The organism is Actinomadura sp. NPDC048955, from assembly GCF_040649435.1.
Lineage (GTDB): Bacteria > Actinomycetota > Actinomycetes > Streptosporangiales > Streptosporangiaceae > Spirillospora > Spirillospora luteofluorescens.
Window position 1 is genome coordinate 165,496 of the sequence record NZ_JBEZJI010000002.1, and the last position, 203,896, is coordinate 369,391.

The following is a 203,896-nucleotide window of genomic DNA, read 5'->3' on the forward strand; positions in this document are numbered from 1 at the left end:
CGGTGGCGCTGGCACTGCTGGCCGGCGGGCTGACGGCCTGCGGCGATGACGGCGGGACGCCGAAGCTCACCTGGTACGTCAACCCCGACAACGGCGGCCAGGCGGCTCTCGCGAAGTCCTGCACGCAGGCCGCGGGCGGCCGGTACCGGATCGAGACGTCGCTGCTTCCGAGCGACGCGACGCAGCAGCGCGAGCAGCTGATCAGGCGGCTGGCCGCCAAGGACTCCGGGCTCGACCTCATGAGCCTGGACCCGGTGTTCGTCGCCGAGGCCGCCAACGCCGGTTTCCTGCGCCCGTTCACCAAGGGCGAGGCCGCACCGCTGACCGACGGCGTCTTCGCCCCCGCGGTGCAGAGCTCGATGTGGGAGGGCAGGCTCTACGCGGCGCCCTTCTGGGCCAACACGCAGCTGCTGTGGTACCGCAAGTCGGTGGCCGAGAAGGCGGGCATCGACCCGAACGCCGCCGACTTCACCTGGGACAAGCTCCTCGACGCGGCCGTCCGGACGAACACCACGATCGGCGTCCAGGGCAACCGGTACGAGGGCTACATGGTGTGGATCAACGCGCTGATCGCCTCGGCCGGGGGCCGCATCATCAGCGACGCCGAGAAGGGCGACGACGCGCGCATCGACATCGACTCGCCGGCCGCGAAACAGGCCGCGTCGATCATCCGGAGGCTCGCCCGGTCCTCGGCCGCGAGCCCGACGCTGTCCACCGACATCGAGGAGCAGTCCCGGGCGACGATCAACGGCGCGCGCGGCGGCTTCCTGCTCAACTGGGGCTACGTCTGGCGGGCCGAGAAGGGCGACGCCGACGCGGGCGCCATCGGCAAGAACATCGTCGGCGACCTCGGCTGGGCCCGCTACCCGCGGGTCGACCCGCGGCAGCCGAGCAAGCCGCCCTTCGGGGGCATCGAGATCGGGATCGGCGCGTACAGCAAGCACGAGACCCTCGCCGTCGAGGCGACCCGGTGCATCACCTCGCCGGCCAACATGAAGCGGTACATGCTCGACGAGGGCAACGTCGCCGCCCGGCCGGCGATCTTCGATGATCCCGACATTCTCGAGGAGTTCCCGATGGCCCCGCTGATGCGGGACTCCATCGCCGCGGCCGCGCCCCGCCCGGCCACCCCCTACTACGCCGACCTGTCCGGCGCCGTCCAGCACCGCTGGCATCCGCCCGCGTCGGTGAACCCCGCGACGACGCCGCGCCGGTCCGCGGAGTTCGTCCGGGCGGTCCTGAGCGACCAGGCGCTGCTCTGAGGGAAGGCTCGGAAAGGAAGGTGTCCGGATGACGTCCGCAGAAACGGCGCCGAAGCTCGGCCGGTCCGGCAGCGCCCCCGCCCCCGCCCGCGCGGAGATCTCCGACCGCGGCCGCGCCGAGCGCAGGCTCGGGCTGCTGCTCTCGCTGCCCGCCGTGGTGGTGATGCTCCTGGTCACCGCGTACCCGCTGGTCAACGCCGTCTACCAGTCCCTGTTCAGCTACCGGATCACCGCACCGGAGGACCGGCACTTCGTCGGGCTCGGCAACTACGCGACCGCGCTGTCGGACGCCCTGTTCTGGCAGACGGTGCTCACCACCCTGATCATCACCGTGGCGACGGTGGGGGTGGAGCTGGTCATCGGGTTCGCGCTCGCGATGGTGATGCACCGGGCCGTCTTCGGGCGGCGGACGGTGCGGACCGCGATCCTGCTGCCCTACGGGATCGTCACGGTCATCTCCGCGTTCGCCTGGAAGTACGCCTTCGACGTCCAGTCGGGGTTCGTCAACTCCTGGTTCGGGCTCGGCGACTTCGCCTGGTTCTCCGACCGCTGGGCGGCGCTGTTCGTGATCGTCCTGTCGGAGATCTGGAAGACGACGCCGTTCGTGTCGCTGCTGCTGCTCGCCGGGCTGGCGCAGGTGCCGGCCGACCTCGGCGAGGCCGCGACGGTGGACGGCGCGACGGCGTGGCAGCGCCTGAAACGGGTCACGATCCCGAACATGAAGGCCGCGATCCTCGTCGCGGTGCTGTTCCGGACGCTGGACGCGTGGCGGATCTTCGACAACGTGTTCATCATGACGTCCGGCCAGGAGAAGACCCAGGTGCTGTCGTTCCTGACCTACCAGCAGATCATCACGCGGACCGAGCTCGGCCTCGGCAACGCGGTCGGGGTGCTGCTGTTCCTGTCGGTGGTGCTGATCGCCGCCGTGTTCATCAAGGGGTTCCGCGTGGACCTGTCCCAGGTGCGAGGTGATCGCTGATGGAGTCGGCGCGCTCGAAGTGGCTGTGGATCGCCGCCTCGCTGCTGATCCTGGTGTGGACGGCGTTCCCGGTCGTGTGGATCGTGATGCTGTCGTTCAAGCAGCCCAGCGAGATCGGCAACGTCCAGGGCTTCTTCCCGAAGACCTGGACGTGGGAGAACTACGAGACGGTCTTCAGAACCGACCTGTTCACCTCGGCACTGATCAACTCGATCGGCATCTCGCTGATCGCCACGTTCGTCGGGGTGGTGTTCGCGACGCTGGTGGCGTACGCCATCGCGCGGCTGGAGTTCCCCGGCAAGCGGCTGATCCTGTCGTTCGCGCTCGCCATCGCGATGTTCCCGGTGGTGTCGCTGGTCGGGCCGCTGTTCGACCTGTGGCGCACCATCGGCCTGTACGACACCTGGCCGGGCCTGATCATCCCCTACATCTCGTTCGCGCTGCCGCTCGCGATCTGGACCCTGTCGGCGTTCTTCCGCGAGATCCCGTGGGAGATGGAGCAGGCCGCGCAGGTGGACGGGGCGACCACCTGGCAGGCGTTCCGCAAGGTGATCGTCCCGCTGGCGGCGCCCGGCGTGTTCACCGCCGCGATCCTGACCTTCTTCTTCTGCTGGAACGACTTCGTCTTCGGGATCTCGCTGACCTCCACCGACCGGGCCCGTCCCGTCCCGGCGGCGCTGGCGTTCTTCACCGGCGAGTCCTACTTCGAGCAGCCCACCACCGCCATCTGCGCCGCCGCCGTCGTCGTCACGGTCCCCGTCGTGATCATCGTCCTGGCGTTCCAGCGCCGCATCGTGGCCGGGCTGACGTCCGGTGCCGTCAAAGGCTGAGAGGCAGACATGGCCGCCATCACCATGAAGAACATCGTCAAGCGGTACGGCGACGGTTTCCCGGCCGTGAACGACGTCTCCCTGGACGTGCGGGACGGCGAGTTCATGATCCTGGTCGGCCCGTCCGGCTGCGGCAAGTCCACGCTGCTGCGGATGATCGTCGGGCTGGAGGACATCACGTCCGGCGAGATGCTCATCGGCGACCGGGTCGTCAACAAGGTCGCGCCGCGGCAGCGGAACCTGTCGATGGTGTTCCAGAACTACGCGCTCTACCCGCACCTCAGCGTGTTCGAGAACATCGCGTTCCCGCTCCGCCTCGCGAAGACCGCCGACGACGAGGTGCGGCGGCGCGTCAACGAGACCGCCGAGCTGCTGGAGCTGACCGAGCACCTGGACCGCAAGCCCGCGAACCTGTCCGGCGGGCAGCGGCAGCGGGTCGCGATGGGCCGCGCGATCGTCCGCCAGGCCGACGCGTTCCTGTTCGACGAGCCGCTGTCGAACCTCGACGCCAAGCTGCGCGGGCAGATGCGCACCGAGATCTCCCGGCTCCAGCGGCGCCTCGGCGTCACCACCGTGTACGTCACGCACGACCAGACGGAGGCGATGACGCTCGGCGACCGCGTCGCGGTGCTGCGCAAGGGCGTCCTGCAGCAGGTCGGGAGCCCGCGCGAGCTGTACGAGGAGCCGGTCAACCTGTTCGTCGCCGGGTTCATCGGGTCGCCGTCGATGAACTTCCTGCCCGCCTCCGTCACGACGGACCGTTCCGGCGACGGCGTGTTCCTGGAGACGCCGCTCGGGCGGTTCGAGCTGCGCGACGCGCGCAAGGCCGCCGCGATCGGCGACCGGTCGGTCGTGCTCGTCGGGATCCGCCCGGACCACTTCGAGGACGCCTCGCTCGTCGGCGAGGACAAGCAGGCCCGCGGCAGCCTCGTGCGGGTCCGGGTGGACGTGACCGAATGGCTGGGCAACGAGCTGTACGCCTACGTCCCGTACGAGGCGCCCGAGGACCTCGCGTCCCGGCTGCGTGATCTGTCACGGGAGCTCGACAGCGACCAGCTGCGGACCCAGGCCGTCGTGGCGCTGGACGCCTCCAGCACGATCGCGCCGGGGCGCGAGGCGGAGCTGTGGATCGACACGACGCGGGTGCACCTGTTCGACCCGTCCACCGGCGACAACCTGACCCGCGACGAGGAGCACGTCGCGCAACTCGACAGGCTCGCCGAGGAGTCGCGCGCCGCCCACCGGGAGGCGCTGCGGGAGGCCCGGCACGAACCGTCCGACGACGCCGCGGACGAGACGTCCGTGACGAGAACCTGAGCCGGGTGCACTCGTCCCAAGGGACAGGAGAAGCAGTGCCGCATGATCGAGCGCCCGCAGTGGCCGCACCCGCGCGTCCGCACCCGCGTGGCTGCACCCCGCGTGGCCGGACCCGGCCAACATCGCCCATCCTCATGGCCCGCACCGGTCCGGATGCCAAGGAGATCCAGGCCCGCCGCCTCCTCGACGACATCGCCGCCTACCGCTGTCACCTGAACGCGCCAGCGTCGGCCCGGTCTCCAAGGATCTGACAGAGACCGGCCGTCCTCCTGACACAGCTGGTTGATCTTTCTGGCACGATCGGAGGCATGTACGAGCGCTTCGCCCACGAGTACGCCTCCCATGCCGAGGACAGCTCCTACAACGCCTTCTACGACCGTCCCGCCGTGCTCGGCCTCGCGGGGGACGTGGCCGGCCTCACCGTCTTCGACGCCGCGTGCGGTCCCGGCCTCTACGCGCGAGAACTGCTGGACCGCGGCGCGGGCGTCGTCGGCTGCGACGTGAGCCCCACGTTCGTCGACATGGCCTTGGAACGCACCGGGGGCCGCGCCGACCTGCGCGTCCACGACCTGTCAACGCCCGTGGCCTGGATGCCGGACGCCTCCGTCGATCTGGTGGTGCTGGCGCTGGCCCTGCACTACTTCGACGACCGCGTCGCGCTGCTGAAGGAGTTCCGCCGCATCCTGTCCCCGGGCGGAGCGGTCGTCCTTTCGACGGAGCATCCGATGGCGGGATGGCTGCGCCTGGGCGGCTCCTACTTCCTCGAAGAGCCGGTGGAGGAATCGCTGAGCCCCGAACGGGACTGGCCGATCCGGGCGTGGCGACGCCCCCTGACGGCGATCTGCGCCGAGTTCCGCGCGGCCGGATTCCTCATCGAAGAGCTCCTGGAGCCGCGTCCCGACCCCGAGATGGCCGACCGCTACCCCGAAGACCACGCCAAGCTGGAGCAGTCTCCCGCCTTCGTGGCCTTCCGCCTGGTCCCGGCCCGCTCCTGACCCCGTCGCCCGGACGCTCGCTCAACCGACCGGGTCGTCCTGCACGTTGTAGGGGCGGCAGCCGTGGTGGTCGGCGCCGGATGCGAGGCCGTCGCTGCGGACCAGGTGGTCGGTGCCGTAGCCGCGGCGCTGCTGGTAGGCCCAGTAGCCGCGGCGGGCGGGCCCCGTCCACCGGTCGAAGACCAGAACCTCGCGCACGTCGGCGCCGCCGCTCGCCTTGATGACGAGGTCGCCGGGAAGCAGCGACGCCATCGGGATCCGCCGGCAGTAGGACGCTTCGAGGAGCGCCGAGTTGGGGCCGGGCTTCGGCAGCCCGAGCGCCATGGACGCATACCCGGAGCCGTCGGTCCGGTAGCCGCGGTAACCGGCGTTCTGGTCGTACGGCACCCGCCGGGCGCTGTGCGGATGCCACGACCTCGTCCGGGCCAGGACCTCACGGCGGCTGATCACCTTGACGGGCCGCCGTGCCGGCTCGGACGGCCGCGCACCCGCGTCCCCGGCCACCGGCGGCGTCTTCAACGCCGCGCCCAGGGCCACCCCGGCGCTCCCGGCGACGAGCGCGCACCCGGCAACGGCCCCAAGAAAAAGCAACCGCCGCGACCGCACCCGCCCCGCCAGCCCCCCGAGCCGCACGGAGTCAGTACCCCCCAAACCACCAACAGCCGCAGCCCCACCAACAGGCACAGCTTCAACGACGGGCCCAGCCTCACCGACGGGCGCTGAACCAAGGGCGGGCGAGGCATCACCGGCGGGCGCAGCTTCACCGGCGGGCACGGCACCACCGGCTGGCGCAGTATCAGGGACGGGCGCCGCACCAGGGAGGGGTGCTGGGTTGTTCGGTCCAGTTGGGGGCGGTGCGGCGGCAAGGGGGTCGGCAGCAGACGCCAGCTCCGCCGCGGACGGGGCCGAGCGCCGAGCCTCGTCCGCGAGCTCCCACAGGACCGCGAGGCGGCGCGCGTCCGCGCCGCAAAGGTCCGCGAGCGAGGTGACGGCGTCGACCGGGATCCACGTCTCGCCGCTGAGCCAGCGGCTCCAGGACGAGCGGCTGGCATGCGTCCTGCGTTCCAGGGCGCGCAGATCGAGCCCGGAATCCTCTTTCAAAGCGCGCAGTTCGGTGAGCAGGATGCGTGCCGCCTCAGGCAGGCCGTCGGGCAGCGGAGTCGGCGGTCGTCTTCGGCTCATTGCTCGTCTCCCTCGGGCAGGGCTGGCCATTATGCCCAGTTCCCTCTGCGCCGGTAAGAGGACCAAAGCTTGATCACCCAGGGTTCGTGAATAAGTACCCCATGTGACTGCCTCGTGCATTCCGTGTTGTCTCGTTGTCTCGCGCGAGCCCTTGCTGGGACGGCGTTCTCGCAGTTCGGAAGCGTCCCGCGCGTCCCGGTGTCCCAACCTTTCCAGCGGCCCTGCCGAATGGCACGAGGTGATCCCTATCGTGTGCCGGGTCGATCGACACCCCCGAACTCGGCGCCCGACGGGGCGCAATTCCCGCACATTTCACGGAGGATTGCCAATGCCTTCCCCTCGGACCGTTCTCCTCGGCGTCAGCTCGCTGGCGCTGGCCGGCGGAACCGCCTTCGGCCTGTACGGCGTGTCCACCCCTGCCGCGCACTCGGCGCCGGCGCAGGGCGTCCAGCTCCAGGCGGCGGACGCCAGGGTCGCGGTGGCGGCCGTCCCGAAGGTCACCCGGGACCAGGTGATCGCCCGGGCCAAGACCTGGCACCCGCACACCAGCAGCCGCGTCCCCTACAGCCAGTCGAAGACCCACGGCGGCTACCGCACCGACTGCTCCGGCTACGCGTCCATGACGCTGCGGCTGCCCAAGCCAGGCCCCAACACCGTCGGCCTGGCCTCGTCCACCTACAGCAAGCGGATCTCGATGTCGCAGCTGAAGAAGGGCGACCTCATCATCGACGCGATCGGGAGCAACACCACCCGGCACGTCGTCATCTTCGAGAAGTGGACCAGCAGCAAGCACACCGCCTACTGGGCGTACGAGCAGCGCGGCGGCTACGGCACCGACCACCGCACCCGCACGTACGGGCTGTCCAGCGGCAGCCAGTACAAGGCCTACCGCCCGAAGAACCTCACCTGACCCGACCCCGCAAAGCTCCCCCGCGAAACGCCCGGCCGGCTCCCCTCTCCCGGCCGGGCGTTCCGCCACGCAAACACGGGCCGCGCCCCTACTCGCCCGTGGCCCGCTTCGCTACGCGCCTGCTTGGCCGTGCGCCTGCTTGGCTATGCGTGCGTGTCACCGTGTTCCCTTGGCTGCGCGCCCGGTTCGCGGCGTCCCAGCTTCGCCACGTTGAGCTTCGCTGCGCGCCTGCTTGGCTGTGCGCTTGGGTTGCCGCGCTCTTGCTCCGTCGCGCGGCGGTGTTGGCGCGACCGTTTCGGGGGGCTAGGCGGGTGTTTCGGTGATCTTCCAGCGTCCTACCTCGGCGTAGTTCGAGTCGTAGATGGCGGATCCGTCTCCGGGCTTCAAACCGTAGTGCCGGACATTGCCGCCCCAGTAGCGCAGGATCCGTCCCAGCTCGGCGACGGCGTCTTCGGCGACGGCGCCCTCACTCAGGTCCACTTCGAGAACGAACTTCATGCGCCTGCCTCCCTGTGATCGACACCTTCAAGGGTGTCATTGAAACTCCCAGTGAAGGTTCAGCAGCCAAAGCGCTGACTAGCAACCGTAAACCCTCAACTTGGCTGCGGAGGAAATCCGGAGCCCCCGCCACTTTCGTGTTAGCCTTGATTATCGTGAAAAGGACCTACACCATGCGGGCCCGCGCGCAGTCGGCGGATGAGACGCGGCGGCGGGTGCTGGAGGCGGCCGTGCGGCTGCTCGGCTCGCGGCTGCGTTCCGACATCCGGCTGGAGGACGTCGCCGCCGAGGCGGGCGTGAGCGTCCCGACGGTGCTGCGGGCGTACGGCAGCCGCGCGCGACTCATTGAGCTGGCCCTGGAGAAGGTCCTGGAAGGCATCGGCGCCGAGCTGCGCCAGCCCGAGCCGGGGGACGTTCCGGGCTCGGTCTCGGCGTGGTTCGACCACTATGAGAAGTACGGGGACGCGGTGGTGCGGAACCTGGCGGACGAGGCCGACCCGGCGGTGGCGCCCATCGTCCAGATCGGCAGGACCCGGCACCGGCGGCACGTCGAGAGGCAGCTCGGTCCACGGCTGGACGCGGTGCCCGAGGAGCGGCGGGCGATGGTCGTCGACGCGCTCGTCTGCGCCTGCGACGTCTACACCTGGAAGCTGCTCCGCCGGGACATGGGGCGGTCGCGGACCGGGGCCGAGGCGACGATGGCCTTGATGATCGAGTCCCTGCTGGGAGGGGTGTGACGATGGCGCGCTGGCTGCTGCTCACCTGGGACGGGGCCGGGAACCAGGGACCGATGACCGGTCTCGCGCGTCACCTGAGGGCACGGGGCCATGAGGTCACTGTCGCGGGCTATCGCTGGCAGCGGCACCGGTTCCGCAAAGCCGGGCTCGCGTTCCGGCCCCTTCCACGCGCCGACGCCGGCTATCCCGCCGCGCCCCCGCCGGAAGGGTGGCTGCCCGCGCTGGTCGACGCCGTGTGGGCCTGCTCCGCGCATGTGGAGGACGTTTCCGAACTGCTGGCGGACGGCGCCTACGACGGCGTGGTCGCCGACTGCCTGATGTTCGGTGCGCTGGCGGCGCTGGAGGCTTCCGGACCCCGGCGGCGGTCCTGGTGCACAGCGCGCCGGGTGCGCTCTGCCCGCCGGGCGGCCCGATGGACCGGATGCTCCTGCCCGCGGTGAACGCCGTGCGCGGCCAAGTCGGGCAGCCGCCGATCGGCAGGTTGTGGGACGCCTGGGCGCCGTTCCTCCCGCTGTGCACCACCATCCGCGACCTGGACCCCTCCGCCGACGAGGCGCCGCCGTCGTTCGACTTCATCGGACCGGTCCCTGACGAGCAGCCGCCGTCCGACCTGCGCCTTCCCTGGCCCGCGGACGACGCCCGGCCGCTGGTGGTGGCCGGTTTCTCGACCGGCCCGGCGTGGGACCAGACCTCGCGCATCCAGCGCACCCTCGACGCACTCGCCGACGGGCGCCATCGCGTCCTCGTCACCAGCGCCATGACGGACGTCGCCGGGCTGCGGGTGCCGGGTGACGCCGTCGTCCTGCCGTGGGTGCCGCACACCGAGGTGCTGCCGCACGCGGCCGCGGTCGTGACGCACGCCGGCCACGGGACCGTCACCGCCGCGCTCGCCCACGGCGTGCCGATCGTCGCACTTCCGAATCCGGCCGCCGACCAGCCCGCCCTGGCAGGGCGCACGGCCGAGCTGGGCGCCGGGATCGCGCTGGACGGGGAGAGCGCCCGGCCGGAAGAGATCGCGGCGGCCGTCCACGCGCTGATCGAGGACCCGTCGTACCGGGCGGCCGCGACCGCACTGGCCGGACGCCTCCGCGCCGCGCCGGGCCCGGCGTACGCCGCGGAACGGCTCGAACGGCACGTGCGGGCCTCCGGCCGCGGTGGCGCGGGGTCGCGCGCGTAGGCGTCAGCGGAGCTTCTTCACCAGCAGCTCGAACTCCAGGTCGCCTCGCCTGGGCAGGCCGAAGCGCTCGTCGCCGTACGGGAACGGGCTCGTCTTGCCGGTCCGGGCGTAGCCGCGCCGGACGTACCAGGCGATCAGGTCCTCGCGCAGGCTGATCACCGTCATGTGCATCTCGGCCGCGCCCCACTGCTCGCGCGCCCTCCGCTCGGCCTCGGAGAGGACCCGGCGGCCGAGCCCGCCGCCCTGCACGGACGGGCTGACGGCGAACATGCCGAAGTAGGCGTGCCCGCCGCGGTCCTCCAACTGGCAGCAGGCCATGAGCGCGCCGTCCACCTCGGCCACCAGCATCACTGCCTGCGGGTCGTGCACCACGGCCGCGACGGCGTCCGGGTCCGTGCGCTGCCCGTCGAGAAGCTCGGCCTCGGTCGTCCATCCGGCGCGGCTGGAGTCCCCGCGGTAGGCGCTCTCCACGAGCGCGACGAGCGCCGGGACGTCGTCCGCCGCGGCCGTCCGGAAGATCGGTTCCATGCTCCCCACCAAGTCCGTGCCACCCACCAGCCCGTGGTCACCCACCAGCCTGTGCTCACTCGCGGGCGCCCACCGGCACACGCCGCTCACCTGCCCGTGCTGCTGCCTGTCAGGTGCGACTCTAGCCGGGCCGTGCACCTGCCGGCGGGGCCGTGCACCCGCCGGTCGGGCTGTGCGGCTGTCGGCCGGGCGTGGTCTTCAGTCGGTTGCCTGGTCGACGCGGCAGTCCGGGCCGAGTGGGCGGGTGATCGTCCAGTGCCGGTGGAAGTGGCATTTGGCCATCTTCCAGCGGCCGTCCTCGACCACGTATTCGTCCTCGTATTCGCCGGTGCTCACCGACTCGGTGCCGTCCTCCAGGTTCACCTGGCGGAACTTGAGCGTCCAGCGGCCCGACGCGCGCGTCTCGTCGTGCACGACGATGTCGGGGTGCGTCGCGTGGTGCATGTCGAGGATGACGTTCCTGCCGTCGACCTTCCGGAGCGCGATCGACTCGAAGACCCTGACCATGCCCTCCGCGTCGTCGAACGCGCCCAGCCGCCCGTAGTCGATCGAGGCGCCCGAGGTGATGAAGCAGGCGCGGAACCCGTCGGGGTCCTTGGCGTCGCAGGCCCGCAGGTAGCGGTGCTTGAGCGCCTTGATCTCCTCGATGGCCTCCAGCCGGGCGACGCGCGCGGCGAGGTCGGGACTCGGGGGCTGCGACATGGTGGCCCGACCTTCGCCGACGGAACGGCCGCTCGTCCAACCGCTGTCCCGGTGAACGGGAGGTCGGCGGACCGTCCACGCGCGAGGCTTCAGGATCGTCTCCTACGGGAGGCGGGTCCGATACAGGATCGTCCTGCCGGAGGGAGGCCACGGCATGAGTTTTCGCGAACGCCACCACATGCTGGACGCGGGCGAAGCCGCCCTCCATGTGGTCGAACAGGGCGACGGCGTGCCGGTGGTGATGTGTCACGGCTTCCCGGGCCTCTGGTACAGCTGGCGGCGGCAGCTTCCGGCACTGGCCGCTGCGGGGTACCGCGCCATCGCCCTCGACATGCGGGGATACGGGCGTAGCAGCCGCCCGTCTTCACCGCAGGCTTACGACCGGGGGCACACCGTCGCCGACCTCGTCGGCGTCCTGGACGCCCTGGACATAGACGAGGCCGTCTTCGCGGGCCACGACTTCGGCGCCGCCCTGGTCTGGGACCTGCCGCAATGGGCCCCGGGCCGGGTCAAGGCACTGATGCAGCTGAGCGTGCCGCGCATGCCCGTCTCGAAGCGTCCGCCTACCGAGCTGTACGCGCGGATGGCCGAACAGCACTTCGTCCATGTGCATTACTTCCAGAAGGAGGGACCTGCGGACGAGGAGCTGGGGGCCGCGCCGGACCGCTTCCTGGCGAATGTCTTCTGGGCGCTCAGCGGCGGCTACCGGTACCTCGACATCTGGCAGCACCCGAGTGAAGGCAACGGATACCTTGATGTGCTCCCCGAAGCCCCGCCCCTGCCGTGGCCGTGGTTGTCGGAGGACGAGTTCGCCTACTACGTCCAGGAGTTCCGCCGGACGGGCTTCACCGGTGGCCTCAACTGGTATCGGGCCTACGACCACGTCTGGAACGAGAAGCAGAACCGTCCGGATGAGCCTGTAACCGTCCCCACGATGTTCCTCGTGGGGGAGCGTGACCCCGTCCTCCAGATGATGGGGTCCGGCGCGCTGAAGCAGATGGAGGCTCAGGTGCCGGGCCTGCGCAATGTCCACGTCATCGAGGGCGCCGGGCACTTCGTCCAGATGGAAGCGGCCGATCAGGTCAACGCCGCCATGCTCGCCTTCCTCGCCGGCCTGTGACCGGAACGCCCTGTCAGCAGGGACCGTCGTCCACGGATGTGGTGACCGAGTGGCTCCAGGGCTCGCCGCCGCCGAGGTCCAGTTCGTTGTCGACCGTGACCGTGAGGCACACGGGGTTCTTGCCCTTGCGGTTCGTCAGTGCGTACTTGTCGCCGCCCGCCGAGCGGATGTGCACGTTGCCCCCGCCCTCGTCGTTCACTGCGTCGTAGATGTCGGACATGGTGCCGAACGACGAGCCGATCCCCGACGACGGTCCCTCGTCCAGCCGTGACGCCGCGGCATGGGCGACGGAACTGACCTGCGCGGTCGAGTAGGTCCGCGCGTTCTCGACGCCCAGCAGGACGCCCGCGGTGACGAGCAGCGCGACGGCGCCCGCGAACGCTCCGGCGCGGCCCGTCGCGAGCGCGGCGTCGGACGGCTCGTTGGCCTCCGGGTTCCGGTACTGCCAGGCGCGGGTCTTCCAGTAGACGGTCCGCTGGTCCATGCATCCGAGGACGAACATCGCGACCGCGACGAGGAGGACGAAGACGATGAGACCGGTCATGCGCGTCCTTCCCGTAAGCGGACCCGCTGATCGGACGCACGGGGACACGCCCCAGTTCATGCCCGCCCCCGCCGCCCGCCCGCACGGGGCGAACGGCGATCAAGCCGGCCGACGACTCAGCGGGCGGGGAGGATTCGGCCGGTGACTTCTCCGAAGCCGACGCGGGTGCCGGAGGGGCCGGGGGCGGAGGCGGTGATCGAGACCTCGTCGCCGTCCTCCAGGAAGGCGCGCGGCTCGCCGCCGACCGTCACGGGCTCCTTGCCGCCCCACGTCAGCTCGATGAAGGCGCCGCGCTGGTCCTTGGCCGGGCCCGAGACCGTCCCGGAGGCGAACAGGTCGCCGGTGCGGGACGAGGCGCCGTTCACCGTCATGTGCGCGAGCATCTGCGCGGGCGACCAGTACATCTCCCGGTAGGGCGGACGGGAGACGACCTGCCCGTTCCAGGAGACGGCGAGGTCGAGATCCAGGCCCCACGGGTTCTTCTCCCGCAGGTAGGGCAGCGGCTCGGGGTCCTGCGGCGGCGTGGCGACGCGGGCGGCCTCCAGGGCGAGGAGCGGGACGACCCAGTGGGAAACCGACGTCGCGAAGCTCTTCCCCAGGAACGGGCCGAGGGGGACGTACTCCCATGCCTGGATGTCGCGGGCCGACCAGTCGTTGACCAGGACGACGCCGAAGACGCGCTCGTCGAAGTCGTCCGCGCTCACCGGGTCGCCCAGCGCCGAGCCGGTGCCGACGACGAAGCCGACCTCGGCCTCGATGTCCAGGCGGCGGCTCTCCCCGAAGGTCGGAGCGGTCTCGCCCTTGCGCTGCCCGCTCGGGCGCACGATCGGCGTCCCGGACGGGACGACCGTCCCAGCGCGGCCGTGGTACCCGACCGGCAGGTGCTTCCAGTTCGGCATGAGCGGCTCGGAGTCCGGGCGGAACAGCCGGCCGAGGTTGGACGCGTGGTGCTCGGAGGCGTAGAAGTCCACGTAGTCGGCGACCTCGAACGGCATGTGCGGGGTCACCGCGTCGAGGGGGTGGACGGCCTCGTCCGGGACGTCCTCGGAGACCAGGTCGAGGACCTGCTCGCGGACCTCGACCCAGCGCGCGTGGCCCTGCGCCATGAACGGGTTGAGGGACGGCGCGGCGAAGACGTCGTCGCCGAGGCCGGAGGCGAGGTCCACGACGGAGTCGGCCACGCGGACGCCCACGCGGGGCGCCGTGCCCGGTGTCGAGAACACGCCGTAGGGGAGGTTGGCGAGCCCGAAGAGGGAGCCTTCGGGGATCGCGATGCGGGTCATCGGGAGGTCTCCAGAAGTGCGGACCCGAGCAGCCCGAGGTCCGCGAGTTCGGTCAGGGGGTCGGTGATGCTGCACGTCCCGAACGACAGGAAGCGGGCGCGGGCCGCGGCCGTGCGCGCCTCGCCGAGCCCCGCCACGCGGGCGGCGACCGACGGCGCGTCGCGGTCGGCCAGGACGGCGGCGAGCTCCGCGCCCGGGCGGCCGCGCAGGGCGGCGTCGGTCGCGAGCAGCAGGTTCAGGAAGCCGTGCTGGTGGAACCCGGTCTCGGGGTCGGTGTTCCGGACGGGATGGTGCAGCCCCGCCGTCGCCTTGAACGGCACGCCCGCCGCCACGACCGACGTGACGGCGGCGGCGAGCTCGTCAGGGCCCGGGTACAGGTGGGCCTTCACCCCGCCGGTGCGGAACTTCGCACGGTCGCCGCGCGCGGCGACGGCCTCGATGAAGGCGGGGCGCCGCTCGTCGCGCGGGATCTCGACGTACACGGGCACGCCGGGGCGGCCGAGCACGCGGAAGAACTCCTCCGGGTCCATGCCCGGCGGGACGGCGACCTCCAGCCCGCGCACCTCGACGGGCAGGTCGGCGGCCACGCCCACGGCCTTCGCGGCCTCGCAGGGGCCGTTCGGCGCGGTGATCGACAGGTCGAGCGGGTCGCCGCCGAGCAGCGGATACAGCGCGTCGAGCGCGGTGGCGGGCAGCACGAGCGGGCCGACGAGGGCGGCGTAGGGGGCGGCGCGGTGGTCGCGGTGCGCCGGGACGGCGTCGGCCAGCGGCGCGAGCCCCGGCGGGAAGACGGCGGCGTCGTCGCACAGGCCCGCCGCGAACGGGGGGATCGCGAACGGGGGGATCATCGCCGCCCCGCCCACGTCCAGGCGTACGCCTCGTCCTCGCAGGCCAGGCCGCCCTCGCCCAGTTCGAGCGGGCGGAAGGTGTCGACCATGACCGCCAGCTCGTCGAAGAACTCGACGCCGATGCTGCGCTCGTACGCGCCGGGCTGCGGGCCGTGCGCGAGGCCGCCCGGGTGCACCGAGACCGAGCCCTGCCCGATGCCGGAGCCCTTGCGCGCCTCGTAGTCGCCGCCGCAGTAGAACATGATCTCGTCGGAGTCCACGTTCGAGTGGTAGTAGGGCACCGGGATGGACAGCGGGTGGTAGTCCACCTTGCGCGGCACGAAGTTGCACACCACGAAGTTGTGGCCCTCGAACACCTGGTGGACGGGCGGCGGCTGGTGGACGCGTCCGGTGATCGGCTCGAAGTCGTGGACGCTGAACGTGAACGGGTACAGGCAGCCGTCCCAGCCGACGACGTCGAACGGGTGGCGCGCGTAGGTCAGGCGGGTGCCGGTGATTCCGCGCGACGTCCGGTGCTTGACGAGGACCTCGACGTCCGTGCCGTCGGCTAGGAGGGGCTCGCCGGGGCCGTGCAGGTCGCGCTCGCAGTACGGGGCGTGCTCCAGGAACTGGCCGTAGCGCGACAGGTAGCGCTTCGGCGGTGCGACGTGGCCGGTGGCCTCGATCGCGTACGCGCGCAGCGGCTGGTCGCCGGTCGGGAGCCACCGGTGGGTGGTCGAGGTCGGGATGACGACGTAGTCGCCCTGCTTCGCCTCCACCGTCCCGAAGATCGTCTCGACCGTGGCGGTGCCGGACTCGATGTAGACGATCTCGTCGCCGGTCGCGTTGCGGTACAGCGGCGAGTCGGCGGCGGACACGACGTAGGAGAGCCGGACGTCGGCGTTGCCGAGGACGACCCGGCGGCCGGTGACGACGTCGGTCTCGGACCACGTCTCCTTGGGGAACAGCTCGTGCAGCTTGAGGTGGCGCGGCCGCAGCGGATGGTTCGGCGTCGTGCCCTGGTCGGGGACGTCCCAGACCCGCGAGTCGACGATCGCGGACGGGATCTCCCGGTGGTACAGCAGTGAAGAGTCGGAGGAGAAGCCCTCCTCGCCCATCAGTTCCTCGAAGTGGAGCCGCTCCTCGCCGTCCCCGTGGCCGATGTGACGGTGCTGGGTGTGGCGTTTCGGCGGCACGTGGCCGACCCGGCGGTAGTGGGCCATGCTCTCTCGCCTCCGATGATTAACGCATTAACTACTTTCTGCCGACCCTAAGGCTGTTCTCCCTCCGAAGGGAAGGCCCCAATCAGCGGGGCCCCAATCAGCAAGGCCCCATCAGAAGGCCCTGATCGGCCATGCCCTGATCGGCCATGCCCTGATCGGCCATGCCCTGATCGGCCATGCCCCGATCGGCCATGCCCCGATCGGCAGGGCTCTGATCAGCTCCGCTCGCGGACGTCGAACGAGCCGCGCCCCGCGATGAGCTTGTCGAGCAGCATGATGAGCATCCGCTGCTCGGTCTCGGTGAGCACGTCCGCCCACTGCCGCTCGCGCTCGTTCTGCCCGGCGAAGATCTCCAGCATGGCGTCCTGCCCCCGCTCGGTCAGCGCGAGGATCACCGACCGGCCGTCGCGCTCGCCGGGGGTGCGCACCAGCATCCCGTCCGCGACGAGCGTCTTGACCAGGTTGGACACGGCGGCCCTGCTCATCCCGGCCAGCGTGGCGGCCCGCCCGGGCTCCAGCGGCCCGGCCAGCCAGGTCACGAACAGCAGCCGGAACGCCGACCAGGAGTGGCCGCGCGGCCGGTGCACCGTCGACTCCAGGTCGTAGGTCACGATCGCCGACGCCCGGTTCAGGGTCAGCAGCAGCCGCGTCGCCAGCCGGTGCCCGAACCCGAACTCCTCCGAGAGCCGCCGGCCCGCGAGATCGACGAACGACCAGAAGTCCAGCTCCGCCCCGCCCTCGGTGCCCATGCCCGCGCCCGCGCTCATCCGCTCGCCGCCCGCCCGATCTAGTTCATGGATTGACTATTTAACCCCCGTGGGGCGCGAGTGTCAGCCAGTCCAACCCGCAGCCGGTCTCAACCGCAGAGTCTCAACCGCCTCCAGTCTCAGCCACCTCCGGTCTCAGCCGCGGTCGGTGTGGGGGCGGGTCGGTGTCAGGGGTGAGGCATCGGGCATTGGCGGAGCGGAGGCAAGTACCGGGAACTCAGCGGGGGAGAGGCCGATGGCGACCGTCGCCGACCAGTTCATCGAGGTGCTGCGGCAGGCCGGCGTCCGGCGGATCTACGGGGTGGTGGGCGACAGCCTCAACCCGGTCGTGGACGCCGTGCGGCGGACGCGGGGCATCGACTGGGTGCACGTCCGCAACGAGGAGGCGGGCGCGTTCGCGGCGGCGGCCGAGGCGCAGACCACGGGACGGCTCGCCGTGTGCGCGGGCAGTTGCGGCCCCGGGAACACCCACCTCATCCAGGGCCTTTACGACGCGCACCGGTCGGGTGCGCCGGTGCTGGCGCTGGCGTCGCAGATCCCGAGCGTGCAGATCGGCAGCGGCTACTTCCAGGAGACGCACCCCGAGCGGCTGTTCGTCGACTGCAGCCACTTCTGCGAGCCGATCGTCACTCCGGAGCAGATGCCGCGCATCCTGCGGACCGCGATCCAGCACGCGATCGGGCTCGGCGGCGTCTCCGTGCTGACGCTGCCCGGCGACGTCGCGGGACGTGAAACGGCCGGCCCCACCGGCGAGCACGACTTCCTCGTCCAGAAGGGGATCGTCCGGCCGCCGTCCGACCAGGTCGAGCAGCTCGCCGGGGCCCTGAACCGGGCGCGGAAGGTGATGCTGTTCTGCGGCTACGGCGTCCGGGACGCCCACGCCGAGGTGATCGAGCTGGCGCACCGGCTGCTCTCCCCGGTCGGCCATGCGCTGCGCGGCAAGGAGTGGATCCAGTACGAGAACCCGTTCGACGTGGGCATGAGCGGCCTCCTCGGCTACGGCGCCTGTTATGAGGCGATGCAGGACGCCGATCTCGTCCTCCTGCTCGGCACCGACTTCCCCTACGACCCGTTCCTGCCGGGGAAGAACACCATCCAGGTGGACGACGACCCGTCGAAGCCGGGGCGCCGCACCCCGCTCGACCTCGCTGTTCACGGGGACGTGGGGGAGACGATCCGGCTCGTCCTGGACAAGGTCGAGCAGAAGCGCGACCGCTCCTACCTCGACGAGATGCTGCACCGCCACGCGCGGGCACTGGAGAACGTGGTCTCCGCCTACACCCGCGACATCGACCGGCACATCCCGATCCACCCCGAATACGTCGCCGGCGTCCTGGACGACCTCGCCGACGACGACGCGATCTTCACCGTGGACACCGGTATGTGCAACGTCTGGGCGGCCCGCTACCTCACCCCCAACGGGCGCCGCCGCGTGATGGGCTCGTTCGTCCACGGCTCCATGGCCAACGCGCTCCCGCACGCCATCGGCGCGCAGTTCGGCGCGCCCGGACGCCAGGTCGTGTCGATCTCCGGCGACGGCGGTCTCGGCATGCTGCTCGGCGAGCTGCTCACGGTGCGGCTGCACCGCGTCCCCGTGAAGATCATCCTGTTCGACAACGCGTCGCTCGGCATGGTGAAGCTGGAGATGATGGTGGACGGCCTGCCGTCCTACGAGACCGACCACGAGCCCGTCGACTACGCCGCGATCGCCGAGGCGGCCGGCATCGAGTCGGCGCGCGTGGAGCGCCCGTCCGACGTCCGCACCGTGATGGAGCGCGCGCTCGCCGCGTCCGGCCCCTACCTGGTGGACGTCGTGACCGACCCGAACGCCCTGTCCATCCCGCCGCGCATCACGCCGCAGCAGGTGAAGGGCTTCGCGCTGTCGGCGGGCAAGACCGTCCTCACCGGCGGCGTCGGCAAGATGCTCGACCTGGCCCGCAGCAACCTCCGCAACATCCCCCGCCCCTGACGGGCCGGGAAGCGCTGGAACCCGGCGGTCTGGCCGTGGCCTCTCCACGAGTTCGTCCCTCGGCGTCCAGGGCTTATATCGCTCATCCGGGACTTCAAGGTCTTCGAGCGGCCGGTCGCCGTGGCCGGGCTCAGTGGCCGGGCTCAGTGGAACTCGCGGGCCATCTCGGTGAGGGTCTCGGCCGCGACCTCGGCGAGGGGGCGGACGGGCTGCTCCTCGATCCAGGTCAGGGACGCGATGCGCAGCGCGGTCATGAAGGCGCCGGCCATGACGCGGGCGCGCAGGCGGGGGAGGCCGTCCCGGGAGGCGATCAGGTCGGCGAGGGCGCGCTCGAACTCGGCGTAGGTGGCGAGCTGCCGCCCGAGGACGGACGGGTGCTTGCGGGCGAGGCGCGTCTGCGCGGCCCACTGGGGGTCCAGCTCGCCGGCCTCCGCGTGCAGGGCGTCCAGTGAGGCGCGCAGCGCACTCCAGGACGATTCGCCGGACGGGCGGGACGCGAAGGTCTCCAGCACGGCGTTCATCCGCTGCTCGTCGCCGTAGAGGAGGGCGTCCTCCTTGCCGGCGAAGTAGTTGGAGAAGGTGCGGCGGGACACGCCCGCCGCGTCGGCGATGGCCTCGACGGTGACCTCGTCCAGGCCGTGCTCGACGGCGAGGCGCACCGCGGCCTCGTGCAGGGCGCGGCGCGTCGCCTCCTTCTTGCGTTCGCGCAGCCCGCCGGTGCTCTCCATGGTCGCACCAGCCTAGCGGGCAAAAAACTGCCCAGCGCGAAATTTTGCGCAGTGGGAATAAAGTGTCCGGACCGGGGGTTGATCCCCTCGTTCCCACCTCACCGAGAGGCCCACTCCACCCGGAGGGGCTCATCCCCCTCGGAGGCCCACTCCACCCCGGCCCACTTCACCCGGAGGCGTTCCTTGACCGAGCAGGTCCCCGCGAGATCGGCCCCGATGTCGCACCGCCAGATCCTCGAAGCGCTCAGCGGCCTGCTGCTGGTGCTGTTCGTGGCGATGCTGAGCAGCACCGTCGTGTCCACCGCGCTGCCGCAGATCATCGGCGCGCTCAAGGGCAGCCAGTCGCAGTACACCTGGGTCGTCACCGCGACGCTGCTCGTGTCGACCGCCAGCACCCCGATCTGGGGCAAGCTGGCCGACCTCTACGACAAGAAGATGCTGCTCCAGGCGGGCGTCGGCATCTTCGTCCTGGCGTCGGTGGCGTCCGGCTTCGCGCAGAGCACCGCGCAGCTCATCGCGTTCCGGGCCGTGCAGGGCCTCGGCGTCGGCGCGCTGCAGATCCTCGTCCAGATCATCATGGCCGCGATGATCAGCCCGCGGGACCGCGGCCGCTACTACGGCTACCTCGGCGGCGTGATGGCCGTCGCCACGGTCGGCGGGCCGCTGCTCGGCGGCCTCATCGTGGACTCCGCGCTCGGCTGGCGCTGGTGCTTCTTCATCGGCGTGCCGTTCGCGGTGGTGGCCTTCGCGCTGCTGCAGAAGACCCTGCGGCTCCCGCACGTCCGGCGGCCGAACGTGAAGATCGACTACCTGGGCGCGACGCTCATCGCCGCCGGCGTCAGCGTCCTGCTGATCTGGGTCACCTTCGTCGGCGAGAACTTCGCCTGGCTCTCGTGGCAGACCGCCGCGATGGCCGGCTCCGGCGTGGTGCTGCTCGCCGCGGCCGTGTGGGTCGAGTCCCGCGCGGCGGAGCCGATCGTCCCGCTGGACATCGTGGCGCGCCGCAACACCGCGCTCGCGATCACGGCCAGCCTCGCCGTCGGCATGGCGATGTTCGGCGGCGCCGTCTTCCTCGGCCAGTACTTCCAGATCGGGCGCGGCTACAGCCCGACCAAGGCGGGCCTGCTCACGTTCCCGATGATGCTCGGCGTGTTCGGCGCGTCCACCGTGGCCGGGCGCTTCGCCAGCAAGACCGGCAAGGTCAAGCCGTACATCCTCGCCGGGACGGTCGTGCTGACCGCCGGGTTCGGCCTGCTGGCCACCATCGACCACCAGACCTCGCTCGTCTTCATCGGCGCCGCGATGTTCCTGGTCGGCGCCGGGGTCGGCATGACGATGCAGAACCTCGTCCTCGTCGTGCAGAACTCGGTGCGCCTGGACGAGATCGGCGCCGCGAGCGGGACGGTCACGTTCTTCCGTTCTCTCGGCGGGACGGTCGGCGTCTCCGTGCTCGGCGCCGTCCTGGCGAACCAGGTCGCGGACCGGATCGCCGACGGGCTGCGCAAGCTCGGGGTGAAGCCGGGCGCGGGCGGCGGCGACGCGGGAACCCTCGACATCGGCGCGTTCCCCGCGCCCGTCCAGGAAGTCGTGCGGGCCGCCTACGGCGACGCGACCGGCCACATCTTCCTGATCTCCGCGGCGATCGCGATCGTCGGCATCGTCGCGGCGGCCTTCCTCAAGCCGGTGACCCTGCGCGACAGCCTCGACCTCGGGGACGCGCCGGAGCCCGCGGAGCGGGACGTCCCCGCGCCCGCCGCGGAGGGCCGCGCGTTGTCAGGCTCCTGACAAAAGCCCGGCCGAAGAGCTGGGTCGAGTCAGAAGAGGACGAAAGCCTCCGTCCGTACGGTCGGTAACCCCAACCCCGTACCCCGGAGGCGGTAGATGAGCGGACGATCGGAGTTCGGGCGCCGCGCGGTGTCTGCCGGAAGAGCGGTGTCGGCTGGGAGAGCGGTGTCGGCTGGGAGAGCGGTGTCTGCCGGGAGAGCGGTGCCGGCCGGTCGGGTGGTGTCGGTCGCGCGGGCGGGCGGGATGTTCGCCCGCAGCGGCCTGTGGCGTCCCGGCCCGCCGCTGCGGGTCGCCCGCCAGCTCGGCGCCCTGCGCCGCTGGGGCACCCTGCTCGGCGGGACGCTCGCGTCCGCCGCCGCCCGCGACCCCGGCGCCGTCGCGATCGTCGACGACGCCGGGGAACTCACGTACGCGGAGGTCGACGCCCGCACCGACCGGCTCGCCGCCGCCCTCACCGCCCCCGGCTCCGCCTCCGAACAGGGGGCCGCGCCGCGCGTCGCCGTCCTGTGCCGCAACCACCGCGGCATGGTCGAGGCGCTCGTCGCGTGCAGCAAGCGCGGCTCGGACCTCGTCCTGCTGAACACCGGGATGAGCACCGAGCAGCTCGTGACCGTCCTGCGGCGGCAGGAGATCGAAGTGGTGATCGCCGACGCGGAGTTCGCCGGCTTCATCGCGGCCGTGCCGAAGACCGTGCGGGTGGTCACCGCGGGCGGGAGGGGCTCGGAGCTGGAGAACCTCATCGTCACGGCGCCCGCCGCGCCGATCGGCCCCCCGGCCAGGGCGGGCCGGACGATCGTCCTCAGCTCCGGCACGACCGGCCGCCCCAAGGGCGCCGACCGGCACTCGCGCCCCGGGCTGTCGCCGCTCACGTCGATCCTGTCCCGCATCCCCTACCGGGTGCACGAGCGGATGTTCATCGAGGCACCGCTGTTCCACACCTGGGGCTACGCGATGCTCCAGATCGCGGTCTCGCTCCGCGCCACGATCGTCCTGCGGGCCCGGTTCGACCCCGAGCAGACGCTCCGCACGATCGACCAGACCCGCGCGACCGCGCTGGTCGCCGTTCCGGTCATGCTGCAGCGCGTCCTGGACGTGCCGGAGGCCGCGCGCCGCAAGCACGACACGTCCTCGCTGCGGATCGCGGCCGTCAGCGGCTCGGCACTGCCCGCGACGCTCGCCACCGCCTTCATGGACGAGTTCGGCGACGTCCTCTACAACCTGTATGGATCGACGGAGGCGTCCTGGGTGACCATCGCGACGCCCGCCGACCTGCGCGCCCGCCCCGACACCGCGGGCACGCCGCCGCCGGGGACGCGGGTCGCGGTCCTGGACGACGACGGCGCCCCCGTCCCGCCCGGCACCACGGGCCGGATCTTCGCCGCGAACGAGCTGCTGTTCGCCGGCTACACCAGCGGCGACACCAAGGAGATGCGCGACGGCCTGATGAGCCTCGGCGACGTCGGCCACCTCGACGAGCAGGGCCGCCTGTTCGTGCACGGCCGCGACGACGACATGATCGTCTCGGGCGGGGAGAACGTCTTCCCCAGCGCGATCGAGGAGGTGCTGGAGAGGCTGCCGCAGGTGCGGGAGGTCGCGGTGGTCGGCGTCCCGGACGAGGAGTTCGGCCGCCGCGCCGCCGCGTTCGTCGTCCTACGCGAGGGCGAGACCCTCGACGAGGACGCCGTCCGCGCCCAAGTCCGCGACCACCTGGCCCGCTACGCCGTCCCACGCGACGTCCACTTCCTGGACGCCCTCCCCCGCAACCCCACCGGCAAGGTCCTGCGCCGAGCCCTCCCCACCTGAACCCCACTCAGGCCGCCCCGGACGACACCCAGTCAAACGCCCACCGGCGAGGCCCGTGGGGACGAGCGGCAGGCGGGGATGTGCGGCTGGCGGGTCACACTGCGGCGGGTGGGCGGTGGCCGTCGATGATGAACCAGAGGCGGGTGCGGTGGGGGGTCTGGTCCAGGCCCCATTCGCCGGCGAGGGCGTCGATGACGGTGAGGCCGCGGCCGTGGTCGAGGCGGGGCGGGCCGTCGGGGTCGGCCTGGGCGGGGCCGTCGTCGGACACCTCGACGTGGAGCCGCCTGCCGTCGGTGGCGATCGTGACGCTGATGAGTCCGGAGCCGTGCAGGATGGCGTTGGCGACGCCCTCGGCGGTCATCAGTTCGACGTCGTCGAGGAGAGTCTCGTCGGCGAAGACCTTCGCGGCGCGCTCGCGGACGGCGCGGCGGGCGCGGCGGCCGCCGTCGCCCTCCCCGGTGAAGCCGATCGGTTCGCCGAGCCGTTCCATCCTCTCGGTCACTGCATCACCACACTCGGTTCAGGTAGCGTTCCGCAATCATTCACCTGCACTGAGTGACCGGGCAACGCGACGTACGCTTTGATCTTGGCCTTTCCGGGACAGGTCGGCCTTAGGTGGCGGAGCTTACGGCAGGAGTCGCCGCTCCAACCGCACATCATGAAAAACATCTCCGTCGCGTGGGGCACTACTCACCCGGGCGCACAAAACCGGGATTATCTCCGTCTTCCAGCGAGAATCACCGCACACCTTCCTCATGTCACGCTGGGGCCCCACCCCTGGGAGGAACGCCATGTACGCGGTCGTCCTCGCCTGCGCTGCGCAGGTCGTCTACATCGTCGCCTACGTCCTGTTCAAGACGGCCGCGGGGCGGATGGACCCGCTCTCGGGTCGCCACGCGCTGCACGCCGCCGGGCTTCTCGTGCGGAGCCCGCGCTGGCTCGCCGGTCTCGCGGTGCTGATGGCGGGCTTCGGACTCTCCGCGACCGCGCTGGTCGCCCTGCCCGTCGCGGCGACGCTGCCCGCCTACGGGCTCGGCCTCGTCCTGCTGCTGGTCGTCGGCATGAGCGGCTTCGGCGAGCGGCCCACGTCGCGCGAGTGGCTCGCCGTCCTCATCACGGTCGCCGCGATGGTCACGGCGGCGCTGTCGGTGCTGCCGGTGCCGCCGGGTCACGGCGGGGCCGTGCCGGACCGCCTCGGCGCCGCGGCGGCCGCGCTGCCGCTGTGGAAGGCCGCGCTGGTGTGCGTGCCCTCGCTGGCGGTCCCGCTGTGGATGTTCTGCGTGCGCGACCGCGCGGTCGGCGGCCGGCACGCGCGCCCGCTGACGGGCATCGCCTACGGGATCGGCGCGGGTGTTCTGCTCGGCGCGACCGAGGTCTTCGGGGAGGGCATGGCGATGATGTTCGCGGCGGGCAGGGCGGCGGACGTGCCGTCCTCGCCGCACCCCTACCTGTTCCTGCTCGCGGGCGTGCTCGGCGTCGGGCTGCTGTCGATCGGCCTCCAGCGCTGCCGCCTCACCGTCATCGTCACCGTCGTCACAGTCACCGCGAAGACGCATCTGCTGCTGTCGGCCACGCTGCTGTACGCGGAGCCGTGGCCGCGCGAGCCCGTGCCGTTCTGGCTCCGGGCCGCGGGCGTCGGGCTGGCCGTGCTGGCGCTGCTGGCGTTCCCCCGTCACGAGCGCCGGGCCCCGCTCGCAGCCCGCGGCCGGACGTCCCCGGGATCGGACGAGCCGCGCGAGCTGCCCACCGTCCTGCCATCTCGGTCGCACACGCTGCCCGCGGTGCCGCCGTCCCGTCCGGGCGGGGCGCCGCCGGTGCCGCCGTCCCAGATCAGCGCGCCTCCCGGGGGATGGCCGGTGGCGAACCGGCAGACCCATCCGGGCAACACCAATCTAGGCAGTGTCAAGATAGAGTGGAGGTGATCCCGATGGAAAGGACCGCGTGATGGCAGAGGACCCCGGCTTCGCACGGCAGATGTGGCACCAGCTCGAACCCGTCCACGCCTTGTTCTGGTACTCCCCGGAGGTCTTCGCGGAGGCGCGCGGCCTTGGCTATGACGTGGAGACGCGCTGGCCGAGCTACTTCGCCTGGCGCGCCGCACCGCTCGGCGCCGCGGGCAGCCGGGCCGTGTCGGCCGCCTTCTACAGCTTCAGCCCGCGCATGGTGGCCGAGCACATCCCCGCCGCCTGGACGATCGCGCCGCCCGACCGCGTCCTGGAGGCTCGCATGCGCGCAGTCGACAGCATGTACCGGGCGCTTCTCGGCGACGGGATCGGGGCGCCGGACCTGGCCGAGGCCGCTGAGCTGGCCCGGGCCGCCGCCGAGGCCGCGAGCACCGCCGGACGCCCCCTCGCCGCCGCCAACGCCGACCTGCCCTGGCCGGACGAGCCGCACCTCGTCCTGTGGCACGCCATCGGCATCCTGCGCGAGCAGCGCGGGGACGGGCACGTGGCCGCGCTCCTCGCGCGCGGGCTCGACCCGGTCGAGGCGCTGGTGTCGTTCGCCGCCGTCGGGGCCGCTTCGGTGGAGACGTTCGCGAGCCGCGGCTGGACGGGCGAGGAGTGGGCCGCCGCCCGCGACCGCCTCGCGTCCCGCGGCCTGGTCGACGCCGACGGCGCCGCGACCGATCGGGGACGCGAACTGCGCGACGACATCGAGCGGACGACCGACGACCTCGCCTACGAGCCGTGGCGGACGCTCGGCGCCGCCAAGGCCGACCGGCTGGCGCAGCTCACGATGCCGATCCTGGTGAAGGTGCTGGAGACCGGCCTGATGCCCGCGCAGAACACGCTCGGCATCGGCAAGGTCCAGGCGCCGCCCCGCTGAGTCAGCGGGACGGGAGCCGCCAGGCGGTCCCCTCCAGGCGCCCCGTGTTGCCGAGGTCGATCGGCCCGTTGGCCGGGACGACCACGACGGGCCGTCCCGGCGCCGGACGGACCTCCAGGTACTTTCCGGCCACCGCCACCGTGTTCGCGTCGGTGACCGTGTTGCGCCAGACGATCACGAACTCGGCCTCGCGGCCCGGACGGATCGTCAGCGACTTCGGCCCCGCGTCCTCGACCTGCCTGGTGCCGGGCACGGTCGTCACGTCGAAGGGCTGCTGCTTCTCGTCGAGGACGCGCAGCGCCGGGTAGCCGTTCAGCCGGTACGGGCGGCTCCCGCAGTTGCGCAGGACGATCCGGGCGGCGCGCACGCCCATCGCGGCGTCCGGCTCGTTCATCGAGACGGCGATGCCCTCCGGCGTGCAGGGAGCCGGCGGCGGCGAAGGGCGCTGCTGCAACGCGGGCATGGTGGGAGGCGCCGGGGTCGCGGCGGCGGGCCCCGTGGCGGACCCCGCGCCGCGCCCCCCGGCGTGTCCCGCGCCGGGCACGGCGGCGGAGCCGCACGCGCCGAGGCCGAGCATGCCGAGGGCGGCGCCCGCCGCGCCGATCAGGCGGATACGGGTCCGCTTCGTGACGTTCACTCGCAGATCATCGCAAATGTCGGAGACTGCGGGGGCGGGCGGGCCCGCGAGGCCGCATCACCGGGCGGTTCGGGGCGGAAGCGGGACGGCGCGACCGGAGGTGGGCGGCGCGGAGCGCGATCTCGATGCCGAACCGGGCCTCCGGGTCGGCCAGCGCGTCCCCGAGGATCTGCTCGATCTTGCGCATCCGGTACCGGACGGTCTGCGGGTGGATGTGCAGCCGCTCGGCGATCTCGGCGGCCGTGCCGCGGGTGACGAGCCAGGTCCGCAGCGTTTCGGTGAGTCGGTCCTGCTGGCCCGGGGTCATGCCGTCCAGGACGCCGAGGCGCCGCCGGGTCAGCTGCTCGACCAGCGCGGGGTCCGACAGCAGCCACAGCGTCACGAGGTTCCCCTCGCACAGCGTCACCGGCCCGTCGAGGACACCGTCCAGCGCGAGGCCGAGCGCCCGGCGCGCCCAGCGCAGCGAGTCGGTGGCCTGCCCGGCCGGCATCGCGAGACCGACCGCGATCCGACGGCCCGGAAGCGCCTCCTCCAGCATCGCGCGGCGCTCGGGCGTGAACGGGCCGGGCAGGAGCAGGTGCGGCTCCGGGCACTCCAGTTCGGCGAGGACGTCCTCGTCCAACGCCGTCCAGACGCAGTGGGCGGCCGGCTCGACGGCGACCAGCGTGACCCTGTCCGGCAGGGGCCACCCGGCTCCGTCCGCCGCCGACTCCAGTTCGACCGCGGCAGTGGGATCGGCGCCGTCCGGGCCGGCGGCCGCGAGGAGGACGCGCAGCAGCCGCCGGCGCCGCTCGTCCAACGCGAGGATGGGACGCGCCTTGGCGTGCAGGTAGCCCTCCAGCGACTGCGCGGCCAGCTCGTCCATGTAGGTCAGCAGCGCGTCGGCCAGCCGCGACAGCACGGCCGAGGAGATGTCGTGGCGCGGCGCGACCTTCATGACGCGGCGCCACGCGACCTGCCCGCCGATCCGGTACGCGGCCTGGAGGCTGTCCATGCTGCGGCCCTCGTGCGCCTCGTACTGGCCGAGCATCCGCGCCGTCCCGGCGGAGTCGTCGCCGGACGGCGGCCCGCCCGGCGCGGCGATCCGCTCGGCGAACACGGCCAGGCTGCGCTCGACGCCGAGCCGCAGCACGTGGCCGTAGGGCCCGTCGAGCGGCCGGGCGTACTCGGGGATGGCGCGGCGGATCTCGGCGACGATCTCCTCGGCGAGACTCGGCAGCTCCGGCCGGATCAGCTCGGCGAGCCGCGGCGGTAGATGCGCGGCGGGAACGCCGGACGTGACGGCTCGGTTCATCGGCACACCTCGGTACTTTCCATCGGCACACCTCCGTCTGCCCAGCTGTGCAGCGGGACGCCCCGACCGTACGCACCGCACGCACCCTTCTTCTGTAGGGCGAAGGAACAAAACCCCGCGACCACTGCTCACCTGCTTACAACCGAACACGCCGTCCGACCGGGGTCACGCGCAGAAGGCGGTGTCGGCCGCCTTGGTGAGGTCGGTCCGGAAGGTCTTGTCGTACTCCAGCTTGGACTCGTTGTAGGTGATGACGGCCTGGCTGCGTCCGTCGGCGCTGGTGTAGGTCCATGTGCGGTAGCCGGGGAAGCCGCCGTCGTGGCCCCACGCGTATCCGCAGGAGAACTTGATCCGGGCGACGCCGAGGCCGTAGTCCTCCACGATCCCGTCGTCGTCGACCGGCCGGACGTTCCGCAGCTCGCGCATCTGCTTCGCCGGCAGCAGCCGTCCGGTGAACAGGGCGCGGTGGAACCGGGCCACGTCGTCGACCGTGCTGACGATGCCGCCGGACGTCCGCGCGCTGGACGGGCTGATCTGCGTGCTCACGTCCCCGTAGTCGTAGTAGTACCCGTGCACGTACCGGCCGGGGAACGAGGGGTCGGTCGTCGGGTAGGACGTGTGCCGCAGCCGGAGCGGCGTGAAGACGCGCCGCTGGAACTCGGTGCCGACCGAGCGCCCGGTCGCCTTCTCGATGATCATCCCGGCCAGGATGTAGTTGGTGTTGGAGTAGTTCCAGTCCGTGCCGGGCGCGTACAGCGGCGGCTTTGCCATCGCGATCGCGACGAGCTCCTCCGGGGTCCAGGCCCGCGCGGGGGCGGACATCACCCGCGGGTCGGGCGTGTAGTCGTTCAGCCCGCTGGTCTGCGCGAGCAACTGCCGGATGGTGATCTTCGAGCCGTCGTTGCCGTGGCCCGCGACGGCGCCCGGCAGCCACCTGTCGACGGTGTCGTCCAGCGACAGCCGGCGCTCGGCGGCGAGCTGCAGCACGACCGTCGAGGTGAACGACTTGGTCACGCTCGCGATCCGGAACAGCAGCCGGTGGTCCATCGGGGCGCCGGTGGCCTTGTCGGACACGCCCGCGGTCACGTGCGAGACGCGCCCGCCGCGGCGGGTCATCACGATCACGCCGGGCGCGCCGTCGGCGACGAGCCGGTCGGCGGCGGCCCGCACCTTCCGGTCGAGCCCGTGCGGGCCCCGTGCCGGGCCGCCAGCCGCGGCCGGGGTGGCGCCCGCGGCCGGGGCGGCGACGAGGGCCGCCCCGGCGAGAAGGGCCGTACCGGCCATGAGGGCGGTGGCCGAGGCGGTGACGGAGATGCGCGACATGAGGTCCTCCTGGAAGGTCGTCCGCTGAACGTGATCAAGCCTTCCGGGCGGCGCGCGCGGCGGCACGGGGCCCAGAACCCGAGCGGGGGGTGTAGCTGACGACACCTGCCGGAGTGGACCTCCGGCTGTATATTCGACATCGACTCCAATAGCAGGAGGTGCGCCATGCCGGTCGCCGTGCCCGACGCCGAGGTCGCGATCATCGGGGCCGGGGTGAGCGGGATCGGGATGGGGATCGCGCTCCAGCGCGCCGGCATCGACGACTTCGTCATCCTGGAGCGCGCCGGTGACATCGGCGGGACGTGGCGCGACAACGTCTACCCCGGCATCGGCGTGGACGTGCCCGCGCAGGCGTACCAGTTCAGCTACGCCCTCAACCCGCGCTGGAGCCGGGTGTTCGCCCCCGGCTCCGAGGTCAAGGAGTACCTGGACCGGCTCGCCGACCGGTACGGCATGCGCCGCCACGTCCGCCTGCGCACCGAGGTCACCGAGCGGGTCTGGGACGAGGGCGCCGGGCTCTGGCGCCTGCGGACGCCCGCCGGGGAGGTGACGGCCCGTTTCGTGGTCAGCGCGATCGGCGCGTTCGTCGACCCCAAGCCGGCCGGCATCGCGGGCCTCGACGACTTCGAAGGGACGGTGCTGCGCTCGTCAGGCTGGGACCACGGCTACGACCTGACCGGCAAGCGGGTCGCGGTCATCGGGACGGGTGCCAGCGCCGTCCAGATCATCCCGGAGATCGCGCCCCGGACCGCGCGCCTCGACGTCTACCAGCGCACCCCGATCTGGGTGGGCCCGAAGCTGGACGCGCCCGTCCCGCCCCCCGTGCGGTGGCTGTTCCGGCGTGCCCCGCGCGTCCAGGACGCCGTGCGCCGGGCGGCCACGCGCGGCGTCGAGAAGGTCCTGGTCGACCTGGTCGTCGGGCACGGCAAGGCGCCGTACGTCGCGCAGGGCGGCGCGCGGCTGGCCCGAACACTTTGGTACCGGACGCAGGTCAAGGATCCCGACACGCGCCGGCGGCTGACCCCCGGTTACGGCCTCGGCTGCAAACGCCCGTCCGTCTCCAACACCTACCTCAGGACCTTCAACCGGCCGAACGTCGCCCTGGTCACCGACGCCATAGACCGGGTCACCTCCACGGGCGTCCTCACTGTGGACGGCCGCGAACGCGACGTGGACGCCATCATCCTCGCGACGGGGTTCCGCCTCGCCAGCGATCCGGAGGTCTACCGCCGGACCCCGGTGCGCGGCCGCGACGGTTTCGACCTCGCGACCTTCTACACCGAGAACCGGCTCGCGTCCTACGAGGGCATCAGCATCCCCGGGCTGCCCAACCACTTCATGATGTTCGGGCCGTACGGCTGGGTCGGCGGCACCTGGCACCAGCTCGTCGAGACGACGTCGGCCCATGTCGTCCGCGTGATCCAGGAGGCCCGCCGCCGGGGGGCGACCTCGGTGGAGGTGCGTCCCGAACCGACCGAGCGCTGGACGCACCGCATGCGCGAGCGCCTCGCCGGCTCGCTGTGGGCGACCAACGGCTGCGCCACCGCGAACAGCTACTACTTCGACCACCACGGCGACACCCCCTATCTGCGGCCGACGAGTGCGGCGCAGGCCGCGCACGCCGCCCGCACGTTCCCGCTGGACGACTACGCCTACTCGGCCCCCGACACGTCCCCCGCGTCCGAGGAGAGGTCCGCATGACCCAGCACGCCATCCAGACCCGCCGGGTCGCCTTCGACCACCCGAAAGGGTCCCTGCGCCGCCACTACGTGGACGGCGACCTGGTCATGAGCCACCTCGTGGCCCTGCTGTCGGCGACGTTCCCCCCGGGCGAGGACTTCTTCGTCCGGTCGGTGCGGCACTACCGCGACCGCATCACCGACCCGGACCTCGCCGCCCAGGTGCGCGGCTTCATCGGGCAGGAGGTCGTCCATGGCCGCGAACACGACCACCTCAACACGACCCTGCGCGCGATGGGCTACCCGACCCACCGCATCTCCGCCGTCGTCAAGCGCGACCTCCGCCTAGCCGACCGCTTCCTGCCGCCGATCGTCCGCCTCGGCTTCACCGCCGGGCTGGAGCACTACACCGCGACCGCGGCCGAGTGCCTGCTCGCCGACCCGCGCGCGCAGAAGCTGCTCGGAGACACCAGCGTCCGGTCGATCCTGCTGTGGCACGCGCTGGAGGAGTCCGAGCACAAGGCCGTCGCGTTCGACGTCTTCCGGCATGTCGGCGGCACCGAGCGCACCCGCGTCCGGACCATGCGGGTCATCAGCGCCGGATTCCTGTTCCTCATGGTCACCGGCACGTTCATCTCGCTGCTGGGCGACCCCGCGACCTACCGCCCCGGACGGCTGCGCCGCAGCCTCGTCGCGCTGCGCCACTCGCCGTTCCTCAAGCGCGACGTGATCCGGCGGCTGCGCGCCTACAACGAGCCCGGCTTCCACCCGGACGACTTCGACAGTACCGACCTGCTGGAACGCTGGCGCGAGGAGCTCTTCGGCGCAGAGGGGACCCTCACCGCCAACCTCAGATGACCGCCTCCCGTCCGGTTCTGGTCACCGAGGGGTGATGACGGTGCGGTCGCCGTCCGGCTCGTAGGCCACGACCTGGACGACCGGCAGGCGTCCCGCGTCGCCGTCGCGCGGGCCCGGCACCACGAGCAGGGGAGCCTCGCCCCGCCCGTCCGCCGTGTCCTCGTGGGAGCCCAGCTCGCCGATCGACCTCAGCCGCGCGACGCCCGGTCCGGCCGCGGCCACCAGCCGCCAGCGCCGAGGCGACCGCCACCACACGGCGGCGGCCGAGGTCGCGCCGGACGAGACGCGGTCGCTGTTCGTCCCGCCCCGCTCGGACAGCGCCCGCCCGTCCTCGGAGATCAGGACCGAGGTGCCCGGCGCGCCCGACGAGACCGCGTCCACCGTCAGCAGGGTCGCCCGGCCGCCGCCGTCGGGCAGCTCGCCGCTCCAGAGCCGGCCCAGCCGCAGGTCGCCCGACTCGCTCAGCGTCGCCGCCCCCGCGCAGGCGACCGCGTTCAACGCCGCCCACGCGGACCGCGCCTCCTGCTCCAGCCTCTTCTGCTCCGGCGTCCCCCGCTTCGGAGGCACCCGCCTCTGCGGCTCCTGCTTCGGCGGCTCCTGGTCCGGCGCGTCCCGGAACCACACGCGCGGCGCCGCCGACCGCGGATCGTTCGAGGCGAGCTGCGTGATCGTCTGCATCCCGGACGTCATCTGGAACACCAGGTAGTTCTGGCAGCGCGGCGTGAACCAGTTCCACGGCAGCGGCGCGCTCAGCCCGTCCCGGACGGCCACCGGCTGCCACTCCGGAGACCGCCCCGACGGCACCGCCACCCGCACGTCCAGCAGCCATGGCGGAACGAGGTAGCGCCACGTCATGCCCACCATGACGAGCTGCCCGGCGTCCGTCCCGAGCTTGCGGACCGACTCCACGCCCCGCGACCGCCGCCGCTCGAAGTACTGCGCCACGCTGGGCATGTCCCGCGGTCCGGGGGAGTCGCGCAGGATGACGAGGGACGCCCCGTCCACCGTCCCGGCGTACATGACGGCGACGCGGCCGACCGGCGGATCGCGGCGATCGCCCCGCCACGCGTCCGCGGCCCGTCGCAGCAGCGCCGCGTCATGGAGCAGCCCGCCCTGGGACGGCCACTCCTCGACGGTCGGCGCGCTGGACGCCAGCCACGCGCGCGCGCCGATCAAAGCGGGCGCGCCGTGGCCCTCGTCCGTCCGGGAGAAGACCGTCGCGGAGACCGCCAGCACCACCGCCGCGACCACGACCGCCGTGGTGACGCCCACCGCGGAGGCACGCCTCGCGGGCGGGACGGTGACCGGCGGGCGCAGCCGGACGAGGTCGGGCTCGAACGCCTCGATCTCGGCCCGCTGCCCGGCCTCGTCCAGTCCCGTCCGGGCGTCCACGGCGTCGACCACGCGGTCCACGTCTTCGAAGCCGATCGCGAGATGGCCGCTTAACTCCGCGACGACCTCGGGAGCGGTGAGGCCGTCCCGATACAGCAGATAGGCGAGACGCTCGTCCGGCGGAAACTCCAGCAGAGCCGCCCGGACGGGTCCCGGCTCGATCCGCGCGGGCTCGAAGAGGAGACCGTGCAGCCGGTGCCGTCCGGTCGGCGGATCCGTGAGCAGGATCGTGACGAGCCGCGCCCGCTTGGCCGGATAACCACCGCGCCGTGCCCGCATGGCCCCGGCGGCGGCCCGGCGAGCGCGCGAGAGCGGGTGGTCGCCATCGTCCAGCGTCAGGTAAGCGAGCCGCAGAAGGCGGCCGTAATGCTCGCGTTCCACCCTTGGCACCGCCCCTCTTCTCTTTGCATTGTGCGCCATGGCCGACGACCACCGGGCGCGGCCGGGACGCGGTCCCCAGGGAGCGGGAACCACGCCCCGGCCGGGAGCCTGCTCATGAAGGGAGCGGGAGCGGGGGAGCGGTCAGAAGCGGGCGCCGGTCAGAAATGCAGGATGTGGCCGCCGGTCTGGACGTTGGCGCAGACGGCGTTGGTGTAGCGGGCGCTGGCCGAGACGGGCGTGCCCCGCCACAGCCCCTGGACGGTGGCGACGACCGGGCTGTAGTACGTCGGGCAGCCCGCCGGCAGAGGCGGGATCTTCCGGAAGTCACCGCCGGCCTTGATCAGGTCGTCGCAGGCCGCCGCGGCGTCGGGATGGGTGCCGCCGGCCGGCTCGCACTCCAGCGTGACGGACTTGGGAGCCGGGCCGGTGCTGATCTCGGGTGCGACGCTCACGGTGAGCCGGGTGGCCGCAGCGGCGTTCGCTGGCACGGCGTTCGCTGGCAGGGCCGAGCCCGCCACCGCGCCGAAGGCCAGGACGGCCCCGCCTAATGCGGCGCGCATTCTGTACTCCACTTTGAGAATCTCCTCACCTTGAGACGGACAAACGCACAGCGATTAGAGCACGATGATTGGCACGTTCCCGCGTCCTGAACCGGTCATGACCACAAGAGGTTCCCCTCTCCCCGCCCCAAAATGATGATCTTGTATAACCGCAAAGGGCCCATTCCGGCCGCCGATGGACGGCGCCTCAACCGCACGCTATGCCGCAACCGGCCGAGGAGACGATCCGGGACCGGACCGAACGATCACCGTGACGAACGCGTGGACGCCTTAGCCGGGGGCTCAGGGGCCGCAGGTCGCTCGCCGCGGTCGAGCCGGTGGTCCGTGCCGATGCGAGCATCGAACGTGAATGGCGTTGACATTGAAATCGCATCGCCGTCGAATAATTGACGATTGTTCACGTTCTGTTTGATCATCCTCTCATTCGCTCTTCGTGAATCCGGCCTCTTCGCAGGCCGGGCCCCCGCACGAAACGGAGTTCCGAATGAGAAAGCCCCTGCTCGCCGTCCTGGCCGCGGCTCCTCTCGCGGCCGTCCTGGCCACACCCGCGCAGGCGGTGACCCCCAACGCTCCCCTCACCCTCGCCGCACCCGGTCAGGGCGTCAGCGGCCAGTACATCGTGACGCTGAAGTCCGGCGTCTCGATCGGCAAGACCGCTTCCAAGCACGGCATCCGCACCGGCCACCGGTTCGGGAAGGTGCTGAACGGCTTCTCCGCGAAGCTCAGCTCCGACCAGCTCGCCCAGCTTCGCCGGACGCCCGGTGTCGCGTCCGTCGAACAGGACGCGGTCGTGCACCTCGCCACCACGCAGCAGAACCCGCCGTCCTGGGGAATCGACCGCATCGACCAGGACAGCCTCCCGCTCTCCAAGAGCTACACCTACAACGCCGCCGGGTCCGGAGTGACCGCCTACATCATCGACACCGGCATCTACCCGTCCCACCCGGACTTCGGGGGCAGGGCCAGCAACGTCTACGACGCCACGGGCGGCAACGGCGTCGACTGCAACGGCCACGGGACGCACGTCGCGGGGACGGTCGGCGGCACCACGTACGGCGTCGCCAAGAAGGTGAACCTGCGCGGCGTTCGCGTTCTGAACTGCCAGGGCAGCGGCACCAACTCCGGCGTCATCGCCGGCATGAACTGGGTCGCCCAGAACCACAGTGGCCCGTCCGTGGCGAACATGTCGCTCGGCGGCGGTTACTCGTCCTCGGTGAACTCGGCCGCGAACAGCCTCGCGAGCTCTGGCGTCTTCCTGGCCGTCGCCGCGGGCAACGACAACGGCAACGCCTGCAACTACTCGCCGGCCAGCGCGAGCAACGCCACCACCGTCGCGGCGAGCACCAGCACCGACGCCAAGGCGTCCTACAGCAACTACGGCAACTGCGTGGAGCTGTACGCGCCTGGGACGAGCATCACCTCCACCTGGCTGAACGGCGGGACCAACACCATCAGCGGGACGTCGATGGCGACCCCGCACGTCACCGGTGTCGCCGCGCTCTACAAGTCCGCGAACGGGGACGCGTCCTACAGCACGATCCGCAGCTGGCTCGTCAACAACGCCGTCAGCGGAAAGATCACCGGAAACCCCTCCGGAACCCCCAACCTCCTTCTGAGCAAGCGCTCCCTCTGAGCGGAGGCGTCGATGGGCCGTCGGGACCGACGGCCCATCGACGCCTGCGAAGGCTCAGCGCAGCAGGGCTCCGCGCACCGTGATGCCGTGCCGCGTGCGCAGCCGCCGCAACTCCCACATCGCCACGGCGGTGACGGACAGCGGGGCTCCCAGGATGAACACCAGCCGTACCCCGAGCGGGGCTCCGCCGTAGGCGCCCTGGAACACGTCGAAGATGGCGACCTCCCAGACGAGCAGCGTCGCGAGGAGCGGCGGGACCGTGTCATGCAGGTCGGCGGTCCGGAAGACGTGCACGAGTGACTGCACGATGCCGTAGAGACCGAACGGGATGTACCACAACGAGAAGGCGCCGATCGCGAACAGCAGCACCCCCCGCCATGGCGATGCCGTCCAGTCCGTGTCCTCGGTCACGTAGCCCATCCCCGTGGCCAGCCTCGGCGCCGCGAGTGTGACGATCAGCGTGATCAGCGCCACGGCCGGCTTGACCGCGCGGCGCAGGAACAGGCGCCGGTTGGGCGGACGGGCCGCCGCGATGAAGACGACGACCGCGATCGGGAACGTCACCGCCAGCGTGATGAGGGTGGTACGGATCTGGGCGAATCGGTCGTCCAGCACGGCATTGGCGTCCGAGGCCAGCCCGTAGGAGAACAGCATCCACGTGACGGCGACCAGACCGACGACCGTCCGCCAGATCTGCGCCTTCTTCACCGCCGGATCGTGCACACGGTCCTGCCGGGACGGCGTGAAAACCGCGTTCCCCACGGCGATCGGATTGAAGAGACGCCCAAAGGTCATCCGCCGCCGCTGCCTCGGCTGCCATGGCCCCTGCTGTTGCTGCCACGGCCCTTGGGGCGGCGGCCCCTGGTGCCAGGGACCTTGGGGCGGTGGTCCCTGCTGCCAGGGACCTTGGGGCGGCGGCCCCTGCTGCCACCCCGGCCCCGGCGCCTGTCCTCCTCCATAGGGATTCACCGCGCCCCGCCTCCGCTTCCGCCCATCCCCGCGTCCTTCCCGTCGCCGAGCCCAGAGGTCACGAGGAGAATACGCAAGATCTCAGCGAGTGAAAGCGCATTTTTCCACCCACAACCGCCCACCGACCTCCCCCGCCCAACCACCACAACCGCACCAACCCCGAACCCCCCACCGCCCTCACACCCAGACCACGCCGCCCCCCGGCCCGACCGCACGCCTTTGCACCCACCCCGCATCGCCCCCCGGCCCGACCGCACGCCTTTGCGCCCACCCCGCACCGCCACACGCACTCCCCGACCGCACCGACCTCGCGCCACGGTTTGGTGGACCGCACATCGAGCCCGCGCTCCGGTCGCCCTCTGCGCCCTTTCGTTGCGAGCCCGCGCCGAGCCCGCGTCACGGCCGCCCCCTTGCGCGCTTTCGCGGGGAGCCCGTGCTCCGACCCCGCTGCCCATAGGCCGCAACTACGCCGACGCCGAGCCCGCGCCACGGCTGCCCCCTTGCGCCCTTTCGTGGCGAGGCCGTGCTTCGACCGCGCTGCCCCCTGGGCCGCAACTACGCCGACGCCGAGCCCGCGTCGCGCTCGCGCCCGGGTGCGTCGAGCGCGCGGTCGGCGCGGTCGTTCCTTCCTCGCGCGACGAACCGAGCCCGGGTGGTCGCAGCCGCTGCAGCCCGCTGGTTGCCGATCTGTTTTCGCAGGTAAGGCGCAATCTTCGGATTTTGGGCGCAGTTTCTGTTATCCGTACGCGGCGGTCGGGTCTCCCAGGTGTCCGACAAATCCCTGGAAACTCGGAAGGCAGGCTGACGTGAGCGAGAGGAACAACGCGGGGTCGAGGCGGAGTCCCCGGACGCGTCGCGGGAGCTACGGGCGGGCGCCGCGTCCGAGCGGGCGTTGGTGGGCCGCCGTCGGCGCGAGTGCGAGCGTGCTCGCCCTGACGGCCGGGGTCGCCTATGGCGTCTCGGGCTCTTCCGACGCGCCGGCCGATTCCACTCCGGTCGCCGACCGCGCGGCACCCGCGCCCGCCCCGTCGTCCCCCGCCTTGGCGACCCCCTCTAAGACGAGCGTGCCGAACGGCAAGCCCAAGGCGTCCAAGAACACCGAGCGCTCGACCGTCGCGAAGAAGCCCGTGAAGCGCACAACGAAGCGTCCGCCGAAGAAGAGGCGGACGACCACACCGGTGCCCCGTTCCACGACGCCCGGCGGTGGCACGCTCGCCCAGCAGGTCGTCTCCCTGACCAACGCCGAGCGCGCCAAGAACGGCTGCGGGGCCCTGACGGTCGACTCCCAACTCCAGGCCGCCGCGCAAGGCCACTCCGACGACATGGTCGCCCGCAACTTCTTCGACCACACCAACCCCAGCGGCAAGAACCCCGGCGACCGGATCACCGCCGCCGGCTACCGCTGGTCCACCTACGGCGAGAACATCGCCTACGGGCAGCGGACGCCCGCCGCCGTCATGTCCGCGTGGATGAACAGCTCCGGGCACCGGGCCAACATCCTGAACTGCCGGTTCAAGAACATCGGCGTGGGCGTCACGCTCAAGTCCGGGACGCCGTACTGGACGCAGAACTTCGGCACCCGCTGAGGTGCGCGGGCGTGCGCGCCGGGGCCGTCACAGGCGGCCCCGGCGCGCACTCCTCACTGCGGCGAGGCGAAGTCCTGCGTCCACCAGGGGCCACCGGCGCCGGACACGATGCCCACGCCGATCTCGGTGTAATCGCAGTTCAGGATGTTGGCGCGGTGGTAGGTGCTCGTCATCCAGCTCGACACCGCCGAGGACGGCGTGGCGGCGCCCCGCTGGATGTTCTCCGCCCAGGCCCGCCACCGGTATCCGGCGGCGGTGATGCGGGCGCCCGGGTCCTGCCCGCTCGCGCCGTCGTGGGAGAGCACGCGGCGGGCGGCCATGTCGGCGGAGTGCTTCTGGGCCGCCCTCGTCAGCATCGGATTCTCGCGTAGGGGGCGGCAGCCGTGCCGCGCTCGCTGGATGTTGGCGAGCCGGATGACCTGCCGTCCCGGGCTGAGCGGCGGCTTGGACGTCTTGCGCGGCTTGGGCGAACGGCGGGTCCTGGACGGTGTGGGCGACGGATCGGGGGAGACCGGTGCCGCGCTCGGGGTGGCGACGGGCGTCCTCGGGGGAGCGGCGGACGGACGCTGCTCGTCACCGGGCATGGCGAAGAACCAGACGGCCACGGCGACCGCCGCGACCGTGGCCGTCCCGGCGATCACCGCATTGCGGGCGCCGTGCGACGCGTGCAGGGCGACGTCCGCGCCCGACAGCTTGAACCCCGCCAGTTCGGCCGCCGAAAGATGGGCCGGGGGCGGGACGAGGACCATGCCCGCGAGCAGCACCTCGGCCGGGGCGAGCCTGTGCCGGTGCGCGCGGCAGACGTCGCAACCGCGCGCGTGCCGCGCGATCCGCTTGCGCCACACCGGCGTGGGCCGTCCATTCCACGAGGACGTGAGCTCGGCGAGTCCCGGGCACGGCGGCGTCGCCGCGAGCGCGCGGACCACCAGCCGGCCCGTCTCCAGCTGCTCCTTCATCCGGTTCACACGCACGGCCGCGTGCCGCCGCTTCACGTCCAGGGCGGCGGCGAGCTCGGCGCGGGTCAGCTCGCCCGAAACCTCTAACCACCACAGCGAGAGCAGGTCACGGTCGGCCGGGTCCAGCCACCGGGTGGCCTCGGCGATCTCCTTGCGCTGTCCGGACAGCCCGAGCCGGACGATGGTGATCTCGACGAAGTCGCCGCCCGGATCGGGGAGCTCGTGCGCCGCGTCCAGGCCGACGGCGGGACGTCTCCGGTTCGCCGACCAGCGCCGCCGCACCTGGTTCATCGCGATCGCCACGAGCCAGGACCGGAACCGCGACGGGTCGCGCAGGCCGCCGAGGCCGTTCAGCATCCGCAGCATGGTGTCCTGGACGACGTCGTCCACGTCCGCGTGGCCGTCCAGCGCCCGGCCGACGACGTTGTACACCAGGGGCAGGCAGCCCGACACCAGCCGTTCCCTCGCCGCCGCGTCCCCCGCCTGCGCCGCCGCGACCAGCCGCTCCTCGCCGCCGTCCATCCGCATCCCTTCGCGCCACCGGACCGAACCGCTCGGCCACGTCAGAAGAGACCCCGCCGCCCTCCCGTCGATTACAGGAAAAAGCGATTACAGGAAAAAGTAGGACATGCTCAAGCGGGCGGGTGGTCACCACGGGCCGACGGCGCGCCGGTCGTCTGGAGGCGGCCGAGTTGGTGCCGGACGAGCGCGTCGGCCTCCTCGGCGGTGATGTGTCCCAACAGGAGCTGGGTGGCGAGCCCCTGGACGAGCGCGACGAGGAGCCGGGCTTCGCGCTCGGCATCGTCGCCGGACAGCGACGCCCCCCGGATCGTGTCCGCCACGGCGGACACGATCAGCTCGTGGCCTTGGCGGTGGCGGGCGGACGACTCCGTGTGGCGCAGGGTGTGGTGGAAGAAGGCGGCACCGACCAGTGCGGTCGCGCGGCGCTCCTCGTCCACCGGAAGGAGGGCCATGAGCAGCGCGTGGAGCGTGGCCGTCGCGTTCGTGGGATCGGGAACGCGTCCGACTGCGTCCTGGACGTGCCGGTCGATCCGATCGCGAAGTGCTGCGGCGGCCGCGGCGAGGAGATCGTCCTTGCCCGGGAAGTAGTGCTGGATCCGGCCGACGGACGTCCCGGCCTCGGCGGCGACCGCGCTCATCGTCACGGCCGCCGGCCCTGCTTCCGCCGCGATCCGCCACACGGCCTCGGCGAACTCCGCCCGCCGCCGGTCGTGGTCAACCCGCCTTGGCATGCGCGCCTCCTTTTTGCAATACGATCATATTGCCAACGAGGGGGTGCGCCATGCCAGACCGGATCGGCCGGTTCAAGTCTCCGGACGCGGAGCGACGCTTTCGAACCACCTACGCGGAGGGCATGCGGCTCCTACCGTCCCCGGTCGAGACCCACGACGTGCGCACGGCGTTCGGTGAGGTCCGCGCGTACCGGTTCGGTTCCGCCCCCGGCTTGCCGCTCGTGCTCCTGCACGGCGCCAACGGGACGACGGTCTCCTGGGAGCCCAACATCGAGCCGCTCGCGCGGCGGCGCACCGTCCTCTCCATCGACCTTCTGGGCGAACCGGGCGCCAGCACCCAGACGGCCCCCATCCGCAGCGCAGACGACCAGGCCGCATGGCTGGACCAGACACTGGAGGGCCTCGGCCTGGCCCGCGCTCACCTGGCCGGTGTGTCGATGGGTGGCTGGACGGCCTGCAACCTGGCCGTTCGCCGTCCTGAGAGGGTGGCCTCGGCGACCTTGCTCGACCCCATCAACACGCTTGCCCGCATGCCGCTCGGCCTGATCCTGCGCACGATCCCCACCCTGATCCCGGGCTTGTCACGGCGGGCGACGCCCCACTTCCTGCGCTACATCGACGGCCAGGGCGCAGACCCGCTCGCGGACCCGGTCGGCCGCGTCATCGACGCCGCGATGCGCGGATACCGCAAGGCGACGCCGCAACCGACGCTGTTCGAGGACGCCCAACTTCGCTCACTGAGCATGCCGATCCTCGCCATCGTCGCCGGCCGCAGCGTCATCCACGAACCCACCACCGCCCGCGACCGAGCCCAACGGCTGATTCCTCACGTCCGGGCAGAGCTGTGGCCGGACGCAACGCACGCCATCTCGGGCCAATGCGCCGACCGCGTGAACGAGCGCGTCCTGCAATTCACCGAAGAGGCCGACTCACACCAATGAGGCGTCGCGTGGCCTAGGACCTGCTGCGATGCGCGTGATGGACTCATTGACCATCTCCAGCGCCGCTGCTCGTTCCTGGTCGGCCATGTGGGCCGGTCCATACGTGATGACGGGGTCGAGCACCTGGTAGCCGACGAATTCCAGCATTCCGCGATGGATGTGGAAGAGGAAGTCGTCCATGGAGCCGAAGATGCCAGGCTGGAACATCTCGCTAGGGCCGCCGGTCGTGAACAACAGCATCGCTCGTTTTCCTGCGAGCGCCGCTTCGCCGAAGAGGCCGTAGTCCCCTCCGAAGACCGCGCCCATGGCGAAGACCCGGTCCACCCATCCCTTGAGGATGGCGGGCAGCGAGAACCACCAGAGCGGGAACGACAGCACCAGCAGGTCGGCGTCCAGCAGCCGGTCAAGGTGGGCCTGGACGGTCGCGTCGAGCGTCCCGTCCTTGACCGCGCGCATCTGCTCGGCCTGCGGCTTGAAGTAGCCCTCCGCCGATGCGAAGTCGTCGCGGGCGAGGGTCGGCGCCCAGGCGTCGGAGTAGAGGTCGAGGACGTCGACGCGGTAACCGGCGTCGCGCAGGGCCTGGGCCGCGGTGGTCATCTGGGCGGTGTTGAACGAGTGGGGCTCGGGGTGAGCGTGGACGATCAGGGCGACGGGAGCAGCGTCCGAGGTCGACATGGGAAAATCATATCGACATATCGCGATTCGTCAATCAGATGGTGACGGCGAACGCCTCCGCCAGTCGCGCCAGCCGCTCCTCGTCCCGCCGGTAGTGGGTCCACTTGCCCACCCGGGTGGGGTGCACGAGCCCTGCCCGTTCGAGCGTGCTCATGTAGCTGGAGACGGTCGACTGGGCGAGCCCCGCTTTGGCCTGGATGTGCGTGACGCACACGCCGACCTCCCGGCGATCCGCGATCGGCTCCCACTCGCCGAAGTGCCGCTCGGGGTCCTTCAGCCACTGCATGATCTGCAGACGGGCGGGGTTGCCGAGGGCCTTGAACACCTCGATCAGTTCCTCCGACCCCAACTCCGCCGCAGCGCCCATCAGCCGATCCCCTTCGTCCCGTCAAACCGACAAACCACGATATCTCGATATCCAAGGCACGCGAGTTCGTCGCTCCCGAACCCCGGCCGCGCCGTCACCTTGAGGTCAGGCGAGGCGGTCGGCTTTGGTGAGGAGGTAGCGCTGCTCGACCTGGTTGTCGGTCAGCGCGGCCGCCCGGCGGTACAGGCCGGCGGCGGACGCGTGCTCGCCGGTCATCTGCAGAAGATGGGCTCGGACGGCGAGTTCGCGCTGCCGGGTGAGGGGGTCCCGGTCCAGGTGGTGCCGGCCGTTGAGGTCGTCCAGGAGGGCCAGTCCCCGGACCGGTCCGTACGCTTGGGCGACCGCCACCACGCGGCTGAGCCGGATCGGCGCGGTCGGGGTGAGGCGTTCGAGCCAGAGGTACAGCATCGCAATCTGCGGCCAGTCGGTCTCCTCCGGCGACGCGGCCGCCGCGTGCACGGCGGCGATGGCGGCCTGGAGCCGGTAGGGGCCCGCCGCGCCGCGATTCCAGACGCTGTCGATCAGCTCGGTGCCCTCGCGGATCAGGTCGGGGTCCCAGCGTGTGCGGTCCTGCTCGTCCAGCGGCACCAGTTCGTGGTCGGCGCCGGCGCGCGCGTGGCGGCGGGAATCGGTGAGCAGCATCAGCGCCAGCAGTCCCGTCGCCTCGGCGTCGCCGGGGAGCGAGGCGTGGAGCATGCGGGTCAGCCGGATCGCCTCGCTGGTCAGGTCGACGCGGGCGAGTTCCCGGCCCGCCGTGGCCGTGTAGCCCTCGTTGAAGATCAGGTAGAGCACCCGCATCACGGCGGCCATCCGGGTGTCCCGGTCGGCGTCGGTCGGGGGAGTGAAGCGGGCACCGGCGCCGGCCAGCCGCTGCTTGGCGCGGCTGATCCGCGTCCCCATGGTGGCCTCGGTCGTGCCGTGCGCGTGCGCGATCTCGGCGGTGGTCAGGCCGCCGACCGCGCGCAGCGTGAGCGCGACCTGGGACGTGGTGCTCAGCGCGGGGTGGCAGCACAGCATCAGCAGGGTGAGGCTGTCGTCGACCTCCTGCGGGGGACCGGCCTGGCGGGCCGGTTCCCGCAGGGCCGACTCGGACATCCCGGCCTCGTGCTCGCGCCGGCGCCGGGCCTGGTCGGAGCGGAGCAGATCGACCATCCGCCGGTAGCCGATCCTGATCAGCCAGCTGCGCGGGTCGCTCGGCACGCCGTGGACGGGCCAGTCCCCGCTGGCGGCCAGCAGTGCCTCCTGGACGGCGTCCTCGGCGATGTCGAAGCGGCCGAAGCGCCGCACCAGGGCGCCGAGCACCTGCGGCGCCTCCGTGCGCAGCAGACGTTCGACGTCGCCGTTCACCCCGTGAACTCCTCCCCCATGATCGGCCGGATCTCGATCGGCTCCCCGAGCACCTCGACGATCCGCGAGGCGATCTCCACGGCGCGCTCCCGGCCGGCGACGTCGATCACGGCGAAGCTGGCCAGGACCTCCTTGAGCTCGGCGAACGGCCCGTCGGTCGCGACCACGCCGTCCGGCGCCCTGCGGACCGTGACGCTGACCACCGGATGCCCGAGGCCTTCGGTGGTGACGAACTCGCCGGTCTCGGTCAGCTCCCGCTCGAACTTCTGGTACTCGGCGAACGCCGCGAGCGCCTCCTCCGACGGAGTGTCGGCCGTCGCGGCGTCCCACGCGGCGGCCGGGGTGTAGCTGAGCAGCAGGTACTTCATGACGATTCTCCCCTTGGTTCCAGAATGCGCGGGCCGGGTCACAGGTGTATAGCCAGGTCAGCCCTGGTGCATGTCCCGGCGCCGCAGAAACAGCGCGACGACGGTCGTCCAGGTGAAGGCGACCAGGCCGTTCAGGGCGATCTGCAGGCTCATGTGATCCGGTGACATGGGCACCAGCAGCACGAGCGCGACGGCGCCGTGCAGCACGGCCGGCCACACGGCCCGCCGCCGCACGCACCGGACGGTCATCACGACGGCGGCGATGGCCAGGGCGGTGAAGGCGACGGCGGCCGCGACCGAATGCCCGACGCCGTGCCAGGACATCTGGTCGACGGGCCCCTCCGGGGTGCCGACCGGGAAGCCCTTCTCCGGATCCATCGGCAGCAGCCCGGCGGCGACCAGCCCGACCCCGAAGATCGCGACGAGGACCGGCACGGCTCGCCGGCCGATCCCCTCGGTGATCGTGCGCTTGAGGCCGACGGCCAGCGCGACGCCGCCCAGTCCCGCGAGCACGAACGTGACGATCTGGATCCAGCCGAGATCACCGGTGGCGAGCTGGCTGATCGGGTGCCGTGTGATGTCGAAGCCGTCCCGCAGGACCATCTGGGTGACGGCCGAGCCGAAGAACAGCGGGCCGGCGAGCGCGCCGGCCATCAGCGCGCGGGACGTGCGGCGGGCGGCGTGGGCCGAAGGGGCGGTGGCGGTGACCATTGGATTCCTCCTCATCGATGGGTCTCGCCGCTACCTCGGGACCACGTCCGGAATCTCGACACCGTCGACAGGTGACCTACGTCACACCGATGTCATGTCGGAACGGGTCAAGCCGCTCCGAGGTACCGGCGAACATCCACTACAGAGGAGGACGCGATGTCCGAGACCGCCCCGAACGAAACCCCCATGGACGAAACCCCCATGGACGAGACCGAGCCGCCGAGCGCCGAGGTGAAGGCCCTCGACCGCCTGGTCGGCACCTGGAAGGTCACCGGCGGAGCCGAAGGGACCGTGCGCTACGAGTGGATGCCCGGCCGCTACTTCCTGCTCCAGCACGTCGACCTCACCCAGTTCGGCGAGCCCGTCACCGGCATCGAGGTGATCGGCAACCTCCGCCCGTTCGGTGAGCCCGCCGGGGAGGACGTGATGTCGCGGTACTACGACTCGTTCGGAAACACCTTCGACTACGTCTACGAGCTGACCGGCGACCAGCTGACCATCTGGGGCGGCGCGAAGGGCAGCCCCGCCTACTTCAAGGGCACCTTCAGCGCCGACGGCGATTCCCTCGCCGGCGAGTGGGTCTACCCGGGCGGCGGCGGATACCAGTCCACCATGACCCGCATCTGACACACCCCCACCCCAACGCCGAGGAGCGCCGGCCCGTCCAACGGGCCGGCGCTTTTCGCATACCGGCACGAAGGAATCGTCGACCTCATCGATGAGAACCAGAAACGGCGCCCTGATGCTGCGGCGCTGCTGCGGTCAGGCCGTCCGGCCATAGAAGGCGTCAACCTTGGCCTGGACCTCGGCGGACGGCGGGTCGAGGACGCAGCGTCCTCCGAGCTCGACGAGTTCTTCGTCCACAGGCCGGGTGAGGATGAGCGAGTGGTGGCGGCCGTGCAGGACTTCGAGCGGGCGAGCCAGCTTCAGGGTCAGCAGCATGGAGGCGCTGCCGCACGCCTCGTCCTCGCCCTTGCCGATGCGCGGCGCCCAAAGCCGGGCGCGGATCCGGCCCGCGGGTTCGTCCATCCAGGCCCAGACCTGGGTGAAGTCCTCCCCGGCGGGCAGCCCGGTCAGCGCGTCGATCTCCTCGGCGTCCTCCATCTGGTAGTGCCGCCAGGGCTTGGACCAGGACGCCGGAGCGGTCAGCCAGACGGTGCCATCGGAATCGCGGCGGCATGAGACGCCGCCTGCTTCAGGGGTGATGGCGGTGACATGGAAGCCGAGGTGGTGCAGGACCTCGACCGCGGCGAGCGAGGGATGACCGCCGAAGCGAATGGGCAACCCATAGTTGCTGTGGATGCTCACCCGGCCCTCGGCGGCGTCGTGGACGAACACGGTGGCGGGAACCGCGAGATCGTCCGCGAGGTCCTGACGCTGCTGGGACGTCGCCGTCGCGCCCTCCGGCTCGACCACGACCAACGCGGGATTTCCGTGAGCCCCTTCAGCGTTCACGAACGCCCGCGCCAGCATGCACGTTGTCATGAAACGGCAACGTAGCAGGCACTACACCGACTACCGACCGCCAGGTGACGCGGGGCGTCGCAGCTCCCAGCAAAACCGATGGCACAGTGCGTCCCCGGCCTGATCGCGCTATATCTCCCTATCTCCTGGTTTGCGCGCGGGCAGAGGCAGGGGCAGGGGCAGGGGCAGGGTGTCATGGCTATCTCGCCCCGCGAGGTCTAAAGGTCCGCCGGTGGACGCCCAAGGTCGCCGAGGGAGTCCTTGAGCCGTTCTCGGGCCGCTTCCAGACGAGCGGTGTAGTCAGGCATGAAGATCTCTCCCAGCGACTTGTCCAACGTTCCAGAGATCTGGAGGGTCGGCGACCACACTGCTCGGTCTTCGTTCACCAGCCTGTCGAACTGCTCATTGGCCTCCATCCGGTCGAGCCAGACGGAGAGCACCAACGCCTGATCGCGCGTGAGCCTGATGGTGAAGTCGTCCTCGGACAGAAGGTTCATACATCACATCCATGTCGTCAGACATTGCTACGTCCGGGGCTGCTGGAAGGAGGCTGCGGGAGCCGACTAATGATCGGCCCGCCGGCCGGCAAACGCGAGGCGCCGAGGGCGCGAATCGGATTTCAGTCCCATCGGACTCCGACTATCGCGGTGGTGACAGTAATCAGGCTTGGTATCGGCAGGTGCTCGACCGCCAGTTCGATAAACTCTGTGTATGTGTTCGGTCACGGATATGGATCTAGGTGAGGCGTCCACCACGGAACTGGTGAACGCCCTCGCCGCGATCGCCTCCGAACTGGCCGCACGCACCGCTCCGGAGTCTGCCGCGGAGTGCATGGAGTTGGCCGAGACGTTAGCGGCTGCCTCCGACGTCCAGGAGAGTGCGCTGGTCGGGTTCATCGCCCGGGTCGACGAGAGCGGTGAGATGCGCCGCTGGGGCTTCCCTTCCGCGCAGGCGTGGCTGAGGTCGCGGCTGGGCATGCGCGATCAGCGCGCCAAAGAACGCATCACCCTGGCCCGGCACCTCCACCGGCTGCCCGCGGTCACCGAGCTGCTGGCCAGAGGCGAGTTGTCCTACGGCTACGCCACCACCGTCGCCGACGCTGTCGCCCGTCTCGACGATGACGACTGCGCCAAGGCCGAGATCCTGCTGCTGGACATGGTCGGTCAGGGCTTCTCGCCCGGCAAGGTCGCCGCGTTCGGTCGCCGCATCCGCGAGGTCATCACCGAACGCGACGGACACGACCAGGCTCCCCAGGACGCGCAGCGCGGGTATGAGCGGTCCTGGATCACCACCACCCGCTCCCTGGATGGCGGCCGCTACATCAACGGCTGGCTCAACCCCGAAGACACCGCCATCTGGGACGGCACCCTGGCCCCCCTCGCCAAACCGACCGGACCGGCTGGGCCGACCGGACCGACCGGACCGGCTGGACTGGCCGCCGGGCTCGACGACCCTCGCGACCTGCCCGAGCGGACCGCCGCCGCACTGACCGCTGTTCTGTCGGGCGGGCACAAGGCCACCAAGGTCACCCTCATCTGCGACCTGGACACCCTCACCGGCAGCCACACCCCCGCCCGCCTCACCGACGGCACCCCCATCCCCGCACCACAAGCCCGCCGCATCGCCCTCTCGGCCGGAGTGTCACCCCTCCTGCTCGCAGGCGGCCACACCCCCCTCTACCTGGGCCACAAGGTCCGCTTCGCCACCGCCGCCCAACGTCAAGTCCTGGAAACCCTCTACTCGACCTGCGCGGTACAAGGCTGCGAGGTCCCCGGGACACTGTGCGAAGTCGACCACGTCAACGGATGGGCCCTGGGCAACAGCCCCACCGACATCGACCAACTCGCCCTGTGCTGCGGATGGCACAACCGCTACAAACACGCCAATCCGCACCAAATCCACTCCACCCGAGACATCACCGGCCGTTTCACCTACCGCCTCCTCCCACCACCCCACACACGAACGACCGACCCACCAACAGCCAGCCCGCAAACAGTCGATTCACGAACCGTCGATCCACGAACCGCTGGCACAAAGGCGGCTGGCCCAGGAACAGCCAACTCACCAATGGGCGACTCCTTGACGACCGCCCCACCGACGACCGCCCCACCGACGACCGCCCCACCCGCATCCGACCCGCCAACAGGTGACCGGCGAGCAGTCGTCCCGCGAGCAGGTGACCCGCGGGTGATCGAGTCGCCAGCAGGTGATCCTCGGACGATCGGTCCACCTGCGGCCGACCCGCGAGCAGGTGACCCGCGGACGGTCGTCTCGCCTGCAGGTGGCCCGCCTGCAGGTGACCCGCAGATAGTCGAGTCGCATGTGGTCGAAACGCGAGCAGGTGACCCGCCAACAGCTGTGCCGCGAGGAGGTGGCGTGTCCACGACCCTCAAAGGCGCCGCATAGAACTTGCGTGGAAATCTGGCAAGGTGCGCCGTCAAGGCATCGACTGGTGCCGGAGATCTAGACTGACGCCAGTTGATCAGTGGCCCACTCACATGCTGGAGTTCAAGGTCCGCCCGGTGCTGCTGTCCGGCTTGGCCGGGCTGTGCTGGCAGCCAGAATCACCTGAGCCAGGGCAAAGGGGTCCTTGCGGCCGTCCGCACGAGCCCCGATCGTCACCACCGGGCATAGCCTGCGCGTTCACGCGGATGAAGAGTTGGGCGCGATGCTCGTGGGAGAGGGGGCTCCCGGCGTGGGGTGCCTTGCTGCCTCAGATGCCGGACCTTTCGGCGAGACCGACGAAGGCCAGGAAGCGCCCGACCTTGCGCGCGTTCCGACCCTGCCGAGCTTCACCCTCTGGGAATCAGCCTGGGGATGGCGGGACAAGACGCTTTCGGAGGGAGTCGAGCGTGACTCTGCCGATGTCGGTATCCACCGCCCAGAAAGTCCATCCGTTTTCGGAACCCTTGGTGACGTAGTCCGCCGCGCCCGAGGGGCTGGCGAAGAGGCGCCCGTCGTACTCGATGCGGCCGTCAGGCAAGACCGTGGCCTCTGCTGGACGAGCGGGGCTGGTGGAGACGATCTTCGCTTGTGCTTCGAGCAGGCCGGCGGCAAGGAGGTCTCGCACTGTGCCATGGATCTTTCGCCTGAGTCTCTTATCGCTACCGCTCGATACGCGCGGCGGCGGGAGAGTCGGTTCGAGCTTCGCGCTGGGCACCGAGGCGTCATGACCGAGGAGGCGCAGCACGCGGACGAACGGCGTGACACAGGATTCGAGCATCTGGCGATCGTGTGGCGGGAGTGTCTCGTCTACCGGACGGCGAATGTTGTGGAGGCGGGCGTTCGAGGCGGCGTCGAGGAGGTCGTACAGGCGTCCTTCCAGCCATCCGACTTGGGCCGAGTGGAAGCCGTACCTGGTGTCCCTGCGGACGAGGACGGCGCGCGACCAGTGGTCTTTTTGGCTGAGGTGGGTCGACAGGCGAGATCTGATGCCCGCAGGGGCCTTGCCCACGTAGACGCCCCAGGTGCCGTCGGAGGCGGTGGGGTCGAGGAGTGCGTAGACGCCGGCCACGTCCCAGTCGGAGCCGATGGTTCTGGCCCCAGCGCGCTCCACGATGGCCATACGCAGGGCGACGTGATCGATGTAGACCTCGATCGGCTCCTGGGCCGATCCGGGGATGACCACGTTCGTCGCCAGGCTGTCGACTGCGCCGATCTCCAAGATTCCCTCCCGACTCCTCAGGCATCGTAAGGCCGACTGCCGCGTGTGTAGTGCAGTTGAATACTCCCGAACGCCCAAAAAGCCCGGAAGCTATGGGTGTATGCCCAAGAGTCCCGTCGTCTGCTAGCCGAGTGGCATACTCGCGCGTCACCCCACCGCCGGGAAGAATGGGGGCGAAGCAGATATCCCGCAACGTTCGTCGCAATGCTCGGGGTGCGGGGTGATGAGACATGGTCGACTCGTTCGGGGAGTTGGCACGGCGTTCGCGGAACTTCGGTTTCCTGCTGCGCCATGAGCCGCTTCTGGTGGTGGACGGTGCGGCGGCCGAGACCTATATCTACAGCGACCCCGGCGCGGGCCATGGGCAAGGCGCTCTGAGTAGGACGGTCAGGGCTTGTGCGTGGCTTCGCCAGGCGTCGGGCGGGGCGCTCATGCTTCTGCTCCCATAAGGGTGTCGGCGATGGCGTCGGAGATGGGCGGCGGGTTTGCGTGAGGGTTGGCAGGGCTGCTTGTCGCGGAGCAACGAGTTCTTCCGCCCCTACTCTGACCTGTGTGACACCGATGCTCACTCGCCGCGCGCTCAACCGCGCCACGCTCGACCGGCAACTGCTGCTGGCCCGTTCGACACTGCCCGTGGTGGAGGCGGTAGAGCATCTGGTGGGTCTGCAGGCGCAGACGCCGCACTCGTGGTACGTGGGCCTGGGCGTACGGCTGGAGGACGTGCGCCCGGAGCAGATCGGGCAGTTGCTCCTCGACCGGCAACTGGTGCGCATCGCGTTGATGCGTTCGACGATCCACTTGGTGAGTGCGCGCGACTGCCTGTGGCTGCGCCCGCTGACCCAGCCCGTCCTGGACCGCGACCTGTTCTCCAACCACACCCACGGCGAACCCGTCCAGGGCTTGGACATGGACGAGTTGGTCGCCGCCGCCCGGCCGTTGGTTAAGGAGAAGCCGCGTACGAGCAAGGAACTCGGCGCGCTGCTGGCCGAACACGGCCGGGCGGCGGGATGGGGCGACCGGCCCCCGGCGTCGCTCGCGTACGCGGCCCGCAACAGGATGGCGTTGGTGCAGGTGCCGCCCCGGGGTGTGTGGGGGCGAAGCGGGCCCATCGCGCACACGACTGCCGAGGTGTGGCTGGGCCGATCTTTGGCGGCCGACGCGTCCCTTGAGGAGATGGTCCTGCGTTACCTGGCGGCGTTCGGCCCGGCGTCCGTGAAGGACGTGCAGAAGTGGTCAGGGCTGACGCGGTTGCGGGAGGTGGTGAACCGGCTGCGTCCCCGCCTGGCCGTCTTCACCGACGACGACGGGCGTGAACTGTTCGACGTCCCCGACGCTCCCCGGCCCGATCCCGACACCCCCGCGCCGCCGCGTCTTCTGTACGACTTCGACAATCTGCTGCTGTCGCACGCCGACCGCGGCCGCGTCATCACCGACGCCTTCCGCGCGCAGAACTACGCCACGCGCCGTCCACTGCCCGGCATAGTGCTCCTGGACGGGTTCACCGCCGGTGACTGGCAACTGGAACGTGAACGGGACACCGCGACGCTGCTCGTCCGGCCCTATGAGCAGCTCGCGTCGCGACACAAGGATGCGCTGGCCGATGAGGGTGAACGGCTCTTGGCCTTCGCCGCCGCCGACGCCGCCACTCGCGACATCCGCTTCGAATCCTGATGGGTCGCCGTTTCGCCGTTCCGGCTTGCTTAAGGTGGTCGGCGCTGGGCGAGCCTCGCCTTCGAGCGGCCGATTCCGAACGACGGTCGAAGGCGGAGGCCGTCCGCGTTGTCGGGAGGGTTAGAGGTCTAGGTCTCCGCGCTTCGCGCGGGTGATGAGTTGGGTGAAGCTCGTGAGGGTCAGGGTGAGGTGGCCGGTGTCGGGTGCCTTGCTGTCCCTGATGCCGCGTCCCTCTGCGAGAGCGGCCACCTCGACGCATTCTTCGCCGCCAGCGCCGCCTGTGCCACTCCGCAGGGATTTGCGCCAAATTGGCTTGCTCATCACAGTGCCTCCATGACCTTGGCTATGAGAATCCGCGTGGAATCTCGGGACAGGGCATCAGCGCCAATTCGGTCATACCGTACCCGGTAGTCATGGACCTTGGCAGGGTCCGTGACCAGACGCCCGCCGCCGACCGCCGCCGACCAGGCCACCCCTCTCCGATCTACTTCGAGGAGAGTGAACGATCCATCAACTCCCGGGTGGGCTCCTACGCTGCGCGGCACGGCACGAACAACGACGTTACGGCGTTGGCTCACCTCGATCAGGTGTGCGAGTTGCGCTCTCATGATCTCCGTGGAGCCGATGACGTCCCATAGGACCGACTCTTTGATCAGTATCCAGAGGTTCGGTGGATCCTGACCTGAGAGGACTTCCTGCCTCGCCATTCGCTCCTCGACTGCGGCATCCACGTCCTCGATGTTCTGGCCACCGACGATCAATGCGCGCATGTAGTCCGGAGTCTGCAGGAGACCATGGACTACCAGCGCTGAGTATGGGCTGATGGTTGAAGCTCGCCGCTCGTAGGCGGCGAACTGCTGGAACCAGTTGGGGTCGTGGCTGCTGTCGGCAAGTCCTCGAAGTCGGGTGAAATGACCGCGAGTGCGCCAAACCCGGTCAAGAGTTTCGGTGTGTCGTTGGGGGATTTTCGCGCTGCCCGATTCCCAGTTTGAAACTGTGGAATTATCGACGCCGCAGATCTGAGCTACGTCCACCTGGGAAAGGTTGCGTTCTTCGCGCCAAACTCGCAGGTCAACGGACAGCCAGTGCCACAGGTTGTGGTCGGGGTCAAGGCGATCTAATCGTGCCATTCAAGATCCTTCACTTAGGGATCACTGAACGAAACGCGACAAGCTTAACCGGCGGCGGAAAGGTGAGGACAGGGTTCAGGGAGAAAGGTGGCCTGAGAAGAATGGCATTCAGGACAAGCGGGACAAGCGTCCGTCAAAGGCGCCTAACGAGTTCGCGCTTCGGTGGCGGGCTTATCCGGAGAGCGTGTATCTGACGCGGTCGCTCGTGACGCAGGCGTGTGAGGCGTGGGGGCTGGGGCGGCTCGACCATGCCGGGCGGACGATCATGTCGGAGCTGGCGACGAACGCCGTGGTGCACGCCGTCGAGGGGCATGAGATCCAGGCCTGGGTCGCGCTCGTGGACGGTGCCGTCGAGTTCCGGGTGTGGGACCCGTCCCCTGCGCCGCCCGTCGTGCCGGAGGCCGATGCCGAGGCCGAGGGTGGACGGGGCCTGATGATGGTGCGGCTCTTGGCGACCGGCGGCTGCGGATACCGGCTGATCAGCGGCGGTCGCGGCAAGGTCGTCTGGGCGCGGCTGGCCCTCTAGGGCCCCCGCCCGTCCGGCGAGTGGACGCACCCGACCCCCTGGGGTGCGGCCGCGCTTCCCCCCCCGCCTCGCCGGACGGGCGGGCTCGACGTGGGCAGTGGTGGGACGCCCGAGCCGGCGCGTCATTGCCTAATCGGACTGTGGTCCGTATCATCTCCAATGAAAGCGGACCGTGGTCCTATTTGATTGGAAGGCAGTGACATGACCGCACTCATCACCCGTGACGAGCTGAAGGCGGCGATCGAGACGGGCTCGGTGACCGTCCTCGACACACTGGGCGGGGAGTACTACGCCGAGCAGCATCTTCCCGGCGCCGTCGAGCTGGTCCCGGCCGACGTCGACGCCCGGGCGCCGGGCCTGCTCCCCGACCGCGACGCCGCGATCGTCACGTACTGCTCGAACCCGGCGTGCGGCAACAGCGGCCAGGTCGCCGACCGGCTCACTGCCCTCGGCTACACCAACGTCCGCAAGTACCGCGAGGGGATCCAGGACTGGGTGGAGGCCGACCTCCCCACCGAGTCCGCCTGAGACGGCGGGGGAGGGCGGCGCGAGAGCCGCTGCCTTCCCCCGATCGGTCACGACCCGGGCGATCGCGGCCTGGTGGGGTGGTGCTGGAGATCATCGGAGCCCCGGCCACGTGAGAACGCCGTGACCGGGGCCCCGGATCAGCTATCGCGGAATGCGCCCGGCGCTAGTTGCGGTAGCGGAAGACGATTCGGCCGCGGGTCAGGTCGTATGGGGAGAGCTCCACCAGGACCCGGTCCTCCAGGTAGATCTTGATGAAGTTCTGCCGCATCTTGCCGCTGATGTGCGCGAGCACCCGGTGTCCGCCCTCGAACTCCACGGTGAACATGGCGCTGCGCAGGCACTCGACGACCTTGCCTTCGAGTTCGAGGCCGTGCTTGTTCCTCGTCATCGGACCAGCTCCAGGTTGCTGGACACCGACCGGGCCCCGATGCCTTCGAAAAGTGCCGAGGCGGCCTGGTTGGACTCGTGGACTTCGGTCCAGGCCTCGGTGAACCCGGAGTGGTGCAGTCTCTCCAGTGCGTGGGCCAGCAGCGCCTGGGCGATGCCGCGGCGCTGCTCAGCGGCGCGGACCGCGATCAGGCCGATGTGCGGCCGGATCACCGTCACCACCCGGATCAGACCCAGGTATCGGTCCGGCGTCGCGGCCACCGCGTACTTCGACGGGTCGACGATGGTGTCGTCTTCGGGACGGGGAAGCACCTCCGCGGGCATCGACCGCCACCATCCGACGGTCGCCTCGACCTCGTCGCGGATGGCGCGGTCCACTTCTCGCAGCAGGCCCTCGTCCGCCTGACCGGCGGGCACGATCGTCACGCCCGGAGGCGGCAGGACTTCGGCGAGCCCTGTGACGCGCGGGTCGGTCGGGACGGCGTACTCCCACTCGCGGCGCCGGATCGTGAAACCGGCCCGCCGCCACCTGTCCGTCATTTCGACGTCGGCTTCATCGACCACCGTGTACAGCGGCGCCGGCAGTTCCGGGAGCATCGCCTCGGCGAGCCGGTCGAAGGCGGTGTCGTGCCAGGCGTCGATGCCGACGAACAAGCGTCCGTCGGGCCGGTGGGCCGCATACCCACGGCCGACCACCAGGTCGTCGTCCAGTGCATGCCATTGCCTGTCCGCGACGCGCGTGATTTTCACCGCGTGCTCGCTCAGGCCGGATGTAAAAGGTTTTGGGTTCATCGGAGTCTCCTTCAGGAGTGCCTCGATTTTCAGGCGCTCCTGGCGACACCGATCGTCAGCCGCCGGACCGTGACGGGCTGAGGGAGCACCCATGGGTGACAGGGTTCACGGGTCTCACCTCCTAGCGACGTCTTCACGGCCGAGCAGGACGGTAGCAACGGGTCGCCGCCTCACTCAAACCCTTTTTATGCATGGGGGTGTCTAGTCGCGGGCGGCGAGCAGGGCCGTGGGGGACGGTCTCGTCGCGGCCACCGTGGTCAGGGCGGCGGCCACGGCCGAGACGGCCAGGAAGACGACGGTCAGCAGGCCGAGCAGGCTCCACGGGACGGCGAGAACGCGGACGCCTTGCATCTTCGGGAAGAAGCCCGCCAGGGCCCCCGCCGCGACCAGGGAACCCAGCGTCAGGCCGATGAAGGTGACCGCGGCGGACTCGATGACGGCCATCCGGACGACCTGGGCGCGGGTCAGGCCCGTGGCGCGGGCGACGGCGAACTCGGTGCGGCGTTCGGCGGCGGCGATCACGACGGCGTTGATGACCGCGATGGCGGCGTACAGGCCGGACATGCCCATCAGGACGGACATGATCCCCGTGGTGCCGCGCTGCTGGTCCGCCACTCTGGCGTCGGCCCATTGGCGGAGGGTGCGCACCTCACCGAGCCCGGCGGCGCGGATCCGGGTGGCGACCGCCTGCGGCGATGCGCCGGGAGCGACCTGAACCAGCGTCTCCGTGGGCGCGTCCGCGAGCATCTCGGCGGGGACGAGTTCGCGCGGCACCAGGAAGTTGTCGCTGCCGTTCTCCAGGACTTCCGGCAGGCGCGCGACGATGCGCAGCTTGAGCTTGCGGGAGCCGATCCGTGCCGTGACGTCGCCGTTGCGGACGCCTTCGGTGGCCAGTTGGGGGCCGATCGCGATGGTGCGGCCGTGCAGCGCGTCCAGGGAGCCGGAGCGCAGGGTGAGGCGGTGGGTGCGCCGGTAGGCGGTGGCGTCCACGGCGGTGATGCCCGAGTAGCGGGTCTGCCGGTAGGAGCGGCCTTCGATGCGGTGCCGGGACGTCACCGACATCTCCACCGGGCTCTGCGGGGACGCCACGGCGACGCCCGGAACCTGCGGGATTCGGGCGGCGGCGGCCCCCTTCGAGGTGACCACCAGGTCGGCGGCGGTGAGCCGTTCGAGGTCGGCGCCGGTGGCGCGGGCCAGCGAGTTCAGCGCGCCGGTGAGGCCGATCAGCAGGCCGACCAGGACGATGACGGGCGCGGCCGTCGAGGCGCTGCGCCGTACCGCGTCGCGCAGGTTCGCCTGTGCCAGCTCGCCGAGCACGCCGGTGCGCAGCACCGTCCCGAGCGCCCGGCCGACCAGCGGGACGGCGAGCGGGCTCAGCGCGCTGAGCGCGATCGATCCGAAGATCGACACCGCCATCCCGAACAGCAGGGCGCCGAGCAGGTCGGCGCCGTGCCCCGCCGAGATCATCAGGATCGTCAGCGCGAGGGAGGACACCCCCGACAGCCAGCGTCCGACCGTCATCACGCGGGTCGCGCGCGGGGCGCCCCGCAGGGCGTCCAGCGGACGAACCCGGGCCGCGCGGTAGGAGGCCGACAGCACGCCGAAGATCGCGACGCTGATCCCCACGCCGGGCGACATCAGGAGGACTCCGGCGGACCAGCGCGGGGAGAAGCCACTGGGCAGCAGCCCGATGCCGACGAGCAGCCGGGCCTGGAGCCAGGTGCCCGGCACGCCCAGCAAGATCCCGACGACGCTGCCGGCGAGCCCTAGCAGGAACGCCTCGCCCAGCAGCAGCCTCACCAGTTGGGGACGGCTCCCGCCGAGCATGCGCAGCAGGGCCAGATCCTTGCGCCGCTGCTCCACGGCGAACGCGAACGTCGAGCCCACGATGAACACCGCCAGGAACATCGCCAGCGGTGTGGCCATGCCCAGCAGCGTGGCGGCCCCGACGTACCCCTCCCGGATCTGCTCGGCCGTCCGGCCGGAAGTGCCCGGCGGGATCTTCGGCTCGCCCGTCGAGAGCAGCACGAGGACCGACGACTGCACCAGCGCCACGCCCAGGGAGACGGTCAGCAGGGCCCCGGTGAACAGCGGCCAGCGGTCCCGGACGGTGCTGGCGGAGATGCGCAGCACGCGTCAGTCCTCCAACCGGGTGAGCCGCTCGGCGACCTGGGCGGCGGACGGACGGATCAGGCGGTCGGCGACGCGGCCGTCGGACAGGAACACGACCGCGTCCGCGCTCGCCGCCGCGACCGGGTCGTGGGTGACCATCACGACGGTCTGCCCGGCGGTGTCGACCATGCGGCGCAGCAGCCGCAGGACCGTGCGGGCCGATCCGGTGTCCAGGGCCCCGGTGGGTTCGTCGGCGAACAGCACCGAAGGCCGCGTCACCATGGCGCGGGCGATCGCCACCCGCTGCTGCTGCCCGCCCGACAGCTCGCGCGGACGGTGCCGCGCGCGGTCGGCCAGACCGACGTCGGCTAGGGCGGCCCGCACGTCCTTGCGCGAAGGCCGGGCCCCGGCCAGCTTCAGAGGAAGCGCGACGTTCTGCTCGGCGGTGAGCGAGCCGATCAGGTTGAAGTTCTGGAAGACGAACCCCACGGCGCGGCGCCGCAGCGCGGTCAGCGTCGCGTCGGTGGCGTGGGTGACGTCCTGCCCGGCGAGCAGGACGTGCCCGGAGGTCACCCGGTCCAGGCCCGCGGCGCAGTGCAGCAAGGTCGACTTGCCCGAGCCCGATGGGCCCATCACGGCGGTCCATGAACCGGCGGGGAACGTCACGCTGACGTCGGTCAGCGCCTGCACTCGTGCTTCCCCCGTCCCGTAGTGCCTGCTCACCTGGTACATCTGCACCGGTGCGACCGGGACGGCGGCATGCACGCGGGCGGGATCCGTGAGTGCAGGACCCGTCGTGGTGCGATTCGTCGCGGGGCCTCCCATCGCAGGCCCCGTCAAGGGCGGTCCCGTCAAGGGCGGTCCCGTCATTGGAGGGTCTGTCCTTGCCGGGTCTGTCATCGCAGGGTCCGTAGGTCGAGGCCGCGTGCGAGGGCCTGGTAGCCCGCGTCGTTGGGGTGCAGCCCGTCCTGGTAGACGTACGAGAGCCGGGGACGGTCCGGGTCTGCGGGGTCGGCCATGATGCGGTCGGCGTCCAGGACGGCGTCGTAGGCGCCGCTGGTCCGGATCCAGTGGTTGACGGCGTCGCGGTTCTTCTCGACCTGGGGTGTCCAGACGGGGAAGAGGGCGCCCTTCAACGGGATGATGGTCGTCCCGACGACCTTGAGGCCGCGGGCGCGGGCGGCGCGGATCAGTTGCCGCTGGGCGGCGATGACCTGCGCGGCGGTCGCCGGTCCGCCCGGCCGCAGGCAGGGGTCGCCGGGAGTGACGCGGATGTCGTTGGCGCCCAGGTGGACGATCACCGCCCGCACGCCGGGACGGTCCAGGACGTCGCGGGCGAAGCGGGCAGTGGCCTTCTCTCCGCTGCACGCCGAGTCGTAGCGCAGCCGGTTTCCGCCGATGCCCGCGTTGACGACACTGAGTGGGCTGCGGGTGGCGGCAAGACGTTCGGCCAGCGCGTCCGGCAGTCGCGCGTCGGCGCCCGGCGCGGCTCCGACGCCGTCGATGAGCGAGTCCCCGAACGCGACCACCGTGCCCGCGCCGTTCTCGCCCGTGCGGGCTCCGCCGGTGCTGTTCCCGCTTGCACTGCCGTTACCGCTGGCACTGCCGTTCCCGCTGGTGACCTCCACGCCCGCCAGGTAGTACAGCGCGTCGGTGGAGGCGGTGTAGGCGCCGCCGCCCTCGTCGGACAGGTGGTCGCCGGAGGCGCGGTAGGCGGGCTGGGTGGTGAAGCGGTGGAAGGTCGCGGGCCCCGTCGCGCCCGTGAACCGCAGCGTCACCGCCAGCTTCTCCAGTGGCGCGGTGGCCAGCGGCACCGGATCGCTGGCGATCTCGGCGCCCGGCGCCACGGTGGCGGACCGCGTCCCGTCGAAGGTCAGCGCGGCCATGGTGCCCGGCCACGCCTGGGCGCCGCCCGCCGAACGGGCGACGGCCGCGGCGGCGACCCGCAGCGGCCGGGTCCCGTACAGGTTGGACAGCCGGATCCGCACCTTCGCGCCGCCCGCGCTCAGCCGGACGACCTGCCTCAGCGAGTGGTCGCCGAAGCCTTCCACCGACCAGTTCGGCCCCTCGTCCTCGCCGCCGGCGATCGGCCGCTGCATCGCCGCGCCCCAGCTCTGAGACCAGCCCGCGGTCTGGTGAGGCGCGGTCTGGTGGGACGCTGCCTCTGCCGCGCGCTCGGCGGGCCGGGGCCAGGCGTATCCGATCCCGCCGATCAGCGCTGCGGCGGTGACGCCGGCCAGGGGCGCGACCATTCGTGCGGGGAGCTTTCGTCTCATGCTCCGATCCCACCGCCGAGGCACCGGCGGCCGCATCACGGTGATCCACCAACTTGGTGGTATGCCTAGCACTACCCCTGCGTTCGTGGAGGCCGGGCACGTCGCGGGGTCGGCTAGCGTACGGCTGTGCCGAACGACCCGCCGCCCACCCTTCTTGCCGCGATGGGACGCCGCGGGTTCCTTCTGACGGCCTGGCCCTGGCGCGCCGCCGGCTACCTGCTGTCGACCGTCGCCGTCGTGGTCGCGGCGGGTCTGCCGCTGGCTCTGCTCGGTGTGCCGCTGCTCCTGGCCGCCGTCTCCGACGCCGCGCTCGGCGAGCGGGCGCTGCCGGCCGTCCTCGGGCTCCTGCTGGTCGCCGGGCTCGGGCCGGCGGCGACCATCCCGCTGACCGGGCTGGAACGGCGACGGCTCCGCATGGTGGACGTCCGCCCGGCGGGCCCGGGGCATCGGCGGCCGCCCGAACGGGGCGTCCTGCCGTGGCTGCGGACCCGCTACACCGAGCCGGTCACCTGGCGCGCGCTCGGATACTTCCTGCTGCTGGCCGCCGCCGTCCCCGTCCTGTACGCGGCGCTGCTGTCCGCGCTGGCCTTCGAGTTCGGTGCCGTGACCGCCCCGCTGATCCTGCTCGGCGGCGACGGGCCGATGGTGCTCGGCCCGGTGAGGATCGCGACCTCGGAGGCCGCGCTGCCCTACGCGGTGGCGGGGCTGGTGCTGCTGCCCGCCGTCCCGTATCTGCTGGCCCTGGTCGCCGGGGCGCAGGGCGCGCTCGCCCGGGCGCTGCTGGGCAACGGCTCCGGCGGGCGGCTCCAGGCGGAACTCGTCGAGGTCGCGCAATCCCGGGCGCGGCTGGTCGACGCGTTCGAGGCCGAACGCCGCCGCATCGAACGCGACCTGCACGACGGAGCCCAGCAGCGGCTGCTCTCGCTCACCCTGAAACTCGGGATCGCCCGCGTGGACCTGCCGCCCGGATCCCCGGCGGCCGGCAGTGTCGCGGACGCCCACGCGGAGGCCAAGCTGCTCATGACCGAGCTGCGGGAACTCGTCCACGGGATCCATCCCCGCGTCCTCACCGACCGGGGCCTGGCGGCGGCGCTGGGCGAGCTGGCCGACCGGTCCCCGCTCGCCGTCACCGTCGAGGCCGACCTGCCCGGACGGCCGCCCCGCCAGGTCGAGAGCACGGCCTACTTCGCCGCCGCCGAGGCGCTCACCAACGCCGCCAAGCACAGCGGCGCCGACCGGGCCGCGGTGGTCGCGCGCCTGGCCGGCGGCGTCCTCACCCTGGAGATCACCGACGACGGCGGGGGCGGCGCCGACCCGGCCCGCGGCACCGGGCTGACCGGCCTCGCCGACCGGGTGGCGGTGATCGACGGCAGACTGCTCGTGTCGAGCCCCGCCGGGGGCCCGACCCTCGTCCGTGTGGAGCTGCCTTGCGAACCGAACCGACCGCCGTCCGGATAGTCCTCGCCGAGGACGGCGTCCTGCTGCGGGAGGGCCTGGCCGGGCTGCTGGCCAGGTTCGGCTTCGACGTCGTCGCCGCCGTCGAGGACGCCGAGGCCCTGCTCGACGCCGTCGCCGAGCACCGCCCCGACCTGGTCGTCACCGACATCCGGATGCCGCCGGACTTCTCCGACGAGGGGCTGCGCGCCGCCGTCCGGCTGCGCCGCGCCGACCCGGGCCTCGCGGTGGTGGCGCTCAGCCAGTACGTCGAACTGAGCTACGCCGCCGACCTGCTCGACTCCGGCGACGGCCGCCGGGTCGGCTACCTGCTCAAGGACCGGGTGGTGGACGTCGCCGACTTCGTCGCCGCGCTGCGCCAGGTGCAGGGCGGCGGCACGGTGGTGGACGCGCAGGTCATCCGGCAGCTCATCGGCCGCCGCCGGGACCCGCTCGCGGCGCTGTCCCCGCGCGAGCACGAGGTCCTCGCGCTGATCGCCGAAGGGCACTCCAACGCCGCCATCGCCCGGCGGCTGGTCGTCACCGACGCGACCGTGGGCAAGCACGTCCGCAGCATCCTGGCCAAGCTCGACCTTCCCCAGACCGACGACACGCACCGCAGGGTCCTCGCCGTCCTGACCTACCTCCGCGACCGTCCCCCCGCCCCGGACGCCCGCTGAGCTTCGTGCGGCCCGGTGCGTCTCGAAAGCCCGGGGCGATGGAGCCGAAATCCCCGTGGACATGCCGCCGGTGCAGCTTATGCTCGCGGAAAGCGCCGATTCGCCAAGGGATGGATGCGCCGTGGAGTAGACGCGCATGGAATGGATGTGGAATCGCCAGGTGGTTCTTGCTGCCCTTGCCTCGCTGGGCGACAAGGGCGAGCTGGGGCCGCCGTGCCGGTTGGAGTACGTCCTCGACCTGGAACGACGTCTCGATGTCCGTCTTCCTGAGTCATATCGCGGCTTTGTCCTGCGCGTCGGTGACGGGGGTGCGGGGCCGGGGCACGGTCTGTGGCCGCTTCGCCGGTCTGCCAAGTGGGCGGACCGCGGTGTCTACGCGCCCCGTTATCTGGCGACACCGTTCCCGTTCACCGCTCGCGTTCCCGGTGAGCGTTTCGAGGAACCGGACGAGTACGCGGATTACGAGGACGTGCTGACCGGATCAATGATCATCGCCGAGATCGGGCATGGGGCGTACTTCCGGATGGTCGTGACCGGGGCGTCCCCCGGGCGGGTCTGGCGCGACGAAGTGCGCGGCCTTCGCGGCACGCTCACCCCTGGCCTCGACTTCGCCGACTGGTATGCGAACTGGCTGCTGCGGCTCGGCGCTCTCAAGGGAACCCCTGCCGGTCGCCGCCGGCTCGTCTGAGCGACATCACGGGCGCGGTCGGCGACCGTGGCCGGCGAGCCCGGACCAGCTTCCTGATCCACGGGCCGCCGGCGCGCGGTGCGGGGTGGGGCCGGTCCGGGGTCGCGGGCGCGGTCTGTCAGACGCTGTGGGCGGGGGTGCCAGGCGGCAGGTCCGGGGCCCCGTCCTCCTCGGCGACGGTCTGGTCTTCAGGCGCGGTCTGGTCCCCAAGCACGGTCTGGTCTTCGAACACAGTCTGGTCTTCAGGCGCGGGCTGGTTCTTGGGGACGATCTTGTCTTCGGGGGCGGGGCGGTGCTCGGGGCGCGGGGTGTTCATCAGGACGGCGACGATCAGTGCGCCGGCCGCGAGGATCCCCGCGGACCAGGCGCCGGCCGCGCCGAAGCCCTCCACCAGTGCCTGCTTGGCGACGGCCGGGCTCGGGCCGTGCGAGGCGTGGGAGACCAGGTAGTCCGCGGTGGCCGCGGTGGCGATGGTGTTGAGCAGCGCGGTGCCGATCGAACCGCCGATCTGCTGCGCGGTGTTGACGCTCGCCGAAGCTATCCCGGAGTCGCCCGGGTCGACGCCGTGGGTGGCGTAGTCGAGGGACGCCGGCATGATCATGCCCGCGCCGAAGCCGAGCAGGAGTTCCGCGACCAGGACGCCGGCGGCGTAGGGGGTGCCGGGCTCCAAGGTGAGCATCCACAGCATCCCGGCGGAGCTGACGAGCATGCCGGGGACGATCAGCGCGCGCGGCGGGACCTTGGGCAGCAGCCGGGTGGTGAGCCCGCCGGCCGACAGCAGCACCGCCGCGGCCATCGGAAGGAAGGCCGTGCCCGTTCTGATCGGCGAGTACCCCTTGACGACCTGCATGAAGTACGTCAGGAAGAGGAACGCCCCGAACATCCCGATGACGGCGAGGCCCACGGCCAGGTAGGCGCCGCCGCGGGTACGGTCGGCGATCACGCGCAGCGGCAGCAGCGGCTGCGCGACGCGGCTCTCGACGAGGGTGAACGCGGTGAGCAGCACCGCGCCGGCGGCCAGCAGGCCGATGACCTTCGCCGAGCCCCAGCCGTCCGACCCGGCCCGGCCGGTGGCGTACACGATCGCGACCAGACCGGCGGTGACCGGCAGCACGCCGAGGAAGTCGAACCGCGCCGGGCCCGGGTGCCGGGACTCGGTGAGGATCGCGAACCCGCCGACCGCCGCGATCACGGCGATCGGGATGTTGATGTACAGGCACCAGCGCCAGTCCAGGTAGTCGGTCAGCGCCCCGCCGGCCAGCAGACCGATCGCGCCGCCCGCGGCGGAGATGGCGCCCCAGATCCCGAACGCCTTCGCGCGGTCCTTCGGTTCGGTGAACGTCACGGCCAGCAGCGACAGCGCGGCCGGGCCGAGCAGCGCGCCGAACCCGCCCTGCAGCGCGCGGGCCGCCAGCAGCATCTCGAAGTCGGCCGCCGCGCCGCCGAGCGCCGACGCCCCGGCGAAGCCGAGCAGGGCGATCAGGAAGGCCCGCTTCCGGCCGGTGTAGTCGGCGATCCGGCCGCCGAGCAGCAGCAGGCTCCCGAACGCGAGCGTGTACGCGGTGATGATCCACTGCCGGTCGCCGTCGGAGATCTGCAGGTCCCGCTGGAGCGACGGCAGCGCGATGTTCACGACCGTCCCGTCCAGAACGATCATGAGCTGGGCCAGGCCGATGAACGGCAGCGCGGCCCAGCGGCGCGAGCCGGCCGGCGGCGCGGGCGCCTTCGTGGTCGCCATGACTTCGTCCTCACTCGTGGTGTGGCATGCCGCGCGAAATCGTTCGCGGGCCTCCTGACGAACACGAGACACCGGCGGCCGGGTCCTTCTGACAGCCCCCTCATGTGAGCCGCACCACGAACCTGTTGACCGCCGAGGCGGTGCGGTTGGGGCCTGTCTCGAAGTGGCTCCGGTCAAGCGCGCGAACGCGTGACCTGGCCGGTGGAGCGAAGCCGGAGGCGAGCGGAACCGGGCAGATCGCGAAGCGATGCCGCGTTCGCCCAGGCACGGTCACGTAGCGAGCCGCCAGGCGAGCGAAGTGGGCCGGGACTTTGAAACACAGCCCCTAGCCGCGGTCGGGGGCGGTGGTCTCCGGGGGTGTTTCGGGCTTGGTGTAGAGGACGTCGCGGGCCTGCTCCACGGCGCGGGTCAGGCTTTCGCTGACGAAGTCGAGGAAGCGGGCGGCGTTCTCCAGGCGGGTGCCGGCCGGGGTGCCGCGGCCGAGGACGGCGACGCCCTGCCGCGCGGCCTCGCTGAAGCGGTCGTTGTCCCGAATGCTGCGGATCATCGACTGGTACCAGAGGTCGTTGTCGACGACGTAGCGCTCGCGGCGGCCGTCGCTCTCGCGGCGGATGAGTTCCAGGCCCGTGAGGAGCGTGACCGCCTTGGAGACGGACGCGGCGCTGACCTGGAGGCGCTCGGCGAGTTCGGAGGCGGTGAGGCTGGTGTCGGCGGTGTAGAGGCAGCCCAGCACCCGGGACGCCATCTTGGGCAGGCCCGACGCCATGACGATGGTGGCGATGGTCTCCTGGAACTCCTGCACGGCCTCGGCGTCGCGTCCGTAGGGCTGCGGCGCCGCCTGCGCGCCCCGGGGCGCGGCCTGGGTGCGCCGCCGGGTGCGGCGCTGGGTGGCGTGGTGGGCCAGCTCGGCGCGGTAGCCGGCGGGGCCGCCGTTGCGCATCACCTCGCGCGTGATCGTGGAGGTCGGACGGTCGAGGCGCCGGGCGATCTCGGCGTAGGCGAGGCCGTCGGACAGCCCTGCCGCGATCTGCTGGCGCTCCTGCTGCGTGAGCCTGCCTCCGGGCATCACGACCCCCTTCGATGCCCGCGCGGGGCGATGGCGTTGCCGAGTGTTCCCTGACGCCGCAAGCATAGCGTTCACCCCTCGTGCATTGCAACGGTCGACGGACTGGTCGTTGCGTTAGATCAAGACTCGTTGCAATGATTATGTGACTCTGACCTGCATAGATGCTGCTCTAATGCAAAGTTGATGTTGCCTACTTCTGGAAAGCAACGTAGCTTTTCCATTGTTCGAAACGACCAGCCGCAAGGCCGAGCGCAAGGAGAGCACGATGCAGAAGTTCGACACCCCCGCCCCGATCGCCGCCGTCCTGGACGTCCCCGCCGGGCGGGTCCAGCTCATCGCCGCCGACCGGGCGGACGCCGCGGTCGAGGTCCTGCCCGCCGACGCCTCCAAGGGGCGCGACGTGAAGGCCGCGGAGCAGACCACGGTCGAGTTCGCCGACGGCGTCCTGCGGATCGCGGTCCCGGTGACGAACCAGTACCGCGGTTCCGGGTCCGTCGAGGTGACGGTCCAGCTGCCCACCGGTTCGCGGGTCGAGGGCAAGGCGGCCGCCGCCGAGTTCCGCACCGTCGGACGGCTCGGCGACGTCGCCTTCGAGGGCGCCTACCGGTCGATCAAGCTGGACGAGGCCGCGAGCGTCCGCCTCACCGCCACCGACGGGGACGTGGAGGTCGGCCGGCTGGGCGGCCCCGCCGAGATCAGCACCCAGCGCGGCGACATCCGGATCACCGAGGCCGTAAGCGGCAAGGTCATCCTGAGCACCCAGTCCGGCGACATCTCGGTCGGCGCCGCCCCGGGCGTCTCGGCCTCACTGGACGCCGGCACGAGCCACGGCCGCGTCACCAACTCCCTCAAGAACGACGGCACCGCCGGGCTCGACATCCACGCCACCACCTCCCACGGCGACATCGCCGCCCGCAGCCTCTGACCTGCGGCCTTACCGAAACCCCCCAAGGAGCAGCACCATGACCGACCTGGCCATCGCGGCGACCGGACTGCGCAAGTCCTACCGCGACAAGAAGGGCGAGAAGGTCGTCCTGGACGGCATCGACCTGTCCGTCCCCGAAGGAACGATCTTCTCCCTGCTCGGCCCGAACGGCGCGGGCAAGACCACCACCGTCCAGATCCTGTCCACGCTGATCCGGGCCGACGCGGGCGAGGTCCGGGTCGCGGGGTTCGACCTCGGCCGCCAGGCCGACGACGTGCGCGGCGCGATCGGGGTGACCGGGCAGTACTCGGCCGTCGACAAGCTGCTGACCGGCGAGGAGAACCTCCTCCTCATGGCCGACCTGCGGCACCTGCCGAAGAGCGAGGGCAGGCGCAAGGCCAGGGAACTGCTGGAGAAGTTCGACCTGGTGGACGCGGCGGGCAAGCCGGCCTCCACCTACTCCGGCGGGATGCAGCGCCGGCTGGACCTGGCGATGACCCTGGTCGGCGACCCGCGCCTGATCTTCCTGGACGAGCCCACCACCGGCCTCGACCCGCGCAGCCGCCGCGCGATGTGGGGCATCGTCCGCGACCTCGTCCGCAGCGGCGTCACCATCTTCCTCACCACGCAGTACCTGGAGGAGGCCGACGAACTCGCCGACCGCATCGCCCTCCTCGACAACGGGCGGCTGATCGCCGAGGGCACCTCCGAGGAGCTGAAGCGGCGCATCCCCGGCGGCCACATCCTGCTGAAGTTCGGCGACCCGGGCCGTCTCGACGCCGCCGCGCTCGCCCTCGGCGCCGGCACCCCCGACCCCGAGACGTTCGCCCTCCAGGTGCCGAGCGACGGCAGCGTCCGGATGATCCGGGACGTGCTCGCCGTCCTGGACGACCACTCGATCGAGATCGACGAGATGTCGGTGCACACGCCCGACCTCGACGACGTCTTCCTCACCCTCACCGGCCGCCAGGCCGACGGCAGCACCGACTCCCAGGAGGCCCTCCGATGAGCACCCTCGCACTCGCCGCGCGCGACTCCTCCACCATGGTCCGGCGCCAGCTCAAGCGCATCGTCCGCTACCCGTCGATGACCGTGCAGCTGATCATCACGCCCGTCATCATCCTGCTGCTGTTCGTCTACGTCCTCGGCGGCACGCTCGGGGAGGGGCTCGGCGGCGGCCGCGACGCCTACGTCAACTACGTCGTCCCCGGCATCCTGCTCATGACGGCCGCGACCGCCGCGACCGGGACCGCCGTCATGGTCGCCACCGACATGACCGAGGGCATCGTCGCCCGCTTCCGCACCATGCGGATCTCCCGGGCCTCGGTCCTCACCGGCCATGTCGTCGCCAGCGTCGTCCAGCAGCTCTTCGGCATGGCGGTCCTCGTCGGGATCGCGCTGGCGATCGGCTTCCGCCCGAACGCCTCCGCCGTCGAATGGCTGGCGGTCGCCGGGATGCTGACCCTGTTCGCGGTGGCCATCACCTGGCTGTCGGTCGCCCTCGGCCTCAAGGCCCAGACTCCCGAGGCCGCCAGCAACGCCCCGATGCCACTGATCCTGCTGCCCTTCCTCGGCAGCGGCTTCGTCCCCACCGACTCCATGCCCGCCGTCCTGCGCTGGTTCGCCGAGTACCAGCCCTTCACCCCGATCATGGAGACCGTCCGCGGCCTCATGCTCGGCACGCCGATCGGCAACAGCGGCGCCATCGCCACCGCCTGGTGCGCCGGCCTCGCCGTCCTCTCCTACCTCTGGGCCAAGCGCACCTACAACAAGGCGTGACCGTGAACCGGCCGACCAGGGCCGTCAGACCGAAAGGTCTGGCGGCCCTGAACGCTTTCGCGCCCAGAACAGCGCGCGGCCGCTGTCGCCGTCGGGGATGAACCGCCGGCCGAGAGAGCTTTCCGGAAGGTCCGGCGCCGTGGCGTCGCCCCTGAGGAGGACGGCGCCGGGATCCAGCGCCCGGGCGCGTTCGACAGGCCCCCGGAATTGGAGAAGCCCAGGGGCCTGTCTGAATAGCGTGCTGCAGTGGCTCGGCCCGGGAGGCCGAGCAGTCCCCGGCCGGCGGATCAGCCGCCGGCCCCGCGTCACCGTCTCAAGCGTCCATCGGCATCCGTGTTCTCCGCGGAGTCAGCCGGAAAACGTGATCTTGCCGAAGTCCACCGCATATCCGCCCTCCTCCTTCTTCATCAGGAGTTCGGAGCGAGCGAGCTCGCTGACCTCGTAGGAGAGCCGCAGTTGGGTGACGGCATAGCCCATCTGCTCCAGAGCCGCCAGCTTCGCCGGGTGGTTCGACATCACGCCGATCTCGGTGCCCACCTTGAGATCGGTGAGAGCGGTCTTGACCACGGCGTAGCCCCGCAGATCGCGGGGCGACCCCATCGCCTCGTACGCGGCGTAGGAGTTGACGCCCTGGACCCGCTGCATCTCCAGGCCGCGGAGCTTGTGCAGCAGTCCGGCTCCCCGGCCCTCCTGGTCGAGCAGATAGACGACCACGCCCCGGCCCAAATTGTCGATCTCCCGCATGGCCGCGATGAGCTGGGCCTTGCAGTCGCAGTCCAACCCGTCGAGGGTCTCGCCGGTGAGGCAGGCCGACTGCGGTCGGACGGCGGTCCCCGGCAGACCGAGATCGCCCTTGTGAATGCTGAGGCAGCGAGCGCCTGATTCGTCCTCGTGCAACGATACCGAAAATGTCCCATGTGCTGTTACCAGCACGGTAGTAGCCAGTATCATCTTATTGTCCAATCTTTTCTTTGTTAACGCCGTAATACGGCCTATGTAAGAGACAGTCCGTCTCGCTCGCTGCTGGGCAACTGCGCTTGCCGGAACTGTCGCGGCGCAGACCCATGGCTGCAGAGCTCACCCGACCGGACGTGGCACCAAGGGTGTCCGGCGGACGAACGGGTGGGGGGCGTTCAGAATCCGATGGTTTCGCGGAGGAGGAGGACGGTGCCTCGTCCAGGCTGGTATTCCGCGTTGAGGATGAGAAGGCGGTTGACGGCGCTGGGCGTCCCATAGGCCTTCAGGGCGCGGGCGTTCTCCAGCGGCAGGCAGTGGTCTTCGACGCGCCGCAGGGCGGCGGTCAGGTCGGGGACCACCTTCTGCGCCCCGGCGATCCAGATCGCGCGGGCGGCGCCGCCGGAGTAGCCGGGCAACTGGCTTCCGCTGCCCGAGGCGATCACGAGGGAACCGGTCTCGGTGACCGCGTGGACGCTGCCCACGACGACATCGGGGGTGGCGCACAGCCGCCGGATCTCGTCCGTCCGGGTGGCGCGGTCCATGGTCAGGATGCGCGGCTTGACGGCCGCGTACCGTCCGCTGCCGTTGATGTCCTCGTCGAGGCCGGACAGGCGGAGCGTCTCGCTGGCCCCGGTGAACACGCTGGCGCCCTCGGGGATCAGCTCCCTGACACGGGTGCGCGCGGCGGCGGCGTCATCGAGGATCTCGACGGTGAAACCGTGCGCGGCCAGCGCGGCGGCCGCCCGCTCAAGGCGCTGCGCGGACGCCGGTTCGGTGAAGGGTGTCGTCGGCACAGAGGTGGTCATGATGTCGCTGGGCTCCTGTTCGCTGGAGGGTGGGTCTGTCGCAGGGGTCGACAACACGGGCCACCAGAATGTGAGGCGCCGGCGTCGGCCTGACATTCCGGGGAGCTGCCTTGTCGATCTGGTGAGGGCGGAAGCGACCAAGGGGGAGTTGTCGGCACCATGACCAGCCGATCCGGGCAGGGACGCGGCCGGACCGACCCGGGCCTGGACGCGATCATGAGCGAGCGGCGGCGTCTGATCGGCCTCGCCTACCGGCTCCTGGGCTCGCTGGCCGAGGCCGAGGACGCCGTGCAGGAGACCTGCACCCGCTGGTACGCCATGTCCCGGCAGCAGCAGGACGCCATCGAGTCCCCCGGCGCCTGGCTGACGACGGTCACCAGCCGCATCTGCCTCAACCTGCTCGGCTCGGCACGGGCCCGGCGAGAGACCTACGTCGGCGACTGGATCCCCGAGCCGCTGCCCGAACGCACGGGATGGATCAGCGGGCGGTCGGACGGGGCGCCCGCCGACCCCGCCGACCGGGTCACCCTGGACGAGTCGCTCAGCCTGGCCTTCCTGGTCGTGCTCGAATCGATGACCCCCGCCGAGCGCGTCGCCTTCATCCTGCACGACGTCTTCCGCCACCCCTTCGCCGAAGTGGCCGAGATCGTCGGCCGTAGCCCGGCGGCGTGCCGCCAACTGGCCTCCTCGGCCCGCCGCCGCATCCGCGTCGCGCGGCCTTCCGCGACTCCGACCGCCCAGCGCGCCGGCGTCGTCAGGGCGTTCATGCAGGCGTGGGAGGCGAAGGACATCGACGGCCTCGTCCGCCTGCTCGACCCCGACGCCAAGGCGACCGCCGACGGCGGCGGCCTCGCCATCACCTTCCTTGAGCCCATCGAGGGCGGCGAGCAGATCGCGCGCGCCTGGATCGAACTCGCCCGGCACAGGCCCGACGACATGACGTTCCACGAGCGGACTGTCAACGGCCAGCCCGGACTCGTCGCCCAGCAGGACGGCGCCATTGTGACGGTCTTCGCCTTCCAGGTCGAGGGCGACCGGATCCAGCGCATCTGGGTAGTGCGCAACCCCGACAAACTCCGCCCCTGGACGGCGGACTGAGAGGCCCGTGCCGTCGAGCCCGCTGCTGGCTGCTGCCTGACTGCGGATGCCCGCACGGCTCCGCCGGACTGCGGGACGTTCGCTTGCGGCGGCTGCTTGCCTGCGGATGCCCGCACGGCTCCCGGCGGGATGCGGGGACGTCCGCTTGCGGCTGCTGCTGGGCGGCAGGGTGTCTGCTGGTGCTGCTTCTGGGCTGTGGGGGTTCGCTTGTTTTCGTGGTGCGGAAAATGCGCGATGCGGGACAGGGGTGTTCGGGAACTTTATCGTTTGGTTCTATAACGGCATTCGGGTTCCCAGGGAAGGGCGAAAGAAAACTCACAGGGTTGAGTAATCGGGCCCCTTTCTTCGTCGCGGACTTGGTTCATCCGGCGGTCCGTCGCTCATTACGGTTCTTCTCCCCGTCCACGCCGAAGCGAAGGGGGAGTACGGTGACCGCCTCCGCAGCGGTGGAAGAACCGGCGTCCGCGATCGACGCGCCGGCCGGTCGGCGCGCGTCCCTGTGGGGCTGGGGCGGGCCGGTGCTCGTCGCGGCGTTCGCCGGGTTCCTGGTGTTCCATCGGCTCGGCACCCCGCACGCGCTCGTCTGGGACGAGACGTACTACGCCAAGGACGCCTGGGCGTTCCTGCACTACGGGGTCGAGCACAACTGGCGCGTCGGAACGAACGGCGAGCCCGCCAACTCCTATTTCATCGCCGGACACCCGGTGGCGGGGCTCGCCGGCGGTGGCGAATGGGCCGCGCATCCGCCGCTCGGGAAGTGGCTCATCGCCGCCGGAATGGCGGTCTTCGGCTCCGGTCCGTTCGGATTCCGGTGCGCGGCCGGTGCGGCGGGGGTGCTGGCGGTCCTGCTGCTCGCCCGCATCGCACGGCGGCTGACCGGTTCGACCGTCCTCGGGTGCGCGGCCGGGCTGCTGCTCGCGCTGGACGGCTCGTGGCTGGTTTCCAGCCGTGCGTCCATGCTCGACATCTTCCTGCTCGTGTGGGTACTGGCCGGGTTCGGCTGCCTCGTCGCCGACCGGGACAGGACGCGGGACGCTCTCTCCGCGCGTCCTGATTCCGGAGGGCTTGGCGGGCCGTTCGTCTGGCATGGGTGGCGGCTTGCCGCTGGGGTCTGCTTCGGCCTTGCCTGCGCCACGAAATGGTCCGGCGTCTACGTGCTCGTGTTCTTCTGGGTGCTGGCACTGATCTGGGACGGGAACGCGCGCAGGGACGCCGGGGCCGTCCGGCCGTGGCGGGGCATGTTCAAGCTCGACCTCCTGCCGTCGCTGATTCAGGTGTGGGTCGTCGCCGGGGTCGTCTATCTGGCCAGTTGGTGGGGCTGGTTCGCTTCCGGGACGCCCCTGCAGAAGGCAGTCTTCGGGCAGAACGTCCCAGGGTTTCAGCGGCGGTGGGCCGAGGCGCATCCGAGCGGCTTGTGGCCGTCGTTCCTGGACCCGCTCCGGTCGCTGTGGCACTACCACGCGATCACTCTGGACTTCCACAGCGGCGTGACGCAGGCGAACCCCGCCCAGTCGTGGCCCTGGCAGTGGCCCGTCCTCGGGCATCCGGCCGTCATCTGGCGCACCTCCGTGCCGCAGGGACGGGACGGCTGCGGCGCCGTGAAGTGCGTCAGCGAGATCTCCCACCTGGGGACGCCTGCCATCTGGTGGTTCTCCATCGTCGCGGTGCTCGGCATGGTGGTCTGCGCGTTCGCGGCGCGCGACTGGAGGGCCGCGGCGGTCCTGGGCGGCTACCTCGCGAGTTGGCTGCCCTGGTTCCCCGCCGCGCTCGCCGGCCGGACGATGTACTCCACCTACGCGCTGCCGATGCTGCCCTTCGCGATCCTCGCGATCGTCCTGCTCTTCGACGGCGTCTCCGCCCCCTACCGGGACCGCCCGGTGCCGCGCCTGCTGCTCGGCGCCACCGGGGCCGCCTACCTCGCGCTCGTCGCGGTGAACCTGGCCTACCTCCTGCCGATCCTCACGGGCCAGCCCGTCCCGGAGGCCGGATGGCAGGCGCGCCTGTGGCTCCCCGGCTGGACGTGACCTCTCGCCAGCCCGCACATTCGCAGCAGCCCAGGGCCCGCAGCGACTCAGGTTCCGCAGCGACTCGGGTTCCGCAGCGACTCAAGTTCCGCAGCGACTCGGGTTCCGCAGCGCTCAAGTTCCGCAGCGCTCAAGTTCCGCAGCGACTCAGGTTGCGCAGCAGTTCAGAGAGGTGATCGACGATGAGGACCCCGGCCCGTTGGAGGCTCGGCGCCGTGACGGTCGTCGGGCTGGGCGTGCTCGTGACCGGGTCGCTGCCGGGCGGCGCGGCTCAGGCACGGGCGCAGGAGGCCGACGCCGTCCTGACCTACGCGTGCCGCCTGCCATCCGGGACGTCGCAGGAGGTCGGCGTCCGAGTCCGGGGGACGTTCCCCGCGACGGGGACGGCCGGGCGCCCGGTGCAGCCGGGGCGCGTCACGGCGACCGTGACGATTCCGAAGGCCGCGGTGCCCGAGGTGGGCGCGCTCGGTGGTGCCGCCGTCGTCGGCACCGCGGAACTCGGCGTTTCCGTCCGGCAGAACGGCAAGGCCGCCGCCGCGGCGTGGCCGGGGCTCACCACGCCCGCCACCCCGATCGCGGACGGCGCCGACCTGGTGCTGGCCGCGTCCGGGGACGTCCCGCCGGTCACGCCCGCCGGGACCGGCGACCTCACGTTCACCGCAGGGAAACTGGCGCTGGAGCTGAGCCCGCGCGACGCCCACGGCGGAGTCCCCGAGGACGCGAAACCGCCGATCACCATCGGGTGCGAGCCGTCCGGGGAGCACGTCCTCGCCACGGTTCCCGTGCCCGCCGGGACGGCTCCGGCGAAGACCGCACCGCCGAAGACCGCACCACCGAACGCCGCGCCGCCGAAGACAGGGAATCGGACCGCCGCCGAGGCGCCCGGTGAGACTCCTGCCGAGTGCGGGAAGTTCACGGGGCCCAACGACGACTGGTACTCCGGCTGCGTCTACCTGTCCGGGTTCTCCAACGTCACCAAGCTCAAGGGCGCCGCGATCCTCAACGACCCGGAGTTCGGCCGCCCCGCCCTCACCAACCTCGTCTACTCGCTCACCGACACCGGCGCCTCCGTCCGGCAGCGGTTCGTCTCACCGCTTCGGTCGCGGTCGACGTTCCTGACCTTCGGTTTCATGCCGACGACCGCGACGATGGAGATGACGCAGCGTCCCCTGAGACCCAGCGAGGACTACGGGACGTTCGAGGCCGTCAGCGACATGCAGACGGGCATCCAGTCAGTCAACGCCCACATGCGGATGTCGATCCGCATCTCGGACGTCTCCGTCAACGGGACACCGCTGGACGTCGGCGAGAACTGCCGCACCGCGGCGGACGCCGACATCGTCCTCAAAGGCCAGATGACCAGCGTGCTGGAAGGCGGGACGCTCGACGGCTCGTTCCGCATCCCGCGCTTCACCGGATGCGGCGCCGGCGAGGACCTCGGCCCGCTGTTCAACGGCACCGTCTCCGGCCCCGGGAACCTGCTGCGCGTCAGCCTGGGCGCCACCTGCATCCCGGACGCCGACATCAGCTGTCCACCAGCCGTCCCCACCCCCGCCCGCACCACCCCACCCCCCACCCACTGATGACGACCACGCCAGTTGGACGAGCGCCTGTTGGACGAGCGCCCGTTGGGCGACTGCCTGTTAGGCGACTGCCTGTTGGGCGACTGCCTGTTGGGCGACTGCCTGTTGGGCGACTGCCTGTTGGATGACACGGAGGGAACGTTGTGACCGATTCGCGACCGAAGGACCAGTGGCGTCGCTGGATTGCCGAGAACCTGTTGCTCGGCAATCCGCCGGAGGTGATTCGCGCGGCGCTGGCCAGTAACGGGTTCACCGAGGAAGAGGCCGCCCGTGAGGTGGCCGGTGCGCTGGCGAGCCCCTACGTGCTGGGTGCGACCCGCGTCGCCAACCGGCTTCGCAAGCGCGAGTGGACGCTGACCGTCTACGGGCGGCTCGCCCGGATGCGCGCGGACGGTGGTGAGATCGTCCGGCGGGAGCGACTCTCCCGGGACGAGTTCTTCGAGGAGTACTACTTCCAGAACCGTCCCGTCATCATCACCGGAATGCTCAAGTCGTGGCCCGCGCTCACGAAGTGGGACTTCGGCTATCTGCGCGAGACGTGCGGAGGCAACGAGGTCGAGGTGCAGTTCGGGCGCGAGTCCGACGAGAACTACGAGATCAACGGGCCGAAGCACAAGAGGCTCATGCCGTTCCGCGAGTACGTCGACATGGTCGAGGCGGCCGGGACGACCAACGACTTCTACATGACGGCCAACAACGCGTCCCGAAACCAGCAGGCGTTGGACGTCCTGTGGGACGACATCGATCCGATCTCCGAATACCTCGATGGCGACGAGGCCCGGGGGCGCAGTTTCTTCTGGCTCGGTCCGCCCGGTACGAAGACGCCCTACCACCACGATCTGACCAACAACTTCATGGCGCAGGTGATGGGCCGCAAGAAGGTCAGGATGGTGCCGATGCACGACACCGCCCACGTCTACAACACGCTGCACTGCTACTCGGAGGTCGACGGAAGCGACGTCGACTACGACAGGTTCCCCGCCATGCGCAAGGCGCAGGTGCTGGAGTGCACGCTCGCTCCAGGGGAGCTGCTGTTCATCCCGATCGGATGGTGGCACTACGTCGAGGGCCTCGACGCCACGATCACGATGAGCTTCACCAACTTCCTGAAGTACAACGACTTCGCCTCGGACTACACCACCTACCAACACCTCTGATCTTTTCGCGCCCGTGATTCGAGCGCCGGATGACAAAGCTCGGAAATGTTGTCGTCCGGCGATCGAATGCTGCCCGGTAAATGGCGGAGAAGTGTTGGAATGTGCGCACTTGACGACACTTTTCAAAAGCCGTTGGACGGTGAGCGTGAAGGTCTTCGTTTTTGTCAGTCGGCCGTGGAGACTCGCCCGATGGCGGCCGGTAATTTACCGCCTCGAAACGTACGGGAAATCTGGTTCCGGACGAAAGGCAGAAAGTTGGACGACAAGCTCGGTTCGCGCAAGCGGCGCACGGCCAAGGGCCTCGCGACCGCGGCCATCGGGGGCCTCGGCCTCTCCCTGCTCGGCGTCGTCGGCGCCGGCCCCGCCCTGGCGGACCCGATCCACCAGACGCTGAACTTCCACTGCGTCTTCCCGCTGATCGGCAACCAGCCGCTCACGGTCGACATCGACAGCGACTTCCCGTCCAGCATCAAGGTCGGGGAGCTGTCGCCGCCGTTCCACATCAAGTCGACGGCGCACATCACCGGCACCATCACCAACGGCCTGCGCGCGGTGAAGGCCGTCACGCTGGAGGGCACGGCCTCCGCCGACTCGGTCGTGTCGGTGCCCGAGGACCCGAACCTGCCGGTCGCGACGGACGTCGTCATCAACAAGGTCGACATCCCGCAGCAGGCCGGGGCGACCTGGGACCTGGTCGCCGAGGGCGACGCGCCGCAGCTGGTGTTCAGCCAGACCGGCGAAGGCAAGATCACCATCGTCGGGCTGACGCAGCACATCAACCCGAAGAAGGCCGACGGCACCGAGGTGTGGGCCGGCGGCAAGGACGTGACCTGCACCAAGGACCCGGGGCAGGACGAGCCGTTCGCCCACTTCACCATCACCGACGGCGGCACCCCAACCCCCACCCCGACGCCGACTCCCACTCCCACGCCGACCCCGACGCCCACGCCGACCCCGACGCCCACGCCTACCCCGACTCCGACCCCCACTCCTACGCCGACTCCCACGCCCACCCCCACGCCCACCCCGACTCCGACCCCCACCGGTGGTGAGCACTACGACTTCACCCTGTCCGGTGAGACGTTCGTGAAGGCGCCGAACGGCAAGGCGCCCCTGACCGGTTCCGTCGGCGCGGACCTGAACCTGGACACCGGCGCCGTCTCCGCGGACCTGAAGCTCGCCCCGACCAAGGGCAACTTCCAGATCCTCGGCTTCCTGCCGGTGACCGCCGACATCGGCCTCGTCACGCAGGGCCCGACCACCGGCCTCTACAAGGACGGCCAGCTCACGACCAACAGCAAGGTCATCACCAAGCTGACGTCGTTCAACGTGTTCGGCGCCATCCCGATCGGCGGCGGTGAGAACTGCCAGACGACCGAGCCGTCCGACGTCCAGCTCCAGTCGCCCGCGGGCGAGTTCTTCGACCCGGGCGTCGGCGGCAAGATCAGCGGGCGGTACTCGCTCTCGTCGATCGACCAGTGCGGGCCGCTGACCGGCATCCTCAACCTCTTCACCGCCGGTGACGGCAACACCATCGACCTGACCCTCACGCCCAAGGCGTGACGGCGGCGGTGAGCTGACGGTCAACCAAGACGGGCCCCCGCCGCGCCGCGAACGCGGACAGCCGCGGGTGCGGCGAGGGGCCCGTCCCGGACGAGGCGAGGTCGACAGGTGACGAAGAAGAAGAGAACGGGCGCCGCCCTGGCCCTGGCCGCCGCCCTGCTGGCGTCGAGCCTCGCCGGCGCGGGCCCCGCCGCGGCGGGGCCCGCCACCCTCGGGCTGGACTACCACTGCACGTTCCCGCTCCTCGGGCCCCAGCCGGTGCACGTGGAGCTCAGCGCGGACGTCCCCGACCGGGTCGCGGTCGGCGAGGTCATGCCGGGGATCGTCGTCGACTCGGTGTCGACGGTGGGCGCGGAGTCCGCGCGGGGCCTGCGGGCGCTGTACGCGACGACGCTGGAGGGCCACGCGCTGGCCGACGCGACGCTGACCGTCCCCGAGATGCCGGACGGCCTGCCCGTCGAGGTCGACTCCGCGCTGGACAGGACGCCCATCCCGGCGTCCGGCGGCTTCACCGTGAAGGGGCGCGGGACGGCGCCCGACCTGACGTTCACGCAGGCCGGGCCCGGCAAGGTCACCGTCGGGAACCTCGTCCTGACGCTGACCCCGCGGACGGACGACGGCGGCGCCTCCGGGCTCGGCACGTTCGAGTCCGAGTGCACGCAGGACCCGGGGCAGGCCAACGTCCTCGCCTCCTTCGAGATCGTGGACAAGGACGGCGGGCCGGGGGCGGCGCCGTACTCCTACACGCTCAAGGGGTCCTCCACGATCAAGGCGTCCGGCGGGACCATCCCGCTGACGGGCGCCCTGGACGCGAAGGTCGACGGCGGCGCGGTGACCGGCGGCCTCACGCTCGACCCGTCCAAGGCCCGGTTCCAGATGCTCGGCTTCCTGCCCGTGACGGCCGACGTCACGTTCGCCGCCGAAGGCGGGACGACCGGGACGTACAAGGACGGCGTCCTCACCACCACCTCAAAGGTGACCGCGCGCTTCCCCGCGTTCACGGTGTTCGGCTTCCTGCCGGTCGGCGGCGGCGATGGGTGCCGGACGTCCCAGCCGTCCGGCATCACGCTGACCTCCGCCGCCGGGTTCGACCCGAAGGCGGGCGGTGCCCTCACCGGCGTCTACGAGCTGGCGCCGATCGACGGCTGCGGCGCCCTGACCGGCGTGCTCGGCTCCTCCCTCGCCGGGCCCGGAAACGCGATCACCATGACGCTCACCCCGAAGCCCAGCGGCCAGATGCCGAGCAGCCCGAAGAAGACGAGCTAGGAGCAGGCGATGCCGAAACACCACTACCGGCGCACGGCGCTCCTCGCCTTCGCGCTCGTGCTGCCGGCCGCGCTCTGCGCCGTCCCCGGCTCGGCCCCGCCCGCTTCGGCGGCACCCGCGGCCGAGCCCGGGCCCGCCGGGGACGCCTTCTACACGCCGCCTTCGCCGCTGCCGTCCGGGTCCCCGGGTGACGTCATCCGGGCACGTCCGGCGAAGGCGGGTCCGCCGGCCGCGCGGTCGCTCGCCGACGCCTGGCAGGTCATGTACCTGTCGACCAATGCGCTCGGCAAGCCGACCGCCGTCACGGGGATCGTCCTCGTGCCGAAGAAGGCGGACGCGTCGAAGGCTCCGATCGTCGGGTTCGGCCCGGGGACCAGCGGCCCGGCGTTCCGGTGCGCGCCGTCCAGGTTCATCGACCAGGGCGCCTTCTACGAGCAGGCCGCGCTGAACGAGATGCTCGGGAAGGGCTACGCGGTCGCCGTCACCGACTACGAGGGCTACCACGAGAACCCGGCGACGACCTACGTGGTCGACTCCATGGGCTACTCCGTCATCGACGCGGTCCGTGCGGCGCAGCGGCTCACCGAGACGGGCCTGTCGAAGGACGCGCAGGTCGCGTTCCGCGGCTACTCGCAGGGCGGCGCGGCCGCGATGTGGGCGGGGCAGAAGCAGCCGGAGTACGCGCCGGAGCTGAAGCTCGCGGGAGTCGTCGGCGGCGGCGTGCCGTCCGACCTCGCCGCCGTGGGCCTGCCGCTGGAGGGGCAGGACCCGTTCGGCTTCCTCCTCTACTCGATGGTCGGCATGGACCACGCCTACCCCGAGCTGGACCTCGCGTCCTACCTCAACGACGCCGGCCGCGCCATGGTGGACGGCCTGGAGGGCGGCGCCTGCACGCTGGAGCTGCTGCTCGGCTACAAGGGCAAGACGATCCCCGACTACTTCACCACCAGCCCGTTCGCGACCGAGGCGTGGCTGGACCGGGTGGCGGAGAACCAGCTCGGCGCGGAACCCGTGAAGGTCCCCGTCTTCCAGTACCACTCGGTCTCGGACGAGATCGTCGCGTACGGGCAGGCCAAGCAGCTCCGGGACGACTACTGCAGGCTCGGCGTCCCCGTCACCTGGAAGACGTGGGACGGCGTCAGCCACATCACCCTCGTCTACCGCGGAAACGAGGACGCGTCGGCGTTCCTCGCGGACCGCTTCGCAGGCAAGCCCGCCACCTCCAACTGCTGAACCCCGACCGCTGACGGCACGGTCACCCACCCCCGAGAAGGAGACAACCATGGTTCGGCGATCCGTCGCCCTTGTGGCGCTGGCCTCGGCGGCCGCCTTGTCCGTGGCCGGATGCGGCTCGGAGAAGAAGGACGGCCCCGAGGTCGCCTGGGCGGGCAGGGCCTGCGGAGTCCTCACGAAGAGCGCCCCGATGCAGGTGCCGAAGCTGGACGGCGCGAGCGTGCTGAAGTCCAAGGCGTCGCTCGTCCAGCTCCTCGACGGCATCTCCGATCGGATGCGGGCGCTGGAGACGAGCCTGTCCGGGCTCGGCGCGCCGCCCGTCGACAACGGCGACGCGCTGTTCTCCACCACGATGAACAACCTCACTCGCACGCACTCGACCGTCACCACCGCGTCCAAGAACCTCAAGCGCGCGAAGGTGACCGACAAGCGGTCGCTGCAACGGGCCGTCGACCAGATGGGCAGGGCGTTCGGGCAGTACAGCGGCTACCAGGGGCCCGAACAGGACCTCCGGAAGAACCCGAAGCTGGCCGCGGCCTTCGCCAAGGCACCGGCGTGCAAGAGATGAGCCCCCGTCAGGAGGTGCTGGCATGCCTTCCCTGGCCGCGTATCCGCTGAGCGCGCTGCGCGAGGCGGGCCGCATGTTCGCGCTCGGCGCGACCGTGTTCGGCATGGCGTTCCGGCGGCCGTTCCAGGTCCGCGAGTTCGTCGAGCAGTTCTGGTTCATCGCCAGCGTGACGATCCTGCCGACGGCGCTCGTGTCGATCCCGTTCGGCGCGGTGACGTCGCTGCAGGTCGGCTCCCTCACGCAGCAGTTCGGCGCGCAGTCGTTCACCGGCGCCGCCAGCGTCCTGGTCGTGATCCAGCAGGCCAGCCCGATGATCGTGGCGCTGCTGGTGTCGGGGGTGGCGGGCTCGACGATCTGCGCGGACATCGGCGCCCGGACGATCCGCGAGGAGCTGGACGCGATGGAGGTGCTCGGCGTCTCGCCCGTGCAGCGGCTCGTCGTCCCGCGCGTCCTCGCGTGCGTCGCCGTGGCGTTCCTGCTGAACGGCCTCGTCTCGGTCGTCGGCGTCGCGGGCGGCTACTACTTCAACGTCATGATGCAGGGCGGGACGCCCGGCGCGTACGTGGCGAGCTTCTCCGCCCTCGCCCAGCTCCCCGACCTCTACGTCGGCGAGGCGAAGGCGCTGCTGTTCGGGTTCGTCGCCGGCATCGTCGCCGCGTACCGGGGCCTGAACCCGAGGGGCGGCCCGAAGGGCGTCGGCGACGTGGTGAACCAGTCGGTCGTCATCACGTTCCTGCTCCTGTTCCTGCTCAACCTCGTGATCACCGGGATCTACCTCCAGGTCGTCCCGCCGAAGGGAGGCTGAGCGTGAGCCTCGTCTCGCTGAGGGGGCGGGCCTCCGGCCCCGCCGGCTGGTTCGCGTGGCTGGACCGGCCCGGCGACCAGGGCGTCTTCTACGTCCGGGCGCTGCTGTGGACGCCGCGCGCCGTCCACCGCTACCGCCGGGAGGTGCAGCGGCTGCTCTCCGAGGTCGCGTTCGGCAGCGGCGGCCTCGGCGTGGTCGGCGGGACGATCGGCGTGATGGTCGCGATGACCCTCGCGACCGGCGTCGTCGTCGGCATGCAGGGCTACTCGGCCCTCCAGCAGATCGGGACCTCGGCGTTCACCGGGTTCGCGTCCGCCTACATCAACACCCGCGAGATCGCCCCCGTGGTGTCGGGCCTGGCGCTGTCGGCGACGGTCGGCGCGGGGTTCACCGCGCAGCTCGGCGCCATGCGCATCAGCGACGAGGTGGACGCCCTGGAGGTCATGGGCATCCCGTCGCTGCCGTACCTGGTGACGACCCGGATCGTCGCGGGCGCCGTCGCGATCCTCCCGCTGTACGCGATCGGGCTGCTGTGCGCCTACCTGGCGTCCCGGGAGGTCACGGTCGTGTTCAACGGGCAGTCGGCGGGCACCTACGACCACTACTTCGGGCTGTTCCTGTCGCCGGTGGACGTCGTCCTGTCGTTCCTCAAGGTGCTGGTGTTCAGCATTCTGGTGATCCTGTCGCACTGCTACTACGGCTACCGCGCGGCCGGGGGACCGGCCGGGGTGGGGCGCGCCGTCGGCCGCGCGGTCCGCACGTCCATCGTCCTGATCAGCGTGAGCGACTTCTTCTTCAGCCTCGCGCTCTGGGGCACCAGCACGACGGTGAAGGTGGCCGGGTGAACGCCCGCGGGGCCGTGGGCAGGCGGCTGGCGGGGGTGGCGTTCCTGCTGGTTCCGGTGCTGCTGGTCTGGCTGTCGATCGCCGTCTACGGCAAGAGGTTCACCGGCGTCGCCTGGGTGACGCTGCGGACGGCGAGCGCGGGCAGCGAGATGCGCCCGCACGCGGACGTGAAGCTGCGCGGCGTGGTCGTCGGCGAGGTCCGCGAGATCTCCTCGGACGGCGGTGCCGCCACGCTGAGGCTCGCGATCCAGCCGGACAAGGTGCGGCTGCTGCCGCGCAACGTGTCGGCGCAGCTCCTGCCGACGACGCTGTTCGGGGCGCGGTTCGTCGCGCTCGTCCCGCCCGCGCGGCCGTCCCCCGAGCGGCTCACCGCCGGGAGCGTCATCAGCCAGGACCGGTCGGCGAACGCGATCGAGCTCCAGCAGGTGATGGACGACCTGTATCCGCTGCTCAGGGCCGTCCGGCCGGCGGAGCTGGCGGCGACGCTCACCGCCGTCTCCCAGGCGCTGGACGGCCGGGGCGCCGACCTCGGCCGGACGATGGCCGAACTGGACGCCTACCTCAAGAAGATCAACCCGAGCGTGCCCGCCCTCAACCGCGACATCAGGCTGCTCGTCGAGGTGAGCCGCGGCTACACCGAGGCCGCGCCCGACATCCTCCGGGCGCTCCACGACTTCGCCTACACGAGCCGGTCGCTGGTCGAGCAGCGGAACGACCTCGCGCGGCTGTACGCGTCGGTGACGGACGCGTCCCAGGACCTGGGCGACTTCCTGCGCGAGAACTCCGGCAACGTCATCCGGCTGTCGGCGGCGAGCCGCCCGACGCTCGAACTGCTGAGCAGGTACTCGCCCGAGTACCCGTGCACGCTGCGGATGCTGAGCGATTTCGTCCCGGTGATGGACAAGGTGCTCGGCAAGGGCACCGGCCGGCCCGGCCTGCACGTGAACGTCACGACGCTGCCGTCCAAGGGGCGCTACGTCCCGGGCAAGGACCGCCCGCGCTACACCGACCGGAGTGGCCCGCACTGCTACCCGGTGGGCGGAACCGCCGTTCCGAGGTCGGCGCCTCCGGGCGCGGCCACCCCCGTCGCGGTGGCGCCGGGCGCGCTCGGCCTGCCGAACTCGCCCGAGGAGAACCGCCTCGTCAACGAGCTGCTCGCACCCGGGCTCCAGGACGTCCCGGAGGCGTTGCCGGACTGGAGCAGCGTCCTCGTCGGTCCCGTCTACCGGGGCGCGGAGGTGAGGATCAAGTGAACCGGAGGGCTCGCGTGAACCGGGGCGGTTTGGGGAAGCCGCTGGTCAAGTCGCTGGCGTTCGTCACGGTGACCGTGGTCGCGACCGCGATGCTCGCGCTCAGCATCACCCGGACGGGCGGCGGCGACACCGTCTCCTACCGGGCGCGGTTCACCGACGCGTCCGGGCTGCGCGAGGGCGACGGCGTCCGGATCGCGGGCGTCGAGGTCGGCCGGGTCGGCGGCATCGAGGTCGTGGACCGCCGCGTCGCGCTCGTCTCTTTCTCCGTCGAGCGGGGGCGGCGGCTGCCCGCCTCGTCCACCGCGACGATCAAGTACCTGAACCTGATCGGTCAGCGGTACGTCGAGCTGGGGCGCGGCGCCGGGACCGGCGGGACGCTGAGGCCCGGCGCCATCATCCCCGTCGAGCGGACGGCGCCCGCGCTGAACCTGACGCAGCTCTTCAACGGTTTCCAGCCGCTGTTCCAGGCCCTGTCGCCGCAGGACGTGAACCGGCTGGCCGGGTCGATCGTGCAGGTGCTGCAGGGCGAGGGCGGGACGGTGGAGGGGCTGCTGTCCACGGTCGGGTCGCTGACGCGCGGCATCGCCGACAAGGACCAGGTCATCGGGCAGGTCGTCGACAACCTGAACGCCGTCCTCGACACGATCAACGGGCGCGGCGACGACCTCGGGAACCTGATCGGGACGCTGCGGCGGCTCGTGTCCGGGCTGGCCGCCGACCGCACGTCGATCGGCGAGGCGATCGGCGCGCTGGACGACCTCGCGAGCACCACCACCGGCCTGCTGCGCGACGGCCGCGAACCGCTCAAACGCGACATCGCGCAGCTCGGGCGGCTGTCGGAGAACCTCGCGGACGACTCCCCGAAGGTCGAGTCGTTCCTGCGGCTGCTGCCGGTGAAGATGACCGCGATCGGACGCATCGCCTCCTACGGGTCGTGGATGAACCTCTACCTCTGCGAGGCCGACCTCAGCGGCGCCGCCTACCGGCAGTACCCGGGCGAGGAGCATCCGCCGCCCACCGGTGTCCCGCTCACGGCCGAAAGGTGCGGCGCATGAAGAGACGTTCCTCCGCGGGCCGGCTGCGGCCGAGGCCCGTCCTGCGGCCGAAATCCGTCCTGCGGCTGAAACCCGTCCGGGAGCGGAATCCGGTCGCGGTGGCGGTCGTGTCGCTCGCACTGATCATGGCGCTGGGCCTGCTGGCGTTCAACGCCCGGGACCTGCCGGTGATCGGCGGCGGCACCCGCTACACCGCCGAGTTCGGCGAGGCCGCCGGGCTGCGTCCCGGCAACGAGGTGCGGGTCGCCGGGGTGAAGGTCGGCGAGGTCACGGGCGTCCGGCTGGACGGCGCGAAGGTCGCCGTCGGGTTCCGGGTGCGCCGCACGTGGATCGGGGACGCCAGCACCGCCGCCATCGCGATCAAGACGTTGCTCGGCGACAAGTTCCTCGCCGTCGACCCGCTCGGCGCCCGCCCGCAGGATCCCGGCCGCCGCATCCCGCTCGACCGGACGACCTCCCCCTACGACGTGACGAAGGCGTTCGAGGACCTGGCGGGGACGGTCGGGCGGATCGACTCGGCGAAGCTCGCCGCGAGCCTGGACGCGATCTCCACGACGTTCTCCGGGACGGCGCCGAGCGTCCGGCGGGCGCTGGACGGCGTCTCGGCGCTGTCGAAGACGATCTCATCGCGGGACGCGGAGCTGGCGCGGCTGCTCGCGAACACCCGGCAGGTCACCGGGACGATGGCGGGCCAGAGCGCGAACGTCGAGGCGCTGCTGCGTGACGGGAACCTGCTGCTCGGCGAGATCCGGCGCCGCCGCGAGGCGATCCACGCGCTGCTCACCGGCACGCAGGCGCTGTCGGAGCAGCTCATAGGGCTCGTGGACGACAACCAGCGGCAGCTCGACCCGACGCTCCGCGCCCTCGGCCGCGTCACCGACCTGCTGCGGAAGAACCAGGACGACCTCGACAGGGCGCTGAAGACGGCCGGCCCCTACACGCGGCTGCTCGGCAACACGCTCGGCAACGGGCGCTGGATGGACGGCTACCTGTGCGGGCTCGTCCCGAAGGAGTACGGGGCCAAGGCGCCAGACAAAGGGTGCATGCCGCCAAAGCAGGTGACTTCCGGGGGGCCTGGGGGGTCGTCCCCCCAGATGAGAGGAGTGGGTGGGTGATGCTGCGCCGCTTGAGTACCCCGCTGGTCGCCGCCGCGCTCGCGTTGGCGGTCGCCGCCGGCGTCCTGGTCGCCCTGCACGACCCGGGCGGGACCCGGATCACCGTGTACTTCCAGAGCGCCGTCGGCGTCTACAAGGGCTCGGACGTGCGGGTCCTGGGCGTGAAGGTCGGCACGGTCGAGTCCGTCCGGGCGGAGGGGACCCAGGTCCGGACGGTGATGACCGTCGACCGCGGTGTGGACGTCCCGGCCGGAGCGAAGGCCGTGGCGGTCGCGCCGAGCCTGGTGGCCGACCGGTACGTCCAGCTCACGCCCGCCTACACGTCCGGCCCGAAGATGACGACCGGGACGGTGATCCCGGCCGAGCGGACCGCGACGCCCATGGAGCTCGACAAGGTCTACGACAGCATCCGCAAGCTCGCGGCCGACCTCGGGCCCAAGGGCCTGAACAAGGACGGCGCGCTGTCGCGGCTCCTCGAGACGGGCGCGGAGAACCTGAGCGGCAACGGGCGCGACATCCGCACGACGACGGAGCGGATGGCGCAGGCGGCCAAGACGCTGTCCGGCTCGCAGAAGGACCTGTTCGCCACGATCCGCGGCCTCCAGACGTTCACGACGACGCTGAAGACGAACGACGGGCAGGTCAGGGAGGCGGAACGGCAGCTCGCCGACGTCTCCGGCTTCCTCGCCGACGACCGGGAGGAGCTGGACGCCGCGCTGCGGGCGCTGGCGGAGGCGCTCGCCAGGGTCAAGGTGTTCGTGCACGACAACCGGCGGCAGATCGCCGGGAACGTCGGGAAGCTCGCCGACCTTACGCAGCTGCTGGTGAAGCAGCGCCGGTCGCTGGCGGAGGCCCTGGACGTCCAGCCGCTCAACGCCACGAACATCCTGAACGCCTACGACCCGGCGACGCGGTCGCTGATGGGGCGGCAGAACCTCGGCGAGCTGGCCCCGCCGCTGCCGGTGGCCGGGCCCCGGAAGGCGGCACCATGATCCGGCACGCGGTGTGGGCGGCCCTCGCCTGCGCCGGCCTCGGCGGCTGCGGGTTCTCGGGTGCGGCGGACCTCCCGCTGCCCGGCGGCGCCGACCTCGGCGACCACCCGTACACGGTGCGGGCGCGGTTCGCGAACGTGCTGAACCTCGTCCCGCAGTCGGCGGTGAAGGTCAACGACGTCGCGGTCGGGCGGGTGGTGAAGGTCGCTCTGCCCCGGAACGGCTGGACGGCCGAGGTCACCATGAAGGTCGACGCCGACGTCCGGCTCCCCGCGAACGCCTACGCCGAGCTGCGCCAGTCGAGCCTGCTGGGGGAGAAGTTCGTGCAGCTCAGCGCCGGGCCGCCGGGCGGCGCCGGGGCCGGGCCGGGCAGGCTGGTGGACGGGGCGGTGATCCCGGAGTCCCGGACGAACCGGAACCCCGAGGTCGAGGAGGTCTTCGGCGCGCTGTCGATGCTGCTGAACGGCGGCGGCATCGCGCAGCTCCGGACGATCACCGTCGAGCTGAACCGGGCGCTCGGCGGCAACGAGCCGCAGGTCCGGTCGCTGCTGGAGCAGGCCCGCGAGCTCGTCGGCGGCCTCGACGCGAACCGGCAGGGGATCACTGACGCCCTCGACGGCCTGAACCGGCTGTCGGCCACGCTGCGCGCCCGCAGGGACCAGATCGGCGTCGCCCTCGACGACATCGAACCCGGCCTCGCGGTGCTGGCGGAGCAGCGCGGGGCGCTCGTCCGGATGCTGCGGTCGCTGGACGAGCTGTCGCGGGCGGCGGTCACCACCGTCCGGCGGAGCAGGGACGACATGATCGCCGACCTGCGCGCCCTCGAACCGACGCTGCGCAGGCTCTCCGACGCCGGCCGCGACCTGCCGGACGCGCTGCAGGTGCTGGTGACGTATCCGTTCACCGACGCCGTCCTGCCCGCGGTGAAGGGCGACTACCTGAACGTGTACCTCCAGATCACCGCCCGGCCGGGGACGCAGGTCGTCCCGCCGATCAAGCCCGCGCAGGGGGACTGATGCTGACCGCGGCCACCAGGGTCAAGAACCTCGTGTTCCTTGTCGTCGGCCTGCTCGCCATGGGCTACGTCGGGCTCTTCTACGCCGATCTCGGCGGGTACGTCGGCTACCGCGACTACTACGTCGTGCGGGCCGACCTCGCCGAGGCGGGCGGCCTCGCGGAGAACGCCGACGTCACCTACCGGGGCACCTCGGTCGGACGGGTCGGCGCGCTGCGCCTGACCGGCGACGGCGTGCTGGCCGACCTGAAGATCGAGAAGTCGGCGCCGCGGGTTCCGGCGCGCACGCGGGCCGTCGTCGCGAACCGGTCGGCGATCGGCGAGCAGTACATCGACCTGCGCCCGGCGACGAGCGCGGGCCCGTACCTGGCGGCCGGCTCGGTGATCCCGCGCTCGTCCACGGCGGTCCCGGCCCCGGTGACGGACCTGCTCACCAGCGTGAACGCGCTCGCCTCGTCCGTCCCCACCGACGCGCTGCGGACGGTCGTCGGGGAGCTGGGCCAGGCGTTCGCCGGGCAGGGCCCCAACCTCCAGGCCCTCCTGGACGGCACGCGGTCGCTGACCCGCGCCGCGAACGAGAACGCCGGGCCCACCACCGCGCTCATCGGCGACGGCGAGACCGTCCTGCGCACCCAGAACCAGGAGGCCGCGTCGTTGAAGGCGTTCGGCCGCAACGCGCGGCTCCTTGCCGAGCAGCTCCGCGAGTCCGACCCGGCCTTCCGGAAGCTGGTGTCGACCGCGCCGGGCGCGGCGGGCGAGTTCCGGACGCTGGTGCGCGACCTCGACCCGTCCCTGAGCGTCCTGGTCGCGAACCTGCTGACCACGTCCGACCTGCTGGAACCCCGGGCGGACGGCCTGGAGCAGCTCCTGGCGAAGCTGCCCGCGGCGGTCTCTACCGGCATGTCGGTCGCCCAGGGCGGGAGGCTCAACTTCGGGATGGTCACGACGTTCTTCAATCCGGCGGACTGCACGAGCGGCTACGGCGGCACGAAGTACCGCAACGGTCTCGACACCTCGCCCGCTCCCGCGCTCAACACCGCCGCCCGCTGCGCTCTGCCACCGTCCAGCGGCGTCAACGTGCGCGGCGCGGGCAACGCTCCGCGCCGTCCGGTCCCGGCTCCGGCGCGGGCGGGCTCGGTGCTCTCCGCCGCATCGTCCGACCTGCCGGCGGCGCTCGCCCTGCCCGGTGTCGCGGACGGCCCCACCGGCATGGGCGGCCTGCTCGGCGTCGAGGGGGCAGGCGAATGACCGCGACGAGTGGGCGGAAGGCCCGGAGGCGGCGGGGCGGACTCCTCGCCGGGTGGACGGCGGTCGCGGCCGCCGCCGTGTTCCTTGCCTGGTCGGGTTGGACGGCCTGGCACGGCGAGCCGGACGCACGGAGCGGGCCCGAGCGCGCGCGGGACGTCGTGCTGCGGAGTGCGCGGGAGCAGATCGCCGCACTCAACTCGATGGATCCCGCACGGGTGGACGCAGGGCTGCGCGCCTGGCGGGACGCCTCCACCGGCGCGCTGCACGACCAGCTCGCCCGGGACGAGCCCCAGAACCGCGCCAAGATCGGCCAGTCGCGGACCACCGCCGCGGCGACCGTCACCGGAGCCGCCGTCACGTCGCTCGACGTCCGGGAGGGCAAGGCGAAGGTCATCGCGTCCGTGCAGGTGAAGCTGGCTTTGCGGGGCGGCGCACCCACCTTGCAGCGCAAGCGGTTCGAGGCGGGGACGGCTCGCACGCCGGCCGGGTGGAGGCTCGAATCGCTCACCGCGATCCCGGTCGGTGCGCGATGAGGCGGCCGCGCCGGCTCTCCCGGCCGTTCTCCGTCGCGCTCGTCCTCGCCGTGCTCGCGCTGGCCCTGCGTCCCGCCGCCGGGCCGGCGCGCGACCTCCTGGACGGCGAGGAGAACCCGCGCGACACCGCCGTCCTGGACGACGTCGCCACCACCGAGGTGATCGGGGACGTGTCGACGGCTCTCGCGCGGGTGTTCAGCTACGCGCCGGACGACGTCGCCGCCACCGAGCAGGCCGCGGGACGCGAGCTGTCCGGCCGGGCGCTGGACGAGTACCGGCGACTCTTCGTGCAGGTCAGGCGGCAGGCCCCGGCGCAGCGCGTCACGCTGACCACCCGCGTCGCGCGCGCCGGAGTCGTCTCGCTGACCGGCGACACCGCCCGGCTCCTGGTCTTCCTCGACCAGACCGCCACCCGCGCGGGCGCCCCGGACGGGACGCCCGCCGCCGCGCAGCTCATGGTGACCGCGCACCGCGACCGCGGCCACTGGACGATCACCGCTCTCACCTCGGTCTGAGAGGCCCGCATGCCAGACGAGAAGCCCCGACGCTCAGCCCGGACCCCGCTCAGACCGGATGACACTCCGCAGCGGACGGCGGGTGCTCTGCTTGTTCTTGCCTTGCTGTTCGCCGTCTGGGCGGGCTGGACCTGGTACTCGGCGGCGCATGACGATGCCCGCGCCTACTCCCGCGTGCGCGATGACGTCCTGGAGGCGGGGGAGCAGGGCGTCCAGAACCTCAACACGCTCGACTACCGCTCCCTCGGACCCGGCTTGAAGACCTGGCAGGACTCCACCACCGGGGACCTGAACCGGCAGATCGCGCAGGGCCGTCCTGACTTCGAGCGGCGGGTCGCCAAGGCGCGGACGATCACCAGGGCCCGCATCCTGGACGCCGCCGTCGCCGAGCTGGACGAGCGCTCCGGCAGGGCCCGGATGCTGGTCGCCGTCGAGATCACCGTCACCTCGCCGGACGGGGACCCGGCGACCAGGCAGAGCCGCCTTATCGGCGAGCTGACCAGGACGTCCGCCGGCTGGAAGCTCAGCCGGCTGGGCCGGGCACCCACGGAGGGCATGTGACATGACGGGAGCTTCGTGACATGGCCGAACAGACCGTACGGACCACCGCGGGGTGGCGGGCCCGCGCATCCTCGCCCGTCGTGCTCGGCCTCGCCGCCGTCCTGCTCGCCGCGCTCGGCGCGGGGGCGCTCCGGCAGGCGGACGGCCTGCGCGACGACCCGTCGGCGCGCAACACCGCCCTCACCGACGGCGCCGCCACCAGCGAGGTCAAGGGCGCCGTCGCCGACATGATCGGGAGGGTGTTCTCCTACGACTACGCTGCTCCCGGGCGGACGTCGGAGGCCGTCCGCGCGTCCCTCACCGGCGACGCCGTCCGCCAGTACGAGGCGGTCTTCGGGAAGGTCCGCGAGGACGCCCCGAAGGCGAAGACCGTGCTCAGCACCCGCGTCACCGACAGCGCCGTCACCACCCTGACCGGGGACCGCGCCGCCGTCCTCGTCTTCGCCGACCAGCAGACCACCCGCACCGGTGACGGCGCGAGCACCCACACCCCCGCCATGCTCACCGTCACCGCCGCCCGCCACGACGGCCACTGGAAGATCTCGGGCCTGGACGCGTTCGCCGACTCCTGACCGTCCGAGAAGGACTCTGGCGCCGTGCCTCGTCCACCCGTGCCTCGTCCACCCGCGCCGCGGGGGACGGCTCAAGGAGCCGTGCCGGTGTCATGCGCCGGGTCTTGCCCGTCCCACGTGCCCGGGCAGGTCCCGACGTAACTTCCGCGCCGGCTGTCGGCGATGACCTGCTGGCCGGTGTACCGCCATCGGTGGAGCGACCTGATGCCGAACTCGTTCGACCAGAAGAAGAGGCTGAGACCGGCGACCCACATGGACAGGATCCCGGATGTGATCACTGTCGCCTCTGCCCAGGTCGGCAGAGCGTCGATGTAGCCCCAGCCGGGGCCGGCGACCATGTTGAAGATGAAGACGAGCCCCGCCCCGCTGAGCGTCAGCAGGGACAACAGCGCCGTGAGCCACAGAGTGCGCATTCGCCGCGTGTGCTTGACACTGAGCACCGTGAAATCGACGCTCCGGCCGCAAAGGTCGCAAACCACTGCTTCTACGGCCTTGCCATGCTCAGGGCGCTGAACCTCACGGGAACTGTCGACAAAGGAGACATGGACCAGCGACCTGCGTTTTTCGTCTGGTCTGCGGCCCGTTTCGTGCCTCAGCCAGAGAGTGCACCGCGGCGATATGACGCGACGTGACACACGATCCTCCAGAGACCCGTTCACGGCAGATCATCGACCCGGCGGGAGCGGTCGTTACCGGGGCGGCGTCGGGAGGCCGGCTTCACGTTGCTCCGAGGCGTGCCGGGGGCGCTGCGGCGCCCTCACCGGGGTGGCCGCGCCCGCCGGGCCGACGTTTGTTAGATGACTCCAGGAAAGAGCGCGGAACAGGTTATTTCGGCGACAACCCTTCTTCCGGGGGTTCCGCGAAGCTGGGGAAGCGTTCCGCGGCTCGGCGGGCGTTCGGCAGGGGGGAACGGCGCATGGCGCGAATCGGGTTGGACGTGGGCGCGTTCGAGGCGGTGCCCGCTTGGGTGGGGCGGCGGCTGCGGCAGCACGTGGACCGGGCGGCGGACGGCCTGCTGGCCGAGTTGCGCCGGGGCGACCCGCAGATCGGCGAGGAGGAGGCCGGGCGCGCCCGCGCCGGGATCGCCGCGGGGATGCGGCACTTCTGCGACCTCGTCGAGGACCCGGGCGCGGGCTGGGAGCGGGTCGCCGCGTTCTACCTGCGGGTCGGGCGGCACCTGGCGCGCGACGGCCGCGACCCCGTGGAGACGCACCAGGCGCTGCGCCGGTCCGCGCTCGTCGCGTGGCGGACGCTCGGCGCCGTCCCCGGCGGCCTCGACCTCGACCGCGCCGCGCTCAGCCTCGTCGTGGACGCCCAGTTCTGCTACATGGACGCCGTCGCGGAGGTGATCGCCGCCGGGTACTCCGCGGAGGTCGCCGAGCGCCGGGACCGCCGCGAGGAACCGGGCCGGCGGCGGCACGGCGCGCGGCTGCTGCGGCTGCTCCTGGCAGAGCCGCCCGCCGACCCGGCGCGGATCGCGGCCCTCGCGGCGGACGCGCGCTGGCCGCTGCCCGCGACCGTCGCCGCCGCGGCCGCCCGGCCGCGGCGTCCCGGCCCGGCGCGGGCGCCGCTCGCGCTCCCGGACGGGGTGCTGGCCGACCTCGCCGCGCCGGAGCCGTGCCTGATCGTCCCCGACCCGGACGGGAGGGGGCCCGGCCTGCTGTCCGAGGCGCTGCTGCCCGAGGCGCTGCTGCGCGAGTGGACGGTGGCGCTCGGCCCCGCCGTCCCCGTCGAGCGCGCCGCCGGCTCGCTGCGCTGGGCGCGCGAGACCCTCGCCCTCGCGACCCGCGGCGTCATCCCGGACGGCGGGCTGATCCGCAGCGCCGAGCACGTTCCCGTGCTCGTGGTGTCGCGGGCGGGGGAGCTGATCGACGACGCGGCCGCCGTCCGGCTCGCGCCGCTGCTGGCCGTCCCGCCGCCCCGGAGGGAGAGGCTCGCCGAAACGCTGCTGGCCCTGCTGGAGCACAATTTCAACGCCGCCGACGCGAGCCGCAGGCTGCGCGTCCATCCGCAGACCGTCCGCCATCGCCTGCGCGCTTTGAAGGACCTTTTCGGGGACGAACTGCGCGACCCGCGGCGGTGCCTGGAAATGGAGCTGATCCTGCACGCGCGAATGGTCAACGGCGACCTCGGCCCGGCGTCCGCGCGCTGATCTGGGGGCTTTGTCACTCCGCTGACAAACACGGTTTCCGAATCGCTGCGTCGCGTGCATGGCGCGCGGCGCTCCGGGAGGCCACACTCGGCCCCTTCGTTCCCCCGACGAAGGTGGTGTGTGCGGTGCCCGACGGTTTCGACTTCGACGTGATCGTGGTGGGTTCGGGGTTCGGCGGCAGCGTGTCGGCCCTGCGGCTGGCGGAGAAGGGCTACCGGGTCGCGGTGGTCGAGGCCGGGCGCCGCTTCGACGAGGACACGCTGCCCAAGACGTCCTGGCGGCTGCGCAGGTACGTGTGGGCGCCGCGCCTCGGGCTGCGCGGGATCCAGCGCGTCCACCTGGTGGGCGGCACGGCCGGCGTCCTCGTGCTGGCCGGGGCGGGCGTCGGCGGCGGCTCCCTCGTCTACGCCAACACCCTCTACGTCCCGCCGGAGCCGTTCTTCAAGGACCGCCAGTGGGGCCACATCACCGACTGGCAGGACGAGCTCGCACCGTTCTACGACCAGGCCCGCCGCATGCTCGGCGTCACCGTGAACCCGCTCGTCACGCCCGCCGACGAGGCGATGAAGCGTGTCGCCGACCGGATGGGCGCCGGTGACACCTACCACCCGACGCCGGTCGGCGTGTTCTTCGGCGAGAGGCCCGGCGAGGACACCGCCGACCCCTACTTCGGCGGTGCGGGGCCCCGCCGCACCACCTGCACCGGCTGCGGCTCCTGCATGATCGGCTGCAAGGTCGGCGCGAAGAACATGCTGACCAAGAACTACCTCTACCTGGCGGAGAAGGCGGGCGTCCGCGTCATCCCCGACACCACCGTCACCGCCCTGGCGCCTGGGGAGCCCGGCGGGTACGAGGTGACCGTCGAGCACACCGGCCCGCTCCGCAAGCGCCGCCGGACGCTGACCGCCGAGCACGTCGTCCTCGCCGCCGGGACGTACGGGACGCAACGCCTCCTGCACCGGATGCGCGCCGCCGGCCGCCTCCCGCACCTGTCGCCGCGCCTCGGCGAACTCACCCGCACCAACTCCGAGGCGCTCCTCGGCGTCGAGCGCATGACCGTCTGGCACCGCGGAAAGGACGTCGACCACAGCACGGGCCTCGCCATCACCTCGTCGTTCCACCCCGACGACAAGACCCACATCGAACCCACCCGCTACGGCGCGGGCAACAACGCCATGGGCGTCATCCGGACCCTGCTGGTCGACGGCGGCGGCGCGCCCCGCTGGCTGAAGTTCCTCGGGCAGGCCGCCCGGCACCCGACCGTCATCCTGCGCGGCCTGTCGCTCAAGGACTGGGCGAAGCGGACCGTCATCGCCCTGGTCATGCAGACCGCCGACAACTCCATCACCATCGGCGAGAAGCGCGGCCGCCTCGGCCGCCGCAGGCTCGTCGCGCGCCAGGGCGACGGAGAGCCCAACCCCACCTGGATCCCCGTCGCGCACGAGGCCGTCCGGATGCTCGCCGAGGAACTCGACGCCACCCCCGGCGGGACGTGGTTCGACCTGTTCAACATCCCGACGACCGCGCACTTCATCGGCGGATGCGTCATCGGCGAGACGCCCGACGCCGGCGTCGTCGACCCCTACCACCGCGTCCACGGCCACCCGGGCCTGCACATCGTGGACGGGTCGGCGGTCACCGCTAACCTCGGCGTCAACCCGTCGCTCACCATCACGGCCCAGGCCGAGCGCGCCATGGCCTTCTGGCCGAACCGCGGCCAGAAGGATCCCCGTCCCGAGCCCGGACGGCCCTACGAGCGCGTCGAGCGCGTCCTGCCCGACCGTCCCGCCGTCCCGCCCACGGCTCCCGCGGCACTCAGGTGACGTGTTCCCGCGGGCTTGTCATAGTCAGATGGTCGATATATAACGATGACATGCCCAAGACGATGCAGGAACCGACGTTCCTGATCCTCACCGCGCTCGCGGACGGCCCGCAGCACGGCTACGGGATCATGTCCGACGTCGAGCAGATCTCCGCCGGGCGCGCCCGGCTGCGCGCCGGCACCCTCTACGCCGCGCTGGACCGGCTGCAGGACGAGGGGCTCATCGCCCCCGACCGCGAGGAGGTCGTGGACGGCCGGCTGCGCCGCTACTACCGGCTCACCGAGGACGGCGCCGCCGCGCTGGCCGCCGAGGTCGAGGCGCTCCAGCACCGGACGCGGGTCGCCGCCCGCCGCCTGGCCGCGTTCCCGCGCCCGCGCGGCGGCGCGACCCCGGCCTTCGGGGGGCTCCGGTGAGCGCGCTCGAACTCCGCTACCGCCGCCTCCTGGCCTGCTACCCGGCCGCGCACCGCGCCGAGCACGGGGAGGAGATGCTGGACGTGCTGCTGTCGGCGGCCCGGCCCGAACAGACCCGGCCGGGCCTCGCCGACGCCGCCGACCTGCTGCTGGGCGCCGTCCGGATCCGGCTGCGCCGCGCCGCCGGGGACGCCACCGGGTCGCCGTGGCCGGGAGCGCTCGCCGTGGCCGGGTTCGTCTCGATGCTCATGCTGCTGGCCGAGGGCGCGCGGTTCGTCCTCAACGCGCCGCAGATGGGGATGGTGATCGCCGAGCGCCTGGAGGAGGACGGCCATCTGCGGTCCATGCTCGCCGCGTACTTTGGCACCGCGCCCTACTGGCTCGCCTGGGCGGTCATCGCGCTTCTGGCCTGGCGCGGAGCCCGCCGCCACGCCGCCACCGCCGCCTGCGCGGTGACCGTCGCGCAGGTCCTCCTCGCGATCTGGGGGGCGGGCTTCAGTGAGGCCCCGTACGCCTTCGTCGCGTCGTCCGTGGCGGGCGTCCCGCTGCCGCTCGCGCTGCTGGCCACGGCGTCGCTGGTCGCGTCCCCCGGCCCCCGGCACGGAGCCCGCCTGCTCGGACGCGCCCGCGTCGCCGGGATCGCGGTCATGGCGGGCGTGCTCGTCGCGGTCTCGTCGCAGCCGCTGTTCAGCCTCCTGTTCCAGGGCGACCTCGGCCAGGTGAACCTGGACGACATCGATCGGCTGTACGCCTTCTCTCAGAAGTGGAGCCACGCCCAGTTCGCCGTCGCGCTGGCCATCGCCGTCGTCGCCTGCGCCGCCCTGTCGAAGTCCCACCAGGGCCGCCGGGCCTGCGCGCTGCTGGCGTTCGCGGGCCTGCCGCTCCTCGCCCGCGTGGGGCCGTTCGAGATGGACCCGCCCGGCGGCCTCCCCGTCCTCACCTATCTCCTCGCGGAGGGCCTGGCCGGCTTCGCCGTGACCATGCTGTGCATCCGCCTGGCGGAACTTCCGCTCAGGAGCAGTGCCTCCGGCCGGCCCGGCAAGGCCTGACGGCTCGTGCTCGCGCTACTCCTCGGGCTCGGCCTCCGCGGGCTCGGCCGGGGGTTCGTCGATCGCGCGGCGGGTCGCCTGGTGGACGCGGACGGCCAGGATCGCGCGGGCGAACCGCCCGGCCAGCTCGCCGTCCATCAGCTCCGGGACCTGGTCGACGCCGACCAGGCCGCCCGGCTGGACGGTGACCGCGCCCACGTCGCCGATCCGGACGCCGCGGCCGTCGTCGAGATCCTCCATGGACGGGAGGTCGAGCGCCGCGCGGAGCGTGTCCTGCAGCGCCCGCACGGTCGCGGCGTCGCGCTCGATGCGGATCTCGGCGGCGTCCGCGCGCTCCTCGGCCCGGTCGGCCCGCGCGCGCTCGCCGTCGATCCGGGCGTCGGCCGCGTCGGCGAGCTGCTCGGCGCGCTCGGCGCGCGCGGCCAGGTCGGCGGCCCGCGCCGTCGCGGCGTTGCGCTCCACGCTCAGCCCCGCGACCTCGCCCTGCACGACGCTCAGCTCCGCGCGCAGCCGCCGCTCCGTCTCGGACGCGGCCTCCAGCTTGGCGCGCGCCTCCGACAACTCGGCCCGCACGTCCGCCAGTTCGGCCCGCACGTCCGACAGGTCGCTCTTGGCCGCGGCCAGCGCGGCCTGGTCGTTGCTCAGCCGCGCGGCCAGGTCGTCGCGTTCGCGCTCGGCGTCGCTGCGCGCCTGGTGCTCGGTGCTCCACGCCGCCTCGGCGCGCTTGCGGAGCCCCTCGGCGTGCGCGGCCTCGTTGGCGGACGTGGCACGGGCCTGCTGGTGGGCGCCGGCCTCCTTCCACGCGTTGGCCTCGCTCTCCTGGGCCGCGATGATGCTGGCCTTCGCGGCGGCGAGCCCCTCGACCAGCTCTTCCTGCGCCGCCACGGCCTCCAGGCGGGCGGCCTCGGCGCGGGCCTCGGCCTCGCTCGCCAGGACGTCCGCCTGGGCGGCCTCCCGCCGCGCGTCCCGCGCCTCGGCGAACGCCTTCTCCGCGCCCGCCAGCACGTCGCTGACCTCGCCGTCCAGCCGCACGCCCAGCACGCCCGCGCTCTCGACGAGCTGGGCGACCAGCCCGGCCAGCCGCTCCACGTCCTGCCCGAACGCGCGGACCGGCGCGGGGACGGTGCTCGCGGCGCGCTCCGCGGGCTCGTCCGCGGCCACCGGAGCGCCGCCCGGCATCCGGATCGGCGCCGTCAGCACGCCGTCGTCCGGGACCTCTTGATCTTCGCGCACGCGAGCATCCTAGTGAACCACCCGGTTTCGCACCTCCCCCGCGAACAGGTCCATATCGCTCAGCCGGGGAGGCCGCGCTCGTAGGCCGCCGCGACCGCCCCCGCGCGGTCCCGGACGGGACGTCGTCGCCGAATCGGCCGCCCGGCCGTCCCTGGGCGCCCGATGAGCCGACCTCCGGTCCACCGATCGGTGGATTGCGTCCGCCGCCGGTGCTTGAATTCGGGCACACGAACGGGGAAGTGGGGGCCAGATGGTGGACGAGGTCATCGCCCGGCTGGAAGCGCTCGCGGCGGATTCAGGCGGACGCGTCGAGCTCGCGCCGCCGGTGAGCCGCGAGGAGATCTCCTCGTGGACGATGAGGGTGCCCGACGACTTCCGCGCGTTCCTGGAACGGACCTCCGGTTTCACCGTCGGAGGGCATCCGCACGTCTTCGACCTCAACCTTCCCGACAACCATGAGCCGGTGGTCAACGAGTACTGGCCGCTGCAGGACGAGTCCGCGAGCTGGATCCTGCACAGCGACGGCTCCGCGACGACGTACTACGTGGACGTCGATCCTGAGAGCGGCGCGTGGGGCCGCGTCTTCAGCTTCTGGGAGGAGCCCTACGCCCGCATGGTCGCCCCCAGACGTCCTGACCTGGGTCGACAACGTGGTCACGGGAACGCGCCTCGCCCTGGAGACGGCGCAACAGGGAACCGACCTGCGCCGCGCGTTCTCCGAGTGGCTCTACGGCGCCGAGGGATCCCTTTCCCGCCACCCCTCAGACGTCGTCGAGCCCATGCCGGTCGTCGAGGCCCGAACGTCCGACGACGCGCTGGTGGCGGAGATCGCCTCCTGCCTCCCGGACGACGCCTTCCTGGCCGACCTGCGAACCGCCGGGTATCCCACTGAGGTCCCGTTCGCCCGCGTCGTCCCCGCAGGAGAGGTGGTCACCTACACCCGCTTCCACAACGGAAGCTTCCTGGCCGCGGCCCTTGTCCCCGATCTCTGACCCGCTGTCGCCGGACGTCCGGCCGGGGTGACCGAGCACAAATTTCTTCAAGCCCGGGACGTGCCCGTGCCAGCAGGCTGGTCGCACGCGGGGCGCTACGGCGGCCCCGCGCTCGTTCCAGCCATGTTCGTCAGCAGGGGGTTTCCCATGTCCGTCCTCAACGCCCTTGGCGCGGTCATCATCGACTGCGCCGACCACACCGCGCTGGCCGAGTTCTACCGGAAGGCCACCGGGTGGGAGGTCAGCTACGGCGACGACGACGTCGTCTACCTCGTCAACGGCTCCGGGCCGCAGCTGGCGCTCCAGCGGATCGAGGGCTACCAGCCCCCCGTGTGGCCGGGGCCCGCCAAGCACGCGCACCTGGACTTCACCGTCGCGGACGTCGAAGTCGCGGTGAAGGAACTGCTCGCCCTTGGCGCGACCCGTCCCGACACCCAGCCCGGCGCGGGCGAATGGACCGTTCTCATGGACCCGGAGGGCCACCCCTTCTGCATCGCGGCAGGCGACTGACCTGCGCCGACCCTGATCGCTGGACGCCCGGTCGGAGCGGAACACCGCCCCGGGCCGGGCCGTTCGCGGTCGAGGGCGAGGCGCCTATCTGACCGCGGGGTGGGGGGACGTGCTGTCGGCGGTGACGATGGCGTCGACCAGGCCCGGGAAGACCTCGTCGACCTCGTCGCGCCGGAGGGCGTTCATCCGCGACGTGCCGACGTAGTACTGCCGGATGAGCCCGGCCTCGCGCAGGATCCGGAAGTGGTGCGTGGCCGTGGAGTTGCTCACGGGCAGGTCGAAGGCCCCGCAGCGGATGTCGTCGGAGGCCTCGTGGAGCTTCGTGATGATGCTCCGCCGCACCGGATCGACCAGCGCCTCAAGGATCTGCTGCAACGGGATCGTCCGGACGTCGGGGTGCGCCGGGATGCGGTCGGCCTCCATGGCGGCCATAGTACGACACTCATCAAAGTTTGACAGCCATCGTACTTAGGGGTTCAGTGGACCGACCTGCTACGAGGAAGGTCCTGCGCGATGGCCAAGACGGTGATGTTCCACGAGCTCGGCGGCCCCGAGGTGATGAGGCTTGAAGACGTGGAGGTCGGTGATCCGGGCCCTGGTGAGCTGCGGATCCGTGTGGAGGCGATCGGTCTCAACAGGGCCGAGGTGCTGTTCCGGACGGGGAACTACATCGAGCCGGTGAAGGCCTTCCCGGCCAGGCTGGGCACCGAGGCCGCCGGTGTGGTGGAGGCGGTCGGCGAGGGCGTCACCGGGTTCCGGCCAGGGCAGCCGGTCAGCACGGTCCCCGGGTTCTCGCAGAACGAGTACGGGATCTACGCCGAGCGGGCGATCGTGCCCGCCGCGTCGGTGCTGCCCCGCCCCGAGGGCCTTGACGCGATCGAGGGCGCCGCGGTGTGGATGCCGTACCTGACGGCCTATGGCGCGCTGGTCGAGGTCGGCGGGATGCGGCCGGGCGACACGGTCGTGCTGAACGCGGCGTCCAGCAGCGTGGGGCTGGCCGCGATCCATGTCGCCGACCGCATCGGGGCGACGCCGATCGCTCTGACCCGCACCGCCGCGAAGAAGGAGGCGCTGCTCAAGGAGGGCGCGGCCGAGGTGATCGTCACCGGGTCGGACGACGTGGCCGGACGGGTGCTCGCGGCGACCGGCGGCCGGGGCGCCGAGTTCGTCTTCGACGCCGTCGCGGGCCCGGGAGTGACGGACCTCGCCAGGCTCGTCGCGCCCGGCGGGACGCTCCTGGTGTACGGGGCGCTGAGCGGCGAGCCGACCCCCTATCCGGGCATCGACCTCGGCTTGCCGGCGCTGAACATGCGCACGTACACGATGCTGGAGACGGCCAGGGACCCCGAGCGCCTCCGCCGCGCCGCCGCCTTCGTGACCTCCGGCCTGCGCTCCGGCGCGTTCCGACCCGTCATCGACCGTACGTTCCCCCTGTCCGAGATGGCCGACGCCCACCGCCACCTGGAGTCGAACACCCAGATCGGCAAGATCGTCGTCACCGTCGGCTAACTCCTCGCGCGGCCGCTCTCGCCGTCCTGGCCGCGGCGCTGCCGGGCGGACCAGGCGCCGGCGTCCTCGCTGTAGCGGACCAGGAACCGGGCGAACTGGATGCGTTCGGCCGGATCCCACGCCGCCGTGATGTCCTCGAAGGTCTCGCGCTGCGCGGAGGCGAAGCGACGGCGCTCGGTCTCTCCGGCGTCCGTGAGTTCCAGGACGGTGCGCCGGCTGTCCGCCTGGGACGCGGCTCGCCGCAGGAGCCCGTCGGCGATGCAGGCGGCGACGGTGCGGCTGGCGACGGGCTGGGTGACCCCCATCTCGGCGGCGAGCCCGCCGACCGTCATCTCTCCGGGGGCGTTCGCGACCACGTTCAGGACGAGGTTGCGCGTGAGATCCCCTCGCCCGCCGGAGGTGCGCCGCCGCAGCTGCGAGAGTGCGGGCCCGACCTGGTCGAGGAGGGCGCCGCCGTCGGTTCCCTGGCCCCGTGGGGAGTCGTCCATGCGGCCATCCTACGGAGTCACTGTCGACATGCATATACATGACACGATGCATTTGCATAGCAGATGCTATACATTTGGAGGAGGTCGTACTCCAGGAACGAGGTAAGCCATGTCCATGACCGCTATCACCGGTGCCCAGGTCTTCGACGGTGAGAAGACCCTGGGCGTGACCACCGTGCTCGTCGAGGACGGGCGGATCGCCCGCATCGGCGGTGACGTCCCAGAGAACGCTGAGACCGTCGACGGCAGCGGGGCGACGCTCCTGCCGGGCCTGATCGACGCCCACGTCCACACCGGCCGGGAGTCGCTCGCCCTCGCGCTGCGGTTCGGCGTGACGACCGAGCTGGAGATGCAGGGCCTCCACACGCGCGGCAACCGCGGGGACATCAGCGAGGACGACACCCTCGCCGACGTGCGTTCCGCCGGGTTCGGCATCACCCCGCCGGGCGGCCACCCCAGCGAGCTGTTCCCGGAGGGCTTCCGCCCCGGGCCGCCCCCGGGCGTGAAGCCGGCCGGGCAGCCGCCGCTCATCCCGCTCTCCACCATGCCCGAGGAAGCCGTCGCGTTCATCCCGCAGCTCATCGAACGCGGCTCGGACTACATCAAGTTCATGGTCGACGACGGCAGCGTCGAAGGGCACGCCGGCCTTCCGATGCTCGACCAGGCCACCCTGAACGCGGGCGTCGCCGAGGCCAGGAGGCACGGCATGCTCACCGTCGCCCACACCCTGACCGTGGACGCCACCCGCATGGCCATCGAGGCGGGCATCGACGGCCTGGCCCACCTGTTCATGGACCGGCCCCACACCGACGAGATCATCGAGATGGTCAGGGACTCCGGAGTGTTCGTCGTCCCCTGCGTCGTCCTGAACGCCTCCATGATGGGGATCACCGGCGGCGACCTCGCCGACGACCCCCGCGTCGCCTCCCGCCTGGACGCCGCCTGGGACACGACGCTGCGCTCCAGCTACGGCCACTACCCCCAGGGCGAGATCGACGACGTCCTGGCCACCGTCAAGGCCCTCAGCGACGCGGGCGTGGACCTGCTGGCGGGCACCGATGCCGCCATGCCCCTGCCGTTCCTGGGCGGGATCGCCCACGGCGCGAGCGTCCACCACGAACTGCAGTACCTGGTCCGTGCTGGACTCAGCCCCGTCCAGGCCCTGCGCGCGGCCACCTCCGTCCCCGCCCGCCATTTCGCCCTCGCTGACCGCGGACGCATCACCGAGGGGCTGCGTGCCGACCTCCTGCTGGTCGACGGCGACCCCACCACCACCATCTCCGACACCCTCAACACCCGCGCCGTCTGGCGCCGCGGCACCCGCCTCGCGACCTGACCCCCACCCGCCGGGCCCCTGTGCGCATTCCCGGCTATATAGACATATGCGTCTATATAATGTGCGGGTCGTTTGGCTGAGCTGAGGAGAGTCGATGCGCGGTGGTCTGGAGCTGGCCGGGCGGTATCGGCTGGAGGCGCCTCTCGGCAAGGGCGGAATGGGGGAGGTGTGGCAGGGCGTCGACCTGCGGCTGCGCCGCCCGGTGGCGGTGAAGATCCTCCCGCTGAGCGGGGCCGTCGACGGGTCCGGGGTCGCGCGGTTCCGGCGGGAGGCGGAGATCGCCGCGACCCTGGACCATCCCGGGATCACCACGGTGTTCGACGTCGACGAGCACACCGACGGGGGACTGCGCCTGCTGTTCCTGGTGATGGAGCTGATGCGGGGGCGCGACCTGGCCTCGGTGCTGCACCAGCGCCCGGCGGGGCTGCCCGTCGCGCAGGTGACGGACTGGGCGGTGCAGATCCTCGACGCCCTCGACGCGGCCCACCGGCGCGGGGTCGTGCACCGGGACATCAAGCCGGCCAACCTCTTCCTCACCGACACCGGGCAGGTGAAGGTCTGCGACTTCGGGATCGCCCGCCTCGCCGACGCCACCAAGATCACCGCTACCGGGTCGTCGGCGGGGACCCCGGTCTACATGGCGCCCGAGCAGATCGAGGGCCATCCCGTCGACGAGCGCACCGACCTGTACGCCTTCGGCTGCGTGCTCTACCAGCTGCTGACCGGGACCACCTGGGTGGACACCGACTCGAGCGCCGGTGCCATCCTCTACCAGCACCTCAACAAAGCCCCGGTCCCCCCGCGATCCGTGCGGCCCGATATCGACGACCGCCTGAGCACGCTGGTCCTGGACCTGCTGGCCAAACAGCCCGGCGCCCGGCCGAAGGACGCGACCACCGTCGCCGAACGCTTGCGCGGCCTCGGCCCCCGCCCTCCGTTCCACGGCGAGCCCGCAGGTCCGTGGCAGGCCCCTCCCCAACAGCGCGGCGGGTACCCCTGGCCTCCACAACCCCAGGCGGCGTACCGCCCCACGGCGGCGATGGAAAGCGGCGGAGGTGGCACCGCGATCGCCGCGATGACGCTGGCCCTGCTGTGCGTTCCAGGACTTCTGCTCCTGCTCGTCAGGTTCAATTACGAGCTGGGCGTGCCCGACTCACCCGGCGTGGTGCTGTCCTATGTGAATCTGGCGTCGGGCTTCGCGGAGCCGGTCGCGCTCGCCGTCGGCGCGTGGCTGCTGTCCCGGCGCAGAGCGGGAGGACGCTGGACGATCGCGATAACCGCCGGGTCGGTGGCCCAGCGCATGTGCGGAAGGGGGGACGAGTACGGTTGGGGTCCCGTGGCGTTCGTCTTCATCCTGGCGACCGCCGCCCTGATCATGGCCGTACTTCCGTCCACCGGCCGCTGGTGCCTGCGACGAGACTAGCCCGTAGTCCGGCCTGCGCGAGGAGTCGGGGCGGACGAAGGAGACTCATGCTCACCCTGGCGCGAATCGCCGAGGCCCCCGCTGCGCTGACACGCCATCTGGAGTCGTGGGACGGTGCGCGTCTCCTCTTTCGTCCCTTGGCCAGAACCGACGCCGAGAGTCTGGCCGGTTTCCTCGCCGGGCTGTCTTCCGAGACCCGCAGGTTCAGCACGTTCGACGGCTACGACCTGGCCGCCGCCCGCGAATTGTGCGCGGCGATCGCGCGCTACGACAAGCTTCGCCTGGTCCTGGAGGAAGAAGCGTCCGCCAGGATCGTAGGTTTGCTGGAGTTCAGCCTTGCGCTGACACAAGGGGATGTCGAACGCTATCGCCAAGCCGGAATCCATCTGAATGAGGAGACCGACTGCCGGTTCGGCCTCACCCTGTCCGACGACCAGCAGAGCAAGGGGTTGGCGACGCTGGTCCTTCCGCTCATCTGCGATGTCGCCCTGCGGCTCGGCAAACGCAGGATCATCCTCTGGGGCGGCGTCCTGGCCGACAATCCCCGCGCCATTCGCTTCTACGAGAAGAACGGCTTCCGGCGGGTCGGTCCCTTCACCGGGCCGGACGGCCGCACGTCCCTGGACATGATCCTGGACCTCGGCCGCACCCGGTGAACGGATCCGACGGGCTGAGGGCCGGGCACCCGCGGCCCGGTGGTTGAGCGGATCACCGAACCGGTCCGTCCTCGCCGTCGCCGGACGGGGACCTGCGGGTGGCGACGAGGGACCAGGCGATGGAGGCGGCGATGGTGACGGCGATGACCGAGAGGGTGAGCGGGATGGGGAGCTTGCCGACGGGAGTCTCCGACAGGATCAGCTTGACGCCGGCGAACACGAGCAGGACGGCCAGGCCGTAGTGGAGGTAGGCGAAGCGGCGCAGGAGGCCGGACAGGCAGAAGTAGAGGCTTCTCAGGCCGAGGACGGCGAAGGCGTTGGCGGTCCACACCAGGAAGGTGTTGGTGGTGATGGCCAGCACCGCGGCGACCGAGTCGACGGCGAAGATCAGGTCGGTGGCCTCGATCGCGACCAGGGCCACCAGGAGCAGCGTCGCGGCGCGCCGGCCGTCGAGGCGGACGACGAACCGGTCACCGTGGAAGCGGGGGTCGGTGGGAACGACCTTCGTGACGGCGCGGACGACCGGGTTCCTGTCGGGGTGGACCTCGGTGTCCTTGGAGACGGCCATCTTGTAGCCGGTCCAGATGAGGAAGGCGCCGAAGACGTAGGCCGTCCAGAAGAACAGCCGCAGCAACTCGGCTCCGACGAAGATGAACACCAGCCGGGCCGCCAGCGCGCCGATCACGCCCCAGAGCAGCACCTTGTGCTGGTAGGCGTCGGGGACGGCGAAGAACGAGAAGACCAGCGCGAAGACGAACACGTTGTCGATCGACAGCGCTTTCTCGATCAGGTAGCCGACGTAGTAGGTGGAGGCGACGTCGCCGCCCTGCCACAGCGCGAGGACGCCGCCGAAGCCCAGCCCGACGGCGATCCAGGCGCCGCTCCACGCGGCGGCCTCCCGGAAGCCGATCACGTGGCTGTCGCGGTGGGCGAGGAGGTCGACGGCGAGCATGGCGACGATGCCGGCCATCACGGCGGCCCACACCCACAGCGGGACGGCGAACGACGGTTCGTTCATGAGAAGGCCGGAATCCTCGGTGACGTGGACGGAACCTGCCACCGCGCGGTCAGCGCCGGACGGGGACGGCGGTGATCACGAGGTTGTCGCGGTAGCGGCCCGTCCGGCTGTCGAAGGGGCCGCCGCAGGTGATGACGGTGAGGCGGGGACCGCCGTCGTGGGCGAACACCTCTTCCAGCGGCATCGCCTCCTTGTCGATGGCCTCGCGGGCGACCGCGCGGTAGCCGACGATCCGCCCGTCGGCGAGGCGGACGGTGAGCCGGTCGCCGGGGGAGACGCGGCGCAGCGCGGCCAGCGCGCCGAGCCCGCTCCGGCGGGAGTCGACGTGCCCGGCCAGGACCGCCGACCCGGCGGACGAGCCGGGAAGGGGCCCGTATCGGTACCAGCCGACGCGGGCGACGTCGCCGGGCAGCGCCATCGCGCCCGCCGGATCGACGCCCACCGGCACCACGGCCGCGCGCAGCCCAGCGGACGGCACCGCGAGCTCCACCGGCCGTACGGGCGAGGCGGCCCCCTGCCCGGGCGCCCTCCCCGCGTCCGTGCGCCGGTCCACCGCGTCGGCAGAGCCGAACGATGGCCGATGCCCACTGTCCGCAAGGCCGTCCCGGGTCGCCGACAGCCAGAGCCCGGCCCCGCCGGCGCCGGTCAGGAAGAGGCCGGCGGCGGCGAGGACGGGCAGCAGGCGCGATGATGCGCTCATCGGCGCGTCCTCGGCGGTCAGCGCCGGTCGCCGTGCAGGACGCCGCGCCGGCGCACGACGAGCAGCCGCGTGCCCGCGCCGATCGTGACCAGGAGGGCCAGTCCGGTGGCGCCGGCCAGCCACGCGGGCGGACCGCCGTCGATCTCGGCGGCCTGGCCGCCGGTCCCGCCGGGTACCCCGCTGGGTGCGGTCTGCAGGCCGGTGATGGTCTGCACGGCCAGCTTGAGGTTCTCGTCCTTGGCGCTGCCCCATGCGTAGACGATGGTGTTGGAGCCTTCGGCGATGGTCAGCTCGGTCGGCCCGATGACGACGGTGCCGGTGCCCGCGAGGGTGACGTCCGCCTTCACCGTCCCTGCGGGCGCCTCGGTGACGGCCTCATCGGGGTTGGAGAGGTTCTTGACGATCGCGGTTCCGTTGGCCCGCACGTCGACGGCGGGCGCGGCGGCGATGTGCCGGACGGTCAGCCGCCCCTTCCCCGCCGGGACCTTGGAGGTGTCGTTGGCGTAGGCGTTGAGTGCCGGGCTCCCGCTCTCGGTGAGGTTGGCCGTGAGCGTGACGTTCGTCCCCGCGGTCACCTCGACGGTCTTCTCGATGGCCGGGGTGCCGCCGGGCCCCTCGCCCGCCTTGAAGACCTTGATGTCGTAGCTGCCCGAGGGCAGTTGCAGCGGTGCGCTGAGCGAGCCGGGCGTGAAGTCCGAAAGGATCTTCTTGCCGTTCGCGAAGACGTCCACGGTCAGGCCGGGGACGGCGTGCAGCACGCGGACGGTCGCCGTCGCCTGCGCGGCGGCACGCTGCGTCCGGTCTCCTTGTGCGGTCGTCGCGGAAGCAGCGGGCCCCGCGGACACGGCGAGTGCGAGCGCGGCCAGGGTGGCCATCACCAGTCTGCGCATTCGTGAGACTCCCTCCGTGTAAAGGCGCAACGGCCTCTGCCAGAAGCCGCCCGATCTCATGGAGAACGTTGGAAGATCGGGCGAAAAATGTGCCACTTGACGTTATGTGCACAGATTCCCGCGGCATGTGCCGACAAGCCCGCCAAAAGCAAAGAAGCCGTAAGGGAAGGGAAGGGGAGATATGTGAATCAGATGCAACCGATCCGCTGGTAGTCAGCAGATATCCGAAGGCCATGACCGTGGCGGCGCCCAGGACCATGGACAGGAGGGCGACAGTGGACCGGTTGGGGCACGCGGCGGCAGGAGGCGGACGATCGCGATGACCACCGGAGCGCTGGCCCGGCGGTCGCCGAAGAGATGGGAACCGGATGGGGGGCGGCTCGGCAACAACGGGTGTCCCGACCCGAAGCCGAGAGGCCGTGTATGAGCACTGCGAGTGAAGAGGACGCCGATGACGCCTCCGTCATCAGGCGGTCCCGTCAGGAGCCCGAGGCGTTCGCCGCGGTGTTCCGCCGGTACGCCCCGGACATCAAGCGGTACGTGATCCGCCGGCTGGGCGCCGATGCCGCCGAGGACGTGGTGGCCGAGACGTTCCTGGCGGCGTTCCGGCAGCGCGACCGGTACGACCTGTCCCGTCCGAATGCCCGGCCCTGGTTGTACGGGATCGCCACCAACCTGATGGGCCGTCATGTGCGGGCGGAGGTGCGGCAGTTGCGCGTCCTGGAGCGGATGGGCACCGACCCGGTGATGGAGCCGTTCACCGAGCGCAGCGACGAGCGGCTCAGCGCGGGGGCGTCCAGCAGGGCGCTGGCGAGTGCGCTGGCCGCGCTGCCGAGGGGGCACCGCGACGCGCTGCTGCTCGTCGCCTGGGGCGATCTCAGTTACGCGGAGACCGCCCAGGCGCTGGACGTGCGCGTCGGGACGGTGCGGTCCCGCATCAATCGCGCCAGGCAAAAGCTTCGCAGGCAGCTCGGTGCGACCGAATCCGTGATCTACGTCAGTGAGGAGCCCGTCCATGAATGAGATGACCGAGCTTGAGCGGTTCCGCTCGGACGTTCCCGAGCTCGACCTGACCGACGTGCGGGCCGAGGAGCACCGGCTCCTGAGCGCCATGCGGGACGCGGCCCCCGAGCACGGTCGTTCCACCGGGCGGCGCGTCTCCCGCCGGGGCGTGCGGCTGCGGATCGGTCTGGCGGCGGGGCTGGGCGTCGCCGCCGCCGCGGCCGGGGTCATCGTGGTCAACGCGGGCGGCGAGCCCGGCACCCCGCCGGTCGTGCACACGATGCCGGTGGCGTCGGTGCAGCTCCTCAAGCGGGCCGCCGACCACGCGGCCCGGTCCTCGGAGCTGCACCCCCGTCCCGGCCAGTTCCTGGTCTTCGACTCGCGGACCATGGACACCGTCGAGAGCAACTCCGGCGGTCGCCAGGAACGGTACCTGGACCGGCAGGAACGGAAGATCTGGCTGCCCGTGGACGGCGACGCCACACACGGCGTCCTTCAGTCCAGGACGCTGGAGCCCAAGCCGTACCCGGGGTGGCCCGTCCCGGCCGAGGCCCGCCAGAACGTCGGACGGAGCTCGCGGTCCAAGGCCGCCGACTTCGACGACCGTGCCGAGCACCTGCGCAACGACTACGCCTACCTGAGCCGCCTGCCGGCCGATCCGGCGAAGATGTACGAGCACCTGTACATCGGCCTGGGCACCGGCCCCTCAGCCGACGCCACGGCGTGGCAGAACGTCGGCGGCATGCTCACCGAGGCCTACATGCCCCGCGCGCAGCGGGCCGCGCTGTTCCGGGCGGCGGCGTCCATCCGCGGCGTCACCACCGTCGGCCGCGCGGTGGACGCGGCAGGCAGGACCGGAATCGCCGTCACACTGAACCCGCCCGGTAGCGGTGTCCGCGAGGAGTACATCTTCGACGACGAGACCTACGAGTTCCTCGGACATCGCAGTGTCGTCACCAAAGCCCAGGAGGCGGTGGCCCCGGTCGGGAGCGTGCTGACCAACTCGGCCCAGCTGAAAGTCTCCATCGCAGACAAGCCCCCGACGGTGAACTGAGCCCAGGGCGAGGTGGGGCCGGTGATCCCGACCGGCCTCACCTCGACGAGCCGTGGCAGGAGAGTCGGAACTGCCGTTCCTCCTTGCCGGGCCAGGCCACCGCGGCTGACTGGAGTGGGGGGACTCAGGACCCCGTCAGGATGCCGTTGCGAGCGAGACGAGGGCCACTGCCATGGCTGCGGCGCACATGACGCCGGCAATCACGAAGGCGAGCCGGTAGGGATGCTGTTCGACCCATGACACGAGGCCCGGATACGTCTTGGCGAACCTTTTGGCGGTGACGGGACCGGCGGGCCCGCTGCACGGCACGCCGAGGGCGTCCACCAACCGGGCGAGGTCTTCGCGCGTGTAGAGGCTGCCCTGCACCCTGACGAGCAGGGCGCGTTGCGCGTCGAGCAGGAACAGGCTCTCGCCGACCCCTCCGCGGGGTGCGATGAGGCTCGCGCGCACCACCTCCGCGATGTTCGGGCGTGGCAGGCGCTTTCGGTAGAACAGTCCTTGGACGACGAGTTCGTGAACCGTCAGGGTGATCCGGGCGCTGACAAGGGACCCGATCCCCAGCGGGACGAGCACGGCGAACAGGCCGCCCACGATCGGGGCGAACACGGTGGGGGCGTCGCCGATCAGGATCGCGGCGACGATGCCCGCGCCGGCCACCGCCAGGACGATCAGAACGATCAGTCCCGCCCGGAAGTCCGGCCGGACCACGAGCTCATCCTGAACCTCGCCCACGCCGACATCGCCCCTTCCCCGCCCCTCAAGAGCTTGCCGCATCGGTGCCGGTGCTCTAGCCGAGCGGAACCGGTTCACGCTCGTGGGGATGCGCAGTGGCCCCTGCCTCGCGCCCTTGCGTCAGGCTCGTCAAGGCCGTCGCCCGGGTGGGGCCTGATCGTTCATCTGGTCAGGGCGTCGACACGGTCTCTGACGTCGGCGTATTCGTTCTCCGCGTCCTCGATGACCGTCTGCGGGGTTCGGCCTTCGCGTCGTTGGAGGTGGGTTTCGGCGATGCGGGCGATTTCGGGTCGTGGGCCGGTGGCCTCGTCGTCGATGTCCTCGCCGGACGTGAAGGCCATGGCGGCCTCGAAAGGGCCGACGCCGGCGGCTAGGAGGTAGAGGAGGTCGCACAGGTCCTTGGCGACCGGACCGATGTCGCCTTCGCCTCCGAACAGCACGACGGGTTGCTGCTCGATCGGGAGGCCTTCGTGGACGCGCCAGAACGCGACCCGTCCGCCACTGCCGTCCCTTCCGAACGTCCGGAACTCCCGGTCGGCGTCGTCACTGCCCGTCCAGGACGCGATCGCATCCGGCTCGAAGCGGTCGAACGTCTCGAAGTCGAGCCCGTCGAGTCCGGAGGCGTCCTGGTGGGCCTTGAGCGCCCGCAGGGCGGCGGGGACGGGTTCGTCGGGCTCGGGAGTCGGCCAGAGCGGGATCGTTCGGGCATCCGGTGTCACCACCCCCAGCAGTTCCGGGTCGTTCTCGGCGCGTTCGTTGAGGGTCAGCAGGAACCAGATGAACCGGCCGTCCTCGTGGTACCGCACCTCGAAGGTGCTCTCGTCGTCGCGGTGCAGTACGTGGACGACGTTTCCGTACTCCGCGACCATGCTGTCCAGCGCCCGTGCGCGGGCCTCAGGCTCGGGCAGCGCGACCGTGAGGCCGTCCCGCACCGGCGCCGGGTAGGACTCGGTGATGTAGACCTTGGTGACATAGCCGATCACCGGACCGCGGCCGCGCACCCGGGGTGAGGGGTAGCGGCCCGGGATCCTCACGGTGGCCTTGTAGGCCATCTCCCAGCCTTGCTCCGGGACGCCCATGCCGTCCCAGCCGTCCCTGGCGGGGAACAGCGGTGGTGGACGCAGACCGTGGGCCCGGTGCAGCTCGGCCAGCCGAGGGTCGTCCGTGCGGCTGCCGAGCAGCTCTTCCAGCAGGGCGAAAGACGGCGAGATGATCACACCTGGACGGTAGTGGCACGCGCGTCCACACGGAGGGCCGGATCTACTCCGGGCAGTCTCGGCGGACACCGGGGCGGGAGCCCGTAGCGCCCGTGGATGAAGTCGTGACCGGCGTCTTCTGTGATCTCGACCGCCCAGCCGTACGCGTCACCCCATCCCAGGAATGGCCGGCCGTGCCGCCGATTCCCGTCGATGCGGTCACGCTCTGTACTGTCTCTGCTGAGCCCGTGCAAGTAAGCGGGAAAAATCCAAAGCAGGAGAGAATCATGAAGGGTCTCACGAACCTTCTCACCATCCTCGTCGCAGCGATCATCGGCGGTGTCACCGCCAGTCAGGTCTACTTCGTACCTTTGGCCGGCGACGCCAGCGGGGAGGATGTCGTCAGGGCCGTCATGCTGGGCGGCACCACTGGCGCCATACTCGCCATCTTCGCCAGCGTGATCATCGTCATCATCGCCAGCGTGGGCACCGTCCTCCTCGGCAAGCTCGCCTCGTACACCCTGCTGGGTTGCGGCCTTGTGATGCTTGGCCTGAGCGGCTTCATGTTCGTCTTCGGCGACAAGGGGCCCCTCGCGTGTGCCGCGGGCCTGGGCCTCCTTGCGGGCGTCCTCGCCGACTACATCGCCGGCTGCACCGGCACCGTCAGCGCTGCTGGAACAGTGCCCCCGCAGGGGCGGAACCCCAAGTCCTCCGGTGGTGCTTCGCAGAAGTAAGGCCGGAGAACCGACACCCATCGGCGGCCGGGACCCTGTTCCCGGCCGCCGATCCGTTCGACGGCCACCACGCACCCAGGTACCGGCGCACCGCGCCGGGTTCATCTGGTCAGGACACGATCTCTGACAGGCGCCGCCTATGCGATCGCGTCTGCCGCCGCCTTCGCCGCCGTCCACCTGCCACCGCCGTCTCGCCGAACGAGGCGGCGTCTCAGGCGACCTTGCTGATCTTGCATTCGATGCCTGCGGGGCCGATCGGAGCTTGCGCCGCGGAGGTTCCTCCGAAGGTCTTCGTGCCTCGAACCTCGAAGGTCTGAAGGCCGATCCGCTGGCGGGAGGCCGCATCCAGGACCTCGACGGTGACCGAGTAGCTCGTCGCGTCGCCTGCGATCGTGCCGCTGATCGTCACCGTGCCCTGCGATCCGGCCGCATTCACCTGGCAATCGACGTTGGCCCTGTAGTTCTTCGGGCCAAGGGACGGGGTGTTCCCTTCCAGCGCACCGATCGAGTAGAGCACGGCGAGCAGTCCCAGGAGCCCCGGCAAACCCAAGGCGATGATCAGGAAGGTCTTCCGCCTCGGGCGGGGACGCGAGCCGTACTCGTCATTGGCCATGGTCCACTCGTGAGTAGGCATCGCTGTCCCGTCACCCGGTCGATCCCGCTGAGCAAAGTCTGTGCAGGTCAGCATATGGCTCAATATGCGCGGTTTGATCTTGTGGGTCTGGTACGGGGACCGGCCGGCGCCGGTGGCCAGGCCACTGCGGTCCACGGACGACGAAGGCGCCCAGGACGCTCCGTGCACACGCGATCCCCCCCGCACGGAGAGCACGAGCGGCGATGATCAGCCCTCCCATCGGGACGCGAGACGATCGCGATCACCGCAGGCGCGGCGGCGCGCAGCGCACGGCAGCCGCTCAGCTGGTGACTCGGGAAGGCGAGGGGGCCTGGCTGCTGCCAGTCCCCCTCGTGTGGGGGCTTCGGCTCGGCGCCGAAGTCTTGGTGACGGTGGCGGCCGTTGGCCATCCTCATACGGAATCGATCAGCTCATCGCCGCTCGTAGCCGATCAACCGTGCCGGGTCGGACGATAGGTCAGCACCTGCGTGTGGGCGTCAAAAGTACGGGCCCCGAGCAGCTCCAGGTCGAAGTCGTCCGCACCGTCGAAGATCCGGTCAACGCCGGTCGCCCCGGAGATCACTGGGAAGACCGTCACCTCGATGGTGTCGATCAGGCCGGCGTTCAGCAGCGCCCGGTTGAGTTTGAGGCTGCCGTGGGAGCGCAGCGGCACGTCGGATTCGGCCTTGAGGCGCGTGACCACCTCGACGGGATCGCCGGACTCGATGGTCGTGTCCGGCCAGTTGAGCGGCTCGGTCAGCCGGCTGGAAAGCACCGTGACCGGGGAGGCGAACATGCGCGTGATCCACCCGTCGAACAGGCTGCGATCGAAGCCTGCGTCGAGGAACGGCGCGTTCGACGTGTAGGTGTTGGCCCCGAGCACCATGCGCAGCGGGTCGCGGTAGGCGGCGGCGCGGTGCGCAAGGAATTCGGGGCCCTGCTTGCCCCAGTAGCCGCCCCAATCGCCCTCGTGGTTGGCGAAGCCGTCGAGCGTGGAGAAGATGTCGAAGGTGTACGTGGCAGTCACGGTGATCTCCCTGCGGGAAGTCGGTCGCGCCGCGCCTTGCGGCGGCCTCACCCCTGCTACGAACACCACCGCCCCAACCCGACACGCCTCCCGGATTTCTTTCGAAAAATCTTCCGGGCTCTTCCGGGCTCTTCCGGATCGAGGATGTAGCTCTCGGCGGGCCCTGCCGCCTCGACGAGCTCGGCTTGGAGATGAAGGGCCAGCGGACCGCCATGGCCAGGGTGGAGGAGACCACGAAGGTCATCGGGGTCGGGCTCTACTTGCCCGTTCAAGGCCAGGATGCGAGGTGCGGATGTGCGGTCTCGGGCGTGGGAACTCCAGGTCGGGACCGTCGGGTTCCAGCATCATCCCGATGTTCAACGCGGCATAGTGTCTCGCTTGGCCCGGCTGAGGAGGACGGCGAAGGCACGGGGGGTGAGGGTGAGGTGGCCTGCGTCGGGGGCTTTGCTGTCCCTGATGGCGATCGCGTGGGGAAAGGCGGCCAGCTCGACGCACTGGCCGCCGGTTTCGTCGCTGCGAGTGGATCTGCGCCATGAAAACAGGGTGAGTTCCACGCAGTGGCCCCCAGTCTCGTCGCTATGTGTGGATTTGCGCCAGGGAAGACGGGCGACTTCCACGCACTGCTCGGAAGTGCCCTCTGTGCTTCTACTGCTCTTGCGCCACGTGGGGCGGTGTTCCGTCACAGCGTCTCCTACCTCGTTCCGCGCCCGGAGGCGGGTCGGTCAGTGCGGGAGTCTGTCCAGTTTGGCGCGGGTGAGGAGGTCGGCGAAGGCGCGGGGGGTGAGGGTGAGGTGGCCTGCGTCGGGGGCTTTGCTGTCTCGGATGCCGACCGCATGGGGGAGCGCGGCCAGTTCGACGCAGTTGCCGTAGTCGTCTGATCGAGTGGATTTGCGCCAATGAATGTTCATGATAGTGAGTCCAGTGTCTTGGCGATGAAGGCGCGGGATGCCTCGACGGACAGCGAGGACATGCCGATCTGGTCGTAGCGTATCGCTTGCTCTTGGATATCTGCCGGATCGAGGGATATGTGAGCTGTGGTCCCATAGTTGGCGAATCCAAGGTCACCGGTGGGTGTCTGCATCACGCTGAACCCGCATCCGACGCCGCCGTAGCCGATCAACTTGTCCGAGGTCACCCGCAGGTAGACGTTCGGCCACTCTGAGACTTCGAGAAGGTGACCGAGTTGGTCTCGCATCGCGTCCACGTCTCCGAACACTCGCAGCACAGCGGCAGTGTCGAGGATTGCCATGAGTGTGCACGGATCTTGGCGGGTGAGGATCTCCTGGCGGGCCAGGCGTTCTGTCACCGCGTCGTCGGCGTCCGTCCTGCGGCTGGACGTGAAGATGGCGCGGGCGTAGGCCTCGCGTTGGAGGAGCCCCGGGATCAGCGAGGGCTCGTAGGTCTTGATGAGGTTCGCTCGGCGCTCGTATTCCTTGAATGTTTCCCACCAGTCCAGGTCTCGGGCGTTCTTGGCGTGTTTGACCAGATTCTCGAATAGGCCTTGAAGGCCCCATTCGTGGTCTAAGACCCGGGCGCGGCCTGTGGGGAGTTGTACGTCGCCCGATTCATACCGTGCGACAGTCGACCGATCGCAGTCGAGTACGACGGCCAGGGCGGCTCCGGAGATCCGCCGCATCTGGCGCTGTCTGCGCAGCTCAACGGCGATGAGATGCCAGAGCGAGAAGTCGGGGCGCAGGAAGTCGGCGCGGCTCATTCACTTTCCTCCGTCGTTGCATCTGCTTCACGAACCTTTCGAAATTAACCCGGTGCGGTCACGCTTGTCTCTGGAATGCAAAGAAAGGAGGGTGGTGGAAATGGCGGTAGACGTCGTGGATGCGGGCGAGGTGGACATTTCTTGTCTGGCTGACCGGACGGTGCCGGGGATGGTGCGGACGGTGGTCGGGTTGCGGCTTTCGGAATGGGGGCTCGGGGTGGTGGCTGACAGCGTTCTGCTGATCGTCGCGGAGCTCGTCACCAATGCCGTGCGGGTCGCGGGGGAACGGGAGATCCGGGTCAGGTGCGTGCGAGAGGTGCGGGGCGTTCTGGTGGCCGTGTGGGATCCGGCTGAGGAGAGGCCTGTGACTCAGCCGCTGATGGGGCCGGGGGACGTCGGGGCGGACGCTCGGGCGCTGGACGACGGGTACGACGACGGGACCGGCGGGTGGGGGTTGCCGCTTGTGCAGGCGCTGGCGTCCGCGTGCGGGGTGACCGGGGCCGCGCCCGGCAAGTGGGTGTGGGCGAGGGTCTCGTGCTGAGGCGGAGGCGCAGGGCCGTCCGGTATCTGGATCTGCTGGCGCTTGCGGTCGGGGCGCTCGGGTGGCGGTGCGTGAAGCTCTATGGGCGCGAGTTCCCTACGCCGCTGCTCTGGGTCTACGCGAGTGGGGTCGCGGAAGACGTGGGGGTGGTCGTGAGGGTGCGGGCCGTGGGGGGAGCGTGGGTTTACCAGGACGTCCAGCGAGGGCGCGTGCTCTTCCCCTGCGGGGACGCCAAGGCTGCGGCGGAGCGGGTCGATTCCGTTCTGAAAGGGCGGTTGTTTCCTGCTACGTGGTGAGGCGGTGGCGTAGGCGGCGGATGTTGCGTTGGATCAGGGTTTCCTGGAGGGCCACCGCTGCCAGGGCCAGGGCTGCTTCGGCGCCGGCCTGGGCTATCTCCTCGGGGGTCGGCGGGGCTGCCGTTTCCGTGGACGGGTCGTAGCGCAGGTCTTCGAGGTCGCCGACTATGTGCGCCGGGGTGTTCTGGAGGGTGGCCAGGTCTTCTTCGGCCCATTCAGCTAGGCGGGCCTGCCATTCGGGTGGGGCGGCGACCTTGTTGCCGCGCTTGGCGCGTGACTGGAAGCGGGCCGTGACGGCCTGGCGGATCAGGTCGGCGTTCTGGCCGCTCCAGGACGTCTGGCGTATGGCCGCGTTCATGGACGACAGGACCAGTGTCTCCGGGGCCGTCAGGCCCGTGTGGGCGCGGTCGGTGGGCATGGTGGGCGGCTCGGCGAAGGAGGGGAGGCCGATTGCCTCGGCGAAGCGTTGCCACAGGAGGTGCGGGGGTTTGCCGGGGGTGGTGACGACGCTGACGCGGGTGGCGCCTGCGTCCGACCAGCGTTGGGCCAGGCCGCCCAGGTGGAACGCTCGCCACAGGTGGGCGGACCGGTCGGTCTCGATGTGGTCCCGGCCCTTTTCGCGCTCGGCGGCCAGGCCGGTCAGGTAGCGCTCGAAGCTCACCGAGCGGCCGTTGCGGATGTGCTGCTGCCAGAGGGAGGGCAGGGCCCAGCCCAGGCTGCGGGCCGTGATCACGACCTCGACCTCGTCGGCGCCCAGCGCGTCGAGAAGGCGGTGGATCGCGGGGGTCCGGATGACCGAGAGTGCCTCGGCGGACAGGAGGGCCGTGCCGGGCCTCGACTTCACGTCGTCCAGCAGGGTCTGCCAGGAGGAGGTCTCTTCGGACGCGCGGTCTTGCGAGACCCAGGGGAACTCTGTTCCCAGCAGGCCGTAGCTCGCCCATTCGTGGTTGGCGACCGTTCGCTTGCCCCGGGCCCAGTCAGGGCTGACGGGGTAGCGGACGCCCGCCTTGACGAGTGCGTCGGCGTTCGCCTGGAGCACGTGTTGCAGGAATGTCGTGCCCGACTTCTGCACGCCGATGTGAAGGATGATCCTCGCCGCCACCCGGGCACTCCCTTCGCGACCTGTCGGTCACGAAGGGTAGTGGCCCGGACGGCTCAGGCGTGGGAGGTGGTGATGGGCTTGCCGAGGGCGCCGCCGCTGGTCCACTTGGAGAAGGGGAGCTGCCAGTAGCCCCAGCCGTTCGTCCACTGGAGGCTGCGCTTGGTGCCGGTGATGGTGACGAGGTCGCCCCGGTAGGACCAGTGGAAGAACCACTGCGCGTCGTTGGCGGGCGAGCGGACGCAGCCGTGGCTGCAGTTGCGGTTCCCGAGGCAGGTCGGGTCGTCCATGTTCTGGTGGATGTACTCGCCGCTGTTGGAGATGCGGGTCGCCCACGGGACCTTCTCGTCGTACCAGCCGGGGTCGCCCTTCTTCTTGCCGGGCGGGCGCATGCGCTCCAGGCGGACGTGGTCCATGGTCAGGTGGACGCCGCTGGTGGTGAGCAGGTGGTCGACGCCGTCGCCCTGGACGTCGCCGCCGCTGCCGAGGCTGACGCCCCAGGTGCGGACGGTCTGGCCGTTCTTCTTCACGACGGCGCGGTGCGTCCGGGCGTTGATGTTGACGACGTGGGAGTCGCCGATCTTGAAGGTGCGGACCGTGTCGCGGTCGCCGAAGACGTTGTCACCGATCTTCAGGCCGGCGAAGTGGACCTTGACGGTGACGGTCTGGCGCGCCTTCCACGGGTGCTTGGGACGGAAGACGACCGAGGGCAGCCCGTTGAAGGACTCGCCCGCGCTCAGCCAGCGCCAGGCGCCCTCGGTGGGCGTCGTCGAGGAGATCTCGATGGCGCGCTCGATGGCGGGCTTGGCCTTCTCCGGGACGGCCTTGTTGAACTGGACGAAGACCGGCATCCCGGTGCCGACCGTCTCGCCCTGGCTCGGCACGACGTTGTTCACGCGGGTGGCGGCGGTCGAGCGGGTGGTGCGGAAGGCGCTCGTCGCGGTGACGGACTTGCCCTTGTCGGACGTCGCCGTGGCCGACACCTGGTAGCTGCCGCCGGGTTGCAGCGTCCAGTTCGAGCGCCACTTGGTCTTGTCGGACGACAGGCTGCCGGGGACGTCGACGCCCTTGAGCTTCACCGAGACGTCGCCGAGCTTGCCGCCCGCGGCCATCACGGTGACGCCCTGGTCGGGACGTGCCTTGCCGTCGCCGTTCGCCGGGGCGATCGTCACCTGGGGGGCGCCGTCGTCGCCCTTCGTGGTCGTCCCGCCGCCACCGTCGCCACCGCCGCTGCTCCCGCCGCACGCGGTCGCCAGGCCCAGGACGAGGGCCATCACCAACGCCTTACCTCGCACCGTTCTCCCTCAACAGCCCGCCGGGTCCCGCGCGATGCGGGTCCGGCAACAAGATCGAATACGGAACGGCCTTTATTCCGCCCCGCCCGGAGGCGGGACGGCCGGTCTCGGCGTCCGACTCACCTATAGACGTCCATGGTCTCGCAGAGGTTCGCATGCGGTGACCACTTCGCATGATCTTTCTGAGGCCACGGCCGTGCGGGGGGCCGTGGGAATCGTCCCGTCGATCTTCTCTTCAAGACTGCGGCGGCCCCGGTTAAAAGCGGCGATTTGCGTTCTGACCAGGTGCGATGCTGATCCCTGGCCGCCTGCGACGGCCCCGCAAGGTGCTTGTCTGTGAAGGGGACGCGCGATGAGAGCCCAGGGGCTGAGTTTCTCCGTCGACTCCGGCGCGGTCCCTCCGGAACTCCTTTCGGCGGGCGGCCGGCGGGTCGTTCCGCGAAGGGCGCGGATTCTGGCCGGGCTGTGCCCGGCGGGCCTCGCCGTACTGGACGGCTGGACGATGGGCTTCGCCGTGTCCCTCACCGGGGGCGGCGCCCTGCCGGGCCTCGCCGCCTTAACGGTCGTGGCGCTCAACGGCGCGGGCGGGCTGTACCGGGCGCGCCGCGCCCCGTCCCTGCTCGCCGACGCGCCGCCGCTCCTTCTCCGCACGCTGCTCGTCTGCGGGATCGCGGCGCTGCTGCGGGCGGACGCCCCGGCCTGGCTGTGGACGGCGGCCCTGTGCGGGACGGTGCAGCTCGGCACGCGCGGGTTCGTGAACGCGACGGTCCGGACGTACCGGAGCCGCCGCACCCGGGCCCGCTCCGCGCTGGTCGTCGGGACGGGCGGGACCGCCGCGCACGTGCTCGACGTGCTGCGCGAGCGCGGCGATCTCGGGCTCGCGGTGGCCGGGCAGGTGTCCGCGGGAGATCCGGAGGGGCCTCCGGGCGCGGCGCCGGTACTCGGGGAGACCGCCGACCTCCCGTCGATCGTCGAGGCGCACGGGATCGAGACGCTGGTCGTCGTCGCCGAGGACGTGCCGCCCGACCGGCTGGACGCGGTGCTGCGGATGTCGTTCGGGCTGCCCTGCGAGACGCTGCTCGTCCAGCCGCCGTCGGATGTCGTCCCGGTGGCGCAGGGGCGGCGCGAGTACCTCGCGGGGCTGCCGTGCGCGCGGATCGAGTGGGGCCTGCGGGGCCCGGCGGCCCGCTGCGCCAAACGGGTGCTCGATGTCGTGGTGGCGTCCCTCGTCCTTGTGCTCGCGCTGCCGCTGCTCGCGGCGTGCGCGATCGCCGTGCGGGCCGAGGGCGGCCCCGGCGTGCTGTTCCGGCAGCGGCGGATCGGGCTCGGCGGCGAGGAGTTCGTCCTGCTGAAGTTCCGGACGCTGAAGCCCGCGGACGAGCGGGAGGCCGACACCCGCTGGACCGTCAAGGACGACGAGCGGATGGGCCGGGTCGGACGGTTCCTGCGCGCCACGTCGCTGGACGAGCTCCCGCAGCTGTGGAACGTCATCCGCGGCGACATGAGCCTCGTCGGGCCGCGCCCGGAGCGGCCCCACTTCGTGGAGCAGTTCTCGCGCACCTGCCCCGGCTACACGGCGCGGCACCGCGTCCCGGCCGGGATGACGGGCTGGGCGCAGATCCACGGGTTCCGGGGCGACACCTCCATCGAGCTGCGGGCGAGGCTCGACAACCACTACATCGACCACTGGTCGTTCACCGGCGACCTGAAGATCCTGCTGCTGACGGCGCGGGCGATGCTCTTCCGGGACCCCGCATGACGACGCACGCCGCCGCCGTCCCCTTCCTGGCCAGGCCGCTGCCGAGGCGCCCGAGCCTACTGATCGCGGTGACCGTGGCGTGCGCGGGGATCCCGCCCGGCGCGCAGGGCCTCGGGGCCGGCCCGCAGGCCACCGCGGGGGACCTCGCCAGCGCCGCGCTCGTGCTCGTCGCGGTCGGGATGCTGGTCACGGGCCGGGCGCGGATGCCGCGCCGGGCCCTTCCGGCGTTCGGGCCGCTGGTCGCGGCGCTCGCGATCAGCACCGTGCACTCGGCCGACATCGGCACCAGCCTCGCCGGGTTCGTCCGCGACCTCCAGGTCTTCGTGCTGGTGCCGCTCGCCGTCGTCGTGCTCGTCCGGGACCGGCGCGACCTCGCGACCGTCTGCTGGGCGGTGCTCGGCCTCGGCCTCGCGGAGGCGGTGTACGGGATCTGGCAGGCGGTCACCGGGAACGGCGCGTCGATGGGCGGCGAGAACATCCGCGCGGTCGGGACGTTCGGCGCGCTCGACGTGATGGCCATGTCGATCGTCGTCGGGTTCGCGTTCCTCGTGCTGACCGCGTTCGCGCTGACGGCGCCCGCGCACGGCGCCGCGGCCGTCCCCGCCGCCCTCGCCGGGATCGCCGTCCTCGGCGCCGCGCTGGCGCTGGCGCTCAGCCGCGGGACGTGGATCGCGCTCGGCGCCGCCGCCGTCCTCACCCTGGTGCTGTTCGACCGGTGGACGGCCGTCAAGGTGCTGACGTGCTGCGGCGCGCTGATGCTCGTCCTGCTCGGCGCCGCGGGCGGCGGGTCGCAGGCCGTCGTCGAGCGCGCGAAGTCGACGGTGGGCTCGGTCAGCCACCCGGACCAGTCCGTGGACGACCGGTACAACCTGTGGGCGGCCGCCGTCAGGATCTGGGAGGACCACCCGGTCACCGGCGTCGGGGTGAAGAACTTCCCGGCCTACCGCGACACCTACGCCACGATCGAGCTGTCGTCCGGCAGCGAGACCGACGACCCCGTGAACGGGTACGTCCGGCAGCCGCTCCTGTCGCCGCACAACGAGTACCTGCTGTTCCTGTCCGAGCAGGGCGTGGTGGGCCTCGCCGGGTTCGCCGCGCTGCTCGCCGCGATCGTCGCCGGGCTGTGGACGCGCCGCGACGCCCGCGACCCGTTCTGGCTCGCGAGCGTCGCGCTGCTGGCGTTCCTGCTGATCAACTTCCTGTACGCGGACCTGGGCGGGCCCACGTGCGCGCTCGTCGGCGTCATCCTCGGCCTCACGGCGGCACGCGCGTTCGGGGCGGTCGAAGCTTCCTCAGCTCCGCCCGGGAGGACGCCGTGACCGAGCGCAGCGAGCGTCTCCCCTCCGGTTCGGTGGGGCGGGCCGCGATCGTGTCGGGGGTGCTCATCGCTGCGGGCACCGGGCTGGGGTTCCTGCGCGACCTCGTGATGGCGGACCTGTTCGGCGCCAGCGGCAGCACGGACGCGTTCCTCGTCGCCTGGACGATCCCCGAGACCGTCTCGCCGCTGCTGATCGAGGACGCCATGGCCCTGCTCATGGTCCCCGTCTTCACGCGGCTCCTCGCCGGCGGGGACGGCCTGCGCCCCCTCGTCGGCACGGCCCTGCCCCGCATGGTGCTCGGCCTGTCGGCGGTCGCCGGGGCGCTCGCGGTCGCGGCGCCGGCCGTGGTGGACGCCCTCGCGCCCGGGCTCGCCGAGCAGGGCCCGGCCGTCCAGTGCGTCCGGCTCACGGCGGTCACCGTCGTGACGTTCGGCGTCGCGGGCTTCATGAGCGCGACGCTGCGCGCCCACCACCGGTTCGGGCCGCCCGCCGCCATCTACCTCGCCTACAACGTCGGCATCCTCGCGCTGATCGCGGGCCTGTCCGGCGCGGTCGGCATCACCAGCGCGGCGGTCGGTGTCGCCTGCGGAAGTTTCCTGATGGTCGCGGTGCAGCTCCCGGCGTTCCTGCGCTGCCTGCGGGACGCGCCCGGGGAACGGGGCGCGGCGCCGTCCGGGAACGTGGACGTGCGGCTCGGGCTGGCGGCCATCGCGCCCATCGTCGTCTACACGGTCACGCGCCAGTCGCAGGTGTTCGTGGAGCGGTTCCTCGGGGCCGGGCTGGCCGCCGGGTCGATCTCGCACCTGAACTACGCGCAGAAGGTCGCGCAGGTGCCGATGGTGCTGTCGCTGCTGATCGTGACGGTGACCTTCCCGAGGCTCGCCCGCGCGTCGGCGGACGGGGACACCGCGCAGGTCGCCCGCCGCATCCGGCAGGACCTCGCCGTCGCGAGCGCGATGGTGCTGGCCGCGACCGCGTTCCTGGTCGCGTGCGCGCCGGCCGTCATCCGGGTGCTGTTCGAGCACGGCGAGTTCACGTCCGCGGACACCGCCAGCACCGCGGCCATCCTGCGCGTGTACGCGCTCGGCCTGTGGGGGCAGACGACCGTCGGCCTCGCCGCCCGCGCGTTCTTCGCGCAGAAGAAGCCGACCTGGCGCCCGGCGGGCGTGCTCGCCGTGGGGCTGGCCGCCACGGCCGCGATCGGCGGCGCGTTCGCCGCGTCCGCCGGGACGCTCGCGCTGGCCGCCGCGAACGCCTCCGGGATCACCCTCGCCGCCGTCCTGATGCTGGCCGGGCTGCGGCGCGGCGTCGCGCCCGTCCCGCTGCGCCGGATCGCCGCCGACGTGTCGCGGCTCGCGCTCGCCGCCGCGGGTGCCTGCGCCGCGGGCGCCTGCGCGGTGGGGATGCTCGCCGCCGGGGCCCCGGGCGCGTCCGCGCTCGTCCAGACGGTGGTCGGCGGCCTCGCGGTCGCCGCGGTCTTCGCCGTCCTCGCCGTCCTGGCGGGCCCAGACCTTGTTGCTCCATGGATCGCTTCACGGCCGCTCGGTGGGCGCCACCGGCGCGGCCGCACCGAATCGGGGGACAGCAGTGAGCAAGCCGACAGAACCCACCCACCTGACCGAACCGGCCCAGCTGCCAGAGCCGAGACGGACGGCCGAGGGCATCCGGCACGCGCCGCCGGTACTGATGTACCACTCGGTCGACCACTTCGATGAGGACCCGCACCTGGTGACGGTGTCGCCCGCGCGGTTCGGGCGGCAGATGGCGTGGATGCGGGCGCGCGGCCTGCGCGGCGTCGGCATGCGGGAGCTGCTGGACGCGCACGCCGCCGGACGGGCCCGCGGCCTGGTCGGGCTCACCTTCGACGACGGGTACGCCGACTTCGCGACCCGGGCCGTCCCCGCGCTGGTGCGGTACGGGTTCGGCGCGACGGTGTTCGTCGTGTCCGGACGGATCGGCACCTACAACGCCTGGGACGACGGCCCGCGCAAGCCGCTCATGACGGCCGAGCAGATCCGCGCCGTCGCCGACGTCGGCATGGAGGTCGCCTCCCACGGCCGCCACCACGTCTCACTCCCCGAGACGGACGACACCGAGCTGCGCGAGGAACTGGAGGAGAGCCGCGCCGTCCTGGAGGACCTCGTCGAGGGCCCCGTCACCGGCTTCGCCTACCCCTACGGGCACGCCACCGTCCGCGAGGTCGAGGCCGTGCGCGCCGCCGGATACGACTACGCGTGCGACATCCATCCCGAGGAGCCGGGACGGCACGCCCTCCCGCGCACCTACGTCGGCGACCGGGACGGCCCGCTGCGGCTCCGCGTCAAGCTCGTCCGCCACGAGCTGCGCCGGAGGAGCCGCGTGTGACCCGGGTCCTGCACGTCATCACCGGGCTGGAGCACGGCGGCGCCGAACGCCAGCTCGCGCTGCTGCTGCGCCACCTGCCGGTCTCGTGCGAGGTCGCGACCCTCACCCGGGCCGGCGCCCTCGGCGCGGAGATCCGCAGCTCGGGCGTGCCCGTCCACGAGATCGGGATGCGCGGCAACCGGGACCTCGGGGCGCTGCCCCGGCTCGCCCAGCTGATCCGCCGGGGGCGGTACGACGTCGTCCACACCCATCTCTACCGGGCGTGCGTGTACGGCCGGATCGCCGCGCGCATGGCCGGGACGCCCCGCGTCATCGCCACCGAGCACTCGCTCGGCGAGGGCCACATCGAGGGGCGGGCCACGACGCGCGGCGTCCGGGCCCTGTACCGGGCGACCGAGCGGCTCGGGTCCGCGACCGTCGCGGTGTCGCCCGCCGTCGCCGCCCGGCTCCGCGCCTGGGGCGTGCGCCCCGGCCGGATCGTCATGATCCCGAACGGCGTCGACGCCGCCGCGTTCGCGTTCGACCCGGCCCGCAGGGCCGCGACGCGCCGCCGTCTCGGCATCGGCCTGGACGAGCCCGTCGTCGGCGGCCTCGGGCGGCTCGTCCCGACGAAACGGTTCGACCTGCTGGTCGAGGCGGTCGCGCGGCTGGACGGCGTCCGGCTGCTGCTCGTCGGCGCGGGCCCGGCGCGGGACGCGCTCGCCCGGCAGGCCCGCGAGCGCGGCGTCTCCGGCCGCGTGGTGTTCGCCGGGGCGACGTCGGACGTCGCGGGCGTCCTCGCCGCCATGGACGTGCTCGCCGCGCCGTCCGTCCAGGAGACGTTCGGGCTCGGCGTCCTGGAGGGGCTGGCCGCCGGGCTGCCCGTCCGCTACACCGCCTGCCCCGCCCTCGACTGCCTCCCGCCCGGCGACGCCCCGGACGCCCGCCGCCTGCCCTCCGACGCCGGGGCCTGGAGCGCCGAACTCGGGCGCGTCCTGCGCGAACCCCGCGACCGGACACGGGTGCCGCCCGCCGTCGCCCGCTACGCCGTCGCCGAGCGGGCCGCCGAGCTCGCCCGGCTCTACCGCCCCGGCCCATTCGCAGGCGGGGCCGAACCGATACGAGAAAGGGCTCAAGATGCAGCGACGTGACGCCAGGAGGAGGCCGCCGAGACCACCGAAATCGGTGCGGCGGGCCGGCCGGCTCGGCCCGGCCGCCCGGCGCCTGCGCGGATGGTCCATCGCGGCGGCCCGGCGCTTCGGCCTGCCCGTCGCGTTCGTGCTCGCCGGGTTCCTCGGCGGGCTCGGCTACGCCGTGTTCGCGCCCACCACCTACACGGCGACGGCGTTCGTCCTGGTCGTGGACGCCGGGGAGGGCCAGTCCGGCCCCGCGGCGGTCAGCTTCGCGCAGGCGTTCGGACGGCTCGCGCCGCTCCCGGAGACCCTCGCCTACTCCTCGCTCCCGCTGCCGGACGGGGAGAGCGGCTCCACCCGCGCGCACATCCAGGCGTCCACCTCGCCGGACACCCCGCTGATCAAGCTCGCGGGCAGCGGCCGGACGGCCCGCGAGGCCGCCGCGTTCGCCAACGCCGCCGCCGACGCGCTCGTCCGGTACGGGACGTCCCACCGCTCCGACACCGGCGTCCGCGTCGCGCTGATGACGCTCGCCGAACCGCCGGCCGAGCCGTCCTCGCCGAACCTGCCGCTCGGCGTCGCCGTCGGCACCGCGTCCGGGATCCTGCTCGCCGGGCTCGCCGCCGCCGTCATGAGCGGACGGCGCGGGCGGGCCGGCCGCCGGGAGAGGGGCCGCCTCCCCGCGGCGGCGGGAACGGCCGCCCTTCCCGGTCCCGTCCCCACCGGCCGCGTGGAGGTGGGGTCGTGACCGTGACCGCGCCCTCCCGGCTCGCCGCCCCCGGCGCCTCCGCCGAGTGGACGGCCGAGGTGCACCGGGAGGAACAGGCCCTCATCGCCCTGGCCGACGACCTGCGCGACCTCTACGACCGCAGCCCGGCCGCGACGCCCTTCCAGACCTACGAGTGGATCAAGTCGTGGTGGGGCTGGTACGGGGCGCGCGGGCGGCTGCGCCTCGCCACCGTCCGGTGCCGCGGCCGGCTCGTCGCGGCGGCGCCGCTGGCGGCGGGCGTCCGGCACGGGTTCCCCGTGCTCGTCCCGATCGCCGCGGACCAGAGCGACTTCACCGACGTCCTGCTCGACCCGGCCTACGCCGACGGCGCCGTCCGGCGCCTCGCCCGGGCCCTGCTGGACGAGCGCGGATGGTGCGCGCTCGACCTGCGGGAGGTCCGTCCCGGCTCGGCGGCGCACCTGGTGGCGGCGCGGTGGCCGCGGCGGGCGTGGCGGACGCCGTCGTCGGTGTGCCTCGAACTGCCCGCCGGGGGCTCCGGCTCCGGCACGGGCATCGACGCCGTCCTCGACCGGCTCCCGCGCCGCACCGCCGGGAAGATGCGCGCCAAGCTCCGCAAGATCGACGTGCGCGGCATCACGGCCGAGAGCGTCCCGGCGGACCGCGTCCCGGACGCCGTGCACGCGCTGCTCGACCTGCACACCCGGCAGTGGCGGGGCCGCCCGATCAACCCCGAGCACACCCGCGAGCGGTTCCGCCGCCATCTCGCCGAGGCGGCCGCCGGGATGGTCCGCGACGGGCGCGCCGCCGTCCTGCAGTACCGGTGGGACGACCGGCTCGTCGCCGGTGACCTCGTCCTGATCGGGCACCGCCACGTCGGCGCCTACCTCTACGGGGCGCTCCCTGACCTGCGGTCCCGCGTGGACGTCTCGCTGATGATGCTGCGCGAGGACCTCGCCCTCGCCCGGGACCGGCACCGGCAGAGCGTCAGCCTGCTGCGCGGGGACGAGCCGTACAAGCTGAAGTGGCGGCCGACGCCCGTCCGGAACGAGCGGATCATCCTCGGGCGGACCGCCGCGGCCACCGCCTACGCCGGGCTCGCCCGGACCCGCGCGTACCTGTCGGAGCGACGGCGCGGCGGGCCGGGGGCGCCCGCCGGACCGTCCGGAAGCGCGTCCCCGCTGCTCCATGACTGACCCGCGGGACGGCACCCCGCTGCGGATCCTGCACGTCAGCCAGCCGAACGCGGGCGGGGTCGCCGTCTACGTCGGGCAGGCGGCCGGCGACCAGCGCCGGCGCGGCTGGGAGGTGGCGGTCGCCTGCCCGCCAGGCGGCGACCTGCCCGAGCGGTGCATGGCGGCGGGGGTGCCCTGGCTCAACTGGGACGCCGGGCGCGCCCCCGGCCCCCGCACCCTGCTGGAGGCGCTCAGCCTCCGCCGCCTGGTGAAGGGCTTCGCCCCGGACGTCGTCCACCTGCACTCCTCGAAGGCGGGCCTGGCCGGGCGGCTGCTGCGCCGCCCGCTCGGCACGCCCACGATCTTCCAGCCGCACGGCTGGTCGTGGCTCGCCGCCACCGGGCGGCTGGACGCCCTCAGCCGCCGGTGGGAACGCGTCGGCGCCCGGTGGAGCGACGCCCTCGTCTGCGTCGGGATCGGCGAGCTGCGCGAGGGCATGCGCGCGGGCGTGCGGGGGCCGTACCGGCTCGTCCGCAACGGCGTCGACCGGCGCCGGTTCGCGCCCGCCGACGCCGCCGCGCGCGTCGCCGCCCGGACCCGGCTCGGCCTGGAGGCCGCCGTGCCGCTCGCGGTGTGCATCGGGCGGCTGACCCGGCAGAAGGGGCAGGACGTCCTGGTCGCGGCGTGGCCGGGCGTCACCGCGCGCTGCCCGGCCGCCCAGCTCGCCATCGTCGGGGACGGCGAGGACCTGGACCGGCTGCGCCGCGAGCGGGTAGCCGGGGTCCGGTTCGTCCCCGCCGTGGAGGACCCGCGCGACTGGCTCTCGGCGTCCAACCTCATCGTGCTGCCGTCCCGGTGGGAGGGCCTGCCGCTGACCGCGCTGGAGGCGCTGGCCACCGGGCGCCCCCTCGTCGGGACGGACATCCCGGGCATCACCGAGGTCGTCCGCCCGGGGCTGGGCGCGCTGGTGCCCATGGAGGACCCCGGCGCGCTCGCCGAGGAGATGGCCGGGCGGCTGCTGTTCCCCGGGATCGCCGAGCGGGAGGGGCGCGCGGCGGCCGCCGCGTCCGCCGCCTACGACATCGGCCGGACGGTGGCGCTCCTCGCGGCCGTCACCCGCGACGTCGCCGGGTTCGGGGAGACCCCCGCGGAGGCCCTGGTGGACGCGCGGGCGGTGGCGGGAGGCGCCGTCCACGGCGGTCTCGGCGGCGTCACCGGTTTGGCGGGCGGCTTCGAGGGCGGCTTCGGGGGCGGCTTGATCGACGGCTTGCTGGAGGGCGCCGTGGGCGGGGCCGGCGGTGTCGGCGGTGTCGGCGGAGAGGGTGCCGGCTCGGCCGAAGCCGGGGCCGCCGGAGTCGTCGGCACGGCGGGCGCGGAGGCGGCCGGCGTCGGGGTGAACGGTCCCTTGCCCGGTGGCGGCGGGGCGGTCACGCCGCCGAACAGCTCACGGTAGGCGGCGGAGGATCGCGGGTTGCCGCCGCCGCACGACCAGACCCCGTGCGGGCAGTAGTCGGTGATCGACTGGTAGACGACGTCGTGCGACATGATCCAGTCGTGCATCCCCCGGACATAGGCGGGATTGTCGGAATTGCGAAACAGGCCCCATTCGGGAAACGACAAGGGCTTGCCGTGCGCGGTCGCGAAATCCGCCTGCTCGCGCAGACCGTACGGCTCGTCAACGAAATCCTGGAATGACTTTCCCTCGGGTTGGTCATAACTGTCGGAACCCATGATGTCGACGACGTCGTCACCCGGATAGCACTCCGTCCACGGGATCGCGTCCCGCCCTCGTGACGGCGCGAAATCGAAACGGAAACGCGCGCCCCGCACGCCGCGCATGGTGCCGACGATCTTGCGCCAATACGCCTTCCACGCGGACGGATCCGGGGCGCACCGCCCGGCGTAGACCTCCCCGTTCATCTCCCAGCCGAGAACGATGACCGCGTCGCCCACGCCCAGCGAGACCAGCCGCCGGGCGAGCGTCCGGTAGTGGTGGTCGAACGTGCCGCGCGCGCCGCCGCGCAGCAGCGAGGCCAGCACCGGCACCGGGATCCCCGCCTCGTTCGGCGCCATCATCGGGACGTTGACCACCAGCATGCGGCGCTGGTCGGCGGCCTTCCAGTGCGCCCACGCGGCCAACATCCCCCGCGGACCCTCGATCGCCGGCCAGTCGTCGCCCGGCAGGTAGGTGCGCCCGACCGTCACCGTCGAGCCGAGCCAGCGCTCGAACCGGGCCACCCGGGCCACGCCCTCCGGGCCCGACCCCAGAAACGCCCCCAACGGCACATGTGCCGTCCATCGGTGAATTGCCCGGGGCTGCTGCCACGTCACCAGTGCCGACGCCATCAGCGCGAACAACACCACGGATGCGGCCAGAATAGGAGGGAGCGGACACCAGAACGGCGACCTTTTCCGCCGGGGCTCGAACGGCCGTCCTGCCGAATGGATATCCGCAGCTCGCATGCGTATCGTATGCCCTCGGGCGCCCGCCGCGAAAAAGCCGGCCGGGTGGAAATGTGAAAATTTACCGTGGGGAAGGGATGCCGTGCGCCGCGATACGAGGGAATGGGCCTGACGAATGTTCTTCGACAGCCGGCCGCGGGCCGCCCAGCCCCGCAACGCGCGCCTCGACCCGGGCCTTCCCGTCCTGCTGCTGCGCACCGACCGCAACCTGTTCCACCACGGCACGCTCGCGGCGATCCGCAGCCTCGGCCGCGCCGGGGTCCCCGTCCACGCGATCCTGGAGGGGCGCGGCAACCCCTCGTCCCGGTCCCGCTACCTGTACCGGGGGCACCCCTGGGGCCCGCCCGCCGCGAAGCCGGGCGAACTGCTGCTCCACCTGCGGGCCATCGGCGAGCGGATCGGCCGCCCCGCGCTCCTCGTCCCGATGGACGACGCGGGGGCGATCTTCGTCGCCGAGCACGCGGACGGCCTCGCCCCCCACTTCGTCTTCCCCCGCCAGGACCCCGGCGTCCCCCGCGGCGTCGCCGACAAGGCCCGGCTACTGGAGGCGTGCCACCGGTACGGCGTCCCGTGCCCGCCGAGCCTGACGCCGGAGTCGGACGCCGACATCGACGAGGCCGCCGCCGCGCTCGGCCTGCCGCTGATCGCCAAGTGGGCGCGGCCGTGGCGGCTGCGCCCCGGCATGCGCAGCACCACGCTGGTGCCCACGCTCGGCGAGCTGCACCGGCTCTTCGCCGCCACCCGTGAGCGCGACCCCGACGGCGGCGCGGGCCCGCTGATCCTGCAGCGGCGCATCCCGCCGGCGGGCGGCGACTGGTTCTTCCAGGGCTACTTCGACGAGAACGGCGACTGCCTGTTCGGCGGGACCGGCCGCAAGCACCTCGCGCACCCGCCGCAGGCCGGCCACACGGTCGCGGGCGAATGGGTCGCCAGCCCCGAGCTCGAACGCCACGCGGTCCGGATCGTCCGGCTGCTCGGCTGCCGCGGGCTCGTCGACCTCGACTTCCGGTTCGACGCGGGCGCCGGCGTCCACCACCTGCTGGACTTCAACCCCCGCATCGGGGCCCAGTTCCGGCTGTTCACCGACGGGAACGGCCTCGACCTCGCGCGCGTCCTGCACCTGCACCAGTCGGGCCGTCCCGTCCCCGACGCGCGGCCCGCCCCCGGGCGCAACCTGCTCGTCGAGAACCACTACCTCGCGCGGTCGGCCCGGCGCCCGCGCCACGAAAGGCCTCCGCGTCCCGCGCAGCCACCGCGCCCGCTGCGCGAGGCCCTGCGCCCGCTGCGGGAGACCCTCCGACCGCTGCGGGAGGCCGACGAGTTCGCCTGGTACGCGGGCGACGACCTGCCGCCCTTCCTCGCCATGGGGCGGCGCAGCGCGCTCCGCGCGGTCGAACGGCTCCGCACCAGGTAACACCACGCACACACGGGGGGAATGGAACATGAGCGACTCGGCCAGCGACGTCGTCATCGCCGGCGCCGGGCCCTACGGCCTGTCGACCGCGGCCTACCTGCAGAACCTCGGGCTCGACGTCCGGGTCATCGGCGAGCCGATGCGGTTCTGGGACGCGAACATGCCGCTCGGCATGTACCTGAAGTCGGAGCCGTTCGCCTCCGACCTCGGGGCGCCGCAGGCGGGCCTGCGGTTCACCGACCGCCACCCGGGCTGGCGGATCGGGCAGCCGATCCCGCTGGAGACGTTCGTGGAGTACGGGCGCTGGTTCGCCGCCGAGGCCGTCCCGGGCACCGAGGACGCGCAGGTCGTGAACGTCGAGCAGGGCATCGCGGGCGGCTACCTCGTCACGCTGTCGTCCGGCGAGGCGATCGCCGCGCGCGCGGTCGTCGTCGCGGTCGGCGTCGGGCCGTTCGCGCACATCCCGGAGCAGCTGGCGGGCATGCCGTCCTGGCTCGTCTCGCACAGCAGCGCCCACAGCGACCTCGGCCTGTTCACCGGCAAGGAGGTCGCGGTCGTCGGCGCCGGGCAGTCCGCGCTGGAGACGGCGGTGCTGCTGGCCGACGCGGGGGCGCGGCCGCACCTGATCGCCCGGCGCCGCGTCCTGGACTGGAACACCGTCCCCGAGGAGCGCCGGTCGCCGCGCGACCTGCTGCGTGAGGGCCCGCGGTCCGGGCTCGGCACCGGCTACCGGACGTGGCTGTGGGCGGAGCGGCCCGGGCTCGTCCGGTACCTGCCGGAGCGCACCCGGCGGCGGATCGTCCGCGAGACGCTCCCGCCGGCGGGCGCCTGGTGGCTGCGCGACCGGCTGGACGAGCGGATCCGGGTCTCGACGGGCCGCATGCTCGCCAAGGCCGTCGAGCAGGACGACGGCGTCTCCCTCACCACCACCGACCACGAGGGGCGCCGCCTCGTCACGGAGGTCGAGCACGTCATCGCCGCCACCGGGTTCGTGCCCGACGTCGAGCGGCTGACCCTGCTCGCGCCCGAGCTGCGCGACCGCATCACGACCCGGCTCGGCTCACCGGTGCTCAGCCGCGACTTCGAGGCGTCCACGCCAGGCCTCTACTTCGCCGGGCTCGCCGCCGCCTCCACCTTCGGGCCGGTCATGCGGTTCGTGCACGGCGCAGACTTCGCCGCGCGGCGGATCGCGCACCACATCGTCCGGCGGACGCCGCGCGTGCGGGTGCCGGCGAGCCGCCCGGCGGGCTTTCTGGAGCCGGGAACCTCCTCCCAGCGGTGAAGGATCCTCCTCCGGGCCGGCGGTGCGCCTCAGGGCGCCCGCCGGCCTCCGGCTTTCCGGGACCGGCCGGTCGTCACCCCCAGGGCGGCCGTGCCCGGCGGCGCGCGCGCTCGGCCCTGGCGACGGCCACGGACCACTGCAGGCGCGAGTAGAGCGTCCACGCGCCGCACCGGCCGCGCGCGGGCGCCGCGTCCTGAGCGGTGGAAACGGCGGAGAGCATGATCAGGTCGGCGTCGGCGCGGGTGACGAACCGGCGGGTCTCGCGCCTGGGGCGCTGGGAGCGCGCGGGCAGCAGGCGCGCCATCGCGGACGAGGGATCGATCATCGGAGGCTCCTCGCTGGACGGTCATGAGTGACCGCCTGTTCACTGAATGTAGCGCACCGATACCGTCCGCCATGCTTCTCCCGGACGCCAGGCATGGGGCCGCCCCCTCCCGGTCACGCAAGGGTGCCGGAACCCCGAAGAAAGCGCATCCGTCTCGGCGAAAAGAAAGAGCCTGACAAAAAGGGCGATGCGTGCCGGGAAACCGGCCGCGATAAAAGCCGGATTAATGCCAAGGTAAATGATGCGGAGACACGGCGGGAGACCGGGCAATGGCTCCTTGATCGGTCCCGTCGCGGTGCTACGTTCTTGCCGTCCAGAACGACCCGGGCCGGAGAACGGCCTCGGCGACGAGGGGAAGCGGCTGTGCACACCGAACCGATCCAGCGCGGGGCGAAGCGCCCGCAGGGTCGGCCGCGGCACGCCCTCCCGTCCGTTCTGGTGCGCCTGGTCGCCGTCGCGGGCTTCGTGCTCGCGGGATGGCTCACGCTCTCCGCGCTGACCCACTCCGCCTTCGCCGCCGAGCGGAACGCACACCCCGCCGCCGGCCCGAACGCCGCGCGCAACGACGGCGACCTGCTCGGCCAAACCCCGCGCGTCGCCAACCTGGACGCCGGAGCCGAACTCGACCACCTCACCACCACCCACAACCACCGCTCAACTTCAAAGCACCACCACAACAGCCAGGCCACCCACGAGGCCGGCCAGCCCCGCCACAACAGCCAGGCCCACCACAAGGCCGCCAAGGTTCGTCAGGGCGGTCAGGTTCGTCACGACGGTCAAGTCCGCCAGGGCGGGCAGGTTCGTCAGGGTGGGCGGTTGGAGTCGTCGGTCGGGGATGCTTTGGGGGCCGGGGCCGTTCCCGGTGCTGTTTCTGGGGTGCGGGAGATCGGCGACCAGCCTGTGCGGTACCTGCGGGCGCGGCAGCAGGATGTGCTCGACGGTAAGGACCGGGCCGTTCGGCAGGTGCGGGACGTGGCCGACGAGGCCGGTGTTCCGGGGGTGGGGGTGCCCGACCTTCTGCAGGGTCGTCCGGTCATCGGGGGGCTCGTCCACCGGGTGACCGAGCAGCCGTCCCTCCTGAACGACGGCGCGACGCCGGGGGTCCCGCAGGGGCCGACGGCGCAGCGCGGCGTCGACCGGGTGCGGGACGAGGCGGCGCCCGTCGCCAGGACGCGTGCCAGGTCCGCCGCCGTGCCGTTCACCGCGGTGGCCGTGGGCGCACCGGCGCACGAGAACGTCACCCCTTGCCCGGGCTGCGGCGATGACCGCGCTCCGTCGCCCGGTCCCGCGCTGCCGTCCGGTCAGGACGGTCCGCGCGGAGGCGGCTCGGCGGGCGGGCACCCGTTCGCGCCGATCGCCGACCTGCTGAACCGCCAGTACCCGGCGGCGCCGTCCGGCGCGGACCCGGGCACCTTCCGCCGTACGGCGCTGCGCGACGTCGCCGCGCCCGGCGGCCCCTCCGTCGTCCCCGACTAGAAGCCCCCGCCCGGCCGTGAACGGCCGGCTCACGGCGGCCGCGTGCACGACGCACGCCGCCCGCCCTCACCTCGATCTTTCCCGGAAGGCACGGCCGCGCCTGGCCGCTGCCAGTCCTGCGCCCACCCGGATGGTGCAGCGCAGCGATCACCACCGATCACCACCGATTCGCAAACACCGACAGGAGCAACACATCATGCGCATCTGGTCCAGGAACACCGGCCGCGCCGCTCTGGTGGCCGCCAGCGCCCTCGCCGTCGGCGCCGCCTTCGCCACCGCGGTCCCGGCCAACGCCGACGAGTCGTTCGGCGGAGGCCACGGCGGCCACGGCGTCGACATGACGAGCGCCGGCAACTTCGGACTGCTGAACGGCACCCAGGTGTTCGCGCCGATCAGCATCCCCGTCAACGTCTGCGGCAACGCCATCGCGGTCGCCGGGCTCTCGCGGGCCCAGTGCAAGGGCGGCGCGTCCGTCAAGAGCAACCACCGGGAGGCCGGCTCCGGCTACCGGACGGCCGGCGACTGGGGCGGCGGCGGCTGGGGCGGCGAGCACGGCGGCCGCGGCGTCGACATGACGAGCGCCGGCAACTTCGGGCTGCTGAACGGCACCCAGGTGTTCGCGCCGATCAGCATCCCCGTCGACGTCTGCGGCAACGCCGTCGGCGTGCTCGGCGCGGCCCAGGCCGCGTGCAAGGGCGGCGCGTCCGTCAAGCGGCACGGCGACCCCAAGGTGAAGATGACGAGCTCCGGCAACTTCGGCGCCGCGAACGGCACCCAGGCCTACGTCCCGATCAAGGCTCCGATCAACGCGTGCGGCAACGCCGTCTCGCTGCTCGGCCTCGCGGAGGCGCAGTGCAAGGGCGGGGCGACGGTCGAGGAGGGGCACGGCCACAAGGAGCTGCCGCCCACCCTGCGGACGCCCAAGAAGAAGAAGCCGTACAAGCCGTCCAAGCACCGTCCGGCCGCCAAGCACAAGAAGCTGCCCTCGACGATGCGCTCGGAAGGCCAGCGCATCGCGAACACCGCACCGGCGACCGCTCCGAACTACCGCCGCGCGGACGCCCTGCCCGCCGTCAAAGGGTTCGTGGACGGGCTCCGGCGCGCGGTGAAGGTGCCCGGAGTGGACGTCAAGCCCGGTCAGATCGGCCCGAAGGTGCCCGCGGGCAAGGACGCGCCCGTCACCCTCGGCTCTCCGATCCTGCGCTGAGCGCGCGTCGGCCTGGATGACGATCCGCGGCCGATGAACAGCGGAGAAGGGGCGGCAGACGTGCCGCCCCTTCCCATGTCACGAAGTCCCGAGCTATGGAGAGGGGAGCCATGCTCGACCGAAGGTCCCTGTTCGCGGCGGCTCTCGCCGCGTGCTGCGCGGTGCCCGTCCTCGGCGCCGTGACCGGGGCGCGGGCGGCGCCGGCGGCGGCCACCGCTCCGGCGGCGGTCACCGCGGCCCGGCCGCGGACCGGCGCGATGATCGCGCAGATCCGGATCAGGCGGATGGGCCTGAAGATGGGCGTCAGGCAGGGCGTCAGCGAGGCGGTGCTGCGGCGCGGCGTCGGGCACTACCCGGGGACGGCGCTCCCCGGGCGGGTGGGCAATACCGTCCTGCTCGGCCACCGGACGACCTGGCGCGCGCCGTTCTACCAGCTCGACAGGGTGCGGCGGGGCGACCGGATCGTCCTGCGGGTGGGCCGGAAGTCCTACGTGTACCGGGTGCGGACCAAGCGCGTCGTCGACCCGCGTGACCGGCGGGCGCTGGAGCCGGTGCCGTTCAAGCGGGCCAGCGCGCCCCACGGCCGGTACCTCACGCTCGTCACCTGCACGCCCAAGGGTTCGGACCGGCACCGCCTCGTCGTGGTCGGCAAGATCGACTCAAAGCGCTGACCCGTCCGGTCACGCTTCGCGGCGGGACGCTGGGACGGTGCGTGCGGCTCGCGCCGCTCAGCGTCCGCCGTAGAGGGCGAGCAGCCCGTCGTAGTCGCCCTTGCCGAGCGTGGCGGGGCCGTTGTCGCAGGACGCGAGGGACGGCGTCATCGTGAGCATGCGGTGCTCGGCGCCCTCGACGTGGGAGAGGCCGAAGACGTGGCCCGCCTCGTGCGTCGCGACCGCCTCGGCGGAGTAGCTCCCGGACGGGCACGTCCCGCCGGTCCACCACCGCTTGCCCTGCGCCTGCACCGCCATGTCCGTCTCGACCGTCGTCGGGCCGGAGAACCACGAGCAGGTCGCCGCGAGGACGGGGGTCTCCGCGCTCGGCATGGCCAGCCAGCCGAACGTGTTGGCCCGGTCCCGGGTCCCGCAGGCGGCCGCGCCCGTCACGTTCGGGGGCCTGCTGCTCTGGCCCGCGTACCGCTCGGTCACGTCCGGCGGAGGCGTGAAGCGTCCCGCGCTCGTGCAGTCGGTGCGGGCCTCGGCCACGGCGGCGACGCCTCTGGCGATGGGATCCCTCGGCAGGCCGGCGGTCCCGGCGTAGTAGCTCCACTGGACGGCGGTGCCCTTCGGCCACTTGCTGGACTGGGGACGGTACGCGCCGTCCTGGCAGGCGGCCGCCGGCGCCCGGAACTGGCGCGGCCTGCCCTGCGGCACCCGGTCTCCGTGCGTGCCGATGCTGATCTCACCCGCTCGGGAGTCCACCCCGATGCGCAGCTCGGCGGCGCCGTCGGTGCGCAGCGTGTACGCGATCAGGGAGGTCCCGTCGGACGGGACGGTCGCGGTGAGCCCGTTCGCGCCGCGCACGGTGCGGCCGCGCAGGTCGCAGTCGGCGATCTTGATCTTCTGCGGCATCGCGCGGGCGGTGAGCGTCCCGCCGGGCTTGCACCAGGTGGGCGGGCGCCGGACCGCGGCGGCCCCGGCCCCCGTGAACGCCGTGCACGCCAGGGCGGCCGACACCGCCGCCGCCAGGGGGGCGGGCCCCGCCCACGGCCGCCGGGCCGCCCGAGAAAAGTCGCGCATATCGGTTCTCCGATGCTGTGGGAACGTCCCTCGCAGTCTTCGCGCGGAGCGGGGCGGGGAAAACCGCGCCCGGATAAAATGATCACCATGTTGACCAAGGTGCCATTCGCATATGAGTTACTTGTGGGTCTATGTCGGAAAAGGAGCGGTGGAGGGGGCGGGGTGGTCGTCGTAAATGTGCGGTAAATCGTTCTCTATATTCCTGCAAACGTGTTTATGGTCACCGCGTCCGGAAAAGCAGCAGGTAATGCGGCAACTCGGGATCAACTGAACACCGCTACCGAGTGGCGGGCTCCACCTCCCCCCGGCCCCCCGCCGTCCGGGAGCGTTCACGGAAGCGGAGGTGCTCAACGTGCAGACGCAGACACAGGTGCGGGAGCTCATGGGGATGAGCGTGACCGACACCCACGGGACGAAGGTCGGCACGGTCAAGCAGGTCTACCTCAACGACGACTCCGGGTCCCCGGAGTGGGTGACCGTGCACACCGGCTGGTTCGGGATGCGTGAGAGCTTCGTCCCGCTGTCCGGGGCCCGCAAGGGCCAGGACGCCCTGCAGGTTCCGTACGACAAGGAGACCATCAAGGGCGCCCCGAACGTCGACGCCGACGAGCACCTGTCGCATGCGCAGATCGTGGACCTGTACCGGCATTACGGAGTGCGTCCCCCGGGCGGCCGCCGCACGGGCGGGGAGACGGAGACGGGCACCACCGAGACGACCGAGAGCGCGGGGACGGAGAGCACCGCCGAGGCGGGCGAGACCACCGGTGGCCAGGGTGCCGCCGAGACGAGGGCCGCCGCTGATACGTCCGGAACCACCGGAACCACCGGAACCACTGGAACCACCGGCACCGCGGGGACGGCGGGCGCCGCCGGGATGGCCGTCCACCCCGAGCGCGGCAAGCGCGGCACGGAGCGGTCCGCCGGGCGGACCATGCCGCCCCAGTCGGCGCGCGAGGGCGCCGAGGCGCCGATGACCGAGATCACCCGGTCCGAGGAGCAGATGCGCATCGGCACCGAGCGGCACGAGTCCGGCCGGGTCCGGGTGCGCAAGTGGATCGAGACCGAGACGGTCGAGCAGACGATCCCGGTCTCGCACGAGGAGATCCGGATCGACCGCGAGCCCATCGCCGGCGGCCGCCCCGACCCGAAGGTGACGATCTCCGAGGCCGACCAGGAGATCATCCTCTACGAGGAGCGCCCGGTCATCTCCAAGGAGACCGTGCCGGTCGAGCGCGTCCGGCTCCGCACCGAGCAGGTGCAGGACGAGCAGACCGTGCGCGGCGAGCTCCGCAAGGAGCGCATCGAGGTCACGCGCGACGACGGCGCCCGCGGTCCGCACGGCGAGGAGCGCGGGGAGGGCGGCGGCTCCGCGTGACCTGATCCCGAACCACTCCGGATGACGGAGCGTCCCGCCGGTCGATACTCACCCGCCGGCCGGCGGGGCACCCGTTCCGGGGTTTCCGCGGCCGCGGGCCCCGGGCGGAGGCCCGCTGGCCGGGTGTGGCCAGCGGTGCCGGAGTTGCGGCACGTTCCGGCGGGTGCGCGTCGTGGACGCACAGCGGCCGGACGGGTGGGCGCATGCCCGCCACCCGTCCGACCGGCTTTGTTCGGCCCATGATTCAACGTGTGAACTTAGTGGCCGTCAAGCCCTCTTCCATGTTTTCCACAAGGCCGCGGCCGGACCGGTGAAGATCCGTTGACAGCCGTCCGGCGGCGGGGGAGGTTCCAGGTGACGTCGCCGGCGCGGGGTCATGGCCGTCCGGGCGAGCCGTGACCCCGGCGTCCGGCCGCGCGCGGCCCGCCGGGCCGCGCGGCGTCCTTCGGAGCGACCCAGGAGGGACGAGTTGCCACACTCCCGCACACGTGCCATCGCCACCCGGATCGGGCGATCACTGGTCGCGCTCGCGACCGTCGCCGCCCTTCCGTCGGCCCTCGCGGCGCGGCCCGCCATGGCCGACGCCCCCCGCACGGCCCCGTACCTGAACCCGCGGCTGCCCGTGGCGGAGCGGGTGAAGGACCTGCTCGGCCGCATGACCGTGCAGGAGAAGGTCGGCCAGATGGCGCAGGCCGAGCGCGGCGCCATCGACGGCGACCGCGACCAGATCACGAAGCTCGCCCTCGGGTCCGTGCTCTCCGGCGGCGGATCGACCCCCGCCGACAACACTCCCGCGGGCTGGGCGGACATGGTCGACGCCTACCAGTCCAAGGCCCTGGCGACGCGCCTGAGGATCCCGCTGCTGTACGGGATCGACTCGGTGCACGGCCACAACAACCTCATCGGTGCCACCGTCTTCCCGCACAACATCGCGATGGGCGCGACCCGCGACCCCGGCCTCGTCCGCCGGGAGGAGCAGATCACGGCCGTCGAGACGAGGGCGACCGGACCCCAGTGGGTGTTCGCCCCCTGCGTCTGCGTCACCCGTGACCTGCGGTGGGGGCGCGCCTACGAGAGCTTCGGCGAGGACCCGCGCCTCGTCGTCCAGATGGAGACCGGCCTGGAGGGTTTCGAGGGGCGGCGCAAGAGCGACCTCGCCACGAACCGCCACGTCCTGGCGACGGCCAAGCACTACGCCGGTGACGGCGACACGGTGTTCGGCTCGTCCACCAGCGGGACGTACACGATCGACCAGGGCGTCACCGTCACCGACCGCGAGCACTTCGCGGCGGTCGACCTCGCCCCCTACGTCGTGGCGGTCAAGAAGTACGGCGTCGGCAGCATCATGCCGTCGTTCTCCAGCGTGGACTGGAAGGAGGACGGCGTCGGCAACCCGGTCAAGATGAGCGCGCACAAGGAGCTGCTGACCGACGTCCTCAAGCGGAAGATCGGGTTCGACGGCTTCCTCGTCAGCGACTGGGAGGCCATCCACCAGATCCCGGGCGACTACGCCACGCAGGTCCGCACGTCCGTGAACGCCGGCATGGACATGTTCATGGAGCCCTACAGCACGCCGCAGTTCGTCCAGACGCTGCTGGCGGAGGTGCAGGCGGGCCGCGTGCCGATGTCGCGGATCGACGACGCGGTCAGCCGCATCCTGAAGGCGAAGTTCGAGCTCGGCCTGTTCGAGCACCCCTACACCGACCGCGCCAACGCCAGGACGATCGGGTCGCCCGAGCACCGCGCGGTCGCCCGGGAGGCCGTCGCCAAGTCGCAGGTCCTGCTGAAGAACTCCGGGAACGCGCTGCCGCTGCGCAAGGACCAGCGCGTCTACGTGGCCGGGGCCAACGCCGACGACATCGGCAACCAGGCCGGCGGCTGGACGGTCACCTGGCAGGGCTCGTCCGGCGCCATCATCCCGGGCACGACGATCCTGGACGGCATCAAGCAGAACTCGTCCCGCGTCACCTACAGCAAGGACGCGTCGGCGCCGATGGCCGGCAGCGACGTCGGCATCGTGGTCGTCGGCGAGAAGCCGTACGCCGAGGGCGTCGGGGACGTCGGCAACGGCCACACGCTGAACCTGTCCGACGCCGACAGGGCCGCGGTCGACAAGGTCTGCTCCGCCATCAGGACCTGCGTCGTCCTCGACGTAGCGGGGCGCCCGCAGATCGTCACCGACCAGCTGGCGAAGACGGACGCGTTCGTCATGTCCTGGCTGCCGGGCAGCGAGGGCGCCGGCGTCGCCGACGTCCTGTTCGGCAAGCGCCCCTTCACCGGCAGGCTCTCGGTGAGCTGGCCGCGCAGCGAGGCACAGGAGCCGATCAACGTCGGCGACCGGGACTACAGGCCCCTGTTCCCCTACGGCCACGGCCTGAAGACCCGCGTCCACCACTGACCGGCGTCCGGCGCCGGGGGCCGGTCGCCCGCCCCACCCCCAGGGCGACCGGCCCCCTTCGCGCGAGGCCCCGCAGGTCACGGCCCCGCCCGTCTCGGGCCCGGTTTATCCCGCTTCGCATTGGTGAGGCTGCATCCAGCGCCCGGCGGGCGGAGCGCTCTGCTGATCGGCACAAGGGGAGACCGGGTGGAACGGGAGCCGCGGACGGCGTTCGTCCTCGGGGGCGGAGGCGTGCTCGGCGCGCACGAGGTGGGCATGCTCCGGGCGCTGCGGGAGTCCGGCGTCCGCCCCGACGTCGTGGTCGGGACGTCGATCGGCGCGCTCAACGGCGTGTTCGTCGCGGCCGGGCCGGACGCGGCGGTCGAGCGGCTCACCAGCCTGTGGTCGGACGAGTCCGTCCGCGACGTGTTCGGCTCGCCCGTCCTCGCCCGGCTGTGGAGGCTCGCCCGGTCCGGCACGCACCTGCATTCCAACGAGCCGCTGCGCCGCATGCTGGACGAGCTGCTCCCCGTCCCGTCGTTCGAGGACCTGGAGGTCCCGTTCCAGTGCGTCGCCGCCGGGATCGAGACGGCGATGGCGCACTGGTTCACCGAAGGACCGCTGATCCCGGCGGTGCTCGCGTCGTCGGCCGCGCCGGGGCTGCTGCCGCCCGTCCGGGTGGGGGAGCGGCACTACTACGACGGCGGCCTCGTCCACAGCATCCCGGTCAGCCGGGCCGTCATGCTCGGCGCCACCGACATCTACGTCCTGCACGTCGGCCGGATCGAGCGGGACCTCGCGCCGCCGCGCTGGCCCTGGGAGGTCGGCCTCGTCGCGTTCGAGATCGCGCGCCGGCACCGGTTCTTCGAGGAGATGGCGACGCTCCCGGACGGCCTGACCGTCCACGTCCTGCCCGCCGGGGCCAGGTCGCAGAAGGCCGGAGTCGACCTCACCCAGGTCCGCTACAGGAACGCGTCCGGAATCCAGGCTCACATCGACCGCGCCTATCAGGCATCTTTGAAGTACCTGAAAGAGCGAGCGTGAGATGCTGCCACCCCGTTTCGTGCGCCGCCTGGTGTGCACGCCACTGCTGTTCGCCCTGACCCTTCTGGTCGTGGTGCTGTTCCCGGTCGGCTACGCGGTGACGTCCCTGGCCGGACGCGAGCGCAGGCGGGCCCGGCGCCTGCTCTGGTTCACCCTCACGTGGGGGACGCGGGAGACGGCGGCCGTCCTGGAATGCGGCTGGTTGTGGCTCCGGCGCCGCACGCACGACGACCGGCACTACGACATCATCCGCCGCTACGTCGGCGCCCTCTACGCGTCCGCGCAGCGGCGCCTCGGCCTGCGCGTCAAGGTGGACGGCACCTGGGACGGCTCCGGCGGCGACCGCCCCCTGATCGTGCTCAGCCGGCACGCCGGGCCGGGCGACGCGCTGCTGATCGTCCACCATCTGCTGTCGGAGTACCGGCGCCGCCCCCGGGTGGTCATGAAGGCGCTGCTCCAGCTCGACCCCTGCATCGACATCGCCGCCAACCGGGTGCCGAACGTGTTCGTCACCCCCGGCGGCGCCGCCGGCGCCGTCGGCAGGCTCGCCGAGGGGCTCGGCCCCGGCGAGGCGCTGCTGATCTTCCCGGAGGGCGGCAACTTCTCCCCGGAGCGCCGCCGCCGCGCGATCCGCCGGCTGGCCCGGATGCGGCGCGCGGACGAGGCGACCCGCGCCGCCGCGATGCGCAACGTGATGCCGCCCCGCCCCGGCGGCGTGCTGGCCGCGCTCGACTCCGCCCCGTCCGCCGACGTGGTGTTCGTCGCGCACTGCGGGCTCGACCACATGGCCACCGCCAGGGACATCTGGCGGCGCGTCCCGCTGACCTCGCCCGTCCAGGCCCGCTGGTGGCGGGTGCCCGCCGAGGACGTCCCCCGCGACCGCGACGCCCGCGTCAGCTGGCTCTACGAGAACTGGGAGCGCGCGGACGCGTGGATCAGCGCGCAGCGGGCCCCCGCGCCGAAATGAGATTCCGGCGTGCCGTACCCGAGTGACATCATGGACGCATGGGCGATGAGGGGTCCGTGCGGGTCGATCTGTGGATCTGGTCCGTGCGGCTGCTGAAGACCCGCTCGATGGCGACGACCGCGTGCCGGGCGGGCCACGTCCGCGTGAACGACGAGCGCGCGAAGCCGTCCACCGCGGTCAAGCCGGGGGACGTCGTCCGGCTCCGCCACGACGGGCGGGAGCGGATCGTCGTCGTGCAGAAGCTCGTCCGCAAGCGGGTCGGCGCGCCCGCCGCCCAGGAGTGCCTGATCGACAAGAGCCCGCCCCCGCCGCCGCGCGAGGCGCTCATCCCGATCGGCCGCCGCGAGCGCGGCGCGGGCCGTCCGACCAAGCGCGACCGCCGCGAACTCGAACGCGTCCTGGACCGCTACCGCATCCTGAACGAGCCTCCGAAGGACGACTAGGGGGCACCGGCGTAGCGGCGTTCGGACTCCAGCGCCGACGCCACGTCCCGCGGGTAGCTGCGGCGCGCCCCGAGCAGCAGCAGGCCGTTGGCCAGCAGCGGGAGCAGCGCCAGCAGGAACACCCGGTCCAGGCCGACGCCCGCCGCGAGCCCCGCCCCGAGCACCCCCGACAGCCAGCCGAACAGTATCGGCGCCGCCGCCTCCCCGGACATGCGCACGATCGTCCGGATGGCCTCCGCGCGCCCCCACAGCCGGAAGTGGACGACGTCCAGCCGCACCGCGTCCAGCGGCGGGTTCGCGGCGGCCAGCGCGGCCGCGCCGAGCGTGAACAGCGGCAGCGCGACCAGCGCCCGGTCGGTGAGCAGGGCGGGCAGGAACAGCAGCGCCGACGCGGCGAACGCCACGGCCGGCACGCCGACCCGCGCGGTCACCGTCCCGCGGCGCAGGAGCCGGTCGGCCAGCCGCCCGCCGACCAGCACTCCGGCGAGCGCGGCCGCCCCGGCGACCGGCAGGAACGCCGACAGCCCGCCCCGCCCGACCGCGTACCGCTCCAGCACGAAGACCAGCCCGAACGTGCGCAGTCCGGCGAAGAAGAAGTAGCCGGCCGCGGACGCCAGGATGATGATCACGTTCGTGCGGATGGCGAGCACGTAGCGGGCGGCCCGCATCAGCGTCATCCGCTCGGGGTCCTCGGCCAGGACGTTGCGCGGGTCCGGCCGCACGCCCGCCCTGTCGACCTGCCGCTGCGCGAGCTCCTCCCCGCCCCGTCCGCCGGGCGAGCCCTGCGCTCCGCGCGCCGGTTCGGGCAGCATCCTCCACAGCAGCACGGCCAGCACGAGCCCCAGCGCCGCGACGAACCAGAACGAGACCCGCCAGCTCGCGAACGCGGCGATGTTGCCGCCCGCCAGCAGCCCGAACCCGACCCCGATCAGCTCCCCGGCGAGGATGCGCCCCCACGTCGCGGCCCGCTCCTCGGGCGGGAACAGGTCGCCGATCAGCGACGCCACCGTGGGCCCGGCCGTCGCCGTCACCGCGCCGAGCACCACCCGGGACGCCAGCAGCCACCCGTACGACTCCGCCAGCCCGCCGGCGACCATCGCGAGGCTCCACAGCACGACGCTCCCCGCCAGCAGCGGCACCCGCCGCACCCGGTCGGTGAGCTGCCCCACCGGCACCGTCGCGATCGCGCCGACCCCCGCCGGCACGGCCGTCAGCACTCCGACCTGCGTGTTGCCGATGTGCAGCGAGCTGCGCAGCTCGTGGACGATCGCCCCGATGACCCCGGTGTCCGCCGCGTTCAGCGCGAGGACGCAGGCCATCAGCACCACGATGCGCGCCCGGCGCCTCCCACCCAGCCGGTCCGCCAGTGCGGTGCCCACCCGCCTCCACGGCCGCGGGGCCGACGCCGGTGCCATGGCGCTCTACTGCCCGTGCGCGGCCGGGGTATGTTCGCCTCCGGCCGCGGTGACCTGGGATTTCGTGGTCCGCGTCCCGCGCCGGGGCGTCAGTCTCCGCGCGCGCCGGCCGGTGGGGCGATGAGCGCGTACATCAGCAGGATGCACAGCGCGATCGTCAGCACCGACCAGATCGGGAACGCCGCCAGGAACGCCAGATGCCCGATGGCGGCGAGGAAGGCGAACGCGACGCCGATCACCCGCGCCCACATCTTCCCGGTGAGGATCCCCACGCCGACGACGATCTGCAGGGCGCCGAGGACGAGCCAGTACCAGCCCCACGCGGTGAAGTTGAAGACCAGGATCTGGTTGGAGTTCACGACGTAGTAGCCGTCCTTGAACAGGGCCACCACCCCGTCGATGACGTTGAACGCGCCCACCACGATGGAGAGCACTCCCGCGAAGGTGAGCCATCCGGAGAGCTGGTAGTTCCGACGTGCCGAGACCGACGGGCCCCCGTGGGTCATCCTCGTCGTCATGAGACCTCCCGATCGAGCTGCAAGTTCATGTCGGGAAGTCCCCTTTTATGCGTATTGGGGAACCATGATGCCAAGGCATTTGACGTCGCCTTTAAGTAAATGTGGAGGCAGTGTGCCCCTGGGCGCCCGCCCCCGCCGCCCGAACCCGGTCACGCGGGCTCCGCCAGCTCGGCGATGATGCGCTCGATCTCCTTGAGCGCGTAGGCGGCGATGGCCCGCTGGCCGGCCTCGGCGTCCTCGCGCGTCTCCTCCAGGTCGCCCAGCACGATGATGTTCTCGTCGTTCAGCGTCGTCGCGGGCGCGGTGTAGTTGAAGCTGCCGGCGATCACCAGCCGCTCGTCCACGACCATCAGCTTGTGGTGCACCTTCCGCACCCCGGTTCCCCGCCTGTTCGCGAACAGCTCCACCCCGGCGGCCTTCAGCGGCTCGGTCGCGGCCCACGCCTGGACGCCCTGCCCGTGGTCCAGCACCCCGCGAATCCGCAGCGGGCCCGCGAGCCGGATCATGGTGTCGTCGATGCCGGACGAGCGGGCGAAGGTGAACATCGCGAAGTCCACGCTCGCGGACGCCTTGAGCATCTGCTTCATGATCTCCATCTCGGGCCCGTGCCGGGGCGCGAAGAGCGGCTTCACCCGCACCCGGCCCAGCTGGAACTCCGCCGGACGCGCCTCGACCCGCTCGTGCAGCGCCCCGAACGTCCCCGACCGCATCCGCAGGAACTCCTCCAGGTACAGGGACGCGGCGCGCCGGCCCCGCAGCACCACCACATGGTTGAGGTTGTTGCCCGCCTTGCCCGTCCCTGCCGGGTTGGTCCCGGTGTCGGTGAGCGTGAAGTTCGCCGACCCGGTCAGCACCGCCGCCGTCGACTCCCCGGCGTCCCGCACGATGAACTTCTGGTGGAAGATCGCCGGGTTCAGGTCGGTGATGAGATCCACCCCCGCGCGCAGGAGCGCCGCGTAGATGAGCCGGTTATCCTCGTTGGCCCCCGCCGCCGCCCAGGGGTCCGCGGCGGGCCGCTCCTCCCGCAGGTAGTCGCCCTCCAGAATGATCTGCACCCGCACCCCGGCCGCCCGCGCGGCGAGGACGGCGTCCGCGACCGCCCGGGAGTCGAGCTCCTGCACCGCGATCCGCAGCGTGTGCCGCGCTCCGCCGATGAACTCCCGGATCACCGCGTCCAGATCGTCGGGCCCGCCGAGCGACGTCGGACCCGCGTGCAACTCGATTCCGCCCACCCGTACCGGCATGGCGCCCCCAAATCCGCGACCGCCTCGTTGGCAGCATTCCCCGGCTCGCCCGCTCTCCACCGGCCTCGACGTGGCCACTCTCGACCACCCCATTGTGCAAGAGTCATTGCGCAATAGCTCTTGTGCATGTCACCATGGCGGCATGACCGACCCGGACGGCGTGCCCACGGTGACCGACTCCCGCGTGCTGGCCGCGATGTCGCACCCGCTCCGCCGGCGCCTCCTGGACGTCCTCAAGGTCTACGGCCCGTCCACCGCGAGCGCCCTCGCCGACCGGACCGGCCAGGCCGTGGCCAACATCAGCCACCACCTGAAGGTGCTCGCCGCCGCGGACCTGATCGTGGAGGCCCCGGAACTCGCCCGGGACCGACGCGAGCGCTGGTGGCGGCTCGCGGCACCGGAACTGCGCTGGGTCACCGGCGACTTCGACGACGACCCGTCCCGCCAGGCGGTGGCCGGTGCGGCGGTCTCCCTCGCCCTCGACCGGCAGATCGGCCTGGTCCGCGCCTGGCACGCCGTCCGGGAGCAGCGGGAGGCATGGAACGGGGCCGCCTTCTCCGTCGACAAGTGGCTCCACCTGACACCCGCCGAACTGGGCGAACTGGAGCGGGAGATCCTCGCGCTGCTCGACCGGTGGGAGCGGCGGGACGTCCCCGACGACGGGCAGGCCCGCGAGCCGGTCTTCCTGTTCGCCCACGGCGTCCCCGCCGAACCGTGACACCGTGACCGTCGTCGCCCCGGCGCGCGGCGGGCTGCGCCGGCACCGCGACTTCCGCCTGCTCTGGATCGGCCAGGCCACCGGCAGGCTGGGAAGCAGCGTCACCGGCGTGGCCCTCCCGCTGGTCGCGGTCGCCACGCTCGACGCGAGCACCCTCCAGGTGGCGCTGCTCTCGGCCGCGGCCTGGGCGCCGTGGCTGCTCGTCGGCCTTCCGGCGGGCGCCTGGGTCGACCGCCTGCCGCGCCGGCCGGTGATGCTCGCCTGCGATCTGCTGGCCCTGCTGCTCTTCCTCAGCGTCCCGGCCGCCGCCTGGCTCGACCGGCTGACCATCGCCCACCTGGCGGGCGCCGCACTCGGCGCCGGCTGCGCGAGCGTGTTCTTCCAGACGGCCTACCAGGTCTACCTGCCGTCCCTGCTGCACCCCGGCGAACTGGCCGAAGGCAACGCCAGAGTGCAGGCGACCGAGGCCGCCGCCCAGGTCGGCGGCCCCGGCCTGGCAGGACTGGTCACCCAGCTCGCGGGGGCGGTGAACGCACTCCTGCTGGACGCGGCCAGCTACCTCGTCTCGGCCGTCTGCCTGCTGGCGATCCGGACGCGCGAGCCTCGCCCCGCCCCCGCCCGGCGCGGGACGCTGCGCCAGGAGATCACCGAAGGCCTTCGCTTCGTGGCCCGCGACCCCTACCTGCGGGTGCTGACCCTGTTCTCGGCCGCCAGCAACATCTGCCTGTTCGGGTACCAGTCGATCCTGGTGGTGTTCCTCGTCCGCGAGGTCGGCGTCACCCCGGGCACGGTCGGCGCCCTCGCCGCCGCGACCAGCCTGGGCGCCGTCCTCGGCGCCGCCGCGGTCCCCGTCCCGTCCCGCCGCTTCGGCTCCGCCCGCACCCTGCTCGCCGCCGAGATCGGCGCCGCGCCGTTCGGCCTGCTGATCCCCCTCACCGGACCGGGGACGGGGCTGCTTCCGGCGTGCGCCGGAGGGTTCGTCATCGCCGCGGGCGCCGCGGCGGGCAACGTCCTCAAGGGAACCTTCCGGCAGACCTACAGCCCCCGTCCCCTGCTCGGCCGGATCACCGTGAGCATGCAACTGGTCAGCTACGGCACCATCCCTCTGGGCGCCCTGGCGGGCGGCACCCTGGGCACGGCCCTGGACGTCCGTCCCGCCATGTGGATCACCACAGGCGCGCTGGCCTTCACGGGCCTGATCCTCTTGGCAGGCCCCTTCCGCCACCACCGAGACCTCCCGGCGCACCCTGGCTGAGCGTGGGTCTCAGTCTTCCGACCCCGGTCTGCGCGCCAGCACGAGCCGCCCACGCGGACTGCCGTCCTTACGCGTGCCCAAAGCATCCAAGGGGACGGTCGTCACACGGAAACCGGCAGCTGCCAGGTCGCGCCGGAGCGCCTGCAGCGGACAGGTCCGGTAGTACATGACGAACGGGGGACGCCACACCGCGTTCCGGACCCGCATGACCAGATCGAACCCGAGCAGCGCCCAGTACAGGCGCGACGCGACGGGGGGCGGCGCTCCAACGGGAAAGGCGAAGATTCCGCCGGGCCGCAGCGCGCGATACACCCCGGCGAACACCGCGGGCCGCTCGCCGGGCAGCAGATGCCCGAGCGCCCCGAAGGTGACCGCGAGGTCGAAGGCCCCATCGAAAGGCAAGGCCCGAACATCGGCCCGCACCCACCCCGCCTCCGGGTGCGCCTGCCGCGCCTGCGCAAGCATCCCCGCGCTGAAGTCGACCCCCGTGACGCGCCCATCGCACAAAGCCCCGAGCACCCGCACGCCCGCACCCGTCCCGCAGCAGACGTCCAGCCCCTGGCCGAACGGCCCGTACGCCCGCAGCTCCTCGGCGGACGCATCGAGAACCCTGTCAGGCGTCCGAAAGGGCGTGTTATCGAACTTAGGAGCCAGCAGGTCATACCCGCGCTCAACAGAGGACAACGCCTGAACCGCCAACTCCCGAAGGGAGGGCCCCCGCTCCGAAAACACCACTCGACCCTACTCCCGGCGAGTCGCCCGGGCTCAAATCCGACGAGGGTGCAGTGCGTCTCATGCTCACAAGCGTGTCGGCGCGTAGAAGTGCCCGAACTGGCTGAGCAACTCGCTCGGATCGGGGCCTTCCTGCCCGGTTCGACGGCTGCTCTCGCGGGGGGCAGTGGGCGACACCAGCTTGCAGAGGACCAGATGACAGAGGGGAGTGCCCGCGTACAACCGTACGCTGCGCCCTCCGACCGTTGACACTTCCAGCACGAGGCGCGAGGGGCTTTCGTCGCCGAACTCGGCGTTGACGAGCTGGGAGGTGCAGTGAACCATGACGCCGAGACGAGCCACATTGGAAATGCCCGAGAGGATCCCGACCGTGTCGGCGGGCAGCCCGATACGTTCCCTGCTGCATGCGAGCACCAGCGCGTCCGGTGTCACCACCACGCTCTCCGAGCGGAAGGCCGCACCCGCACCGGCCCTGAGCGACACCGGATCCGCCGTGTCGACGATGGCGTCACCACTGATCCGACGAAACTGCGAGTGCAGGCGTAGGAGATAGCTGTTGCGTTTGACCAAACGTTCGTCGAACGGCGTGATGGTGAGAGAACCATCCGCGATGGATTTTCTGATGTCCGTGTCCGAAAGGATCAACGCGCCTCCTCATGCCGTGACGCGGTCGAAACTTTGCCCGACCCCGTGTCGACGACGACGTGCTCGTCGACCCTGAGCGCTTCATAGGCCTCGGCGTCAACGATGGCGGGAATGCCGAGCTCCCGCAGCACGATGGACAGGTGGCTGAGGTAGGAGCCGTTACGGAACACGAACGCCATCGACCGCGGGTCTCGCTGTCGCATGAACCGCTCCAGCGACAGGTAGGGAAGTCGAGCCACCACGACCACAGGGTCATCTGAACCGGTCGATTCGTCACCCGGACGGTCGTTGTGGAAATGGGCGTCCAAGGAGTCGTGCATGAGAACTTGGTCGTCCTCCACGCGTACCACTCGTCCGCGGAAGTGCCCCGGGGAGAGCACGGACAGATTGTCGGGACGAGGCTCGGCGCCTTCGGCGCTCTCCTCGACGAAGTCGATGAGGAAGAAGGTGCCCGGTTCGTCGACGCCGAACTCCACGGAGGGATTGATGTAGTGCTCGTTGGCCACTTCTACGGCCTTGGCCACACTCCTGCAGTGGGCAGCCGACAGTTCCGGTACCTGGTCGATCCGCTCCGTGCGGGCCTGACCGTCCTCGATCAGGAAGAGATGCTCCTGTACGGTCGGCTCGCACTGCAGGATCTCGCCATCGAGTGAACAGACGTACTGAGATGTGGCCACGACTCCCTTGGGCACGAAGGCGCCGAAACCCACCTCGATAAGGATCTTCTCTCCGAACCGCCGAGCCACTCCGGACAGACGCGCCTGGCGGATCTCTGTGGCGATGAGTGCGAAGCGATCATGCGCGCGGCCCACGATCTGCACCATGGCCTCCAGATCGGCGATGCGGCCGGCGGCGGCGCTGAAACGACGGACGATCGCGCCGGACAGGCGGGCCGGGTCCTGGAGCACGAAACTGATCTGAGGCACCGCCCGCAGGTCCGCGGGCGGAGGGGGATCGACCGAGTCGCCGGACGTCGAGCATCGGTCCGGGGTCGCGGCGGCGCAGATGATCCAGGCGCGTCCCACACTCAGCCCCCCGGACTCCGCGACCATCCGGAGTCGCACCTTGTCCCGCTCGGCCAGATCTCCGAGGGCCGAGCGGGTGGCCAGACCGACCTCGACGTAGCGAAGGGTGAACGAGCGCCGCGCCGTGGAGGGGAGCGAGGTGATGGCCCGCGTCTGCACCGGGATGACGAGGTCGTCGGCCGTCACGCACAGTTCGACGTCCTGGGGGGCTCCCCGATGTCGGGTGATCGCGCGCCCCATGGCTCTGAGTCTTCCCGACAGTCCCAGGACCCGGGCCTCGATCCGTGTGTCGGCCCAGTCGGGCCTGTTGACCACCTCCATGCCGTCGGCGAAGACGCGCACGGTGAACGGCTCGGTCATCCCGCCGACGAGCGAGGCCCCGGGCCCGCGGACGACCTCCAGGACGTAAGTGTCCGGATCGCCCGTCAGGGGATCAGCGGTGAACATGACGGCTGACAGGTCGGCCGCCACCAGTTCCTGAACGATCACTGAGACCCGCAGATGGTCGCCCTGCTGGCCGCCCACAGCTTCGGCATAGTAGGAGACGTTCTGGTGGTCCGCGGAACTGGCGCACCGAAGCACGGCTCCGGCCAGGCCCGTACCGGAGACCCCGAGTTCGGTCGCGAACTGCCCGGCGAAGGAGGCGTGCGCCCCGTCCTCCGCCACCGCGGAGGAGCGCACGGCGAAGGGTGGGCACAGCCCTCGCTCGGCTATCGCGGACTCGAGCAGCTTCGCCAGTCCGCTCTCGTCCTGCATGGCCAGGACGTCCGCCGGCACGACGAAGCCCCGTGGGACCGGCAGACCCAGGTCGTGCAACTCCCCGAGGCCGGCGGCCTTGCCCCCGACCCGCTGGCGGTCGTTCTCGGTGAGAGAGCTCAGCTCAGGAAATTCGGTGGTCATCTCAGACCTTTCAGAAGAGGAGGAGTGAAATCTCCTCACAATGCCAAATCTTCTAACGATGTCGCCGAGGTCCACACCGAGTGATAATGATCAACGACGAGGTTGTACAGTTTCGAACTATCCGCTTTCGTGACCCAGAACGTGGGGCGGTCCGAGGGGGCTATGGCGTGCAGGATCGGCTCCACGTGCACGAAACCCATGGTCCGGTCGGTGTCGACGAGGATGACCGAGGCGGTGGGAATGGCAGAGAAGCCGCGAATCTCGATGTTCCGGCGCTGCTTGGGTGTCAGGCTCGCGTGCCAGTGGCGTAACTGCGCGATATTCGCCCTCAGTACGTCTTCGAGGTTGGCGAAGCCGTGTACCGCGCCCAATTCGTTTACCCACGGAACCTTTTCGCCGTCAGGGTACACCGGGCTGAGCAACGCCAGCCGGAAACGGCAGTCGGCGGTGGCCTGTTCGGCGATGACCGGTAACAGGTGGTGGACGATATGACCCAGTTGCACACCGTAGATCTCGACCGTTCGATGGGAGCTCTCCAGTAGCCCGCGCAACGGCGGGAGTTGCGCCCGGTCGATGAAGACCCTGGCACGGCCAGGTGAGGCGAAATTCGTGGTGGCCAGAACCCGGCGAATCTCTGCGGTCGCCAGAGCGACGATGCCGAGAAGAAGCACCATCGTCGCCGAGACTACGACCGTGACCCAGGACTGGTCTGTCCAGAAACCCGCGACGAGCTGGAGTCCGGTCACCAGCAGGGCCAGCAGCCAGCCGATATAGGCGTCGAGACTGTTCCGTCGGCGGATGTCCGCCGCTATACGTGCGACCTTCCCCATGATCTCCGATGTCGTCTTCCGTCGAAGCCGATGTTTCTAGATGATTCCTATTATCGAAAGCGCGGCGATGGTCTTCGCGTCGACAATCTTTCCTGCGTCCACCATCGAGCGGACCCGGTTCTGTCCGACGACGACGCGTTGGATGAGTTCTCCTTCCTCCCGAGCGGGTGCCCCGAGCCGGAGATCGGTGGCAAGGTACATATGAGTCACTTCGTCGGACAGATGCGGGCTGATGCGGATCTGCCCGACCGGCTCGAGGTGCCCGGCGAGATAACCGGTTTCCTCCCGCAGTTCACGGCGCGCCGCGCTGGCCGGATCCTCGTGCTCCTCCACGCGCCCGGCCGGCACCTCGATCAGCCATGACCGGGCGGGGAAGCGGAACTGCCGGATGAGGACCAGGTCGTCGCGGTCGAGTGCGACGACGAGTGCGATGCGGGGGAAGTGCACCACGTGCGCCACCATGTGCTTTGTGGCGCTGAGGCGCACATCCTGGGTGTCGATGCGGAGCCAGTCACCGAAACCGGTGCTGTGTATGGTCTCTATTTCCGGAGGATCGCTCCCACGGGCGGTCGCGAGGATGCCGCCGTCACGAGCGTCGAACCCTCGACGGTCACGCATGCGACTCCCCATCCCTGCGCTGAGCGACCAACTGGACGAATGCGTTGTGCGGGTCCTTCCTGGTGCGCCCGCTCTGCCGCAGGAGGTGCGGAGCGAAGTGCCGATGTGTCGCGTCCGACAGCGACTCGGTGGAGAAGTAGCGTTTGCGATCCCCGGACGAGAGTTCGTAGTAATCGGCGTCCAGCCTGGTCCCTTCGCCGAACTCAGGATCGTCCACCGAGTTGACCATGGCGCACAGGAGGCCCTGCGGGCGCAGGATCCGATGGAACTCGCGGACGATCGCGAGCGTGATCTCCCTGTCGAAGTAGTGCAGGCTGAGATGGGCGTACACCACGTCGAAGGAACCGTCCTCGAAGGGGTGGGGAAACTCGGCCAAGGAGGCGGCGACGCGTTTTATCGGGTTGCTGGGTACCGGATCCTGGACATGCCCGAGAGCAAATTCCGAGAAATCCAGTGCCGTCACTTTGAAGCCTTTGGCCGCAAAGAAGGCGCTATCCTGCCCCTGCCCGCAGCCCGCATCGAGCAAATCGGCTCGCGATGGCAGCCGGTCGATCACCTCCTGAGCGAAATAGTTGGGTTGGTCTATCCAGTGGCTCTTGCGATAGGAACGGTGCTTCTCGTTCCAGAATTCTTGCGGAAGCATGATTCAGGCGCCTCCCCCGTGGCTGTCCTGTGCTGACGTAGCGGACGCACGCAACTGTTCGATGACGTGTGCTGTCCCCTTTGGCACCAGGTCGCGCCAGTCGGTGTCGAGCGACATCCTTCGGCGCACCTGGGTAGCGGTTATCCTGCTCGGGTTCCCTTCGATCGTCTCGGTCCTGAGGCCGCGAGCGGCGAAACGCGCACATTTTTCGTGGTCCCACGGCTCGTTCAAGGTCACCAGATAGATCGCGCGTCTCGGCAGGTAGTCGTTCCATGAACTCGGGTCCGAGACGTCGAATGGGACGATGCGGACCAGATGTCCGTCATATGCCGGGCATTCCGCGGCCGACTCGGCGATCATCTCGGCACGGTCGAAATAGGTGAACGGGTTCGTGTCAGCGCGGTGACGGTGCTCGGAAGTCGCCTCCCGTACCAATCCGCCCAGGATTGGATTGGTGATACCGACAACGACCCGCCGGCTTCGCTCCATGGACAGGTTCAGGTACTCCAAGTGCCCTAGGTGAAATGGTTGGAAGCGGCCGTGGATCACGACCCACTCCGCGCTCACGCCGTCCTCGCCCGAATACTGGGAGGGGTTCCGTACGCTGACATGTGATCGCATAGTGCTGCTATGCCCTCCTCGGTGCTGAACGCGTGGACGCTGATTCGCAGCCATTCGCGGTCGGCCGCGACGGCGAATCCGCGGGAAGCGAGGTCGGCCTTGATCCGGCGGTGGTCCGCCACCCGGGGCGAGGCCAGCCGGGTGATCCCCGTCAGGCCGCCCGGCGGTCGTCGCAGGCTTCGATAGCCGGCCTGTCCCGCCAGCGACGCCAAAGACTCCGCTCTGGCACGGCACTCTCCCGCCATCTGGGCGGGACCTGCCTCCTGATAGGCGCGCAGCGAGGCGGACAGGCCCGACAGGGCCCGCAGGTCGGGAAGGTTCCCCTCGAAGACGGCCGCCCCGCTCCGGCACCGCAGACCGGGGCGCCAGCTGCCGTCGTGACGGACGCCGGCCAGGGCGTTCCGCCTGGAGAAGACGACGGGACGAACGGTGTGCCTCACCCGCGACCGCATGAGCACGAAACCGGTGCCCAGCGGACCCAGCAACGCCTTGCGGGCGCTGGCCAGGAACACATCGGCCCCGAGCGCGTCGAAGCGCACGGGTACGCGTCCTGCGGACTGGGCTCCATCGATGATCACGAGCGCTCCGGACCGGTGCCGGGTGAGTGCGGTGAGCTCTTCGACCGGTTGCAGGACGCCGTCGAGGTGGGTGAGGTGGCTGCAGGCCACGACCGCGGTGGTCGAATCGATCAGCCGCACGGCGTGGTCGAGGTCGAGAACGCCGGAACCGGTGCAGGCGATCGTGCGCAGATCGATATCCGGCCGTATTCCGGTCAGCCAGCACCAGGGCGCGACCAGGGCGGGATGGTCCGCGGCGCTCACGACGACGCTGCTTCCCGGAGGGAGAACCAGGGCTCGGGCGAGGACCGATGAAGCCTCGGCGACGCTTCGCACGAGGGCGACGTCCACGTCCGGTTCCGCACCGAAGACCGTTCTGATCCGATCGCGCAGAGCCGAGAGGGCGTCGGTGCTCGCCGTCAGGAAGTCGGGCGGGCAGTGATGGCTCGCAGCCGCGTCGGCGAACTCGCTCATCGCCGCAAGGCAGGCCGAGGAGTTCGGTGCGGTCGAGGCCCAATCGAAGAACCGGTCGGTGTCGATGGCAGGACGGAAGGACGGCCCGCCGGCCCGCTCACACATCCGCTCTTGTCCCCGCGGAGGTGGTCGTGTCGCCGTCCGAGGCGCGTTCGGCCGCGACTCTCTTGGCCAGGGCCACGCGCTCTTTCGCCACCACTTGGTCCCAGGAGCAGAGGAAGACGTCCTTGCCGATCGTCATGAGCTGACCACCGAGATCGGCGGGCCCGATGGTGACGCCCTTGGTGGCGGTCGGACGCAGGGAGCCGAGCATCCTCGATCCGGCGTCCCCTCCCCTGGGGGGAGAGGGCGGGATATCTGCCAGAGCGGCGTGACCGGTATGGATGGCTGTGGGGCACGCGTCCGGACACAGACGCCAGTGCTCCAGGTCTGCCCGAGCCATCAGTTGCAGCAGGACCCGCTCGACCAGTGAACGACTGCCGACCCGGACCGCCAGGCGTCGGTTGTAGAAGACGGCGCATTGCACCGCGCGTCTCAGCGCGTCCAGGAGTCCGCGGCGGGACCGGAGCGCGCCCCTGAACGCGTGGCCGGCGTTGACCGCCGCACGCCGTTGCCAGTTGCGGTCGTGTGCCCGCCACAGGGATGGGCGGCGAGGACCGCCGATGCGCCGGAGTTCGGCGGCGAACTCGGCGATGCGCTCGTTCCGGTACCGGGCGAGGAGACCCGCCAGAACTCTGGCTTGGGGGCGGAGCGCGTGCCGGTGGAGTTCTTCGGAGAGCAGGTCGAAATCGATGTCGGAGCGAGTCAGTGCGATGGAGGCCGCGTCGTTGATGTCCTTTACCGCTACGTAACCGTCAGAAAGAGCATGGGCGAACATCACGAGAAGGGAGCCTGTGGGATTCAGTGCCTGGTAACTCAAATCCGGGCCGGCCGGCTCGTAGAAATTCGTTAGCGGGGGTTTGATGTACTCACCGAAACCGGCGGAATAGGTCCCGAAGTGGATGTCGACACGGGAGTAGAGGTCGCCCAGTCGGCGTACGAGAAAGATCTGGCCGTACTCGGCCCTGCCTCGCTCGGGCTCTGCCTTGAACCATGGGCACTCGTTCTCGTCGAAGCCGTATCCCCGCTCGCGCAGGATCTCCAGAAGTGCGCAGGCCGCGTCCCAGTGGGGCACGTAGAGGTCCAGGTCGCGGCTCCAGCGTGGGGCCGGGTCAACGTAGAAGCGAGCGTTGTTGAATCCTTTGATCACGGCGAGACCGGTGCCGGCGATCTCGGGCCGACCCGCGATCCATCGCAGTTCCTCCCGCAGCAGGTCGAGATGCGTACGACACTCGGCGACCTCCTTGCCGAACCAGCGCATCGCTTCAGAAGCGATTCCGCGATGGTCTCGCGGTCCGTTCTGCGCTAGGAGGACGGTGTTGTGCTGGAACTGGGGGAACGCCTTGTGGGTGCGGAGTATCCCCCGTACTTCCTCCTGGCGATCCCCTAGGATCGACAGGCCGCGTGCCATCGATTCCATCTGCGCGCTCGCGGCGATCACGGTGCAGTGGGTCTCCAGCAACCAGGCTTCGAAGTGCCGCCGTGCCGTCGGTGTGGAGCTTCTCCTCTCGCGGCTCATACCAGCTGCTCCGGCATGCGGGCCGAGGTCGGGGCGCACTGTTGCACCACGCCGGTCGCCGAACGCAGGACCGACCGGAGGTCGCGGTCGGCGTCGACCCGGTAGAGCGCGGGGTGGCCGGCGAGTTCCTCTTCCAAACGGTCGCGCAGGCGGCCCTGGAAGCGGATGAAACCCCTCATGTCCGTCGTGCCCATGCACTCGTACGAAGTCAGGCTGTCGCGCTTGCGTAAGTAGGCGACACGAGGGTCCACCTCGAGCAGGATGACGGCGTCCGGCACCGGCAGTGCGCCGCACAGGTCCGCGAGAATGGGATGCGATGTGCCCAGAATGTGCTCCTTGGCCATCACCTTGTACCAGTAGGAGTCGAGGAGCACGTCCACGCCCAGTTCCAACTGCGGCCGGACAAGGTGCTCGTACTGCGCGACGATGTGCCCGCCTATGAACATCGCCCGTGGCAGGCTTGACATGCTGTTTTTGATCAACGTCGGCTCGTCCGGGGCCATCACCGCGGGCAGCTCGTGGTGTCGAAGATCCCGCCAGCCCGCCGTGGTGAGGGAGGCGATCGCGATCAGTGAAAGGAGACTGCTCTTGCCGCTTCCGTCGATACCGGTCAGAACCATGAAACGACCTCTGTCGCCGGGTGCCACCATGACCCCTTCTTTCCAAGCCCGCCACCGCTCGCACCGGTCGGTGGCACGCCAAGGATCGTCCATTCGGGCGGCTTTCGAGAGGGGTTGCGTGTTGCGTAGTGTGAGAGGAAACTCGCGAACGCCGCTGCTGGAGCTCACGCAGGCTGCTCGCCGGGAGGTGGCCCCCATGGTGCGCTGGCGGATGACCTCGCGCGCTCGCCCCGGCGCGGCCCGGCCGGGGAACGGGGATCGCCCCACGAGGCGGCGACGCGCATGAGCGGGCCCGACGGGGCACAGGAGTTCGGTGGCAGGCTCCGGGAGCGACGCTTAGCGGCAGGTCTGTCTCTGGCCCAACTGGCCGCCTGCATCCACTACAGCAAGGGGCATCTCAGCCGAATCGAAAGAGGGCTGGCGGTCCCCGGCCCCGGCTTCACTGATCTCTGTGACGCCGTCCTCGGCCCCGACAGCGAAGCGGTTCCTCTCCCGTCCCGCAAGAGTGGCGCCAAGCGATCGGCGACCACGGCCGACGCATTCACCGACCCCGCACTCGCCTTCGCCGTCCCTTACCGCACGCACAGCTTGCCGCCGGCGGGACGGTTCTTCGTTGGACGCCGGGACACGTTGGCGTTGATCGAGTCCGTGCTTGAAGGCGCCGAGACCCAGCCCGCCTCCAGCGACGTCGTCTGCGTGCTCAGCGGCATGGCGGGATCCGGCAAGACGGCCATTGCCGTCCAGGCCGCTCACCGAATCCGGAACGCGTATCCGGACGGATGCCTTTACCTGAGTCTGCACGGACACACGCGCAGCATGCCGCCGCTGACGGCTGACGATGCCCTTGACCGGCTCCTGCGACTGCTGGGCATGCCCGGCGAGTGCATCCCCCAACATCCCGAGGATCGGGCGGCCGCTTATCGTGCCGCGATGGCGGACAAGCGGCTTCTGCTGGTGCTGGACGATGCGATCGGCTCGTCGCAGGTTCTCCCGCTGCTTCCGGGGAATCCGCGCTGTCCAGTCCTCGTGACCAGCCGTACCGTGCTCAACGCGCTGGACGACGCCCATCGTCTGCAGATCGACCCGCTCCCTCACGAGGAGGCGGTGGCGTTGTTCGCGCAGGTGGCGGGCCTCGTGAACACGCCGGGCAAGGGGACGGCAGGGGTGCCCGCTGCGTTGCACCGGCCCCCGTTGGACGCCGCTGTGACACTGTGCGGGCACCTTCCCCTGGCCGTGCGGATCGCCGCGACACGGTGCGCCACCGGGAGTTCGCGCACCGTCTCCGATCTGGTGCGAAGGCTGGCAGACGAGCACGCACGTCTCGCGGAACTCACCGACAACGAACGCAGCGTCACGGCCTCTTTCGCTGTCTCCTTCGAAGCCCTCGACTCCGCGGAGCGGCGAATGTTCGTCGTGCTCGGTCTCCACCCTGGAAGTGACCTCGACGCAGCGGCGGCGGCGGCACTGGCCGATTGCGACGCCCGTGAGGGCGAGTCGCTCCTCGATCGGCTGGCGGACGCCAACCTCGTTCTGCGCGCCGGCCTGGGACGCTTCGACCTGCACGACCTGCTCCGAGCTTTCGCCAGAGACCTCGCCCGCCGGTTGCCGGACCCCGAACGGACGGCGGCGGTCCACCGCATGACGGACCACTACGTGATGCTCGCCGATGCGGCCAGCCGCGCTCTGGCCCCCCATCGCCACCGCCTGCCGCTCGGCCCGATCCCTGTCCCCGAAGGCGGTCTTCCCCCGACCTCCACCTACGAGCAGGCCCTCGCCTGGTTCACCGCAGAGCAGCGCACGCTGGTCGAACTCGTCCACGCATCGTTCGACGAGCGCACCGATGTCCGCTGCTGGCAATTCGCCTACCTGTTGCGCGACTTCTTCTTCGTCACCAAGCAGTGGGACTCCTGGATCGCGAGCCATCGGGAGGCCCTGCGCGCCGCGCAGCGCCTTGCGGACCCACGTGCCGAAGCGGTGACGGCCAACAACCTCGGCCTGGCGCTGATCGAGACGGGCGACCTCACCGGGGCCGACGAGCACTACGAGCAGGCCCGCCGCCTCTTCTCCGTGTTGAAGGACGTCCACGGCATCGCCAACGCGCTCGGCAACCATGCCTGGATCCACTTCTACAGGGGCGAGTTCCCGCAGGCGTTCGACCAGTTCAGCACGGCGTTCGAGCATTACCAGCAGGCCGGCGCGCAACGCAATGCGGCGATCACCCTGCGCGGTATCGGGCTCACCGAGGTCGAAATGGCCCGCTATGACGGCGCGGTGGCCCATCTCGAAGCCGCCCTGTCGGCATTCACAGAATTGGATCTCCCCCTGGACTCTGCGATGGCGTTGAACTGCCTCGGTGAAGCGCACCTGCGCAGGGGCGACATGCGTTCCGCCATCACCAGCCTGGAGCAGGCCGCCGCACTGAGCCGGCGCTGCGGCAGCCGCTTCGAGGAAGCCAGGGCTACGAAGAACCTTGCCAGAGCCACGGAGGCGGCAGGTGACCTGGCCGCCGCCCGCCGGAACCGGTCGAGGGCGCTGGAACTGTACGCCGAGCTGGGTCCCGCCGGGGAAGCGTCGCTCTGGCCACCGCTCAGGTATGCGCACTGAGGTAGCGTCTCGGCGAAGATCGGGGCGTGCTCGTCGTCACCTGCCGGTTCCCACACTGCACAATCCTGCCCACCCGAAGGGGCCCAGTTCGGGATGTTCCTCGCGCACCCGCAGTTGGGCTGCGCGCAAAGCCGACGTGGCGGGAACTCCCCGCATCACCTGAACCAGCATCAGCGCGGCGATGTGCGCCGAAGCCATGCCGTCGATGCGGCCGATCCCTGCGATCACCGTGGCCGCGCCTCCCAGCAGCCCCCCGACGGCGAGGCTGAGCGGATCCTGCCCGTACCGTGAGTCCGCGGTGCCGCTCCAGCACCCGTTCAGGACGACCAGGGGCGGAAGGCGTTGCCGCGCGAGCGTGTCCAGCGTGATGTTCGTCGGCCCGAGAGCCGAGCGTGCGCCAGGCCCATTGCCATGGCCGCTGACATACAAAAGGCCGTGTTCACGCGTGGGAGGGAAAGCGGTGAGCCCGCCCAACGTCCGATGCCCCCCGGGCCAACTTTCCAGTGCCCTGCTCTCGACGGCGTATCCCGTAAGTCGCGTGTCGAGGACGCTGACCGCGGTCCGGGCGCGCGGCGGTACATGACCGGAATCGCGGTGGCGTTCGCGTTCGCGGAGCAAGCGCAGGGTGTTCAGACTCGGGGCGAGTGTCACTTCGGCCCCCTCGGCGAGGCTCCTCCCCGCCCGGGTGAGAGCGCCGTGGGGCAGATGCCACAGGCGCGGATCGGGACAAATCATGATCGAGATCGGAGCATCCCGGTCACCGGACCAGGCATCCCGCTGGGGGAGCAGGAAGGAGCCGAGTTCCTCCCAGACCGACGCGGCGACGCCGTTCGGAGGCAGATGCGCCCCCGATGCCAGCCGGTTCAGGACGCCAGCGACCGCGTCCGCGGCCTGAGTGATCACGACCGACCACTGGCCGCCGCGCGGTCGCATGGCCGAGGACGCCCACCAGGCGGCCCCGTCGGAGCCCAGATGGGTGGTGACCACGATGTCGGCGAACCCGTCCAGTTCCCGGTGGGAGACCGCTTCGCCGGGGAGATGCACGCTGCCGGCCTGCAGATCCCGGGCCCCTTCGGCGAGGAGGCCCGCGATCTCGAAGACGGCGCCGGACGCGTCCTCATCGACCGTCTGGGGGATCAGCGGTAGATCGGTCAGGGCCTGCGATCCGGCCGGGGCCCCAGAAGCGATCAGTTGATTGAGCATGTCCGTGCGGCCGGTCTCCGCGATCTGGACGACCGCCGCGCTGTCTCCGGCGACCGCGTGCAGAAGGAGGGCGCCTGAGTAGACGTCCTCACGAAGGCCGTGCATCGACCACCGCTGTATCGGCTCGCTGAGTGAAGCGCGTTGGAGGTCCGCCGCCAGGAGTGCGGCCCGGCTCGCGGCGAGGCGCACCTCGAACGGCAGATCCGAACCATCGGGAAGACGTGCCAGGTCGTGAAGGGCCAGCATCGTGCGGGTCAGGTCGGCGCGCTCTTCGGTGCAGGCGTGCCGCAGGACGGTGCGCAGGTGGTGCGCGGCCCGCGATGGGTCGCCCCCGGTTTCGATCAGATGGCGTGCCCTATGCCGGTGCCAGCGCAGCGCCTCCAGCCCGGTGGCCTGCTCATAGTAATGAGCGGCCTCATCCAGTGTCCGCCGGACGCCTTCGTGATCGCCCATGTCCTGGTAGACCTCGGCCTGCTCCAGCAACACCTGGCCGACGCGGTATCTTTCGCCTCCTCGCCGGATTCGACGCAGGACCCGGGCGCTCGTCTCCAACGCCTCGGCGCTCCTGTGCATCCCGCGCAGGCAGGCCACCTGCCGGATGAGCGTGTAGATCTCGTTGTTCTCGCTGACGCCGCTGAAGAGGGCTTCCGCGCGCCGATAGGCCGCCAGGGCGGCCTCCGGACGGCCGATGACCACTTGGAGCCCGGCATCGCGCAACTCGATGAGTCCGCGGGTGAGCGGCCCGCACTCGGTCTCGGCGGCCAGGCGGCGTGCCTCTTCCAGGGCGTCGACCGCCAGGTCGACGGCTCCGCGCTGTCGCTGCAGCACTGCTGCCTGAAGCAGTACCTTGACGCGCTCGTTCGCCATTCCAGAGTCGTCGGTGAACCGTCCACAGATGGCCAATGCGCGGTCTGTGCTCTCCAGTCCGTAACGGTAGTCGGATCGGAATTCCGCGATGGCCGCCAACTCGCGCCACGCTGCGACGTGGGTCTTGGCCGATCTCTCGGTGAGTTGCGTGCGCAGCAGGCTGCGGTTCCATCCCTCGGCCGCCAGGAAGGAGGCCGAGAGCCGGTGCCGCTGGCCGGCGAAGTAGGTGGCCTGCCGAACCCGGTCGTCGTCTCCCAGACGCAGAGCCGCCGCCCGTTCGGCGAGTAACAGCCTGATCGAAGCGGCCTTTCGTCCTTGCTTCCACGCGAGGTCCGCCATGGTCTGGTACACGTGGGCCAGTTCGGCCCAGTTGTGCTCGGCGTGGAATGTCCGGGCCAGGGTGATGACTTCGGTGATCTTTGTGGCCAGGTCCGGCTGCCGGTCGTCTGTCGGGTTTGGGTTTGTGAAGGCTTTGCTGGGGTCGATGAGGAGATCGATGAAATGTTCCATGCAGAAACCCGCGCCAGATTCTGTGTCAGCCTGTGATGGGAGGATGGTCCATGTCATTATGATGACATGTCTGAAGAGTCTCACGTGACGGCGGTTGTCAGATTCTCTGATGAGGTGGAGGGGACGGCGCGCTCGTCCTTGATCGATTCACTGGAAGCCGCGGACCTGCCCGCGTCCACGGGATGGGATCTGGAGTACAGGAGTCCCGAGGAGACGCCTGATCGCACTCTCGCGCTCATCAGCTACATCGCCGACACGGCAAGGGCTAAACTCGCGGCCACGAGTTCGGTCCTGCGGGGATGGTTGCGTACGGTTTCCGCGCCTGGCGACCGGGTTTTCGCGGAGCTCGTTCACTCGCCCAGTGGAAAGACCGTACGAATTCGCGCGAGCGACACCGACCTGGCCTTCCACTTACTGGATGCTTACATGAAGGCTCCGGGCGGGAGTGCGCCGGCCGTCTGGACCGGTCTGGAGTGGCGGGAAGAATCACCTCGGAACGAGCCCGTATGTGCGCCATCCCCTCCAGAGGTGTTCGTCTCCTACGCTCATGATTCCGACGAGCACAAACAGAACGTGCTGCGGTTCTGTCACCTGCTCGCCGAATGTGGAGTGGTCCCGCGAATGGACCGCTGGTTCCTTGACAGTCGCCGAGACTGGCAGGATTGGGCCACCCAGGAAATCACCACAGCGGACTTCGTGGTGATCGTGGCGTCACCGCGGTGCCGGATAGTCGGCGACGGCAAGAACGACCCGGTCGATAATCGCGGCCTGCAGTCAGAGATGAGGCTCCTGCGCGAGTTGTATCATAGAGATCACCCGCTCTGGAGCCGCAAGATGCTTCCCGTTGTGCTGCCAGGGTATTCGGTCGACGATATCCCCATCTTCCTGCAGCCCTATACCGCCGATCACTTCTTGATCACGTCATATGCGCCCGAAGGGGCCGAGGACCTGCTACGGCTGATCCATGGCAGGCCTCCCTATACCAAGCCCGAGACCGGACCGCCTCCGGACCTGCACTGAACTTTCCGCCCGTTCAGGATGGTCAGGGGTGTACGGGACGGGCGGGATGTCGGCGAGGCAGGAGGTGCCTCGGATCTTCAGGTCGCGGATGAAGCCGGTCTGTAGCGCGGCCACGCAGCCGCTGGGTTCCTGTTCGGCCGCGTGACCGACGTTGGGCACCTCGACCACGGTGGCGTGACGGAACACCACGACCGGGACGTCGGAGAGCGGGTCGCCCGTTTGCGTGCCAGCACGAGCCGCCCACGCGGACTGCCGACCCCCGTGACGCGCCCATCGCACAAAGCCCCGAGTACGCGCATGCCCGCACCCGTCCCGCAGCAGACGTCCAGCCCCTCTGTCCCCGCTCGTCACGAACCGATGGAGGGAGGGCGCGGCCGGCGGCCGCGCCCTCCCTCTGGTGGTGCTCGGTGACCTACGAGGCGCGGCTGACGAAGGACCAGCCGATCTTCGCCGTGTCACTCAGGATCTTCAGGTCCCGCTCCAGGCTCGCGCAGTGCGCGTCCTGGATGTCGCACTCGGACCGCCGGAGCAGGAACTCCTCGCTCTGCGGCTCCAGACCGATGCTCACGTTCCCGAACGTGCTGTACATGCCGGGCCTGCCGATCGTCGCCGCCCAGCTCCACTCCTTGTACACAGAGGGGGGCAGGACTTCCCTCATCAGCTCCCGGTCGAACTCCAGCAGGGGACGCGGGTTGGCCATCGACATGTGGCCGCGGAACACGTGGTGCACCTCCAGGAACTGGTCGAAGGTCCCCTTGCGCAGGATCCTCCCGCGACGGGACGCCCGAGGGTCGTTGGAGCCGAGGCTCGCGTCCAGACCCTTGCCGTCCCGCATCGTCCGGACATGGACGAGCTTGAACGGCACGCCGTCCTTGCCGATCCGCCACTGCCGGAAGATCGGCGCCCGGCCGTCCTCCAGGAACATCAGCGCTGCTCCGACGGCGGCCGTGGGCACGTACACCGGTGCGAGCGCTGAGGCGATCAGTAGGTCCAGCGCCCGCTTCTCGGCACTGAGCGTCCAGGCGGGACCGGTCAACCCCGCTCCAGGGAGATCCGAGACCGCTTCCCGGATCGCTGTGAGGCCATGCTGCAGTACACGCAGCGACTCTTGTTTCTTCATCTCGTTTGTGGGCACCAGGTCTTGGGCGCCCCTCCTTCGTCCCCTACCGTCCCGGCGGGCCAGCAGGGGGCCATTCTTTTAGGTCAGTTAATTAATCGAATTATTGGACGACCGAAAATTGGGACATCGCTCGGACCGGGGTGTTTCCTGGAGTCGCGCTGCCAGTTCGGGATCCGGATCGGTCAGGGCCGTACGGGGACGGGCGGGATGTCGGCCAGGCAGGAGGCGCCTCGGACCTTCAGGCCGCGGATGAAGCCGGTCTGTAGCGCGGCCACGCAGCCGCTGGGTTCCTGTTCGGCCACGTGACCGACGTTCGGCACCTCGACGACCGTGGCGCGGCGGAACTGGCGCGCGGCCTGGCGGCCCATGCTGGTCGGGGTGTTGGCGTCCAGGTCGCCGGAGACCACCAGGACCGGGACGTCCGGGAGCGGGACGTCGGTCGGCTGCACTGGGCCGTGGCGGTCGGGCCAGCGGATGCAGGCGTTGCCCTGGTCGTAGCTCATGCTGGTCCAGGCCGTCTTGCCGAAGGGCCAGTAGGTCCGCTCGGACAGTGCCGCGCGCCCGGCCGAGAACTGCCGGAGCCTGGTGGCGACCGGCGCTCGGCGGTTCCACAGGGTCGGGTAGTCGTTGCACATCACGGCCGCGGCCAGTTCGGGATTGAAGGGTTGCTCCTCGTCGCGGCGGAGCGCTGAACCGCTCAGCGGGGACGTCTGCCGGGCGGCGTCGACCAGCGCCGTGTCATCGGCGTGCAGGGCCTTGCGGACCATGGCGGGCAGGTCGCCGATCCCGGCGGGGGCCGACTTGGCCGAGTCGTAGATGATCGCGGCCAGTGCGGTGTCGTCCAGCAGCCGCCGCTGGCCGTCCAGCGTGTAGGGGATCGGCCGTGCGCGCAGCCGCTGGGAGAGCCGCGCGGTGTCGCGCAGGACCTGGTCGCCGTCGCAGGCGCCCGCGCTGCGCCGGCACATCAGCCGCAGCGCTCGGCGGGCGGCGCTCGCGTTGGGACGCGCCCACATGTCGAAGCCGAGCGGGTAGGCGCTGGAGAGCACCACCGAGCGCACCCGGCCGGGATGACGCTGGGCGTAGACGGTCATGAGGTAGGTGCCGTAGGACTCCCCGAACAGGTCCAGCCGCCCGATCCGCAGCCTGGCGCGGACGGCGTCGATGTCGTCGGCGGTCTCGGCCGAGGTGTAGCCGCGCGCGCGGGCGCCCAGCGTCCGGCCGCATTCGCCGACCGCCCGGACGAACCCGTCGCGGGTCGCGGGCAGCGAGCCGAGGGCCCCGCAGGTGACCGGATCGGAGCGGTTCACCCCGCGCGGATCGACCAGCAGCAGGTCGTGGCCCTCCAGCAGGCCGCGGAACACCTGCGCGTACTGGGCGGCGAACGCGATCGGGGAGTCGCCGGGGCCCCCGGGGTTGATCGTCACCGTTCCCTCGGCGGGGCGGGACGTGTCGCGATGCCCGATCAGCGTGTAGGCCACGGTGGTGCTGCCGAGGCCGGGACGCGCCCGCACCAGCGGCACCCGCACCGTCCCGCACACCGCGCGGGCCACCGGCACGCAGTTGACCGATTCGCTCCGCGGCGCCTGCTGAGGCGTCCCGGCTCCTGCCGGCGCGGCGGCCATGCCGCCGGCCGCGACCACGGCGAGCGCGGCCGCCGGCAGTCCCACCACCCTGGAGATCAGTTGCATGGACGGAGCATGAACGCCGGCCCGCCGACCGCGCATCGCTCCGCAAGGGGAACCCCCCACCCCTACCCGAGAGTGATCGAACCGGGCCATGACGCGCCGCGCGGTGGTCGTGGGCGACACGTCCGGGCTGGTCGGTCCGGGACGCTGCTTCCCGCGCGTCAGGTGGGTTGTTCTTCGCGCAGGGCTCTGCGGAGGATCTTCCCGGAGACGCTCTTGGGCAGTTCTTCCTCGATCCGTACTCGTGCCGGCGCCTTGTAGACGGCCAGCCGCTCGCGGCAGAAGGCGCGCAGTTCCTCGGCGGTGACGGTGGCGCCGGGCCGCAGGCTGACATGGGCGTGGACGGTCTCGCCGCGGTAGGGGTCGGGGACGCCGATGACGGCCGCCTCCCGCACGTCCGGGTGCTCGTACAGGACGTCCTCCACCTCGCGCGGCCAGATCTTGTAGCCGGCGGCCACGATCATGTCCTTCTTGCGGTCGACCAGGTAGACCCAGCCCGCGGTGTCCATGAAGCCGACGTCGCCGGTGAGCAGCACCCCGTCCGGGAAGGAGGCGCGGGTCTGCCCGGGGTTGCGCCAGTACCCGGCGGCGACCTGCGGGCCGGTGATCGCCAGCTCGCCGATCTCGCCCGGCGGGAGGGGCTCTCCCCGCTCGTCGCGGATCTCCACGTGGACGCTCGGCAGGGGGACGCCGATCGCGAGGGCGCCGGACGCCTCGTCGACCGGCGCCGTCCTGCCGAGCGGGACGGCGACGGCGGCCGATGTCGTCTCCGTCAGCCCGTACGCGTTGTGGACGTAGGTGCCGAACGCGTCGGCGAACGCGCGCACCGTTGCCGCGGGGACGGGGGCCCCGCCGCTGAGGACCTTCGTCAGCGAGCTCAGGTCGCGGTCGCGGGCGGCGGGCTCGTTGAGCAGCGCGATGAACGCGGTGATCGACCCGATGGTGAAGGTCGGCCGGTGGTGCTCGGCGAGGGCGGCGGTCGTGGCGGCGTCGAAGCGGTGGGTGAGGACGAGCGGCAGCCCCGCGCCGAGGCCGAGGGCCAGGTGCATCGCGAGGCCGGTGATGTGGAACAGCGGGGCGATGGTGAGGACGGAGTCGCGCTCGTCCAGGCCGATCCAGGCGCGGCAGGCCGCGACCTGGTACGCGAGGTTGCGGTGGGTGTTGATCGCGCCCTTGGCGGGGCCGGTCGTCCCGGACGTGTAGCTGAGCAGCGCGGCGTCGCCGGGACGGGGGGAGACCGGGGCCCGGGGGACGCCGCCCTCATCGAGGATCGCGAGGACGTCGTCCGGCTCCTGCGGCCACGGGCCGCCCAGGTCGCCGGCGAACGCGCCGTCGCGGGAGTACAGGACGTGCTCCGGGGCGCCGCCCGCCGGAAGGGCCGCGACCTCCGCCCGCGCGGCGGGGTGGGCCACCAGGACCCGGGCGCCCGAGTCGGCGAGCAGGTGGGCGAGTTCCCGCGCCTTGTACATCGGGTTGACCGGCACGACCGTGCCGCCGAGTTTCCACACGGCGAGCACGGCCAGCACGCAGGCGGGGGTGTTCTGCAACGCCACCGCGACCCGGTCCCCGGCGCCGACGCCGCGGCGTTCGAGTCCCGCCGCGAACGCGTCGCTCAGCCTGTCGGTCCCGGCGCGGTCGAGGGTCGCACCGAAGTAGTGGAGCTGCGGTGCGTCCGGGCGGGCGGCGGCGTGGCGGCGGAACATCTCCACGACGTTCTCCGGCCCGGGGTCGATCTCCCCGGGGACGCCTTCGCCGTACAGGGACTGCCAGCGGGGGCTCACGCGGTGACTCCCTTCGACGTCCGGTCCGGGCGCGGCTCCTCGTCGATGCCCAGGTGCCGTGCGATGGTCGCCGGGTCCCGCTCCAGCTCCTCCGGGGTGCCCTCGGCGACGATCGCCCCCCGCTGGACGAGGCAGGCGTGGTCGGCCAGCGGGAAGGCGAGCGCGGCGTTCTGCTCGACCAGGAGCATCGTCATGCCCGAGGCCCGGATCGCGGTGATCGCGGAGAAGACGGTGTCCACCATGGCGGGGGACAGGCCCATCGAGGGCTCGTCCAGCAGCAGGACGGACGGGGCGGTCATCAGGGCGCGGCCGATCGCCAGCATCTGCTGTTCGCCGCCGGACATGAGCGCGGCGGTCTGCGCGCGGCGTTCGGCCAGCCGGGGGAACAGGTCGTACACCTCGTCGACCAGGGCGGTGCGGCGCCGGCCGCGGGCGTAGGCGGACAGGTCCAGGTTCTCCTGGACGGTGAGGCACCCGACGACCATCCGGCCCTCGGGGACGAGCGCCAGCCCCCGGCGGGCCACCCGGTGGGCGGGCATGCCGGTGATGTCCGCCCCGTCGAACAGGACGCGTCCGCCGGACGGCCGGAGCAGTCCGCCGATCGCGCTCATCGTGCTCGACTTCCCCGCGCCGTTGGCGCCGAGCAGGGCGGTGACGCCGCCCTTGCCGATGGCGATGTCGAGGCCCGCGACGGCGCGGATGGAACCGTAGGTCACCTCGAGCGACTCGACGGTCAGCATGGTGTGGTCCCTTCCTCTCATTTGCCGAAGTACGCCTTGCGCACCTCGGGCCGGCGCAGGCAGACGTCGGGGTCGTCGCAGGCGATGACCTCGCCCGACGCCAGGACGGCGACCTGGTCGCAGATGGTCTGGATCAGTCGCATGTTGTGCTCCACCACGACGATGGTGGTGCCGTCGTCGCGCAGTCTCGTGATCAGATCCCCGATCCCGCCCCAGTCGGCGGCGTTCATGCCGGCCGTGGGCTCGTCCAGCAGGAGCAGCCGGGGGCGCGACGCCAGCGCCCGCGCGATCTCCAGCCGCCGCTGGTCGCCGTAGGGGAGGGTCTCGGCGAGCCGGCCGGCGGCGTCGCGCAGGCCGACGGCGTCGAGGGCTTCGAGCGCCCGCTCCCGCAGTTCGCGGAGTTCGGCGCGGGCGCGCGGCGTCCCGGCGAGCCCGCGCACGCTGCCGACGCGCCGGTGCCGGTACGCGCCCGCCAGCACCTGTTCCAGGACGGTGAGGCCGCGCAGGAGCCGGATGTTCTGGAACGTCCGGGCCACGCCCTTCCTCGCGAGGGCGGCCGCCCGCAGGTCGTGGCAGGCGTCGCCGAACAGGGCGATGGAACCGGCGTCGGCGGGCATCAGGCCGCTGACGATGTTCAGCAGCGTCGTCTTGCCCGCCCCGTTCGGGCCGGCGATGCCGAAGACGGTGTCGCGCGGGACGGTGATGCCGACGGACGTCAGCACGTTCAGCCCGCCGAACCGCTTGGCCAGCCCGTCGATGACGAGGGCGTCCCCGGTCATGACCGCACCTCCACGGGTGCGGCCGCGGCGCCGGCCGCCGGGGCGGCGGGGGCCCGCCGCTCCCGCAGCCTGCGCCAGCGCAGCGGGTCCACCAGCCCGCCCGGCACCCAGATCATGATGACCAGCAGCAGGGCGCCGTTGATGATGGACTGGCCCTGGCCGACGAACTGGTTGACGTACACCGGCAGCCCGGTGAAGACGACCGCGCCGATGACCGACCCGAACCAGTGGTACGCGCCGCCGAGGACGACGCAGGCGATGACCGTGACGGCCAGGTCGATGTAGAAGGTGTCCGGGTCGATGTAGCGCAGCAGCCCGGCCTGCAGGACGCCGGCGACGCCGCCGAGGACGCCGCTGATGACGAACGCGGCCACCTGGACGCGGCGCACACGCACGCCCATGGTGGCGGCGGCCGTCGGGTCCTCGCGCGTCGCGACCGCCGCGGTCCCGAACCGGGACCGGGCGAGGCGGGCCAGCAGCAGGCACGCCACCGCCACGACGAGCACGAGCTCCCACAGGTGGACCTCCGCCGGTACGACCTCGCCCGCGGAGCCGCCGGTGAGGTCGCCGAGGTTGACCACGATCACCCGCGTCACGAGGATCAGGGCGACCGTGGCGAGCGCCATCCAGTGGTCCGCCAGCCGGATGAGCAGCACGCCGGCCACGCCGGCCAGCACGCCGCCGCCGACTCCGCCGGCGGCCAGCGAGGGCCACAGCCCGAGCCCCGCCGACGACATCAGGTGCGTCGCGGTGAACGCCCCGACGGCGGCGAAGCTCACGGTGGCGAAGCTGAGCAGCCCCGCCCACAGCGTCACGTACGTGCTGAGCGCGAGCAGCGCACCGGCGAGCGCGAACTCGACGGCGCTGGTCAGCAGCGTGAGTTGGGTTCCCATCGCTAGGCCCTCCCCAGTTCGACGGTCCGGAACAGGCCGCGCGGCCGGGCGACCAGGACGACGAGCAGCAGCCCGAACGTGATCGCGTCCTGGAAGGAGTTGGAGATGTACTGGGCCGACAGCACCTGGACGATGCCGATCATGAACCCGCCGAACGCGGCGCCGCGCGCGTCCCCCATGCCTCCGATGACGACCGCGGCGAAGCCCTGGAGCAGCAGCCCGTCCCCCAGGGCGAAGGTGAAGGTCTGGTTGTCGGCGTAGAGCACCCCGGCCAGCCCGGTCGCGGCCCCGGCCAGCGCCGCCGCGGTGAGGATGGCCGTGCGCGGGTTGACGCCGCCGAGCATCGCGGCGCCGCGGTCGTGTCCGACGGCCCGGATGGCCGCGCCCAGCCTGGTGTGCCGGAACAGGAGGTGGATCAGGGTGGTCACCGCCACCGCGCAGACCACGGCGATGATCTGGGTGGTCAGCACCCGGACCCCGCCGATGTGCAGGAGGCCGCCCGGCACCGTGCCGGGCGGGAAGCCGAGGGGGGCGGCGCCGGTGGCCAGGCTGGCCACCTCCCGCAGGGCGATCCACAGCGCCACGCTGGTGATGATCGTGCCGAGCAGCTGCTCGCCGCCGCGCGAGCGCAGCGGCTGGAAGGCGACCTGGTCGACCATGACCGCCGTCAGCGCTCCCCCCGCCATGCCGGCCACGCAGGCGACGGCGAACGGCAGCCCGAGCTCCGCGACCGCCCAGTAGGCGACGAGCGCGCCCCAGGTCGCGTAGACGCCCTGCGCGAGGTTCAGGATCCGCATTGTCGAGAACACCACGCCGAAGCCGACCGCGAACAACGCGTAGACGGCGCCGAGCGCGATGCCGTTGATGAGTTGCTGGACGAACAGCATGCTCAGTTCACCGGGCCTTTCAGGAAGCACTCCGGCCGGACGGCGTCCATTCGGTCTGGCGCCCGTCCTTGGTCCAGGTGATGTGCACGATGCTGTCGGGGGCGTGGAGCTGGCCGTTCTCGAACCGCACCGACCCGTAGATGGTGCCGTCGAGGCTCTTGATGTTCGACAGCGCCTTGGTGACGCTTTCGCGCGTGACGTCCTTGCCCGCGTTCTTCGCGGCCGTGGCCATCATGTACGCGGCCATGTAGCCCTGGGCCGCGTAGTCGTCGGGGTCCGTCCCGTACTTGGCCTTGTAGCTCTGGGCGAACTTCTGGCCCTGGGCGCTGGCCTTGCCGGCGAAGAAGTAGACGGGGAAGGGAACGTCCGCGAGCGTCTGCCCGGCGGCCTTGAACGCCCCGGGGCTGCCGATCGTCTCGGCCGTCACGATCAGCCCCTGGTAGCCGCGGCTGCGCAGTGCCTTGATCAGCGAGATGGACGACTGCTGGAGGGCGGCGATGACGACGGCCTCCGGGTTCTTGGCCATGAGCTGGCCCGCCGCGCCGCTGAAGTCGGTCTGCGCGGCGAGGGTGTTGACCGTCCCGAGGTCCCGGACGCCGGTTCCGGCGAAGCCCTCCTGGAAGCTCTTGAGCTGGGAGACCCAGCCGGAGTTGTCCTGGGTGACCGCGTAGGCGACCGAGGCGGGCTTGGCCTGCGCGACCACCTTCCGCGCCAGGCTCCGGTTCGCGTCCTGGGGCAGGGTCGTGGTGCGGACCACGTACGGCGGGTCCTCCAGGCCGAGGTCGGTGGCGCCGTAGATGTCCAGCGGCAGCTTGGCGGCCGACGTGATGGGCTTCACCGCCCCGGCCACCGGCGACAGGATGCAGCAGATCGCGCCCACGACGCCCTGGTCCCCGGCGAGCTGCTTGGCCTGTTCGACGGCGCGCGCCGGGTTCTCGGCGCCCTCCTTCTTCACCAGCTTGATCTTGCGTCCGCCGCCCAGGTAGTCCTCCTGGTTGAGCTGGTCGATGGCCAGCTGGGTGCCGTTGCCGAAGGTCTGCCCGGCGAAGGCGACGGGCCCGGTGGTCGCGGTGATGAAACCGATCTTGATCTCGCCGCTCTGCGTTCCGCTGTCGCACGCCGCGGCCAGCAGGAGGGAGGCGGCCGTGGCGACGGCGAGCGCTGCGCGCCGCCTGCGGCGGACGGTGGGTCGTGCCATGGGGTGGTCTCCTCGGAGAAGGCGCCGTCAGGCGGCGGCGAGATAGTCCCGGTAGCGCCGGACGGTCTCGGCGACCGCGGCGGGATCCTGGTCGGGGTACCAGCAGGTCGCGGGCGTGGCGGCGAGGGTGACGCCGTCCGGTGCCGCGGAGCGCAGGGCCGGGAGGTTGTCGGCCAGCATGTCGTCGGGCCCGGCGCAGATGAGCGCCGGCACCGTGAGCTTCGGCAGCCGGTCCCGGGTCGGGTACCGGAAGGCCGCCGCGTAACTGAGGTGGTAGGTCGGGCCGCTCTGGAGAAGGCCCACGGTCCAGTCGTGCAGTTCGCGGGCGCGCGGGACCCGCAGCGGGCGGTCGGCGGCGGTCCGGTCCCGGTACCACGGCCAGAACAGGAACATGTCGTGCCGCATGCCCCACGCCCGCACCAGGTGGGAGCCGAAACGGTCCGCCCGCAGGGGCGGCAGGTAGTGCTCCAGGATGTCGGCGGTGAAGTCGGGCGGCAGCAGGGGCGGCGCCTCCAGGACGGCGCGCCGCACCAGGTCGGCGCGGCGCACGCACATCTCCAGCGCGATCAGTGCTCCGGTGTGCGTGCCCCAGAGGAACGCCGGGCCGCCCGCGTGCCGCTCGGCGACCTCGGCCATCACGTCGGCGAGCCGGCCGATGTCGATCTCGTCGCGCCACGGCTTGTCGGATTCGCCGTTGCCCGGGTAGTCCGGGGCGATCACGTGGAAGTCCTCCGCCAGGCCGCGCATCAGCGGTTCGAGGAGCCCCGCCGACCCGGGCGCCGAATGCAGCGCGAGCAGGGGCGGCGCCGCCGGGTCTCCCGCGAGGCGCACGTGGATCTGCCCCACCGAGGTGTCGGTGAACGCGCGCCGGATCGCCGTCTCCCGGATGACGACCGGGCTGGACGGCGTCCCGCACGGCGGGCCTCCGACCAGGGGCAGCGTTCGCCGCGCGCGGTCACGCGCCGCCTCCGGCCTGTCCGGCGACGTCCCGTCCGGCGTCTCGGGCGCGGGGTGCCCGTGGGCCTTCGACAGCCTGCCGAGCCACTCGTGGACGGGTGTCGGGCCGGTGCCCTCCGGGTTGACCTGGGCGGTGACCGGACGGCCGCCGGCGAGCGGGTCTTCGCCCGCGCGGCACCAGGTCTGCCACAGTGCGATGAAGGCCTCGGGCCGCTCCGCGAACGCGACGACGGTGCGGTCCAGCGCGGCCGGGCTGGGCAGTTCGGCCCGTCCCGGCACCGTCGCGCGCTCCGAGCCCGGCGCGAACAGATGGGCGTTCCGCACCGTCTGCCACAGCCGAGACAGGTGGGTGCCGTCGCCGTGCGGCGTGACGTCGGGTGGCGCGGCCTCCCGCGCGGCCGTGAGATGACCGCGGTCCACCTGGACGAGTTCGCGGCAGCCCGGGACGCGTCCCGCGACGGCCGCGGCCAGGTCGCAGCTCATGTCCAGCCCGACGACGGTGTGGACGCCCAGGGCGCCCGCCACCCGGGCGAGCGCGTCCGCGGCCGGACCGACGCCGGCGGCCGCCCCGGGCGCGGACCCGCCCACCCCCGGCAGATCGGCCACCGCCACCGGATGCCCGGGCGCGCACAGCGCGATCTCCTCCGCGAGCGGCCGGCCCGACCAGCGGATGCCCGGCAGCACCAGCACGCCCGGACGGTCGTCGGTGAGCCAGACGCGGATCTGGCCGTGGCCGGTGTCGAAATGGCGTCCCCGCATGTCAGCCCTCCGCCGGCTTCCGGCGGGCGTGCTCGCGCAGCAGCAGGTTCAGGCTGCCGCCGGCCTCGATCACTTTGACGACGCGGTCGCTGGGCGGGGACCCCGCCAGCTCGGTGCCGTCCGCCAGCCGCACCCGGGCCCTGCGCCAGTCGACCTCGACGGCGTCGAACCGCCGCACGGCCGAGGCGATGCCCGGCACGGTCACCAGCGGCATCCCGTTGTAGGTCTCCCCGCGCCAGAAGCCGGGGGAGAACGACTCGGCGAGGACGGCGCTGATGCCCGCGTTCCGCAGCGCGACCAGCGGCGGGTAGTGCGGGTGCCCGTAACCGAAGTTGCGTCCGCCCACCACCACGTCCCCGGGCTCGACGCTGTCCACGAAACCGGGGTCGAAGGCCCGCATGCAGACGGCGCGCAGCTTGTCGGCGTCGTAGTACTTGATGTTCTCCACGCCGACGATCAGGTCGACGTCGAAGTCGTCGCCGAACACCCAGGCGACGCGTCCGCGCAGGACGCCGGGGACGACGGGCGCCGTCACGCCATCACCTCCCGCGGGTCGGTGATCCGGCCGGCCACGGCGCTGGCCGCGACGGTGTAGGCCGATCCCATGTAGATGTCGGCGCCGGGGCTGCCCATGCGCCCCGAGATGTTCAGCACCCCGGTGGAGATGCAGCTCTCGCCCTCCTGGAGCGGCCTGGCGTAGCCGAAGCAGAAGTCGCAGCTGGAGACGGCCACGTCCGCCCCGGCCTTGCGCAGCACGTCCAGCAGCCCCTCCTCCTCGGCCTGCCGGTGGATGACCTGCGAGGTCGGGACGACGTTGAGCTGCACGCCGGAGGCGACGCGGCGGCCGCGCAGGATCTCGGCCGCGGCCCTGATGTCCTCGATCCGGCCGCTGGCGCAGGAGCCGATGAACGCGCGGGTGATGGGCGTCCCGGCGGCCTCGTCCACGCCGAGCGTGTTGGCGGCACGGGCCGATCCGGGGAGCACGACCCTGGGGCGCAGGGTGTCGAGGTCGATCCGGTGGGTCGCGGCGTAGGAGGCGCCCGGGTCGCTGGACAGCGGCTCGAACTCCGTGCGGGCGACGCGCCGGGCGTACTCCAGGGACAGCTCGTCGGGGTTGAAGACGGCCGAGACGGCGCCGGTGAACATGGCCATCCCGCACAGGCCCTGGCGGCGGCCGATGCTCATCGCCTCCGCGCCGGGGCCGGTGAACTCCATGACCTGGTGCGCGCAGCCGTCCGCGCCGACCCGGGAGATGATCTCGTGGATGAGGTCGCGGTTGTCGACGCCGGGCGCGAACGCGCCGGTGAGGTCGAAGCGCGTGGAGGCGGGCACGTCCAGGAAGATCCGGCCGCTGACCCAGGCCTCCAGCAGGTCGCGGCGCACGCCCCAGCCGAGGGCGCCGAACGCGCCGAGCCCGCTGATGTGCCCGTCGAAGTGGATGAGGAACGTTCCAGGCAGCGCGTACCCCATCTCGGCCGCCACCTGGTGGCCGATGCCGCGGCCCTCGTGCACGGTGATGCCGTAGAACTCGCCCCAGCGCCGGGTGACGTCGTGCACCTGCCGCTCGCGGCCGTCGCCCTTGGACAGCATGTGGTCGATGAAGATCAGGTAGCGCTCGGGGTCGTCGACCTCGGTGATCCCGAAGTCGTCGTGCATCTGCTTGAACATCAGGTCGGTGTAGCCGGGGAAGTCGTAGGCCACCATGTAGTCCGGCCTGAAGGCGTGGTTCTGCCCGGCGCGCACGCCGTCGAGCCCGGCCGCGCGGGCGAGGATCTTCTCGGTGATGGTCCGCGCCGTCCCGGCCGGGGGGGCGGGGTCCTGGTCCGTGCTGGTCATCCGCACTCCCTTCTCAGGCTCCGGTCGCGGGCAGGTACTTCTCCTGCGCCTTCTCGATGTCGGCGAAGCCGATCAGGTCGACGAAGTCGTGGTGGGGGAGCGCGTCCGCGCTGACCTCGGCGGGCGGCTCCCCGGACCGCAGCCGGCGGAGCGTCGCGCGCATCGCCCCGGTAGCGGACAGGAGGATCTGCGTGGGCAGGAGCGCCAGCCGCACGCCGATCTCGCGCAGCACCTCCGGTGTGAAGTCGCGCTCGACCCAGGTGGACGCGGTGAGCGTGGCCATCAGCGGGACGCCGGCGCGCTCGGCGCAGGCGGCCCACTCGTCGACGCCGGTGAAGGTCCTGGTGACCGGCATGATCATCTCGGCGCCCGCGGCGGCGTAGGCCTCCGCCCGCTCCAGCGCCTCCTCGCCCGCCGTGTCGGTCCGGGCGATCACCACCAGCCGGTCGCCGGCCGCGTCGCGGACGGCCCGGATCTTCCCGGCGGCCTCCTCCAGGGAGATCACCGGGACGGGGTCGCCGACGCAGATCGGGCAGCGCTTGGGCGCCTCCTGGTCTTCCATGAAGACCGCGGCGGCCCCCGCGTCGGCGAACCGGCGGGCCGTCCGGGCGGCGTTCAGGGCGTTGCCGTAGCCGGTGTCGATGTCGGCGATGACCGGCAGGTCGCTCGCCTCGACGATCCGGCGGACGGCGTCGAGGTTCTCCGACATCGTGTACAGCTCCGCGTCGGGCAGGCCGAGTGCCGCGGAGATCGCGAAGCCCGAGGCGCAGAGGGCCGGGAAGCCGGCCTGCTCGGCCAGGCGGGCGGTCAGCCCGTCCCATACGCCGGGGGCGAAGACCACGTCGTCTGCCATCAGTTCACGGAGGCGCGTCGCTGTCATGGCCAGCCTTTCCGGATAGCGGAACAGAGTTCGGGGATGACACTAGATACCGGTTTCGTGGCTGTCAATGAGTTCGATCCGGCGAGATCCGATGAGAAGAGGGCTGGTCAAAGGGATTCGGCGGGAGTGTTGACGGCGCCGAAGCTCTCGTGTGATAGTCCGTCATCCGGAACATCTTCCGATCGATGCGCGGCTGGGGGAGCACATGGACACGTTCTGGCCGGGGCTCGGCGCGAACTGGGGCCGCTGGGGGGACGAGGACGAGCGCGGCGCGCTCAACCTCGCCGGACCCGAGCGCGTCCGCGCCGCCGCGGGCGGCGTCCGCACCGGCCGCGCGATCTCGCTGGCCAGACCGCTCAGGAACGGACTGCCGGCCTACTACCCGCGCGCCGGCGACACCGCCTTCGAGCACCAGATGATCACGTGGTGGGGCTCCAACGCGGGCGGCGACGTCCAGGCCGCGAGCGACCGGCTGACCTCCGAGTGCCACGGCCTGGAGATCACGCACATGGACGCGCTGAGCCACATCGGGCATCGCGGCCGCGGGTACGGAGGCCGCGACTTCGCGTCGATGACCGGCCCGGACGGCGCGGCCCGATGCGACATCACGGCCGCCGTCCCCGTGGTGACCCGCGCCGTCCTGGCCGACATCCCGCGGCTGCGCGGGGTGGAGCACCTTCCCGCCGGCACGGCCGTCGGCCACGACGAACTCGCCGCCGCCGCGCCCGGCCTCGGCCCGGGCGACGCGCTGATCGTCCGCACCGGCCGGTGGAGCGCGCCCGCGCCCGACCCCGGCCCCGACGACGACGGCGACCGGTACGGGCACCTGTCCGGCCTGCACCCCGACGCGCTGCGCTTCGTCGCCGACCGGGACGCCGCCGTGGTCGGGACGGACGGCCCCGGCGACGCCTTCCCCGTCGCGGTCGACGACTGCCGGCTCCCGGTGCACGTGCTCGCGCTCGTCTACCTGGGCGTCCACCTCGTGCACAGCATGGCCCTCGACGAACTGGCGGACGCACTCGCCGCCGAGGGCCGCGACGACTTCATGCTCGTCATCGGCCCGCTGGCCGTCCCCGGAGGCACCGGCTCGCCGGTCACCCCCGTCGCGGTGCTCTGAGGGCGAACGGTGCTCCACCCGAAACGCAGCCCGTCGAGGAGGCACATGCCCCCCGCCACCACGGCCGAGAGGTGAACATGGAACGCACCGTCGACTTCCTGTGCGTCGGAGGCGGCCTCGGCGGCCTGGCCGGCGCCGTCCGCGCCCACGACCTCGGGGCGGACGTCCTGGTCGTGGAACGGTCCGACATGGTGGGCGGCGTGGCCGCCTACAGCGGCGGCTTCGTCTGGGTCGGCGCCAGCGGCCTGGCCGGCGGCGACGACTCGCTCGCCGCGACCGAGGCGTACATGGACCACGTCCAGGGGGAGGGCCGTCCGGTCGACCGCCGCGCCCGGCGCGCCTACCTGGAACTGGCGGTCGAGGCCACCCGGTGGTACCGCGCGGCCGGCGTGCCGTTCGAGGTGATCCGCAACTGCCCCGACCTCTACCACCCGGCACCGGGATCGACCGCCGAAGGGCGCCTGCTGGAGTGCGTCCTCCCCGGCGCGGCCCTAGGCGCCTGGCGGGACAAGCTGAGGCCGAGCCCCTACTACGAGATCGGCGTGCCGCGGAGCGACATCTATTCCGCGCGTGCCCTCGACCCCGCAGACGGCCTGCGCGGCGCCGCCGAGAAGGACCTGCTCACGCACGGCTCCGGCCTGTCGGCGGCGTTCGTCCGCGCTGCGCTCGTCGAGCGCGGCGTCGACTGCCTCCTGCGGCACCGCGCGACCGAGCTGCTCACGGACGGCAACGCGGTCACGGGCGCGGTCCTCGAGGGGCCGGACGGACGCGTGACGGTCCGGGCCAGGCACGGCGTGCTGATCGCCTCCGGCGGGTACGGCTACGCCCCCGACGCCGGCGAGCTGGAGGACGTCCCCGCTCTCGTCGAATCCGCACCGCCCGTCGTGGAGGGCGACGCCCTGCTGCTGGCCCAGCGGGCGGGCGCGGCGACCGTCCGGGGTGCCGACCCCTTCTTCAGCGTGGGCTTCCACTTCCCCGGGGAGACCCACCCCGGCAGCGACGTGCCGCTGTGCCGGCCGCTGCTGGAGCATCTCGGACTGCCGCACTCGATGATCGTCAACCGGGACGGACGCCGCTTCGGCGACGAGAGCTACTACGGCGCGCTGATCGGGGCGCTGCGCCGCTTCGACGGCAGGAACAAGCGGTGGGCCAACCACCCCTGCTGGTTCCTGGCCGACGAGGAGTTCCGCCGCCGCTACCGGCTGGGACCCTACGGACCGGGGGACCCCTGGCCGGACTCGATCGTCCGCGCGGACTCGCCGGAGGAGCTCGCGTGCGCCGCGGGCATCGACCCCGACGGGCTGGCCGCGACTTTCGCGACCTACAACGGGAACGCGGAACGCGGTGAGGACCCGGAGTTCCACCGCGGCTCCCTCCCCTTCATCCGCCGCGCCTACGGCGATCCGCACCACACGCCCAACCCGAACCTCGGCCCGCTCGCCACACCGCCCTACTACGCCCTCCCCCTGTCGATCGTCGGCTTCGGGATGGGGACGCTCGGGCTGTGGATCGACGGCCACGCCCGCGTCAGACGGCGGGACGGCTCGACGGTGACCGGCCTCTACGCCACCGGCAACGCCGCCGCCACCAAGGAGCTCAAGGGCTATGTCACCGGCCTCGCGAACGCGCGCAACCACACCTACGCCTACGCCGCGGCCACGCACGCCCTGAGCTCGCCGCCCCCCAGGGATCGATAGAATCGGAATATGGACCGGATTACGGAACGCTCAGGGAGGTCAGATGGCCTCCGATGACCAGGAGGGCCCGGGCGTCGACCCCAAGAACGTCGTGGTGTCGGTGCTCAAGGCCTGCCAGCTCATGGAGAGCTTCACCCGGGAGAGACCCAACCTCACCCTCGCGGACCTCACCGCGGCCACCGGCATGAACAAGACCACGGTCCACCGGCTCGCCGCGACACTGATCCAGGCCGGCTGGCTGACCCGGGGCGAGGGCGCCACCTACCGGCTCACCATGCGCCCCTTCCGCGTCGGCGCCGTCGCGCTCGCCGAACTGAGCCTGCGCAGCGAGGCGGTCCCGTTCCTGCGGGGCCTGGCCGACCGGTTCGGCGACACCGCCTACCTCATGATCCCCGGCCCCGACGGCGCCGTCTGCGTCGACATCTTCCAGGGCAACAACCCCGTACGGGTCAACACGGTCGGCGTCGGGACGGTCCTGCCGTACCACACCGCCGCCGGCCCGGTGGTCATGCTCGCCTTCTCCGCCGAGCTGCGCGAACGCTGGCTCGCCCGCACCCTCGACCAGTACACCTCGCACACGCTGGTCGACGCGGCGACCCTCGAGGAACGGCTCGAAAAGATCGCCCGCGACGGCTACGCGATCAGTGAGGAGGACTACCTCTACGGCGTCGGCGCCGTAGCCGCCCCCGTCTTCGACGCGCAGGGCGAGCTCGCCGCCACCCTCAGCCTGGGCGGAGTCAACGACGGCTTCCGCGGCAGCCGCCTCCTGGAGATCATCGAGGGCGTCACGTCCTCCGCGCGCCAACTCTCCAGCCGCCTGGGCCACTGACGCGCCGCGCCGGCGCGCCCCCTCCAAGCCCCCCGTCCCGGCGGCTCCACACACCATGCCCGCCCGCCGGCTCCACACAGCATGCCCGCCCCCGGGCGAAACCCGAGAGGAACCCCATGGAAACCCCCCGCTACACCGCCGTCGCCACCGCCAACGGCCGGGACGGCCGGGCCGTCACCTCGGACGGCCGCCTGGACGTGACCCTCGCTCCACCGCGCGAGATGGGCGGCACCGGCGACGGCACCAACCCCGAGCAGCTGTTCGCGGCCGGTTACGCGGCCTGCTTCGCCAGCGCTCTCGGCGCGGTCGCCCGCTCCGCCCGCCAGGACGTCCGGGACGTCTCGGTGACCGCCGAGGTCGGGCTCAACGGCGACACCGAGAAGGGCTTCAGCCTGAGCGTCGTCCTCCGCGTCGAACTTCCGGACGATCTCACCGGCGGACGGGAACTCGTCGAGCGTGCCCACCAGGTCTGCCCGTACTCCAACGCGACCCGGGGCAACATTCCTGTGGAACTCGTCCTCGAATAACCCACCAGAGGCCGGCGCCGCGACCCCTCAGAGGGCGGGGCGGGTGGCCTGCACGAAGGCGACCCGGCCGAACCTCAACTCGGCGTGCCCGACCTCCCTGGCGTCGTCGAACCCGGCCTCGGCCAGCAGTGCGACAACGCCGTCGCCATGGTCGCCGGACATGACCGGGCTGTGCGCCGCCTGGGAACGCTTGAGCCAGGGCAAGTGCCGGAGAACGTGCGCGAATCCTCCGCCGTGGCCATGCGCGTGGTGGCCGCCGTCCGTGGGATGGTCGCCGTGCGTGACCTCGGGCGAGGGGCCGCCGAAGTCGGCGATGGTGACCATTCCTCCAGGTCGAAGGGCGCGCAGCGCGTCATGCGCGAACGCGCTCCGGCCCTCGTCATCGAGGTGATGCAGGGCCAACGACGAGACCACATGGTCGAGCGAGCCGTCCTCCGCGGGAATGCGGTCGGCGTATCCCTGAGCGAGAGTGAGATCGACGCGGCGGCGCCGCGCCTTGCGCGCGGCCCTGCGAAGGGCGTCCGCGTCGGGATCGAGCCCGGTCACCCGCGCGGCGGGCTGGGCCGCGAGCACGGCGAGCGACAGGTTGCCCGTGCCGCAGCCGACGTCGACCACCGCCTGGCCGGGCTCGATGCCGGCGAGTCCGGCCGCACGCTCGTGCAGTGCGCGGACACCGGCCACCCTGGAGAAGACGTCATAGAACGGGAGAAGCCAGGTCTTGCCCGCGCCGGGCAGGAACGGGCGGTCCCGCTCCTCCGGGGTTCGCTGGTCGAGGATGCGTACGTTCACGGCTGCCCCTTGTCGTCCTGTGGCCGGTCCGTCCCGCGACGAGCCCGGCGCAGACCCTGGTGTGCTCACCTCCGAGTCTTGGACATTCCGCGGCCGGCGAGCAGGACATACGTTGGCAGTCATGGGACATTCTTCGGTCGCCCCCTCGCCGGGGTCCTCGCCGGGGTCCCCGTCGAGGCTGCGGACGGTACGGCTCGACGGGACGCCCGTGTACCGCTACCAGCAGCGCCCCGGCCTGCCTCCCGTCTCGGTGGTCCGCTTCGACGCCGGAGCCGCCCACGCCGACCTGCCGCCGGACCACCGGCACGCCCACGACTTCCTCGTCCTCGTCTACGTCGAGGAGGGCGCGGGCTCGGTCGCCATCGGCGGCGCCGAACGGCCGCTGCGCGCCGGCGAGGTCCACGCGGTGTCGCCCGGGCAGGTCATCGGCGTCGCGGACGTCGCCGAACTCGGCCGCAGCCGCGCGTGGTCGGTGGCGTTCACGCCGGACGCCGTCCCCGCCCTCGCCTCGGTCTCCCCGCTCACCTGGACGCACCACCCCCTCCTCGCCCTGTTCGCCTCCGGCGCGGAGCCCGGCCGGGTCGCCGAACCCGACCGGGCGACCTGGTCGGCGCTGCTGGCGGACCTGGCCGGGGAACTCGCCGACCCGGGCCGTCTCGGAGCGCGCGAGGCCATCGCCGCCACGCTCACCCGGCTCCTGGTCGCGGCCGCGCGCCTGGCGCCCTCCGCCCCCGGCGCGCCGGACCCGCTCGTCGAGCAGGTCTTCGCCGAGATCGAGGCGACGTTCCGCGAACCGGTCTCCGCCGCGGACGTCGCCCGCGCGCTCGGCTACACCCCCGGCCACCTCACGACCGTGCTCCGGAGGCGTACCGGCCGCCCCCTCCTCGAATGGATCACCGAACGGCGCATGATCGAAGTCCGGCGCATGCTGCGCGAGACCGACCTGCCGCTCGACGCCGTGGCCGCCCGGACCGGCCTGCGCGACGCCACCTACCTCGTCCGCCGCTTCCGCAACCGCTACGGCGTCACCCCCCAGCGATGGCGCCGCGCCGAGCGGGCCTGGCCGGTCTAGGGCGCACACCGTTCCCGGCGGAGGCCGTGCGGATGGGGGACCTTCGTCCACTGCTCACCAGCGCGGCTCATGTGCTCGGCTGGAAGGAGATGGGGCCGCAGGGCGACCGGCTCCGCGGCCGGGCACGACGATTCGGGGGAGGCATTCATGGAAACCGGAATTCTGATCAGGTGGGGCGCCCCGCGGCCGGGACGCGAGAAGGACTCCCTCGACCTCTTCCAGAAGTCGGTCGACTACTACCGCGGCCTCGTCGCGGACGGGAAGCTCGGCTACTTCGAGCCCTTCATGCTCGGCAGCGGCGACTCCGAGATCGAGACCGGCTTCTTCATCATCAAGGGAGAGGTGACCCAGGTCTTCGAACTGCTCGACGATCAGCAGCACCGCGATCTGATGGCGCAGGGCAGCGTGCTGGTCGAGCACTACCGCTTCGACATGCTGGCCGTCGGCGAGAGCATCAAGCGGTCGGTCGGCGACTACAAGCGAGGTCTCTCGGCCGCCGGGGTCTAGGGCCTGTCTCGAAGTGGCTCCGGTCAAGCGCGCGAACGCGTGAACTGGCCGGTGGAGCGAGGCCGGAGGCGAGCGGAACCGGGCAGATCGCGAAGCGATGCCGCGTTCGCCCAGGCACGGTCACGTAGCGAGCCGTCAGGCGAGCGAAGTGGGCCGGGACTTTGAAACACAGCCTAGCCCGACGGCGTCAGGGGCGTCCGCCGGCCGGGGGAGCCGCGCACCTCAGCCTTGCCGGGCCGGTCGAATGGTCAGGTCCCCGATCTCGACGTCGTCGGGCTGGTCGACGGCGAAAGCGATCGCCCGAGCCACCGCCACGGGATCGATCCCGAGTTCGGCCATGTTCCGCCTGGCCTGCTCGCGCACGGCCGGATCGTCGACGGCGTTGTCGATGAGCTCGGTGCGGACGTAGCCGGGGGAGATCGACGTCGTCCGCAGGACCCCGTCGGTGCTCTCCTGCCGGAGGCCCTCCAGGAGGGTGCGCACCGCGTTCTTCGTCCCGGCGTACACCGCCTGGGTGGGGACGATCTTCAGGCCCGAGGTCGAGACGACGGTGACGAGGTGGCCGCCGCCCTGACGGCGGAACACCGGCAGGGCCGCGGCGATCCCGTGCAGGATCCCCTTGACGTTCACGTCGACCATCGCCGACCAGCCCTCGACGTCCAGATCGGCGACGGGACCGATCTTGCTGATCCCGGCGTTGCCGACGAGGACGTCCAGGCGGCCGAAGCGTTCGACGGCGAGGGTGACGAGCGACTGGAGGTCGCCGGGACGGGTGACGTCCACGCGCGTGGCGGCCGCCTCGCCGCCGGCGGCCTCGATCTCGGCGACCAGCCGGTCCAGCCGCTCTGTGCGGCGGGCGCCGAGGACGACGGCGGCGCCGAGCGAGGCGAGGTGGCGAGCCGCCGCCTCACCGATCCCGCTGCTGGCGCCGGTGATGGCGATGACCTTGCCCTGGACGGTCATGAGGAACCTCCGCACTAGAATGGGACACATGTCCGGTTATACCAACGACCTTAGCGGACACGTGTCCGCTTCCGCTCCGAGCGGTGGAACGCGGCGTGCGGACGCCCAGCGCAACCGGGAGCGCATCCTCCAAGCGGCACGCGATCTCGTGCACGAGCCGGGGGAGCTGAGACTCAACGCGGTCGCGAAGGCCTGCGGTATCGGGCAGGGCACGCTGTACCGGCACTTCCCGACACGCGAGGACCTCCTGGTCGAGGTGTACCGCCATGAAGTGGAGGAGCTCGTCGCCGCCGCTCCACGTCTGCTGGAGACCCACCGCCCGCTGGACGCGCTGGCGGCATGGTTCGACCGGGTGGCCGCCTACGCCCGCGTCAAGCGCGACGTGTTCGCGGCCGTCGAAGCGGCGACATGGCGCGACCTCGCCGCCCACAGCCTCGGCCCGATCGGTGAGGCGGTGGAACTGCTGCTGGCCGCCGGCCGCTCGGCCGGAAGCGTGCGCACCGACGCCGAGGCCCGCGACGTCATCGTGCTCATCAGCTGGCTGTCGCGGCTGGACGACGCCGAACTCGACGCGCGAGGCCCGCGGTTGCTGTCCATCCTCGTCGACGGCCTCCGCGCCCACCGTCCCTGAGACGAACGGCCCGCGACGAACACTCGCCCGAGACCTTCCAGGTGACTCTCGCCCGCCTCGTTGATCAGGGTTTCCGCTGGTAGGGTGCCCGGCAATCCGAGGGGGCGATCATGAGTACTGCCGGGCAGCAGGGCACCAGGCCGAGCGCCAACCGTCCGGCGAAGGTGAGCCTGTTCTTCGCCGGCTCCGGTATCGCGACATTGGCGAACTTCGCGACGGGCATCGCCTGGATCAACCCGGCCGTCTTCGTCGGACTCGCCGTTCTGTGCGCGCTGGCGGCCATCATCGCCGGCCATGTCGGCCGCTTCCGGGGCCGCCGTCTTGACGGGGACGGCCGCGGAATGGCGCTGCTGGGAATCGTCCTCGGCTGGCTGCTGATCCTCATCTGCCTGCTGGCGGTCATCGCGGTCCTGGGCCTCATCGCCGGCCTGGCCGTCCTGGTGGACGGTGCCGACTCCACCTGACTCCACGCGACCCCGCCCCTGTTCACGTTCTGGCCACGCACACGGTGATCGCCGCCGTACCGCGCGAAGAACCGGCACCACAGAGGAACGGGGGCCCGGCTGGTGCCGGGCCCCCGTTACTGATGCGGACAGGCTTGGGCCTCTCCGCGACGGACGTCTCAGGCGGAGTCGGAGTCGCCTGGAGCGTCCCGATCCGCAACGCTGTTGGTTGCGACCGCTTCCATCCACTACGAGTCCTACGGTGCCCATATCGCCGAGTTCGGAGTTCCGGCTGTGCTTTTCGACGTCACCCGCGGCGAACTCGCCGACATCTTCGGCGAGGACCGGCTCGTGACCCTGCCCGCCACCGCCTTCCCGCCCTCCGCCGCGGACACCGAAGGCGCCCGCCTCCTGCAAACCGCCGGCGTCCCCACCGGGACGTTCTGGCTGCGCGAGCCCGACGAGAACTCCGGTCGGCTGCCCGTCCTCCAAGACGTCGTCGACGCTTCGGTGGACGCGGCCGAATGGCCCGTCATCGGCTGGCTCCTCAACGCCCACCTCGCCCTGGACCCCAGCACTGGCAAGGTGCACGCATTCGACCCCGACGATGAGACCGCGGAGGAACTCCACACGGACGTCTCGTCCCTCATAGGTGTCACCTTCCGCTTCCAGCGCTTGCTGGAGGAATTCACCTTCACCGGCGACGAAGAAGCCGAATTCGAGCGCCTGGAGGACGAGGTCACACGCATCCGCCAGGAAACGTCCAGCATCGACCCGCTCCCCTTCCGGCACGAGGAGACCGCCTGGTCGATCGTCGGCGACGAGATCGCCATGGGCCAGCGCTTCACGGGCAACAGTCCTGGAGCCCGCTCGCGTTGACCGAAATGTCCGTTCCCGCAGACCTGGCCCACCTGGTGGCCGGGAGCTGGATCCTGGACGGCGCCGCGGTGCCTCGGGCACTACCGCAACCCGCCGTCGACCTGGTGGTGATGCCGGACGGGCGATGCCGGCTGGCCGGGCCGGAGACCCATCGGCGGCAGGGGCCGCTGCCGCCGGGCGGGGCGCTGGTCGGAGTGAGGCTGCGGCCGGGCACCGCGCCCGGGTTGTTCGGCGTGGCGGCCGACGAGGTGCCGCTCGCCGGTGCCCCGATCGAGGTCGGGCGTCTGCCGGGAACGCCCCAGGCGCGGCTCGCGGCCGCGCTCGCGCTGGTACGGGCACGGGCGGGGCAGTGCCGCGTCGACGAAAAGGTGCGCAGGACGTTGGCGTTCATGCACGCGGCACCGGGCGCTCCCGTGGCCCGGCACGCCACTGAAGTGGGACTGTCCGAACGGCAACTGCGGCGCCGATTCGTGGTCGCCGTCGGGCTCCGGCCAAAGGCCTACATCCGAGTCGTCCGCCTGCACGGCGCACTGGACGCCGCCCGGACCGCACTCTCCCGGGGCGTACCTCCGCAGTGGGCCGAAATCGCGGGAGAGTGCGGCTTCTACGACCAATCGCACCTGCTCGCCGAATTCCGAGAAGCTGTCGGTGTGCCCCCCAACACGTTGCTGCGTGATGTCCGTTTTCTCCAATCGTCGCGAATCCCGGGATGACACGCTCGCGGCATGGGCAACGAAATGGTCGAGAGCATCCTCGACTGGCATAGGGAGACCGCGCGGCAAGGTCTTGTCGGCGACGGCGTCCGGTATCTGGAAGGTCCGGACGCCTGGGCGGTACACGGCCATGCCGCGGCCAAGCAGGTACTGACCGACCATCAGGTGTTCTCGTCCGACGAACTGCGTTACAGCGCGCGACCCGTACCGCACCGCGACAACCCGATCCTGGGCAGCCTCGCCGCGATCGACCCGCCGCGGCACCACCTGCTGCGCAAGCTCGTCAGCCGGGCGTTCACCCCCCGCGCGGTGCAGACCCTGCTGCCCCAGATCGCCGACACGGTGCGGGCCCGGCTGGCCGAGGTCGACGGCGAGCTGGACGTGATCGACCGCCTCGGCCACCCGCTTCCGGTGCACACCATCGCCACGCTGCTCGGCGTCGAACCCGCCCGGCAGCCGGACTTCGTCCGCTGGACCGAGGCGATCACCTCCTTCGCCGGCGCGTTCACCCAGGACCCGGCACGGCGGGCGGCGTTCGATACCGCCCGGACCGAGCTCACCGACTACTTCCAGGAAGCATTCGCGGACCGGCGCGCTCGCCCCCGGGACGACATCATCAGCGTCCTGCTGGCCGCCGAACCGGACGGCACCCGCCTCACCGAGGACGAACTCCTCAACTTCTGCACCCTGCTGCTCATCAACGGCCACGAGACCACCAGGACGCTGCTGGTCAACACCGTGCTGTGCCTGTCGGCCCACCCGGACGCGCCGGCCGCACTGCGCGCGGACCCCGCTCTGCTGCCCGGCGCCATCGAGGAGGTCCTGCGGTTCCTCCCGCCGACCGGTGGCACCGATCGGTTCACCACCGTCCCGGCGAACATCGCCGGACACGCGATCGAGGCCGGCAGTCGAGTGATCATCATGATCCTCTCCGCCAACCGGGACCCCCGGATGTTCACCGAGCCGAACCGGTTCCGGCCGGACCGCGCACCCGGCCCTCACCTGTCCTTCGGCCACGGCGTCCACTTCTGCCTCGGCGCCCACCTGGCCCGGCACCAGGTCGCGATCGCGACAGGCGAGCTACTGCACCGACTGCCCGGCCCGTGGTCGGTAAGCCGGATCGAAACGGCCCGCACCCCCGTCGGCATAGACGTACTCGACCTCGCCCTGGCCGCCCCGAAGGCCACGTGACGTCCGCCGCCGCGACAGACGAACTCCAGCAAGGATCGATCGTCGCCGCCTGCAGAAGCGCGGACCAGCCAGGAGACGAGCAGATCCATGACCACCCCGGAAGTCCCCCAGGGGAGGGAGCCTGTTCGCCCCTTCGGGTGGTCTCCCGAGCCTGGGGATTCGTGATTGTTGAGAGCGCGCGACACCCGCTACGGCACGGAGAACTTGATGACCCTGACACGATCGATGCCGGCCACGGAGAACGTCACAGCGTCCGAAACCCTCTCGGGCGTTCCCCGCTGGGCAGTCTGGTGCGCCTGGACGACCGTCCTGTGCACGGTGCCGTCCGGCGTGTGGCGAATGGCGCTCGGCTTCGGCGCCGATGTCGGCTTCACCGGCAAGCTTGGCGAGATGTATACCGGCGTCGACATCATGGTGTACGTCCTGACCCTGACGGTCGTGTCACAGGCTGCGGCGTTCCTCACCCTGGGACTGATCCGGCCGTGGGGGCAGACCGTGCCTCGGCGGATCCCGTTCCTCGGCGGCCGGCGGATCCCGCCGCTTGCGGGGATCATCCCGGCCGCGCTCGGCGGCGCCGCGGTGACCGTACTTTGCCTCGCCCTGGTCCTGCCCTCGGGCGGGCCCCTCGCCAACCCTGAGTTCCCGCAGGGCACGGCAGGTCTGATCATGGACGTCTGCTACGCCCCGCTCCTGCTGTGGGGACCGTTGGTCCTCGTCCTCACCGCGCACTACGCTCGCCGCAGGTCGGCTGCACCTGACCCACGTCACGCCGCGTGACAGCAGCCCGGCGCCTGCGGGGCGCTCAGGTCCACATCGGCGGCCGAGACCTCACCGATGTGGACCCGTTCGAGGCCCGGGCCCACCTGGCCGCCCGCCCCGGAGCCCTAGGTCACCACTTGCTGGACCAGTAGATGGCGTCCATGGCCACGCGGGTGGGCGGGGCGCCGTTCCGGATGTGCTTCCAACCGCCGTCGTTCAGGCTGTAGTTCAGCCGGTAGTGCCCGGAGGTCCTGGTGCGCAGGTCGCTGTGCCGGAGACCGGCGACCGGGGCGTAGCGCACCCGGTGCTGGGCCCCGATGAGCTCGGCCGCCGAGCTGGAGGAGTTGACCGCCTCGTCCCTGTCGGTGGCGATCAGCGTCCAGTCGGTGCCGCCCTCGGCCTGGGGCAACTGCGGGCCGAGCCAGTTCAGGAACGAATTCGTCCCGCTCATCTCCCGGCACTGCCTGTTGGACGCGCAGTACGTCGGCAGGATGGCGCCCTTGTGTGGCGTGCCCAGCGTCACCACGTCCTGGATCAGCAGCTTGGGCGGCCACCCCGGCTCGTGGCGCGCGTAGCCGGCGATCGCGGCGCGGGCGACCAGACCGCCCATGGAGTGCGCGACGATGTCGACGGTCTGGCCCTTGGACGAGTAGTTCTTGTAGATGTTCTGGGCCAGGTTCCTGCCGAGATCCTTGATGGAGGTGTCGTTCGACCCCTTGGCGATCCGCACACAGCCCTTCGGATTGTCGGTCGAGTAGTAGCCGACCCGGTGGAACTTGCCCGTCCACCCCCAGCCGCGCATCGCGTCCACCGCGCCGCTCCACTTGCTGGCGCATCCGGTGTCGGTCACCTTCTGCCGGTACCCCTTGATGAGGTAGACCGGCGTGTTCGCCGAGTCCCCGCTGACGCGGGTGCCACCGGCCGCGATCTGCGCGGCGCTGAGACTGCCGGCCGCCTGGGTGCTCTTGGTGCCCCCGGCGCTCAGCTTCGTCTCCCGAGCGGACGTCGCGTCGCACGCCACCAGTCCCAGGCCGGTCGTCACCACGAGGCCCGCGGCGGCGAAGGCGGCCTTTCTCTGGATGCTGATCGCCATGATTCATCTCCCTTTTCGGTAACTTGTGGAGAAATTACTCGGGGTGAATCGTGGGCGGGGAGGGCTTAAAGGCCCCAATACGCCAGCGGAATCTTGGGGCCCTAGGGCTCTAGTGGGATAGGGCCCCCACCCAGCGGGCCCGGGAGTTCTGGTTCGTGCGACCAGCCTCAAGGTAGCAGATCTGTGCAGGTCAGAGCTGTGTAGAGTCGTCCCGTAGAACCGTCCGTCGGCTCCCAAGCGCTACCCGCGGGCCCCAGCCTGAGTGAGTGCACCGACAATCGAAACGCCGTAATAGATGAACCGGCCACGGCCTGAGCGTCAGATTCGCATAGAACCAAAGACGGCCAGAGAAACACCCCCGGAGAAGTCCTCCAAGCATCCGCGGGAGCTGCTCATCGGGTCCCCGACAGCCATCAGCGCTAGGCGGTTCAAGGCCATCGCCATAGCCGCCACCAAGATCGCCCGTTTCAAGCCGTTCGTCCGCGCCCAACGTCAAGTCGCTCCGAGAGGCCGCCTGCCCAGCGACCGCTGGGGCCGCCCGTGAAGACTTGGCGAACGTACCCATCCCGCACGATCGGCATCCAGCTGACCTGTGGATTTGCCGTATCAGGCTGGCTGACGAGTGCCTGAGGGTTATCCGGTGGCCCCCGGCGCTGGCTGCTCATACCCTCAGCAACGTGGGCCGGGATGTGATGCGGATGATGTGGATCGATCAGGTGGCACGTGGCTAGGCGGCGCTACGTGGCTCGTGGCGTCCCCGGTGGCTACCGCATCTGGGACAACCGCCGACGCAAGTGGTGGGGAGACGTCTATGAACTGTGTCCGGACGACCTTCTCACCGAACTCAACGGCGATGCCGACTACCAGAAGGTGACGGCCCTGCTCCGCCGCTACCGGGCGTTGAAGCGCTAGAGCTCGTGATGCGTCGTTGATCGGTGCCCCGGCAGGCATCAGGCAGGGGAGGTCACGGGACGAGTTTGGCCAGGCCGCCGCCGGGGGCTCAACTCGATGAGGCCGCACGAAATGCAACACATCTGCGTCTCCCTGCTTCCAAACTTCGGCGGATAGCGCACGTCGTCGGATAGATCATCGAGTGCGGCGACATTGAGGCGACCATGCCGGTCCCAGACCTGAGTCTGGGCTCGTTTATGCATTTGAGGGACGTACAGGGAGCGCTCTACCGTTGGCTGATGCGCTACCTGCCGATGTCCTTGGCGCTGGGGGCTCTGAATCGCGGACGCCCGATAGAGCAACTCCTCGGTGGTTTCGAAGAAGCCGGACGCCGAGGAGTGAGATACGTAGTAATCACCCCGGCACCCGACGGTGTCTACTACATCTCGTGCACGGCAGTCGAGGACACGATGGAGCTAGACAGGCACGACGGCCTGCTCTATCCGAGCGATGATGCGTTCTACCCAGAGGACGCGGACAGCGAGGGAGCCCGCACAGTGGGCACCGCCTCGACACCGGAGGCGGCCATTGAGCTGGCGGAGCGGGAACTGAACGCTGATCCGCACTGGTGGGTCAACCTCGGGATGCTGGGCTACGAGTACAGGGACTTTGTCGCAAGAGGCCGTCCGCTCGGCCCGTGGCAGCCCTCATAAGAGGCCCCGGTTGTTCACCGAGGTCAGACGGTGCCTGACGTACGCCCGTGGCGCCGGTCGGATGCGGTCAGTGCCGTCAAGGTCTCCGCCACCGATCGCTCCGCGAACGTCGTTCTCTCAACCGCCGAACGTGCCGCTCGTGCTGTCCGGCCCGGCGCCGCTGGGCGCGGTCGATGAGCAATGTTCGCGAGTCGGCCGCCAACTCGTACAGTTCGACTTCGAACGGGTCTGCGTCGTACTCGACGAGCCAAAGTGTCTCGATCTTGCTCGGCGGTGATTCGCCGGCGCACATGTTCCCGCCAGAGGTGCTCGCTCGCCTCGGCCTCGTCCATGTCCCGACGATAACTGCTGATCGCACCATGAACACCCGGATACAGCCACCCGCACACAGCCTTGCCCCGACCGGCCGCATCTCCCTCGCCCCGACGACTAGGGCGCACGGCATGGGGCCGTCATTCGAACAGATGACGGTTCGAATCGCTCCAGACGAGTCGGCGGTCGAGTTCTTCCAGCAGACCCTCGCGGACCCACGTGGCTTGCGGCTCATGCCCTTGAGAGGCCAGCCGGCGCACCAGGTCGATGTTCTGCCGCTGTCTGTCGATCACTGCATCCACGATCCCCAGGGGCGCGGCAAGACCGTAGGCGGTGCAGAACAGCTCCAGGCGGTGGCGCCGATCGGGCACCTGTGTGAAATGCAGCCATCGCAGGCACTCGGCGTCATCGCGGAACGGGGCGAGGTATTGCAGCGCGTAGGCCACATCGCTTAGGCGTGGCGCCGGGTGGACGAAGTCCCAGTCGATGATCCCCACTGGTTGATCGCCGCGCCACACCACGTTCCACGGGCCGAAGTCGCCGTGGCAGACAACCTGACCTTCAACGAGCGCGCTCGCGCCGCAAGACCAGACGGACTGTTCCGGCGGTGAGAAACCCACGGTCGCGTCGTGGTAGTCGCGCAGCAGCCGAGCGAAGGCGGACAAGCCCCGGTCATCCACTACCTTGGCCCAGCCCTGGGGCCCGGATTCGCCATCAATGAAGGTGAGAACCTCCCGGCCCTGCTCATCGATCCCCAGGGGACGGGGCGCATAGGGAAAGCCCACCGCTTCCAGATGTCCGAGCAAGGCGTGCACCGTCGCCGTCCAGGGCTGCATAGGCCGACGAACGGTGTCCCCGACCCGCACCACCCGCCGATGGGGCCCGTCCTGCAACACGTCCTCACCCACCATCCACGCGACGCTACCGCCTCCCCACACCCCTGGCTCCTCATTATTGAGACCACCAATTCCCAGCCAGAGAGCCACCCGGCAAATGGTCGCCAGTCGGGAACCCGAACCGGCCGCTAACACGCAAGGGGAAGCACCCAGCAGGCGCCCGGACGACCGGCCCCTGCCGATTACGTCCCATCCATCGAAGGAACGTCTTAACCACCAGAGACAAACTCAGATCAAAAACTTGGCAATAATGCCGACGGGATGCACTTGTACTTCACCACCCCGCCCGGTGCCCGGCTGCGCAACCCCGCCGCCTGGTTGGGACGGCCGGTCGACACCCATAGTCAGGGGCCACGTGGTGGCCGCAGGCAGCAGTCTCACCACCGACGGCCTCCAGGTGACGGTGAACGACATCACGCCAGCGCCGCTGCCAAGATGGCTGGCCGACCTGCTAACCAGGACCGACCACCCTGCCGCGCTGGTGCCGAAAAGCTCCCGAGGCGACACCGGTGCAGCAACCAGATGTAGCCCCACATCGGTTCGGACGGCCGATGAGACGGTGACGGTCGGACAAGGCCGAACGGATAAGAGAAGACCTGTGCAGCTTGGTGAAGTAACTGCGTTGGATGCCATCGAAGTGAAGTGTTAGTCTGGCCCTACATGCGTAGTACTATTCCTACATGTCAGGCAAGCATACGCGGGCGGCCATCAGGGAGTTAGAGGAAGCCGGGTGGAAGATCACCTACACCAGCGGACGGGCTCACGCCTATGCGAGGGCATCCTGCCCTGGCGGTCCCGGCTGCTGTGCCCCTCCCTTCTCGATCAACGGAACTCCCGACGTTGACGAACACGAGGCGCAGAAGATCCGGAGGCGGATGCGACAGCATGACGCCAAGGAGGCCGAACGGCATGAAGGGGAGGATTGATGAGCACCTACTGGTTCGAGCTTGAGGTCGGCCCGGTCAGTGACCTCGAGGAGGCCGCAGAGCGGCTGTACTCGCGTTGCGGTGACGGTCAACTCTCTGGCGACGAGCAGGGTGGCACGGTCCTGTTCTCGCGCGAGGCCCCCAACGCAATCGGGGCGATCCTGTCTGCCATCGACGACAGCGAGCGCAGTGGGCTGGCGGTGACCGGTGTCATGGAGGACCTGGTGACCATCGACGACATCGCTGAGAAGACCGGCAGGTCGGCCCCAGCGGTCGGACACTGGACGACCGGTGAACGCGGCCCTGGAAGTTTCCCCGCTCCGGTCATTCATCGCGGTAGTCGCGTCAAGCTGTACTCCTGGGCTCAGGTGTCTCGCTGGCTTGCTGATGCTGGACTAGGGAAGATCGACTCGGTTGCCGCGGAGGTCGCCGCCGCAACCGCTGATGTGGACGCACTTCTGCGTGCTCGGCAGGTTCTACGCGACGCTCCCTCGGGGAAGCGGGAAGCTCTTGTGAAGCTGGTAGAGGGGCGTAAGCGTCCTTGAGCAGCGTAGGTTCGTCCGGGTCCATGGCTGCGGCCCAAGTTCCGCTGTGCCTGTGCCGGATCTGTCGCCTGCGCTCCACTGGGAGTGCAGCCCGCCGAGCCACGAGCAAACAACGCGTCCTGATCCGAGAAGACTGACGCTTGGCGCAGCGAGCGCCCGCCCGGACGGGCCGGACGGGCGCTCAAGTGGGGACTACGCCGCAGGTCAGCGAGACCCGACCAAAGTTCTCCATGGTTACCGGAGTCTCGGGAGGGGGCGCTGCCCTACTGCGGACTGGATCAGTCAGATCCGGACTTGTTCCGGCTCTGATACTTCGCGGCCCCGTAGGAAGCCACGAGGACCACGCAGATCGCCGCCGCCCCCAGGGGGCCGGGAGCCGTCTGCGCTAGGAGCATCCCCAGGAGAATGCCGGCCAGGGTGTTCAGAGGCGACAGCATCGCCTTCGCCGATACACGAAGGTTCTGCTCATACGCCTTCACTATCACCACGCCGCTGAGCAGCGTGCCGACCGCTCCCGCGCCCGCACAGATCAGCAGGTACGGCCCGGCCGCTGGTCACGCTCGTGTTCAGTGCAGGCGGGCCTTGCGCAGCAGGCCGACGAGGCCGTGCGTCTCGTCGTTCGGGCCGGACGAGAACCAGACGGCGTCGGTGCCTCCGGTCGTCGGCGTCCCGCGCAGGAGCGACCACAGGCCGTCGATCTCGATCGGGCGGCCGTCTGGCCGGCGCAACGCGCCCCGCCAACGGCCATGCCGGGTGAAGGCGTTGATCCGGCCGTCGCCGAAGTTGCCGACGAGGACGTCTCCGGCGAAGTCGCCGAATGATCGGGGCGCGATCACCAGCCCCCACGGCGCGTTCAGCGGACCACGGGAGGCGAAGCGGTGATGGGACCGACCGAACCGCCGGTACTCCACGACGAAGCCGAGCCCGGGGCCGGGGACGTCGTCCTCGGCGTCCGCATCCTGCTTGGCGTAGGTGACGAACACGGAGCGGCCGAGGACGGCGACGTTGAACGGCGCGAAGCCTCGTGGGATCGACGGGTCGTTGAAGCGCCCGCCGGGCAGCCTGAGCCGCCGGAACCTACCGTCGAAGACGTCGATGCGTCCGTTGTGGAAGTCAGTCGCCAGCAGGAACGCCCCATGGCGGGTGTGCAGCAGCGCCAGTCCCTTGTAGATGGCGCCTCGCGCGCCCGCCACGCGGACCGCGGTGGTCCCCGTGTTGCGGTTCCATGCGGTGATCGCGCCGCTCTCGCTGCTGAAGATGAAGGAGGCCGGCGCGCCCTTCACCGCGAAGTCGGCGGTGTTGTTGAACACCTCTCCGGTGGGCGCGCCGCCCTCGACGGCGACTTCCAGTGCCTGCTTCGTCACGCCTTTCGCGCCGCCCGCGTACACGGTGGCGACGCCGGTGCCGTTGTTGGCGGCCCACAGCGGCCCGGTCGGGCTAAGCGCCAGGCCCCATGGGTTGACGAGCTTGGGGTCCTGAAGAGGCGCCCGGCCCGGGATGTCGGAGATCAGGTCGGTCTCGGTGAACCGGGTGTGCCAGCCCAATCCGTCGGCGCGGTTCGGGGTTTCGGCGGACGCGGGACGGGTCGGGGCCATTCCTGCCAGCAGGGCTAGGGCGGCCATGAGCATACCTAGAGTTCTTCGCATTCAGATCTCCCTGAATCGATCAGCGGGTCCGGTCGGACCGCGGCGATAATTACCCCGGGCAGGTTCGGCGAATCCGGCCGCCGCACCAGTCGACGGAATCCTGACCAACAACGACGGCCGCTTTACGTTCTGAGGCGATCAGTGCACCGCCCCAGTAAAAAACCGAGCCCGAGGAACCAACCTCATGAGCCGGAAACAACCAGCTCGGCCCGCCCGGACACCCAACTCGCGGGCTGAGTTGCAGGAAGGCAGGGCAAGGGGCCCGTCCATGGTCAGAGCACCAGAAGCCCTGCGGCAGCGATCGTCCCGCTTTCGCGCGCCCGGCCACGCACGGCGATCGTCTCGGACCTCAGTTATGGGATCGGCGCGCGAGCCAGGAGATTGATGCGCTATCACCGAGCCTCGGTGGCGGCGTCAGATGCCTACACCTTTGCAGTAATCACTCTTACTGGATTGGTCGGCCACTGGACACCGTGATCTGCTCCGCTATAAATCTCGCGAGAGAAATTATGCGGGCTAGATCAACATCATGTATTCAAGGGGTCTGGCCTCGTTCGGTGTGGCGTCAGGGTGTCCATGTCCAGGAAGGTCAGCCCGAAATGTCGCCGAGAAGGCGCGCGAACCCGGCCTCGCCCGGTCCGGCGCCGCCGACCAGGACAAGTGTGGTCGTCGCGGTGCTGCCGCTCGTAGCTCGCGCCTGTTGGCGGGGGACCGTCAGACCTCTTGCCTACGCCGGTCGCTGCCAAAAAAAGATGCCCCGGGCCGTGTGGCTCCGGGGCGTTGTTGCTGGTCTTGGTGGTGGGCAGGGGCGGGGTCGAACCGCCGACCTTCCGCTTTTCAGGCGGACGCTCGTACCGACTGAGCTACCTGCCCAGGACGCGTGGTGGTGCGTCTGGCGGTCCTGACGGGATTTGAACCCGCGGCCTCCACCTTGACAGGGTGGCGAGCACTCCTAACTGCTCCACAGGACCTTGCGTCTCCGAGCCTATCGGCTCTGGAGGGGTGTCTTGGCCGGTGTTCCCGGCGCTTGGCGACGTCCGAGAGCATACGCGATGGCCGAGTGGGTCGCCAACTCGATTACCCCGGGCGGGTGAGGGGACGATCCGGGCGGGGAGAAACAGGACGGACAAGAGTGTTTCGTGTTTGTGCTTGGGGCTCCTACTCTGTCCGAGTTGCGCAACCGTGCGTGATCGGAGGGTGGCGCCGGATCCCCCTGCGGGGACGGCTGTAGAGAGGAGGCCGCGTGGTCGCGAAGCTCCCAGACCAGAGCGCGGAGGACTACCAACGCGGGCTTGGTACCCGCCAGATCCAGATGCTGGCCATCGGCGGGACGATCGGCACCGGGCTGTTCCTGGGCGCCGGGGAGAACATCGCCAAGGCCGGGCCCAGCCTGATCCTGACGTACGCCGTGGCGGGGCTGGCGCTGTTCTTCGTCATGCGGGCGCTCGGCGAGCTGCTCACCTACCGGCGGGCCGAGGGCGGGTTCGCCGGGTACGCCCGGGAGTTCCTGGGGCCGTTCTGGGGGTACGCCACGACCTGGACGTACTGGATCATCTGGGTGACGACCGGGATGGCGGAGCTGACCGCGGCCGGCAAGTACATCCAGAAGTGGTGGCCGGGCGTCGAGCAGTGGCAGACGGCGCTGGTGGCGCTGGTGGTCCTGTTCGTGGTGAACCTGATCTCGGTGAAGCTCTTCGGCGAGCTGGAGTTCTGGTTCGCGATGATCAAGGTCGCGGCGATCGTGATGATGATCCTGGTCGGGATCGGGGTGCTGGTCTTCGGGTTCAGCGACGCGGGGGACACCGCGCGGGTCGGGAACCTGTGGGACCACGGGGGCGTGTTCCCCGAGGGGGCCGGGGCCACGATCATGACGCTGCAGATGGTGATGTTCGCCTACCTGGGCGTCGAGCTGGTGGGCGTGACGGCGAGCGAGGCCAAGGACCCGGAGAAGAACATCCCGCGGGCGATCAACGCGCTTCCGGTGCGGTTCGCGCTGTTCTACCTGGGGTCGCTGCTGGTGATCCTCGCGGTGGTGCCGTGGACGGCGTTCAAGGGCGGGGCGAGCCCGTTCGTGCTGGCGTTCGACCGGATCGGCATCCCGGGCGGTGCGGACATCGTCAACTTCGTGGTGCTGACGGCGGCGCTGTCGTCGTGCAACGCGGGCGGGCTGTACTCGACGTCGCGGATGCTGCGGACGGCCGGCGTCAACGGTGACGGTCCGAAGGTGCTCGGACGGCTCAACGGGCGCGGCGTGCCCGTCCTGACCGTCGTCATCTCCGCGCTGGTCATGGGCATCGGCGTGGTCGTCAACGCGGTGGTGCCGGACAAGGCGTTCGAGTACATCACGTCGGTGTCGACGGGTGGCGCGCTGCTGGTGTGGACGGTGATCCTGCTCGCGCACATGGCGTACCGGCGGCGGTCGGCGGCCGGGGAGCTGCCGAAGGCGCCGTACCGGATGCCGTGGGCGCCGTACACGAACTGGGCCGTGCTGGCGTTCTTCGCGTTCGTCACCGTGACGATCGCATGGGAGGCCGACACGCGGATCGCGCTGTACGTGATGGCGGCCTGGGCGGCGCTGGTCGTGGTCGGCTGGACGTTCGTCCGGCGCAGCTCGCAGGAGGCGCGGGTGCCGCTGCCGCTGGCCGAGGAGAGCACGAGCGCCTGAGTGAGGGCATCCCACGGCGGGACGGCGCCCGCCGTGGGATGATCCCTCTCGGAGGTTCCTTCCCCTCCGGAGGCGCACGTGACCAGCAGGCTTGAGATCCGGGTGCGATGGGTCCTGCTGTTCGTGGTGGGCGTCGCGAACATCATCGGCTCGCTGGTGGTGCTGCTGTTCGCGACGTTCGTGGTCCCCGACCCGCCGCTGGACGACCGCGACTATGTGCATCTGGTGAACGCGGTGGCGTTCTTCAGCTATCCGGTGGTCGCGGCTCCGGCGGCGCTGCTGTGCGGGCTGTGGCTGTGGCGTCCGGTGGTCACGTTCGTCCGGGACGGGGGAGAGCCCGACCGGCGGCAGCGCCGGGCCGTACTGCTCGGGCCGTTGCGGCTGACGCTGCTGGTCGGGGCGCTGTGGGCGGTCGGCGCGCTCGGCTGGGCGGCGCTCGACCTGGTCCTGTTCACCGGGCGGCTGGCGGTGAAGACGGGGCTGACGTGCCTGCTCGGCGCGGGCACGACCTGCACGATCGTCTACCTGCTGTCGGAGCGGCTGCTGCGGCCGGCGGCGGCGCTGGTGCTGGGCGCGGAGCGTCCGAAGAGGCTCCGGCTGCCCGGGGTGACGACGCGGGTGATGCTCGCCTGGGCGCTCGGGACGGCGATCCCGGTGTTCGGGCTGATCTGCGTGGCGATCGCGGCGCTGGCCTCGCCGGACATCAACGTCACCCAGCTCGCGATCACGATCCTCGGGCTCGGCGGTGCCGCGCTGCTGGCGGGGGTCTGCGTGATCTACATGGCGACGCGGGCGATCGCCGACCCGATCAAGGCGGTGCGCAGCGGGATGGCGCAGGTCGAGCGGGGCGACCTCGGCGCCGAGGTGGACGTGTACGACGCGAGCGAGGTCGGGCAGCTGCAGGCCGGGTTCAACCACATGGTCGCGGGGCTGCGCGAGATCGAGTGGCTGCGCGACCTGTTCGGGCGGCATGTCGGCGAGGAGGTCGCCGACCTGGCGCTGGAGCGCGGCGTCGTCACGCTGGGCGGCGAGACGCGGGAGGTGGCCGTCCTGTTCGTGGACCTGACCGGGTCCACCAGGCTGGCCGACACGCGCGGCCCCGACGAGGTGGTGGGGCTGCTCAACCGGTTCTTCGGCGTCGTGGTGTCGGCGGTGGCCAGGCACGGCGGCTGGATCAACAAGTTCGAGGGCGACGCGGCGCTGGCGATCTTCGGGGCGCCGACGCAGGTGGAGGACTCGGCGGGCGGGGCGCTCGGCGCGGCCCGCGAGCTGGCGGTGCGGCTGCGCGCCGAGGTGCCGATGCTGGACGCGGGGATCGGCGTGTCCGCGGGCCCGGTCGTCGCCGGGTACATCGGCGCGGAGGAGCGGTTCGAGTACACGGTGATCGGCGATCCGGTGAACGAGGCGGCCCGGCTCAGCGACCTCGCCAAGGACGAGGAGGGACGGGTGCTCGCCTCGGCGGCCGTCCTGGAGCTGGCGCACCTCGCCGAGTCCGACGAATGGGATCTCGGACGCTCGGTGACGCTGCGCGGGCGGAGCCGTCCGACACGGCTGGGCACGCCGCGCCGCCACGCGCTTCCCGTGATCCCCGCTCCGCGGCGCGAGCCGGAGCCGGGGCGGACGAGGCGCCCGCTCCGGCGCGGCAGGAGGCTGCTGTTCGGCGCGCTGGTGCTGGCGAAGGCGGCCAAGAGCGCGCGGGCCGCCGGGCCGGACGGCGGCGAGGAGCCCGGAGGTCGTTCGGGCGGCCCGGCCGTGTCTGACTCGTCCTGACGGGACCCGATGCGTATCGTCACCTTCGGTACACAGTCTGCTACCGATCCGTAACTCCGGTGTCACCGGACGGGCCGAGGGTTGGGGCGGACAGCCCCGGCTCCCGAGAGGTGACTGATGCACCGGCGGAATCGTCTCGCGCTCATCGCCGTCCTGGCCACCGCGGCCGTCGCCGTCCCGGCGGCGCCCGCCGACGCCCGTCCAGGCCCCGACCCGCTCCTGTCCCTGCTGCCGGGCGCCCCGGAACCGCGCCCGCGCACCGCCCCCGCCCGGGCCCCGGATCCGGACGCCGGCGTCGTGAACGTCGCGCACCGCGGCGCGTCCGCGTACGCGCCGGAGAACACGCTGGCGGCGTTCCGGCTCGCCCAGGCCAGGCGGGCGGACATGTTCGAGCTGGACGTCCAGGAGACCAAGGACCACCAGCTCGTGATCATGCACGACACCACCCTGGCCCGGACGACGGACGCGGAGGAGGTCTACCCCGGCCGCGGTCCCTGGAAGGTCGCCGACTTCACCCTCGCCGAGATCGGGAGGCTCGACGCCGGCGGCTGGTTCGCGCGGAAGTACGCGGGCGAGCGCGTCCCGACGCTCGGCCAGGTGCTGGCCGCGATGCGCGACCGGGGCCTCGGGCTGCTGCTGGAGATCAAGAGCCCCGAGCTGTACCCGGGCATCGAGGGGCGTATTGCGGCGGAGCTGCGGAGGTCCCCGTCCTGGCTCCGGTACGACCCGCGGGAGCGGCGCCTCGTCGTCCAGTCGTTCGACTGGGAGTCGGTGCGGCGGTTCCACGCCGTCCTGCCGAAGGTGCCGACCGGACTGCTCGGTACCCCGAAGGCCGCGGACCTGCCGAAGCTCGCGAAGTACGCGGACCAGGTCAATCCGCCCTTCGCGGGCCTGGCCGAGGACTACGTCGACGAGGTGCACGACGCCGGGATGGACCTGCTCACCTGGACGGTCAACGATCCCGGTGACATGGAGCGGGCGATCGACCTCGACGTGGACGGGATCATCACCAACAGGCCGGACGTCCTGCACGGCGTCGTGGACGGCTCCGCCGAGCGGGCGGCCTGATCAGGAGGGCCACCGGCGCGCGCGGGCGATCAGCGCCCGCGCCGCCGGGCCGCGCGGCCCCTCGGCGCGCCAGGCCAGGGCGATCCGCCCGGTCAGCCGCGGCCGGACGACCGGGAGCGCGCGCAGGTCGTCCGGGCGGTCGCGGGCGGCGGACTCGGGCAGCACGGCGACGCCGAGGCCGTGCGCGGCGATCTCCGCGAGGACGGGCGGCTCGCCCGCCTCGAACGCGACGCGCGGGCGCAGCCCGGCGTCCGCGAAGGCCCCGTCCAGGACGGACCGCAGCCCGGTGCCCCTGGGCAGGCAGATCAGGTTCTCCTCGGCGAGCGCCCGCAGGGTGATCGTGGGCCTGCGCGCCAGCGGGTGGGCGCTGGCGACCGCGGCGACGAGGTCCTGCTCGATGACGACCCGCGTCGCGAGGCCCTCGGGCGGGCCGGCGCCGAGGCTGAGGAACGCCAGGTCGATCCGCCCGGTGCGGAGCCCCTCGGTCAGGGTGGCGGAGTCCTCCTGGACGACGGTGATCTCGACGTCCGGGTGGTCGCGGTGGAAACCGGCCAGCATGCCGGGAAGGTCCAGCGACCGGATCCAGTCGATCGTGCCGATCGTGACGTGCCCGCGGAGCAGGCCCGTCAGCTCGTCCACGGCCAGCCGGGCGCCCTCGACCGCCGCCAGCGCGGCCCGCGCGTAGGGCAGGACGGCGGCGCCGACCTCGGTCAGCCGGACGGTCCGGCCGGAGCGGTCGAGCAGCGGCTGGCCCAGTTCCCGCTCCAGTTGCCGGATCTGGGCGCTCACGCCGGGCTGGGCGACGTGCAGCCGGGCCGCGGCCTTGGTGAAGCCGGCCTCTTCCGTTACCGCCACGAAGTACTCAAGCTGGCGCAGCTCCATAACCGAGCATGCTAGCCGGGCTGCTTTCCAGTGCCCGGGCTTCTGCCTGCCCGGTCGGTCCGGCAACCATTTCTTTTGCCTGTCTTGGCCGCATCTCTGCTGTTCGGAGGACTGATCCCGGCGTGTGCGGTGATTACCTCACCTGCGGGAGGTCGGGTGGACGGACGGCGCACATGGTCCATACGGGTGCGGATGACCGTTATTGCCGGGACGGTCACCGCGGTGATCTGCGTGATCGTGACGACGCTGGTCCTCGTGGAGGCGCGCGGTTCGGAGACCGACTCCTCCCGCGGCGAGGCGACCGCGGCCGCGCTCCGGTTGTCGTACACGCTGCGGCGCGGGTCGGTGCCCGGCCGGATCGACGGGATTCCGGGCGTCATGCTGCAGGTCATGGACGAGCGGCGGCGGGTGATCGCGGGGACGCCGGGACGGGTGCAGGCCCGGCGGCCGCTCGCCGGCTTCGTCCCGTCGGAGACGCGCGTGTACACCACCCGGAAGGTGTGCTCGCCGGTGCGGCGCCACCGGTGCCTGTGGGTGATCGGCTTCCGCGTCTTCAAGCCGGGCGGCGACTGGCTGATCTACGCCGCCGTCCCCATCGTCCCCTGGTACGTGAGCCCCGGCCTGCTCATGTTCCTGGCCAGCGTCTCGCTGCTGGTGATCCTGCTGGGCTGCCTGCGCGCCTGGGCGACGGTGGACCAGACCCTCGCCCCGGTGGACGCGATCCGGGCCGAACTGGCGGAGATCACCGCGCACCGGTCGGGCCGCCGGGTGACGGTGCCGGAGAGCCGGGACGAGATCAGGCGGCTCGCGGAGGCCGCGAACGCGACCCTGGACCGGCTGGACGGCGCCCTCGAACGGCAGCGCAGCTTCACCTCCGACGCGTCCCATGACCTGCGCAGCCCCATCGCGGCCGCGCGCGCCCAGATCGAGGAGGCGCTGCTGTTCCCCGACGACGTCGACTGGCCGCGGACGGCGCGGAGCGTCCTGCAGAGCCTGGAGCGGCTCCAGGCGATCGTGACGGACCTGCTGCAGCTCGCCCGGCTGGACGCCGCCGCCTGGCAGGAGGTCGAGACGATCGACCTCGCCGCGCTGGTCACCATCGAGGTGGCGAGGTCGGACCGGACGAAGCGGATCGTCCCGCACCTCCAGGAGGGGGTGACGGTGCGGGGGGACCGGCTGAGGCTCGTCCGCCTGCTGACGAACCTGCTGGACAACGCCGAGCGGCACGCCGAGTCGCGCGTCGACATCACGGTGTCGCGGGAGGGCGACACCGCCGTGCTGGAGGTCGTCGACGACGGCGCGGGGGTCCCCGAGCGGGACCGGGACCTCGTGTTCCAGCGCTTCGCCCGGCTGGAGGACAGCAGGGCCCGCGACCCGGGCGGCACCGGCCTCGGCCTGCCGATCGCCCGGGAGATCGCCGAGCTGCACGGCGGCAGGCTCACCATCGAGGACAGCGAGCGAGGCGCCCGGTTCGTCCTGCGGATACCGCGCAACCACGACGGCCGTCCGGTCGACTAGCTGTGATGTCCAGGGAGGTTGTACCGCTCGGCATCGGTGAGTCTGTCTGACAGATGAAGGCCTCCGGTTGTGAAGTGGAGCTGTCTAGTTCACCGC

196 protein-coding genes, 2 tRNA genes and 2 pseudogenes (1 of these 200 cut by a window edge) are annotated in these 203,896 nt (G+C 71.3%); 108 read left to right on the forward strand and 92 right to left on the reverse strand.

Annotation, left to right across the window (positions count from 1 at the left end; all coding sequences use genetic code 11):
• From AB0C84_RS02810 to AB0C84_RS02830, 5 genes are all read left to right on the forward strand, one after another.
• Positions 1-1,262, forward strand: partial view of an extracellular solute-binding protein gene (locus AB0C84_RS02810; protein WP_361060468.1) — the 3' portion only. The gene continues 118 nt to the left of window position 1, outside the view; the window shows 1,262 of its 1,380 coding nt (coding positions 119-1,380); its start codon lies off the left edge, out of view; it ends in the stop codon at positions 1,260-1,262.
• Between the two features lie 28 nt (positions 1,263-1,290).
• The gene (locus tag AB0C84_RS02815) at positions 1,291-2,241 is read left to right on the forward strand and encodes a sugar ABC transporter permease (RefSeq protein WP_179844814.1); all 951 of its coding nucleotides are present in this window, start codon (positions 1,291-1,293) and stop codon (positions 2,239-2,241) included.
• The gene (locus AB0C84_RS02820; RefSeq protein WP_361060470.1) at positions 2,241-3,071 is read left to right on the forward strand and encodes a carbohydrate ABC transporter permease; all 831 of its coding nucleotides are present in this window, start codon (positions 2,241-2,243) and stop codon (positions 3,069-3,071) included. Before AB0C84_RS02815 ends, AB0C84_RS02820 begins: the two co-directional genes overlap by 1 nt.
• A 9-nt stretch (positions 3,072-3,080) precedes the next feature.
• A complete protein-coding gene (gene ugpC / locus AB0C84_RS02825; RefSeq protein ID WP_361060472.1) occupies positions 3,081-4,388 on the forward strand; it encodes a sn-glycerol-3-phosphate ABC transporter ATP-binding protein UgpC in 1,308 nt (435 codons plus the stop codon).
• A 308-nt stretch (positions 4,389-4,696) separates the two neighbouring features.
• Complete coding sequence (locus AB0C84_RS02830) at positions 4,697-5,383, forward strand: class I SAM-dependent methyltransferase (protein WP_258944329.1); 687 nt, start codon at positions 4,697-4,699, stop codon at positions 5,381-5,383.
• A gap of 21 nt (positions 5,384-5,404) precedes the next feature.
• On the opposite strand, the gene AB0C84_RS02835 is transcribed toward AB0C84_RS02830, so the two are convergent.
• Positions 5,405-5,920 carry a hypothetical protein gene (locus tag AB0C84_RS02835; protein WP_361060827.1) on the reverse strand — a complete coding sequence of 172 codons (516 nt, stop codon included), beginning with the start codon at positions 5,918-5,920 and terminating at the stop codon, positions 5,405-5,407.
• Between the two features lie 417 nt (positions 5,921-6,337).
• Positions 6,338-6,685, reverse strand: a pseudogene (locus AB0C84_RS02840) (helix-turn-helix domain-containing protein); the annotation flags it as partial.
• A gap of 208 nt (positions 6,686-6,893) precedes the next feature.
• On the opposite strand from AB0C84_RS02840, the gene AB0C84_RS02845 reads away from it, so the two are divergent.
• Positions 6,894-7,475, forward strand: a complete 582-nt coding sequence (locus AB0C84_RS02845) for a hypothetical protein (RefSeq protein WP_339156199.1) — start codon at positions 6,894-6,896, stop codon at positions 7,473-7,475.
• A gap of 303 nt (positions 7,476-7,778) precedes the next feature.
• Here AB0C84_RS02845 and AB0C84_RS02850 read toward each other — a convergent pair whose 3' ends face one another.
• Positions 7,779-7,973, reverse strand: a complete 195-nt coding sequence (locus AB0C84_RS02850; protein ID WP_361060475.1) for a hypothetical protein — start codon at positions 7,971-7,973, stop codon at positions 7,779-7,781.
• Positions 7,974-8,128: 155 nt separating this feature from the next.
• On the opposite strand from AB0C84_RS02850, the gene AB0C84_RS02855 reads away from it, so the two are divergent.
• From AB0C84_RS02855 to AB0C84_RS02865, 3 genes are read left to right on the forward strand one after another with little or no spacing between them, the layout of a single operon-like run.
• Positions 8,129-8,710, forward strand: coding sequence for a TetR/AcrR family transcriptional regulator (locus AB0C84_RS02855; protein ID WP_361060477.1), 582 nt, complete (start codon positions 8,129-8,131; stop codon positions 8,708-8,710).
• A gap of 2 nt (positions 8,711-8,712) precedes the next feature.
• Entirely contained in the window at positions 8,713-9,150 is a 438-nt protein-coding gene (locus AB0C84_RS02860; protein ID WP_361060479.1) for a hypothetical protein, read from the forward strand.
• Complete coding sequence (locus AB0C84_RS02865; protein ID WP_361060481.1) at positions 9,123-9,887, forward strand: nucleotide disphospho-sugar-binding domain-containing protein; 765 nt, start codon at positions 9,123-9,125, stop codon at positions 9,885-9,887. The genes AB0C84_RS02860 and AB0C84_RS02865 overlap by 28 nt, the downstream gene beginning before the upstream one ends.
• A 3-nt stretch (positions 9,888-9,890) precedes the next feature.
• Here AB0C84_RS02865 and AB0C84_RS02870 read toward each other — a convergent pair whose 3' ends face one another.
• Positions 9,891-10,415: a GNAT family N-acetyltransferase gene (locus AB0C84_RS02870; protein WP_361060483.1), complete on the reverse strand. Its 525-nt coding sequence runs from the start codon at positions 10,413-10,415 to the stop codon at positions 9,891-9,893.
• A 198-nt stretch (positions 10,416-10,613) separates the two neighbouring features.
• Complete coding sequence (locus AB0C84_RS02875) at positions 10,614-11,117, reverse strand: nuclear transport factor 2 family protein (protein ID WP_361060485.1); 504 nt, start codon at positions 11,115-11,117, stop codon at positions 10,614-10,616.
• Positions 11,118-11,271: 154 nt separating this feature from the next.
• On the opposite strand from AB0C84_RS02875, the gene AB0C84_RS02880 reads away from it, so the two are divergent.
• Positions 11,272-12,237 carry an alpha/beta hydrolase gene (locus AB0C84_RS02880; protein WP_361060487.1) on the forward strand — a complete coding sequence of 322 codons (966 nt, stop codon included), beginning with the start codon at positions 11,272-11,274 and terminating at the stop codon, positions 12,235-12,237.
• A gap of 13 nt (positions 12,238-12,250) precedes the next feature.
• Here AB0C84_RS02880 and AB0C84_RS02885 read toward each other — a convergent pair whose 3' ends face one another.
• The 5 genes from AB0C84_RS02885 to AB0C84_RS02905 all read right to left on the reverse strand — a co-directional run bounded on the left by AB0C84_RS02885 (position 12,251) and on the right by AB0C84_RS02905 (position 16,881).
• The gene (locus AB0C84_RS02885) at positions 12,251-12,781 is read right to left on the reverse strand and encodes a hypothetical protein (RefSeq protein WP_361060489.1); all 531 of its coding nucleotides are present in this window, start codon (positions 12,779-12,781) and stop codon (positions 12,251-12,253) included.
• A 116-nt stretch (positions 12,782-12,897) separates the two neighbouring features.
• Positions 12,898-14,064 carry a fumarylacetoacetase gene (gene fahA, locus AB0C84_RS02890; protein WP_361060491.1) on the reverse strand — a complete coding sequence of 389 codons (1,167 nt, stop codon included), beginning with the start codon at positions 14,062-14,064 and terminating at the stop codon, positions 12,898-12,900.
• Positions 14,061-14,912 (reverse strand): hypothetical protein, encoded by an 852-nt coding sequence (locus tag AB0C84_RS02895; RefSeq protein ID WP_361060493.1) that lies wholly within the window; start codon positions 14,910-14,912, stop codon positions 14,061-14,063. The genes fahA and AB0C84_RS02895 overlap by 4 nt, the downstream gene beginning before the upstream one ends.
• Positions 14,909-16,114 carry a cupin domain-containing protein gene (locus tag AB0C84_RS02900; protein ID WP_258944317.1) on the reverse strand — a complete coding sequence of 402 codons (1,206 nt, stop codon included), beginning with the start codon at positions 16,112-16,114 and terminating at the stop codon, positions 14,909-14,911. The genes AB0C84_RS02895 and AB0C84_RS02900 overlap by 4 nt, the downstream gene beginning before the upstream one ends.
• Positions 16,115-16,329: 215 nt before the next feature.
• Positions 16,330-16,881 carry a MarR family winged helix-turn-helix transcriptional regulator gene (locus tag AB0C84_RS02905; RefSeq protein WP_361060496.1) on the reverse strand — a complete coding sequence of 184 codons (552 nt, stop codon included), beginning with the start codon at positions 16,879-16,881 and terminating at the stop codon, positions 16,330-16,332.
• 235 nt (positions 16,882-17,116) lie between these two features.
• Here AB0C84_RS02905 and AB0C84_RS02910 point away from each other — a divergent pair, with 235 nt between their 5' ends.
• A complete protein-coding gene (locus AB0C84_RS02910) occupies positions 17,117-18,850 on the forward strand; it encodes a pyruvate dehydrogenase (RefSeq protein WP_361060498.1) in 1,734 nt (577 codons plus the stop codon).
• Between the two features lie 143 nt (positions 18,851-18,993).
• On the opposite strand, the gene AB0C84_RS02915 is transcribed toward AB0C84_RS02910, so the two are convergent.
• Complete coding sequence (locus tag AB0C84_RS02915) at positions 18,994-19,578, reverse strand: TetR/AcrR family transcriptional regulator (RefSeq protein WP_179844795.1); 585 nt, start codon at positions 19,576-19,578, stop codon at positions 18,994-18,996.
• A gap of 216 nt (positions 19,579-19,794) precedes the next feature.
• Here AB0C84_RS02915 and AB0C84_RS02920 point away from each other — a divergent pair, with 216 nt between their 5' ends.
• Positions 19,795-21,363, forward strand: a complete 1,569-nt coding sequence (locus AB0C84_RS02920; protein WP_361060816.1) for an MDR family MFS transporter — start codon at positions 19,795-19,797, stop codon at positions 21,361-21,363.
• A 201-nt stretch (positions 21,364-21,564) separates the two neighbouring features.
• A complete protein-coding gene (locus tag AB0C84_RS02925; RefSeq protein WP_361060500.1) occupies positions 21,565-23,166 on the forward strand; it encodes an AMP-binding protein in 1,602 nt (533 codons plus the stop codon).
• A 94-nt stretch (positions 23,167-23,260) separates the two neighbouring features.
• Here AB0C84_RS02925 and AB0C84_RS02930 read toward each other — a convergent pair whose 3' ends face one another.
• Positions 23,261-23,668, reverse strand: a complete 408-nt coding sequence (locus AB0C84_RS02930) for an ATP-binding protein (RefSeq protein ID WP_258944313.1) — start codon at positions 23,666-23,668, stop codon at positions 23,261-23,263.
• A 289-nt stretch (positions 23,669-23,957) separates the two neighbouring features.
• On the opposite strand from AB0C84_RS02930, the gene AB0C84_RS02935 reads away from it, so the two are divergent.
• Entirely contained in the window at positions 23,958-25,088 is a 1,131-nt protein-coding gene (locus tag AB0C84_RS02935) for a hypothetical protein (RefSeq protein WP_361060503.1), read from the forward strand.
• 22 nt (positions 25,089-25,110) lie between these two features.
• Positions 25,111-25,992: a hypothetical protein gene (locus AB0C84_RS02940; RefSeq protein ID WP_361060505.1), complete on the forward strand. Its 882-nt coding sequence runs from the start codon at positions 25,111-25,113 to the stop codon at positions 25,990-25,992.
• A 1-nt stretch (position 25,993) separates the two neighbouring features.
• On the opposite strand, the gene AB0C84_RS02945 is transcribed toward AB0C84_RS02940, so the two are convergent.
• From AB0C84_RS02945 to AB0C84_RS02955, 3 genes are all read right to left on the reverse strand, one after another.
• A complete protein-coding gene (locus AB0C84_RS02945) occupies positions 25,994-26,629 on the reverse strand; it encodes a DUF4232 domain-containing protein (RefSeq protein ID WP_258944310.1) in 636 nt (211 codons plus the stop codon).
• A gap of 7 nt (positions 26,630-26,636) precedes the next feature.
• A complete protein-coding gene (locus tag AB0C84_RS02950) occupies positions 26,637-27,923 on the reverse strand; it encodes a helix-turn-helix domain-containing protein (protein WP_361060507.1) in 1,287 nt (428 codons plus the stop codon).
• A gap of 165 nt (positions 27,924-28,088) precedes the next feature.
• Positions 28,089-29,246 (reverse strand): serine hydrolase domain-containing protein, encoded by a 1,158-nt coding sequence (locus AB0C84_RS02955; RefSeq protein ID WP_361060509.1) that lies wholly within the window; start codon positions 29,244-29,246, stop codon positions 28,089-28,091.
• Between the two features lie 165 nt (positions 29,247-29,411).
• On the opposite strand from AB0C84_RS02955, the gene AB0C84_RS02960 reads away from it, so the two are divergent.
• Positions 29,412-30,947 carry an NAD(P)/FAD-dependent oxidoreductase gene (locus AB0C84_RS02960; protein WP_361060511.1) on the forward strand — a complete coding sequence of 512 codons (1,536 nt, stop codon included), beginning with the start codon at positions 29,412-29,414 and terminating at the stop codon, positions 30,945-30,947.
• Positions 30,944-31,783 (forward strand): metal-dependent hydrolase, encoded by an 840-nt coding sequence (locus AB0C84_RS02965; protein WP_361060513.1) that lies wholly within the window; start codon positions 30,944-30,946, stop codon positions 31,781-31,783. Before AB0C84_RS02960 ends, AB0C84_RS02965 begins: the two co-directional genes overlap by 4 nt.
• A 21-nt stretch (positions 31,784-31,804) precedes the next feature.
• Here AB0C84_RS02965 and AB0C84_RS02970 read toward each other — a convergent pair whose 3' ends face one another.
• Together AB0C84_RS02970 and AB0C84_RS02975 are read right to left on the reverse strand one after the other, a co-directional pair.
• Positions 31,805-33,556 carry a hypothetical protein gene (locus AB0C84_RS02970; RefSeq protein ID WP_361060515.1) on the reverse strand — a complete coding sequence of 584 codons (1,752 nt, stop codon included), beginning with the start codon at positions 33,554-33,556 and terminating at the stop codon, positions 31,805-31,807.
• A gap of 158 nt (positions 33,557-33,714) precedes the next feature.
• Entirely contained in the window at positions 33,715-34,116 is a 402-nt protein-coding gene (locus AB0C84_RS02975) for an SSI family serine proteinase inhibitor (protein ID WP_361060517.1), read from the reverse strand.
• A gap of 484 nt (positions 34,117-34,600) precedes the next feature.
• Between AB0C84_RS02975 and AB0C84_RS02980 the strand changes: the two genes are divergently transcribed.
• Entirely contained in the window at positions 34,601-35,749 is a 1,149-nt protein-coding gene (locus AB0C84_RS02980; RefSeq protein WP_361060519.1) for a S8 family peptidase, read from the forward strand.
• A gap of 54 nt (positions 35,750-35,803) precedes the next feature.
• On the opposite strand, the gene AB0C84_RS02985 is transcribed toward AB0C84_RS02980, so the two are convergent.
• Positions 35,804-36,511 carry a hypothetical protein gene (locus tag AB0C84_RS02985; protein ID WP_361060521.1) on the reverse strand — a complete coding sequence of 236 codons (708 nt, stop codon included), beginning with the start codon at positions 36,509-36,511 and terminating at the stop codon, positions 35,804-35,806.
• A gap of 1,271 nt (positions 36,512-37,782) precedes the next feature.
• On the opposite strand from AB0C84_RS02985, the gene AB0C84_RS02990 reads away from it, so the two are divergent.
• Positions 37,783-38,304 (forward strand): CAP domain-containing protein, encoded by a 522-nt coding sequence (locus AB0C84_RS02990; protein ID WP_361060523.1) that lies wholly within the window; start codon positions 37,783-37,785, stop codon positions 38,302-38,304.
• A gap of 53 nt (positions 38,305-38,357) precedes the next feature.
• Here AB0C84_RS02990 and AB0C84_RS02995 read toward each other — a convergent pair whose 3' ends face one another.
• Positions 38,358-39,782 carry a sigma-70 family RNA polymerase sigma factor gene (locus AB0C84_RS02995; RefSeq protein ID WP_361060525.1) on the reverse strand — a complete coding sequence of 475 codons (1,425 nt, stop codon included), beginning with the start codon at positions 39,780-39,782 and terminating at the stop codon, positions 38,358-38,360.
• 110 nt (positions 39,783-39,892) lie between these two features.
• Entirely contained in the window at positions 39,893-40,513 is a 621-nt protein-coding gene (locus AB0C84_RS03000; protein WP_361060527.1) for a TetR/AcrR family transcriptional regulator, read from the reverse strand.
• Between the two features lie 50 nt (positions 40,514-40,563).
• On the opposite strand from AB0C84_RS03000, the gene AB0C84_RS03005 reads away from it, so the two are divergent.
• On the forward strand, positions 40,564-41,454 hold the full coding sequence (locus AB0C84_RS03005; RefSeq protein WP_361060529.1) for an alpha/beta fold hydrolase: 891 nt from the start codon (positions 40,564-40,566) through the stop codon (positions 41,452-41,454).
• Here the strand turns inward: AB0C84_RS03005 and AB0C84_RS03010 are convergent.
• From AB0C84_RS03010 to AB0C84_RS03030, 5 genes are all read right to left on the reverse strand, one after another.
• Positions 41,443-42,129 carry an NAD(P)H-dependent oxidoreductase gene (locus AB0C84_RS03010; protein WP_361060531.1) on the reverse strand — a complete coding sequence of 229 codons (687 nt, stop codon included), beginning with the start codon at positions 42,127-42,129 and terminating at the stop codon, positions 41,443-41,445. The two genes, AB0C84_RS03005 and AB0C84_RS03010, sit on opposite strands and share 12 nt — an antisense overlap.
• Positions 42,130-42,163: 34 nt before the next feature.
• On the reverse strand, positions 42,164-42,496 hold the full coding sequence (locus AB0C84_RS03015; protein WP_361060533.1) for a metalloregulator ArsR/SmtB family transcription factor: 333 nt from the start codon (positions 42,494-42,496) through the stop codon (positions 42,164-42,166).
• Between the two features lie 105 nt (positions 42,497-42,601).
• Complete coding sequence (locus AB0C84_RS03020; RefSeq protein WP_361060535.1) at positions 42,602-43,843, reverse strand: DUF6596 domain-containing protein; 1,242 nt, start codon at positions 43,841-43,843, stop codon at positions 42,602-42,604.
• On the reverse strand, positions 43,840-44,211 hold the full coding sequence (locus AB0C84_RS03025; protein ID WP_361060537.1) for a YciI family protein: 372 nt from the start codon (positions 44,209-44,211) through the stop codon (positions 43,840-43,842). Before AB0C84_RS03025 ends, AB0C84_RS03020 begins: the two co-directional genes overlap by 4 nt.
• Before the next feature lie 57 nt (positions 44,212-44,268).
• Complete coding sequence (locus AB0C84_RS03030) at positions 44,269-44,922, reverse strand: DUF998 domain-containing protein (RefSeq protein ID WP_361060539.1); 654 nt, start codon at positions 44,920-44,922, stop codon at positions 44,269-44,271.
• A 156-nt stretch (positions 44,923-45,078) separates the two neighbouring features.
• Here AB0C84_RS03030 and AB0C84_RS03035 point away from each other — a divergent pair, with 156 nt between their 5' ends.
• Positions 45,079-45,549: a hypothetical protein gene (locus AB0C84_RS03035; RefSeq protein WP_361060541.1), complete on the forward strand. Its 471-nt coding sequence runs from the start codon at positions 45,079-45,081 to the stop codon at positions 45,547-45,549.
• Positions 45,550-45,684: 135 nt separating this feature from the next.
• Here AB0C84_RS03035 and AB0C84_RS03040 read toward each other — a convergent pair whose 3' ends face one another.
• The gene (locus AB0C84_RS03040) at positions 45,685-46,407 is read right to left on the reverse strand and encodes a PhzF family phenazine biosynthesis protein (protein WP_361060543.1); all 723 of its coding nucleotides are present in this window, start codon (positions 46,405-46,407) and stop codon (positions 45,685-45,687) included.
• 197 nt (positions 46,408-46,604) lie between these two features.
• The gene (locus tag AB0C84_RS03045) at positions 46,605-46,883 is read right to left on the reverse strand and encodes a hypothetical protein (RefSeq protein ID WP_361060545.1); all 279 of its coding nucleotides are present in this window, start codon (positions 46,881-46,883) and stop codon (positions 46,605-46,607) included.
• A 214-nt stretch (positions 46,884-47,097) separates the two neighbouring features.
• On the opposite strand from AB0C84_RS03045, the gene AB0C84_RS03050 reads away from it, so the two are divergent.
• The gene (locus tag AB0C84_RS03050; protein ID WP_361060547.1) at positions 47,098-48,792 is read left to right on the forward strand and encodes a DUF222 domain-containing protein; all 1,695 of its coding nucleotides are present in this window, start codon (positions 47,098-47,100) and stop codon (positions 48,790-48,792) included.
• 400 nt (positions 48,793-49,192) lie between these two features.
• On the opposite strand, the gene AB0C84_RS03055 is transcribed toward AB0C84_RS03050, so the two are convergent.
• On the reverse strand, positions 49,193-50,050 hold the full coding sequence (locus tag AB0C84_RS03055) for a hypothetical protein (RefSeq protein ID WP_361060549.1): 858 nt from the start codon (positions 50,048-50,050) through the stop codon (positions 49,193-49,195).
• Between the two features lie 561 nt (positions 50,051-50,611).
• Here AB0C84_RS03055 and AB0C84_RS03060 point away from each other — a divergent pair.
• On the forward strand, positions 50,612-51,721 hold the full coding sequence (locus tag AB0C84_RS03060) for a winged helix DNA-binding domain-containing protein (protein WP_361060818.1): 1,110 nt from the start codon (positions 50,612-50,614) through the stop codon (positions 51,719-51,721).
• A gap of 120 nt (positions 51,722-51,841) precedes the next feature.
• On the opposite strand, the gene AB0C84_RS03065 is transcribed toward AB0C84_RS03060, so the two are convergent.
• On the reverse strand, positions 51,842-52,042 hold the full coding sequence (locus AB0C84_RS03065; RefSeq protein ID WP_361060550.1) for a DUF397 domain-containing protein: 201 nt from the start codon (positions 52,040-52,042) through the stop codon (positions 51,842-51,844).
• Positions 52,042-52,851 (reverse strand): helix-turn-helix transcriptional regulator, encoded by an 810-nt coding sequence (locus AB0C84_RS03070; protein ID WP_361060553.1) that lies wholly within the window; start codon positions 52,849-52,851, stop codon positions 52,042-52,044. Before AB0C84_RS03070 ends, AB0C84_RS03065 begins: the two co-directional genes overlap by 1 nt.
• A 106-nt stretch (positions 52,852-52,957) precedes the next feature.
• On the opposite strand from AB0C84_RS03070, the gene AB0C84_RS03075 reads away from it, so the two are divergent.
• Positions 52,958-53,377 carry an ATP-binding protein gene (locus AB0C84_RS03075; protein ID WP_361060820.1) on the forward strand — a complete coding sequence of 140 codons (420 nt, stop codon included), beginning with the start codon at positions 52,958-52,960 and terminating at the stop codon, positions 53,375-53,377.
• A gap of 201 nt (positions 53,378-53,578) precedes the next feature.
• Complete coding sequence (locus AB0C84_RS03080) at positions 53,579-53,905, forward strand: rhodanese-like domain-containing protein (RefSeq protein ID WP_361060555.1); 327 nt, start codon at positions 53,579-53,581, stop codon at positions 53,903-53,905.
• Positions 53,906-54,068: 163 nt separating this feature from the next.
• Here the strand turns inward: AB0C84_RS03080 and infA are convergent, their stop codons facing one another.
• The 5 genes from infA to AB0C84_RS03105 all read right to left on the reverse strand — a co-directional run bounded on the left by infA (position 54,069) and on the right by AB0C84_RS03105 (position 59,472).
• Positions 54,069-54,293 carry a translation initiation factor IF-1 gene (gene infA / locus AB0C84_RS03085; RefSeq protein WP_179844764.1) on the reverse strand — a complete coding sequence of 75 codons (225 nt, stop codon included), beginning with the start codon at positions 54,291-54,293 and terminating at the stop codon, positions 54,069-54,071.
• On the reverse strand, positions 54,290-55,084 hold the full coding sequence (locus AB0C84_RS03090) for a GNAT family N-acetyltransferase (protein ID WP_361060557.1): 795 nt from the start codon (positions 55,082-55,084) through the stop codon (positions 54,290-54,292). Before AB0C84_RS03090 ends, infA begins: the two co-directional genes overlap by 4 nt.
• Before the next feature lie 201 nt (positions 55,085-55,285).
• A complete protein-coding gene (locus AB0C84_RS03095; RefSeq protein WP_361060559.1) occupies positions 55,286-57,217 on the reverse strand; it encodes an ABC transporter permease in 1,932 nt (643 codons plus the stop codon).
• A 3-nt stretch (positions 57,218-57,220) separates the two neighbouring features.
• Positions 57,221-57,928, reverse strand: a complete 708-nt coding sequence (locus AB0C84_RS03100; protein ID WP_361060822.1) for an ABC transporter ATP-binding protein — start codon at positions 57,926-57,928, stop codon at positions 57,221-57,223.
• A 164-nt stretch (positions 57,929-58,092) separates the two neighbouring features.
• On the reverse strand, positions 58,093-59,472 hold the full coding sequence (locus AB0C84_RS03105; protein ID WP_361060561.1) for an SGNH/GDSL hydrolase family protein: 1,380 nt from the start codon (positions 59,470-59,472) through the stop codon (positions 58,093-58,095).
• Between the two features lie 126 nt (positions 59,473-59,598).
• Here AB0C84_RS03105 and AB0C84_RS03110 point away from each other — a divergent pair, with 126 nt between their 5' ends.
• From AB0C84_RS03110 to AB0C84_RS03120, 3 genes are all read left to right on the forward strand, one after another.
• Positions 59,599-60,930, forward strand: coding sequence for a sensor domain-containing protein (locus AB0C84_RS03110; protein ID WP_361060563.1), 1,332 nt, complete (start codon positions 59,599-59,601; stop codon positions 60,928-60,930).
• A complete protein-coding gene (locus AB0C84_RS03115; protein WP_361060565.1) occupies positions 60,900-61,586 on the forward strand; it encodes a response regulator transcription factor in 687 nt (228 codons plus the stop codon). Before AB0C84_RS03110 ends, AB0C84_RS03115 begins: the two co-directional genes overlap by 31 nt.
• Before the next feature lie 136 nt (positions 61,587-61,722).
• The gene (locus tag AB0C84_RS03120; RefSeq protein ID WP_361060567.1) at positions 61,723-62,274 is read left to right on the forward strand and encodes an SMI1/KNR4 family protein; all 552 of its coding nucleotides are present in this window, start codon (positions 61,723-61,725) and stop codon (positions 62,272-62,274) included.
• Between the two features lie 118 nt (positions 62,275-62,392).
• Here the strand turns inward: AB0C84_RS03120 and AB0C84_RS03125 are convergent, their stop codons facing one another.
• Together AB0C84_RS03125 and AB0C84_RS03130 are read right to left on the reverse strand one after the other, a co-directional pair.
• A complete protein-coding gene (locus AB0C84_RS03125) occupies positions 62,393-64,084 on the reverse strand; it encodes an MFS transporter (RefSeq protein WP_361060569.1) in 1,692 nt (563 codons plus the stop codon).
• 253 nt (positions 64,085-64,337) lie between these two features.
• Positions 64,338-65,078, reverse strand: a complete 741-nt coding sequence (locus tag AB0C84_RS03130) for a helix-turn-helix domain-containing protein (protein WP_179844756.1) — start codon at positions 65,076-65,078, stop codon at positions 64,338-64,340.
• Positions 65,079-65,343: 265 nt separating this feature from the next.
• Between AB0C84_RS03130 and AB0C84_RS03135 the strand changes: the two genes are divergently transcribed.
• From AB0C84_RS03135 to AB0C84_RS03145, 3 genes are read left to right on the forward strand one after another with little or no spacing between them, the layout of a single operon-like run.
• Positions 65,344-66,003, forward strand: a complete 660-nt coding sequence (locus AB0C84_RS03135) for a DUF4097 family beta strand repeat-containing protein (RefSeq protein WP_361060571.1) — start codon at positions 65,344-65,346, stop codon at positions 66,001-66,003.
• Positions 66,004-66,040: 37 nt separating this feature from the next.
• On the forward strand, positions 66,041-67,012 hold the full coding sequence (locus AB0C84_RS03140; protein WP_361060573.1) for an ATP-binding cassette domain-containing protein: 972 nt from the start codon (positions 66,041-66,043) through the stop codon (positions 67,010-67,012).
• A complete protein-coding gene (locus AB0C84_RS03145; RefSeq protein ID WP_179844754.1) occupies positions 67,009-67,782 on the forward strand; it encodes an ABC transporter permease in 774 nt (257 codons plus the stop codon). Before AB0C84_RS03140 ends, AB0C84_RS03145 begins: the two co-directional genes overlap by 4 nt.
• Before the next feature lie 348 nt (positions 67,783-68,130).
• On the opposite strand, the gene AB0C84_RS03150 is transcribed toward AB0C84_RS03145, so the two are convergent.
• Both AB0C84_RS03150 and AB0C84_RS03155 read right to left on the reverse strand, forming a co-directional pair.
• Entirely contained in the window at positions 68,131-68,733 is a 603-nt protein-coding gene (locus AB0C84_RS03150) for a hypothetical protein (RefSeq protein ID WP_361060824.1), read from the reverse strand.
• A gap of 182 nt (positions 68,734-68,915) precedes the next feature.
• On the reverse strand, positions 68,916-69,545 hold the full coding sequence (locus AB0C84_RS03155; protein ID WP_361060575.1) for an LUD domain-containing protein: 630 nt from the start codon (positions 69,543-69,545) through the stop codon (positions 68,916-68,918).
• A gap of 159 nt (positions 69,546-69,704) precedes the next feature.
• Here AB0C84_RS03155 and sigJ point away from each other — a divergent pair, with 159 nt between their 5' ends.
• From sigJ to AB0C84_RS03255, 20 genes are all read left to right on the forward strand, one after another.
• Positions 69,705-70,643 carry an RNA polymerase sigma factor SigJ gene (gene sigJ / locus AB0C84_RS03160; RefSeq protein WP_361060577.1) on the forward strand — a complete coding sequence of 313 codons (939 nt, stop codon included), beginning with the start codon at positions 69,705-69,707 and terminating at the stop codon, positions 70,641-70,643.
• Between the two features lie 428 nt (positions 70,644-71,071).
• Positions 71,072-72,667 carry a phospholipid carrier-dependent glycosyltransferase gene (locus tag AB0C84_RS03165; RefSeq protein WP_361060579.1) on the forward strand — a complete coding sequence of 532 codons (1,596 nt, stop codon included), beginning with the start codon at positions 71,072-71,074 and terminating at the stop codon, positions 72,665-72,667.
• 182 nt (positions 72,668-72,849) lie between these two features.
• Positions 72,850-74,250, forward strand: a complete 1,401-nt coding sequence (locus AB0C84_RS03170; protein ID WP_361060581.1) for a DUF6801 domain-containing protein — start codon at positions 72,850-72,852, stop codon at positions 74,248-74,250.
• Positions 74,251-74,393: 143 nt separating this feature from the next.
• The gene (locus AB0C84_RS03175) at positions 74,394-75,407 is read left to right on the forward strand and encodes a cupin-like domain-containing protein (protein WP_361060583.1); all 1,014 of its coding nucleotides are present in this window, start codon (positions 74,394-74,396) and stop codon (positions 75,405-75,407) included.
• A gap of 255 nt (positions 75,408-75,662) precedes the next feature.
• On the forward strand, positions 75,663-76,970 hold the full coding sequence (locus tag AB0C84_RS03180) for a DUF6801 domain-containing protein (RefSeq protein ID WP_361060585.1): 1,308 nt from the start codon (positions 75,663-75,665) through the stop codon (positions 76,968-76,970).
• 108 nt (positions 76,971-77,078) lie between these two features.
• A complete protein-coding gene (locus tag AB0C84_RS03185; RefSeq protein ID WP_361060587.1) occupies positions 77,079-78,236 on the forward strand; it encodes a DUF6801 domain-containing protein in 1,158 nt (385 codons plus the stop codon).
• Positions 78,237-78,245: 9 nt separating this feature from the next.
• On the forward strand, positions 78,246-79,469 hold the full coding sequence (locus AB0C84_RS03190) for a lipase family protein (protein WP_361060589.1): 1,224 nt from the start codon (positions 78,246-78,248) through the stop codon (positions 79,467-79,469).
• Between the two features lie 49 nt (positions 79,470-79,518).
• On the forward strand, positions 79,519-80,037 hold the full coding sequence (locus AB0C84_RS03195; RefSeq protein ID WP_339156248.1) for a hypothetical protein: 519 nt from the start codon (positions 79,519-79,521) through the stop codon (positions 80,035-80,037).
• Between the two features lie 22 nt (positions 80,038-80,059).
• Positions 80,060-80,842 carry an ABC transporter permease gene (locus AB0C84_RS03200; protein WP_179844743.1) on the forward strand — a complete coding sequence of 261 codons (783 nt, stop codon included), beginning with the start codon at positions 80,060-80,062 and terminating at the stop codon, positions 80,840-80,842.
• A gap of 2 nt (positions 80,843-80,844) precedes the next feature.
• Positions 80,845-81,687: an ABC transporter permease gene (locus AB0C84_RS03205; protein ID WP_361060592.1), complete on the forward strand. Its 843-nt coding sequence runs from the start codon at positions 80,845-80,847 to the stop codon at positions 81,685-81,687.
• Complete coding sequence (locus AB0C84_RS03210) at positions 81,684-82,940, forward strand: MCE family protein (protein WP_361060594.1); 1,257 nt, start codon at positions 81,684-81,686, stop codon at positions 82,938-82,940. Before AB0C84_RS03205 ends, AB0C84_RS03210 begins: the two co-directional genes overlap by 4 nt.
• A 14-nt stretch (positions 82,941-82,954) precedes the next feature.
• Positions 82,955-83,995, forward strand: coding sequence for an MCE family protein (locus AB0C84_RS03215; RefSeq protein WP_361060596.1), 1,041 nt, complete (start codon positions 82,955-82,957; stop codon positions 83,993-83,995).
• Positions 83,992-85,110, forward strand: coding sequence for an MCE family protein (locus tag AB0C84_RS03220; RefSeq protein ID WP_361060598.1), 1,119 nt, complete (start codon positions 83,992-83,994; stop codon positions 85,108-85,110). The genes AB0C84_RS03215 and AB0C84_RS03220 overlap by 4 nt, the downstream gene beginning before the upstream one ends.
• A gap of 11 nt (positions 85,111-85,121) precedes the next feature.
• Entirely contained in the window at positions 85,122-86,102 is a 981-nt protein-coding gene (locus tag AB0C84_RS03225; RefSeq protein WP_361060600.1) for an MCE family protein, read from the forward strand.
• The gene (locus tag AB0C84_RS03230; protein WP_361060602.1) at positions 86,099-87,118 is read left to right on the forward strand and encodes an MCE family protein; all 1,020 of its coding nucleotides are present in this window, start codon (positions 86,099-86,101) and stop codon (positions 87,116-87,118) included. Before AB0C84_RS03225 ends, AB0C84_RS03230 begins: the two co-directional genes overlap by 4 nt.
• Complete coding sequence (locus tag AB0C84_RS03235; RefSeq protein WP_361060604.1) at positions 87,118-88,365, forward strand: MlaD family protein; 1,248 nt, start codon at positions 87,118-87,120, stop codon at positions 88,363-88,365. The genes AB0C84_RS03230 and AB0C84_RS03235 overlap by 1 nt, the downstream gene beginning before the upstream one ends.
• Entirely contained in the window at positions 88,362-88,898 is a 537-nt protein-coding gene (locus tag AB0C84_RS03240) for a hypothetical protein (protein WP_361060606.1), read from the forward strand. Before AB0C84_RS03235 ends, AB0C84_RS03240 begins: the two co-directional genes overlap by 4 nt.
• Positions 88,895-89,413 carry a hypothetical protein gene (locus AB0C84_RS03245; protein ID WP_361060608.1) on the forward strand — a complete coding sequence of 173 codons (519 nt, stop codon included), beginning with the start codon at positions 88,895-88,897 and terminating at the stop codon, positions 89,411-89,413. The genes AB0C84_RS03240 and AB0C84_RS03245 overlap by 4 nt, the downstream gene beginning before the upstream one ends.
• Before the next feature lie 102 nt (positions 89,414-89,515).
• A complete protein-coding gene (locus AB0C84_RS03250) occupies positions 89,516-89,974 on the forward strand; it encodes a hypothetical protein (RefSeq protein ID WP_361060610.1) in 459 nt (152 codons plus the stop codon).
• Positions 89,975-89,994: 20 nt separating this feature from the next.
• On the forward strand, positions 89,995-90,546 hold the full coding sequence (locus AB0C84_RS03255; RefSeq protein ID WP_361060612.1) for a hypothetical protein: 552 nt from the start codon (positions 89,995-89,997) through the stop codon (positions 90,544-90,546).
• 71 nt (positions 90,547-90,617) lie between these two features.
• Here the strand turns inward: AB0C84_RS03255 and AB0C84_RS03260 are convergent, their stop codons facing one another.
• The gene (locus tag AB0C84_RS03260; RefSeq protein WP_361060614.1) at positions 90,618-90,959 is read right to left on the reverse strand and encodes a hypothetical protein; all 342 of its coding nucleotides are present in this window, start codon (positions 90,957-90,959) and stop codon (positions 90,618-90,620) included.
• 503 nt (positions 90,960-91,462) lie between these two features.
• Between AB0C84_RS03260 and AB0C84_RS03265 the strand changes: the two genes are divergently transcribed.
• From AB0C84_RS03265 to AB0C84_RS03280, 4 genes are all read left to right on the forward strand, one after another.
• Entirely contained in the window at positions 91,463-92,698 is a 1,236-nt protein-coding gene (locus AB0C84_RS03265) for a helix-turn-helix domain-containing protein (protein ID WP_361060616.1), read from the forward strand.
• Positions 92,699-92,823: 125 nt separating this feature from the next.
• Entirely contained in the window at positions 92,824-94,521 is a 1,698-nt protein-coding gene (locus tag AB0C84_RS03270; RefSeq protein ID WP_361060618.1) for a GMC family oxidoreductase, read from the forward strand.
• A gap of 50 nt (positions 94,522-94,571) precedes the next feature.
• A complete protein-coding gene (locus AB0C84_RS03275) occupies positions 94,572-94,934 on the forward strand; it encodes a PadR family transcriptional regulator (protein ID WP_361060620.1) in 363 nt (120 codons plus the stop codon).
• The gene (locus tag AB0C84_RS03280) at positions 94,931-95,983 is read left to right on the forward strand and encodes a hypothetical protein (protein ID WP_361060622.1); all 1,053 of its coding nucleotides are present in this window, start codon (positions 94,931-94,933) and stop codon (positions 95,981-95,983) included. The genes AB0C84_RS03275 and AB0C84_RS03280 overlap by 4 nt, the downstream gene beginning before the upstream one ends.
• Before the next feature lie 15 nt (positions 95,984-95,998).
• Here AB0C84_RS03280 and AB0C84_RS03285 read toward each other — a convergent pair whose 3' ends face one another.
• On the reverse strand, positions 95,999-97,216 hold the full coding sequence (locus AB0C84_RS03285; protein WP_361060624.1) for a hypothetical protein: 1,218 nt from the start codon (positions 97,214-97,216) through the stop codon (positions 95,999-96,001).
• Between the two features lie 650 nt (positions 97,217-97,866).
• On the opposite strand from AB0C84_RS03285, the gene AB0C84_RS03290 reads away from it, so the two are divergent.
• Both AB0C84_RS03290 and AB0C84_RS03295 read left to right on the forward strand, forming a co-directional pair.
• Positions 97,867-98,208: a hypothetical protein gene (locus tag AB0C84_RS03290; protein ID WP_361060626.1), complete on the forward strand. Its 342-nt coding sequence runs from the start codon at positions 97,867-97,869 to the stop codon at positions 98,206-98,208.
• A gap of 147 nt (positions 98,209-98,355) precedes the next feature.
• On the forward strand, positions 98,356-98,718 hold the full coding sequence (locus AB0C84_RS03295; protein WP_361060628.1) for a VOC family protein: 363 nt from the start codon (positions 98,356-98,358) through the stop codon (positions 98,716-98,718).
• Between the two features lie 84 nt (positions 98,719-98,802).
• On the opposite strand, the gene AB0C84_RS03300 is transcribed toward AB0C84_RS03295, so the two are convergent.
• Complete coding sequence (locus tag AB0C84_RS03300; RefSeq protein ID WP_361060630.1) at positions 98,803-99,141, reverse strand: helix-turn-helix domain-containing protein; 339 nt, start codon at positions 99,139-99,141, stop codon at positions 98,803-98,805.
• Positions 99,142-99,231: 90 nt separating this feature from the next.
• Between AB0C84_RS03300 and AB0C84_RS03305 the strand changes: the two genes are divergently transcribed.
• Complete coding sequence (locus AB0C84_RS03305; RefSeq protein WP_361060632.1) at positions 99,232-100,227, forward strand: zinc-dependent alcohol dehydrogenase family protein; 996 nt, start codon at positions 99,232-99,234, stop codon at positions 100,225-100,227.
• Here AB0C84_RS03305 and AB0C84_RS03310 read toward each other — a convergent pair.
• On the reverse strand, positions 100,224-100,715 hold the full coding sequence (locus tag AB0C84_RS03310; protein ID WP_361060634.1) for a MarR family winged helix-turn-helix transcriptional regulator: 492 nt from the start codon (positions 100,713-100,715) through the stop codon (positions 100,224-100,226). The genes AB0C84_RS03305 and AB0C84_RS03310 overlap by 4 nt on opposite strands.
• Positions 100,716-100,824: 109 nt before the next feature.
• On the opposite strand from AB0C84_RS03310, the gene AB0C84_RS03315 reads away from it, so the two are divergent.
• The 3 genes from AB0C84_RS03315 to AB0C84_RS03325 all read left to right on the forward strand — a co-directional run bounded on the left by AB0C84_RS03315 (position 100,825) and on the right by AB0C84_RS03325 (position 104,130).
• Positions 100,825-102,051 (forward strand): amidohydrolase family protein, encoded by a 1,227-nt coding sequence (locus AB0C84_RS03315; RefSeq protein WP_361060636.1) that lies wholly within the window; start codon positions 100,825-100,827, stop codon positions 102,049-102,051.
• Between the two features lie 94 nt (positions 102,052-102,145).
• Positions 102,146-103,474 carry a protein kinase gene (locus AB0C84_RS03320; protein ID WP_361060638.1) on the forward strand — a complete coding sequence of 443 codons (1,329 nt, stop codon included), beginning with the start codon at positions 102,146-102,148 and terminating at the stop codon, positions 103,472-103,474.
• 47 nt (positions 103,475-103,521) lie between these two features.
• Positions 103,522-104,130, forward strand: a complete 609-nt coding sequence (locus tag AB0C84_RS03325; protein WP_361060640.1) for a GNAT family N-acetyltransferase — start codon at positions 103,522-103,524, stop codon at positions 104,128-104,130.
• A gap of 52 nt (positions 104,131-104,182) precedes the next feature.
• On the opposite strand, the gene AB0C84_RS03330 is transcribed toward AB0C84_RS03325, so the two are convergent.
• The 3 genes from AB0C84_RS03330 to AB0C84_RS03340 are packed head-to-tail and all read right to left on the reverse strand — an operon-like array spanning position 104,183 to position 106,738.
• Positions 104,183-105,148: a TerC family protein gene (locus tag AB0C84_RS03330; RefSeq protein WP_361060642.1), complete on the reverse strand. Its 966-nt coding sequence runs from the start codon at positions 105,146-105,148 to the stop codon at positions 104,183-104,185.
• Between the two features lie 49 nt (positions 105,149-105,197).
• A complete protein-coding gene (locus tag AB0C84_RS03335) occupies positions 105,198-105,848 on the reverse strand; it encodes a class F sortase (RefSeq protein WP_361060644.1) in 651 nt (216 codons plus the stop codon).
• A gap of 17 nt (positions 105,849-105,865) precedes the next feature.
• Positions 105,866-106,738 (reverse strand): DUF4397 domain-containing protein, encoded by an 873-nt coding sequence (locus AB0C84_RS03340; protein WP_361060646.1) that lies wholly within the window; start codon positions 106,736-106,738, stop codon positions 105,866-105,868.
• Between the two features lie 423 nt (positions 106,739-107,161).
• Between AB0C84_RS03340 and AB0C84_RS03345 the strand changes: the two genes are divergently transcribed.
• Positions 107,162-107,761: an RNA polymerase sigma factor gene (locus AB0C84_RS03345; protein ID WP_361060648.1), complete on the forward strand. Its 600-nt coding sequence runs from the start codon at positions 107,162-107,164 to the stop codon at positions 107,759-107,761.
• Positions 107,754-108,794 (forward strand): CU044_5270 family protein, encoded by a 1,041-nt coding sequence (locus tag AB0C84_RS03350; RefSeq protein ID WP_361060650.1) that lies wholly within the window; start codon positions 107,754-107,756, stop codon positions 108,792-108,794. Before AB0C84_RS03345 ends, AB0C84_RS03350 begins: the two co-directional genes overlap by 8 nt.
• A 135-nt stretch (positions 108,795-108,929) precedes the next feature.
• Here AB0C84_RS03350 and AB0C84_RS03355 read toward each other — a convergent pair whose 3' ends face one another.
• Both AB0C84_RS03355 and AB0C84_RS03360 read right to left on the reverse strand, forming a co-directional pair.
• Positions 108,930-109,526 carry a hypothetical protein gene (locus AB0C84_RS03355; RefSeq protein ID WP_361060652.1) on the reverse strand — a complete coding sequence of 199 codons (597 nt, stop codon included), beginning with the start codon at positions 109,524-109,526 and terminating at the stop codon, positions 108,930-108,932.
• Positions 109,527-109,687: 161 nt separating this feature from the next.
• On the reverse strand, positions 109,688-110,743 hold the full coding sequence (locus AB0C84_RS03360) for a hypothetical protein (protein WP_361060654.1): 1,056 nt from the start codon (positions 110,741-110,743) through the stop codon (positions 109,688-109,690).
• 92 nt (positions 110,744-110,835) lie between these two features.
• Here AB0C84_RS03360 and AB0C84_RS03365 point away from each other — a divergent pair, with 92 nt between their 5' ends.
• Entirely contained in the window at positions 110,836-111,456 is a 621-nt protein-coding gene (locus tag AB0C84_RS03365) for a hypothetical protein (RefSeq protein WP_361060656.1), read from the forward strand.
• 211 nt (positions 111,457-111,667) lie between these two features.
• Here AB0C84_RS03365 and AB0C84_RS03370 read toward each other — a convergent pair whose 3' ends face one another.
• The 5 genes from AB0C84_RS03370 to AB0C84_RS03390 all read right to left on the reverse strand — a co-directional run bounded on the left by AB0C84_RS03370 (position 111,668) and on the right by AB0C84_RS03390 (position 114,810).
• Complete coding sequence (locus AB0C84_RS03370; protein ID WP_361060658.1) at positions 111,668-112,069, reverse strand: hypothetical protein; 402 nt, start codon at positions 112,067-112,069, stop codon at positions 111,668-111,670.
• A 451-nt stretch (positions 112,070-112,520) separates the two neighbouring features.
• Positions 112,521-113,165 carry a dihydrofolate reductase family protein gene (locus AB0C84_RS03375; RefSeq protein WP_361060660.1) on the reverse strand — a complete coding sequence of 215 codons (645 nt, stop codon included), beginning with the start codon at positions 113,163-113,165 and terminating at the stop codon, positions 112,521-112,523.
• Positions 113,166-113,452: 287 nt separating this feature from the next.
• Positions 113,453-113,779, reverse strand: a complete 327-nt coding sequence (locus AB0C84_RS03380; protein WP_361060662.1) for a DUF397 domain-containing protein — start codon at positions 113,777-113,779, stop codon at positions 113,453-113,455.
• A 39-nt stretch (positions 113,780-113,818) separates the two neighbouring features.
• On the reverse strand, positions 113,819-114,004 hold the full coding sequence (locus AB0C84_RS03385; protein WP_361060664.1) for a DUF397 domain-containing protein: 186 nt from the start codon (positions 114,002-114,004) through the stop codon (positions 113,819-113,821).
• Positions 114,001-114,810, reverse strand: a complete 810-nt coding sequence (locus AB0C84_RS03390) for a helix-turn-helix transcriptional regulator (protein WP_361060666.1) — start codon at positions 114,808-114,810, stop codon at positions 114,001-114,003. The genes AB0C84_RS03385 and AB0C84_RS03390 overlap by 4 nt, the downstream gene beginning before the upstream one ends.
• Positions 114,811-114,910: 100 nt before the next feature.
• Between AB0C84_RS03390 and AB0C84_RS03395 the strand changes: the two genes are divergently transcribed.
• Positions 114,911-115,351 carry an ATP-binding protein gene (locus AB0C84_RS03395; protein ID WP_361060668.1) on the forward strand — a complete coding sequence of 147 codons (441 nt, stop codon included), beginning with the start codon at positions 114,911-114,913 and terminating at the stop codon, positions 115,349-115,351.
• 285 nt (positions 115,352-115,636) lie between these two features.
• On the opposite strand, the gene AB0C84_RS03400 is transcribed toward AB0C84_RS03395, so the two are convergent.
• Both AB0C84_RS03400 and AB0C84_RS03405 read right to left on the reverse strand, forming a co-directional pair.
• Complete coding sequence (locus tag AB0C84_RS03400) at positions 115,637-116,749, reverse strand: hypothetical protein (protein WP_361060670.1); 1,113 nt, start codon at positions 116,747-116,749, stop codon at positions 115,637-115,639.
• 53 nt (positions 116,750-116,802) lie between these two features.
• Positions 116,803-118,020: an Ig-like domain-containing protein gene (locus tag AB0C84_RS03405; protein WP_258942866.1), complete on the reverse strand. Its 1,218-nt coding sequence runs from the start codon at positions 118,018-118,020 to the stop codon at positions 116,803-116,805.
• A gap of 373 nt (positions 118,021-118,393) precedes the next feature.
• Here AB0C84_RS03405 and AB0C84_RS03410 point away from each other — a divergent pair, with 373 nt between their 5' ends.
• The 9 genes from AB0C84_RS03410 (at position 118,394) to AB0C84_RS03450 (ending at position 128,192) form a co-directional block, all read left to right on the forward strand.
• Entirely contained in the window at positions 118,394-119,800 is a 1,407-nt protein-coding gene (locus AB0C84_RS03410) for an exopolysaccharide biosynthesis polyprenyl glycosylphosphotransferase (protein WP_361060672.1), read from the forward strand.
• A complete protein-coding gene (locus tag AB0C84_RS03415; protein ID WP_361060674.1) occupies positions 119,797-121,119 on the forward strand; it encodes an O-antigen ligase family protein in 1,323 nt (440 codons plus the stop codon). The genes AB0C84_RS03410 and AB0C84_RS03415 overlap by 4 nt, the downstream gene beginning before the upstream one ends.
• Entirely contained in the window at positions 121,116-122,834 is a 1,719-nt protein-coding gene (locus AB0C84_RS03420; RefSeq protein WP_361060676.1) for a lipid II flippase MurJ, read from the forward strand. The genes AB0C84_RS03415 and AB0C84_RS03420 overlap by 4 nt, the downstream gene beginning before the upstream one ends.
• The gene (locus tag AB0C84_RS03425) at positions 122,806-123,483 is read left to right on the forward strand and encodes a polysaccharide deacetylase family protein (protein WP_361060678.1); all 678 of its coding nucleotides are present in this window, start codon (positions 122,806-122,808) and stop codon (positions 123,481-123,483) included. The genes AB0C84_RS03420 and AB0C84_RS03425 overlap by 29 nt, the downstream gene beginning before the upstream one ends.
• Positions 123,480-124,613: a glycosyltransferase gene (locus AB0C84_RS03430; protein ID WP_361060680.1), complete on the forward strand. Its 1,134-nt coding sequence runs from the start codon at positions 123,480-123,482 to the stop codon at positions 124,611-124,613. The genes AB0C84_RS03425 and AB0C84_RS03430 overlap by 4 nt, the downstream gene beginning before the upstream one ends.
• The gene (locus tag AB0C84_RS03435; protein WP_361060682.1) at positions 124,600-125,343 is read left to right on the forward strand and encodes a hypothetical protein; all 744 of its coding nucleotides are present in this window, start codon (positions 124,600-124,602) and stop codon (positions 125,341-125,343) included. Before AB0C84_RS03430 ends, AB0C84_RS03435 begins: the two co-directional genes overlap by 14 nt.
• Positions 125,340-126,518, forward strand: a complete 1,179-nt coding sequence (locus AB0C84_RS03440; protein ID WP_361060684.1) for a GNAT family N-acetyltransferase — start codon at positions 125,340-125,342, stop codon at positions 126,516-126,518. The genes AB0C84_RS03435 and AB0C84_RS03440 overlap by 4 nt, the downstream gene beginning before the upstream one ends.
• On the forward strand, positions 126,511-127,950 hold the full coding sequence (locus tag AB0C84_RS03445) for a glycosyltransferase (RefSeq protein ID WP_361060686.1): 1,440 nt from the start codon (positions 126,511-126,513) through the stop codon (positions 127,948-127,950). The genes AB0C84_RS03440 and AB0C84_RS03445 overlap by 8 nt, the downstream gene beginning before the upstream one ends.
• A gap of 101 nt (positions 127,951-128,051) precedes the next feature.
• A complete protein-coding gene (locus tag AB0C84_RS03450; RefSeq protein ID WP_361060829.1) occupies positions 128,052-128,192 on the forward strand; it encodes a hypothetical protein in 141 nt (46 codons plus the stop codon).
• Positions 128,193-128,243: 51 nt separating this feature from the next.
• Here AB0C84_RS03450 and AB0C84_RS03455 read toward each other — a convergent pair.
• Positions 128,244-128,573, reverse strand: a pseudogene (locus AB0C84_RS03455) (glycosyl hydrolase family 26); the annotation flags it as partial.
• Between AB0C84_RS03455 and AB0C84_RS03460 the strand changes: the two are divergent.
• The 3 genes from AB0C84_RS03460 (at position 128,500) to AB0C84_RS03470 (ending at position 131,656) form a co-directional block, all read left to right on the forward strand.
• Positions 128,500-128,685 (forward strand): hypothetical protein, encoded by a 186-nt coding sequence (locus tag AB0C84_RS03460; RefSeq protein ID WP_361060831.1) that lies wholly within the window; start codon positions 128,500-128,502, stop codon positions 128,683-128,685. The pseudogene AB0C84_RS03455 and the gene AB0C84_RS03460 overlap by 74 nt on opposite strands.
• A gap of 390 nt (positions 128,686-129,075) precedes the next feature.
• Positions 129,076-130,374 carry an ATP-grasp domain-containing protein gene (locus AB0C84_RS03465; protein WP_361060688.1) on the forward strand — a complete coding sequence of 433 codons (1,299 nt, stop codon included), beginning with the start codon at positions 129,076-129,078 and terminating at the stop codon, positions 130,372-130,374.
• Between the two features lie 28 nt (positions 130,375-130,402).
• Entirely contained in the window at positions 130,403-131,656 is a 1,254-nt protein-coding gene (locus tag AB0C84_RS03470; RefSeq protein WP_361060690.1) for an NAD(P)-binding domain-containing protein, read from the forward strand.
• A gap of 73 nt (positions 131,657-131,729) precedes the next feature.
• Here AB0C84_RS03470 and AB0C84_RS03475 read toward each other — a convergent pair whose 3' ends face one another.
• Positions 131,730-131,981, reverse strand: coding sequence for a hypothetical protein (locus AB0C84_RS03475; RefSeq protein ID WP_179844700.1), 252 nt, complete (start codon positions 131,979-131,981; stop codon positions 131,730-131,732).
• A gap of 363 nt (positions 131,982-132,344) precedes the next feature.
• On the opposite strand from AB0C84_RS03475, the gene AB0C84_RS03480 reads away from it, so the two are divergent.
• The 3 genes from AB0C84_RS03480 (at position 132,345) to AB0C84_RS03490 (ending at position 135,335) form a co-directional block, all read left to right on the forward strand.
• The gene (locus tag AB0C84_RS03480) at positions 132,345-133,457 is read left to right on the forward strand and encodes a hypothetical protein (protein ID WP_361060692.1); all 1,113 of its coding nucleotides are present in this window, start codon (positions 132,345-132,347) and stop codon (positions 133,455-133,457) included.
• Between the two features lie 196 nt (positions 133,458-133,653).
• On the forward strand, positions 133,654-134,664 hold the full coding sequence (locus AB0C84_RS03485; protein WP_179844698.1) for a chaplin family protein: 1,011 nt from the start codon (positions 133,654-133,656) through the stop codon (positions 134,662-134,664).
• A 110-nt stretch (positions 134,665-134,774) separates the two neighbouring features.
• Positions 134,775-135,335 carry a class E sortase gene (locus AB0C84_RS03490; protein WP_179844697.1) on the forward strand — a complete coding sequence of 187 codons (561 nt, stop codon included), beginning with the start codon at positions 134,775-134,777 and terminating at the stop codon, positions 135,333-135,335.
• Between the two features lie 57 nt (positions 135,336-135,392).
• Here the strand turns inward: AB0C84_RS03490 and AB0C84_RS03495 are convergent, their stop codons facing one another.
• Positions 135,393-136,400, reverse strand: coding sequence for a matrixin family metalloprotease (locus AB0C84_RS03495; protein ID WP_361060695.1), 1,008 nt, complete (start codon positions 136,398-136,400; stop codon positions 135,393-135,395).
• A 352-nt stretch (positions 136,401-136,752) separates the two neighbouring features.
• On the opposite strand from AB0C84_RS03495, the gene AB0C84_RS03500 reads away from it, so the two are divergent.
• From AB0C84_RS03500 to AB0C84_RS03520, 5 genes are all read left to right on the forward strand, one after another.
• Positions 136,753-137,775, forward strand: coding sequence for a PRC and DUF2382 domain-containing protein (locus AB0C84_RS03500; RefSeq protein WP_361060697.1), 1,023 nt, complete (start codon positions 136,753-136,755; stop codon positions 137,773-137,775).
• A 469-nt stretch (positions 137,776-138,244) separates the two neighbouring features.
• Positions 138,245-140,173 carry a glycoside hydrolase family 3 N-terminal domain-containing protein gene (locus AB0C84_RS03505; protein ID WP_361060699.1) on the forward strand — a complete coding sequence of 643 codons (1,929 nt, stop codon included), beginning with the start codon at positions 138,245-138,247 and terminating at the stop codon, positions 140,171-140,173.
• A 186-nt stretch (positions 140,174-140,359) separates the two neighbouring features.
• Positions 140,360-141,196, forward strand: coding sequence for a patatin-like phospholipase family protein (locus AB0C84_RS03510; RefSeq protein ID WP_339156292.1), 837 nt, complete (start codon positions 140,360-140,362; stop codon positions 141,194-141,196).
• 1 nt (position 141,197) lies between these two features.
• Complete coding sequence (locus AB0C84_RS03515) at positions 141,198-142,163, forward strand: 1-acyl-sn-glycerol-3-phosphate acyltransferase (RefSeq protein ID WP_361060701.1); 966 nt, start codon at positions 141,198-141,200, stop codon at positions 142,161-142,163.
• A gap of 38 nt (positions 142,164-142,201) precedes the next feature.
• A complete protein-coding gene (locus AB0C84_RS03520) occupies positions 142,202-142,606 on the forward strand; it encodes an RNA-binding S4 domain-containing protein (RefSeq protein WP_258942847.1) in 405 nt (134 codons plus the stop codon).
• Here AB0C84_RS03520 and AB0C84_RS03525 read toward each other — a convergent pair.
• From AB0C84_RS03525 to AB0C84_RS03535, 3 genes are all read right to left on the reverse strand, one after another.
• Positions 142,603-143,985, reverse strand: a complete 1,383-nt coding sequence (locus AB0C84_RS03525; RefSeq protein WP_361060704.1) for an MFS transporter — start codon at positions 143,983-143,985, stop codon at positions 142,603-142,605. The genes AB0C84_RS03520 and AB0C84_RS03525 overlap by 4 nt on opposite strands.
• A gap of 125 nt (positions 143,986-144,110) precedes the next feature.
• Positions 144,111-144,539 carry a hypothetical protein gene (locus tag AB0C84_RS03530; protein WP_361060706.1) on the reverse strand — a complete coding sequence of 143 codons (429 nt, stop codon included), beginning with the start codon at positions 144,537-144,539 and terminating at the stop codon, positions 144,111-144,113.
• Positions 144,540-144,688: 149 nt separating this feature from the next.
• Positions 144,689-145,783 carry a phospholipase D-like domain-containing protein gene (locus AB0C84_RS03535; protein WP_361060708.1) on the reverse strand — a complete coding sequence of 365 codons (1,095 nt, stop codon included), beginning with the start codon at positions 145,781-145,783 and terminating at the stop codon, positions 144,689-144,691.
• 142 nt (positions 145,784-145,925) lie between these two features.
• Between AB0C84_RS03535 and AB0C84_RS03540 the strand changes: the two genes are divergently transcribed.
• Complete coding sequence (locus AB0C84_RS03540; RefSeq protein WP_361060710.1) at positions 145,926-146,501, forward strand: metalloregulator ArsR/SmtB family transcription factor; 576 nt, start codon at positions 145,926-145,928, stop codon at positions 146,499-146,501.
• A 4-nt stretch (positions 146,502-146,505) separates the two neighbouring features.
• Positions 146,506-147,756 (forward strand): MFS transporter, encoded by a 1,251-nt coding sequence (locus AB0C84_RS03545; protein WP_361060712.1) that lies wholly within the window; start codon positions 146,506-146,508, stop codon positions 147,754-147,756.
• A gap of 9 nt (positions 147,757-147,765) precedes the next feature.
• On the opposite strand, the gene AB0C84_RS03550 is transcribed toward AB0C84_RS03545, so the two are convergent.
• From AB0C84_RS03550 to AB0C84_RS03595, 10 genes are all read right to left on the reverse strand, one after another.
• Entirely contained in the window at positions 147,766-148,455 is a 690-nt protein-coding gene (locus AB0C84_RS03550; RefSeq protein ID WP_361060714.1) for a class I SAM-dependent methyltransferase, read from the reverse strand.
• Between the two features lie 99 nt (positions 148,456-148,554).
• Complete coding sequence (dcd, locus tag AB0C84_RS03555) at positions 148,555-149,133, reverse strand: dCTP deaminase (protein ID WP_258942840.1); 579 nt, start codon at positions 149,131-149,133, stop codon at positions 148,555-148,557.
• Positions 149,130-151,058, reverse strand: coding sequence for a PEP/pyruvate-binding domain-containing protein (locus AB0C84_RS03560; protein ID WP_361060716.1), 1,929 nt, complete (start codon positions 151,056-151,058; stop codon positions 149,130-149,132). Before AB0C84_RS03560 ends, dcd begins: the two co-directional genes overlap by 4 nt.
• Positions 151,059-151,093: 35 nt before the next feature.
• A complete protein-coding gene (locus AB0C84_RS03565; protein WP_361060718.1) occupies positions 151,094-151,888 on the reverse strand; it encodes a hypothetical protein in 795 nt (264 codons plus the stop codon).
• Between the two features lie 36 nt (positions 151,889-151,924).
• On the reverse strand, positions 151,925-152,506 hold the full coding sequence (locus tag AB0C84_RS03570; RefSeq protein ID WP_361060720.1) for an NUDIX hydrolase: 582 nt from the start codon (positions 152,504-152,506) through the stop codon (positions 151,925-151,927).
• Positions 152,499-153,149 carry a class I SAM-dependent methyltransferase gene (locus tag AB0C84_RS03575; protein WP_361060722.1) on the reverse strand — a complete coding sequence of 217 codons (651 nt, stop codon included), beginning with the start codon at positions 153,147-153,149 and terminating at the stop codon, positions 152,499-152,501. The genes AB0C84_RS03570 and AB0C84_RS03575 overlap by 8 nt, the downstream gene beginning before the upstream one ends.
• Before the next feature lie 3 nt (positions 153,150-153,152).
• Positions 153,153-153,824: a hypothetical protein gene (locus AB0C84_RS03580; protein ID WP_361060724.1), complete on the reverse strand. Its 672-nt coding sequence runs from the start codon at positions 153,822-153,824 to the stop codon at positions 153,153-153,155.
• Positions 153,713-154,906 (reverse strand): aminotransferase class V-fold PLP-dependent enzyme, encoded by a 1,194-nt coding sequence (locus tag AB0C84_RS03585; protein WP_361060726.1) that lies wholly within the window; start codon positions 154,904-154,906, stop codon positions 153,713-153,715. The genes AB0C84_RS03580 and AB0C84_RS03585 overlap by 112 nt, the downstream gene beginning before the upstream one ends.
• Entirely contained in the window at positions 154,899-156,419 is a 1,521-nt protein-coding gene (locus AB0C84_RS03590) for a nucleotidyltransferase family protein (RefSeq protein ID WP_361060728.1), read from the reverse strand. The genes AB0C84_RS03585 and AB0C84_RS03590 overlap by 8 nt, the downstream gene beginning before the upstream one ends.
• Positions 156,416-157,039, reverse strand: coding sequence for a hypothetical protein (locus AB0C84_RS03595; protein WP_361060730.1), 624 nt, complete (start codon positions 157,037-157,039; stop codon positions 156,416-156,418). The genes AB0C84_RS03590 and AB0C84_RS03595 overlap by 4 nt, the downstream gene beginning before the upstream one ends.
• Before the next feature lie 282 nt (positions 157,040-157,321).
• Between AB0C84_RS03595 and AB0C84_RS03600 the strand changes: the two genes are divergently transcribed.
• Positions 157,322-159,643 (forward strand): tetratricopeptide repeat protein, encoded by a 2,322-nt coding sequence (locus tag AB0C84_RS03600; protein WP_361060732.1) that lies wholly within the window; start codon positions 157,322-157,324, stop codon positions 159,641-159,643.
• 36 nt (positions 159,644-159,679) lie between these two features.
• Here the strand turns inward: AB0C84_RS03600 and AB0C84_RS03605 are convergent, their stop codons facing one another.
• Positions 159,680-162,223 (reverse strand): CHAT domain-containing protein, encoded by a 2,544-nt coding sequence (locus AB0C84_RS03605; RefSeq protein ID WP_361060734.1) that lies wholly within the window; start codon positions 162,221-162,223, stop codon positions 159,680-159,682.
• A gap of 66 nt (positions 162,224-162,289) precedes the next feature.
• Here AB0C84_RS03605 and AB0C84_RS03610 point away from each other — a divergent pair, with 66 nt between their 5' ends.
• Entirely contained in the window at positions 162,290-163,243 is a 954-nt protein-coding gene (locus AB0C84_RS03610) for an SEFIR domain-containing protein (RefSeq protein WP_361060736.1), read from the forward strand.
• A 412-nt stretch (positions 163,244-163,655) separates the two neighbouring features.
• Here the strand turns inward: AB0C84_RS03610 and AB0C84_RS03615 are convergent, their stop codons facing one another.
• The 12 genes from AB0C84_RS03615 to AB0C84_RS03670 all read right to left on the reverse strand — a co-directional run bounded on the left by AB0C84_RS03615 (position 163,656) and on the right by AB0C84_RS03670 (position 176,731).
• Positions 163,656-164,279, reverse strand: a complete 624-nt coding sequence (locus AB0C84_RS03615; protein ID WP_361060738.1) for a sugar transferase — start codon at positions 164,277-164,279, stop codon at positions 163,656-163,658.
• 266 nt (positions 164,280-164,545) lie between these two features.
• Positions 164,546-166,051, reverse strand: coding sequence for an alpha/beta fold hydrolase (locus tag AB0C84_RS03620; RefSeq protein ID WP_361060740.1), 1,506 nt, complete (start codon positions 166,049-166,051; stop codon positions 164,546-164,548).
• Between the two features lie 158 nt (positions 166,052-166,209).
• The gene (locus AB0C84_RS03625) at positions 166,210-167,829 is read right to left on the reverse strand and encodes an AMP-binding protein (RefSeq protein WP_361060742.1); all 1,620 of its coding nucleotides are present in this window, start codon (positions 167,827-167,829) and stop codon (positions 166,210-166,212) included.
• On the reverse strand, positions 167,826-168,569 hold the full coding sequence (locus tag AB0C84_RS03630; protein WP_179844682.1) for an ABC transporter ATP-binding protein: 744 nt from the start codon (positions 168,567-168,569) through the stop codon (positions 167,826-167,828). The genes AB0C84_RS03625 and AB0C84_RS03630 overlap by 4 nt, the downstream gene beginning before the upstream one ends.
• Positions 168,570-168,586: 17 nt before the next feature.
• Positions 168,587-169,348: an ABC transporter ATP-binding protein gene (locus AB0C84_RS03635; RefSeq protein ID WP_179844681.1), complete on the reverse strand. Its 762-nt coding sequence runs from the start codon at positions 169,346-169,348 to the stop codon at positions 168,587-168,589.
• The gene (locus AB0C84_RS03640; protein ID WP_361060745.1) at positions 169,345-170,241 is read right to left on the reverse strand and encodes a branched-chain amino acid ABC transporter permease; all 897 of its coding nucleotides are present in this window, start codon (positions 170,239-170,241) and stop codon (positions 169,345-169,347) included. Before AB0C84_RS03640 ends, AB0C84_RS03635 begins: the two co-directional genes overlap by 4 nt.
• 2 nt (positions 170,242-170,243) lie before the next feature.
• Entirely contained in the window at positions 170,244-171,128 is an 885-nt protein-coding gene (locus tag AB0C84_RS03645) for a branched-chain amino acid ABC transporter permease (protein ID WP_179844679.1), read from the reverse strand.
• A gap of 19 nt (positions 171,129-171,147) precedes the next feature.
• Positions 171,148-172,326 carry an ABC transporter substrate-binding protein gene (locus tag AB0C84_RS03650; RefSeq protein ID WP_361060747.1) on the reverse strand — a complete coding sequence of 393 codons (1,179 nt, stop codon included), beginning with the start codon at positions 172,324-172,326 and terminating at the stop codon, positions 171,148-171,150.
• 27 nt (positions 172,327-172,353) lie between these two features.
• Positions 172,354-174,042: an alpha/beta fold hydrolase gene (locus tag AB0C84_RS03655; protein WP_361060749.1), complete on the reverse strand. Its 1,689-nt coding sequence runs from the start codon at positions 174,040-174,042 to the stop codon at positions 172,354-172,356.
• Position 174,043: 1 nt separating this feature from the next.
• Complete coding sequence (locus AB0C84_RS03660; protein ID WP_361060751.1) at positions 174,044-174,577, reverse strand: 3-isopropylmalate dehydratase; 534 nt, start codon at positions 174,575-174,577, stop codon at positions 174,044-174,046.
• Positions 174,574-175,878, reverse strand: a complete 1,305-nt coding sequence (locus AB0C84_RS03665) for an aconitase family protein (protein WP_361060753.1) — start codon at positions 175,876-175,878, stop codon at positions 174,574-174,576. The genes AB0C84_RS03660 and AB0C84_RS03665 overlap by 4 nt, the downstream gene beginning before the upstream one ends.
• Positions 175,879-175,891: 13 nt before the next feature.
• On the reverse strand, positions 175,892-176,731 hold the full coding sequence (locus tag AB0C84_RS03670) for an isocitrate lyase/PEP mutase family protein (protein ID WP_361060755.1): 840 nt from the start codon (positions 176,729-176,731) through the stop codon (positions 175,892-175,894).
• A gap of 232 nt (positions 176,732-176,963) precedes the next feature.
• On the opposite strand from AB0C84_RS03670, the gene AB0C84_RS03675 reads away from it, so the two are divergent.
• The 4 genes from AB0C84_RS03675 (at position 176,964) to AB0C84_RS03690 (ending at position 180,928) form a co-directional block, all read left to right on the forward strand.
• A complete protein-coding gene (locus tag AB0C84_RS03675; RefSeq protein ID WP_361060757.1) occupies positions 176,964-177,875 on the forward strand; it encodes a cyclase family protein in 912 nt (303 codons plus the stop codon).
• 77 nt (positions 177,876-177,952) lie between these two features.
• Positions 177,953-179,572 (forward strand): FAD-dependent oxidoreductase, encoded by a 1,620-nt coding sequence (locus AB0C84_RS03680; RefSeq protein ID WP_361060759.1) that lies wholly within the window; start codon positions 177,953-177,955, stop codon positions 179,570-179,572.
• Positions 179,573-179,615: 43 nt separating this feature from the next.
• On the forward strand, positions 179,616-180,401 hold the full coding sequence (locus tag AB0C84_RS03685) for an IclR family transcriptional regulator (RefSeq protein WP_361060761.1): 786 nt from the start codon (positions 179,616-179,618) through the stop codon (positions 180,399-180,401).
• Positions 180,402-180,517: 116 nt separating this feature from the next.
• Complete coding sequence (locus tag AB0C84_RS03690) at positions 180,518-180,928, forward strand: organic hydroperoxide resistance protein (protein ID WP_179844670.1); 411 nt, start codon at positions 180,518-180,520, stop codon at positions 180,926-180,928.
• 27 nt (positions 180,929-180,955) lie between these two features.
• Here AB0C84_RS03690 and AB0C84_RS03695 read toward each other — a convergent pair whose 3' ends face one another.
• Positions 180,956-181,717 (reverse strand): class I SAM-dependent methyltransferase, encoded by a 762-nt coding sequence (locus AB0C84_RS03695; RefSeq protein WP_361060763.1) that lies wholly within the window; start codon positions 181,715-181,717, stop codon positions 180,956-180,958.
• Positions 181,718-181,838: 121 nt separating this feature from the next.
• On the opposite strand from AB0C84_RS03695, the gene AB0C84_RS03700 reads away from it, so the two are divergent.
• A complete protein-coding gene (locus tag AB0C84_RS03700) occupies positions 181,839-182,789 on the forward strand; it encodes an AraC family transcriptional regulator (protein WP_361060765.1) in 951 nt (316 codons plus the stop codon).
• A 147-nt stretch (positions 182,790-182,936) separates the two neighbouring features.
• On the forward strand, positions 182,937-183,296 hold the full coding sequence (locus AB0C84_RS03705) for a hypothetical protein (protein WP_361060767.1): 360 nt from the start codon (positions 182,937-182,939) through the stop codon (positions 183,294-183,296).
• 222 nt (positions 183,297-183,518) lie between these two features.
• Here the strand turns inward: AB0C84_RS03705 and AB0C84_RS03710 are convergent, their stop codons facing one another.
• Positions 183,519-184,259 (reverse strand): SDR family oxidoreductase, encoded by a 741-nt coding sequence (locus AB0C84_RS03710; protein ID WP_361060769.1) that lies wholly within the window; start codon positions 184,257-184,259, stop codon positions 183,519-183,521.
• Positions 184,260-184,320: 61 nt separating this feature from the next.
• On the opposite strand from AB0C84_RS03710, the gene AB0C84_RS03715 reads away from it, so the two are divergent.
• The 6 genes from AB0C84_RS03715 to AB0C84_RS03740 all read left to right on the forward strand — a co-directional run bounded on the left by AB0C84_RS03715 (position 184,321) and on the right by AB0C84_RS03740 (position 188,893).
• Positions 184,321-184,890, forward strand: a complete 570-nt coding sequence (locus AB0C84_RS03715) for a TetR/AcrR family transcriptional regulator (protein ID WP_361060771.1) — start codon at positions 184,321-184,323, stop codon at positions 184,888-184,890.
• A 110-nt stretch (positions 184,891-185,000) separates the two neighbouring features.
• Positions 185,001-185,354, forward strand: coding sequence for a DUF4190 domain-containing protein (locus tag AB0C84_RS03720; RefSeq protein ID WP_361060773.1), 354 nt, complete (start codon positions 185,001-185,003; stop codon positions 185,352-185,354).
• Between the two features lie 273 nt (positions 185,355-185,627).
• Positions 185,628-186,212 (forward strand): SUKH-4 family immunity protein, encoded by a 585-nt coding sequence (locus AB0C84_RS03725; RefSeq protein ID WP_361060775.1) that lies wholly within the window; start codon positions 185,628-185,630, stop codon positions 186,210-186,212.
• Between the two features lie 5 nt (positions 186,213-186,217).
• Positions 186,218-186,925: an AraC family transcriptional regulator gene (locus tag AB0C84_RS03730; RefSeq protein ID WP_361060826.1), complete on the forward strand. Its 708-nt coding sequence runs from the start codon at positions 186,218-186,220 to the stop codon at positions 186,923-186,925.
• 12 nt (positions 186,926-186,937) lie between these two features.
• Positions 186,938-188,116 carry a cytochrome P450 gene (locus AB0C84_RS03735; RefSeq protein ID WP_361060777.1) on the forward strand — a complete coding sequence of 393 codons (1,179 nt, stop codon included), beginning with the start codon at positions 186,938-186,940 and terminating at the stop codon, positions 188,114-188,116.
• 165 nt (positions 188,117-188,281) lie between these two features.
• Positions 188,282-188,893: a hypothetical protein gene (locus AB0C84_RS03740; protein WP_361060779.1), complete on the forward strand. Its 612-nt coding sequence runs from the start codon at positions 188,282-188,284 to the stop codon at positions 188,891-188,893.
• A 112-nt stretch (positions 188,894-189,005) separates the two neighbouring features.
• Here AB0C84_RS03740 and AB0C84_RS03745 read toward each other — a convergent pair whose 3' ends face one another.
• Positions 189,006-189,968, reverse strand: coding sequence for a hypothetical protein (locus AB0C84_RS03745; protein ID WP_361060781.1), 963 nt, complete (start codon positions 189,966-189,968; stop codon positions 189,006-189,008).
• A gap of 723 nt (positions 189,969-190,691) precedes the next feature.
• Here AB0C84_RS03745 and AB0C84_RS03750 point away from each other — a divergent pair.
• Together AB0C84_RS03750 and AB0C84_RS03755 are read left to right on the forward strand one after the other, a co-directional pair.
• On the forward strand, positions 190,692-190,880 hold the full coding sequence (locus tag AB0C84_RS03750; protein WP_361060783.1) for a hypothetical protein: 189 nt from the start codon (positions 190,692-190,694) through the stop codon (positions 190,878-190,880).
• A gap of 278 nt (positions 190,881-191,158) precedes the next feature.
• A complete protein-coding gene (locus AB0C84_RS03755) occupies positions 191,159-191,572 on the forward strand; it encodes a hypothetical protein (RefSeq protein WP_361060785.1) in 414 nt (137 codons plus the stop codon).
• A gap of 452 nt (positions 191,573-192,024) precedes the next feature.
• Here the strand turns inward: AB0C84_RS03755 and AB0C84_RS03760 are convergent, their stop codons facing one another.
• Entirely contained in the window at positions 192,025-192,795 is a 771-nt protein-coding gene (locus AB0C84_RS03760; protein WP_361060787.1) for an aminoglycoside phosphotransferase family protein, read from the reverse strand.
• A gap of 910 nt (positions 192,796-193,705) precedes the next feature.
• On the opposite strand from AB0C84_RS03760, the gene AB0C84_RS03765 reads away from it, so the two are divergent.
• The gene (locus tag AB0C84_RS03765) at positions 193,706-194,251 is read left to right on the forward strand and encodes a hypothetical protein (RefSeq protein ID WP_361060789.1); all 546 of its coding nucleotides are present in this window, start codon (positions 193,706-193,708) and stop codon (positions 194,249-194,251) included.
• Positions 194,252-194,817: 566 nt separating this feature from the next.
• On the opposite strand, the gene AB0C84_RS03770 is transcribed toward AB0C84_RS03765, so the two are convergent.
• The 3 genes from AB0C84_RS03770 to AB0C84_RS03780 all read right to left on the reverse strand — a co-directional run bounded on the left by AB0C84_RS03770 (position 194,818) and on the right by AB0C84_RS03780 (position 196,868).
• A complete protein-coding gene (locus AB0C84_RS03770) occupies positions 194,818-195,873 on the reverse strand; it encodes a TIGR03118 family protein (protein ID WP_361060791.1) in 1,056 nt (351 codons plus the stop codon).
• Positions 195,874-196,693: 820 nt separating this feature from the next.
• A tRNA-Phe gene (locus AB0C84_RS03775) sits at positions 196,694-196,770 on the reverse strand.
• Positions 196,771-196,790: 20 nt separating this feature from the next.
• Positions 196,791-196,868, reverse strand: a tRNA-Asp gene (locus AB0C84_RS03780).
• Between the two features lie 272 nt (positions 196,869-197,140).
• Between AB0C84_RS03780 and AB0C84_RS03785 the strand changes: the two genes are divergently transcribed.
• The 3 genes from AB0C84_RS03785 (at position 197,141) to AB0C84_RS03795 (ending at position 201,400) form a co-directional block, all read left to right on the forward strand.
• Complete coding sequence (locus tag AB0C84_RS03785; RefSeq protein WP_361060793.1) at positions 197,141-198,562, forward strand: amino acid permease; 1,422 nt, start codon at positions 197,141-197,143, stop codon at positions 198,560-198,562.
• Between the two features lie 78 nt (positions 198,563-198,640).
• Positions 198,641-200,332 (forward strand): adenylate/guanylate cyclase domain-containing protein, encoded by a 1,692-nt coding sequence (locus AB0C84_RS03790; RefSeq protein WP_361060795.1) that lies wholly within the window; start codon positions 198,641-198,643, stop codon positions 200,330-200,332.
• 117 nt (positions 200,333-200,449) lie between these two features.
• The gene (locus AB0C84_RS03795; RefSeq protein ID WP_361060797.1) at positions 200,450-201,400 is read left to right on the forward strand and encodes a glycerophosphodiester phosphodiesterase family protein; all 951 of its coding nucleotides are present in this window, start codon (positions 200,450-200,452) and stop codon (positions 201,398-201,400) included.
• Here AB0C84_RS03795 and AB0C84_RS03800 read toward each other — a convergent pair whose 3' ends face one another.
• The gene (locus AB0C84_RS03800) at positions 201,401-202,282 is read right to left on the reverse strand and encodes a LysR family transcriptional regulator (protein ID WP_361060799.1); all 882 of its coding nucleotides are present in this window, start codon (positions 202,280-202,282) and stop codon (positions 201,401-201,403) included.
• A 192-nt stretch (positions 202,283-202,474) separates the two neighbouring features.
• On the opposite strand from AB0C84_RS03800, the gene AB0C84_RS03805 reads away from it, so the two are divergent.
• Positions 202,475-203,800: a HAMP domain-containing sensor histidine kinase gene (locus AB0C84_RS03805; RefSeq protein ID WP_361060801.1), complete on the forward strand. Its 1,326-nt coding sequence runs from the start codon at positions 202,475-202,477 to the stop codon at positions 203,798-203,800.
• Positions 203,801-203,896: the final 96 nt, after the last annotated feature.

Excerpts from the sequence above, each read along its gene's own strand:
- AB0C84_RS03515 (WP_361060701.1), top strand. The coding sequence starts at position 141,198 with ATGCTGCCACCCCGTTTCGTGCGCCGCCTGGTGTGCACGCCACTGCTG.
- AB0C84_RS03025 (WP_361060537.1), bottom strand. The coding sequence starts at position 44,211 with ATGAAGTACCTGCTGCTCAGCTACACCCCGGCCGCCGCGTGGGACGCC.
- AB0C84_RS03330 (WP_361060642.1), bottom strand. The coding sequence starts at position 105,148 with ATGAACGAACCGTCGTTCGCCGTCCCGCTGTGGGTGTGGGCCGCCGTG.
- AB0C84_RS03575 (WP_361060722.1), bottom strand. The coding sequence starts at position 153,149 with ATGCTTCCGCAAGAATTCTGGAACGAGAAGCACCGTTCCTATCGCAAG.
- AB0C84_RS03410 (WP_361060672.1), top strand. The coding sequence starts at position 118,394 with ATGAGAGCCCAGGGGCTGAGTTTCTCCGTCGACTCCGGCGCGGTCCCT.
- AB0C84_RS02830 (WP_258944329.1), top strand. The coding sequence starts at position 4,697 with ATGTACGAGCGCTTCGCCCACGAGTACGCCTCCCATGCCGAGGACAGC.
- AB0C84_RS02900 (WP_258944317.1), bottom strand. The coding sequence starts at position 16,114 with ATGGCCCACTACCGCCGGGTCGGCCACGTGCCGCCGAAACGCCACACC.
- AB0C84_RS03560 (WP_361060716.1), bottom strand. The coding sequence starts at position 151,058 with ATGACCACCGAATTTCCTGAGCTGAGCTCTCTCACCGAGAACGACCGC.
- AB0C84_RS03105 (WP_361060561.1), bottom strand. The coding sequence starts at position 59,472 with ATGAGACGAAAGCTCCCCGCACGAATGGTCGCGCCCCTGGCCGGCGTC.
- AB0C84_RS03070 (WP_361060553.1), bottom strand. The coding sequence starts at position 52,851 with ATGGCACGATTAGATCGCCTTGACCCCGACCACAACCTGTGGCACTGG.
- AB0C84_RS02895 (WP_361060493.1), bottom strand. The coding sequence starts at position 14,912 with ATGATCCCCCCGTTCGCGATCCCCCCGTTCGCGGCGGGCCTGTGCGAC.
- AB0C84_RS03465 (WP_361060688.1), top strand. The coding sequence starts at position 129,076 with ATGTTCTTCGACAGCCGGCCGCGGGCCGCCCAGCCCCGCAACGCGCGC.
- AB0C84_RS02860 (WP_361060479.1), top strand. The coding sequence starts at position 8,713 with ATGGCGCGCTGGCTGCTGCTCACCTGGGACGGGGCCGGGAACCAGGGA.
- AB0C84_RS02980 (WP_361060519.1), top strand. The coding sequence starts at position 34,601 with ATGAGAAAGCCCCTGCTCGCCGTCCTGGCCGCGGCTCCTCTCGCGGCC.
- AB0C84_RS02965 (WP_361060513.1), top strand. The coding sequence starts at position 30,944 with ATGACCCAGCACGCCATCCAGACCCGCCGGGTCGCCTTCGACCACCCG.
- AB0C84_RS03710 (WP_361060769.1), bottom strand. The coding sequence starts at position 184,259 with ATGACCGTCCAGGGCAAGGTCATCGCCATCACCGGCGCCAGCAGCGGG.
- AB0C84_RS03605 (WP_361060734.1), bottom strand. The coding sequence starts at position 162,223 with ATGGAACATTTCATCGATCTCCTCATCGACCCCAGCAAAGCCTTCACA.
- fahA (WP_361060491.1), bottom strand. The coding sequence starts at position 14,064 with ATGACCCGCATCGCGATCCCCGAAGGCTCCCTCTTCGGGCTCGCCAAC.
- AB0C84_RS03535 (WP_361060708.1), bottom strand. The coding sequence starts at position 145,783 with ATGCCGGTACGGGTGGGCGGAATCGAGTTGCACGCGGGTCCGACGTCG.
- AB0C84_RS03485 (WP_179844698.1), top strand. The coding sequence starts at position 133,654 with ATGCGCATCTGGTCCAGGAACACCGGCCGCGCCGCTCTGGTGGCCGCC.
- AB0C84_RS02865 (WP_361060481.1), top strand. The coding sequence starts at position 9,123 with ATGGACCGGATGCTCCTGCCCGCGGTGAACGCCGTGCGCGGCCAAGTC.
- AB0C84_RS03805 (WP_361060801.1), top strand. The coding sequence starts at position 202,475 with ATGACCGTTATTGCCGGGACGGTCACCGCGGTGATCTGCGTGATCGTG.
- AB0C84_RS03050 (WP_361060547.1), top strand. The coding sequence starts at position 47,098 with ATGTGTTCGGTCACGGATATGGATCTAGGTGAGGCGTCCACCACGGAA.
- AB0C84_RS03310 (WP_361060634.1), bottom strand. The coding sequence starts at position 100,715 with ATGGACGACTCCCCACGGGGCCAGGGAACCGACGGCGGCGCCCTCCTC.
- AB0C84_RS03350 (WP_361060650.1), top strand. The coding sequence starts at position 107,754 with ATGAATGAGATGACCGAGCTTGAGCGGTTCCGCTCGGACGTTCCCGAG.
- AB0C84_RS03145 (WP_179844754.1), top strand. The coding sequence starts at position 67,009 with ATGAGCACCCTCGCACTCGCCGCGCGCGACTCCTCCACCATGGTCCGG.
- ugpC (WP_361060472.1), top strand. The coding sequence starts at position 3,081 with ATGGCCGCCATCACCATGAAGAACATCGTCAAGCGGTACGGCGACGGT.
- AB0C84_RS03685 (WP_361060761.1), top strand. The coding sequence starts at position 179,616 with ATGGCCTCCGATGACCAGGAGGGCCCGGGCGTCGACCCCAAGAACGTC.
- AB0C84_RS02820 (WP_361060470.1), top strand. The coding sequence starts at position 2,241 with ATGGAGTCGGCGCGCTCGAAGTGGCTGTGGATCGCCGCCTCGCTGCTG.
- AB0C84_RS03800 (WP_361060799.1), bottom strand. The coding sequence starts at position 202,282 with ATGGAGCTGCGCCAGCTTGAGTACTTCGTGGCGGTAACGGAAGAGGCC.
- AB0C84_RS03620 (WP_361060740.1), bottom strand. The coding sequence starts at position 166,051 with ATGCAACTGATCTCCAGGGTGGTGGGACTGCCGGCGGCCGCGCTCGCC.
- AB0C84_RS03295 (WP_361060628.1), top strand. The coding sequence starts at position 98,356 with ATGTCCGTCCTCAACGCCCTTGGCGCGGTCATCATCGACTGCGCCGAC.
- AB0C84_RS03770 (WP_361060791.1), bottom strand. The coding sequence starts at position 195,873 with ATGGCCGCCCTAGCCCTGCTGGCAGGAATGGCCCCGACCCGTCCCGCG.
- AB0C84_RS02845 (WP_339156199.1), top strand. The coding sequence starts at position 6,894 with ATGCCTTCCCCTCGGACCGTTCTCCTCGGCGTCAGCTCGCTGGCGCTG.
- AB0C84_RS03170 (WP_361060581.1), top strand. The coding sequence starts at position 72,850 with ATGAGGACCCCGGCCCGTTGGAGGCTCGGCGCCGTGACGGTCGTCGGG.
- AB0C84_RS02915 (WP_179844795.1), bottom strand. The coding sequence starts at position 19,578 with ATGGAGAGCACCGGCGGGCTGCGCGAACGCAAGAAGGAGGCGACGCGC.
- AB0C84_RS03700 (WP_361060765.1), top strand. The coding sequence starts at position 181,839 with ATGGGACATTCTTCGGTCGCCCCCTCGCCGGGGTCCTCGCCGGGGTCC.
- AB0C84_RS02910 (WP_361060498.1), top strand. The coding sequence starts at position 17,117 with ATGGCGACCGTCGCCGACCAGTTCATCGAGGTGCTGCGGCAGGCCGGC.
- AB0C84_RS03080 (WP_361060555.1), top strand. The coding sequence starts at position 53,579 with ATGACCGCACTCATCACCCGTGACGAGCTGAAGGCGGCGATCGAGACG.
- AB0C84_RS03130 (WP_179844756.1), bottom strand. The coding sequence starts at position 65,078 with ATGCCCGGAGGCAGGCTCACGCAGCAGGAGCGCCAGCAGATCGCGGCA.
- AB0C84_RS03195 (WP_339156248.1), top strand. The coding sequence starts at position 79,519 with ATGGTTCGGCGATCCGTCGCCCTTGTGGCGCTGGCCTCGGCGGCCGCC.
- AB0C84_RS02870 (WP_361060483.1), bottom strand. The coding sequence starts at position 10,415 with ATGGAACCGATCTTCCGGACGGCCGCGGCGGACGACGTCCCGGCGCTC.
- AB0C84_RS03735 (WP_361060777.1), top strand. The coding sequence starts at position 186,938 with ATGGGCAACGAAATGGTCGAGAGCATCCTCGACTGGCATAGGGAGACC.
- AB0C84_RS03370 (WP_361060658.1), bottom strand. The coding sequence starts at position 112,069 with ATGGCCAATGACGAGTACGGCTCGCGTCCCCGCCCGAGGCGGAAGACC.
- AB0C84_RS03040 (WP_361060543.1), bottom strand. The coding sequence starts at position 46,407 with ATGACAACGTGCATGCTGGCGCGGGCGTTCGTGAACGCTGAAGGGGCT.
- AB0C84_RS03100 (WP_361060822.1), bottom strand. The coding sequence starts at position 57,928 with ATGTACCAGGTGAGCAGGCACTACGGGACGGGGGAAGCACGAGTGCAG.
- AB0C84_RS03655 (WP_361060749.1), bottom strand. The coding sequence starts at position 174,042 with ATGCGGGGACGCCATTTCGACACCGGCCACGGCCAGATCCGCGTCTGG.
- AB0C84_RS03305 (WP_361060632.1), top strand. The coding sequence starts at position 99,232 with ATGGCCAAGACGGTGATGTTCCACGAGCTCGGCGGCCCCGAGGTGATG.
- AB0C84_RS03245 (WP_361060608.1), top strand. The coding sequence starts at position 88,895 with ATGAGGCGGCCGCGCCGGCTCTCCCGGCCGTTCTCCGTCGCGCTCGTC.
- AB0C84_RS02975 (WP_361060517.1), bottom strand. The coding sequence starts at position 34,116 with ATGCGCGCCGCATTAGGCGGGGCCGTCCTGGCCTTCGGCGCGGTGGCG.
- AB0C84_RS03155 (WP_361060575.1), bottom strand. The coding sequence starts at position 69,545 with ATGACCACCTCTGTGCCGACGACACCCTTCACCGAACCGGCGTCCGCG.
- AB0C84_RS03150 (WP_361060824.1), bottom strand. The coding sequence starts at position 68,733 with ATGATACTGGCTACTACCGTGCTGGTAACAGCACATGGGACATTTTCG.
- AB0C84_RS03120 (WP_361060567.1), top strand. The coding sequence starts at position 61,723 with ATGGAATGGATGTGGAATCGCCAGGTGGTTCTTGCTGCCCTTGCCTCG.
- AB0C84_RS03520 (WP_258942847.1), top strand. The coding sequence starts at position 142,202 with ATGGGCGATGAGGGGTCCGTGCGGGTCGATCTGTGGATCTGGTCCGTG.
- AB0C84_RS03745 (WP_361060781.1), bottom strand. The coding sequence starts at position 189,968 with ATGGCGATCAGCATCCAGAGAAAGGCCGCCTTCGCCGCCGCGGGCCTC.
- AB0C84_RS03765 (WP_361060789.1), top strand. The coding sequence starts at position 193,706 with ATGAGCACCTACTGGTTCGAGCTTGAGGTCGGCCCGGTCAGTGACCTC.
- AB0C84_RS03595 (WP_361060730.1), bottom strand. The coding sequence starts at position 157,039 with ATGGTTCTGACCGGTATCGACGGAAGCGGCAAGAGCAGTCTCCTTTCA.
- AB0C84_RS03335 (WP_361060644.1), bottom strand. The coding sequence starts at position 105,848 with ATGAGCGCATCATCGCGCCTGCTGCCCGTCCTCGCCGCCGCCGGCCTC.
- AB0C84_RS03065 (WP_361060550.1), bottom strand. The coding sequence starts at position 52,042 with ATGAGCAAGCCAATTTGGCGCAAATCCCTGCGGAGTGGCACAGGCGGC.
- AB0C84_RS03590 (WP_361060728.1), bottom strand. The coding sequence starts at position 156,419 with ATGAGCCGCGAGAGGAGAAGCTCCACACCGACGGCACGGCGGCACTTC.
- AB0C84_RS03425 (WP_361060678.1), top strand. The coding sequence starts at position 122,806 with ATGTACCACTCGGTCGACCACTTCGATGAGGACCCGCACCTGGTGACG.
- AB0C84_RS03220 (WP_361060598.1), top strand. The coding sequence starts at position 83,992 with ATGAAGAGACGTTCCTCCGCGGGCCGGCTGCGGCCGAGGCCCGTCCTG.
- AB0C84_RS03135 (WP_361060571.1), top strand. The coding sequence starts at position 65,344 with ATGCAGAAGTTCGACACCCCCGCCCCGATCGCCGCCGTCCTGGACGTC.
- sigJ (WP_361060577.1), top strand. The coding sequence starts at position 69,705 with ATGACCAGCCGATCCGGGCAGGGACGCGGCCGGACCGACCCGGGCCTG.
- AB0C84_RS03635 (WP_179844681.1), bottom strand. The coding sequence starts at position 169,348 with ATGACCGGGGACGCCCTCGTCATCGACGGGCTGGCCAAGCGGTTCGGC.
- AB0C84_RS03760 (WP_361060787.1), bottom strand. The coding sequence starts at position 192,795 with ATGGTGGGTGAGGACGTGTTGCAGGACGGGCCCCATCGGCGGGTGGTG.
- AB0C84_RS03275 (WP_361060620.1), top strand. The coding sequence starts at position 94,572 with ATGCCCAAGACGATGCAGGAACCGACGTTCCTGATCCTCACCGCGCTC.
- AB0C84_RS03690 (WP_179844670.1), top strand. The coding sequence starts at position 180,518 with ATGGAAACCCCCCGCTACACCGCCGTCGCCACCGCCAACGGCCGGGAC.
- AB0C84_RS03730 (WP_361060826.1), top strand. The coding sequence starts at position 186,218 with ATGTCCGTTCCCGCAGACCTGGCCCACCTGGTGGCCGGGAGCTGGATC.
- AB0C84_RS03705 (WP_361060767.1), top strand. The coding sequence starts at position 182,937 with ATGGAAACCGGAATTCTGATCAGGTGGGGCGCCCCGCGGCCGGGACGC.
- AB0C84_RS03720 (WP_361060773.1), top strand. The coding sequence starts at position 185,001 with ATGAGTACTGCCGGGCAGCAGGGCACCAGGCCGAGCGCCAACCGTCCG.
- AB0C84_RS03390 (WP_361060666.1), bottom strand. The coding sequence starts at position 114,810 with ATGAGCCGCGCCGACTTCCTGCGCCCCGACTTCTCGCTCTGGCATCTC.
- AB0C84_RS03630 (WP_179844682.1), bottom strand. The coding sequence starts at position 168,569 with ATGCTGACCGTCGAGTCGCTCGAGGTGACCTACGGTTCCATCCGCGCC.
- AB0C84_RS03315 (WP_361060636.1), top strand. The coding sequence starts at position 100,825 with ATGTCCATGACCGCTATCACCGGTGCCCAGGTCTTCGACGGTGAGAAG.
- AB0C84_RS03340 (WP_361060646.1), bottom strand. The coding sequence starts at position 106,738 with ATGCGCAGACTGGTGATGGCCACCCTGGCCGCGCTCGCACTCGCCGTG.
- AB0C84_RS02920 (WP_361060816.1), top strand. The coding sequence starts at position 19,795 with ATGTCGCACCGCCAGATCCTCGAAGCGCTCAGCGGCCTGCTGCTGGTG.
- AB0C84_RS03190 (WP_361060589.1), top strand. The coding sequence starts at position 78,246 with ATGCCGAAACACCACTACCGGCGCACGGCGCTCCTCGCCTTCGCGCTC.
- AB0C84_RS03650 (WP_361060747.1), bottom strand. The coding sequence starts at position 172,326 with ATGGCACGACCCACCGTCCGCCGCAGGCGGCGCGCAGCGCTCGCCGTC.
- AB0C84_RS03200 (WP_179844743.1), top strand. The coding sequence starts at position 80,060 with ATGCCTTCCCTGGCCGCGTATCCGCTGAGCGCGCTGCGCGAGGCGGGC.
- AB0C84_RS02940 (WP_361060505.1), top strand. The coding sequence starts at position 25,111 with ATGGCAGAGGACCCCGGCTTCGCACGGCAGATGTGGCACCAGCTCGAA.
- AB0C84_RS03540 (WP_361060710.1), top strand. The coding sequence starts at position 145,926 with ATGACCGACCCGGACGGCGTGCCCACGGTGACCGACTCCCGCGTGCTG.
- AB0C84_RS03445 (WP_361060686.1), top strand. The coding sequence starts at position 126,511 with ATGACTGACCCGCGGGACGGCACCCCGCTGCGGATCCTGCACGTCAGC.
- AB0C84_RS02950 (WP_361060507.1), bottom strand. The coding sequence starts at position 27,923 with ATGAACCGAGCCGTCACGTCCGGCGTTCCCGCCGCGCATCTACCGCCG.
- AB0C84_RS03060 (WP_361060818.1), top strand. The coding sequence starts at position 50,612 with ATGCTCACTCGCCGCGCGCTCAACCGCGCCACGCTCGACCGGCAACTG.
- AB0C84_RS03680 (WP_361060759.1), top strand. The coding sequence starts at position 177,953 with ATGGAACGCACCGTCGACTTCCTGTGCGTCGGAGGCGGCCTCGGCGGC.
- AB0C84_RS02850 (WP_361060475.1), bottom strand. The coding sequence starts at position 7,973 with ATGAAGTTCGTTCTCGAAGTGGACCTGAGTGAGGGCGCCGTCGCCGAA.
- AB0C84_RS03470 (WP_361060690.1), top strand. The coding sequence starts at position 130,403 with ATGAGCGACTCGGCCAGCGACGTCGTCATCGCCGGCGCCGGGCCCTAC.
- AB0C84_RS02935 (WP_361060503.1), top strand. The coding sequence starts at position 23,958 with ATGTACGCGGTCGTCCTCGCCTGCGCTGCGCAGGTCGTCTACATCGTC.
- AB0C84_RS02960 (WP_361060511.1), top strand. The coding sequence starts at position 29,412 with ATGCCGGTCGCCGTGCCCGACGCCGAGGTCGCGATCATCGGGGCCGGG.
- AB0C84_RS03140 (WP_361060573.1), top strand. The coding sequence starts at position 66,041 with ATGACCGACCTGGCCATCGCGGCGACCGGACTGCGCAAGTCCTACCGC.
- AB0C84_RS03265 (WP_361060616.1), top strand. The coding sequence starts at position 91,463 with ATGGCGCGAATCGGGTTGGACGTGGGCGCGTTCGAGGCGGTGCCCGCT.
- AB0C84_RS03325 (WP_361060640.1), top strand. The coding sequence starts at position 103,522 with ATGCTCACCCTGGCGCGAATCGCCGAGGCCCCCGCTGCGCTGACACGC.
- AB0C84_RS03230 (WP_361060602.1), top strand. The coding sequence starts at position 86,099 with ATGATCCGGCACGCGGTGTGGGCGGCCCTCGCCTGCGCCGGCCTCGGC.
- AB0C84_RS03260 (WP_361060614.1), bottom strand. The coding sequence starts at position 90,959 with ATGCGCACTCTGTGGCTCACGGCGCTGTTGTCCCTGCTGACGCTCAGC.
- infA (WP_179844764.1), bottom strand. The coding sequence starts at position 54,293 with ATGACGAGGAACAAGCACGGCCTCGAACTCGAAGGCAAGGTCGTCGAG.
- AB0C84_RS03570 (WP_361060720.1), bottom strand. The coding sequence starts at position 152,506 with ATGCGTGACCGTCGAGGGTTCGACGCTCGTGACGGCGGCATCCTCGCG.
- AB0C84_RS03255 (WP_361060612.1), top strand. The coding sequence starts at position 89,995 with ATGGCCGAACAGACCGTACGGACCACCGCGGGGTGGCGGGCCCGCGCA.
- AB0C84_RS03045 (WP_361060545.1), bottom strand. The coding sequence starts at position 46,883 with ATGAACCTTCTGTCCGAGGACGACTTCACCATCAGGCTCACGCGCGAT.
- AB0C84_RS03495 (WP_361060695.1), bottom strand. The coding sequence starts at position 136,400 with ATGCGCGACTTTTCTCGGGCGGCCCGGCGGCCGTGGGCGGGGCCCGCC.
- AB0C84_RS03640 (WP_361060745.1), bottom strand. The coding sequence starts at position 170,241 with ATGGGAACCCAACTCACGCTGCTGACCAGCGCCGTCGAGTTCGCGCTC.
- AB0C84_RS02815 (WP_179844814.1), top strand. The coding sequence starts at position 1,291 with ATGACGTCCGCAGAAACGGCGCCGAAGCTCGGCCGGTCCGGCAGCGCC.
- AB0C84_RS03665 (WP_361060753.1), bottom strand. The coding sequence starts at position 175,878 with ATGACCAGCACGGACCAGGACCCCGCCCCCCCGGCCGGGACGGCGCGG.
- AB0C84_RS02875 (WP_361060485.1), bottom strand. The coding sequence starts at position 11,117 with ATGTCGCAGCCCCCGAGTCCCGACCTCGCCGCGCGCGTCGCCCGGCTG.
- AB0C84_RS03000 (WP_361060527.1), bottom strand. The coding sequence starts at position 40,513 with ATGCCAAGGCGGGTTGACCACGACCGGCGGCGGGCGGAGTTCGCCGAG.
- AB0C84_RS03395 (WP_361060668.1), top strand. The coding sequence starts at position 114,911 with ATGGCGGTAGACGTCGTGGATGCGGGCGAGGTGGACATTTCTTGTCTG.
- AB0C84_RS03090 (WP_361060557.1), bottom strand. The coding sequence starts at position 55,084 with ATGAACCCAAAACCTTTTACATCCGGCCTGAGCGAGCACGCGGTGAAA.
- AB0C84_RS03675 (WP_361060757.1), top strand. The coding sequence starts at position 176,964 with ATGGACACGTTCTGGCCGGGGCTCGGCGCGAACTGGGGCCGCTGGGGG.
- AB0C84_RS02905 (WP_361060496.1), bottom strand. The coding sequence starts at position 16,881 with ATGAGCGCGGGCGCGGGCATGGGCACCGAGGGCGGGGCGGAGCTGGAC.
- AB0C84_RS03580 (WP_361060724.1), bottom strand. The coding sequence starts at position 153,824 with ATGGCTGCGAATCAGCGTCCACGCGTTCAGCACCGAGGAGGGCATAGC.
- AB0C84_RS03530 (WP_361060706.1), bottom strand. The coding sequence starts at position 144,539 with ATGACGACGAGGATGACCCACGGGGGCCCGTCGGTCTCGGCACGTCGG.
- AB0C84_RS03405 (WP_258942866.1), bottom strand. The coding sequence starts at position 118,020 with ATGGCCCTCGTCCTGGGCCTGGCGACCGCGTGCGGCGGGAGCAGCGGC.
- AB0C84_RS03235 (WP_361060604.1), top strand. The coding sequence starts at position 87,118 with ATGCTGACCGCGGCCACCAGGGTCAAGAACCTCGTGTTCCTTGTCGTC.
- AB0C84_RS03030 (WP_361060539.1), bottom strand. The coding sequence starts at position 44,922 with ATGGTCACCGCCACCGCCCCTTCGGCCCACGCCGCCCGCCGCACGTCC.
- AB0C84_RS03415 (WP_361060674.1), top strand. The coding sequence starts at position 119,797 with ATGACGACGCACGCCGCCGCCGTCCCCTTCCTGGCCAGGCCGCTGCCG.
- AB0C84_RS03005 (WP_361060529.1), top strand. The coding sequence starts at position 40,564 with ATGCCAGACCGGATCGGCCGGTTCAAGTCTCCGGACGCGGAGCGACGC.
- AB0C84_RS02955 (WP_361060509.1), bottom strand. The coding sequence starts at position 29,246 with ATGTCGCGCATCTCCGTCACCGCCTCGGCCACCGCCCTCATGGCCGGT.
- AB0C84_RS03385 (WP_361060664.1), bottom strand. The coding sequence starts at position 114,004 with ATGAACATTCATTGGCGCAAATCCACTCGATCAGACGACTACGGCAAC.
- AB0C84_RS03585 (WP_361060726.1), bottom strand. The coding sequence starts at position 154,906 with ATGTGTGAGCGGGCCGGCGGGCCGTCCTTCCGTCCTGCCATCGACACC.
- AB0C84_RS02885 (WP_361060489.1), bottom strand. The coding sequence starts at position 12,781 with ATGACCGGTCTCATCGTCTTCGTCCTCCTCGTCGCGGTCGCGATGTTC.
- AB0C84_RS03795 (WP_361060797.1), top strand. The coding sequence starts at position 200,450 with ATGCACCGGCGGAATCGTCTCGCGCTCATCGCCGTCCTGGCCACCGCG.
- AB0C84_RS03035 (WP_361060541.1), top strand. The coding sequence starts at position 45,079 with ATGTCCGAGACCGCCCCGAACGAAACCCCCATGGACGAAACCCCCATG.
- AB0C84_RS03345 (WP_361060648.1), top strand. The coding sequence starts at position 107,162 with ATGAGCACTGCGAGTGAAGAGGACGCCGATGACGCCTCCGTCATCAGG.
- AB0C84_RS03300 (WP_361060630.1), bottom strand. The coding sequence starts at position 99,141 with ATGGAGGCCGACCGCATCCCGGCGCACCCCGACGTCCGGACGATCCCG.
- AB0C84_RS03645 (WP_179844679.1), bottom strand. The coding sequence starts at position 171,128 with ATGCTGTTCGTCCAGCAACTCATCAACGGCATCGCGCTCGGCGCCGTC.
- AB0C84_RS03610 (WP_361060736.1), top strand. The coding sequence starts at position 162,290 with ATGTCTGAAGAGTCTCACGTGACGGCGGTTGTCAGATTCTCTGATGAG.
- AB0C84_RS03015 (WP_361060533.1), bottom strand. The coding sequence starts at position 42,496 with ATGGGCGCTGCGGCGGAGTTGGGGTCGGAGGAACTGATCGAGGTGTTC.
- AB0C84_RS03670 (WP_361060755.1), bottom strand. The coding sequence starts at position 176,731 with ATGGCAGACGACGTGGTCTTCGCCCCCGGCGTATGGGACGGGCTGACC.
- AB0C84_RS03435 (WP_361060682.1), top strand. The coding sequence starts at position 124,600 with ATGCAGCGACGTGACGCCAGGAGGAGGCCGCCGAGACCACCGAAATCG.
- AB0C84_RS03490 (WP_179844697.1), top strand. The coding sequence starts at position 134,775 with ATGCTCGACCGAAGGTCCCTGTTCGCGGCGGCTCTCGCCGCGTGCTGC.
- AB0C84_RS03240 (WP_361060606.1), top strand. The coding sequence starts at position 88,362 with ATGACCGCGACGAGTGGGCGGAAGGCCCGGAGGCGGCGGGGCGGACTC.
- AB0C84_RS03565 (WP_361060718.1), bottom strand. The coding sequence starts at position 151,888 with ATGGGGAAGGTCGCACGTATAGCGGCGGACATCCGCCGACGGAACAGT.
- AB0C84_RS03600 (WP_361060732.1), top strand. The coding sequence starts at position 157,322 with ATGAGCGGGCCCGACGGGGCACAGGAGTTCGGTGGCAGGCTCCGGGAG.
- AB0C84_RS03320 (WP_361060638.1), top strand. The coding sequence starts at position 102,146 with ATGCGCGGTGGTCTGGAGCTGGCCGGGCGGTATCGGCTGGAGGCGCCT.
- AB0C84_RS03755 (WP_361060785.1), top strand. The coding sequence starts at position 191,159 with ATGCGCTACCTGCCGATGTCCTTGGCGCTGGGGGCTCTGAATCGCGGA.
- AB0C84_RS03475 (WP_179844700.1), bottom strand. The coding sequence starts at position 131,981 with ATGATCGATCCCTCGTCCGCGATGGCGCGCCTGCTGCCCGCGCGCTCC.
- AB0C84_RS02995 (WP_361060525.1), bottom strand. The coding sequence starts at position 39,782 with ATGGACGGCGGCGAGGAGCGGCTGGTCGCGGCGGCGCAGGCGGGGGAC.
- AB0C84_RS02880 (WP_361060487.1), top strand. The coding sequence starts at position 11,272 with ATGAGTTTTCGCGAACGCCACCACATGCTGGACGCGGGCGAAGCCGCC.
- AB0C84_RS03010 (WP_361060531.1), bottom strand. The coding sequence starts at position 42,129 with ATGTCGACCTCGGACGCTGCTCCCGTCGCCCTGATCGTCCACGCTCAC.